Annotated in this window: 205 protein-coding genes, 2 pseudogenes and 3 riboswitches (2 of these 210 running past the window's edge); of the genes and pseudogenes, 79 read left to right on the top strand and 128 right to left on the bottom strand. The window is 65.0% G+C overall.

Going from position 1 to position 227321, the window contains the following annotated elements; translation table 11 throughout:
• The 9 genes from EDE08_RS18060 to EDE08_RS18020 all read right to left on the bottom strand — a co-directional run.
• Nucleotides 1–835, bottom strand: partial view of a nitrilase-related carbon-nitrogen hydrolase gene (locus tag EDE08_RS18060; protein WP_131870012.1) — the start only. It extends 905 nt beyond the left edge of the window; 835 of the gene's 1740 nt are visible here — the first part of the coding sequence; it begins with the start codon at nt 833–835; the stop codon falls past the left edge of the window.
• A gap of 13 nt (nt 836–848) precedes the next feature.
• Nucleotides 849–1838: an acetamidase/formamidase family protein gene (locus EDE08_RS18055; protein ID WP_131870013.1), complete on the bottom strand. Its 990-nt coding sequence runs from the start codon at nt 1836–1838 to the stop codon at nt 849–851.
• A gap of 33 nt (nt 1839–1871) precedes the next feature.
• Nucleotides 1872–2600 carry an ABC transporter ATP-binding protein gene (locus tag EDE08_RS18050; RefSeq protein ID WP_131870014.1) on the bottom strand — a complete coding sequence of 243 codons (729 nt, stop codon included), beginning with the start codon at nt 2598–2600 and terminating at the stop codon, nt 1872–1874.
• A complete protein-coding gene (locus tag EDE08_RS18045) occupies nt 2593–3309 on the bottom strand; it encodes an ABC transporter ATP-binding protein (RefSeq protein WP_131870015.1) in 717 nt (238 codons plus the stop codon). Before EDE08_RS18045 ends, EDE08_RS18050 begins: the two co-directional genes overlap by 8 nt.
• The gene (locus tag EDE08_RS18040; protein ID WP_502700622.1) at nt 3309–4355 is read right to left on the bottom strand and encodes a branched-chain amino acid ABC transporter permease; all 1047 of its coding nucleotides are present in this window, start codon (nt 4353–4355) and stop codon (nt 3309–3311) included. Before EDE08_RS18040 ends, EDE08_RS18045 begins: the two co-directional genes overlap by 1 nt.
• 33 nt (nt 4356–4388) lie before the next feature.
• Nucleotides 4389–5261 (bottom strand): ABC transporter permease subunit, encoded by an 873-nt coding sequence (locus EDE08_RS18035; RefSeq protein ID WP_025035503.1) that lies wholly within the window; start codon nt 5259–5261, stop codon nt 4389–4391.
• Nucleotides 5262–5355: 94 nt separating this feature from the next.
• Nucleotides 5356–6609, bottom strand: coding sequence for an urea ABC transporter substrate-binding protein (locus EDE08_RS18030; protein ID WP_131870017.1), 1254 nt, complete (start codon nt 6607–6609; stop codon nt 5356–5358).
• 10 nt (nt 6610–6619) lie between these two features.
• Nucleotides 6620–7285 carry an ANTAR domain-containing response regulator gene (locus EDE08_RS18025; RefSeq protein WP_061883167.1) on the bottom strand — a complete coding sequence of 222 codons (666 nt, stop codon included), beginning with the start codon at nt 7283–7285 and terminating at the stop codon, nt 6620–6622.
• Nucleotides 7282–8442 carry a transporter substrate-binding domain-containing protein gene (locus tag EDE08_RS18020; protein ID WP_131870018.1) on the bottom strand — a complete coding sequence of 387 codons (1161 nt, stop codon included), beginning with the start codon at nt 8440–8442 and terminating at the stop codon, nt 7282–7284. The genes EDE08_RS18025 and EDE08_RS18020 overlap by 4 nt, the downstream gene beginning before the upstream one ends.
• Before the next feature lie 564 nt (nt 8443–9006).
• Here EDE08_RS18020 and EDE08_RS18015 point away from each other — a divergent pair.
• Nucleotides 9007–10143: a GNAT family N-acetyltransferase gene (locus tag EDE08_RS18015; protein ID WP_131870019.1), complete on the top strand. Its 1137-nt coding sequence runs from the start codon at nt 9007–9009 to the stop codon at nt 10141–10143.
• 28 nt (nt 10144–10171) lie between these two features.
• Here the strand turns inward: EDE08_RS18015 and EDE08_RS18010 are convergent, their stop codons facing one another.
• Entirely contained in the window at nt 10172–11395 is a 1224-nt protein-coding gene (locus EDE08_RS18010) for an FAD-dependent oxidoreductase (protein WP_131870020.1), read from the bottom strand.
• 464 nt (nt 11396–11859) lie between these two features.
• Between EDE08_RS18010 and EDE08_RS18005 the strand changes: the two genes are divergently transcribed.
• The 3 genes from EDE08_RS18005 to EDE08_RS17995 all read left to right on the top strand — a co-directional run bounded on the left by EDE08_RS18005 (nt 11860) and on the right by EDE08_RS17995 (nt 16182).
• On the top strand, nt 11860–13206 hold the full coding sequence (locus EDE08_RS18005) for a lipopolysaccharide biosynthesis protein (RefSeq protein WP_131870021.1): 1347 nt from the start codon (nt 11860–11862) through the stop codon (nt 13204–13206).
• Between the two features lie 238 nt (nt 13207–13444).
• Nucleotides 13445–14620, top strand: a complete 1176-nt coding sequence (locus EDE08_RS18000; RefSeq protein ID WP_131870022.1) for a glycosyltransferase family 4 protein — start codon at nt 13445–13447, stop codon at nt 14618–14620.
• A 29-nt stretch (nt 14621–14649) separates the two neighbouring features.
• Complete coding sequence (locus tag EDE08_RS17995) at nt 14650–16182, top strand: glucosamine inositolphosphorylceramide transferase family protein (protein WP_131870023.1); 1533 nt, start codon at nt 14650–14652, stop codon at nt 16180–16182.
• A gap of 51 nt (nt 16183–16233) precedes the next feature.
• On the opposite strand, the gene EDE08_RS17990 is transcribed toward EDE08_RS17995, so the two are convergent.
• Nucleotides 16234–17157: a LysR family transcriptional regulator gene (locus EDE08_RS17990; RefSeq protein WP_131870024.1), complete on the bottom strand. Its 924-nt coding sequence runs from the start codon at nt 17155–17157 to the stop codon at nt 16234–16236.
• Nucleotides 17158–17264: 107 nt separating this feature from the next.
• Here EDE08_RS17990 and EDE08_RS17985 point away from each other — a divergent pair, with 107 nt between their 5' ends.
• From EDE08_RS17985 to EDE08_RS17935, 11 genes are all read left to right on the top strand, one after another.
• Nucleotides 17265–17588, top strand: coding sequence for a Dabb family protein (locus tag EDE08_RS17985; protein ID WP_036034831.1), 324 nt, complete (start codon nt 17265–17267; stop codon nt 17586–17588).
• A complete protein-coding gene (locus EDE08_RS17980) occupies nt 17585–18664 on the top strand; it encodes a maleylacetate reductase (RefSeq protein ID WP_131870025.1) in 1080 nt (359 codons plus the stop codon). Before EDE08_RS17985 ends, EDE08_RS17980 begins: the two co-directional genes overlap by 4 nt.
• Before the next feature lie 5 nt (nt 18665–18669).
• Nucleotides 18670–20043: an amidohydrolase family protein gene (locus tag EDE08_RS17975; protein WP_131870026.1), complete on the top strand. Its 1374-nt coding sequence runs from the start codon at nt 18670–18672 to the stop codon at nt 20041–20043.
• 21 nt (nt 20044–20064) lie between these two features.
• Entirely contained in the window at nt 20065–20967 is a 903-nt protein-coding gene (locus EDE08_RS17970; protein WP_131870027.1) for an NAD(P)-dependent oxidoreductase, read from the top strand.
• A 15-nt stretch (nt 20968–20982) separates the two neighbouring features.
• Nucleotides 20983–21867, top strand: coding sequence for an intradiol ring-cleavage dioxygenase (locus tag EDE08_RS17965; RefSeq protein WP_131870028.1), 885 nt, complete (start codon nt 20983–20985; stop codon nt 21865–21867).
• Nucleotides 21868–21922: 55 nt separating this feature from the next.
• Nucleotides 21923–23317 (top strand): FAD-linked oxidase C-terminal domain-containing protein, encoded by a 1395-nt coding sequence (locus EDE08_RS17960; RefSeq protein ID WP_131870029.1) that lies wholly within the window; start codon nt 21923–21925, stop codon nt 23315–23317.
• Nucleotides 23314–24837, top strand: coding sequence for a sugar ABC transporter ATP-binding protein (locus tag EDE08_RS17955; RefSeq protein WP_131870030.1), 1524 nt, complete (start codon nt 23314–23316; stop codon nt 24835–24837). The genes EDE08_RS17960 and EDE08_RS17955 overlap by 4 nt, the downstream gene beginning before the upstream one ends.
• A complete protein-coding gene (locus tag EDE08_RS17950) occupies nt 24830–25780 on the top strand; it encodes an ABC transporter permease (RefSeq protein ID WP_131870031.1) in 951 nt (316 codons plus the stop codon). The genes EDE08_RS17955 and EDE08_RS17950 overlap by 8 nt, the downstream gene beginning before the upstream one ends.
• A complete protein-coding gene (locus tag EDE08_RS17945) occupies nt 25777–26754 on the top strand; it encodes an ABC transporter permease (protein WP_131870032.1) in 978 nt (325 codons plus the stop codon). Before EDE08_RS17950 ends, EDE08_RS17945 begins: the two co-directional genes overlap by 4 nt.
• 42 nt (nt 26755–26796) lie before the next feature.
• Nucleotides 26797–27771, top strand: coding sequence for a sugar ABC transporter substrate-binding protein (locus EDE08_RS17940; RefSeq protein ID WP_131870033.1), 975 nt, complete (start codon nt 26797–26799; stop codon nt 27769–27771).
• Between the two features lie 74 nt (nt 27772–27845).
• Nucleotides 27846–28133 carry a YciI family protein gene (locus tag EDE08_RS17935; RefSeq protein ID WP_131870034.1) on the top strand — a complete coding sequence of 96 codons (288 nt, stop codon included), beginning with the start codon at nt 27846–27848 and terminating at the stop codon, nt 28131–28133.
• A 450-nt stretch (nt 28134–28583) separates the two neighbouring features.
• Here EDE08_RS17935 and EDE08_RS17930 read toward each other — a convergent pair whose 3' ends face one another.
• The 13 genes from EDE08_RS17930 to hydA all read right to left on the bottom strand — a co-directional run bounded on the left by EDE08_RS17930 (nt 28584) and on the right by hydA (nt 44154).
• Nucleotides 28584–29576 (bottom strand): ABC transporter ATP-binding protein, encoded by a 993-nt coding sequence (locus EDE08_RS17930; RefSeq protein WP_131870035.1) that lies wholly within the window; start codon nt 29574–29576, stop codon nt 28584–28586.
• Nucleotides 29573–30553, bottom strand: coding sequence for an ABC transporter ATP-binding protein (locus EDE08_RS17925; RefSeq protein WP_165936004.1), 981 nt, complete (start codon nt 30551–30553; stop codon nt 29573–29575). The genes EDE08_RS17930 and EDE08_RS17925 overlap by 4 nt, the downstream gene beginning before the upstream one ends.
• Before the next feature lie 43 nt (nt 30554–30596).
• On the bottom strand, nt 30597–31520 hold the full coding sequence (locus EDE08_RS17920) for an ABC transporter permease (RefSeq protein ID WP_131870037.1): 924 nt from the start codon (nt 31518–31520) through the stop codon (nt 30597–30599).
• A complete protein-coding gene (locus tag EDE08_RS17915) occupies nt 31517–32458 on the bottom strand; it encodes an ABC transporter permease (RefSeq protein WP_131870038.1) in 942 nt (313 codons plus the stop codon). The genes EDE08_RS17920 and EDE08_RS17915 overlap by 4 nt, the downstream gene beginning before the upstream one ends.
• Nucleotides 32459–32475: 17 nt before the next feature.
• On the bottom strand, nt 32476–34077 hold the full coding sequence (locus tag EDE08_RS17910; protein WP_131870039.1) for an ABC transporter substrate-binding protein: 1602 nt from the start codon (nt 34075–34077) through the stop codon (nt 32476–32478).
• A 140-nt stretch (nt 34078–34217) separates the two neighbouring features.
• Entirely contained in the window at nt 34218–35888 is a 1671-nt protein-coding gene (gene nikE / locus EDE08_RS17905; RefSeq protein ID WP_131870040.1) for a nickel ABC transporter ATP-binding protein NikE, read from the bottom strand.
• On the bottom strand, nt 35885–36733 hold the full coding sequence (locus EDE08_RS17900) for an ABC transporter permease (protein ID WP_131870041.1): 849 nt from the start codon (nt 36731–36733) through the stop codon (nt 35885–35887). Before EDE08_RS17900 ends, nikE begins: the two co-directional genes overlap by 4 nt.
• Nucleotides 36730–37764, bottom strand: a complete 1035-nt coding sequence (locus tag EDE08_RS17895; RefSeq protein ID WP_131870042.1) for an ABC transporter permease — start codon at nt 37762–37764, stop codon at nt 36730–36732. Before EDE08_RS17895 ends, EDE08_RS17900 begins: the two co-directional genes overlap by 4 nt.
• Before the next feature lie 28 nt (nt 37765–37792).
• Nucleotides 37793–39412 carry an ABC transporter substrate-binding protein gene (locus EDE08_RS17890; protein WP_131870043.1) on the bottom strand — a complete coding sequence of 540 codons (1620 nt, stop codon included), beginning with the start codon at nt 39410–39412 and terminating at the stop codon, nt 37793–37795.
• Nucleotides 39413–39509: 97 nt separating this feature from the next.
• Nucleotides 39510–40946, bottom strand: a complete 1437-nt coding sequence (locus tag EDE08_RS17885) for an NAD(P)-binding domain-containing protein (protein WP_131870044.1) — start codon at nt 40944–40946, stop codon at nt 39510–39512.
• Nucleotides 40943–41692 (bottom strand): SDR family oxidoreductase, encoded by a 750-nt coding sequence (locus tag EDE08_RS17880; protein ID WP_131870045.1) that lies wholly within the window; start codon nt 41690–41692, stop codon nt 40943–40945. Before EDE08_RS17880 ends, EDE08_RS17885 begins: the two co-directional genes overlap by 4 nt.
• A gap of 1 nt (nt 41693) precedes the next feature.
• Nucleotides 41694–42668, bottom strand: coding sequence for an NAD-dependent epimerase/dehydratase family protein (locus EDE08_RS17875; RefSeq protein WP_131870046.1), 975 nt, complete (start codon nt 42666–42668; stop codon nt 41694–41696).
• Nucleotides 42669–42684: 16 nt separating this feature from the next.
• Entirely contained in the window at nt 42685–44154 is a 1470-nt protein-coding gene (hydA, locus tag EDE08_RS17870; RefSeq protein WP_131870047.1) for a dihydropyrimidinase, read from the bottom strand.
• 56 nt (nt 44155–44210) lie between these two features.
• On the opposite strand from hydA, the gene EDE08_RS17865 reads away from it, so the two are divergent.
• Nucleotides 44211–44873: an aspartate/glutamate racemase family protein gene (locus tag EDE08_RS17865; RefSeq protein ID WP_131870048.1), complete on the top strand. Its 663-nt coding sequence runs from the start codon at nt 44211–44213 to the stop codon at nt 44871–44873.
• Here the strand turns inward: EDE08_RS17865 and EDE08_RS17860 are convergent.
• The 8 genes from EDE08_RS17860 to EDE08_RS17825 form a co-directional block, all read right to left on the bottom strand.
• On the bottom strand, nt 44870–45529 hold the full coding sequence (locus tag EDE08_RS17860; protein WP_207913032.1) for a flavin reductase family protein: 660 nt from the start codon (nt 45527–45529) through the stop codon (nt 44870–44872). The genes EDE08_RS17865 and EDE08_RS17860 overlap by 4 nt on opposite strands.
• A gap of 5 nt (nt 45530–45534) precedes the next feature.
• Nucleotides 45535–46467: an N-carbamoyl-D-amino-acid hydrolase gene (locus EDE08_RS17855; RefSeq protein ID WP_131870050.1), complete on the bottom strand. Its 933-nt coding sequence runs from the start codon at nt 46465–46467 to the stop codon at nt 45535–45537.
• A 112-nt stretch (nt 46468–46579) separates the two neighbouring features.
• Entirely contained in the window at nt 46580–48262 is a 1683-nt protein-coding gene (locus EDE08_RS17850) for a long-chain-fatty-acid--CoA ligase (protein WP_131870051.1), read from the bottom strand.
• The gene (locus tag EDE08_RS17845) at nt 48259–49554 is read right to left on the bottom strand and encodes an aminotransferase class III-fold pyridoxal phosphate-dependent enzyme (protein ID WP_131870052.1); all 1296 of its coding nucleotides are present in this window, start codon (nt 49552–49554) and stop codon (nt 48259–48261) included. The genes EDE08_RS17850 and EDE08_RS17845 overlap by 4 nt, the downstream gene beginning before the upstream one ends.
• Before the next feature lie 10 nt (nt 49555–49564).
• Complete coding sequence (locus EDE08_RS17840) at nt 49565–51145, bottom strand: hydantoinase B/oxoprolinase family protein (RefSeq protein WP_131870053.1); 1581 nt, start codon at nt 51143–51145, stop codon at nt 49565–49567.
• Complete coding sequence (locus EDE08_RS17835; RefSeq protein ID WP_131870054.1) at nt 51142–53151, bottom strand: hydantoinase/oxoprolinase family protein; 2010 nt, start codon at nt 53149–53151, stop codon at nt 51142–51144. Before EDE08_RS17835 ends, EDE08_RS17840 begins: the two co-directional genes overlap by 4 nt.
• 424 nt (nt 53152–53575) lie before the next feature.
• Complete coding sequence (gene pdxR, locus EDE08_RS17830; RefSeq protein WP_131870055.1) at nt 53576–55114, bottom strand: MocR-like pyridoxine biosynthesis transcription factor PdxR; 1539 nt, start codon at nt 55112–55114, stop codon at nt 53576–53578.
• 78 nt (nt 55115–55192) lie between these two features.
• Nucleotides 55193–56626, bottom strand: a complete 1434-nt coding sequence (locus EDE08_RS17825) for an NAD-dependent succinate-semialdehyde dehydrogenase (protein ID WP_207913030.1) — start codon at nt 56624–56626, stop codon at nt 55193–55195.
• Between the two features lie 269 nt (nt 56627–56895).
• Here EDE08_RS17825 and EDE08_RS17820 point away from each other — a divergent pair, with 269 nt between their 5' ends.
• From EDE08_RS17820 to EDE08_RS17810, 3 genes are all read left to right on the top strand, one after another.
• Nucleotides 56896–57720, top strand: coding sequence for an AraC family transcriptional regulator (locus EDE08_RS17820; RefSeq protein ID WP_131870057.1), 825 nt, complete (start codon nt 56896–56898; stop codon nt 57718–57720).
• 107 nt (nt 57721–57827) lie between these two features.
• Nucleotides 57828–58517: an O-methyltransferase gene (locus EDE08_RS17815; protein ID WP_131870058.1), complete on the top strand. Its 690-nt coding sequence runs from the start codon at nt 57828–57830 to the stop codon at nt 58515–58517.
• 58 nt (nt 58518–58575) lie between these two features.
• A complete protein-coding gene (locus EDE08_RS17810; RefSeq protein ID WP_245524811.1) occupies nt 58576–59301 on the top strand; it encodes a siderophore-interacting protein in 726 nt (241 codons plus the stop codon).
• A 54-nt stretch (nt 59302–59355) separates the two neighbouring features.
• On the opposite strand, the pseudogene EDE08_RS39125 reads toward EDE08_RS17810, so the two are convergent.
• Nucleotides 59356–59559: pseudogene (locus EDE08_RS39125) on the bottom strand (PepSY domain-containing protein); the annotation flags it as partial.
• A gap of 41 nt (nt 59560–59600) precedes the next feature.
• A riboswitch (cobalamin riboswitch) is annotated at nt 59601–59751 on the bottom strand.
• Between the two features lie 72 nt (nt 59752–59823).
• Here EDE08_RS39125 and EDE08_RS17800 point away from each other — a divergent pair.
• Nucleotides 59824–60396: a histidine phosphatase family protein gene (locus tag EDE08_RS17800; RefSeq protein ID WP_131870059.1), complete on the top strand. Its 573-nt coding sequence runs from the start codon at nt 59824–59826 to the stop codon at nt 60394–60396.
• Between the two features lie 6 nt (nt 60397–60402).
• Here the strand turns inward: EDE08_RS17800 and cobT are convergent, their stop codons facing one another.
• The 8 genes from cobT to cbiE all read right to left on the bottom strand — a co-directional run bounded on the left by cobT (nt 60403) and on the right by cbiE (nt 67604).
• Nucleotides 60403–61455 (bottom strand): nicotinate-nucleotide--dimethylbenzimidazole phosphoribosyltransferase, encoded by a 1053-nt coding sequence (gene cobT / locus EDE08_RS17795; protein WP_131870060.1) that lies wholly within the window; start codon nt 61453–61455, stop codon nt 60403–60405.
• A 10-nt stretch (nt 61456–61465) separates the two neighbouring features.
• The gene (cobF, locus tag EDE08_RS17790; protein ID WP_131870061.1) at nt 61466–62215 is read right to left on the bottom strand and encodes a precorrin-6A synthase (deacetylating); all 750 of its coding nucleotides are present in this window, start codon (nt 62213–62215) and stop codon (nt 61466–61468) included.
• A 46-nt stretch (nt 62216–62261) separates the two neighbouring features.
• Complete coding sequence (locus tag EDE08_RS17785; protein ID WP_131870062.1) at nt 62262–62939, bottom strand: energy-coupling factor ABC transporter permease; 678 nt, start codon at nt 62937–62939, stop codon at nt 62262–62264.
• Between the two features lie 37 nt (nt 62940–62976).
• Nucleotides 62977–63195, bottom strand: a riboswitch (cobalamin riboswitch).
• Between the two features lie 45 nt (nt 63196–63240).
• On the bottom strand, nt 63241–63972 hold the full coding sequence (cobA, locus tag EDE08_RS17780) for a uroporphyrinogen-III C-methyltransferase (protein ID WP_131870063.1): 732 nt from the start codon (nt 63970–63972) through the stop codon (nt 63241–63243).
• Nucleotides 63969–65279: a cobyrinic acid a,c-diamide synthase CobB gene (locus EDE08_RS17775; protein ID WP_131870064.1), complete on the bottom strand. Its 1311-nt coding sequence runs from the start codon at nt 65277–65279 to the stop codon at nt 63969–63971. The genes cobA and EDE08_RS17775 overlap by 4 nt, the downstream gene beginning before the upstream one ends.
• Nucleotides 65279–66061 carry a precorrin-4 C(11)-methyltransferase gene (cobM, locus tag EDE08_RS17770; protein ID WP_131870065.1) on the bottom strand — a complete coding sequence of 261 codons (783 nt, stop codon included), beginning with the start codon at nt 66059–66061 and terminating at the stop codon, nt 65279–65281. Before cobM ends, EDE08_RS17775 begins: the two co-directional genes overlap by 1 nt.
• The gene (locus EDE08_RS17765) at nt 66058–66426 is read right to left on the bottom strand and encodes a cobalamin biosynthesis protein (RefSeq protein ID WP_165936003.1); all 369 of its coding nucleotides are present in this window, start codon (nt 66424–66426) and stop codon (nt 66058–66060) included. The genes cobM and EDE08_RS17765 overlap by 4 nt, the downstream gene beginning before the upstream one ends.
• On the bottom strand, nt 66423–67604 hold the full coding sequence (gene cbiE, locus EDE08_RS17760) for a precorrin-6y C5,15-methyltransferase (decarboxylating) subunit CbiE (RefSeq protein ID WP_131870067.1): 1182 nt from the start codon (nt 67602–67604) through the stop codon (nt 66423–66425). Before cbiE ends, EDE08_RS17765 begins: the two co-directional genes overlap by 4 nt.
• Between cbiE and EDE08_RS17755 the strand changes: the two genes are divergently transcribed.
• Nucleotides 67603–68349: a cobalt-precorrin-6A reductase gene (locus EDE08_RS17755; protein ID WP_131870068.1), complete on the top strand. Its 747-nt coding sequence runs from the start codon at nt 67603–67605 to the stop codon at nt 68347–68349. The genes cbiE and EDE08_RS17755 overlap by 2 nt on opposite strands.
• Here the strand turns inward: EDE08_RS17755 and cobJ are convergent.
• The 7 genes from cobJ to EDE08_RS17720 are packed head-to-tail and all read right to left on the bottom strand — an operon-like array spanning nt 68325 to nt 76232.
• Nucleotides 68325–69059 carry a precorrin-3B C(17)-methyltransferase gene (gene cobJ, locus EDE08_RS17750; RefSeq protein ID WP_131870069.1) on the bottom strand — a complete coding sequence of 245 codons (735 nt, stop codon included), beginning with the start codon at nt 69057–69059 and terminating at the stop codon, nt 68325–68327. The two genes, EDE08_RS17755 and cobJ, sit on opposite strands and share 25 nt — an antisense overlap.
• Nucleotides 69056–69787, bottom strand: a complete 732-nt coding sequence (locus EDE08_RS17745) for a precorrin-2 C(20)-methyltransferase (RefSeq protein ID WP_131870070.1) — start codon at nt 69785–69787, stop codon at nt 69056–69058. Before EDE08_RS17745 ends, cobJ begins: the two co-directional genes overlap by 4 nt.
• A gap of 2 nt (nt 69788–69789) precedes the next feature.
• Nucleotides 69790–70419, bottom strand: a complete 630-nt coding sequence (locus tag EDE08_RS17740) for a precorrin-8X methylmutase (RefSeq protein WP_131870071.1) — start codon at nt 70417–70419, stop codon at nt 69790–69792.
• On the bottom strand, nt 70419–71582 hold the full coding sequence (gene cobG / locus EDE08_RS17735; protein ID WP_131870072.1) for a precorrin-3B synthase: 1164 nt from the start codon (nt 71580–71582) through the stop codon (nt 70419–70421). The genes EDE08_RS17740 and cobG overlap by 1 nt, the downstream gene beginning before the upstream one ends.
• On the bottom strand, nt 71579–74827 hold the full coding sequence (cobN, locus tag EDE08_RS17730; RefSeq protein WP_131870073.1) for a cobaltochelatase subunit CobN: 3249 nt from the start codon (nt 74825–74827) through the stop codon (nt 71579–71581). The genes cobG and cobN overlap by 4 nt, the downstream gene beginning before the upstream one ends.
• Nucleotides 74827–75861 carry a cobalamin biosynthesis protein CobW gene (gene cobW / locus EDE08_RS17725; protein WP_131870074.1) on the bottom strand — a complete coding sequence of 345 codons (1035 nt, stop codon included), beginning with the start codon at nt 75859–75861 and terminating at the stop codon, nt 74827–74829. The genes cobN and cobW overlap by 1 nt, the downstream gene beginning before the upstream one ends.
• Nucleotides 75858–76232 (bottom strand): DUF1636 family protein, encoded by a 375-nt coding sequence (locus EDE08_RS17720; RefSeq protein ID WP_131870075.1) that lies wholly within the window; start codon nt 76230–76232, stop codon nt 75858–75860. Before EDE08_RS17720 ends, cobW begins: the two co-directional genes overlap by 4 nt.
• A gap of 94 nt (nt 76233–76326) precedes the next feature.
• A riboswitch (cobalamin riboswitch) is annotated at nt 76327–76546 on the bottom strand.
• Nucleotides 76547–76585: 39 nt separating this feature from the next.
• Here EDE08_RS17720 and cobO point away from each other — a divergent pair.
• The gene (gene cobO / locus EDE08_RS17715; RefSeq protein WP_131870076.1) at nt 76586–77221 is read left to right on the top strand and encodes a cob(I)yrinic acid a,c-diamide adenosyltransferase; all 636 of its coding nucleotides are present in this window, start codon (nt 76586–76588) and stop codon (nt 77219–77221) included.
• Between the two features lie 12 nt (nt 77222–77233).
• Entirely contained in the window at nt 77234–78682 is a 1449-nt protein-coding gene (locus EDE08_RS17710) for a cobyric acid synthase (protein ID WP_131870077.1), read from the top strand.
• Here EDE08_RS17710 and cobD read toward each other — a convergent pair.
• Together cobD and cbiB are read right to left on the bottom strand one after the other, a co-directional pair.
• Nucleotides 78671–79636 carry a threonine-phosphate decarboxylase CobD gene (cobD, locus tag EDE08_RS17705; RefSeq protein ID WP_165936027.1) on the bottom strand — a complete coding sequence of 322 codons (966 nt, stop codon included), beginning with the start codon at nt 79634–79636 and terminating at the stop codon, nt 78671–78673. The two genes, EDE08_RS17710 and cobD, sit on opposite strands and share 12 nt — an antisense overlap.
• Before the next feature lie 11 nt (nt 79637–79647).
• The gene (gene cbiB / locus EDE08_RS17700) at nt 79648–80589 is read right to left on the bottom strand and encodes an adenosylcobinamide-phosphate synthase CbiB (protein WP_165936002.1); all 942 of its coding nucleotides are present in this window, start codon (nt 80587–80589) and stop codon (nt 79648–79650) included.
• Nucleotides 80590–80714: 125 nt separating this feature from the next.
• On the opposite strand from cbiB, the gene cobU reads away from it, so the two are divergent.
• The 3 genes from cobU to bluB are packed head-to-tail and all read left to right on the top strand — an operon-like array spanning nt 80715 to nt 82634.
• Entirely contained in the window at nt 80715–81218 is a 504-nt protein-coding gene (cobU, locus tag EDE08_RS17695) for a bifunctional adenosylcobinamide kinase/adenosylcobinamide-phosphate guanylyltransferase (RefSeq protein ID WP_131870079.1), read from the top strand.
• Nucleotides 81215–81988, top strand: coding sequence for an adenosylcobinamide-GDP ribazoletransferase (gene cobS, locus EDE08_RS17690; protein ID WP_131870080.1), 774 nt, complete (start codon nt 81215–81217; stop codon nt 81986–81988). Before cobU ends, cobS begins: the two co-directional genes overlap by 4 nt.
• 13 nt (nt 81989–82001) lie before the next feature.
• Entirely contained in the window at nt 82002–82634 is a 633-nt protein-coding gene (gene bluB / locus EDE08_RS17685) for a 5,6-dimethylbenzimidazole synthase (RefSeq protein WP_131870081.1), read from the top strand.
• A 40-nt stretch (nt 82635–82674) separates the two neighbouring features.
• On the opposite strand, the gene EDE08_RS17680 is transcribed toward bluB, so the two are convergent.
• On the bottom strand, nt 82675–83586 hold the full coding sequence (locus EDE08_RS17680) for a LysR family transcriptional regulator (RefSeq protein WP_165936001.1): 912 nt from the start codon (nt 83584–83586) through the stop codon (nt 82675–82677).
• Nucleotides 83587–83715: 129 nt separating this feature from the next.
• Here EDE08_RS17680 and EDE08_RS17675 point away from each other — a divergent pair, with 129 nt between their 5' ends.
• Together EDE08_RS17675 and EDE08_RS17670 are read left to right on the top strand one after the other, a co-directional pair.
• Nucleotides 83716–84654: a ring-cleaving dioxygenase gene (locus EDE08_RS17675; RefSeq protein WP_131870082.1), complete on the top strand. Its 939-nt coding sequence runs from the start codon at nt 83716–83718 to the stop codon at nt 84652–84654.
• Nucleotides 84651–85277 carry an alpha/beta hydrolase gene (locus EDE08_RS17670; protein WP_131870083.1) on the top strand — a complete coding sequence of 209 codons (627 nt, stop codon included), beginning with the start codon at nt 84651–84653 and terminating at the stop codon, nt 85275–85277. The genes EDE08_RS17675 and EDE08_RS17670 overlap by 4 nt, the downstream gene beginning before the upstream one ends.
• A 19-nt stretch (nt 85278–85296) precedes the next feature.
• Here EDE08_RS17670 and EDE08_RS17665 read toward each other — a convergent pair whose 3' ends face one another.
• From EDE08_RS17665 to EDE08_RS17640, 6 genes are all read right to left on the bottom strand, one after another.
• Nucleotides 85297–86235 (bottom strand): DMT family transporter, encoded by a 939-nt coding sequence (locus tag EDE08_RS17665; protein ID WP_165936000.1) that lies wholly within the window; start codon nt 86233–86235, stop codon nt 85297–85299.
• A gap of 145 nt (nt 86236–86380) precedes the next feature.
• On the bottom strand, nt 86381–87454 hold the full coding sequence (locus tag EDE08_RS17660; RefSeq protein ID WP_131870085.1) for an L-dopachrome tautomerase-related protein: 1074 nt from the start codon (nt 87452–87454) through the stop codon (nt 86381–86383).
• Nucleotides 87455–87507: 53 nt separating this feature from the next.
• Nucleotides 87508–88713, bottom strand: a complete 1206-nt coding sequence (locus EDE08_RS17655) for an L-dopachrome tautomerase-related protein (protein ID WP_165935999.1) — start codon at nt 88711–88713, stop codon at nt 87508–87510.
• A 35-nt stretch (nt 88714–88748) separates the two neighbouring features.
• The gene (locus EDE08_RS17650; RefSeq protein WP_131870086.1) at nt 88749–89186 is read right to left on the bottom strand and encodes a GlcG/HbpS family heme-binding protein; all 438 of its coding nucleotides are present in this window, start codon (nt 89184–89186) and stop codon (nt 88749–88751) included.
• Between the two features lie 64 nt (nt 89187–89250).
• Nucleotides 89251–89724, bottom strand: coding sequence for a cupin domain-containing protein (locus EDE08_RS17645; RefSeq protein ID WP_245524809.1), 474 nt, complete (start codon nt 89722–89724; stop codon nt 89251–89253).
• A 102-nt stretch (nt 89725–89826) separates the two neighbouring features.
• Nucleotides 89827–90840, bottom strand: a complete 1014-nt coding sequence (locus tag EDE08_RS17640) for a zinc-binding alcohol dehydrogenase family protein (RefSeq protein WP_131870088.1) — start codon at nt 90838–90840, stop codon at nt 89827–89829.
• Nucleotides 90841–90988: 148 nt separating this feature from the next.
• On the opposite strand from EDE08_RS17640, the gene EDE08_RS17635 reads away from it, so the two are divergent.
• A complete protein-coding gene (locus EDE08_RS17635; protein ID WP_131870089.1) occupies nt 90989–91858 on the top strand; it encodes a LysR substrate-binding domain-containing protein in 870 nt (289 codons plus the stop codon).
• A gap of 281 nt (nt 91859–92139) precedes the next feature.
• On the opposite strand, the gene EDE08_RS17630 is transcribed toward EDE08_RS17635, so the two are convergent.
• From EDE08_RS17630 to EDE08_RS17605, 6 genes are all read right to left on the bottom strand, one after another.
• Complete coding sequence (locus EDE08_RS17630) at nt 92140–93636, bottom strand: ABC transporter substrate-binding protein (RefSeq protein ID WP_131870090.1); 1497 nt, start codon at nt 93634–93636, stop codon at nt 92140–92142.
• A 50-nt stretch (nt 93637–93686) separates the two neighbouring features.
• Entirely contained in the window at nt 93687–94697 is a 1011-nt protein-coding gene (locus EDE08_RS17625) for an ABC transporter ATP-binding protein (protein ID WP_131870091.1), read from the bottom strand.
• A complete protein-coding gene (locus EDE08_RS17620; protein WP_165935998.1) occupies nt 94694–95707 on the bottom strand; it encodes an ABC transporter ATP-binding protein in 1014 nt (337 codons plus the stop codon). The genes EDE08_RS17625 and EDE08_RS17620 overlap by 4 nt, the downstream gene beginning before the upstream one ends.
• A gap of 2 nt (nt 95708–95709) precedes the next feature.
• Entirely contained in the window at nt 95710–96561 is an 852-nt protein-coding gene (locus EDE08_RS17615) for an ABC transporter permease (protein WP_502700621.1), read from the bottom strand.
• Nucleotides 96562–96593: 32 nt separating this feature from the next.
• Entirely contained in the window at nt 96594–97544 is a 951-nt protein-coding gene (locus tag EDE08_RS17610; RefSeq protein ID WP_035669781.1) for an ABC transporter permease, read from the bottom strand.
• Nucleotides 97545–97643: 99 nt separating this feature from the next.
• The gene (locus EDE08_RS17605; protein WP_165936026.1) at nt 97644–99065 is read right to left on the bottom strand and encodes an amidase; all 1422 of its coding nucleotides are present in this window, start codon (nt 99063–99065) and stop codon (nt 97644–97646) included.
• A gap of 124 nt (nt 99066–99189) precedes the next feature.
• Between EDE08_RS17605 and EDE08_RS17600 the strand changes: the two genes are divergently transcribed.
• On the top strand, nt 99190–100077 hold the full coding sequence (locus tag EDE08_RS17600; RefSeq protein WP_131870094.1) for a LysR family transcriptional regulator: 888 nt from the start codon (nt 99190–99192) through the stop codon (nt 100075–100077).
• A 6-nt stretch (nt 100078–100083) separates the two neighbouring features.
• Here EDE08_RS17600 and EDE08_RS17595 read toward each other — a convergent pair whose 3' ends face one another.
• The 15 genes from EDE08_RS17595 to EDE08_RS17525 all read right to left on the bottom strand — a co-directional run bounded on the left by EDE08_RS17595 (nt 100084) and on the right by EDE08_RS17525 (nt 115214).
• The gene (locus EDE08_RS17595; protein WP_131870095.1) at nt 100084–101019 is read right to left on the bottom strand and encodes a carbohydrate kinase family protein; all 936 of its coding nucleotides are present in this window, start codon (nt 101017–101019) and stop codon (nt 100084–100086) included.
• Nucleotides 101020–101024: 5 nt separating this feature from the next.
• A complete protein-coding gene (locus tag EDE08_RS17590; RefSeq protein WP_131870096.1) occupies nt 101025–102668 on the bottom strand; it encodes an FGGY-family carbohydrate kinase in 1644 nt (547 codons plus the stop codon).
• 37 nt (nt 102669–102705) lie between these two features.
• Entirely contained in the window at nt 102706–103479 is a 774-nt protein-coding gene (locus EDE08_RS17585; RefSeq protein WP_131870097.1) for an SDR family NAD(P)-dependent oxidoreductase, read from the bottom strand.
• Between the two features lie 31 nt (nt 103480–103510).
• Nucleotides 103511–104518: an ABC transporter ATP-binding protein gene (locus EDE08_RS17580; protein ID WP_131870098.1), complete on the bottom strand. Its 1008-nt coding sequence runs from the start codon at nt 104516–104518 to the stop codon at nt 103511–103513.
• A 14-nt stretch (nt 104519–104532) separates the two neighbouring features.
• Nucleotides 104533–105363: a carbohydrate ABC transporter permease gene (locus EDE08_RS17575; RefSeq protein WP_131870099.1), complete on the bottom strand. Its 831-nt coding sequence runs from the start codon at nt 105361–105363 to the stop codon at nt 104533–104535.
• Between the two features lie 3 nt (nt 105364–105366).
• A complete protein-coding gene (locus EDE08_RS17570) occupies nt 105367–106239 on the bottom strand; it encodes a carbohydrate ABC transporter permease (protein ID WP_131870100.1) in 873 nt (290 codons plus the stop codon).
• 84 nt (nt 106240–106323) lie between these two features.
• Nucleotides 106324–107634 carry an ABC transporter substrate-binding protein gene (locus tag EDE08_RS17565; RefSeq protein ID WP_131870101.1) on the bottom strand — a complete coding sequence of 437 codons (1311 nt, stop codon included), beginning with the start codon at nt 107632–107634 and terminating at the stop codon, nt 106324–106326.
• Between the two features lie 317 nt (nt 107635–107951).
• Nucleotides 107952–108902, bottom strand: coding sequence for a sugar-binding transcriptional regulator (locus EDE08_RS17560; protein WP_131870102.1), 951 nt, complete (start codon nt 108900–108902; stop codon nt 107952–107954).
• Between the two features lie 7 nt (nt 108903–108909).
• Complete coding sequence (locus tag EDE08_RS17555; RefSeq protein WP_131870103.1) at nt 108910–109572, bottom strand: HAD family hydrolase; 663 nt, start codon at nt 109570–109572, stop codon at nt 108910–108912.
• Between the two features lie 72 nt (nt 109573–109644).
• Nucleotides 109645–111561 carry a nitric oxide reductase activation protein NorD gene (locus tag EDE08_RS17550; protein WP_131870104.1) on the bottom strand — a complete coding sequence of 639 codons (1917 nt, stop codon included), beginning with the start codon at nt 111559–111561 and terminating at the stop codon, nt 109645–109647.
• Nucleotides 111562–111570: 9 nt separating this feature from the next.
• Nucleotides 111571–112380, bottom strand: coding sequence for a CbbQ/NirQ/NorQ/GpvN family protein (locus EDE08_RS17545; RefSeq protein ID WP_131870105.1), 810 nt, complete (start codon nt 112378–112380; stop codon nt 111571–111573).
• A gap of 62 nt (nt 112381–112442) precedes the next feature.
• Complete coding sequence (locus tag EDE08_RS17540) at nt 112443–113789, bottom strand: cbb3-type cytochrome c oxidase subunit I (protein WP_131870106.1); 1347 nt, start codon at nt 113787–113789, stop codon at nt 112443–112445.
• 37 nt (nt 113790–113826) lie between these two features.
• Nucleotides 113827–114279 (bottom strand): c-type cytochrome, encoded by a 453-nt coding sequence (locus EDE08_RS17535; protein WP_131870107.1) that lies wholly within the window; start codon nt 114277–114279, stop codon nt 113827–113829.
• A 96-nt stretch (nt 114280–114375) separates the two neighbouring features.
• Nucleotides 114376–114636 carry a cytochrome C oxidase subunit IV family protein gene (locus EDE08_RS17530; RefSeq protein ID WP_131870108.1) on the bottom strand — a complete coding sequence of 87 codons (261 nt, stop codon included), beginning with the start codon at nt 114634–114636 and terminating at the stop codon, nt 114376–114378.
• 2 nt (nt 114637–114638) lie between these two features.
• Nucleotides 114639–115214: a cytochrome c oxidase subunit 3 family protein gene (locus EDE08_RS17525; protein ID WP_131870109.1), complete on the bottom strand. Its 576-nt coding sequence runs from the start codon at nt 115212–115214 to the stop codon at nt 114639–114641.
• 155 nt (nt 115215–115369) lie between these two features.
• Between EDE08_RS17525 and EDE08_RS17520 the strand changes: the two genes are divergently transcribed.
• Complete coding sequence (locus EDE08_RS17520; RefSeq protein WP_165935980.1) at nt 115370–115540, top strand: hypothetical protein; 171 nt, start codon at nt 115370–115372, stop codon at nt 115538–115540.
• A gap of 96 nt (nt 115541–115636) precedes the next feature.
• Here EDE08_RS17520 and mmsB read toward each other — a convergent pair whose 3' ends face one another.
• The 12 genes from mmsB to EDE08_RS17460 form a co-directional block, all read right to left on the bottom strand.
• Entirely contained in the window at nt 115637–116827 is a 1191-nt protein-coding gene (gene mmsB / locus EDE08_RS17515) for a multiple monosaccharide ABC transporter permease (protein WP_131870111.1), read from the bottom strand.
• On the bottom strand, nt 116824–118401 hold the full coding sequence (gene mmsA, locus EDE08_RS17510; protein ID WP_165935997.1) for a multiple monosaccharide ABC transporter ATP-binding protein: 1578 nt from the start codon (nt 118399–118401) through the stop codon (nt 116824–116826). The genes mmsB and mmsA overlap by 4 nt, the downstream gene beginning before the upstream one ends.
• Nucleotides 118402–118579: 178 nt before the next feature.
• Nucleotides 118580–119650 (bottom strand): multiple monosaccharide ABC transporter substrate-binding protein, encoded by a 1071-nt coding sequence (gene chvE / locus EDE08_RS17505; RefSeq protein WP_131870113.1) that lies wholly within the window; start codon nt 119648–119650, stop codon nt 118580–118582.
• A gap of 72 nt (nt 119651–119722) precedes the next feature.
• The gene (locus EDE08_RS17500; RefSeq protein WP_165936025.1) at nt 119723–120601 is read right to left on the bottom strand and encodes an SMP-30/gluconolactonase/LRE family protein; all 879 of its coding nucleotides are present in this window, start codon (nt 120599–120601) and stop codon (nt 119723–119725) included.
• On the bottom strand, nt 120601–121677 hold the full coding sequence (locus EDE08_RS17495; protein WP_131870115.1) for an aldose epimerase family protein: 1077 nt from the start codon (nt 121675–121677) through the stop codon (nt 120601–120603). The genes EDE08_RS17500 and EDE08_RS17495 overlap by 1 nt, the downstream gene beginning before the upstream one ends.
• A 2-nt stretch (nt 121678–121679) precedes the next feature.
• The gene (locus EDE08_RS17490; protein ID WP_131870116.1) at nt 121680–122606 is read right to left on the bottom strand and encodes a Gfo/Idh/MocA family protein; all 927 of its coding nucleotides are present in this window, start codon (nt 122604–122606) and stop codon (nt 121680–121682) included.
• The gene (locus EDE08_RS17485) at nt 122603–123379 is read right to left on the bottom strand and encodes a FadR/GntR family transcriptional regulator (protein ID WP_131870117.1); all 777 of its coding nucleotides are present in this window, start codon (nt 123377–123379) and stop codon (nt 122603–122605) included. The genes EDE08_RS17490 and EDE08_RS17485 overlap by 4 nt, the downstream gene beginning before the upstream one ends.
• Before the next feature lie 565 nt (nt 123380–123944).
• A complete protein-coding gene (locus EDE08_RS17480; protein ID WP_131870118.1) occupies nt 123945–125117 on the bottom strand; it encodes a fumarylacetoacetate hydrolase family protein in 1173 nt (390 codons plus the stop codon).
• Nucleotides 125118–125228: 111 nt separating this feature from the next.
• A complete protein-coding gene (locus EDE08_RS17475; protein ID WP_165935996.1) occupies nt 125229–126206 on the bottom strand; it encodes a HEAT repeat domain-containing protein in 978 nt (325 codons plus the stop codon).
• A gap of 2 nt (nt 126207–126208) precedes the next feature.
• The gene (locus EDE08_RS17470) at nt 126209–126442 is read right to left on the bottom strand and encodes a 4Fe-4S dicluster domain-containing protein (RefSeq protein WP_007593252.1); all 234 of its coding nucleotides are present in this window, start codon (nt 126440–126442) and stop codon (nt 126209–126211) included.
• A 28-nt stretch (nt 126443–126470) separates the two neighbouring features.
• Nucleotides 126471–128213: a fumarate reductase/succinate dehydrogenase flavoprotein subunit gene (locus EDE08_RS17465; RefSeq protein WP_131870120.1), complete on the bottom strand. Its 1743-nt coding sequence runs from the start codon at nt 128211–128213 to the stop codon at nt 126471–126473.
• A 102-nt stretch (nt 128214–128315) separates the two neighbouring features.
• Nucleotides 128316–129089, bottom strand: coding sequence for a ferredoxin--NADP reductase (locus tag EDE08_RS17460; RefSeq protein ID WP_131870121.1), 774 nt, complete (start codon nt 129087–129089; stop codon nt 128316–128318).
• Nucleotides 129090–129294: 205 nt separating this feature from the next.
• On the opposite strand from EDE08_RS17460, the gene EDE08_RS17455 reads away from it, so the two are divergent.
• The 5 genes from EDE08_RS17455 to EDE08_RS17430 all read left to right on the top strand — a co-directional run bounded on the left by EDE08_RS17455 (nt 129295) and on the right by EDE08_RS17430 (nt 133968).
• Nucleotides 129295–129591 (top strand): gamma-butyrobetaine hydroxylase-like domain-containing protein, encoded by a 297-nt coding sequence (locus tag EDE08_RS17455; RefSeq protein ID WP_165936024.1) that lies wholly within the window; start codon nt 129295–129297, stop codon nt 129589–129591.
• Nucleotides 129592–129817: 226 nt separating this feature from the next.
• Entirely contained in the window at nt 129818–130591 is a 774-nt protein-coding gene (locus EDE08_RS17445) for a Crp/Fnr family transcriptional regulator (protein WP_131870123.1), read from the top strand.
• A 181-nt stretch (nt 130592–130772) separates the two neighbouring features.
• On the top strand, nt 130773–132194 hold the full coding sequence (locus EDE08_RS17440; protein WP_165935995.1) for an ABC transporter substrate-binding protein: 1422 nt from the start codon (nt 130773–130775) through the stop codon (nt 132192–132194).
• Complete coding sequence (locus EDE08_RS17435) at nt 132191–133099, top strand: ABC transporter permease (protein WP_131870125.1); 909 nt, start codon at nt 132191–132193, stop codon at nt 133097–133099. Before EDE08_RS17440 ends, EDE08_RS17435 begins: the two co-directional genes overlap by 4 nt.
• Nucleotides 133096–133968 (top strand): ABC transporter ATP-binding protein, encoded by an 873-nt coding sequence (locus tag EDE08_RS17430; RefSeq protein ID WP_165935993.1) that lies wholly within the window; start codon nt 133096–133098, stop codon nt 133966–133968. The genes EDE08_RS17435 and EDE08_RS17430 overlap by 4 nt, the downstream gene beginning before the upstream one ends.
• A gap of 126 nt (nt 133969–134094) precedes the next feature.
• Here the strand turns inward: EDE08_RS17430 and EDE08_RS17425 are convergent, their stop codons facing one another.
• The 7 genes from EDE08_RS17425 to EDE08_RS17395 form a co-directional block, all read right to left on the bottom strand.
• Entirely contained in the window at nt 134095–135153 is a 1059-nt protein-coding gene (locus EDE08_RS17425; protein ID WP_131870127.1) for a YeiH family protein, read from the bottom strand.
• A gap of 110 nt (nt 135154–135263) precedes the next feature.
• Entirely contained in the window at nt 135264–135482 is a 219-nt protein-coding gene (locus EDE08_RS17420) for a hypothetical protein (protein ID WP_165935992.1), read from the bottom strand.
• A gap of 166 nt (nt 135483–135648) precedes the next feature.
• A complete protein-coding gene (locus tag EDE08_RS17415; protein ID WP_131870128.1) occupies nt 135649–136362 on the bottom strand; it encodes an ABC transporter ATP-binding protein in 714 nt (237 codons plus the stop codon).
• On the bottom strand, nt 136359–137114 hold the full coding sequence (locus tag EDE08_RS17410; RefSeq protein WP_131870129.1) for an ABC transporter ATP-binding protein: 756 nt from the start codon (nt 137112–137114) through the stop codon (nt 136359–136361). The genes EDE08_RS17415 and EDE08_RS17410 overlap by 4 nt, the downstream gene beginning before the upstream one ends.
• Before the next feature lie 132 nt (nt 137115–137246).
• Nucleotides 137247–138266 (bottom strand): branched-chain amino acid ABC transporter permease, encoded by a 1020-nt coding sequence (locus tag EDE08_RS17405; protein ID WP_131870130.1) that lies wholly within the window; start codon nt 138264–138266, stop codon nt 137247–137249.
• Entirely contained in the window at nt 138263–139165 is a 903-nt protein-coding gene (locus tag EDE08_RS17400; RefSeq protein ID WP_131870131.1) for a branched-chain amino acid ABC transporter permease, read from the bottom strand. The genes EDE08_RS17405 and EDE08_RS17400 overlap by 4 nt, the downstream gene beginning before the upstream one ends.
• 87 nt (nt 139166–139252) lie before the next feature.
• Nucleotides 139253–140512, bottom strand: coding sequence for an ABC transporter substrate-binding protein (locus EDE08_RS17395; protein ID WP_131870132.1), 1260 nt, complete (start codon nt 140510–140512; stop codon nt 139253–139255).
• Between the two features lie 173 nt (nt 140513–140685).
• Here EDE08_RS17395 and EDE08_RS17390 point away from each other — a divergent pair, with 173 nt between their 5' ends.
• From EDE08_RS17390 to EDE08_RS17380, 3 genes are read left to right on the top strand one after another with little or no spacing between them, the layout of a single operon-like run.
• Nucleotides 140686–142179 (top strand): AMP-binding protein, encoded by a 1494-nt coding sequence (locus EDE08_RS17390; protein ID WP_131870133.1) that lies wholly within the window; start codon nt 140686–140688, stop codon nt 142177–142179.
• Nucleotides 142176–142817 (top strand): TetR/AcrR family transcriptional regulator, encoded by a 642-nt coding sequence (locus tag EDE08_RS17385; RefSeq protein ID WP_131870134.1) that lies wholly within the window; start codon nt 142176–142178, stop codon nt 142815–142817. Before EDE08_RS17390 ends, EDE08_RS17385 begins: the two co-directional genes overlap by 4 nt.
• Nucleotides 142814–144721, top strand: coding sequence for a flavin-containing monooxygenase (locus EDE08_RS17380; protein WP_131870135.1), 1908 nt, complete (start codon nt 142814–142816; stop codon nt 144719–144721). Before EDE08_RS17385 ends, EDE08_RS17380 begins: the two co-directional genes overlap by 4 nt.
• 21 nt (nt 144722–144742) lie before the next feature.
• Here EDE08_RS17380 and ald read toward each other — a convergent pair whose 3' ends face one another.
• Nucleotides 144743–145858 carry an alanine dehydrogenase gene (gene ald, locus EDE08_RS17375; RefSeq protein ID WP_131870136.1) on the bottom strand — a complete coding sequence of 372 codons (1116 nt, stop codon included), beginning with the start codon at nt 145856–145858 and terminating at the stop codon, nt 144743–144745.
• Nucleotides 145859–146002: 144 nt separating this feature from the next.
• Here ald and EDE08_RS17370 point away from each other — a divergent pair, with 144 nt between their 5' ends.
• The 6 genes and pseudogenes from EDE08_RS17370 to EDE08_RS17345 all read left to right on the top strand — a co-directional run bounded on the left by EDE08_RS17370 (nt 146003) and on the right by EDE08_RS17345 (nt 153374).
• Nucleotides 146003–146482 (top strand): Lrp/AsnC family transcriptional regulator, encoded by a 480-nt coding sequence (locus tag EDE08_RS17370; protein WP_028177176.1) that lies wholly within the window; start codon nt 146003–146005, stop codon nt 146480–146482.
• 138 nt (nt 146483–146620) lie between these two features.
• Nucleotides 146621–147112: a (2Fe-2S)-binding protein gene (locus EDE08_RS17365; RefSeq protein ID WP_131870138.1), complete on the top strand. Its 492-nt coding sequence runs from the start codon at nt 146621–146623 to the stop codon at nt 147110–147112.
• Nucleotides 147109–148125 carry an FAD binding domain-containing protein gene (locus EDE08_RS17360; protein ID WP_131870139.1) on the top strand — a complete coding sequence of 339 codons (1017 nt, stop codon included), beginning with the start codon at nt 147109–147111 and terminating at the stop codon, nt 148123–148125. The genes EDE08_RS17365 and EDE08_RS17360 overlap by 4 nt, the downstream gene beginning before the upstream one ends.
• Before the next feature lie 7 nt (nt 148126–148132).
• Entirely contained in the window at nt 148133–150334 is a 2202-nt protein-coding gene (locus EDE08_RS17355; protein ID WP_131870140.1) for a xanthine dehydrogenase family protein molybdopterin-binding subunit, read from the top strand.
• Nucleotides 150335–150434: 100 nt separating this feature from the next.
• Nucleotides 150435–152793, top strand: a pseudogene (locus EDE08_RS17350) (Orn/Lys/Arg family decarboxylase).
• A 5-nt stretch (nt 152794–152798) separates the two neighbouring features.
• Entirely contained in the window at nt 152799–153374 is a 576-nt protein-coding gene (locus EDE08_RS17345; protein ID WP_131870141.1) for a GNAT family N-acetyltransferase, read from the top strand.
• Between the two features lie 3 nt (nt 153375–153377).
• Here the strand turns inward: EDE08_RS17345 and EDE08_RS17340 are convergent, their stop codons facing one another.
• The 3 genes from EDE08_RS17340 to EDE08_RS17330 all read right to left on the bottom strand — a co-directional run bounded on the left by EDE08_RS17340 (nt 153378) and on the right by EDE08_RS17330 (nt 155597).
• Nucleotides 153378–153590, bottom strand: a complete 213-nt coding sequence (locus EDE08_RS17340) for a hypothetical protein (RefSeq protein WP_131870142.1) — start codon at nt 153588–153590, stop codon at nt 153378–153380.
• Between the two features lie 384 nt (nt 153591–153974).
• Nucleotides 153975–154424, bottom strand: coding sequence for a flagellar basal body rod protein FlgC (locus tag EDE08_RS17335; protein ID WP_131870143.1), 450 nt, complete (start codon nt 154422–154424; stop codon nt 153975–153977).
• A gap of 123 nt (nt 154425–154547) precedes the next feature.
• Entirely contained in the window at nt 154548–155597 is a 1050-nt protein-coding gene (locus EDE08_RS17330; protein ID WP_131870144.1) for a hydroxyacid dehydrogenase, read from the bottom strand.
• Between the two features lie 241 nt (nt 155598–155838).
• Between EDE08_RS17330 and EDE08_RS17325 the strand changes: the two genes are divergently transcribed.
• The 3 genes from EDE08_RS17325 to EDE08_RS17315 all read left to right on the top strand — a co-directional run bounded on the left by EDE08_RS17325 (nt 155839) and on the right by EDE08_RS17315 (nt 157464).
• Nucleotides 155839–156405, top strand: a complete 567-nt coding sequence (locus tag EDE08_RS17325; RefSeq protein ID WP_061883292.1) for a thiamine pyrophosphate-binding protein — start codon at nt 155839–155841, stop codon at nt 156403–156405.
• Nucleotides 156406–156413: 8 nt separating this feature from the next.
• A complete protein-coding gene (locus EDE08_RS17320; RefSeq protein ID WP_165935991.1) occupies nt 156414–157010 on the top strand; it encodes a thiamine pyrophosphate-dependent enzyme in 597 nt (198 codons plus the stop codon).
• 76 nt (nt 157011–157086) lie between these two features.
• Complete coding sequence (locus EDE08_RS17315; RefSeq protein ID WP_131870146.1) at nt 157087–157464, top strand: VanZ family protein; 378 nt, start codon at nt 157087–157089, stop codon at nt 157462–157464.
• Nucleotides 157465–157508: 44 nt separating this feature from the next.
• On the opposite strand, the gene EDE08_RS17310 is transcribed toward EDE08_RS17315, so the two are convergent.
• The 11 genes from EDE08_RS17310 to EDE08_RS17255 all read right to left on the bottom strand — a co-directional run bounded on the left by EDE08_RS17310 (nt 157509) and on the right by EDE08_RS17255 (nt 170814).
• Complete coding sequence (locus EDE08_RS17310) at nt 157509–157892, bottom strand: DUF1236 domain-containing protein (protein ID WP_061883295.1); 384 nt, start codon at nt 157890–157892, stop codon at nt 157509–157511.
• A gap of 113 nt (nt 157893–158005) precedes the next feature.
• Nucleotides 158006–158893 carry a 2-hydroxy-3-oxopropionate reductase gene (locus EDE08_RS17305; RefSeq protein WP_131870147.1) on the bottom strand — a complete coding sequence of 296 codons (888 nt, stop codon included), beginning with the start codon at nt 158891–158893 and terminating at the stop codon, nt 158006–158008.
• Between the two features lie 239 nt (nt 158894–159132).
• On the bottom strand, nt 159133–159918 hold the full coding sequence (gene hyi / locus EDE08_RS17295; RefSeq protein WP_131870148.1) for a hydroxypyruvate isomerase: 786 nt from the start codon (nt 159916–159918) through the stop codon (nt 159133–159135).
• A gap of 11 nt (nt 159919–159929) precedes the next feature.
• A complete protein-coding gene (gene gcl / locus EDE08_RS17290; RefSeq protein WP_131870149.1) occupies nt 159930–161720 on the bottom strand; it encodes a glyoxylate carboligase in 1791 nt (596 codons plus the stop codon).
• 152 nt (nt 161721–161872) lie between these two features.
• Nucleotides 161873–163675 carry an adenine deaminase C-terminal domain-containing protein gene (locus tag EDE08_RS17285; RefSeq protein WP_131870150.1) on the bottom strand — a complete coding sequence of 601 codons (1803 nt, stop codon included), beginning with the start codon at nt 163673–163675 and terminating at the stop codon, nt 161873–161875.
• 85 nt (nt 163676–163760) lie between these two features.
• Complete coding sequence (locus EDE08_RS17280) at nt 163761–164561, bottom strand: NYN domain-containing protein (RefSeq protein ID WP_131870151.1); 801 nt, start codon at nt 164559–164561, stop codon at nt 163761–163763.
• Nucleotides 164562–164614: 53 nt separating this feature from the next.
• A complete protein-coding gene (locus tag EDE08_RS17275) occupies nt 164615–166114 on the bottom strand; it encodes a tripartite tricarboxylate transporter permease (protein WP_131870152.1) in 1500 nt (499 codons plus the stop codon).
• Nucleotides 166114–166599, bottom strand: a complete 486-nt coding sequence (locus EDE08_RS17270; RefSeq protein ID WP_131870153.1) for a tripartite tricarboxylate transporter TctB family protein — start codon at nt 166597–166599, stop codon at nt 166114–166116. The genes EDE08_RS17275 and EDE08_RS17270 overlap by 1 nt, the downstream gene beginning before the upstream one ends.
• The gene (locus EDE08_RS17265) at nt 166596–167564 is read right to left on the bottom strand and encodes a Bug family tripartite tricarboxylate transporter substrate binding protein (protein WP_131870154.1); all 969 of its coding nucleotides are present in this window, start codon (nt 167562–167564) and stop codon (nt 166596–166598) included. The genes EDE08_RS17270 and EDE08_RS17265 overlap by 4 nt, the downstream gene beginning before the upstream one ends.
• Before the next feature lie 105 nt (nt 167565–167669).
• A complete protein-coding gene (locus EDE08_RS17260) occupies nt 167670–168512 on the bottom strand; it encodes an IclR family transcriptional regulator (protein WP_165936023.1) in 843 nt (280 codons plus the stop codon).
• A gap of 172 nt (nt 168513–168684) precedes the next feature.
• Nucleotides 168685–170814, bottom strand: a complete 2130-nt coding sequence (locus EDE08_RS17255; RefSeq protein ID WP_131870156.1) for an acetate--CoA ligase family protein — start codon at nt 170812–170814, stop codon at nt 168685–168687.
• A 351-nt stretch (nt 170815–171165) separates the two neighbouring features.
• Here EDE08_RS17255 and EDE08_RS17250 point away from each other — a divergent pair, with 351 nt between their 5' ends.
• From EDE08_RS17250 to frc, 3 genes are all read left to right on the top strand, one after another.
• Nucleotides 171166–171861 (top strand): GntR family transcriptional regulator, encoded by a 696-nt coding sequence (locus EDE08_RS17250; RefSeq protein ID WP_162131044.1) that lies wholly within the window; start codon nt 171166–171168, stop codon nt 171859–171861.
• Nucleotides 171862–171922: 61 nt separating this feature from the next.
• Nucleotides 171923–173656, top strand: coding sequence for an oxalyl-CoA decarboxylase (gene oxc / locus EDE08_RS17245; protein ID WP_131870158.1), 1734 nt, complete (start codon nt 171923–171925; stop codon nt 173654–173656).
• Between the two features lie 149 nt (nt 173657–173805).
• Nucleotides 173806–175083: a formyl-CoA transferase gene (gene frc / locus EDE08_RS17240; protein WP_131870159.1), complete on the top strand. Its 1278-nt coding sequence runs from the start codon at nt 173806–173808 to the stop codon at nt 175081–175083.
• A 461-nt stretch (nt 175084–175544) separates the two neighbouring features.
• Here frc and EDE08_RS17235 read toward each other — a convergent pair whose 3' ends face one another.
• From EDE08_RS17235 to EDE08_RS17225, 3 genes are all read right to left on the bottom strand, one after another.
• Nucleotides 175545–176435: a HEPN domain-containing protein gene (locus tag EDE08_RS17235; RefSeq protein WP_131870160.1), complete on the bottom strand. Its 891-nt coding sequence runs from the start codon at nt 176433–176435 to the stop codon at nt 175545–175547.
• A gap of 374 nt (nt 176436–176809) precedes the next feature.
• Nucleotides 176810–176998, bottom strand: a complete 189-nt coding sequence (locus EDE08_RS17230) for a hypothetical protein (RefSeq protein WP_131870161.1) — start codon at nt 176996–176998, stop codon at nt 176810–176812.
• 632 nt (nt 176999–177630) lie between these two features.
• Nucleotides 177631–178533, bottom strand: a complete 903-nt coding sequence (locus EDE08_RS17225; protein WP_283811640.1) for a LysR family transcriptional regulator — start codon at nt 178531–178533, stop codon at nt 177631–177633.
• Nucleotides 178534–178668: 135 nt separating this feature from the next.
• On the opposite strand from EDE08_RS17225, the gene EDE08_RS17220 reads away from it, so the two are divergent.
• From EDE08_RS17220 to EDE08_RS17210, 3 genes are read left to right on the top strand one after another with little or no spacing between them, the layout of a single operon-like run.
• Entirely contained in the window at nt 178669–179463 is a 795-nt protein-coding gene (locus EDE08_RS17220; protein WP_245524807.1) for an enoyl-CoA hydratase/isomerase family protein, read from the top strand.
• A 59-nt stretch (nt 179464–179522) separates the two neighbouring features.
• The gene (locus EDE08_RS17215) at nt 179523–180173 is read left to right on the top strand and encodes a peroxiredoxin-like family protein (protein ID WP_131870163.1); all 651 of its coding nucleotides are present in this window, start codon (nt 179523–179525) and stop codon (nt 180171–180173) included.
• A gap of 20 nt (nt 180174–180193) precedes the next feature.
• Entirely contained in the window at nt 180194–181153 is a 960-nt protein-coding gene (locus EDE08_RS17210) for a DMT family transporter (RefSeq protein ID WP_165935990.1), read from the top strand.
• Nucleotides 181154–181330: 177 nt separating this feature from the next.
• On the opposite strand, the gene EDE08_RS17205 is transcribed toward EDE08_RS17210, so the two are convergent.
• On the bottom strand, nt 181331–182293 hold the full coding sequence (locus tag EDE08_RS17205; protein ID WP_131870258.1) for an alpha/beta hydrolase family protein: 963 nt from the start codon (nt 182291–182293) through the stop codon (nt 181331–181333).
• 143 nt (nt 182294–182436) lie between these two features.
• Between EDE08_RS17205 and EDE08_RS17200 the strand changes: the two genes are divergently transcribed.
• The 4 genes from EDE08_RS17200 (at nt 182437) to EDE08_RS17185 (ending at nt 185987) form a co-directional block, all read left to right on the top strand.
• A complete protein-coding gene (locus tag EDE08_RS17200; protein WP_131870165.1) occupies nt 182437–183126 on the top strand; it encodes a hypothetical protein in 690 nt (229 codons plus the stop codon).
• Nucleotides 183127–183261: 135 nt separating this feature from the next.
• Nucleotides 183262–183705, top strand: coding sequence for an SRPBCC family protein (locus tag EDE08_RS17195; protein WP_131870166.1), 444 nt, complete (start codon nt 183262–183264; stop codon nt 183703–183705).
• Nucleotides 183706–184108: 403 nt separating this feature from the next.
• On the top strand, nt 184109–185395 hold the full coding sequence (locus tag EDE08_RS17190; RefSeq protein ID WP_131870167.1) for a serine hydrolase domain-containing protein: 1287 nt from the start codon (nt 184109–184111) through the stop codon (nt 185393–185395).
• Between the two features lie 142 nt (nt 185396–185537).
• The gene (locus EDE08_RS17185; protein ID WP_165935989.1) at nt 185538–185987 is read left to right on the top strand and encodes a c-type cytochrome; all 450 of its coding nucleotides are present in this window, start codon (nt 185538–185540) and stop codon (nt 185985–185987) included.
• 41 nt (nt 185988–186028) lie between these two features.
• Here the strand turns inward: EDE08_RS17185 and EDE08_RS17180 are convergent, their stop codons facing one another.
• Together EDE08_RS17180 and zigA are read right to left on the bottom strand one after the other, a co-directional pair.
• Nucleotides 186029–187342 (bottom strand): Hsp70 family protein, encoded by a 1314-nt coding sequence (locus EDE08_RS17180; RefSeq protein ID WP_131870168.1) that lies wholly within the window; start codon nt 187340–187342, stop codon nt 186029–186031.
• Nucleotides 187343–187481: 139 nt separating this feature from the next.
• A complete protein-coding gene (zigA, locus tag EDE08_RS17175) occupies nt 187482–188687 on the bottom strand; it encodes a zinc metallochaperone GTPase ZigA (RefSeq protein ID WP_131870169.1) in 1206 nt (401 codons plus the stop codon).
• Nucleotides 188688–188948: 261 nt separating this feature from the next.
• Between zigA and EDE08_RS38475 the strand changes: the two genes are divergently transcribed.
• The 15 genes from EDE08_RS38475 to EDE08_RS17100 all read left to right on the top strand — a co-directional run bounded on the left by EDE08_RS38475 (nt 188949) and on the right by EDE08_RS17100 (nt 206390).
• A complete protein-coding gene (locus EDE08_RS38475) occupies nt 188949–189086 on the top strand; it encodes a hypothetical protein (protein WP_165935988.1) in 138 nt (45 codons plus the stop codon).
• Nucleotides 189087–189548: 462 nt separating this feature from the next.
• Nucleotides 189549–190556, top strand: a complete 1008-nt coding sequence (locus EDE08_RS17165) for a Bug family tripartite tricarboxylate transporter substrate binding protein (protein ID WP_131870170.1) — start codon at nt 189549–189551, stop codon at nt 190554–190556.
• A gap of 86 nt (nt 190557–190642) precedes the next feature.
• Nucleotides 190643–191134: a tripartite tricarboxylate transporter TctB family protein gene (locus EDE08_RS17160; RefSeq protein ID WP_131870171.1), complete on the top strand. Its 492-nt coding sequence runs from the start codon at nt 190643–190645 to the stop codon at nt 191132–191134.
• 42 nt (nt 191135–191176) lie between these two features.
• Nucleotides 191177–192676 (top strand): tripartite tricarboxylate transporter permease, encoded by a 1500-nt coding sequence (locus tag EDE08_RS17155; protein ID WP_131870172.1) that lies wholly within the window; start codon nt 191177–191179, stop codon nt 192674–192676.
• Nucleotides 192677–193068: 392 nt separating this feature from the next.
• Nucleotides 193069–194358, top strand: a complete 1290-nt coding sequence (gene oxlT, locus EDE08_RS17150) for an oxalate/formate MFS antiporter (RefSeq protein ID WP_061883315.1) — start codon at nt 193069–193071, stop codon at nt 194356–194358.
• Nucleotides 194359–194617: 259 nt separating this feature from the next.
• Nucleotides 194618–195940 (top strand): oxalate/formate MFS antiporter, encoded by a 1323-nt coding sequence (oxlT, locus tag EDE08_RS17145; RefSeq protein ID WP_131870173.1) that lies wholly within the window; start codon nt 194618–194620, stop codon nt 195938–195940.
• 179 nt (nt 195941–196119) lie between these two features.
• The gene (locus EDE08_RS17140) at nt 196120–196548 is read left to right on the top strand and encodes a CBS domain-containing protein (RefSeq protein WP_028180493.1); all 429 of its coding nucleotides are present in this window, start codon (nt 196120–196122) and stop codon (nt 196546–196548) included.
• A 288-nt stretch (nt 196549–196836) separates the two neighbouring features.
• Nucleotides 196837–197856 (top strand): 2-dehydropantoate 2-reductase, encoded by a 1020-nt coding sequence (locus EDE08_RS17135; RefSeq protein WP_131870174.1) that lies wholly within the window; start codon nt 196837–196839, stop codon nt 197854–197856.
• Nucleotides 197853–198641, top strand: a complete 789-nt coding sequence (locus EDE08_RS17130; protein ID WP_131870175.1) for a fumarylacetoacetate hydrolase family protein — start codon at nt 197853–197855, stop codon at nt 198639–198641. The genes EDE08_RS17135 and EDE08_RS17130 overlap by 4 nt, the downstream gene beginning before the upstream one ends.
• 380 nt (nt 198642–199021) lie before the next feature.
• The gene (locus EDE08_RS17125) at nt 199022–199225 is read left to right on the top strand and encodes a hypothetical protein (RefSeq protein ID WP_035718272.1); all 204 of its coding nucleotides are present in this window, start codon (nt 199022–199024) and stop codon (nt 199223–199225) included.
• 55 nt (nt 199226–199280) lie between these two features.
• On the top strand, nt 199281–199931 hold the full coding sequence (locus tag EDE08_RS17120; RefSeq protein ID WP_131870176.1) for a hypothetical protein: 651 nt from the start codon (nt 199281–199283) through the stop codon (nt 199929–199931).
• Nucleotides 199932–200249: 318 nt separating this feature from the next.
• Complete coding sequence (locus tag EDE08_RS17115) at nt 200250–201245, top strand: NAD(P)H-dependent flavin oxidoreductase (protein ID WP_131870177.1); 996 nt, start codon at nt 200250–200252, stop codon at nt 201243–201245.
• Between the two features lie 25 nt (nt 201246–201270).
• Nucleotides 201271–202239 carry a zinc-binding dehydrogenase gene (locus EDE08_RS17110; RefSeq protein ID WP_131870178.1) on the top strand — a complete coding sequence of 323 codons (969 nt, stop codon included), beginning with the start codon at nt 201271–201273 and terminating at the stop codon, nt 202237–202239.
• Between the two features lie 220 nt (nt 202240–202459).
• On the top strand, nt 202460–203833 hold the full coding sequence (locus EDE08_RS17105; protein WP_131870179.1) for a cation-efflux pump: 1374 nt from the start codon (nt 202460–202462) through the stop codon (nt 203831–203833).
• Nucleotides 203834–204059: 226 nt separating this feature from the next.
• Nucleotides 204060–206390, top strand: a complete 2331-nt coding sequence (locus EDE08_RS17100; RefSeq protein ID WP_131870180.1) for a PAS domain-containing sensor histidine kinase — start codon at nt 204060–204062, stop codon at nt 206388–206390.
• A 129-nt stretch (nt 206391–206519) separates the two neighbouring features.
• Here the strand turns inward: EDE08_RS17100 and EDE08_RS17095 are convergent, their stop codons facing one another.
• Nucleotides 206520–207413 carry a LysR family transcriptional regulator gene (locus tag EDE08_RS17095; protein WP_131870181.1) on the bottom strand — a complete coding sequence of 298 codons (894 nt, stop codon included), beginning with the start codon at nt 207411–207413 and terminating at the stop codon, nt 206520–206522.
• Nucleotides 207414–207638: 225 nt separating this feature from the next.
• Here EDE08_RS17095 and EDE08_RS17090 point away from each other — a divergent pair, with 225 nt between their 5' ends.
• From EDE08_RS17090 to EDE08_RS17070, 5 genes are read left to right on the top strand one after another with little or no spacing between them, the layout of a single operon-like run.
• Entirely contained in the window at nt 207639–208112 is a 474-nt protein-coding gene (locus tag EDE08_RS17090) for a formate dehydrogenase subunit gamma (RefSeq protein WP_131870182.1), read from the top strand.
• Entirely contained in the window at nt 208109–209665 is a 1557-nt protein-coding gene (locus EDE08_RS17085; protein WP_131870183.1) for a formate dehydrogenase beta subunit, read from the top strand. Before EDE08_RS17090 ends, EDE08_RS17085 begins: the two co-directional genes overlap by 4 nt.
• Nucleotides 209666–209675: 10 nt before the next feature.
• Nucleotides 209676–212561 (top strand): formate dehydrogenase subunit alpha, encoded by a 2886-nt coding sequence (gene fdhF, locus EDE08_RS17080; RefSeq protein WP_131870184.1) that lies wholly within the window; start codon nt 209676–209678, stop codon nt 212559–212561.
• Nucleotides 212562–212565: 4 nt separating this feature from the next.
• On the top strand, nt 212566–213393 hold the full coding sequence (gene fdhD, locus EDE08_RS17075) for a formate dehydrogenase accessory sulfurtransferase FdhD (protein WP_131870185.1): 828 nt from the start codon (nt 212566–212568) through the stop codon (nt 213391–213393).
• On the top strand, nt 213383–213616 hold the full coding sequence (locus EDE08_RS17070; protein WP_165935987.1) for a formate dehydrogenase subunit delta: 234 nt from the start codon (nt 213383–213385) through the stop codon (nt 213614–213616). Before fdhD ends, EDE08_RS17070 begins: the two co-directional genes overlap by 11 nt.
• Here the strand turns inward: EDE08_RS17070 and EDE08_RS17065 are convergent.
• From EDE08_RS17065 to EDE08_RS17030, 8 genes are all read right to left on the bottom strand, one after another.
• A complete protein-coding gene (locus tag EDE08_RS17065) occupies nt 213573–216560 on the bottom strand; it encodes a bifunctional [glutamine synthetase] adenylyltransferase/[glutamine synthetase]-adenylyl-L-tyrosine phosphorylase (RefSeq protein WP_131870187.1) in 2988 nt (995 codons plus the stop codon). The genes EDE08_RS17070 and EDE08_RS17065 overlap by 44 nt on opposite strands.
• The gene (locus EDE08_RS17060; RefSeq protein ID WP_131870188.1) at nt 216557–218017 is read right to left on the bottom strand and encodes a sensor histidine kinase; all 1461 of its coding nucleotides are present in this window, start codon (nt 218015–218017) and stop codon (nt 216557–216559) included. The genes EDE08_RS17065 and EDE08_RS17060 overlap by 4 nt, the downstream gene beginning before the upstream one ends.
• 492 nt (nt 218018–218509) lie before the next feature.
• Nucleotides 218510–219145 (bottom strand): pyridoxamine 5'-phosphate oxidase family protein, encoded by a 636-nt coding sequence (locus EDE08_RS17055; RefSeq protein WP_131870189.1) that lies wholly within the window; start codon nt 219143–219145, stop codon nt 218510–218512.
• Nucleotides 219146–219185: 40 nt separating this feature from the next.
• Nucleotides 219186–220481 (bottom strand): ArgE/DapE family deacylase, encoded by a 1296-nt coding sequence (locus EDE08_RS17050; RefSeq protein ID WP_131870190.1) that lies wholly within the window; start codon nt 220479–220481, stop codon nt 219186–219188.
• Nucleotides 220478–222166, bottom strand: a complete 1689-nt coding sequence (locus EDE08_RS17045) for a dipeptide ABC transporter ATP-binding protein (RefSeq protein WP_131870191.1) — start codon at nt 222164–222166, stop codon at nt 220478–220480. Before EDE08_RS17045 ends, EDE08_RS17050 begins: the two co-directional genes overlap by 4 nt.
• Nucleotides 222163–222996: an ABC transporter permease gene (locus tag EDE08_RS17040; RefSeq protein ID WP_131870192.1), complete on the bottom strand. Its 834-nt coding sequence runs from the start codon at nt 222994–222996 to the stop codon at nt 222163–222165. Before EDE08_RS17040 ends, EDE08_RS17045 begins: the two co-directional genes overlap by 4 nt.
• Nucleotides 222996–223997 carry an ABC transporter permease gene (locus EDE08_RS17035; RefSeq protein ID WP_131870193.1) on the bottom strand — a complete coding sequence of 334 codons (1002 nt, stop codon included), beginning with the start codon at nt 223995–223997 and terminating at the stop codon, nt 222996–222998. The genes EDE08_RS17040 and EDE08_RS17035 overlap by 1 nt, the downstream gene beginning before the upstream one ends.
• On the bottom strand, nt 223994–225571 hold the full coding sequence (locus EDE08_RS17030) for an ABC transporter substrate-binding protein (protein ID WP_131870194.1): 1578 nt from the start codon (nt 225569–225571) through the stop codon (nt 223994–223996). Before EDE08_RS17030 ends, EDE08_RS17035 begins: the two co-directional genes overlap by 4 nt.
• 212 nt (nt 225572–225783) lie before the next feature.
• Here EDE08_RS17030 and EDE08_RS17025 point away from each other — a divergent pair, with 212 nt between their 5' ends.
• Nucleotides 225784–226644 carry an AraC family transcriptional regulator gene (locus tag EDE08_RS17025; protein WP_131870195.1) on the top strand — a complete coding sequence of 287 codons (861 nt, stop codon included), beginning with the start codon at nt 225784–225786 and terminating at the stop codon, nt 226642–226644.
• A gap of 292 nt (nt 226645–226936) precedes the next feature.
• Here the strand turns inward: EDE08_RS17025 and EDE08_RS17020 are convergent, their stop codons facing one another.
• Nucleotides 226937–227321, bottom strand: the 3' portion of a protein-coding gene (locus EDE08_RS17020; RefSeq protein ID WP_131870196.1) for an energy transducer TonB family protein. Its footprint extends 446 nt past the window's final position; only the last 385 of its 831 coding nucleotides appear in the window; its start codon lies off the right edge, out of view; it ends in the stop codon at nt 226937–226939.

Here is a 227321-nt window from a genome sequence, read left to right as displayed (position 1 = left end):
CGAAGAAATCGCGCGGATTCCAGCTGAAGGTGTCGGTGAGCAGTTCCGGATAGAGCTCGGGCCGGCGTTGACGGAAGACAGGCTCGCCCAGCACGCGGCGCGCACGCGCAATATCGAGATCGATCTCGGCCAGCGCGACCCCGTCGCCCTTGTCGAGGACCGTGATCACCTGGCCATCCGGCCCGATCACGCAGCTTCCGCCGCTGAACTGGACGGTGCGCTCGAGACCCCAGCGGTTGCTCTCGATCACGTAGCAGCCGTTCTCGAAGGCGCGGCTGATCCAGTAAGGCGCCGGCGTTCGCTCCGCGAGCCAGTTGGAGATATGGCAGATGACGTCCGCGCCCCCCAGCGCCATCAGCCGCGCGGTCTCCACAAAGTGGATGTCCATGCATATGAGGAGCGCGATCCGTCCGATCGGCGTGTCGAAGACCTGGTTGTGCAGGTCGCCCGCCGCCGCCCATTTCGGTTCGGAGATATAGGGATGCGTCTTGCGATGGCGGCCGACGATGCCATCGGGCCCGATGAGCACGGCCGAGTTGAAATAGATGCCGTCTTCGTCGACTTCAGGCATGCCGACCACGATGTAGCAGTCATGCTTGCGTGCCAGCGCCGCAAACCGGTCGGTGGTCGGCCCCGGAATCCGCTCGACATAGGGCCGAACCTCGGCGCGGTCGAACCAGCAATAGCCCGTGGTTCCCATTTCCGGCGTGACGATGAGCTTCGCGCCGGCCGCCGCCGCCTGCTCACAGAGCTCGAGCAAGCGCGCGATGTTGCGCTCCTTCTCGAACATGATCGGCTCGAACTGGACGGTGGCGACTTTATGCACGGTGGACATGAGCTGGCTGGCCTCAACCGAGATAGGACTTCTTGATGGAAGCGCCGAGCGTATATTTCGGATCGACCATGTTGCCGAGACGCACCCGGCCGGCCTGGGTCAGCAGCATGTAGGCATCGATCTCGTCGAAACCGTAGTCCGCCGCCATCCAGCGGCAGAGCTCGCGATAGGCGATGCGGGCTGCATCTTCCATCGGACGGGCCGAGCCGATGGTCATGATGAAGTCCTTGGTCTCCAGCCGCGGCCAGGCGATGGTCCAGCCCTTGATCAGGTCGACCTGCACCGTGGTCACGGTCGGATGCTCGATGGCGACGCCGCAGAGCTCGCCGTCGCCCTGCGCCGCATGGCAGTCGCCGAGATAGAGCAACGCGCCCTTGGTATTGACGGGCAGATAGATGATGGCGCCGACGCCGACGTCGGGCAGATCCATGTTGCCGCCATAGTAATCCGGGAGCAGCGACGAGATCGCCTCGATCTCCGGCGAAGTGCCGATGGTGCCGATGAAGGGCTCATAAGGCAACGTAATCTTGTCGTTCCATTTGGTGCCGGTCTTGGCGTCGATCTCCAGCTTCTTCACGCGCTCGGGCAGCGCCGGATTGAGCAGCGCCGTGTTGCCCGTACTGACCAGCCCACCGAATTCCGGCATGATCACCGTGGTGCCGCGCGGCTGCGGCCCGCGCGGCACGATGCTCTCGATATAGACCGCGAGTGTATCGCCCTTCTCGGCGCCGTTGACGTGGATCGGCCCGTTCTGCGGATTGAGGAACGGGAAGTTGAGGATCTTCGACGGGCTGTCGGTCTCGTTCTTGATGGCGCCCTCGAACGCGTCATGGGTCTCCGCGGAGACGACGGCACCGGGGTCGACCGTCAGCACCGGCTTCACATAGGGGCCGTAGACATAGTGGTACTTGCCCTGCTCGCTTTCCGTGATCGTGTACTCGGTGCCGCGCTCGCCCTTGGCGACGCCCTTGCGGGCCATGATGGAGTCTTTCTGCCAGGACATTTGCTTTTCTCCTTCTGTCGTTGGCGTAGGTCTTCAAACCGCGAGATGACGGCGCATCTCGGCCGCGTCGTCGAGCGCCGCGCGATCGAGGTTGGCGACGATGCGTCCCTTGTCCATGACGTAGCAGCGCTGCGCCATGGCGCGGATCATGTCGAGATTCTGCTCGACCAGGATGATGGTCACCCCGGTCCTTTGGTTGAGCTCGACCATGTTGCGCGCGATGTCCTGGACGATGTTGGGCTGGATGCCCTCCGAGGGCTCGTCGAGCAGGATGAGGTTGGGATCGGCGATCAGGACCCGCCCGATCGCGAGTTGCTGCTGCTGGCCGCCGGACATGGTGCCGGCGCGTTGATGCCAACGCTCTTCGAGGATTGGAAAGGCTTCGACGATCTTGCGCCGGCCGGCTTCCGGAATGCCGCCGCCCTTGATCGCTGCGCCGACCGCGACGTTCTCGCCGACGGTCAGCCGCGGAAACACGTCGCGCCCCTGCGGCACATAGCCCATGCCGAGCCGCGCCCGCTTGTGCGCGGGAAGAAGCTCCACCGCCTCGCCGCGATAGACGATCGAGCCGCTCATCGCCGGCACGAGCCCGATAAGGCTCTTCATCAGCGTGGACTTGCCGACGCCGTTGCGACCGATGACGGCGACGATCTCCCCTTCCCGCACCTCGATCTCGAGGCCCTGGAGCACCGGCTTGCCGCCATAGCCGGCGCGCAAGCCCAGGGTCGACAGGATGACTTCCTTGCGCGGCTGATCAAGCATGGGCCTGCCCCAGATAGATCGCCGCCACGCGCTCGTCGGCCACGATCTCGTCGATCGAGCCTTGCGCAAAGACCTGCCCGAGATGCAGCACGGTGACGCGGTGCGCGACCTGCCGGACGAAGGCCATGTCGTGCTCGATCGCCAGCACCGTCATGCCGTCGGCATTGAGCCGCTGCACCATCTCGCCGGTCATGTGGGTTTCCTCGGGCGACATGCCGGCGGTGGGCTCGTCCAGCAGAAGAAGGCGCGGCTTCAGGCTGACCGCCATGCCGATCTCGAGCCATTGCTTCTGGCCATGGCTGAGATTGCCGGCGATCTGCGCCTGCTCCGATTGCAGCCCGAGAAAGGCCAGCAGCCGGCCGATCTCCGCTTCGAGTTCAGCTCCGCGATGCCGGCTCTGCAGGGCGATCTCGAGGTTCTGGCGGACCGAGAGGCCCTTGAAGACGCCGGGCACCTGGAACTTGACCGAAAGGCCGCGGTGAATCCGCGCAAAGGATTTCAGCGCCGTGATGTTCTCGCCGGCGAAGAGAATGTCGCCGCTGCCGGGATGATGCTCGCCGAGGATCAGGCGGAACAGCGTGCTCTTGCCGGCGCCGTTCGGGCCGATCAGGCAATGGATCTCGCCGGCCTGCAGCGTGAGATCCACGGAATTGGTGACGTGGAGACCACCGAAATGCTTGTTCAGCTGACGCAGTTCGAGCAGCGACATCAGCCGGCCCTCTGCGTGAGGCGTGCGGCGATGCGGCCGAGCCAGTTCATCACCCCGAGCACGAGACCGTTCGGGGCGATCAGCACCGTGAGCACCAGCAGCACACCCATGAAGACCAGCGCGTACTGGCTGCCGTAGATCGTGAGCGCCTGGAACGCGGCGAGCACCACCAGCGTGCCGATCACGGTCGACGTCAGGTCGCTGCGGCCGCCGACCGCGACCCAGATCAGCGGCAGCGCCGCGGCCGTCATGCCCATGCTCGACGGCGTGATGTACTGGCCCCACACCGTGTAGAGCACGCCCGAGAGCCCTGCGAGCGCGGCGCCGATGACGAAGGTGATGAGCTGGTACTTGCGGATGTCGTAACCCAGCATCTCCGCCCTCTCCGGGTTCTCACGGATCGCGACGATGACGTTGCCGAAAGACGAGTTCATCAGGATACGCAAGGCCAGATAGACGAAGACGAGAAGGCCGAGCACGAGGTAGTAGAGCCCGATATCGGCGAACAGCACGATCGGCCCGCCCGGCCAGGGGATGGTCAGCGGCGGCATCGCGCTCATGCCGTTGAAGCCGTTGAGCCTCGCGCTACCGATGTGCCATTCCGGCCCCGCGGTCTGCGCCATGAAGCGCTCAAGCATCAGCGTCACGGCGAGCGTGACGATGCCGAGGAACACGCCGGCGATGCGGCCGAAGAACATGAAGTAGCCGAGCAACACCGCAAATAGCGCAGCGATCGCCACCGCAATCACCAGCGCCAGCAGCGTGAAGCCGTAGGCGGAGCCGAAATTGATGGTGAGCACGCCATAGCCATAGCCTGCGATCCCGAAGAACGCGGTCTGGCCGAAGGAGAGCGAGCCGCCATAGCCCCAGATCAGGCACAGGCTGAGCGCGATGAAGACCCAGACGAAGAAGTAGACGGTGTTGCCGACCGTGTAGCCGTCGCTGAACAGCGGATAGGCGAGTGCGGCAGCGAGTACGAGTGCGAACAGGCCCCAGAAGGCCGGACCGCGACCGACGGTCTGCGGGCCTTCGAGACGGCGGAACATTGCAAGAAAACCGGTCACGACACCATCACTCCGTCAGGTGCGCTCGCGCAGCACGAAGCCGGAAATGCCTTTCGGCAACACCCGGACGACGATGATGACGGCGACCAAGAGGCCGATCTGACCGAACAGCTGTCCCTGCCAGGACGTCATCACCGACTTCACCACCGCAAGCACGCCGCCGGCCGGTGCGGTGCCGAGAAAGACGTCGGCGCCGCCGATCACCACGGTGACGAAGGCCTCCATGATGAAGGTGGCGCCCATGGTCGGCACCAGCGTCATGGTCGGCGCATAGAGGCCACCGGCAAGACCGGCGAGCCCTGCCCCGCAGGCGAAAGTGAGGCTGTAGATCAGGCGCGTGTCGACGCCGAGCGCGGCCGCCATGTGCGGCACCTGGATGGTGGCGCGTGCCAGCACGCCGAACCGCGTCCAGTTGAACAGCGCATAGAGGGCGGCGAGCACGCCGAGTGCGGCACAGAACAGCACGATGCGATAGATCGAATATGAGTAGTCGCCGACCTGGAAGCTGCCGAACGGCGTACCGACGCCCGCCATGGTCGAGCCGACCATGATCAGCGTGCCCTGCGTGGCGATCAGGCTCAACCCCCAGGTGGCGACGATGGTGTCGAGCGGCCGGTCGTAGAGATGACGGATGACCGCGAGCTCCACCACGACCCCGACCAGAGCCGAGACGAGCGTGCCGGCCAATATTCCCAACGGCAATGGCAGGCCCGCATGCACGGTCGCGGCGGTGACGTAGGCGCCGCACATGATGAACTCGCCATGGGCAAGATTGATCACGCCCATCATGCCGAAGATCACCGCGAGCCCGCAGGCCGAGAGCACCAGGAATGCGAAGGCGTCGCCGAATTGATAGAGCGCCGAGAATACGTGGGTCGCGATGTCCATGAATCAACCAGGATGTGGGAGGATGCGGCGTCGCCGCCGCAGATGTCCGTGACCGCCCCGGCGCGCCGCAAGCGCCGGGGCGGTCGGCCGCCGGTCAGGGCTTCGGCGGCGGATTCGACGGCGTGTACTGGGCCATCGGATCCTTCTTGGTGAGATCGCAGCCGGCGTCACCCAGCCAGTACGGCTTGATGTCCTCCCAGACCTTCGGGAAGGAAATCGAGTGATCGGCGCCGACCTTGGCGAGATAGATCGTGTGCGACATGTGCTGGCTCTTCGGGTCGATGCAGACCTTGCCCTCCGGCGCGTCCATGCAGACGTCGCCCAGCGCGATCACCTTGCGGATCTCCTCGCGCTTGGTCGACTTCGCGCGCTCCACCATCTGCTTGTAGAGATAGACGGCGAGATAGGAGTTCTCCGCCTCCTGGTTCACATAAGGCTCGCTCGGGAACTTGGCCTTGAACTTGGCGTAGAACGCCTTGCTCTTGGGCGAGTCGATCTCCTCGATGTAGTTGGTGGTGACGTACATGTCCTTCAGGCTCGGCGGCTTGAAGCGCTTGTGCTCGTAGCCTTGGCCGACATTGACCGAGGAAGCCATCGGCAGGTTGACGTTGGCGGAAGCCGCCTGCTCGTAATAGGAGGCCTGCGCGGTGCCGACCAGCAGCGTCACCACGAAGTCCGGCTTGGCCTTCTGGATGTTCTGGATGCTCTGCGAGAATTGCGACACGCCGAGCGGGATGAACTCCTCGCCGGCCATCTTGCCGCCGTTCTCCTTGACGATCTTGCGGACCCACTCCGCCGAGATCTGGCCGAAATTGTAGTCGGCTGCGAGCGTGTAGACGTTCTTGCCGTACTTCTCCATCATGTACGGAATGAGCGTCGAGAATTGTTGCTCGGGCACGGCGCCCGTCACGATCATGTGGCCGTCGCAGACGCCGCCTTCATACTGGTTGTTGTAGAAGGCAAAGCCGTTGAACTGATCGACGATCGGGCGGTACGCCTCGCGCGAGGCCGAAGAGAAGCCCGCGAAGACGACATCGACCTTGTCGCGCTGGAGCACGCGCCGCATGAACTCCTGGTAGCGGGTGTTGTCGGACTGCGTGTCGTAAGCGACGAGCTCCAGCGGCCTGCCCATGATGCCGCCGGCCTTGTTGATCTCCTCGGCGGCGAGCTGGATGGCGTGAACCTTGCCGATCGTGGCCGCTGCGAAGTCGCCGGACTGATCCTCGAGCACACCGAGTTTGATCGGGTTTTCTGCCGCGAGCGCCGAGTGTGATCCAAGGGGTGATCCGAGGACAAGCGTCCCCGTGAGGGCTGCGGCGCGCAGCCCCCGCAATACAGACTTGCTCATTTTGCTTCTCCTAGATGGCCTGCTTGTTGCCGCCTTGCAGCGTAATGCCGGTCGTGCGGCTGGACGTGTCGGGCGGCTTCGCCCGCCTGCTCAGAAACTCCTCGCAATAGAGTTCCATGTTCTGCCGCGCGCGCATGCTCTCGCGGCGGAGCTGGGAATAGGCACCCTCCTCGTCGAGGCCCTCCTGCCGCATCAGCAGGATGACGGCCCGGATCACCGCGCGGCGGCCGCGGCGGCGCTCCTCGAGACCCTGCAAGCGCTCATACATCTCGGCGCGCAGCAGGAACTGGTTGATGCCCATGAACAGGGACGTGTAGACCGCGCCACCATGCACCGGCTTGCGCAGGAATGAAGTCGCACCCAGATTGACCAGCGCCTTGAGCCGGCTCGGCGCTTCGACGCCAACGAGGCCGATCACCGGCGCCGGCGGCAATCGCGAGGCAGGATTGACCTCGATGGCGACGGCGCCTTCGAGATCGCCGTCGATGAACAGGATGTCACGGTCGGCCTGCAGACTCGCAACATCGATCTGGGCGCGACCGTCGATGATCTCCGGGTACTCCGTGGAAACGCCGAGCTTGGCCAGCGTCGTTTCGAGCGCGCTCTCCCACCCTCCTCGCCTGGTGACGACGATGGCACGGCCGCCCTTGAAGTTCTGCAGCAGTCGGGAGCTCATGATTGCACCACCTTCAAATGTGGAGAGCGCATTGCGCTGGCAAAGCGCGGCGACGACTGAACGAGATAGGGATCCGGCGCAATCGGCTCGCGCGATTCCAGCAGCACTTCGAACTGCCCGTTGGCGGTCGACCGGCCGATCCGAGGCGTGAGCCAGGCGTGGAAGGTCTGGCGGTCGATGCGGACCTCGCCTTGCGGCGCATGCAGCCGCTGGTCTCCCACGGCGGCGCGGACCGTCCGGGCGTCGTCGGTGCCGGCCTGCGACAGGGCCGCTCCGAGCAGCTTGACGGCGATGTAGGACGCTTCGGCATCCGCCGACGAGGCCGGTCCGTCCGGAAAGGACGTCGTATAGGCGCGAATGAAGGCGCCGTTTTCCGCCGAGTTCAGCGAAGAAAAATAGACACTCGAGGATAGATGTCCATCGATCGCATCCGGGCCGATCTCCGGCAATTCCGGCTCCGACAGCGTGCAGCTCGCGACCGGGATTTCCGCGGCCTGATCGATGCCGCGCGCGCGGCAGGCGGCCCGGAACGCCCGGAAGAACGCATAGGCGCTGGTGCCGATCAGATTGTTGAAGACGAAGTCGGGGCGTTGGTCGATGATTGCGGCGATCACCTGATCGACCTCGGTGTCGCCGACGGAGAGATAGCGTTCGGCGAGCACGGTGCCACCGCGCGCAGTCAGTGCCTCTCGAAAGATGCGGTTGTTTTCCCAGGCCCAGATGTAATTCGAGCCGACGCAGAAGGCACGCGAACCCAGGCGGGATGCGAGGTAGTCGACGAGTGGCAGCACGTGCTGGTTCGGCGCGGCGCCGGTGTAGATGACGTTATCGGAGCTCTCGAATCCCTCGTAGTGAGAGGGATACCACAGCAGTCCGTCGAGCTTCTCGAAGCAAGGGATCACCTCCTTGCGGCTCGACGAGGTGTAGCAGCCGACCACATGCCGAACGCCGGAGCCGAGAAGCTCGAGGCTGAGCGAGCAATAGCTCGCGAGGTCGCCGGACGGATTCACGACCACGGGATCGAGCGCAATATCGCCACCGCTCGCGTTGATCTCGCGAAGGGCGAGCAGTGCCCCGTTCAGCATCGACCGCGCGACGACGCTATAGGACCCCGTCGTCGAGAGCATTATGCCGATCCGGTATGTCGTCCGCGCCATCACACGTCCCGAAATGAAAAAGGCGCCCATCGGCTCGTTAAGCCGAGGGCGCCCTCGCCGCCAACCGAGCACGCGAAAATCCGCGCGATGTTGGAAATGGTTGAAACTCGCTGCGTTGACGGGCTGAACTGCCCAACGCTTGTGTTGTACGGTCGTTGAGATCAGTTACGAAGTCAAGCGCGTTATTGCAGCGAAAGCTGCTACGATTCGTATCGTGGTGCAGCAAAACTGTGCATCCGATCCGAGCCCACGCGTCGATGCGCCGTAGCCATGACGGCACGCCCGAAGTCCTGCTTTCAGGCCTGACGTGCGCTATCGAATTCGCCGGGTGTGAATTCCAGCCGGCTGAGCGTCATCCGGCATCGAGCCGGCCGCGCACGATCTCATCCTCAGCCCCGAACCCATGCACCTCCGGCATTTTAGGAATTTGGTAACGATACGAACGTCGCTGAACGCATTAATGCAAATCGCACGCTGCCGGTGTCTGCCCCGTAACGACCTTGCTATAAGCCCGGCCAGGCGCGATCGACGCTCGCGAAATCGACCTGGTTTCATTGATTGCTCATGAACAAGCTCAGCAATACGTTCGACATCGTCGTCGAGCAGTCGTTCGACTTTCTGTCTCCGGAATATGCAGAGCTGTTTGATCGGTCGGCCGCCACTGCGTTCCAGCATCCGGTCTGGCTGCATAGCCTCTACACCAGGCTCGCGCCGGAAACGGGCGCAACCCCTCTGGTCGTCGTGGTCCGCCACCGCGCGACGGGCGCGCTTGCGATGGTGCTGCCCCTGCTCCGGATCCGGCGCGGTCCGTTACGAACCGTCGAGTTCGCCGACCTCCGCGTTTCCGACTATTTGGCGCCGGTTTGCAGCCCGGACGTGTTCTCGCAACTGCTCGACGACGCGGCTGCGTGCGCGCAGATTCGGCGCCTTGTCCGTCCTTTCGATCTGCTCCGAATGGTCAAGCTGCCCGACGGACGGCTTCCGATCGAAGACCTCCTGGCTGCGTCCCGCCGCGTAGCGATGGACACCAATGCCTACGCGACGGTTCTCGTCGCGCCGTTCGAGCAATGGCGGGCCAGCACGCTCGATCGCTCCTATCAGAAGGAGCTCGCAAAGAAACGCCGTCAACTCGAGAAGAAGGGCGCGCTGAGCTTCCAGTGCTGCGCCGACAGCGCGTCCGTGCTCGAGGCGCTGGACGTCATGAGGAAGTTCCGGGGTCCGCGCTTTCGCGCACAGGGCGACGGAGACCTGCTGCAGCGCTCCGAATATTACGACTTCTATTCCGCCGTCGCGCTTGGCGGCCTGGGCTCCTTTGTCCGCCTCTACGCCATGAAGATGGACGGCGAGGTGATTGCCGCCGTGCTCGGACTATGCCATCGGGGCGGCCTCCTCGTCATCATGAGCGCCTTCGACATCGCCGGCTACAAGAGCCAATCCCTTGGCGCGCTGATGTTCGAGCAGGTGGCGCGGGACTGTATCGAGCGCGGAGATCAGACGCTCGATTTCACCATTGGCGACGAGCCATACAAGAAATCGTTCGGCGGGCAGCCTTCGCCGATGTGGGCGGTCACGCAGGCCGGCAGCGCCGCAGGCGCCATCGCCCTCTTCGCGCTGAAGCAGGCTCCCTGGCTCAAGCTGGCGGCCAAGCGGCTATCGGATTTGAGACTCCAGCCCGCGCGCACCCCAACTCTCACGCGCTGACCCACGGCACGCGAAGGAGGAGCAGAACTCAGGCGCGCAACGCGCCGCGGACACGCCCGAGCCAACCCGGGTGCATCTGATCGACGCGATGTGTCAGACTGCGCCGCAGGAAGTGCAACCGTCGCCGCACGTCCCAGCCGATGTCGTTGCGGGACGTCAGAGCCTCGCGGAAGCGCGCCATCTTCAGCGACTGCTGGTCGGCCGCGATCTTGTCGCGATCGGAATAGAACTGCGAGATCTTCTCTCGGCCCATGCCTGGGGTCATGAGCCACCTCGGCGCGTATTCGGTGCAAAGACGGTCGACGTCCACCAGCAGGCGGGCGACGCCCGTGCCGGCGGCGGGACAGTTGGTCTGGAACGCATCGCCGATGAACACGACGCCGGGCTGGAGATGCCCCTCGACGACAGTCAGATCCATCACCCAGTTCTGGACCCTGTCGGTCACGCGGAAATCGCCGAGATAGTCCCGCAATCCCGGCAGCAGGCGCAAGAGCGTCGCCTCCGGCTCGCGACGCAACTCGCGCATGATCGGGGCGGTCGGATCGCGGAACATGAAGAGATTGGCCCGCATGCCGGCACGGACGGGAAACAGGCTGAGATAGTCGATGCCGTCCGCCGTACGTTCGCCATAGCAGGTTAACGCCTCGAAATCGAACGGAGTACCGTCCTGGCGGGCGATCGTGAACCCAAATGAAACCGAATGGCGTTCGGCCAGCACGCGCCGCCTGATGCCGAGCTTGTAACCGAGGACTCCCGCCATGCCCGTGGCCAGAACAACGAGGCGTGCGGTGATGCGCCGTCCGGAGGCCAGCTCGAGATGCTGGACATCGTCGCTGCTGCTGATCGCAGTGACCTCGTCGACGATCAGGCGGGATGGATCGGGGACCTGGCGACGCGCCATGGCGACGAGATCGGCATAGGGGAATCCGTAGGCCTGGCCGACGCTGACATCGACCACCTTGCCCTCCCGGATATTGAGCACCTGGTCATATCGGCAGGCGACATCCTCGAGCGCGTCGAGAAAGCCCAGCTTGCGAAACAGCTCCAGCTGATGGCCGCCGATCTTTTCGACCCGGAATTCGTCCGGGTAGATCGCGCGTTTGTCGACGAGAGCAACGCGATGCCCTGCCCGCGCCAGCACGGCCGCCGCAAGCGATCCCGCGAGGCCACCGCCGACAACGGCGATGTCGGAGACGATCGTTGCCGTCTCGCCCTCATCAATCGGCACGGTCACGGCTCCATCCGTCGTCATGGCTTCGGCTCCCAGATTAACGGCGGTTCCCGTGCAACTCTCCCGCCTGATGTCGCATCGCAGAGCCGAGTGCGATCATTTCCGAAGATTGAGGTTAACGACCGGAAGCGGCGGGCGCGTTGTTGCCGTTCCGGCACGCGTCTTGCTCGAGTGGCTCCGTAGATTCCGGGTTCCGACATCCCGGCGACCGATCCCGCGCGCCATTCCGCACTCGAACCGCCGATCTCGTCTTCTTCGGTCGTCGATGCGGCGCCAGGCCGTCAGTCGGTCGAGCTGGACTTTGCACCAACCGGGACAATGAGGACGACGATGTTCCAGAGTGAAGCAGCCGACGTAGCCGCGATATCGCCGCGGCCGGCGAGATCCTGCATCTCGTCCATTAACACTCGCGCCGTTGCAGCATGCTAGGTTGTCGCCGGTATCGGAACACGTCTCTTCAGGGGAGCGTAGCCCCTTAAACCTCCATGATCGAAGCCATCCTCCAGTTCATGCGGCGCGATGTCACGCGCGGTGTTGCCGGGACCATCCTCCTCAAGGTTGGCAGCGGCGTGCTCGCGTTTGCATTGTTCTCGCTGGCGGCACGGACGATGTCGCCCGATGGCTTCGGCATCTTTGCGACCTGGCTCTCGGTCGCCCAGATCGCAGCCGTCCTGGGACTGGTCGGCCAGGAATCCCTGCTGGTGCGATTCCTCAACGAGTATCAGGTCAGTGACAGGCCGGACCTCACCAAAGGCGTCCTCCTGTCGAGTTTCAAGATTGCCTCGGTCGCAATGCTGATCGTGATCGCCGGGATCGCCATCGCGGCAAGCATGAGAGGCGACTGGTGGCTGCTGATCCTCGCGGTGTCGGCCTACACGGCCGTCAACGCCGCGGTGATGCTTGGGAGCCAGATCGCTCGCTCGCTGGTCAGCATTCTCATGGGCGAAGGAAATCGTGAGTTCTTCTGGCGGGTCATCGTCGTCCTGTTCCTGCTCGCCATGCTGCTCGGCCATCGGCAGCTCGATCCCGCCGAGTTGTTCGCGGTGATGACAATAGCGATGTCGTTGGGCCTGGCGGCGCAGATCATTTCGATCGCGCGAGTGCTGCCGGATTTGCGTGGTACGCCGGCGCGCACCGAGACGTCCCGCTGGCGATCGAGCGCCCTTCACTTCTGGCTCGCATCCATCCTTGAAGCCGCCAATCAGTATTTCGACGTCATTCTGGTTTACTGGATGCTGGATCCGGCGACCGCAGGAATCTACTTTGCCGCCTCGCGCCTTGCCAACATCTTCGCCATGCTGTCCGCAGCGCTGTACACTTTCGGCGCGCGCCGGCTTCCGTCGCTGTATTTCAGCAAGAACCACCGGGAGTTCGAACGGACGTTGCGGTTGATGGCGGAAGTGACCGCACTTTGCGTGATCGCCGGCCTCGTCATCATCTGGATCGGCGGCCCCTATCTCCTCAACCTGTTCGGACCTCATTTCACCGCACAGCACTCGGTCTTGATCGTGCTCGCGATCGGAACCGCCATCCAGGCGGCAGGCGGCCCGTCTGCTGCAATCCTGCAGCTGACCGGCCATGAACGAATCTACGTGCCGGTCGTTGCCGCCAACGTCGCGCTGCGGCTCGTGGGATTTATCGTCCTCATTCCCTGGCTCGGCGTGCTTGGCGCGGCGATTTCGGCGACGGTGTCGCTCGCGCTCGCGACCATTGCCCTGAATATCCTCTGCCGCCGGCGATCCGGGGTGGATCCCTCGGTCCTCGTGCTCTTGCGCTTCTCTGCTTCGAGGCGCGGCAACTATGCAGTTCGCGGCGCGGACTCGAGCGATTAGATGTCATCAGGCCGCGGCTCGGGGAATCCGCAGTCACGCGCCGGCAGCGTGCAAGCCGGATTGGTTAACGCACTCGCCGCGCACCGTCGGGGAAACAGCTGAAATGCCGCGCGAACGATGTGGTTGCAAAGGCCTCGCATTAACTCCGTTTGTTGCTAGCCGATGTCCGGGCGATACCCGCATGATAGGTACGGAGTTAAGAAGGTGAAGATTTCGTTTCTTTAGCGGGTCGGGATTCGTGCTCCACTATCAGCCGAACAAGCAATTGGGCGAGACGAGCGCGACGGCTTTGGCGCGGCCGGCCAACGGCGGGCCGAAACTGCACGTGCTTCTCGCGCAAACCCAGGCCGAGAACGCCGGTGCGCAGGAAATCTCGCGGCTTCTCGGCGCCGGGCTCACCGCTCGCGGCTACCGCGTCACCAATCTATTCTTCTTTCGCAAATCGGACTCTTTCGATGAACCGCCGGATACGCTCTACTGCGCGCAGAGCCGGCCGGGCAATCCGGTGGCGCTGCTGCAGATGCTGCGGACGCTCGGCCGCCATATCAGGGCCACGAGGCCCGACGCAGTCCTGACCTTCCAGCATTTCGGCAACGTCATCGGCGGTGGCGTGACGCGCCTCGTCAGCCGTGCACCGGTTGTCGCAAATCAGGTTTCATCCGCAATGTCGATGAGCTGGCCGGTCCGCACCGCCGACATCGTCATGGGCAGCCTCGGCTTCTTCGACTGCATCACGCTCAATTCGAAGGACATGCAGCGCGAATATTCGCGCTACCCCGCGGCCTACCGGTCGCGCATGGTGCATGTGCCGCACGGCTTCGACGACAAGGCCCTCACGCTGTCGAAGGAGGCTGCACGACAGAGGTTCAACCTGCCGCCGGACTGCGTCCTGCTTGGCTGCGCAGCAAGGCTGCATCCGCACAAGCGGCTCGATCTGGCAATACGCCTGTTGCCGGATCAGCCATCCTGGCGCCTTGCGCTTGCCGGCCAGGGCGCCGACGAGGCCCGACTGAGACAGCTCGCGAACGACTTGAACGTCTCGGACCGACTGCATTGGCTCGGGGAGATTCCTCCCAGCCGGATGGCGGACTTCCTGGCCTGCCTGGACGTGTTCGTGTTTCCGACACAGGCCGAAACCTTCGGTCTGGCCGCTGTCGAGGCCGCGAATGCCGGTGTTCCCTCGGTCGTGACCGATCTTCCCGTCCTGCGCGAAGTGTTGTCCTACGAAGGGAGACCGACTGCGCTTTTCGTCGATGCCTCCGATCATGCGAAGCTCTCCGCAGCCGTCTCCACGCTGTTGACGGACCAGCACCTGAGCGACGAACTGCGACAAAACGCCAAAGGCCTGCGACTGCGCTATTCGGTAGATGCGATGGTTGACGAATACGTTCGTATTCTCGAGCAGGTCATTTGACATGATCCGTTGAAACAGATTGGCTCGACATGATCATCGAGTTTCGCTGTGAACGCGAGTACGCGCGGCAATGGATGGCCCGCGAGACGCTGTCGATCGACGGCCGGGACGTGCCGGTTCAAATCGTATGGGCGCCAACGGCGGAGCCGCGGCCCGCAGGCCTCGACGCCCTGTTCGAGCTCGAACGCGTGGTGCTGCGCAAAGGCAAGCATGGCGGCGCAGACAGGCTGAAGATCGTTCCCGAAGGGGCGCAGGCTTGCAGCGCAGCCGACGTGATCGTCGATTTTACGGGCGCCGAGCGGGATCCGGACTGCTCTGCCCGGCTGTATCTGCGTCCGCTGTTCAACGGAGCCGCGGGCGAAAATGCCGCCCTCGCCGCCATTCTCGCCGGCGACCTGCCCGTGATCGACATCGTCAACGAGGTCGACGGTTCGGTCCTCGACCGCGGCCATCCATCCGGAGAGATTGCCGCGGGCCTCAGCGGCGCGCTCGAAACCGTCATGGCGCGAACCCTGACCATGGTGGCGGCGGTCCTGTCGGGAAGACCGCGAATTGTGCCGCAACTGGCGCGCCCCGCCGGGAATGGCTTGCGCCGCGAACCCGTCGGCTATGTCGCTCGCGGCCTTGCCGCATCGATCGCCAAGGAGATCTATCGCCTCTGCTGCTATGCCCCGCATTGGCACATCGGATGGCGCTTCAATAACGGCGGAGGCGTCTGGCAGACCGGAGATCTGTCCGGCCCAGGCTGGAACGTGCTGGGAGATCCTGGAAACCACTTCTACGCCGATCCGTTTCCGATCACGTGGCAGGGACGCACATTCGTCTTCTTCGAGGATCTCGATCACCGCGTCGGAAAAGGCATCATTTCGGCGATCGAGTTCAGTGACGCGGGGCCGGTCGGCGAGGTGATGCCGGTGCTGGAGGAGCCCTGGCACCTCTCCTATCCGTTTCTGATCGAAGACGATGGCGAACTGTGGATGATCCCGGAGAGCTCGACGCGCGGGGACGTCGCCCTCTACAAATGCGTTCGGTTTCCGGACAAATGGGAGCGATATGCGACGCTCCTTTCCGGCCTCGAACTGGCCGACGCCACGATCACGCGGCACAACGGCCTGCACTATCTGTTCGGCGCCTGGCGCGACGGAGCGGGTGGCTATTCGGATTCGCTGGCGATCTACTACGCCGACCGCCTCGAGGGGCCCTGGTTGCCCCACGCCAGCAATCCGGTCTTGATCGACCGCGCAAGCACGCGGCCGGCGGGGAATTTCGTCACCCTCAATGACAAATTGTGGCGACCGGTGCAGGACTGTTCCGATGGATACGGCACAGGGCTTGCGCTAGCGGAAGTCGTAGAATTGTCGCCGACGGCGTTCAGGCAGATCGTTCGCCACTCGCTCAAGCCCGGGCCGCTATGGCCCGGCAGGAAGCTGCACACGCTGAACCGCTGCGGCCGACTCGAGTTGATCGACGGATCACGCGTTCAACCCAAGACTCGCGCATTCGCAAGTCAATTTCCGTCGACCGTCCTGTCTGCACGAACCAGGCCGAGTTCGGCTGTTTGATCTGCGTTTCGCGCGCCGATCCCACGGCGACCCGAATCTCGAGTTGCCCGCTCACTTCGCCGCGTCGATCCAGATGCCGGGCTGCGAATGCTCGCGGATGTGGCTGACCAGGAAGTCCGAGAAGACCCTGATCTTGGCCGGCAGCCTGACGCGGTTTTGATAGGCGATGTTCATGGTGAGCAACGGCAGCTGCCAGTCCCTCAGGACGGGCACCAGCCGGCCGGCGGCGATATCCCCCTGCACGATGTAGAGCGGCTGGATCAGGATGCCGAGCCCTGCGCGCGCCGCGCCACAGATGATCTGGCCGTCATTGCTGTCCAGCGTCGGTGCGATCCGAATGGTCTGCGTCGTGCTGCCCTGGCTCAGCCGCAGCGAATAGGGATCGTTGGCGAGGTTGTAGATCAGCATGTTGTGGCGGGCGAGATCGGCGGGATGTTCAGGCCGGCCGTGCTGCTCCAGATAGGCCGGCGACGCCGCGAGCACACGATGCATCTGGCCGATGCGGCGCACGATGATGTTGGAATCCGGCTCGTGCTCGCGCGTACGGATCGCGACGTCGATGCCTGCTTCGATGAAGTCGGGGTAGCGGTTCGCGCTGATGATCTGCACGTTGAGATGGGGATAGAGCGCGCGGAAGGCCGGCAGCATCGGCGCGAGATAGATCATCGCGAACGACAGCGAGCTTGTCACGCGCAGCATGCCCTTCGGCGACAGTGCGCGGTCGGAGACGGCGTCTTCGGCCTCGGCGAGCTCGTTCAGAAGCGTGCTGCAACGCTGCAGCAGTTCCTGCCCTGCTTCGGTCAGCCATTGCCGGCGCGTGTTGCGTTCGATCAGCCGGACTGCCAGCCGCTCCTCCAGCGCACTGAGATGGCGGCTCGCGGCCGCGTTCGACATCCGCAGGATTTCGGCAGCTTTGGAAAGGCTGCCGAGTTCAGCGGTTTTGGAGAAGACCTCGAGTTGGAGCAGCCGGTCCATTTTTGCGAAATGAGGAAAAGAGACTTACAAATTTTGACCTTTATTTCCGATTTCTGCAAGGCAAAATGGCGCCAACAAAGCACCATCGCAGGCGAGGAAACCGGGAAATGTCGGGCCCGATCAGGCACATCGTGATGTGGCGGCTGCGCGGGGAGACGCCTGCGGAGCGCTCCGCCGCCCGGCTCAAGGTCAAGACCCTGTTCGAGGGCCTCAAGGGCCGCATCGACGGCCTCACCCATATCGAAGTCGGCATGGACGTCAGCGCTGTCGACTACGCCTGCGACGTCGTCCTGTTCTCCGAATTCACCGACCAGGCCGCGCTTGCCGCCTACGCCAACCATCCGGAACATCTGCGCGTCCGCGAGGCGCTGGGCGACTTGCGGATCGGGCGCTTCCAGGTCGATTATCCCATCAAAGAGACCGGCGCATGATCGGCTCGTTCACCTACGAAAACCTGCCCTGCCGCGTCGTGTTCGGCAGCGGAACGCTGGCTTCCGCCAAGGCCGAAGTCGAGCGGTTCGGCGGCAAGCGCGCGCTGGTGCTGACGACGCCGCAGCAGGAGGCGCAAGGCAATAGCTTGGGCGCCGCGCTCGGCCCGCTCCACGCCGGCCTGTTTTCCGGCGCGACCATGCACACGCCGGTCGAGGTCACGGAACGGGCCCTCGCGGCGCTGAAGGCGTGCGAAGCCGATTGCGTCGTCTCGCTCGGCGGCGGCTCGACCACGGGGCTCGGCAAGGCGCTGGCCTTGCGTACCGGCGTCAACCAGCTCTGCATCCCCACCACTTATGCCGGCTCGGAGATGACGCCGATCCTGGGCCAGACCGAGAACGACCTGAAGACCACCGTGCGCGATATGGCGGTGCTGCCCGAGACCGTGATCTACGACGTCGATCTGACCCTGACGCTGCCGGCCAGCCTCGCAGCAACATCCGGCATCAATGCGATCGCCCATGCGGTCGAGGCGCTCTATGCCCGCGACGCCAATCCCGTGACATCGCTGATGGCGGAAGAAGGCATCCGCGCGCTGGCGCGAGCCCTGCCCGCGATCGCCGCGAAAAGCGACGATCGCGAGGCCCGCACCGAGGCGCTCTATGGGGCCTGGCTGTGCGGCGTCTGCCTTGGCACCGTCGGCATGGCGCTGCATCACAAGCTCTGCCACACGCTCGGAGGCACCTTCGACCTGCCGCACGCCGAGACCCACACCATCGTGCTGCCGCATGCGCTGGCCTACAATGCACCTGCGGTGCCCGACGCGATGGCGCGCATTTCGCGCGCGATCGGCGCTGCAGACCCGTCGCAGGGGCTTTTCGAGCTTGCGAAGCGGCTGGGTGCGAAGGTCGCGCTGCGCGATATCGGCATGCCCCAAAGCGGCATCGACAAGGCGGCAGACCTCGCCGTCACCAATGCCTACTGGAATCCGCGGCCGCTCGAGCGAAACGCCATCCGCGACCTGATTGCACGCGCCTGGGCCGGCGAGCCGCCAGGCACTGCAAAAGCGGCGGCGTGACAGCGATGCGGCGCACACTGATCAAATCAGCCACCGTCATCAGCATGGATGATGCGATCGGCGATTTTTCGAGCGGCGATGTGCTGGTCGAAGGCGGCCGGATCGTCGACGTGCGCCCGTCGATCGACCTCGGCAGTGGCGCCGGCGAGACCGAAATCGTCGACGGCGCCGGGCGCATCGTCATCCCCGGCCTGATCAACGCGCACATGCACACCTGGCAGACGGGCTTGCGCGGCTATGCCGCGAACTGGACGCTGCTGGAGTATTTCCGCCGCATGCATGCCGGGCTCGCGACCGTGTTCCGGCCCGAAGACATCCATATCGCGACGCTGGTCGGCGCGCTGAACCAGATCCACCACGGCGTCACCACGCTGGTCGACTGGTGCCACAACAATCCGACGCCTGCTCACACCGATGCCGCCGTGCGCGGCCTGATCGAGAGCGGCATCCGTGCCGCCTTCTTCCACGGCTCGCCCAAGCCAGAGCCGAAGCCGGGCGAGCCGCATTTCTCGGAAGTGCCGCATCCGCGCCGCGAGGTCGAGCGGCTGCTCGCAGGTCCCCTCGCCGACCGCGACGGCCTCGTCACGCTCGGACTTGCGATCCTGGGTCCGCATTATTCGACGCTCGACGTCGCCATGCACGATTTCCGCCTAGCGCGGGAGCTGAACCTGATCGCATCGATGCATCAGGGCGGCGGTCCGGCCAAGACGCCCGGCGGCTGGGAGAAGCTGATCGAGGCCGGCCTCGTCGGCGCGGGCGTCAACGTCGTCCATGGCAACGATCTGCCCGACGATCTCCTTGACCGGATGGTCGATCTCGGCGTGTCCTTCTCGGTGACGCCAGAGAACGAGATGATTCAGGGCCACGGCTTTCCGATCACCGGACGCCTTCTCAAGCGCGGCATTCGGCCGACGATCGGCATCGATCTGGAGTCCGTGCTGGCGGGAGACCTCCTCTCCGCCGCCCGCCTCGCGCTCTCGATGCAGCGGGCGCTCGACAATGCGGAGTCGCGACAAACGAGCGGCACCATTCCGGTGACGACCACGGTCCCCGCGCGCGAAGCGCTCCGCTGGATCACGACGGAAGGCGCGCGCATGCTCGGCCGCGAGAGGCAGATCGGTTCGCTGACGCCGGGCAAGCTCGCCGACCTCGTCATCATCAACGCCTCCGATCTCAATCTTGTCCCGGTGCACGATCCCGTCGCCACCGTCGTGATGCAGACGGGCCTCGCCAACATCGAGGCCGTGATGATCGGCGGCGCCTGGAAGAAACGTAACGACCGGTTGCTGGCCGAGGGACTGGAGACGAAGAAGGAACTGCTGGCGCAATCCGGCCGGCGGCTGGTGCAGGACATCGAACGACAGGGACGCGCTGCCTAGCAGTGCCATTGGACAAGAACAATGACTGACGCTTCAAGGAATGTTGCCTTCATCGGGATCGGCAAGATGGGTCTGCCGATGTCGGCGCTCGTTATCAAGGCCGGGTATGCCGTGACTGCTTTCGATCAGAGTGCCGCACGGCTCGACGAGGCACGCGCACTCGGCGTATCGGTTGCCGCTTCGCCGGCCGCCGCCGTGAGCGGCAAGCCGACCGTTGTCACGTCCCTGCCCGATGACGCGGCGTTACGCGGCGCTCTGCTCGGCCCCTCCGGCCTCATCGCCGCGACGGCGCCCGACGCTGTCTTGATCGAGACCAGCACCGTGAGCGTCGAGGCCTCGACCGAAGTTGCCGCCGCGGCGCAGGCGCGCGGTATCTCCTATCTCCGTTCGCCGGTCTCCGGCAATGCCAGCATCGTCCACACCGGCGCGCTGACCTGCTTCGTCTCGGGGCCGAAGCAGGCCTTCGAGAACGCAAAGCCGCTGTTCGCGGCCTTTACCCGCACGCAGACCTATCTGGGGCCGGCCGAGGAAGCCCGCTACGCAAAACTGTCCGTCAACCTGATGATCGCAGTGTCGGCCGCGATGATGGCGGAGAGCCTGGCGCTTGCGCGCAAGGGCGGCATCGCCTGGCAGGACATCCTGAAGGTGCTCGACGACAGTGCGGTTGCCTCGCCGATGGTGAAGTACAAGACCGCGCCGCTGCGGACTCGCGACTTCGAGTCCACCTTCTCCTGCAGGCAGATGGCCAAGGATCTCGACCTCATCCTCGGCGCCGGGCACGCCGTCGGCGTGCCGCTTCAACTCGCGGCGCAGGTGCGCGAGACCTATGGCTCGCTGGTGGCGCAGGGCGACGGCGACACCGACTTCATCGCGACGGTCAAGCATCTCGAACGGCTGTCCGGCCTCGGCGAGCCGAAGCTCTGATCAACGGAGGCACCCATGCGCAACTTCAACGAAAACACGATCACGGATGCGGTGCTGGAGCGGATCGCCGGCGCAACCAACCCGCGGATCAAGCAGGTCAGCGAAGCGCTGGTGCGCCACCTTCACGCCTTCGTCCGCGAGGTGCGGCCCACCCAGAAGGAGTGGGAGTACGGCATCGACTTCCTGACCCGCACCGGGCACATGTGCGACGACAAGCGCCAGGAGTTCATCCTGCTCTCCGACACGCTCGGCGTCTCCATGCTGGTCGACGCCATCAACCATCCGGTGCCGGAAGGCGCCACCGAGACCACGGTGCTCGGGCCGTTCTTCGTCCAGGCCGCGCCGGAAAAGGACAGCGGCGCCGACATTTCGGGTCCGATGGACGGCGATCCGATGCTCGTCACTGGTTCGGTCTCGACCGTCGACGGAAGGCCGCTTGCGGGTGCCATCGTGGACGTATGGCATTCCGACGATGACGGCTATTATGACGTGCAGCAACTCGACGCCATCGGCGATCTCGCGATGCGCGCCCGCTTCCACACCGACGCCAACGGCCGCTTCCATTTCTGGTCGATCAAGCCGGCGGCCTATCCGATTCCGCATGACGGCCCGGTCGGCGAGATGCTGGAGGTTCAGGGACGTCATCCCTGGCGCCCGGCCCATGTGCACTTCATGATCTCAGCGCCCGGTTTCGAGCAGCTCGTGACACACGTGTTCGTTGCCGGCGACCAGTATCTCGACAGCGACGTGGTGTTCGGCGTCAAGGACAGCCTGATCCGTGAATTCGTCCGTCATCCCGCCGGCCGTGCGCCGGATGGTCGCATGGTGGACACCGAGTATTTTCATCTCAACTACGATTTCGGCCTAAAGCAGGTCGCGAGCAACGCGCGAGCCGCTTAAGCTGGGCTACGGACCAACAAGAGTCCGGCAGCAGGGAGCAGACGGGAGCTTAAGGATGGGACCGCGGGTCAGCACGGGCATATTGGCCGAGCGCCTCACCGGCATGATCGGCCCGCGCGCGAGCGTTGCGCGCGGCGTGCTCGATCAGCACGGGCAGAGCGAGTCGCATTACCGGAGCCTGCCGCCCGATATCGTCGTCTTCCCCGAGACCACGCGGGAGGTCGCGGACATCGTCAAGCTCTGCGCCGGCGCGGGCATGCCGATCGTTCCGTTCGGCGCCGGCACCTCGCTCGAAGGCAACGCGGCCGCGGTCGCCGGTGGCGTCTGCTTCGACTTCGCACGCATGAACAATGTTCTCGCAGTCCACGACAGCGACATGGATGTGGTGGTCCAGCCCGGCATCACGCGCAAGCAGCTCAATGCGGAGTTGCGCAATACCGGCCTGTTCTTCCCGATCGACCCCGGCGCCGACGCCTCGATCGGCGGCATGACCTCGACGCGCGCCTCCGGCACCATGGCCGTGCGCTACGGCACCATGAAGGACAACGTCATGGCGCTCGAGGTCGTGCTGGCCGATGGCCGCGTGATCCGAACCGCCCGGCGCGCGCGCAAGTCGGCCGCCGGCTATGATCTGACGCGCATGTTCGTCGGCGCCGAAGGCACGCTCGGCGTCATCACCGAGATCACGCTGAAGGTGCATCCGGTGCCGCAGGCCATCTCGGCCGCGGTCTGCAGCTTCGACACCCTGCACGATGCCGTCGATACCGCGATCTCGGTGATCCAGTCCGCGATCCCCGTCGCGCGCATCGAGCTGCTCGACGACGTCATGATGCGCGGCATCAACGCCTATGCCAAGCTCGGTTATCGCGAAGCGCCCACGCTGTTCTTTGAATTCCACGGCTCCGAGAACTCCGTGGCCGAACAGGCGGAAGCCGCGCAGGCCATCGCCGCCGATCATGGCGGCCATGGCTTTGCCTGGGCGAAGGCGCCGGAAGATCGCAGCCGGCTCTGGCACGCCCGCGACAACACGCTCTATGCCGGCCTCGGCCTGCGCCCCGGCGCACGCGCGGTGATCACGGATGTCTGCGTGCCGATCTCGCGGCTGGCGGAATGCCTCACCGAGACGCGGCGCGACGCGGACGAGCACGGCTTTATCGCGCCGATCGTCGGCCATGTCGGCGACGGCAATTTCCACATGCTGATCCTGATCGACCCGACAAAACCAGAAGAGACCGAAGGCGCCAAGGCGCTGCAGGCCCGCATGGTCGCCCGCGCCATTGCCATGGACGGCACCTGCACCGGCGAGCACGGCATCGGGCTCGGCAAGATCGGCTATCTCTCCGATGAGCTCGGCGAAGCCGTCGACGTGATGCGGCAAATCAAAACCGCGCTTGACCCTGATGGATTGATGAACCCCGGAAAGATCTTTGCGAGCGGAGCCAAGATATGAGCGACGCACTTCCGATCGAGGTCACTTCGCCGACGCCGCTGCTGGAGCTGCGCGGCATCAGCAAGGAGTTTCCCGGCGTCAAGGCGCTGGACGACGTGTCCTTTGCCATCCATCCCGGCGAAGTCCACATGCTGCTCGGCGAGAACGGCGCCGGCAAGTCGAGCCTGATGAAGGTGCTCTGCGGCGCCTATCGCGCCGATGCCGGCGAGTTCTATTACAAGGGCGAGACGGTCGCAATCAACTCCACCGCGGACGCGCAGAAGCTCGGCATTGCCGTGATCTTCCAGGAGTTCTCGCTGGTCCCCCATCTCGACATCGCCCAGAACATCTTCCTGGGACGCGAGCCGAGGGGCCGCATTCCCGGCACCATCGACCGCCGCAAGATCCTGGCCGATGCGAGGCGCGTGCTCGCCACGATCGGCTTCGACATCGATCCCTCCACCACCGTCGACAAGCTCGGCGTGGCGCAGCAGCAGATGGTCGAGATCGCGAAAGCGATCAGCCAGAACGCCCGCATCCTGGTCATGGACGAGCCGACCGCGGCGCTGTCGGACCGAGAGACCGAGCTGCTGTTCGCGCTGATCGCGCGGCTGAAGGCCGACGGCGTGTCCATCGTCTACATCTCGCACCGCATGGCCGAAGTGTTCGCGCTCGGCGATCGCATCACGGTGCTGCGCGACGGCCGCCGCATCGACGGCGTCAGGCCGGCCGACGTCACACCGGACCAGCTGGTGCGCATGATGGTCGGTCGAAACGTCGACATGACCTATCCGCGCCATTTTGCCGACAAGCCCGGCGAGGTGCTGCTCGAGGTCAAGGGCCTGTCCGCGCCGACCGGAATCACCGACATCAACATCGAGGTGCGCCGCGGCGAGATCGTCGGGCTGTGCGGCCTGGTCGGATCCGGCCGCAGCGAGGTGGCGCGCGCCATCTTCGGCGCCGATCCCGTGACGTCGGGCGAGATCGTCTTCGACGGCAAGAGCATTTCCGGCGAGCCGGACCTTGCCGCCCGCCGCGGCATCGCCCTGATCCCGGAGAGCCGCAAGAGCGAGGGCCTCGCGCTGCTGCGCTCGGTCAGCGATAATCTGGTGGTGTCGGCGCTGCGAAAGCTGTTTCCGAGCGGACTGTTCGACCAGCGCAGGGCCCAGCGCACCGCGGACGGCCTGATCCGCCAGCTGCGCATCGCAACCCCGAGCGCACGCCAGACCGTCGGACTTCTGTCGGGCGGCAACCAACAGAAGGTCGTGATCGGCAAGTGGCTGGCCGCCGGCTCGAAGCTCTTCATCTTCGACGAGCCGACGCGCGGCATCGACATCGGCGCCAAGTCCGAGATCTTCGCGCTGATCGACCGCCTCGTCGCGGACGGCGCGGCGGCGTTGATGATCTCGTCCGAGCAGGTCGAGATCTGCCATGTCTGCGACCGCGCCTATGTCATGCGCGAGGGCCGCATCGCCGGACACCTGACGCGCAACGAATTGACCGAGGAGAACATCGTGCGATTGGGGATGCATCATGCGTGAGGCCGCGGTCGTCGCTCAACCCAATCCGCTGCAGCGCATTCCCGGCGTTGCCATGGTGCTGGTGCTGCTGATCGCGCTATTCAGCGTGATCGCGCCCGGCTTCCTGTCGGTCGCCAACCTCTCCAACGTGCTGGTGCAGTCGACCATCCTGACGATGCTCGCGTTGCCGATGACCTTGATCATCATGACGGAGGGGCTGGATCTGTCGATGGGCGCGGTGCTGACGCTGACCTCGCTCTGCGTCGCGATCGTTTCGCTCGCAACCAAATCGATGTTGCTGGGCCTCGGCGCCGGCCTGCTGGTCGGCACCGCCTTCGGCCTTGCCAACGGCTGGCTGGTTGCGATCGTCGGCATCCCGCCCTTCGTCGCGACCCTTGGCACGCTCGGCATGGCGCAGGGACTGTCGCTGATCGTCAGCGACGGCCAGAGCGTGGTGGGCATCCCCCACAGCGTGCGCGACATCTACTCGGCGACGCTTCTGGGAGTCCCCGTTCCGATCGTGATGGCGCTCGTGACCTACGCGGTCTTCCACGTGCTGCTCTATCATACGAGGTTCGGCACCTACATCTTCGCCCTCGGCGGCAACCGCGAGGCGCTGCGCTATGCCGGTCTCTCGCCGAACCGGCTCCTGATCGCCGTCTACGCGATCGGCGGCGCCATGGCCGGCATCGCCGGTCTCTTGATGACCGCGCGGATGAACTCCGGTCACCCCACCGCCGGCCTCGGCCTGGAATTCGATGCCATCGCGGCCGTCGCCGTCGGCGGCACCTCATTCGAGCGCGGCAATGGCTGGCTGCTCGGCACGCTGCTCGGCGTCCTCTCCGTCGGCGTGTTGCGCAACGGGCTGAACCTGATCTCGCTGCCGTCCTCTGTGCAGGTCGCAAGCGTCGGCATCCTCGTCATCGTTGCCCTGTTCCTCGACGGCCTCAGGAGCCGCGCATGACCGACATCACCAAGGAGGCCATGGCGCCGCCCCGCTCGTTCCTCTCGCAGGACGCGATCCAGGTGTTCTACCGCCTGCTCGCGGCGCTCCTGATCTGCGCGGTGCTCGCCGTGCTCAGCGATTCCTTCCTGAGCCTCGGCAACATCCTCAACGTGCTCAGGCAGGCGAGCCTGACCTTCTTCATCGCCTCCGGCCTGACGCTGGTGGTGCTGACCGCAGGCCTCGATCTCTCCGTCGGGGCCAATGTCGCGCTGTCGGCCTGCATCGCCGGGACCGTGATCCACACGACCGGCTCGCCGACGCTCGGCATCCTCACCGGGCTTGCCTGCGGCGGCCTCGTCGGCCTCCTCAACGGCATCATGGTCACCGCGCTCCGCATCCCCTCCTTCATCGCCACCTACGGCATGCTCTGGGTGCTGAACGGCCTCACCTACTGGTACATGGCGGGCGAGACCCTGCACGGCTTCCCGGCCGGCTTCCGTCAGATCGGCAGCGGCTATCTGTTCGGCCTGCCCATCCCGGTCTATCTGCTGCTGGTCTTCCTCGGGATCGGGACGTTCTTCGCGCAGCGCACGATCTGGGGCCAGGAGATCTATGCGATCGGCGCCAATCCGGTCGCGGCGCGGCTCTCAGGCATCCCGGTCGCGCGGCGCTTGCTGCTGGTCTATGCGGTCTCGGGCACCATGGCGGGGCTCGCCTCGATCATCTTCCTGTCGCGGCTCAATTCGGCCGAGGCCGATATCGGCGAGAGCCTGACGCTGCCGGCGATCGCGGCCGTGCTGATCGGCGGCACCTCGCTGTTCGGCGGCGTCGGCACCGTGTTCGGCACCTTCATCGGCGCGCTGATCCTCACCCTGGTGCTGAACGGCATGAACCTGCTCTCGGTCAGCGCCAACTGGCAGCCGCTCGTCACCGGCGTCATCGTCATTCTCGCGGTCTGGCTCGACATGAAGACCCGCCGCCGCGCGCAATGAGTTCTTGAAGTTCCAACAAGCAAAACAAGGGATGGAGGCAACATGAAACAGAAACTTGGCTATCTGACGCTGCCGCTGCTGATGGCGACCGCGTTCACCACCGGGGCACGCGCCGACGGCGAGACCATCGCCGTCTTCACCAAGAACCAGACCAACCCGTTCTTTCAGACGGTGCGGGTCGGCGCCGACAACATGGCGAAGGTGCTGAACGCGAAGACGTTGCAGTACATCCCGACCAAGCCGGACTCGATCCCCGAACAGCTCAGCCAGATCGAGGACGTCGTGGTGAAGAAGCCGAGCGCGATCGTCTTCACGCCGGTCGACTACAAGGCGATGGTGCCCGGCGTCGAGAAGATCAACGAGGCCAAGATCCCGGTCGTCAACATCACCGACCGCTCAGCCGGCGGCAAGTTCCTGTCCTTCGTCGGCGCCGACGACTACAGCCTCGGGCTGGAGACCGCGCGCTTCCTGCTGAAGACGCTGGGCGGCAAGGGCAACATCGTCATCATCGAGGGCGTCAAGGGCTCGCTGACCAATGTCGACCGCGTCCGCGGCTTCAACGACGCGCTGAAGGAGAATCCGGGCGCCAAGCTGCTGGCCTCCCAGCCCGGCAACTATCAGCGGCTCCAGGCGCTCCAGGTGATGGAGAACCTGATGCAGTCGAACCCGCAGATCGACGGCGTGCTCGCCGCCAACGACGCCATGGCGGTCGGCGCGATCGAGGCGCTCGACGGCGCCAACCGCAAGGCCCAGGTGATCGGCATCAACGGCACCAAGGAGGCGATCGACGCGATCAAATCCGGCAAGCTGCTGGCGAGCGGCGACTACAACGGCTTTGCGCAAGGCTGCCTCGGCACCATGATGGCGATCCGCTCCTTGCGCAATGAGCCCGTCATCGCGGAGATCGTGCTGAAGCCGACCGTGATCACCAAGGACAATTACCAGCCGTTCGACGTGCCGCTGGAGCAGCGCAAATGCCCCACCTTCGAGGAAGCCGGCAAGCTCAGCGCGAAGTAAACTGACCGATCACTGCGAACCCGGACGGCCGCTGCTGTGGCCGTCCCAATACCGAAGCAAGACACGGAGACACCATGCTGTTCGCCATTCACGCGCTCGACCGCGCCGGGGCGCTCCCGACGCGCCTTGCCAATTACGACGCCCACAAGGCGTTCCTGAGCGATACCTCGCGCTTCGGGGTCAAGATCGTGATGTCGGGGCCGCTGGTGGCCGACGACGGCCAGACCATGATCGGCAGCCTGTTCCTGATCGAGGCGCCCGGCCGGGCCGAGGTCGAGGCCTTCAATCGCGCAGATCCCTTTGCCGCGGCCGGGATCTGGGACAAGGTGACGATCACCGGCTTCCTGCGCCGGCAGGGCTGAGGCCCGCCACGACAAAGTGCGAAAACAACCCCATGCACAGTAGAGCGGGGCTTGTTTTCGCTTACGAATTTCCGATGCATCGCGCGGCCTCGCATCCGAGGCCGATACCGCCCCGGATCGGCGTGATTTTGACTCGGATCGGCGGTGATTTTGACTCGTCGGGCAAAACAGGAGCATAATGCAATCATCACCCGATGTCAGTCCCGTCCTCCGTCAGAGCAATCGCATATGGTGCTTTGCGCGAGCTGAGCGCGCGCCTCGTCCTTCGAGACGCCCGCCTCCGGCGGGCCCTCAGGATGAGGCTAAGCGGCATCGGTGCTCGTTGAAACTAGAGCAACGCACTCGGTCCTCATCCTGAGGGCCTGCCAACGGCGGGCGTCTCGAAGGATGGCCACAGGCGATCCCAAGCGTTGGCGCGACTAGCTCGACGCGAACTGGATTCAGGTCCCTTCAGCTGCTCATGGCCGGCGCAGCCTCTTCCAGGTGGCACGCTACCCACTGCTCGGCCCCGGCCGCGCGCAGCATCGGCTCTTCTGTCCGGCAGCGGTCGAAGACGAAGGGGCAGCGGGTGTGGAAGCGGCATCCGCTGGGCGGATTGATCGGGCTCGGCACGTCGCCCTTGAGAATGATGGGATTGCGCTGTGCCCCGGGCTCCGGCAGCGGCACGGCCGAGAGCAGCGCCTTGGTGTAGGGATGCCTTGGCGCGGCAAAGATCTCCCGGCGCGGCGCCACTTCCACGATCTTGCCGAGATACATGACCGCAACGCGATGGGTCATGTGCTCGACGATCGCAAGATCGTGGCTGATGAACAGCAGCGCGAGGCCGAACTCGCTCTGGAGATCCTGCAGCAGATTGACGATCTGCGCCTTGACCGAGACGTCGAGCGCGGAAACCGCCTCGTCGCACACGATCAGCTCGGGCTCGGCCGCGAGCGCGCGGGCAATGCCGATGCGCTGGCGCTGGCCGCCGGAGAATTCGTGCGGCCTGCGGTTCAACGCCTCGCGCGGCAGGCGTACGGTGTCCATCAGCGATGTGACGCGCACCTCGAGGTCTTCCGCGGATTTGGCGAGGCCGAAATTGCGGATCGGCTCGGCCAGGATGTCGCGCACGCGCATGCGCGGATTGAGGCTCGAGAACGGATCCTGGAACACCACCTGCACGCGGCGACGCATCTGGCGCATCGTGCCTGGTGTGGCATCGTCGATCCGCTGGCCGTCGAGGATGACCTGGCCCGAGGTGATCTCGAACAGCCGCAGGATGGCGCGGCCGACCGTCGATTTGCCGCAGCCGGACTCCCCGACCAGCGACAGGGTCTCGCCCCGCGCGATCTCGAACGACACGCCGTCGACTGCATAGACGAATTCGGACTTGCGTCCGAACAGGCCGGTCTTGACCGGAAAGTGCTTCTTGAGGTCGTTGACCTGGAGCAGCGGAGGACTCATGCCGCGATGGCTCCCTTGGCGGCGTAATGACAGGCGGCGACGTGGCGGGGGCCCTTCTCCTCCAGCCCCGGCGCATATTGCCGGCACAGATCGGTCGCGAGCGCACAGCGGCCGGCGAAGACGCAGCCGGTGATCGGCTTGCGGAGATCCGGCACCTGCCCGGGAATTTCCGCAAGCCGTCTTGCCGTGCCCGTCAGCGAGGAGCCGAGCCGCGGCACCGCGCCAAGCAAACCCTGTGTATAGGGATGACGCGGCGAACGGAACAACTCCGCGACCGGCGCCTCCTCGACCTTGCGGCCGGCATACATCACCATGACACGCTCGGCGATCTCGGCGACGACGCCGAGATCGTGGGTGATGAGGATGATCGCAGCACCCACGCGGTGCTTCAGATCGAGCATCAGCTTCAGGATCTGCGCCTGGATCGTGACGTCGAGCGCGGTTGTCGGCTCGTCCGCAATGAGCAGCTTCGGATTGCAGGCGAGCGCGATGGCGATCATGACGCGCTGACGCATGCCGCCGGACAGCTGATGCGGATATTCGCGCACGCGGCGTTTCGGCTCGGGAATGCCGACCAGCGTCAGCATCTCGATCGCGTGCGCCTCCGCCGCCTGCTTGTCGAGGCCCTGATGGATCATCAAGGTCTCGCGGATCTGGCGGCCGACGGTCAGGACCGGATTGAGGCTGGTCATCGGCTCCTGGAAGATCATCGAGATGTCGTTGCCGCGGATCGCGCGCATCTCGCGATCGGACAACTTCAGCAGGTCCCTGCCTGCGAAGCGAATGCTGCCTGCGATCCGGCCCGGGATCAGCCGCATCAAGGACATCGAGGTCACCGACTTGCCGCAGCCGGACTCGCCGACGATGGCGAGGGTCTCGCCCTCGTTGACATGGAAGGACACCCCGTCGACCGCGCGATTGATACCGCCCGGTGTGCGGAAATGGGTCTGGAGGTTCTCGACTTCGAGCAAAGCCATCGCGATCAGCCTCGATCCATCACAGGCAACATCAAAGACAACATCAAAGACTCTTGGCCATGCGCGGGTCGAGCGCATCGCGAAGGCCGTCGCCGAGCAAATTCACGGCGAGAACGGTGACCGACAGGAACGCCGCCGGGAAGAACACGATGTAGGGCTTCACCTGCCACAGCGCGCGGCCCTCAGCCATGATGTTGCCCCAGGACGGAATGGTCGGCGGCGTTCCGGCACCGATGAAGGACAGGATCGCCTCCGTGATCATGGCGCTGGCGCAGATATAGGTCGCCTGCACCAGCATCGGCGCGACCGTATTGGGCAGGATATGGCGGAGGATGATCATTGGAGAACGCGTGCCGCAGGCCACGGCCGCATCCACATAGGGTTGCTCGCGAAGCGACAGCACCACACTGCGGACGAGGCGCGAGACGCGCGGGATTTCGGCAACGGTGATCGCCAGGATGACGTTGCCGACGCTGCCGCGCGTCAGCGCCATCAGCGCGATCGCGAGCAGGATCGGCGGGATCGACATCAGGCCATCCATGAACCGCATCAGGATGCCGTCGGCCCAGCGGATGAATCCGGAAATCATGCCGATGGCGAGACCCGCCGCAGATGCGAAGATCGCGACAGACAGGCCGACCGTGAGCGAGACGCGCGCGCCAAACAGCACGCGGGAATAGATGTCGCGGCCGAGCACGTCGGTGCCGAACCAGAAATCGGCCGACGGCGCCCGGGTGCGCTTGGCGGGCGCGAGCGCGGTCGGGTCGACCGTGCCGAGATAAGGCGCGAAGACCGCGATCAGCACAAGCGTCAGCAGCAGCGCGCCGCCGATCGCGACCGTCGGATGGCCGCGCAGGAGGCCGACGAGGCCGCGCCGGATCGTGACCGGCCGCAGGATCTCGGGCAGCTGCGGCGCGACGACGAGGCCGGCCGGAAGCGATTGCGGATTGACGGTGGTATCGGTCAATAGCGGATCCTCGGGTCAACGAGCGTGTAGACGACGTCGATCATCAGATTGACGAGGACGTAGACGAAGCTGAACAGCAGCACGATGCCCTGAATCACCGGATAATCGCGGCGCAGGATCGCATCGATGGTGAGGCGGCCGAGGCCGGGGATCGCGAACACGCTTTCGGTCACGACCGCGCCGCCGATCAGGAGCGCGATGCCGATCCCGATCACGGTCACGATCGGCACCGCCGCGTTCTTCAGCGCATGAATGAACAGGATGCCGCCCTGCCCGAGTCCCTTGGCCTTGGCGGTGCGGACATAGTCCTGCTGCAGCACTTCGAGCATGGCTGCCCGCGTGATGCGTGCGACCAGCGCGATATAGACGCAGCCGAGCGCGATCGCCGGCAGGATCAGGTTCTCGAGCCACGGCCAGAAGCCCTGCGCGAGCGGCGTATAGCCCTGCACCGGCAGCCATTCGAGCTCCAGCGCGAAGACGTAGGCGAGCATGTAACCGACCACGAACACGGGCAGCGAGAATCCGAACACGGCAAAGCCCATGATGACGCGGTCGATCAGGCTGCCGGCCTTCCATGCCGCCACCACGCCGAGCGGCACCGCCACCACGATCGTGAGCAGCAGGGTGACGAACATCAGCGACAGCGTCGGTCCGAGACGCTGTCCGATCATCGCCGAGACCGGCAGATTGGTGAAGATCGAGGTGCCGAGATCGCCGTGCAGGATGCGCCAGACCCAGCCTCCGAACTGGACCAGGAACGGACGGTCGAGGCCGAGGCTCTGCCGGATGCGCTCCACATCCTCCGGACTCGCCTGGTCGCCTGCGATCACCACGGCCGGATCACCCGGCGCGATGTAGAGCAGGCTGAACACGAACAGCGCGACGATCGCCATGACTGGCAAGGTCGCGACGATGCGACGGAGGATGTAGGAGAGCATCTGGCCTCAGCGTACGATCATGCAGACTTCGACACGCCCCAGAAGAACGGCAGCGGCCCCTTGGTGATGCCGGAGACGTTCTTGCGCCACGCGGTGTAGCTCAGGAAGAAGCCGGTTGGCGCGAAGACGACGTCATCGAGCGCTGCCTTGTTGAGGCGGGCGATCGTCGTCTTTTCCTCGTCGAGGTTTTTGGCCTCGAACCATGCGGCAACCTCCTTTTCAGTATCGGCGCTCGTGGGCCAGCCGAACCAGGCCTTGTCGCCGTTGGCGCGGATGGCATTGTAGGGCCCCGGATTGACGCAGTCCGCGCCCGCATGCCAGGTGTGGAACATGTGCCAGCCGCCCTGTCCCGGCGGCGTCTTCAGTGCGCGGCGGGCGCCGACGGTACCCCAATCGGTCGCCACGAAGTCGACGTTCATGCCGAGCTTCTTCAGCAGGTCCGCGGTCACGTCGCCCTGCGCCTTGGTGATCGGCTGGTCCTGCGCGACCAGGCACGTGATCGGCTGCCCCGAATAGCCGCTCTCCGCGAGCAATTTCTTGGCCGCGTCAAAGTCGCGCTTGCCCTTCAGGATATCGCCGCCCATCTCCGTATAGAGCGGTGTACCCGGCGTGAAGAAGCCGGGCAGCGGCTTCCAGAGTGCGGTGTCGTCGCCGACGATCGCGCGCATGTAGTCTTCCTGGCTCATCGCCATCAGCACGGCGCGCCGCGCCTTGACGTCGTTGAATGGCGGATACAGGAAGTTCATGCGGAACGCGCCGATATTGCCGAGTGGATCGCCGATATCGACGCTGATGTTCTTGTTCTTCTTCAACACGGGTACGAGGTCCGCGATCGGATTCTCCCACCAGTCGATCTCGCCGTTCTGCAGCGCCGCGGCCGCGGTGGCCGGATCCGGCATCACCACCCACTCGATGCGATCGACCAGGATCTGCTTGCCGCCCGCCAGCCACGACGACTTCTCCTGGCGCGGTGCATAGTCGGCGAATTTCTCGAACACGGCCTTCGCGCCCGGAACCCACTCGCCTTTGACGAACTTCATCGGCCCCGAGCCGACATATTCCGTGATCTGCTTAAATGGGTCGGTCTGCGCGATGCGCTCCGGCATGATGAAGGCGCAGGGCGAATTATTCTTGCCCAGCGCGTAGAGCAGTTTCGGGTAAGGCGCCTTGAGGACCCATTTGAAGGTGCGGTCGTCGACCGCCGTGAGCTCCTGCTGAAGCGCCTTGATCATCAGCCCCATCGGATCGCGCACGGTCCAACGCGCAAGGCTCGCAACGACGTCCTTGCTGCGCACCGGCTCGCCATCGTGGAACTTCAATCCGGGTCGCAGCTTGAACGTCCAGGTCTTGCCGTCAGCCGATACTTCCTCGGACTCGACCATCTGCCGCTGAGGCGTGAACGACGAGTCGATGCCGTAGAGCATGTCCCAGACCATCGCCGAGGCGTTGCGCACGACATATTGCGTACCCCAGATCGGATCGAAATTGGCGAGATTGGCCTGAGGCACGAAGCGCAAGGTCCGAGCGGATGCGCCTTGGGCGACCGCCGGGGCCGAGAGGCCGGTCAATGCCAGACCGCCCGCGCCGGCCAGTCCCTTCAATACGGTCCTGCGATCCATGAATTTCTCCCAGTGATGCCGTGATGCCAGCTGTTCATTGGCAAAGGGCAAGTGAAGCCAAGCCCATTTGCAAGCAAATGGTATGCCACTAAATGCGCCGTCGCAGTGGGATCTCGTCGCCCTTTTGACGGCTCGAGACTTCAAAGAACGGCGGCCAGCGCAGGTCCCCTCTCGATATGCGGGATCGCCTCGACCAATTTCCGCGTGTAGTCGGTCTTCGGATTGTCGAACAGCGCCCGGCTTTCGCCCTGCTCGACGATGCCGCCATTGCGCAGCACGATGGTGCGGTCACAGAGCATGCGCACCACGTTGAGATCGTGGCTGACGAACAGCAGCGCGATGTCGTTCTCGCGCCGCAGGCGGTCGAGCAGTTGCAGCACCACCGCCTGAACCGAGACGTCCAGCGCGGCGGTCGGCTCGTCCAGCACCAGGAGCCGCGGCCGGCAGGCGATGGCGCGGGCGATACCGACACGGGCTTTCTGCCCGCCGGAGAGCTGATGCGGAAACCGCGGCAGCAGATCAAGCGGCAGTCCAACGCGTTGCGCGCATTCTTCCACACGCTGACGCAGCGCCTCACCCGTGCGCATTCCGTCGAGCCGCATCAAGGGATGGGCAATACAATCGAACGCCGTGAAGCGTGGGTTGAGACTCTCGTTCGGATCCTGAAAGACCATCTGGATGTCTTTGCGGAGCGGCGAGCGGTGAAAATCACGCGACGCCACGTGGCCGATCGATTGCCCGTCGAACACGATGTCGCCTTCGCTCGGGTCGATCAGGCGACAGATCATCCGCGACGTCGTGCTCTTGCCGGAGCCGGACTCGCCGACCAGACCGACGCTCTCGCCGCCGGCCATGATCATCGAGAAGTCGGCCACCGCTGCGGAGCCCTGGTCGAAGCGCTTTGCGAGCTTCCGCACTTCCAGCAGCGGCGGCGTGCCATGTGGCAGCACCGACCGTGGTTTGTCGAGAATGGCGTTGTAACGCTCTCTCTCCTCCTCAGTCACGAGGTCTTCGATCCGTGACGTCGCCGTCGGCGATGCCGCGACCAGGCGCCTCGTATAGGCGTGCTGCGGCGCGCTGAAGAGCTTGCCCGGGCTCGCCTCCTCGACGATGCGGCCACGCTCCATCACGGCAATGCGGCGGCAATAGCGCGCGGCGAGGCCGAGGTCATGCGTGATCAAGATCGTCGCCATACCTCGCGCGGCGGCAATGTCCGCCAGGAGATCCATCACCACCTTCTGCGTGGTGACGTCGAGCCCGGTCGTCGGCTCGTCGGCGATCAGCAGCGCGGGATTGCAGGAGATCGCAATCGCGATCATGACGCGCTGGCACATGCCGCCCGAGAGCTCGTGCGGATAGGCGTTCATCCGCTGCTCGGGATCGCGGATCTGGACCGCGCGCAGCAGGTCCAGCGCCTCGGCGCGCGCGGCCTCCTTCGAGATGCGCTTGTGCGTGAGGATCGCATCCGCGATCTGGAGGCCGATGGCGCGGATCGGATTGAGCGCCGCCCGCGGGTTCTGGAAGATCATCGACATCGCGGCGCCCTGGAGCTGCCGGAGGTCATCGCCCCTGAGCTTGGTGACATCCTGCCCGCGAAACAGGATCTTGCCCCCGGTGACGCGCCCGGCGGCATCGAGCAGCCGCGTCGTCGCAAAGCCGGTGACCGACTTGCCCGAGCCGCTCTCGCCGACGAGGCCGAGCATCTCGCCGGCCTTGACGGTCAGCGTCACGCCGCGCACGGCCTCGACCATTCCGCGCCGCGTCGAGAACGCGACGTGGAGGTCGTCGATCCTGAGCAAGTCCTCGCTCATGTGCGCATCCGGGGGTCGAGAATGTCCCGCATCCCGTCGCCGAGGAGATTGAAGCACAGCACCGCCATCATCAGCGCAAGGCCCGGAAAGGCCACCAGCCACCAACGCCCCGTCGAGATGAAGCGGGCGCCCTCGGCGACCATGATGCCCCATTCCGGCGTCGGCGGCTTGACGCCGAGGCCGATGAAGGACAGGCCCGCCGCGTTCAGAATCGCCCAGCCGAGATTGAGCGAGATCTGCACCGCCATCGCCGGCAGGATGTTCGGCAGCAGGAAGCGCAGCACCACGGAAAAATGACTCTCGCCGCAGGCGCGTGCGGCCTCGACCCAGCCGACATTGCGCCTGACGTTGACCTCGGCCCGTGCAAAGCGGATGTAGAAGGGAAGATTGATGATCGCGGTCGCGATCACGATGTTCTCGATCCGGTTGCCGAGCGCAGCCACCATCGCCATCGCCAGCACGAACAGCGGGAACGCCATCATCACGTCGACGAAACGGCCGACGGCGCGATCGAGCCGGCCGCCGGCATAGCCGCAGAACGCGCCGACGACGGCCCCGATCACGAAGGAGATTCCGACCGCGGAGACCGCGATGGCAAGGTCGAGCCGCGCGGCGATGATGAGACGGCTGAACACGTCGCGCCCGAGCTGGTCCGTACCGGCAATGTGCGTCGCGCTCGGCGGCTGCAACGCCTCCGACACGTTCGAGGCCACGGGATCGTAAGGCACGATCCACGGTCCGAAGATCGCGACCAGGACGAACAGCGTCACCCCGGCCGCAGCGACGGCCGTGAGCGGATTGCCGCGCAGGATCCAGACCGAATGGCGAAGGGTTGCACTGGTCATTCGATCGACACCCTGGGATCGGCGATGCCGTAGCAGATATCGACCACGAGATTGACCAGCACGAACAGGCTGGCCATCAGCAGCACGAAGCCCTGTACCGGCGCATAGTCGGAGGACAGCAGCGCATCGAGAGCGTAGGAGGCAACGCCCGGCCAGGAGAACACCTTCTCCACCAGCACGTTGGCGCCCAGCATGGTCGAGAACACGATGCCGGCGATGGTGATGACGGGAAGGATTGCATTGCGCAGCGCGTAGGTCACGACCACCTTGCACCAGGACAATCCGACCGAGCGCGCGGTGCGCACGAAATCGCTGCCGAGCGAGACCAGCATCGACGCGCGCGTGATCCGCGCCAGCGGCGCGATCACGAACAGGGCCATGCTCACCGCCGGCAGAACCAGCTGCTTGCAGGCCGCCCACCAGCCCTCAAAATCGCCCGCGAGCAGGAAATCGATGGAGAGAAAACCGGTGTGCTGCGGCGGCAGCGAGGTGAAGACGTCGATCCGCCCGGTCGGATCAGGCGCAAGCCCGAGCAGATAGTAGAAGACGTAGATCAGGAGCAGGCCCGACACGAAGGTCGGCACGCAGACGCCGAGCGCGCAGAACAGGCGCACGCCGTGGTCGACAATCGATCCGGGCCGCAAGGCCGCGACCACGCCGAGCGGCACCGCCGCGATCAGCGCGATCAGGAGCGCCGTGAAAGTGAGCTCCAGCGACGCCGGCAGCCGCTCACGCAGATCCTTCAGCACCGGCTGCCCGGTCATCATGGAGCGCCCGAGATTGCCGTGGCCGATGTCGGAGAGATAGAACACGAGCTGCTCCGGGACCGACTTGTTGAGCCCCATCTGCTTGCGGATCTGCTCGATCTCCTCCTTGCCGGCATTGGGCCCCGAGGCGAAGAACACCGCGGGGTCGCCGGGCAGGACGCGCATCAGCAGGAAGGTGAAGACCAGCACCCCGAACAGCGCCGGCAACGACGACAACAGCCGCCTGCCCGCCCGCATTATCGTTGCACCAAGACCGGTCTTCACTTTTCGGCACCTCTCCTGCTTTCGGAAGCTACTTGCGGCTCAGGTTGCGATAGTCGACCTGGCGGTGGAACTCGTAGGTGTAGCCTTCGACGGAGGCCGCCATCACCGCATCCTGATTCGGCTGCCACAACATGATCTGCGGCATCAGGTCGAAATGCATCGCATTGAGCTTGCGGCCGGCCTCCTCATACTTGGCCTTGTCCGGCTCGAAGCGGGCTCCCTGCGCGATCGCGGCCAGGTCGGGATTGTTGATCGACGAGTAGTTCCAGCGCTGATTGCCGGTGTAGAAGTTGCGGTAGAAGTAGTCCGTCGACGGCAGCCAGGCGACGATGCCTTCGGTGAAGAAGGGCAGCTTCTTCTCGTTGATCAGCGTCGACATCTGCGCGTCCGGCAGCTTCTGGATGTCGACCTTGATCCCGATCTTGCCGAGCGACTCCTTGATCAGCGCCGCCATCGGCTCCGCCTGGGAGGCCCACCCGACATTGAAGCTGAAAGTGGTCGAGAAGCCCTCCGGGAAACCGGCAGCCTTGAGATATTCCTTTGCCTTGTCGAGGTCGAGCTTGACCGGCTGCTGGAACGGATAGATTCCGTTCAGCGGTTTGCCGTCCGGCCAGCTGGCGCCGTACAGCGGCATGCCGCGGCCGAACAAGGCGGCCTTGAACATGTCCTCATAGGGTAGCGCGAACGCGATCGCGCGGCGGACGTTGACGTTGTCGAAGGGCGGGATCTGGTTGTTCATCGAGACGTAGGTGATCGCGTTGTATTGCGGCGTCGAGACCACCTTCAGCTTGCCCTTGGCTTCGAGCGACTGGACGTCGCTCGCCTGGAGATCGAGTACGATATCGGCATCGCCGCGTTCGACCAGATTGGCGCGGGTCGCCGGCTCCGGCACCGATTGCACGATGATGCGCTTGAAGAAGGCGGGCCGGTCGGGAGAACCGCGGTTCCAGGCCTCGTTGCGCTTGAGGGTCACCTGCTCGCCGGGCTTGAAAGTCTCGACCACATAGGCGCCGCTGCCGGCGGTGTGCTCCTTCAGCCAGGCCATCGCCCACGGATCGTCCGCCGTCGCATGCTCCTTGGCCAGCTTCGAGTTGATGATCATCGGATAGACAGTGGCGAGATTCGGCAGCGCCAGCTTGTCGGGCTTCGGCAGCGTCACCTCGATCGTCAGGGGATCGATCACCTTGAACTGGTCGGCCGAGGTGAGCGATCCCGTCAGCAGCTGCGCCTTGCCGAGGATCGGCGCGGTGACGCAGCGGTCGAGCGACCACTTCACGTCGTCCGCCGTCACGGGCGAGCCGTCCTGGAACTTGGCGTCCTTGCGCAGGCGGAAGGTGATCTTCAGGCCATCGGGGCTGACGTCGTAGGATTCGGCGAGCTCGCCGTTGATGGTGTCGAGATCGAACACCCATTTGCCGTTGAGCTGCTTGCGACCGAACGACACCAGCCGATCGTAGGTGCTCATGCTGAGCCCGAAGGATTCGCGGGTCGCGCCGGGGATGTTTGGATCGAGCGTGTTGACGGATGCGCCGGTCACATAGCGCAGCGTTTCCGCCCTGGATTGCGCATGCGACGGCGCGGTCGCGATCAGCAACAGCGCGGTGGCGGCGAGGATCGTGGTCGCGGATCTGAAAGACACAAAACGCATTCGTTTTCCCTTGAATTGTCGAACAGGAAGGTCGCCAAGGCTGGTCAAGAAAGAAGCAAGTTGCGCGCCAATCTTCGCTGCGGCGGGGCATGGATGATCATCGCTGCTCCTCCATTTTTCGCGCCGGCCGCGCAACCACCGCCTGCGGCACGTCGTAGGCGCTGAGCGAAGCCCAGTGCCGCTCGACATCGGCGCGGAACAGGCCGCGTGTCAGCCCATTCACGAGCTTGGGCACTGCGGTGGTCATCGCATTGATCGACGATCCCGAGGCGCCAAAACTCATCGTGGAGGCGATGGCGAAGAGATGGATGTCGGAGATCCACGGCGTCTTGCCGGGCACGCGCTCGGTGAAGGCATAGTCGTCGGCGAGATAGGGAAAGCGGCCGAGCCGTTCATTACGTTCACCCTCCGGCGGCTGGTAGCGGTCGGCCCAGGTGGCGATATTGCCGGCAAACCTGGAGAGCTCGCCGCGGCCGGCAAAGTTCATGTCGATGCCTGCGCCGCAGATGACGAAATCGGCAATGATGGCGCCCCGCGGCGTCTGCAATTCAATGGCTTTGCCGGTCTCGCGCGCCGCTTCGATCGGCGCGCCCTCGTGCAATGTGAAATTGGCGTGGCGCGCGCAGCGGTCATAGGTTGGTTGCGGAAATCCTTCCCGCATCTCGAGGACCTTGCGCATGAAGCGCCAGCGCCAGGCATCGTCGAGATCGCTGAGATGGCGCAGGAAGCCGCGGAAGGTCAGCCAGCGATAGGGTTGGATCACCTGGATCTGCGTCCGGCGGCACAGCAAGTGCACCTCGGCGGCACCCGCCTCCAACGCGGTGGCCGCATTGTCGAAAGCGGATGCGCCCGCACCGATCACGGCGACACGCTTGCCGCGAAGTCCTTCGAAATCGATGTCGTCGGCGACGGTCGCGACCGAGCTTGCCGGCAGATGCGCTAGCTGCTCCGGGATCATCCAGCCGCCCATCCCCTCCTGCCCCGTCGCCAGCACGATCTTGCGCGCATAAAGCGTCTCCGTCCCTTCGGCATGCTTCACGCGCGCGGCGAGCAGGCCGTCAGCCGCTGGCGCAATCTCCAGGAGCTCACAGCCGTTGCATACCGGCAAGCCGATCGTGCGCCTGAGCCAGATCAGGTACTCGGCCCAGTGCGCGCGCGGAATCAGATCGAGCGCCTGCCAGCTTTCCTTGCCGAACCGGGCTTCGTGCCAGGACTGGTAGGTGAGGCTCGGGATGTCGAGGTCGGGGCCGGTGTAATCCTTCGGGCTGCGCAGCGTCGGCATCCGGGCATAGGTGAGCCACGGGCCCTCCTTCCCCTCCTCGGCCTTGTCGATCAGGAGGATGTTGCTGACGCGGGAGCGCATCAGGCCGAAGCCGATGGCGATGCCGGATTGGCCGGCGCCGATGATGAGCACATCCAGCGCAGGATTGCCGTCCGGCCCGGTCTTCGGTTCGAGCCATGCGGCACCGGGATGCGCGATCCGAGCGAGATCGGCGCGCACGTCCGCTTCGAGCTGGGTGAGCGCCTCACTCATGCCGCGAGCCAGCCTCCGTCGACCACCATCACGGTGCCGGTCGTGAACGAGGACGCATCGCTGGCGAGATGCAGCGCGGTCTGGGCGATCTCCTCCGCCTGACCGAACCGCTTCATGGCGTGGCGATTGCGCGAGGCCTCGCGCACTTCCTCTGAATTGGCGTGACGGGCGAAGCTGCGGCGAAGCATCGGCGTATCGATCGCGCCCGGCGCGATGGCGTTGACGCGGATGCCGTCCGTTGCGAAATCCACCGCCATCGTCCGGGTCAGGCTGACGATCGCGCCCTTGGCAGCGATATAGGCGCTGTTGCCCCTGCCGCCGGCGATCGCGAGCTGCGATGCCAGCGTGATGATCGAGCCGCTGTTCTGCCGCTGCATCTGCGGCACCGCCGCCCGCGCCCACAGCCATGTGCCGCCGACATTGGCGCGGAACACCGCATCCCAATCGTCCGGGCTCGTGGTCAGCACGGTGCCGCCGCAGGAGAAGCCTGCTGCCGTCATCAGGATATCGAGCCTACCGTGCCGCGCGATGACCTCGCCGACAACAGTTTCGGCGAATGCGGCATCGCCGACGTCGCCGACATGCGTCGTTGCTTCGCCCAGCAGGCGAAGCGTTTCCTGGAGCCCCGCGGCATCGCGATCGACCAGAGCGAGACGCGCTCCTTCTTCTGCAAACAGTTTTGCGCTGGCGCGGCCAATGCCCGAGCCGGCCCCGGTGATGATGGCGGTGCGTCCCTGCAGCCGCATATTAGATCCCCTCCTTGTGCTGGACCCACCAGGCGCTCATCGCAGCAGCGGACTCGGCGCAGCCGAACCGCGCGTGCCAGCCGAATTCATCGGTCATCCGTGCAACCGAGAGCGGTGCGCGATCGCCGCCGTGCAGCTTGATGAAGGTCTTCTCGCCCGGGTTCGCAAGCCGGCAGTGCAGGCCGGGATGAAGTGCCGCAAAGGCCTCGCCCCATTGCAGCGCCGACCAGGCCGCGCCGCTGGAGATGTTGTAGAGACGATGGCGCGGCCGCTCGGCCTCGATCAGCACAGCCACGGCCTCGGCGGCGTCGACGGCGTAGGTCCAATCTTTGAAGCCCGGTCCCGGCATGATCGCTGGCTCGCCGCGAGCGAACGCCGCCAGGATCTGGAATTGGAGGCTGGGCGTATCGCGCACCGCGCCGGCCCGCTCCCACGGGCCAAACACGGCGCTCAGCCGCACGCTCAGGAAATCGCCGCCAAAGAGCTCGGCATGGCGCGCGACGGAGCGCTCCGAGGTGAATTTGCTGATGGCGTAGAACGAGACGGGATCGCAGGCCGTTTCCTCGTCCAGGACTTGATGACGCTGGCCTGCGGCGCCATAGGCGGACGCCGAGGACAGATTGACGACGCGGCGAACGCCGTGACGGATCGCCGCCTGCAGGATCGGGATCTGCGCCATGACGTTGATCTCGAGAACGCGCGCGGGCGACGCCCTCTCGAGATCATCCCCGGCGGTGATGGCCGCACCCAGCACGATTGCGTCCCAGCCTTCAGCGATGAGGGTATCGATACCGGCCGCGTCGGTGATATCGCCTTGAACGATTCGGAGTCGCTCCCGAGAATCCAGCAGGGATCGCTGCGCGGCCGGCGGCAGCGGCGAACGATCATACAGCGTCACGTCGTGGCCGCGCGCGAGCAACGCCTCCGCCAAGTTGAGGCCGACAAAGCCGGTGCCGCCGAAGATGACGATCTTCATCGCGCGCGATCCGCCATCACAGCAGTTTTGCCCCAAAGTTCCGTTCCGGATCCATGTCGGCGACGAGCCGGCCGGTCGGCCTCGCCGCCTCGCCGCCGCTGCGCGCCAGGAATTTTCCGCTGCCCGCACTCGCGAGACACTTATTGCCCTCGACGACCACGCGGCCGCGCGAGAGCACGGCTACCGGCCAGCCCTTCAGCTTGCGGCCCGCGAACGGCGTGTAGCCGGTGAGATCGTGCATCATCTCATCGGTGATCGTCACCTCGCGGTTCGGATCCCAGACCGCGATGTCGGCATCGGCGCCGATGGCGATCGAGCCCTTGCGCGGATGCAGATTGTAGATCTTTGCCGGCGCCGTCGCCGTCAGCTCGACGAATTTTTCGAGGCCCAAGCGACCCTTCGACACCATCGCGTCGAACAGCAGCGGCAGCCGCAGCTCCAGTCCCGGCAGGCCGTTGGCGACCTGCTTGAAGTTCGGATTGGGACCGGCGCGGAGCTTGCCGGTCTCGTCATAGCGATACGGCGCGTGATCCGACGAAATGGTCTGGAGGTCACCGAGCGAGAGCGCCTGCCACAGCGCCTCTTGATCCGCGTGCGTACGTGGCGGCGGGCTGCACATCCACTTGGCGCCCTCGGAGCCGGGCTTGTCGAGATCGCCAGCGGTCAGGAACAGATATTGCGGACAGGTCTCGGCAAAGACCTTCAGCCCCTGCCCGCGCGCATCGCGGATCACCTTGGCGCCTTCGGCGGTCGAGACATGGAAGATCATGATCGGCTGGTCGATCAGCGCGGCCATGCCGATCAGCCGGGTGAAGGCTTCGGCTTCCGACACGCGGGCGTGGCTGACGGCGTGGTATTTCGGCATGGTGTAGCCGCGCGCGAGCAGGCGCTTCACCATCCAGGCGATGATGCCGTGGTTCTCGGCATGCGCGCACAGCATCGCGCCGGACTGGCGCGCGGCGAGCAGGATGTCGAGCAACGGCTCGTCATCGACCTTGAGCCGGTCATAGGTCATGAAGATCTTGATCGACGCATGGCCCTGCTTGACCAGCGCGGGGATGTGCTCCTCGACCGTCTCCCTCGTTGCATCCGCGATGATCATATGGAAAGCGTAGTCGATCACCGCGCCCTTCCTCGCCAGCGCGTGATAGTCCTCCACCACCTGCGGCAGCTTCATCCCGACATGCTGGGCTGCAAACGGGATCACCGTGGTGGTGCCGCCGAAGGCGGCAGAGACGGTCGCGCTTTCGAACGTATCGGCATTCATGATGCCGGCAGCGGAGAGCTGCTCGATATGCGCGTGGCTGTCGACGCCGCCGGGCAGCACCAGCTTGCCGCGCGCGTCGATCTCGCGCTTGGCCGCCGGAAGGCCCTTCCCGACGGCTGCAATGGTCTCGCCGGAAATCGCGACATCGGCCTCGAAGACGTCGGTGGTGGTGGCGACGCGGCCACCGCGGATGATCAGGTCGTAAACTGGTTCAGTCATGAGGCACTCCATGATATGCCTGAAACGAGTGATCTCCATTTTGCAGGAAGACCATCATGTCCCGGCCGCGCATTCTCGTCATCAACCCGAACTCCAACCATAAGGTCACGCAAGGGCTGGAGGATGCGCTGAAGCCGCTCGACTTCGAGGGCGGGCCGGAGGTGGTCTGCCAGACGCTGGCCGAGGGGCCCTTCGGCATCGAGAGCCAGGCGGACGCCGACAGCGTCGCGATGCCGCTGCGAAAGCTCGTCGAAAGCGACAACAGCTCGGCCGCCTTCGTCATCGCCTGCTACAGCGATCCCGGGCTTCAGGTCTGCCGCGAAGGCACCGAGCGCCCCGTGTTCGGCATCGCCGAGTGCGGCGTGCTGACCGCGCTTTCCCGCGCCGAGACCTTCGGCGTGATTGCGATCGCCCAGCGCTCGATCGCGCGCCACATGCGCTATCTCAGGCAGATGGGCCTGACCGACCGCCTCGCCGGCGAGCGGCCGCTCAACATGAGCGTTGCGGAAACGGCTTCGGGCGAGGGCACGCTGGCGAAGATGATCGAGGTCGGCCGCGCGCTGCGCGACGAGGACGGTGCCCGCGCTGTCGTGATGGGCTGCGCCGGCATGGCGCGCCACCGCCGTGCCCTGGAAGACGCGCTGCGCATTCCCGTGATCGACCCGACACAGGCGGCCGTCACCATGGCGCTGGGTACGGTGCAGTTCTCGGCTCACTAGGCGTCCTTCAGCTCTTTGGCGTCCTGCCGCGCGAGCCATTGCGCATGGCTCTCGCGGACAAGTGCGAACGTATCCCGCTGCGTGGTGTAGAGATTGCCGAACATACGGCCGATCGGCCGGTACGCGTCGAGATCGACATACATGTTGGCCTCGTCGACGAGGCCCTCGCGGGCATGCACCCTGAGCACCTCGCCAACCAGCAGCTCACGATCAGGTGAGAAGGTCAGCACCACATGGCGCCGGCACTCCAGTGCGAACGGCGCCGCGGCGAGGCGCGGCACCTTCACGTCCACCGACGGAAGCGTCGCCAGGCCCGTTGCGGCGACCTCGCTGTCGCCGGAGGGGAAATCGACCGCGCAGTCGTTCATCGCCACCGACAGCGCTTCATCCACCATGTGCACGACGAACTCGCCGTCGCGATGGATATTGCGGGTCGTGTCCTTCGGGCTGTGATCAGGCTTGTGCTGCAGGCCGAGCACGATCAGCGCGGGGCTTTCCGAGAAGACGTTGAAGAAGCTGAACGGCGCCGCATTGACAGCTCCGCTCTCGTCCAGCGTCGTCACCAGCGCGATCGGCCGCGGCACCACAACGCCGCAGAGCAGCTTGTAGCGGTCACGCGCGTCGAGCTCGCACAGGGAGATGCCCTTGTCAGCCATCGGCGTCACGTCTCCGGCGGCGGCACCGCGCCGGTCTGGCTGGTGATCAGGCCATAATGCTCGATGCGGCGATGCCGGGCGAAATCGAAGATCGTGGTCTTGCCGAAGGTCGTGGCATCGAGGTCGCAAGGATGAACCAGAACTTCGTCATCTTCGGTCTTCGCTTCCACGACGATCTCGCCATTGGGATCCACGATCAGACTGCCGCCGAACAGCGGGTGGCCGTCCTCGACGCCGGCCTTGGCCACCGCCACGACCCAGGTCGCGTTCTGGTAGGCGCCGGCCTGCACCGAAAGGCGATTGTGGAACAGGCGCTTTTCGACGCCTTCTTCGCTCTTCTCCGCATTCACCGACGGCGTGTTGTAGCCGATCAGCACCATCTCGACGCCCTGCAGGCCCATGACGCGATAGGTCTCGGGCCAGCGGCGGTCGTTGCAGATCGCCATGCCGATGATGCCGCCGAGCTCGCGCCAGACCTTGAAGCCGAGATCGCCCGGCTCGAAATAACGCTTCTCCAGATGCTGGTGCGAGCGCCTGGTGTCGTACTCCACATGGCCCGGAAGATGGACCTTGCGATATTTGCCGACGATCTTGCCGGACTTGTCGGTGAGAATAGCTGTGTTGAAGTGATGACCGTCGGGCGTCAGCTCCGCATAGCCGAAGTTCATCGCCATTCCGTGCTGCGCGGCACGCTCGAACAGCGGCCTTGTCGCCGCGTTCGGCATCTCCCGCTCGAACCAGACGTCGAACTCGGCCCGGTCCTCGACATACCAGCGCGGGAAGAACGTCGTCAGTGCCAATTCGGGATAGACGATCAAGTCGGCGCCCTTGCTCTTGGCCTCGTCCATCAGCGCGATCATGCGCTTGACCACGGCCTCGCGGCTATCGGCTTTCTGGATCGGGCCCATCTGGGCGGCGGCGACATTGACGATTCGCATCAGCGACTTCCTGATCTCTTCACGAATTTCCTGGCGAGGCTGGGGATCGCAGCTTCAAGGGCGTAGCGGCAGCATAGCGCCGCCTTGCGTCCGTTTTCCAGCCAAGCAGATTTCATGCCGTTCGCCCCCATTCGGCATCCTGCAACAGCCGCCAGTTGATCTTGTTGCTTGCAGTGCGCGGCAGCTGGTCGACGAAGACGACCGCGCGCGGCGCCTTGTAGCTCGCCATCACGCCACGCGCCCAGCCAACGATGTCATCGGGCGATGTCGTTGCCCGCGCCGCCTCGTCCAGCACGACAAGCGCCTTGACGGTCTCGCCGCGGTAATCGTCCGGCGCTGAAATGATGCAGCACTCCCGGATTGCGCGGTTCTGGTACATCGCAGCCTCGACCTCGGCCGGCCAGACCTTGAAGCCGCTGACATTGATCATCCGCTTGAGGCGATCGACGGCGAAGAAATAACCGTCGGCGTCGCGAAAACCGAGATCGCCCGTGCGCAGGAACCGCTTGCCGTCGCGTTCGATGAAGGCTTCGGCGTCCGCCTGCGGTCGGTTCCAATAGCCCTGCAGCACCTGCGGTCCATGCACGATGATCTCGCCGACGACGTTGTCGTCCAGCTCGACCAGGCTCTCGGGGTCGATGATCCGTGCATCCGTCTCGTGAACGGCGATGCCGAGGCACTGCCGTTTCGGCACCGCCATCGGGTTGAGATGCGTCGGCGACATCGTCTCGGTCATGCCGTAGCCCTCGACGAAATCGAGCCCGAAGCGTCCTTTGAGCCGTTCGGCCACCGCTGTCGGCATTGCCGCGCCGCCGCCGGTCAGCACCCTGAGCTTGGCAAAGCTGCGGTCGCGGAAGCCGGCGCTTGCGAGCACATCCACGATCATGGTCGGCGCCGCGTTCCAGAACGTCGCGCCATAGGTTTCGAAGAGGTCCGGCAGCAAGTCCTTGTCCCAGCGCGCCATCAGGAGCAGCGTGGCCCCAGTGACCATCGCCGCATTCATCGAGCCCTGCATGCCCGCAACATGGAACAAAGGCATGAAGCCGGTCATCACGTCGCTGCCATCGAGCCGATACCAGCGCGCCTGCAACACGGCGGTGAACAGCGCGCTGCGATGGATATGCATGCACGCCTTGGGCTTGCCTGTGGTGCCCGACGTGTAGGGCAGGATCATGAGATCGTCCGGCCCCGCGGTCATCACAGCCGGCTGCAAGCCTCGTGCGATCGCGGACGACCAGGAATGCCAGCCCGGCGATGACGGCACCTCCGTCGGCGCTTCCGTCACGCACGATGGCAGCGTATAGGGCGTCGCGGCAGGAATCTCGTCGCGATACTGCGCGACGATCGCATGCCTGATGGCCTCGCCCAGCAGCGGGGCAAATACATCGCTCAGTTCGCTCCCGACGATCGCGACCTTGGCCCCGCTATCCACGGCGAGATACGCGATCTCGACGGTCTTGTTCATGGGATTGACGGGTACGATCACGGCGTCCGCCCGCATCACGGCGTAATAGGCGATGACATATTGCGGCGAGTTCTGCAGCGCGATCATGATGCGGTCGCCGCGCTTGACGCCGCAGGCGCCCTGCAGGAAGCCGGCCATGGCATCGACACGCTCGCGCAGCTCGGCGTAGCTCAGGCTCGCGCCGTAGAATACCGTCGCCGGATGCGACGGCCGTTCACGTGCTGCACGCGCCAGCGCGTCGTACAGCGTTCCCTCCGGCATCGCGAGATGCCAGGGCTCATCCGCCGGCCAGGCCGGCGACCGGCGTGGCGTTGCGTGATCCGCGTTCACCCGTGCTCCTCGTCGGCGATATCGAGACCGTGATCGAGCGCGTCCAGAAGCTGGTCAGCCTCGCGCTCGGAAATGACGAGCGGCGGCGCCAAAAACAGCGAGGTCTGCTCGCCGCTGGTGCCGATCACCGCACCGGCTTCCAGCGCCCGCTCCGCGACGCGCGAGGCGATCGGCACTTCGGTCGTGTCGGCGCGCCAGGTGCGCCAATCCGGCCCGTGCAGCTCCACCGTCCAGTGCAGCCCCTGCCCCGCGACGCGCTGCACGCTCGGATGCTTCTGCGCGATCGCGAGCAGGCGGCGGGCGAACAGCTTCTCGAGCTGCTGCACACGCTCCAGAATCTTGTCGCCCGTGACAACCTTCAGGTAGGCGCTGACGGCCGCCATGCTGATGGGATGGCCGCGCAGCGTGCCGTAGTTCTGCCAGCTCGTCCCCTTGAGGCGTTCGACGATCTGTTTCGATGCCACCACCGCTGCGACTGCCGCCGCGCCGCCGCCGAGCGATTTTCCGAGCGTTACGATATCAGGACGGCTTTGCGCGCCTTGGAATGCGAACCAGCGCCCCGCGCGGCCGGCACCCGTGACGACCTCGTCCGCGATCCAGTATGAGCCGGCCTGCCGCGCGCAGCGCGCCACCTCGTCCTGATAGGCACCGTCGTAGTAGATGCCGCCCTGGGTGTAGTCGATGATCGTCGCCGCCGTGTCCGAGAGCAGCCGCGTGGCATCGGCGAGATATTCGCTCGGCGGGGTATTGGTGGTGGGCGCGCCATAGATCGCGCCATCCGGCGCCGGCAGAACCCGCACGGGTGCCATCGGGGCGGGTAGCCTCGAGCCGCCCGCGTGCACGGCAAGGCCGCCATGCCATTGCGGCTGCACCGTCATGCTGCGCGACAGGCCGGTGATGCCATGATAGGCGCGTTCGCGCGTCGCCAATGCGGACCGCTGCGTCAGCGCCTGACAGAGCGACAGCGCCATGTCGTTGGCCTCGCTGCCGCTGATGCAGAAGCGCACCGCGCCGACCCAGTCCTCCTCGCCTTTGAAAGCTGTCGCCATCAGATCGTCCGCGGCCTGCTCGCGGCCGACCCAGGTCCAGCCCTCGTTGACGACGGGCGTATCCGCCGCGCGGCGGATCGCCTCCACCATCGCGGGATGGCGATGGCCGAGACCCCCGCCGGTGTTGCTGCCGTCGATGAGCTTGCGGCCATCGGACAGGTGAAAGTAGACGCCCTCGCCGCCGACCACGGCCATCGGGGCGGCCTCGCCCGCATTCAGCCCGGTTCGCAACAATCTGCTCATCGCCATCCCCTCACTCTGCAGCCGCGGCGCCATAGCCGCCGCCGCCGCACATCTCGATCGTGACGAGATCGTCTTGCTGCAACACCAGGTTGGACTTGCCGTCGATCGCGACGTTCGCGCCGTGCCTGACCAGCGAGATACGGCACGCCTTGCCGGATTCGCCGCCCTGCATGCCCCAGGGCGCAATCACCATCCGTTCGATGCAAGTGGTCAGGTGCATCGACGGTGCGAGGATGCGATAGGTGCGGACCGAACCGTCACCGCCGCGGTGCGTCCCCGCGCCGCCGGATTGTCGGCGGATGGCCTGCTGCTCCAGCCGGATCGCGTAATTCGCCTCGATCACCTCGACCGGCGTATTCGAGGTATTGGACAGATGCACCCGGGTTGCCGACATGCCGGCCCGATCGTGGCGCGCGCCTTCGCCGCCGCCGTGGACCTCGTAGAGCATCTTCCACGATCCGTTCGGCCGCGGTTCGGCAAAGAACAGCACACCCGCAGTGGTCGCCCCGCCGGCCGACAGGCGTTCGGGGATGGTGTCCTGCATGGCGCGAAAGATCGCATCGACGATGCGCATGGACGTCTCATGGTTGCCGGCGGCGACGGACGCCGACCAGCCCGGCTCCAGGATCGAGCCCGGGCGCGTGATGATGGTCAGTGGCCTGAGCGCGCCGGCGTTCTGCTGCATGTCTCGTCCGCTCATGATGCGCGCGGCATAGGCGACGGCCGAGCGCGCCATGAACGGTGTCGTGTTGCAGAAGTTCGAGACGCGGTCGCAGCTGCCGGAGAGGTCGAAGGTCGCCTCGTCGCCGCGAATGGTGATCTTCACATGGATCCGCGCCGACGCGTTGTTGTCGCTGCCGTCGTCGAGATAGTCCTCGCCCTCATAGACGCCGTCGGGAAGGTCGCGGAGCGCCTCGCGCATCTCGATTTCGGAGAGATCATGCAGGCGCGACTGCGCCGCCATGAAGACCGCCTTGCCGTGCTCGCGGCAGAGCTCGACGATGCGCTTCTCGCCGGCTTTGGTCGCGGCGATCTGGGCGAGGAGATCGCCCTCGCAGGATTCGGCATCGCGGACATTGGCCTTGAGCAACTGCACGATCGGCGTGTTGACGCCGGCTGAAGTCGCGATCAGCACCGGCGGAATCCGCAGTGCTTCCTGAAACGTGTCGACGGCCTTGGCGAAATAGCTGCCCGGCCAAGTGCCGCCGATGTCGGGCCAGTGCGCGAGGCTCACCGCGAACGCCACGATCTCGCCATCGACGAAGACGGGGCGCACCACCTTGACGTCGTTGAGATGATTGCCCCCGAGCGCGCCGACATTGTAGATCACGACGTCGCCGTCGTTCAGGCTGTCGCGCGGCACCACCTTCAGCAATTCGGGGATGGTGTAGGCCATCGCGCCGAGATGGATCGGGATGTCGCGCCCCTGCCCGACCAGACCGCCGTGGCCGTCGGTGATCGCCGACGACAGGTCGCCGGCCTCGCGCAAGAGCGGCGAGCGCGCCGAGCGCGTCATCACCAGGCTCATCTCCTCGGCTGCGGCCGAGAGACCGTGCCTGATGACCTCGACGACGAACGGGTCGAGCTTCATGCCTCCCTCCGCGTCAGGAACAGATTGCCGGATACATCAGGCTTTGCCTGCCAGCCCGGCGGCACCACCACGGTGGACCATGCGTCTTCGATGATAGCCGGACCGCTGACGGTCTCGGTGAGCGAGGCGCGGTCGATGATTGCGGTCGGAATGTCATGGAAGCCGTCGAACGAGCAGCTGCGCGTGTCCGTTGACGCCGCTCTCACGGCCGTCGCGGGCCGGCTGACGACCGTCGTCGACGGCCGGCGCGCCTGCACTCGCACGGATTCGATGACGCAGGGCTCACTGGTCGCATAGCCGAACAACTCGTGATGCCGCGTCAGGAAATCCTGCTTCAGCCTGGCGACATCGAGCGGCAGTGTGAACGGCACCGGAATGGCGTCGTTCTGCGCCGCATAGCGCATCAAGGCCACCAGTTCGACCTGGATCTCCGCCTTCGCAACTCCGTTTGCGAGCAACGGCGCGGATGCATCGGCAATCAGGGCCTCGATCCGCTCCGATACGCGTGCGAAGTCGATGCCATCGAGGGCGGCGCGAAGAGTCTGCTGCTGGAGGAAGCTGAAATCGGCGGTGAGACAGCCCAGCGCCGAGAAGGCGCTGGATGCACTGGGCACGACGACCTCCGCGATCCCGTAGAGATCGGCGAGGCCCGCAGCATGCATGGGGCCGCCGCCGCCGAAGGCGAGCAGCGTGCAGTCGCGTCCGTCGATGCCGCGCTCGACCGTGACGCGGCGAAGCGCGCGGGCCATGGTCGCGTTCGCGACCTTGATGATGCCGAGTGCTGTTTCGGTGAGGCTCAATCCCAGTGCGTGCGCGATTGGCTCGATGACACGCTTGGCGCTATCGATGTCGATGCCAATGCGGTCGCCAAGCTTGGTCTCGGGATTGAGATAGCCGAGCACGGCGTTGGCGTCGGTGATGGTCGGCTCCGTGCCGCCGCGGCCGTAGCAGGCCGGCCCCGGCTCGGAGCCGGCGCTCTCCGGCCCGACCGTCAGGCCGCCGGGACCGTTGCGCACGATCGATCCGCCGCCCGCGCCGATCGAATGCACCGCGAGCATCGGCTGGCGCAGCGGCTTGTCACCGAGCATGCGGCCGTCGGTCATCTCGGCCTGGCCGTCGACGATCAGGCACACGTCGGTCGTGGTGCCGCCCATGTCGAACGTCAGCATCCGCGAGGTGCCGAGCTGGCGCGCGATGCTGACCGAGGCAGAGACGCCGGCGGCCGGTCCCGACATCGCCATCACCAGCGGCCGCCGCTTCACTGCCGAAATCGGGATCATGGCGCCGGCGGAATGAAACACCTGCAATCCCGGCCCGATCGGCAGCCGCTGCTCCAGTTCGCTCAGATACTCGACTGCGATCGGCATCGCGGCTGCGTTGAACACGGTCGCCGAAGTCCGCTCATACTCGCGTGCCTCGGGGTTGACCTCGTGCGACAGCGAGACATGGGCGACGACCTCCTTGAGGCGCTCGCCGAGCATCTTCTCGTGGACGGGATTGGCATAGGCGTGAAGCAAGGCCACCGCGACACTCTGCACGCCGGTGTCCTTCAGCCAAGCCAGCAGGCGCTCGATCTCCGCTTGCTCCAGCGCCTTCAGCACCCGACCCTCGTGATCGAGGCGCTCGGCAAGCCCGAAGCAGCGTTCGGGCGGCACCAGCGGCGGCGATTTCGGCGGAATGTCGAGCCGATAGAGATCGCGGCGGCGATAGCGCGCGATATCGAGCACGTCGGCAAAGCCTTCGGTCGCGACCAACGCGACCTTCGGCAGCCGGTTCTCGACGATCGCGTTGGTGACGCGCGTGGTGCCATGGACGAAGCGCTTGACCTCGCTCTTGCTTAGGCCCACCGCCTCGATCGCCTCCAGCATCGCTTGAACCGGCGCCTGCGGTCGCGAGGGCACTTTCGCGATCCGAGCTTCAGCGGAATCGCGCCTGATGGCGATGATATCGGTGAAGGTGCCACCGATATCGGTGCCGACTTCCCAGTGACTTTCAAAAGAGCTCATGTTGCGTCAGCTACGCGTGGCGTCCGAACCGGACGCCGGGCCCTTCCCGTCCATCGCAAACTCGAATGCCGAACCGAGAGCGCTCATCTTGCATCCCCTGTCATGCCACCGTCAGCGAGCGTGCGACAGAGCGGTGGCCTTCCGACAGGGCCAGAGTTGTCGCAATTCACTGGGCCAGCAGGCCCATGGCGCAGCGCGCCACAGCACGGGATGCACGTTTTGGTGCAGCAGTGCCTGCAGAGACAGCACGCGAACGCGCGCTGTTCCGCGCCGGAAACGCGCAACGCACCATAGATTTCTCTGGGCAATTCGCGATGTCTATTGCACTGCAGTCCGAGCGACCAAGTTCAGCTGTCTAATTTGCAGGCGATCAATCGGCAGCGTGGGCGTTCCGGATGCCTATGAGCTATGCACCGCAGTCGGCTCAGCCTCCCCTTATTGTACGATCAGTAAGAGAGCGACTTGGCGGGTCGGATGGTGCGTCGCGAGAGGCGCCGCCGATGCAGACTGCAATTCTTGCAAGCAGTGGAGCGGCATCCTCGACGCGCAACCGCCCGTAGCCGAACACCAGGCCTTGTCGCGTCGGCCGCTCCAGGAAATTCTGCGACAATGGCTGCACGTGGATGCCGGCCTGCTTCAGGACCGCGGCCGCCTCCCGATCGCTCATCCGCGCCTGCATTGCGTCGGTGAACAGTGCCACCAGGTGCAGGCCGGTGACGGCGGAGGACACGGTCAGATCATCCGGCATCAGCGCTCCGATCGCCTCGATCAGCGCCTTTCGGCGCGCAGCATAGACCCGCCGCATCGCGCGCAGGTGCCGCAGCAGATGCCCTTCCCGCATGAATTCCGCCAAGGCGAGTTGTCCGATGCCGGATGTGTGCACGTCGATTCGCGCGCGGCCCTTGGCGAACCCTTCGATGAAATGCCTGTTCGCGACGAGGTATCCGAGCCGCAGGTTCGGCATCATGATCTTCGAGAAAGTGCCGAAATAGATCACCCGGCCCTCGCGATCGAGCGAGCGCAGTGAGGCGATCATGCTGTCCTGATGCCTGAACTCCGAATTGTAGTCATCCTCGATCACCCAGACGTCGTTCCTGTTCGCCCAGTCGAGAAGCTCGAGCCGCCGCTCCAGGCCCATGCTGATCCCGAGCGGGTATTGATGCGATGGCGTGACCACGATCAGCCGCGCGCGCGGTGCGCGCCGAATTCCTTCCGAGACGACCAGCCCCTTGTCGTCGACCGGGATCGGAACGATGTTTGCGCCGGCCGCCGTGAGCGCCCATCGCGCCTCGACGAAGCCGGGCTCCTCGACCCAGACCTCGTCGCCGGGATCGAGGATCATCCGGCTGCAGAAATCCAGTGCTCCCGACGTGCCGGAGGTGACGACGACCTCGTCCGGCGAACAAACGAGACCGCGTACGGAGCTGAGGAAGTTCGCGATCTCGCTCCGCAATCGCGGATGGCCTTCGGGCGGAAGATCGAGGCACTCCTGCTCTCTCGGATTCTGCCAGGCCTGGCGCAGCAGGCGCGACCAATCCTTGAACGGAAAGGTCGAGATGTCGGGTGCGCCCGGAGCGAACACGGACGGCCAGTTGGTCTCGTAGTCGAGACCGAGCAGCGCGCGCCAACGCTCCGACATGTGGGCAGGCTTGCCAGCAGGCGACGCGGGCTCGGCATGCGGGGCCGTAACGGCAGCCACAATGACGCTGCCGCGCGGCGTCGATTCCAGATAGCCCTCGGCGTAGAGCAGATCCCATGCCGTCAGCACCACGGTCCGCGAGCATCCCAGTTCGCGCGCGATCTCGCGCGAACCGAGAAATTGCGTTCCTGAGGGAAAGGCGCCGCACAGAATGCCGTCACGGATATGCTTCGCGATCTGCAAGTGCAGCGGCACCGCGGAGGTCCGATCGATATGGATCCCGGCAAGGGATACACGCTTGCTCGGATGACGGCTGTTGTTCATGTCTCGCCTGCCGGGCAACGCAGGTTCTGCCCGCTGTCATTCCGGGGGCGCGCCCCGGAATGACAGCGCGACTTTTCCTTACGCGCTCGCCTGGGTCACGAACTTCGTGTTGAGATAGCCCTCGATCGCCTCGAGGCCGCCTTCGGAGCCGTAGCCGGAATCCTTGATGCCGCCGAACGGCACTTCGGGCAATGCGAGGCCGTGATGGTTGATCGACACCATGCCGCTCTCGATGTCGGCACCGATGGCCTGCATCGTCTTGGTCGAGGTGGTGTAGGCATAGGCCGCCAGGCCGTAAGGCAGGCGGTTGGCCTCAGCCACCACCTCGTCATAGCTGCGGAACGAGGTGATCGGCGCCACCGGGCCGAACGGCTCCTCGTTCATGATGCGGGCATCGCGCGGCACGTCCGTGAGCACCGTCGGCTCGAAGAAGAAGCCTTCATTGCCGATGCGCTTGCCGCCGGCCTTGACCTTGGCGCCGCGCTGGACCGCGTCGGAGACGAGGCCCTCCATGGCATCGACGCGGCGCGGATTCGCCAGCGGTCCCATGCGCGTGTCCTTGTCGAGGCCGTTGCCGACCTTGAGGCTCTTGGCCGCCGCCACGAACTTGTCGACGAAGGGCTCGTAGACGCTCTCATGCACCAGGAAGCGCGTCGGCGAGACGCAGACCTGGCCGGCGTTGCGGAACTTGTTGGCCGACAGGATTTTTGCGGCGTTGTCGAGGTCCGCGTCCGCGAACACGATCGCCGGCGCATGGCCGCCCAGCTCCATGGTGACGCGCTTCATGTGCAAGCCCGCGAGCGCAGCCAGATGCTTGCCGACGGCGGTCGAGCCGGTGAAGCTGATCTTGCGGATGATCGGATGCGGAATGAGATATTCCGACACCTCCGCCGGCACGCCGAACACCAGCTGCACGACGCCGGCCGGAATGCCCGCATCCACATAGGCCCGCACCAGCTCCATGCAGCTCGCAGGCGTCTCTTCCGGGCCCTTGACGATGATCGAGCAGCCGGCGGCGAGCGCCGCCGAGATCTTGCGCACCGCCTGGTTGATCGGGAAATTCCAGGGCGTGAAGGCGGCGACCGGGCCGACCGGCTCCTTGGTCACGAGCTGGGTGACGTTGCCCATCCGCGGCGGCACGATGCGGCCATAGGCGCGGCGCGCCTCTTCCGCGAACCAGTCGATGAGGTCGCCGGCCAGCATGGTCTCGCCCTGCGCTTCCACCACCGGCTTGCCCTGTTCCATCGTCATCACGGGCGCGATCTCGGCGGCGCGCGAGCGGATGATGTCGGCGGCCTTGCGCATCAGCTTGTAGCGGTCGAACGGCGGGGTCTTGCGCCAGATCTCGAAGCCCGCCTTGGCCGCTTCCAGCGCGCGATCGAGGTCGGCGCGCGAGGCATGCGGGGTCTTGCCGATCGGCTGGCCGGTGGCGGGATTGAGGATGTCCTCCGACTTGCCGGACGAACCATCGGTCCACTCGCCGGCGATGAACATCTGAACTTTCGGGTACATCCGTGCTGCCTCCTGCATGATTTTCAGTCTTCGACGGGTTGGCGCCGCCATCTCGAGCCGGCGCAGAGCTACACCGAAAGACAGCCGGCGAAAAGAGATCCGTGATGCCGCCCGCAGCGCATCGCTGACCTTCCCGGGCACTATCTCGTGGAGGCAAATCCACGGTTAGAACCGATCGAGATTGGGGCGGCGCGCATTGCAAGTCTCGCCCGCGGGCCAGATATTGCCGGGAGCCAGTCAATCGCATCCAAATCGGTCATCCGCCCACCATGCCCTTCTTCCGGCTCGACGACGGCGACCTTCGTCCCGACGAATCCATGGATTTCAACCCGGAGGACGTGCCGCGCGCCATCGCAGCCTTCGGCGGCGAGATGGTCACAAAGGGAACGGAGGTGGCCATGCACGCCCATACCAAGGACGAACTCGTCCTGGCCCGGCGCGGCATCGTCAGGCTGGAAGCCGGGCGAAACATGTGGATCGTGCCGCCGCGCTGCGCGGTCTGGATTCCCGGCCATGTTGCGCATGGCGTGAGCGTCGCTGGAGATGTCGAGGTCTATTGCCTGTTCGTGGAGCCGAATGCGGCACCGGCGCTGCCGCGGCAATGCTGCACGCTGACGATATCCCCTTTGCTGGAACGTCTGCTGGTCCATGCCTCGCACATGCCGGCCCTCTACGACGTCGACGGGCCAGACGGGCGGATCGCGGCAGTGCTGCTGGATCAGCTCTCGCTGGCGCCTGTCGAAGAGCTGCGTTTTCCCATGCCGGCCGATTCCAGGTTGCGCAGGATCGCGAGCGCGATGATGGCCGCCCCTTCCGACCGCGCGACGATCGAGGACTGGGGCCGCCGCATGGCTGTTGCTCCCAGAACCCTGACCCGCACCCTGCAACGCGAGACCGGCATGAGCTTCGGCCGCTGGCGCCAGCAACTCCACATCCTCATCGCGCTTCAGCGCCTCGACCAGGGAGCGTCGGTGCAGGCTGTGGCGCTCGATCTCGGCTATGAGGGCGCGAGCGCCTTCGTCACCATGTTCCGCAAAGCCCTGGGCAAGCCGCCCGCGCGATACCTCGCCGAGCGCCGCGTCCTCGCGCACTGACCGGAAATCGCAATCGATTGTCACGTTCGCGGAATGCGGCCGGCAGACCGATTCCGTATTCAGGCTCCAAGGCCCGTCCGCGGGCGCATTATCCGGAGCCGAGAAACATGGATTCCCTCAGCCAAGGCCTTGTCGCCGACGTTCTTCTTCGTCTTCATCGGGAAGCGGAGGCGGCCGATGCGCCGCTGATGCAAGCCATGGGCGAAGCAACCGATCAGCAGGGTGCCATCAGGCACTTCATCGAATCCGAGACCAGGGATCTCGCGGGGGTCTATCGCGGGCTCGCGGACAATTTTCTGAATGTGTCGCCCGAGTTCGGACGGTTTCTCTACCTCTGCGCCCGCGCCTGCAAGGCGACCCGCATCGTGGAGTTCGGCTCTTCGATGGGGATTTCCGCCATCTACATGGCCGCCGCCTTGCGCGACATGAGCGGCGGCCGCCTGATCGGGACCGATCTCGAGCCCGCCAAGATCGCGCGTGCACGCGCCAACCTCGCTGCCGCAGGGCTCGACGACCTGGTCGAATTTCGCGTCGGCGATGCGCGCGAAACCCTCAAGGCCGGCATCGGCGGCGAGATCGACATGGTGATGCTCGACGGCGCGTTTACGCTCTATCTTCCCATCCTGAAGCTGCTCGAGCCCCACCTGAAGTGCGGCGCAGTGATCATTGGCGAGAACGCGTTTGCGGAAGGCGCGGGCTATCTCGACTACGTGCGCGATCCCCAGAATGGCTATCTCTCGCTGCCGCTGCCGTTCAATCCGGGGCGCGGCAACGAACTGACCATCAGGACCAGGTAGTCCCGGCGGCGGCTGAGAAATGATTGGAGCCACTTTGAACGAGCCCGACCAACCCCGGATGTCCGAGCCATCGAAGCCGCCGCAGGGACGGGTCACGCGCATGTTGCTGCAATGGCTCATGCGCCCTGCGCGCATCGCCGGGATCGAGGTGCTCTCACCCCGCTTTCGGTCGATCGCGATCGAGGGCGACGCACTCAGGGGCCTTGCATGGACCGTGGGTCAGAAGATCCAGGTCGCGATGGGATCCGGCCTGAGCGCGCGAACCTACACGCCGATGTCGTGGGACGCGGAGAACGGACGCACGACATTGCTGGCTTTCGCGCACGGCAGCGGTCCTGGCAGCCGATGGGCAAGCAGCTTGCAGGAAGGCGACATATGCTGGCTCTTCGGCCCGCGCCGCTCACTCGAACCTTCCGCGGGAGAACCGCCCCTAGTTGTGTTCGGCGATGAAACCTCATTCGGCCTTGCTTCGGCACTCCAGGAGAGCCGACAGGCGGGCGGCACAATCCACGTGTTCGAAGTTTCCGATGCCGCAGAAGCAGGTCCCGTTCTGGCGGCGATCGGTCTCGCCAGCGCGACACTGATCGCGCGCAGCGCCGAGGATGCCCATCTCGCAGCCGTCGAGGCCGAACTGCTGCGCTTTTCCGCAAGCGCGCATTTCGTCCTGACCGGCAAGGCTTCGTCGATCCAGCGTATCAGCCGGGCCCTGAAAGCGGCCGGCGTCGCAACATCGCGGATGAGGACCAAGGCCTATTGGGCGCCGGGCAAGACAGGATTGGATTGACGCAAACGCCGCCAGCCGATGACGATGCCCGCGATCGAGAATGCCAGCCCGAGTGCGCTCGCTGCACGTCGTGTCGAGCACCACCTCGCCGGTCGATGACGAGACATAGACCTCCGTCCTGGCGGCATCGCCGAGGGCAGCGCGGAACAACGGCCGGTGGCGATCGAATCCATTCGGCACGCTCCATTGATCGCAGTCAGAATGCCCGGTGATCGTGGCGCCTGTTGCGTCGAGTCCACGCTGACGGGCGTGAGCCCGGTGATGGCAAGCTCGACGCCCTTCGACTCCTGTCGTCTTGCAATGTTGAGCTGCATGCCGCCGGCCGCCGCGCAGACGTTCTTGCGCAGGATGTCGTGGTTGCGGGGGCAGCCGCGGCATTGGGGACAAGTTTCCCCGCACCGCATTCCCTTTTCATTCCCTCTCGGGGAAACCGTCGCGATCGTCTAGGATTGCCATCATGACAGAGTCAATGCGCCAGTTGCGGCGGTGTAGCCACAGCGACCAACTTCCCTGGAGATGAGCATGGAAGGCGAGACCTTCCTCTGGCTGGTACGGCATGCGACCGTCGAGGGCGTGGCGGGGACGATCCATGCGGCGGATGCGCGGGCGGATCTCGGCGACCACGCAGCTTTGGCGGCTCTGCGGCAGCTCTTGCCGCCGGATGCCACCAGCTATGCCAGCCCGTCGCGGCGCACCGTCGAGACCGCGCGCGCACTGGGGTGCGAACCGGAATTGGTCAGCGAATTCCGCGAGCAGGATTTCGGCGACTGGACCGGCCGTCGGCATGACGAGCTCGCCGCGACCGGTGGCGAGACTTACGCGCAGTTCTGGCACGATCCGGCGCACGGACGGCCGCCGAACGGCGAAAGTTTTGCGGATCAGGTCGCCCGCGTTCGGCTGGGTCTGTCGCGGATCGGGGCCGGATCGGCAACGCTCGTCGTGCATTCCGGCACCATCCGCGCCGCGCTCTGCATCGCATTGGACCTGACGCCGCAGGCCGCCTTGCGCTTCGTGATCGATCCGCTGTCGCTGACCCGGATCGACCGGCTCGCGGCGGGCTGGCGCGTCGTCTCCGTCAACCAGCGCGTGGCTTGAGCCGCATCAGGCCGGGCGATCCGGCACGTTGGCCTGCGCGAACGTCGCCATGCCGTTGTGAAGCGCGCAGGCCGCGCGGACCAGCGGCAGCGCGATGGCCGCCCCGGATCCCTCGCCGAGCCTGAGATCGAGGCTGATCGGCGGCTGAACGTTCAGCGCGCGCAGCACCAGCCGATGCCCCTGCTCCGCCGATTGATGCGAGGCGAGCTGGAACGGCTGGCAGGACGGATTGAGACGCGCCGCCGCCAGCGCCGCGACGGACACGATGAAGCCGTCGATCAACACCGGAATGCGGGCTTGCGCCGCCGCAATGATCGCGCCCGAGATCGCCGCGATCTCGAGGCCGCCGACGGCGCACAGGATCTGCTCGACCGACGCTCCGGCGACACCGTGGCGTGCGATCGCCGCATCGATCACCCGTGCCTTGTGCGCGCGGCCGGCCGCATCGACGCCGGTGCCGCTGCCCGCGATCTCCCCGGCGCTCACACCAAGCAGGCTCGCCGCGATCGCCGCCGAGGTCGTGGTGTTGCCGATGCCCATCTCGCCGAAGATCAGGAGATCTGGCCGACCGGCCTCGGCGCGCACCACCGCACGCCGGCCGGCCTCGAATGCAAAGGCGAGGTCCGCGGGCGTGAGCGCAGCCTCGACGCTGAAATCGCGCGTGCCGCTGCGCGGCTTGTCGGTGACGATTCCCGCCATCGGCTCCTTGGCCAGCGTGCCGGCGTCGACCACCTCCAGGCTCGAACCCAGCTCGCGCGCCAGCACCGAGATCGCCGCGCCGCCGGAGGCAAAATTCGCCATCATCGCGATCGTCACGGCTTGCGGATAGGCCGACACGCCCTGCGCGACGATGCCGTGATCGCCGGCGAAGACGATGATCGGCACCCGCAAGGCGCGCGGCTCTTCGGTCGCCTGCAAGCCCGCAAGCTCGATCGCGAGCTGCTCGAGCCGGCCGAGCGCGCCGGTCGGCTTGGTCAGCTGCGCCTGCCGCGCAATGGCCGCCTCGCGATGGACCGCGGAGACCTCGGGGCAGTTCCGGTAAACCCATTCGGGGAGCATGCTGCCTCGCTTACGCCCTGCGCTTGAGAAGATAGCTGTCCATGATCCAGCCGTGCCGCTCGCGCGCTTCCTGCCGCGCGGTCACGATGCGCGGCCCCACTTCGGCTAGCGCGCCGGACATGATGATCTGATCGGGCATGCTGAGATAGGCGCCCCACCAGATATGCAAACGATCCGGATCGAGCGACTGGAACGCCGTGCCGCCGTCGAGCATCACCACAACGGTATCGACGCCTTGCGGCCAGCCGCCGTCACGCAAGCGCCGCCCAGTCGTGACCAGGAACGGTTCGCCGATGTCGTTGAGCGGCAGCGCATGCGCCGCGCAAAGCGCCTGGATCGAGGTGATGCCGGGCACGACTTCGATCGCCGGCAACGGGTTCAGCCGGCGTGCAATGCGTAGCGAGGAGTCGTAGAGCGACGGATCGCCCCAGATCAGCAGCGCAACCTTGCCCTCACCATCGAGATGCCTCACGATCGTCTGCGACCAGGTCGCGGCAACCGCATCGTGCCAATCGTCGACGCCCTTGCGGTAATCGGCTTCACCGGCGTCGCGCACGGGAAGGTCGAATTCGGCGATGGCTGTCTTGTCACTGGTGAGCACGTCCGCGCAGATCGTTCGCCTGAGATCGGCGAGATCGGACTTTGCAGCCCCCTTGCGCGGGATCAGGACGAGATCGGCCGCGTTGATGGCAGCGATCGCGGCGCGCGTGAGCTGCCCGGGATCGCCGCAACCGATGCCTATCAGGGAGAGCGTGAGCATCGCGAGCGCGATGGGCGGCCGCAACGGCCGCCCTTTCGCTTGTCTCTCAGGCGCCGCTGTGCAGGCGCGGAGTGACGAGGCCGGGCGCGGTGACCCCGCGCAGCGACTTCGCCAGCGCCAGCACTGCGAGGTCTGCCAGCGGCTCGATCACGATGACCAGCGCGTAGGAGGCCGCGAAGGTCGCGATGTTGGCGAGGTTGCTCATGGCAAAGCCGGAGCCGTAGAGCGCCCAGAACGCCACCCAGGCGACAACACCCGCTTGATAAGTCGTCGACAGCGCCAGCGCCTGACCGTACTTCAGGTCGACATAGGCGGTGTTGCGCGAAATGATGCGCGTGGCGATGGCCTGGATCGCGAACAGCGGCACCAGCAGCGTGGTGACGTTCATGCCGTATTGCGGCAGGTCGGCGGGCTCGAACAACAGCCCCTGGAGCAGCAGGCCAAACGCGAGGCCGAAGGCGGCGGGCGCAGCACCAAAGAGCAGGAACAAGGTCGAGCCGAGGATGAAGTGCACTTCGGAGACGCCGACCGGGAAGTGCGGCAGGACCTGGAAGAAGGTGAAGACGAGGCCCGTGGTGGCGAGCGTGCGCGCGGCGAACGAGCCGACGCCCTGCGCGCGGACGGTTTCGGCCGCCAGCTTCAGCGCGACGCCGCCTGCGGCGATGCCGGTTGCGTAACTCAATACGAGCTTGGCGCCCGTGACGATTCCCGGTTCGATATGCATGGCTCAATTCCTTCCTGCCGTCACACCCGACGGCCTTGGTCTCACAACGTGCAGGGCCGGTCTCCTGGCTCGCGGTTCACTGGGTTCTCCGGCCTTCCCGAACCTTGCGGCCCAGTGGCGATTCGGAGCCCCTCACCGCTGACAGTCGCGGGGGCGGCTGGGGTTTTGGGCGCCGCAACTGGGTCCGCCCACCCCCATTCCCGATTATGCTCCGGCGCTTTGCGCCGCGTTGAGCACCATGCCTCTCCTGTGTGCGCCTTTCGCGAGCCGGGCGTCAAGAGGCGAAGGGCGACCGCCGCCGTCATGACGGATAATCCCCTGCCAGCGCGCCGAACAGGATCACGGCCGCCGTGGACGCGGCGCCGCCCCGCGCAAGCTGCTCGGCGAGCTCGGCAATGGTGGTGCGGACGAGCCGCTCGTCGGGACGGCCGAGGGATTCGGCAAACAGTGCGGGCGTGTTCGGGGCGAGGCCGTGCGCGATCAATTTTGCGGCAAGCGCCGGAAAGGTGCGCCGGCCCATATAGACCACGGTCGTGGCCTCGGGATCGGCCAGCGCCGCCCAGTTCAGGTTGGACGGCAGCTCGCCGCTGACATCGGCCCCCGTGATGAACTGCACCCGGCGGGAGGTATGCCGACGGGTCAGGGGGATGCCGGCCTGGGCGGCGGCGACGCAGGCCGATGTGACACCGGGAACGATCTCGTAGTCGATGCCGGCTTCGCGCAGCGTCTCCAGCTCCTCCTCGAGCCTGCCGAAAATGCCGGCATCGCCGGACTTGAGACGCACCACGCGCGCGCCTGTCGCGGCATAGTCGACCAGGAGACGGTTGACGTGGTGCTGCTTGGTCGAGGGCCGCCCTGCCCGCTTTCCCACCGCGACGAGATTGGCGCCGGGCCTGGCGAGATCCAGAATCGCGCCGGAGGCGAGGTCGTCATAGAGCACGACGTCGGCCTCGCTCAGCCGCGCAGCGCCCCTCACTGTGAGCAACTCGGGATCGCCGGGTCCGGCGGAAATGAACGACACGAATCCTTTCACCGGTCCTCCGCGATCAGATGAAAGAACGTACCGGTGGCGTGGCCGCGCCGCGAGCCGGTCTCGGCCATGACGGCGCCCGTCGCATCGTGCACGACCGCGAGCGGCGCATCCGGCTGCGCGAGGATCGTCGAATAGTGGAACTCGTGACCGCGCAGGCGTGCACCGGGCTGATGCCCCGGCATCGGCGCAGCCAGTTCGGCTAGACGATAGCCCAGATGCATGCGGCGTTTGGCAAAGCTGGTCTCGAGGCCAAGCAGCCCCGTCATCTCATGGCGGACGCAGTCGGCATCGGTGAGGCTTGTGCCCAGAACCATATAGCCTCCGCACTCGCCGTGCACCGGCCGTGTCTCGGCGAAGGCGCGCAGGCCGCTGCGAAAGCGCGCGTTGGCCGCGAGCTTGCCGGCGTGTAGTTCGGGATAGCCGCCTGGAAGCCAGCAGACGTCGGCGCTCGCATCAGGCGTTTCATCGGCAAGCGGCGAGAATGTCGAGATCTCGGCGCCCGCCGCGCGCCAAGCCTCCAGCATGTGCGGATAGACGAAGGAGAAAGCCGCGTCGCGGGCGAGCGCAATGCGTTGCCCGGGTGGCGCCACGTTGAGACCGTTCGCGGCGGGTTGCGGCAACCAGCGAGCCGCCGATCGCAACACTTCATCGAGATCGGCATGCTCGGCGACGAAGCGCGCGGCCTCGTCGATCAGCTTCCCGATCTCGGCCCGCTCCTCGGCCTGCACCAGGCCAAGATGCCGCTTCGGCAGGCTGATCTCGGCATGACGCGGCAGCGCGCCGAACACCGCGATGCCGGCATCAACAAGCGCACGCCGCACCAGGTCTTCATGACGCGGGCTGGCGACGCGGTTGAGCACGACGCCCGCAAGGCGCACGCCGGCGCGATAATCGCGAAGCCCTGCGGCGATCGCCGCCGCAGTCTGCGCCTGGCCCGACGGATCGATCACCAGAACCACCGGCCAGCCCAGCATCTCCGCAATGTCGGCAGTGGCACCGGTGCCGCAGACGCCGCGCGCGGCGACGCCGTCGAACAGGCCCATCGAGCCCTCGGCGAGCACGACGTCGGTGTCGGCGCCGCGGCTGACGAGATGCGCAATGGTGCCGCGATCCATCGCCCAGCTGTCGACGTTGACGGAGGCGCGGCCCGTTGCGGCGGCGTGGAACGCGGGATCGATATAGTCCGGCCCGCTCTTGAAACACTGCACGTTCAATCCGCGATTGCGCCAGGCGCGGGCGAGCGCCAGAGTCAGCGTGGTCTTGCCGACGCCGGAGGCCGGCGCGGAGATGACGAGCGCTGCGGCCATCACGATGCCTCCGGAAAACGCGGCTCGGCGCCGACCGGCCGATAGCGGCGGTCGTAGTCGGCGGCATAGAGACGGCTCTCGTCGAAATCCGCAGCACCAAGCGTCCTGCCGACCAGGATCAGCGCGGTGCGCTCCATCTCGCCGCCCACAGCTGTATCGAGCGTGCCCAGTGTCGCGCGGACGATGCGCTGGTCCGGCCAGCTCGCGCGCCAGACGATCGCGACGGGGCAGTCCACGCTATAATGCGGCATCAGCTCGGCCACGACCTTGTCGAGCAGGTGGATCGACAGATGGATCGCGAGCACCGCGCCGGTCGCGGCGAACGCGGCGAGCTTCTCGCCTTCAGGCATCGCACTGGCGCGGCCGGGCGTGCGCGTCAGCACCACCGTCTGGGCAAGTCCGGGCAGCGTCAGCTCGGCCTCCAGCGCGGCCGCAGCAGCCGAGAAGGACGGAACGCCAGGCGTGACCGAATAGGGAATGCCGAGCGCACGCAGGCGGCGGAGCTGCTCGCCCATCGCCGACCAGATCGAGAGATCGCCGGAATGCAACCGCGAGACATCCTTGCCTTCCGCATGCGCGGCGGCAATCTCCGCGATGATCTCGTCGAGCGACAGAGGCGCGGTGTCGACGATGCGTGCCCCGGGCGGGCAATGCGCCAGCACGCCCTCCGGCACCAGCGAGCCGGCATAGAGACAGACCGGAGAGGCGGCGATCAGATCGCGGCCGCGCAGCGTCAGCAAATCGGGCGCGCCCGGGCCGGCGCCGATGAAATGCACCGTCATGTGCCGTCTCCTTCGGCGATCGCCGCGGTCGCGGTGCGATCCTGCGAGACCACGCGCGTCGCGATCAGCCGCGCGCGGGGACCGGCGGCTACGAGCGCTGCGGCTTCGGCGACCGATCCCGTCCCGAACTTTTCGATTACGAGTTTTGACTGCGTCGGCGTGTCGATGCCGGCCAGCCTGTCGGCCGGAACGGCTTTGATCGGTATGCCGCATTCACGCGCGAGCTGCTTCAGCGCCTCCGCGTTCGCCTTGTCGCTGACGGTCGCAAATGCCGCAAGACCTTCGGAGCCGCCGGCTGTCGCGAGCGCCTCGCGCAGCGAGGCCAGCGTCACATCGCTCTTGAAGCCCAGACCGGCGACCTTCATCGGACCGCACTCCATTGCACCACCGGCCGCGTCGCCTCCCAGGAGCGGTAGCGACCGAGAGGGGCCGCATGCGCGATTTCAACCCGCATCAGATCGCCGCCATGGCGCTGGTGCAGCTCGCCGAGCAGCGCTTCCGTCTCCAGCGTGACCGAATGTGCGACAAACCGCGCTCCAGGCGAGAGGCGCGCCCAGATGGCATCGTACATCGCGCCATCAAGGCCGCCGCCGATGAAGACGGCATCCGGCGGCTCCAGCGCGGCAAGGGCTTCGGGCGCCTTCCCCGAAACGATGGTGATCCGGTGCGCCAATCCGAACGCGGCGGCATTGCTGCGAATGTTCGCGGCGCGATCCTCGCGCAGCTCGATGGCCGTGGCCGTCCCGCCGCACAGCCCCCACTCCACCGAGATCGAGCCCGAACCGGCGCCGACGTCCCACAGCCGTTCGCCGGGCCGCGGCGCCAGCGCCGAGAGGGCGAGCGCACGCACCGGCCGCTTGGTGATCTGGCCGTCATGGACGAAGAGATCGTCCGACAATCCCGAACTGCGGGGAATGCCGTGGCCTCCATGCGCCTGCACCGCCACCGCCACCAGATTGCCTGCAACATCCCCGGCAAAGAGATCTGCGCGATGCTGGTCGATACGTTCGCGTGGGCCGCCAAGCGCAGCGAGAGTCCACACGAGTGAGCCGCCCCATCCGCGTTGGGTCAGCCATTTCGTGAGATCGCCGACCGCCGCCGCGTCGCGCACCAGGCACAGGATGCGTGCGCCTTCCGCCAAATGCGGGACGAGACGCTCGAATGGCGCAGCATGGAGGCCAAGGCACGTTACGGATTCGAGTCGCCAGCCCAGCCGCGCGGCCGCAAGCGAGAATGTCGACGGCGCGGGGTGCGCGATCCACTCGCCGCCATCAAGCATCTCGGCGAGGCTCGCGCCGGCGCCATGCCAGAACGGATCGCCGGAGGCGAGCACCGCCGTCGGCCGGCCACGGCAGCTCAGCACGATCTTTGCGTCGAACGGCACCGGCCACGGACGGCCGCGGCTGCCAGCTTCCGCAAGCGCGAGATGACGCTCGCCGCCGAACACGGTTTCCGCCTTGGCAAGCGCCTTTCGGCTTGCCTCGGACAGCCCGGCAAGGCCATCTTCGCTGATACCGATGATGGTCAGCCAGGGATCAGACATGATGCGCGCCCTCATTCTGGGCGGAACGGCCGATGCGAGCCTGCTCGCAGCGGACATCGCGCGTGCCGGCATCGACGCCGTCTATTCCTATGGCGGCCGCACCCGCGCGCCGGCCGACCAGCCGCTGCCGACCCGCATCGGCGGCTTTGGCGGCGTGAGCGGCCTTGCCGATTACATTCGCCGCGAAAATATCACCCATGTGATCGACGCGACGCATCCCTTCGCGGCCGAGATGAGCCGCAACGCGATCGTGGCGTGCGCGCAAACCGGCGCGCCGTTGATCGCACTGGAACGCGCGCCCTGGACGAGAGCGTCCGGCGATAACTGGATCGAAACGCGCGACGTCAACGCGGCCGTCGCCGCGCTGCCTGACGTGCCGACAAACGTGTTCCTCGCCATCGGCCGCCAGCACATCGCGCCGTTCGCGAGCAAGCCACAGCATGCCTACACGTTGAGGTTCGTCGATCCGCCAGAGGCGCCCCTGCCCTTCGCCGCCGATGTGATCGTGTCGCGTGGACCGTTCACGCTTCCAAGCGAACTGGAGATGCTGCGCGCGCGCGGCATCGCGTGGATCGTCGCCCGCAATTCCGGCGGTGACGGCGCGCGCGCCAAGATCGACGCGGCCCGTACGCTCGGCCTGCCCGTGATCATGATCTCGCGGCCGCAACTGCCCGAGCGATTGCGGGTCGAGCGGGTCGCCGACGTGATGCAGTGGCTCGGTCATTCTACCCGCCTCGGAGCATAGACCCAGCGGCCGACGCGGCGCGTCTGCGAATTGCCGACGATCACGAGCGTGCGCATGTCGGCCATTTCAGGCGTCGCTTCGTTCAGCGCGACGGTCGCGATCCTCTCGTCGGCCGCGCTGATCGCGCGCGCGAAGATCACCAAGCGCCCGCCGCAGCCGGCCTCACGAAGCACCGCAAGCGCGCGGCCAAATCCCTCCGGCCGGCTCGCCGAGCGCGGATTGTACATCGCAATGGCAAAATCCGCTTCCGCCGCGAGGCGGAGGCGTTTCTCGATCACCGCCCACGGCTTGAGATTGTCGGAGAGATTGATCGCGCAGAAATCATGACCGAGCGGCGCGCCGGCACGCGCGGCCGCCGCCAGCATCGCGGTGATACCAGGCAGCACGCGGATCGGCAGCGCCTGCCATTGCGGCGCCCGTTCGAGCGCCTCGAACACGGCCGAGGCCATCGCGAACACGCCGGGATCGCCGGAGGAGACGACGACGACCTGCCCGCCTTCGGCCGCCAACCGCAAGGCTTCGCTCGCGCGCTGCAACTCTTCGCGATTGTCGGAGGGATGCAGGGTTAGACCCGGCCGCGGCGGCACGCGTGCGACATAGGGCGCGTAGCCCAGAATGTCGGTCGCGGCTGCAAGTGCCGCCGAGACTTCCGGCGTCACCAGCGCCTCGCTGCCCGGCCCGAGGCCCGCGATGGTCAGCGTGCCCGTCATTCGGCAGCATCCAGATGCCGGCCCTTGCCGTGCACCAGCACGATCGCGAAGTACGGACAGTCGGCGGTGTCGATCTCGGCGAGCCGCGCGACGCGCTCACCCGGCATGGTGCCGCGCTCGACCAGCCAGGCATCATCCAGCCGGCCCACGGACGCGAGCGCGCGGCGCACCTTTGCGAGATTGCGGCCCGTCTTCATGATCACGAGCGCATCGGAATCGCGCATGCGCCGTTCGAGCTCATCTTCAGGAAGCGTGCCCATCAGCACCGTCGTCACGTCGTCGCCGAGCGCGATCGGCTGCCCGACGCCGTTCCAGCAGCCGACCATCCCGGGAATGCCGGCGATCACCTCGATCTCGATACGGCCCTGCAGACGCGTGTGCAGATGCATGAAGGAGCCATAGAAGTACGGATCGCCTTCGCAGAGCACGACGACATCGACCGCGCGCGCCAGCCGCGCCAGGCGCTCGGCCCATTCGTCGTAGAAGCCGGCGAGCAGCTGCACGTAGTCAGGACTGTCGAAGGCGATCTCGGTCGTCACCGGATATTCCATGGGATATTCGGTGACGCCGGCAGCCAGCATGCCCTCGACGATGCGCCGCGCCTGGCCCGGCCTCCCCTTCTTGCGGAAATAGGCGACGTGGCTAGCGCCGCGCACCGTCCGGTCGGCGCGCACGCTCATCAGATCAGGATCGCCGGGGCCGAGACCGCAGCAGATGATGCGTCCCATGGCTATTCGCTCCGGCTCGCCAGCGCGTTGACGGCAGCAACCGTGATGGCGGAGCCACCGAGGCGGCCCTGGACCGTCAGCGCCGGCACCGGCGGATCGGCCATCAGCGCGGCCTTGGACTCGGCGGCGCCAACGAAGCCGACGGGACAGCCGATGATCGCCGCGGGCCGCGGGCAGTCGCGATCCTGCAGCATGTTGAGCAGATGAAACAGCGCGGTCGGCGCGTTGCCGATTGCGACGATCGCGCCATCGAGATGCGGCCGCCACAGCTCCAGCGCCGCGGCCGAGCGCGTGTTGCGCATGGATTGCGCGAGCGCAGGAACGGAGGGATCTCCGAGCGTGCAGATGACGGCATTGGCCGCGGGAAGCCTTGCGCGCGTGATGCCTTCCGAGACCATGCGCGCGTCGCACAGGATCGGCGCGCCCTTTTGCAGGGCCGCGCGCGCGAGCGTCGCCATACCCGATGTGAAGCGGATATGCGCCTCCAGGCCGACCATGCCGGCGGCGTGGATCATGCGCACCACGACCGGCTCCTCGTCGGGCGCAAAGCGCGCAAGATCGGCCTCGGCCCGAATGGTCGCGAAGGATTGCCGGTAGATCGCGGCGCCGTCGGTCTCGTAGGTGTACGGCATCAGTTCCCTCCGACCAGGATGGAGGGATCGCTGACGATGTCGGCGCCGTCGAGCCCGCGCAGGACCGGCTCGTCACGGGTCGAGCCGTCGCGGACGAGATCGAAACCGGCATGCGTCGCAATCAGCGTGACCGCAGCCGTACCGGAATGGGCGCAGCCCTTGCCGCAGCCGGAGACGTGGAGCCGCACATCGGCGGCAATGCGCGGCGCCAGCGCTGCTGCGAGCGCGCGCGTATCGGCATGAGCTTCCCGGCAGCGCGGCGCGCCGCTGCAGGCAATCACGCGCAGCGCCGGGTCGTACGGCTCGGTGATGAGGCCCGCCCCGCCCGGCATTTCGCGCTTGCCCTCGCTGAGCACCATCCGCCAGGGCGTCATGCGCAGCGCATGTCCGCAAGCAGAGAACTGATGGAGCGTGGCGGACAGCATCTGCCCGAACGCGACGCCGACCATCGCGCCTTGCGGATAGTGCCCGGGCCGTGCCGCGGCCATCACGGGCGCCGGCTCGGTCTCGCCGCGCAGCGATTGAGGCAACGCCGCGCCGGACGCGATGTGAGCGGCCATGCGCCCGCGCCCGTCCCTCGCGCCGCCGGAGATGATGAACCAGCTTGCGAGCGCCAGCGCCATGCTCACGGCCTGTCCGCGTGCGACGGAGCGGCCGAACCTTGCGCCATCGGCCCGCACCAGGAGACGGCCCGAGCGGTCGCGCTCGATGCGGATGTCGGCGGAATCGCCAGCCAGAACGCGCGACCTTCCGTCGTCGATGGCGAAGCCGAACTTGGTGGGAAGCGCAAGCCCGGAATCGGCGAGCGCCTCCTCGAGCTCCGCGGCGAGCGACTGCGTTTCGTCGCCGTTGCTCCAGAACGGCGTCACCAGGATGTTGCGCCGAGCCTCGATGTCGGCGTCGGGGTCGAGCAGCTGGAGCCGCGCAAGGCCGTCGAGCAGCTGAAGATGGCTCTCCTCCTTGACGCCCCTGATCTGGAGATTGGCTCGGCGTGTGACGTCGATCAGACCATTGCCGAAGCGCTCGGCCAGTTCGGCGAGCCCGGAGATCTGCGGTGCTTCAAGTCGCCCGCCAAACGGACGCACGCGCACCACGAACCCGTCGCCCGACAGCATCGGGCGCAGCGCGCCGGGACACCAGCCTTTGACTGCGCCCGCGCTCATGAGGCCTCCCGCAGCGCCGCCGCGATCGAATTGCGGCGGGTTCGCCAGAGTGAGGCGTCGTGCAGGCGTGTGAAGCAGGTCTCCATCGCGGCGAGCGCGGACGGATTTTCATTGGCCATGAAGGCCCGGACGTCGTCGTTGCCGAGCGTGGCATCGTAGTAGAGGTCGAACAAATGCGGCGGCACGGCGCCCGCGAGATGCGCGAAGGCGGCCATGTGCTCCAGCGTCGCGGTGATCTCGGCGGCGCCGCGAAAACCATGCCGCATCATGCCGGCGATCCACGCCGGATTGACCGCGCGGGCCCGGACGACACGCGAAATCTCCTCCGTCAGCGTGCGCGCGCGAGGTTGCTCGGGGCGTGTCGCGTCGAGGTGATAGAGGGACGGCGCGCCTGCACCAAGGTGCGCCGCAGCCGCAGCGAAGCCGGCTTCATGCGCGGCATAGTCGGCAGCGAGCAGCAGATCGGTTTCGGGCAAGTCCTGCACATGGACGAAAGCGTCGGCAGACGCGAGCCGCTGTTCGATGCCGGCGCGATCTGGCTGCATCGCACCATCTGCCGAGATGGCCCAGGACGATGCGGATAGCCAGGCCTCGCCCGCTGCATCGCGTGTCTCAGACGTGAAGGCATCCGGGATAGCGGACAATCCGACGCCGTAGTGTCCTGGGCGCGGCGCGAAGACGCGCGAGGAACGGTGACGATACGGATTCTCTTCGCCCTCCTCCGCGCGGCCCGCGAGCGCCTCGGCGGCAGCTTCGAACAATTGCGCAAGTCCGGAAAAGACGTCGCGAAACAGGCCCGACACGCGCAGCGTGACGTCGATGCGCGGACGGCCGAGCTCGGCCGGCGCGATGATGTCGTAGCCGGTGACGCGGCCGGAGGCGTGATCCCAGCGCGGCGCGAGGCCGGCCAGGTGCAGCGCCATGGCGAATTCCTCGCCCGCCGTGCGCATCGTCGCCGAGCCCCAGAGATCGACGATGAGGCCCTTCGGCCAGTCGCCATGATCCTGCAAGTGACGGCGCAGCAGCTCTTCCGCAAGCTTGATGCCTTGCGCATGCGCCGACGGCGTCGGTACCGCGCGCGGATCGACGGCGAAGAGATTGCGCCCGGTCGGCAGCACGTCCTGACGTCCGCGATAGGGCGAGCCCGATGGGCCCGGCGCAACGCGCCGGCCTGCCAGCGCAGCAAGCAGCGCATTCCGCTCCGCTTCGCCGCACGCGCCGCGGCCGAACACGTGCAGGCCGTCGCCGAACTGGCTCTCCTTGAGATCGCAGACGAAGCGATCGATCCGCGGAATCGCTTCGGCGGGTGCGGCCGTTGCGTCCAGGCCGAGATCCTCTTCGAGGCCTGCCGAACGCGCCTCGTCACGGATCGCCGCGATCAGGCGCTGGCGGCGGGCGGGATCGAGACCGTCGGCGGTCGAATATTCATCGAGCAGCCGCTCGAGCCGGCGCAGGCCTTCCGGCACCGCGGATGTTTCCAGCGGCGGCGGCAAATGGCCGATCGTGACAGCGCCGATGCGCCGCTTGGCCTGCGCGGCCTCGCCGGGATCGTTGACGATGAAGGGATAGATGACGGGAAGATCGCCGATCAACGCTTCTGGCCAGCAGCTCGATGACAGCGCCACGGATTTCCCGGGCAGCCACTCCAGCGTGCCGTGTGCACCCATGTGCAGGACGGCGTCACAGCCCTGCTGCCTGAGCCAGAGATAGAAGGCGACGTAGGCATGGCGCGGCGTGCGGGCGAGATCGTGATAGTCGGCATCGCGCGAGGTGGCTTCGCCGCGTTCCGGCTGAATTGCGACAATCGACCGACCACATTCGATCGCGGCGAAATGGAACGCGCCGTCGCGGCAGCTCGGATCGTCCTCCGGCACGCCCCAGGCCTGCGCGAGATCGTCCTGCAAGGTTTGCGGCAGGCACGAGAGCGACGCCCGGTAATCGGCTACACTCCAGGTGAGCCGCTGCCTCAGCAGCGTCTCGCCGAGCGCATGAACCGGGGCGACAGCAAATCCGGCCTCCGCGAGATCGGACAACAACGCCTCGACCGATGCCAGCGCATCGAGACCAACCGCATGCGCGATCTGGTGCGGCCGGCCGGGATAGTTCGACAGCACGACCGCCAGCCGCTTCTCGCCGGCCGGCGTCTCGGCAAGGCGCCGCCAGGCCACGACGCGCGCGGCGACGGCCTTCACCCGCTCCGCATCGGGCGTGTGCGCCAGATGCGAGAATTGCAGATCGGGATCGCGCATCGCGGCCGATTTGAAACTCACCACGCCCGCGAACAGGCGGCCGTCGACCTCGGGCAGCACCACATGCATGGCGAGATCGCCAGGCGACAGGCCGCGTAGCGACTCCGTCCAGTCCTCGCGCCGCGCCGTGGAGAGCGCGACCTGAAACACGGGGCACGCCGCAGCATCGAACAGCGTCGTGCCGTCATCGCCGATCGCGGAGAACGCCGTTGCATTGACGATCGCGGCCGGAGGATCCTGCGCAAGATGCGCGCGGAGCCAATCCGCGACGCCGGGGGCCTTCAGGGAAGTGACGAACACACCATAGGCGTCAAACCCCTTCTCGCGCAGCGCTGCGATCAGGGCGTCAACCGGGCCGGCGTCCGCAGCGGTGAGATAGGAGCGATAGAACGTCACCGGCGCGCGCGGCTTCGCCTCGGCACCGGCCGGCGCCGCAATGACGCCACGCGCCGGATCGTAAAAGCCCATCTCGGGCACTGTCATCTCGCCGACCACCGGTCCCGCGTAGAGCCCCGAGGCCAGCGCGAGCTGCGCGATCGCCGCCTGCGCCGCGACCGGACCGCCGGTGTCGCAGAGCACCTTGAGCCGCCGCAGCGTCGAAACCGGCAAGGTCGAGTACGAATCGAGCCGCGTGTCGTCGCGGCCATCGGCCGGCAGCACGGCGAGCACGATGTTGCGATCCTTCGCCAGTTGCTGGAGTGCCGCAAGCCCGTAGGCCCAGTAGGACTCGCCGCCGATCAGCCGCACGAGGATGCCGCGCGCCTGCGACAGCGTGCGTTCGATATAGGTGTCGACCGACAGCGGATGCCGGAGCTCGGCGAGATTGGCGAGCCGCAGCGAAGGCAGGCTGTTCCGGCCACGCCGCCAGCCGGCCGCGAACGCGGCAAGATCGGAATCCGAATACGAGAGCACCACGAGATCGGCCGGGTCCTGGCCGATGTCTCTTGGCGTCGCGGTCTCCTCGAGACCACGGCTCTCGCGGAAAACGACGTGCATCAGATACCAAGTCCTGACCTGACCGCGGCCTCATCGATATCGCCGTGCTCGCCGATCACGACGAGCTTCGACTGCCTGATACCCGCGCCCCAGGGCCTGTCGAACTGGTGGCGCACGCGCTCGCCGACCGCCTGCAGCAACAGGCGCATCGGCTTGCCCGCGACCGCGATATAGCCCTTGGCACGCAGCACGTTCTGCTCGCGCGCCAGACGCTGGACCGAGGCGACCAGCGCATCGATATCCGCGACCTCCGGAAGATCGATCACGACGGAAGCGAAATCGTCGTGCTCGTGATCCTCCTCGCCGTCATGATGCGAGGGACGCGCGGCGAGATCGTTCTCTGCGGCAGCGCCAAGGCCGAGAATGACGCGCGCATCGATCGCACCGTCGGTGACGGAAAGCATCGGCACGCGGCGCGGCATCTCGGCGGTGATCGCCGCCCTGGCGGCTTCGATTCCCGCCGCGCCGGCGAGATCCGCCTTGGTCAGCAGCACGATATCCGCGCAGGCGATCTGGTCCTCGAACACTTCCGACAGCGGCGTCTCGTGGTCGAGATTGTCGTCCGCCGCGCGCTGGGCTTCGACGGCAATCGGGTCCGGCGCGAAGCGGCCGGCCGCGACAGCCTCGGCATCGGCCAGCGCGATCACGCCGTCCACCGTGATGCGCGAGCGGATCTGTGGCCAGTCGAATGCCTTCAGCAGCGGCTTCGGCAGTGCCAGGCCCGAGGTCTCGATCAGGATGTGATCGGGCCGCACCGGGCGCGCCAGCAATTTCTCCATCGTCGGAATGAAATCATCGGCGACGGTACAGCAGATGCAGCCGTTGGCGAGCTCGATGATGTTCTCCTCCGGACAATTGGCGTCGGCGCAGGATTTCAGGATTTCGCCGTCGACGCCCTCGCTGCCGAACTCGTTGACGAGCACTGCCAGCTTCTTGCCATTCGCATTGGCGAGCAGATGCTGGATCAGCGTGGTCTTGCCGGAACCGAGAAACCCCGTGACAACAGTGACGGGGATTTTGGCGAGCGAGTTCATTCGGCGGCCTCCGGCACGACGGCAATGGGGGGAATGCGGGCAAGCGACTGCTTGCGGAATATTTCCGGCCTGCTGCGCCACGGCACGAGCCCGTCCGGCGCAGCCGCATAGGCCGCCGCGCCTGCGACCACGTCCTGCGCATTCGTCTCCGACAGGCGGCCATAGACATAGGACCAGCGGCCGGGCGCGCTGAGCGCGACCGAGCAGCCCTGGCTGCAGGCCGACAGGCATTCGACGGGAACCACGGTGACGCCGTCGGGCACGCCGGCGTCGAGGATCGCGCCATGCAGGCGCTTGCCGGGCGTCGTCTCGCCCTCGCCAAGCGTCTGGCCGGCGCGGCAGGTGATGCAGACGTGAAGTGTGACGGTCATCGCCTCTTCCAGGATAAAACAGCGGGAGGCGAGAGGCACACGGACCCTGACTCGAGAGGCCGTTTCCCCGTCGCGGAACACCCCGTCCGCCGGTCCAAAACTCTTCGCGCTGGCAGGTCTCCCGGCTTGCGGAGCAGGGCTTTGCCCTTCGATCCCCGCCTTCCCGATTCCCGCGGGAATCAGTGGCTTCGGGCATCTCTCCGGTCACGGTCGCGGGGGCGGCTGCATTTTGGACCCAAATCTTGCCGATTCGGACCCTATCGCATTCCCTCTTCGCCTGTCATAGGACAGGAACCAACGCCGGGCCACCATTTGCCCGTGGCTGCCACTTGTCAAGCCGAAGGACTGGACCGATGACGCCTGAACCGGACACCCGAACGGGCGAGGAAACCGACGCCCGGCACGCCCAGAAGATGGCGAAGAAGAAAGCCGCCCGCGACAAGATCATGGCGACCAAGAGCGGCGAAAAGGGCCTGATCATCGTCCACACCGGCAGCGGCAAGGGAAAATCCTCCTCGGCCTTCGGCATGATCGTCCGCTGCGTCGCGCATGGCTTCCCTTGCGCGGTCGTGCAATTCATCAAGGGTGCCTGGGACACCGGCGAGCGGCGCCTGCTCACCGGCCATTTCGGCGACCTGTGCCAGTTCCGCGCCATGGGCGAAGGCTTCACCTGGGAGACGCAGGATCGCGCCCGCGACATCGCCGCCGCACGCGCCGGCTGGGAGAAGGCCAAGGAACTGATCCTCGATGAGCGCTTGCGCATGGTCGTGCTCGACGAGATCAACATCGCGCTGCGCTACGACTATCTCGACATCGCGGAGGTGGTCGACTTCCTGACCACGCAGAAGCCGCCGATGACGCATGTCGTGCTCACCGGCCGCAACGCCAAGGACGAGCTGATCGAGATCGCCGACCTCGTCACGGAGATGACGCTGGTGAAGCATCCGTTCCGTTCCGGCATCAAGGCGCAAGCCGGCGTCGAGTTCTGAGACCCTTCGGCGATGACACGCGCTTTGATGATACAGGGAGCCGGTTCAGACGTGGGCAAGTCGCTCATCGTCGCCGGCCTCGCGCGCGCCTTCACGCGGCGGGACTTGCGCGTTCTCCCGTTCAAACCGCAGAACATGTCGAACAACGCCGCCGTCACCGTCGATGGCGGCGAGATCGGCCGCGCCCAGGCGCTGCAGGCGCTCGCCGCCGGGGTCGAGCCGCATACCGACATGAACCCCGTGCTGCTCAAGCCCGAGACCGATGTCGGCGCGCAGGTCATCGTTCACGGCAAGCGCATCGCGACCGCACGGGCGCGCGACTACGCCGCGATGAAACCATCATTGATGGGCGCGGTGCTGGAGAGCTTCGAGCGGCTGAAGGCCCGCGCCGATCTCGTGCTGGTGGAAGGCGCCGGTAGTCCGGCCGAGGTGAATTTGCGCAAGGCCGACATCGCCAATATGGGTTTTGCGCGCAAGGCGGACGTCCCGGTGGTGCTGGTCGGCGACATCGACCGCGGCGGCGTGATCGCGCAGCTCGTCGGCATCAAGACGGTGATCGACCCCGACGATGCCGCGATGATCCGTGGATTTGTCATCAACAAGTTCCGCGGCGATCCCACGCTGTTCGACGATGGCTACAGGCTGATCGAAGACAAAACGTCTTGGCGCGGCTTCGGCGTGCTGCCCTGGTTCGCGCGTGCCGGCGAGCTGCCGGCCGAGGATGCGCTGGGCCTGAGCGGTGCGCGCAAGCCCGGCCAATGCAAGATCGCCTGCCTCGCACTGTCGCGCATTGCCAATTTCGACGATCTCGATCCGCTCAAGCTCGAGCCGGGCGTCGATCTCCTCATGGTGCGTCCGGGCGAAGCCATTCCCGGCGATGTCAGGCTCGTCATCATTCCCGGCTCCAAATCCACCCGCGGCGATCTCGCCTTCCTGCGCGCACAGGGCTGGGACATCGACCTGTTCGCGCACCACCGCAGGGGCGGCCATGTGCTCGGCCTCTGCGGCGGCTATCAGATGCTCGGGCACAGCGTCGCCGACCCCGACGGCATCGAGGGCCCCGCGGGCGACACGCCGGGCCTCGGACTTCTGGACGTGAACACGGTGATGAGCCCGCAGAAGACGCTGACGCGCGTTGCGGCCGTGCATGCCGCAACGGATCAGCCGATCGAGGCCTACGAGATCCACATCGGCCGCACCGACGGCCTCGATCGCGCCCGCCCGTTCGCAAAACTGAATGGCGAGCCGGAAGGCGCCATCTCGCAGGATGGGCGCGTGCAAGGCAGCTATCTGCACGGCCTGTTTACCTCGGACGATTTCCGCAAGACGTTTTTGGCGAAGCTCGACATCCCCGCAGGCGACGAACCCTATCGCGCCAGGATCGAAAGCGCGCTCGACGCCCTCGTCGATCACATCGAAACCCATCTCGACGTCGACGGCCTGCTCGCGCTAGCGCGCTAGGATCTCGCCAAGGCGCGCCCATTCGGTTTCGCTGCCGGGAAGCCCGAGGCGCAGCCATGTCGGTTTCTGCGCAAAGACGCGTGACCAGATTTGGCGACGCGCAAGCTTCTCCTGTGCGGCACGCGCGTCTGGCATTTCGTACAAGCGAAACAGCGGCGTGCCGCCGACGAGCCGCCAGCCTTGCGCCTGCGCCATGTCGTCGAGGCGGCCACAGTCGCGCGCAAGCCGCGCGGACGTGGCCGCGGCCCAAGCATCGTCGCGCAATGCGCGGGCGCCGATCTCGATCGCTGCGCCAGAGACCGGCCATGGACCCGACATCGCAGCGAGTCTTGCGACGTCTGCAGCATGACCGATCACGAACCCGAGGCGCAGGCCGGCAAGGCCATAGAACTTTCCGAAGGAGCGCAAAATCAAGAGTCCCGACCGATCCGCTTCGGGAGCGAGCGACAATTGCGGCACGGCATCCGCAAAGCTCTCGTCGATCACGAGACGGCCGACGCGCGGCAGCATCGCCAGCAGATCCCTGGGCATATGATGCCGGCCATCCGGATTGTTGGGATTGACGACGATGGCGAGGTCCGAGCCCGCCAGTGCATCAAGCTCCGCGACCTCCGCAACGTCCCAACCCGCAGCCGACAGGACTCCCGCATATTCATTGTAGGTCGGGCCGAGGATACGGGCGCGACCGGGCGGCGCCAGTTGCGGCAGCAATTGAATGGCGGCCTGCGCGCCACCCATCGCAACGACCGGTGCACTGGTGCGGTAGGCCTGCTGCGCGGCCCGATGCAGCGCCCCGATCTCGGCACGCGCCGGCAGCGCGCTCCAGGCATGCAGGCTCACCTCACCCACCGGATAAGGCAGCCGGTTGATCCCGGTCGACAGATCGATCCAGTCCTCCGCGCGTCCACCAAAACGCTGCTGGGCCTGATCCAGATTTCCACCGTGCTCGCGCATGCCCAGTTGTTTCACGCGAAAGCCAGGATCGCAAGGACGCCGGCGAGCAGCAGCATGGCGCGGCGGTACAGCGTCAGTGCCTCGTCGATGTCGGAGGCGCGCGGATCGCGCGCGCCTTCGTTCAACCAGGGCTCGTCGGTCGCGCTGCCGTGGTAAATGCGGGGGCCGCTGAGCCGCACACCGAGCCCGCCCGCCATCGCCGCTTCCGGCCAGCCGGCATTGGGCGAGCGGTGGCGGCGCGCATCCCGCGTCATGCACGACAGCGCCTCCGACCGGTGCGGCGCCAGCAGCACGAAGAGAAATCCGGTCACCCGTGCCGGAATGAAATTGGCGACATCGTCGATGCGCGCCGCCGCCCAGCCGAACGCTTCATGCCGTTCGCTGCGATGGCCGATCATGGAATCCAGCGTGTTGATGGCCTTGTAACCGAGGATTCCGGGCAAGCCGAACAGCGCGCCCCAGAACACCGGCGCCACGATGCCGTCGGAGGCGTTCTCCGCAAGGCTCTCGATCGTCGCGCGCGCGATGCCGGCTTCATCGAGCGCCTGGGGATCGCGGCCGACGATGCGGGACACCGCGTCTCGTGCAGCGGCGATGTCGCCTGCCCGCAACGGCTCTGCGACGGCAGCCACATGATCATGCAACGAGCGCAAGGCGACCAGGGGCCAGGCCAGGATGCCCACCAGCATGATCTGACTCCAGCCTGAGGGAAGCAAGGATTGAATCCCCCAGCCGAGCGCGGCCGAGAGCGTGATCACCGCGAGCGCGCCGGCGACGCCGGCAGCGCGGCGCAACGCCGGCGGATCGGACGCGCGATTCCAGGCGGAGTCGATCGCGGCAATCAGCCAGCCCAGCCAGGTGACGGGATGGCCGATCCGCGCGAACAGCGACGACGGCCAGCCCAGAACGGCATCCACCGCCATCGCCACTGCCATGGCCCCCGCAAAATCCACGCAAATCTCCCGTCTCGCTCCGCCCCTGTTGCGCAAGACGGCGGCCGAGCGCAAGCCCTCGCCGCCTGATTTCGGCTTTGTCTTTGGGCGCGTTTGATGATTAGTGCTGGCGACAGGAGACCTTCATGGCCGTCATCTTGATCACCGGCGGAGCGCGATCGGGCAAGAGCACCCGGGCGGAAGCGCGCGCGCGCAGCTTTCCCGGCCAGCCCGTCTACATCGCAACCGCCGAGGCGCTCGATGGTGAAATGGAGCAACGCATCGCACGACATCGCGCGCGGCGCGGAACCGATTGGATCGAGCGCGAGGTCCCGCTCGATCTCGTGCTGGCGCTGCTCGCAACCGATGGCGGGGGCGCGAGGCTCGTGGACTGCCTGACGCTGTGGCTCTCCAACCTGATGCATGCGGCGCGCGACTGGGAGCGAGACGTGCGAGAACTCGCCGGCGCCCTGCCCCGCCTCAGCAGCCCCGTCGTCCTTGTGACCAACGAAGTCGGCCTCGGCATCGTGCCCGACAATGCGCTGGCGCGCAGCTTCCGCGACGCCGCCGGGATCATGAATCAGATCCTTGCCGATGTCGCCGATGAGGTCGAGTTCGTCGTCGCCGGCCTTCCGATGAAGCTGAAATGATCCCGCGCGCCGAGCTCTTGCGAGACGTCGTCGCCGATCTCAGGATCGCGGCGTCGTTCGTGACGATCGTGCCCGTCGCATCGTCGAAGCCCGCCGGCGACGGCGCGATCGCGCGCGCAACCTGGGCGCTGCCCGTCGCGGGATTGCTGGTCGGCCTCGCTGGCGCCTTGATCTACATGATCTCCATTCGCTTCGGACTGACGCCGGGCCCTGCCGCGCTGCTCGTGCTGGCCACCACCGCTCTCATCACCGGCGCGCTGCACGAGGACGGACTTGCCGACACCGCGGACGGACTGGGTGGCGGCCGAACGCGCGCGCGCAAGCTCGAGATCATGCGCGACAGCCGGATCGGGACCTATGGTACTTGCGCACTGATCCTGTCGTTCGGCCTGCGCTGGAGCGCGCTCGCGGCGATCGCCGATCCCTGGGCCGTCATGCTCGCACTGTGCGCTGCGCACGCAGCAAGCCGCGCCGGCGTGCCGGCCTTCATGTCGCTGGTGCCGCCCGCGCGGCCCGATGGGCTGTCGGCCGGCGCCGGATCGCCGCCGGGCCGTAGCATCGCCGTCGCCTTCGCTGTTGGAACGCTCGCGCTGGCCCTGGCGTTGGGGCCGGGCAAGGCGCTGGTCGGCCTGGTCCTGCTGTCGCTTGCCGGACTGATGCTGGCGCGGCTTGCCATCCGCCAGATCGGCGGGCAGACCGGCGACATTCTCGGGGCGTTCGAGCAGACGGGCGAGATCCTGATCCTGCTGGTTGCCGCCGCGTCCTTATGAGACAATTGACGTCATGGTCGAGTTCGATGACGCCTTCCGCCAACACCTGCGCGAGCTGTTCGTGTGGCGCCGCGACGTGCGCCGCTTTCGCAGCGATCCATTGCCGGCCGGCGCCGTCGATCGCCTGATCGAGACGGCCTGCCTCTCACCTTCGGTCGGGCTCAGCCAGCCCTGGCGCTTCGTCACCGTCGACGACGACGCGCGGCGCCGCGCTGTGATCGACGATTTCAGATCGTGCAACGCCGACGCGCTGAACGCCTATGTCGGCGAGCGCGCCGCGCGCTATGCCACGTTGAAACTATCAGGTCTCGAACAGGCGCCTGGTCACCTCGCCGTCTTCGCGGACAAGGCCAGCGACATCGGCCACGGCCTCGGTCGCGCGACCATGCCGGAGACAACCGAATATTCCGTGGTCGCCGCGATCACCGCGATGTGGCTCGCCACGCGCGCCGAGGGCATCGGTCTCGGCTGGGTGTCGATCCTGAACCCGGATCGGATCCACGCCATTCTCGACGTGCCCGGCTCCTGGAAATTCATCGCTTATCTCTGCATCGGCTATCCGGAGATCGAGTGCGACCGGCCCGAACTGGAGCAGGCGCAATGGGAGCACCGGCGCGGTGCGGACGAGTTCACGCTGCGGCGGTAGTTGGCCGGCTGCCCCCTCGATACGTTCCTGGCCCCAAGTCTCAGCGCGTCCGCATGCCTGCCTCGTCCTCCCGGCCAAACCGCTCGACCAGAAAATCGATGAACAGCCGCACCTTTACCGACAGATGCCGCGTCGGCGGATAGACTGCGTACAGCGCGAGTGGCGGCGCAGAATAGTCCTGGAGCACGACGCGCAGCTCGCCTTTCCGCACGGCATCTGCGGCGATGAATTCGGGGAGCAGCGCGAGCCCCCTGCCCTTGATCGCGACGTCGCGGAGCACCTCGGCATTGTTGACGCAGAGTGACCAGGCCGGCTGGATCCAGTGATCGCCATCGCTGCCTGAGAGCTTCCACTGGTTGCCGGTGAGCAGGAAGCCGTAGGTCAGCGAAACATGTTCGCGCAAATCCTGCGGATGTCTAGGCGTGCCGTGGCGCGCAAGGTAGTCCGGCGACGCGCACACCATGCGCGCCACCGGCATGATCTTGCGCGCGATCAGGCTGGAGGATTCCAGTTCCGCGATACGCAGCGTGACGTCGAAGCCGTCCTGCACGGGATCGAGCAGATCGTCGCTGAGCACGACCTGGAGCTGAAGCTCGCCATGGCGCGCCATGAAATCGGCGAGCGCCGGCCCGAGCCGCATCGTGCCGAACGACATCGGCGCGTTGACCCGCAACAGGCCGCGCGGCGCCGACTGCGCCTGCGTCACCGCCTGGTCCGCGGCCTCGATCTCCGAGAGGATCACGACCGCGCGTTCGAAATAGCGCTGGCCGTTCTCGGTCGGGCTCGCGTGCCGCGTGGTCCGGTTCAACAGCTGGACGCCGAGGCTCTCCTCGAGGTCGGCGATGTATTTGCTGATCGCCGAGCGCGACAGCCGCAGCTGCCGGCCGGCCTCGGCAAAGCTCCCGCTTTCGACCACCTTCACGAAGGCTCGGAGGCTGCCGAGCTTATCCAAGGGCCCGCCTCGGCGATTGTTTCCAAATCGTAGACATAGCCGTCATAATTGCATGGATTGTCTCCAATCCCAAGCGGAACAATATTTCCGGCCAGAGCAAGCCCGCTCCCCAAATCTTGGAGGACGACAATGTCTGGACTGCACCATGTCACCGCGATCGCCGGCGATCCCATCAGGAATTTCGGCTTCTACACCCGGGACCTCGGCCTGCGCTTCGTCAAAAAGACGGTCAATTTCGACGATCCCGGCACCTATCACTTCTACTACGGCGACGAGACCGGCCGCCCCGGCACCATCCTGACCTTCTTCCCCTGGGCGGGCGTCTCGGCCGGACGCCGCGGCGTCGGCGAGACCCATCAGACCGCTTTCCGCGTGCCGCAGCGCTCGCTCGGCTACTGGACGCAGCGTTTCACCGAGAAGGGCATCGCGTACGAAGCGCTGGAGAAGCGCTTCGGCGAGTCAGTGCTGCCGTTCACTGACCCGGATGGCATGGCCCTGGCGCTGGTCGGCATCCCCGGCGCCGAGAACGAGCCCGGCTGGAGCAACGGCGACGTGCCGGCCGAGCACGCGATCCGAGGCTTCCACGGCGTAACCTTGCTGCTGGACAGCGCGGCGAAGACGGCCGCCGTCCTCACCGACGTGTTCGGCTTCAAGGAGACCGGACGCGAAGGCTCGGTGATCCGCTTCAAGGCTTCAGGCGATGCCGAAGGCAGCGTCGTCGATATCTACGAGGCCAAGGGCTTCTTGCGCGGGCACCAAGGCGGCGGCTCGGTGCATCACATCGCCTTCCGCGCCGCTGACGATGCCGAACAGGGCAAGATGGCGCAGAAGCTCGTCGGCAATCACGGCCTGCACCCGACCGAGCAGCGGGATCGCAACTACTTCCGGTCGGTCTACTTCCGCGAGCCCGGCGGCGTGCTGTTCGAGATCGCGACCGACATCCCCGGCTTCGCCGTCGACGAGCCCGTCGCGACGCTGGGGCGTGAGCTGAAGCTGCCTGTCTTCCTCGAACAGCATCGCAAGCAGATCGAGGACGTGTTGCCGAGCCTGGAAGAGAGCGTGTCATGACCGAGAGTAGCTTCATTCATCGTTTCGAGCCCGCACGCGATGCGGGCTCCCCACCGCTGCTGCTGTTGCACGGCACCGGCGGCGACGAGAACGACCTGCTCGGGCTCGGCAAGATGATCTCGCCCGGCGCCGCCCTGCTCTCGCCGCGCGGCCGCGTGCTCGAGCATGGCATGCCGCGCTTCTTCCGCCGCCTCGCCGAGGGCGTGTTCGACGAGGACGACGTCCGCCGTCGCGCGCACGAACTCGGCGACTTCGTCGCGGAGGCGCAGAAGCAATACGGCCTCGCCGCGCCGATCGCGGTCGGCTTCTCCAACGGCGCCAACATCGCGGCGGCGCTGTTGCTGCTGAAGCCGGAGGCGCTTGCGGGCGCGATCCTGCTGCGCGCCATGGTGCCGCTGTCGGATCCGCCGAACGCCGACCTTGCAGACAAGCCGGTTCTGCTGCTCTCCGGGCAGGCGGATCCGATCGTGCCGGCGAGCAATTCCGCAAGGCTCGCGGCGCTGCTGTCGGAAGCGGGCGCGCGCGTGACCCACAAGGTCCTGCCGGCAGGCCATCAATTGTCGCAGGCCGACGTGTCGCTGGCCCGCGACTGGATCGGCAACGTCGCGGCGGAAGCGGCATGATGTAGAAGCGGCGCAACGTTCACGAACGGTGCGCCGCTTTCATCGGCTTCACGGTCCCCCTCCGAGGTCCGTGCTCGGGCCATCGCGAAAGGCCAAGCGCCGTCACCAGAAACGCAGCGGCGACAATGTCCTGCGCGGTCAGGCGCTCGCCGAGAACCGCCCGCGAGGCAGCCAGTCCGAAGAAGATCGAGCCGTAGGATGTCAAAGCGACCACGATCGCCACATTGAGCACGCGAAGGGCCATGCTTTGCAGGAGCTGACCGGCGAGCGACAACAGCAACACAAGTTCGACATCGAACCACAGCACGGTTTGCACATCGAAGTGCTGAGCCGGAATGAGAACGGAATCCAGCCGTCCGGCAATGGCACCAAGCGCACCGAGCGCAATGCAGCCGAGGGCGCCGAACACGCCGACGACAAACAGTGCTGGATAGACCTTGTCGAGCTGACGAATGCCGAGCGTCAGGATCGCCCAGGCGAGGATGAAGGCGGCAATGAGAAGATCGCCGGTCATCGTCGCGGCGCCAGAGGACTTGGACAGCGTCAGCGTCGCAGCACCCGTGATGCCGATGGCAATCGCGACTATCTTCAACACAGAGAGCCGCTCACGCAGGAATATCGCCGCCAGCCCGGCGGCCAGCGGCGGAAAGAGACTGAGCAGCAATACGGCATGCGACGCACTGGTGGCGTGTGCGCCGAGCGCGGATAGCGCGTTGGTGCCCGGTCCGTAAGCGATGCCACAAAACAGGAAAAGCGCCGCGCTCCTGATCGTCAGCGGGGGACATCGCCGTGGCCTGGTGGCGACGGCGAGCAGCAGGAACAGTGGCAGCGACCACACGCCGCGCGCAACGAAAAGACCGACGGCGTCAAAACCGGCGGCAGCCTTGGGCGCATAAAGTATCTTCGACGCTACGGCGTTGACGCCAAAGAACACCGCTGAGACCAAGGCCGCGCCCACGGCGAGAGGCCGGCTTCCCCGATTGGCGCCCGCGCTTGCTGAAGGATCTGGAGCCATGGTGTTGAAAGAACTCGGTCAGGATCCTGACGATGGTTCATCGGCAGCTCCCCGATCTTTGAGAGCGGCTGCCGCACAACGGAATCGGTCATCGCCGGACGGGCTTCACTCCGAGGGCGATCGAGTAAAGCCGGATTGGCCAATCGACCGCGTCCTTGCCCTGATTGAGACCCGGAGTCCGATTGAGCTGGGCGGCCGGCATCCACAACCTGCCTTCGTCGTCTATCCACATCGCATCCACCCATGCCAGGCGCGGATCGGCAATCAACGTCGATACCTTGCCGGTAGCCGACACCGTCAAAATCCGCGAACGATCGGTGTCGCTGACATAGATCGTACCTGCTGCGTCGATCGCAGTGCCACCGGTCGAGGGTGTGTCGGCAAATCGCTCGACGTGACCGGAGAGGGTCGCTTCGTCGAGAGACGCATCATCCAGGAAGCGCGTGCCGATCCGAAACATCGGACCCGAGCAAGGCTGATAGTAGAGCCAGCGCCCGTCGCCGGAGACCTCGAGCTGATCTGCATGCACGACGACCGGCCTGCCGTCAGAATCGAGCAGCTGCCGGCCCTCGGCTATCAGCGGCCGAACGGCTACCGTGGAAGAGTGGTTCTCCAGGACACGACGTGCCTGTCCAGACGATAGATCGAGGACGATCAGCGCGGGTCGGCCCGCATCGGTCAGGTAGGCGACACCGCCATTGAATCGGACATCGTCGACGAAGCTCGCCCCCTGGGCAACAGAGCTCAGATCGTAGACGCGGGTCACCCGATTGGCGGCCAGATCGATGCGGACGAGCTTCGGACCACCTTCCGCCAGCGGTTTGCCGATCCCTGGCGCGCCGCGATCGACAATCCATAGGGCTCCATCGGGACCGACGCGCAGAGAGTTTGCGCCAACGAATACGCGCCGCCCGTCCTGCCCCTCGCGCCAATCATTCCAGGCTGCGTCGGGATAGGGCCTGACCTTCCCGGCTGTGATCTCGGCGATCTCCGGCTGACCTGGCTTTTGCGGCTGAACAACGACGAAGCGCCGTCCATCGAGCGAGGTCGTAACGCCATTCATGACGAGCTCATCCGATGCGAATTCCGGGACGAGCTTATTCACAGGCTTCGCCATTGCGACCGAACTCGCTAGAAAGAGAACAACGATTGTGCGGAGCATGGCGCGTTCCAGTCGTCCGCTCGATCAGATTCTGAATGCCACGGACCATCGTGTCACTTCAGCAAGACGGGTCCCGCATCGATCCTGACGCGGAAGAGCGTGTACGGCTTCACACGTTGGTCCTGTCCTTCATGAAATTGGGCTTGCCGATGAAGTTGGTTGGCCGTGAAGTACAGGTAACCGTCCGAGGCGACCGACAGCGTGTCAGGCCACAATATTCGTGGATCGTGCGCGATCGTCCTCCACTCACCATCGCCCTGACGCTGGCGAATGCTGTTGCGCTCGTAGTCGCCCGCATAGATACGACCCTTGTCGTCGGCCTCGAGACCATCCGAGGCTCCCTTTTCGCCCAGATCGATGACCGCCTCGGCGAGGGCTGACTCCGATGCGGACCGATCGACCAGAAGGGCTGTCGGAACTGAATACAAGTGCCGGCTCGATAAGGGGCAGTAGTAGAGCGTCGCGCCGTCGGCAGAAATTGCGATGCCGTCGGCGGCGACGTTGAAGGATGCGGGAGGCTTTCCTTTTTCACGAACCGCCAGCCGCTCGCCTTCCACGACAGGAATAAATGCAGGGTCTGGCGAGGTCGATTTGTGCCCTGTCAGTTTTCTCCAGCTTTCGCCGCTATCGAGGTCGACGATAATAATGCCGCCCGGTCCGCTGATCGACGAATCCGTAATGAACGCAACGCCGGCTTTGCCCCGGCGCAGGTCGAAGCGCACATCATTGATATAGGTCGTGGGCAAGACCGTGGACGACGGCAGCACGATGGTCTTCACCACCATGTTGGTCGCCAGGTCCACCGCGACCAGCTTCGCGCCACCCGCGACCGGCGGCGAAAAGCCGGGCGCCGCGGTGTCGAGAATCCAGAGCCGGCCCGCCGCGTCGACGACGACGCTCTGCACACTGCCAAGGGTCTCTCCAGGGCGCGCCGGATCGAAAATGTTGGTTCTCGCATCCGGATAGGGAACGACCTTGCCGTCCCGGATCTCGCCGACCGTGAACGGCACGTCGTCACCCCACCGAGGGAAGTTGATGAAGATGCGACCGTCGGGGGCTACGGACACCCCGGTCGGCATGGCATCGTGGAACTCGAAGACCGGCTCGATCGTCCCGATCGAACGATCGCTGGCGAGTTGCCTGCCGGATGCCGATAAAACCATCGTGGTGTCCTCCTGATTTCGAGCCATCGCCGCCGTTCCTGAAGCGAAGTAAGCAGCGAGACAGGCGATTTCGGCCGCCTTGCGCAGGGTCATCATCAAATTTCCGTGCCAGTCAACGCAAGCGGGGTGCGTCATGCGGAAGCGGAGAGCGCCGCCAATATCGCATCGCGCCCTGCCTCTGCGACGGCAACATCCTGTTCGGTGGTTCCAGAGCCGACGCCAATCGCCCCCACCAACTCGCCGCGGAAGACGACCGGAAGACCTCCGCCGAGATTGGTAATGCCGCCATGACTTGCGAATGCCAGGTTAGCTCCGAACTCGAACGGAATTGCCCCTGTCGGCGCGCCGATCGACGCACTGGTTGCGGCCTTGGCGATCGCAGGATCGCGGGCAAGAACGGCCGCGCCGTCGACCCTCGCGAATGCCAGGAGATTGCCTCCCGCGTCGACGACGGCGATGCATTCCGGTGCCGCGATCTCCCTGGATTTCGCGACGGCGGCCTCGATCGCTATCGCGGCCGCCGCATAGGTGAGTTGCTGTTTGCTGTGCGTGAGGGGGTAGCTTGACATTGCGAGAATTCCCGATTGGCTTTCAATGATGAGACCGGATGCACGTTGCGATCGGGTCGCCATCTCATTTCGACGACGCCGCGATCGAAGGAACCCCGTCGATCCAGTCCTGGCGTTGCGGAGAGAAGAAATCGATATCGATCGTGTCTTCGGTGCAGACAAACTCATGCGGTGTATTCGGTGGAATGATCATGACGGTCCCCGCCGTCATGACGAACTTCCTGCCTTGCGAGCTGACCTCGCATCGCCCTTCGGTAATCCACGTGATCTGCTCGTTCGCGTGATGGTGCAGCGGAAAGACGCCTCCCTTCTTCACGGTCCATTTGACGAACGTGGATTGCGTGCCAACCAGATATTGCCGTTGCACCAGGGGAGATATCTGTTCGATTGGCTGCTGGTCGAGCTGATAGAGAACCGGAAGCATCGCCGAATGGCCGCTGACGCCCGGCTGAATCCCGCTTCCAGGCGCGTCCGTGACGACAGGCGCTCCTGATAGTGAAGGCGCGGGGCGGTTCTGGGCGCTTGCAGGCGCGATCAAGGCTGATCCCGAGAGAAGCAGCGCAATGGCAGCGGGGTTGAACTTCATTGGTCTTTCCTGAGGTGATGGATGATTGCGGCCAGCTCCGACCGGAGCATGGCGTCAGAATCCCGATAGAACCGTCTTGCCGATGCTCCCGCCGCTTTCGATTTTCGCATGTACGCGCTTGAGGTTGAACGCGTTGATGGGGCCGGCCTCTTCCGTCAGAGTCGTGCGCAATAACCCGGCGTCGGCGAGCGCCCCGACCTCGTTGAGCAAATGGTGCTGCATGATCATGTCAGGCGTCTGGTACAGCGTGGGTGTGAACATCAGTTCCCAGTGCACCGAGACGCTCTTGCGCTTGAGGCTGACGATATCGAGAACGTGGGGGTCGTCGATGAGCGCCAGCCGGCCGTGCGGCGCGATCGCTTTCGCGATCGCAGGCAGATGCCTGTCGGTAGCCGTGAGGCCCGCAACATATCTGACCTCCTCGATGCCGATTTCGTTCAATCCCCGGCCCAGAGGGTGATGGTGATTGATGACATGATGGGCACCCATGCTGCGGCACCACGCCTCTGTTTCCGGCCGTGACGCGGTCGCGACTATGGTCAGTCCCGTCAATCGCCGCGCCAACTGCGTCAGTATCGATCCCACACCGCCCGCGCCGTTGATGATCAGCAGCACGCCGGACTGGGTCTTCACCCCATATGGGATGGCAAGGCGCTCAAACAGCAATTCCCATGCGGCGATCGAGGTCAGAGGAAGCGCCGCCGCCTCACCGAAGCTCAGCGTCCTTGGCTTGCGGCCGACCACGCGCTCGTCAACGAGATGGAGCTCACTGTTCGTGCCCGGTCGATCCATTGCGCCGGCGTAGAAGACCTCGTCCCCCGGCTTGAACAGCGTCACGTCCAGGCCGACGGCGTCGACGACACCAGCGGCGTCAAATCCGAGAATCCGGACCTTCCCCTCGGGCGGCGACATTCTCGCCCGCATTTGCACGTCCGCCGGATTGACCGAAACCGCCTTGATGGCGACACGCAGGTCATGCGGACCGGGCTGCGCAGCCGGCAGTTCGAGATCGACAAGAGAGTCATCCGCCGAGAGGGGTCCTGCCACCCGATAGCCGACTGCCTTCATCAAGGATTCCTTTCGCCAACCTGACCGACGCAGCGCTGCAGAATTCATCCTCCGCGGCGTATGGCTTCACCGGGCTTATCGCTGCTTGGCGCTGAGAAGAAAAACGCATAGTTTGAATGGGTCCAGTAGCGAACCTAATAGGTGCGGTATGCGCGACCTCGATCTCGACTTGCTACGTGCCTTTGTCGCGGTCGCCGACGCCGGAAGCTTCACCGCCGCCGCCGACATGGTCAGCCGCTCACAATCCGCCGTGAGTCAGAAAATTCGGAGGCTTGAGGATCTGATCGGATATCCGGTTTTTGACCGGAACAGCCGATCACTGGCGCTGACGGGTGCGGGCGGCCAATTGCTGATCGGAGCGCGGCGGCTGCTGGACCTGAACGACGACGTCCTGCGCTCGCTTCAGGCCCCACAGACGACAGGCCGCCTGCGCGTCGGAATCTGCGAGGATTTCGTGCCGCTCCAGCTCTCCAGGCTTTTGGCACGCTTTCTTCGACTTCATCCCGGCATTCAACTCGACGTAAACACGAGCTTGACTCACGGCTTGTTTCAAGAGTTTGAAGCGGGCAATTTGGACCTCGTTATCGCAACCCGCGAGTTCAAGGAGCGAGGTCGCGTCATATGGCGCGAACCGATGGTCTGGTTCGCTGCTTCCGACTTCCGGCTTGATCCGGAACGGCCGGTGCCGCTTGTTCTTCTCCAACCGCCTTGCACTTATCGCGAGCTCATGTTCACGACGCTCGACGCGGCGCGGCAGGCCTGGGTGACGGCATGCACCGTAAGCAGCCTGATGGGCGTTCAGGCCGCAGTTGCCGGGGGGCTTGGCATCACGCTCCTGGGTCGCTCCTTCATTCAGCAAGGAATGCAGATCATCGATGTGCCGAAGCACTGGCCTCCCCCGCCGATGACGGAGATCGTCGTACTCGGCGACGACACAGCCGACAAATCGCTCGCTCAACCTCTGTTGGAATTTCTCATAGAGGGAATGCAGATGCCTCCACTTGCGCGAATTGACTAGACCGCTGGGAGCATCGCGTCGGAGGACGGCTTCATGGTGGGCCTCGCCTGATGGCGCGTCCCGAACCACGAGACCGTCGACGATCACATCATGCCGGTGTTTTGCCCGACGGGTCAACGTCGGCCTTTTCGCGCAGACCACGCAGGGTGCAACACGCAAGCCTTTGAAATGACTGGCCCCCGTCTACTGTGCATGGGGTTGTTTTTCAGGTTTTTGTTTTGGAGCCCGTGATCTTCTCTCGGGTGAATGGACACGATCCTTTCGACCGGGTCTCGCGCGCCCTACTCCCAATACCACGTCGAGAAATCGTTCTCGTATTGCGGCACGTCCTTCCAGACACCCTTGAGCTTCTTGTTGGTGATGGTGATCAGCTGCGGCTGGAAGAGGTAGGCGGAGACGGCGTCGGTCGCGAGCATGCGCTGGGCGTCGCCGAGCAGCTTGGCGCGTGCGGCCTCGTCCGGCGTTGAGACGATCTGCTTGTAGAGCGCGTTGAACGTCTCGTTGTTGTAGCCGAGGTAGTAGTCCGGCTCGGTGATCTTGACGAGATCGAACGGCTCGACGTGGCTGACGATGGTGAGATCGAAATTGTGTGGACCGTTGGGCGCGAACACCTGCGACAGCCACTGCGCCCATTCGACGTTCTCTATCTTGGCGACGATGCCGACCTTGGCGAGCTGGGCTGCGACGATCTCGCCGCCCTGCCGCGCATAGGACGGCGGCGGCAGCTTGAGCGAGAGCTCGAGCGGGGTGGTGACGCCGGCTTCAGTGAGCAGCTTCCTGGCCTTCTCGGGGTCGTAGGGATTGATGCCGGTGGTGTCGACATAGCCGAGCGCGCCCGGGACGTAGAAGCTGCCGATCGGCGTGCCGAAACCGTCGACGGCGCCCTCGATGATCGCCTTGCGGTCGATCGCGGCGAGGATGGCGCGGCGGACGCGGACGTCGTCCAGCGGCTTCTTCCGGTGGTTGATGCCGACGATGGTCTTGGCCCTGGAGCCGCCGACCATGACGTTGAAGCGCGGATCGGCCTTGAACTGCGCGATCGTCCGCTGGGCAGCAACGCGCGGGAACGCATCGACGTCACCCGAGAGCAGCGCGGCGGTCTGCGCCGCCGGTTCGGAGATGAAGCGGATCGTCACCTTGGACAGCTTGACCGCAGCGGCATTGCGGTAATCGGCCCATTTGGTCAGCGTGATCGAGGAGCCCTTGGCCCAGGCGCCGAGCTGGTAGGGCCCGGTGCCGACCGGCTGCGTAACATTGGTGGCCGCGCTCTTCGGCTCCACGATCGAGCCGCTCGCCTGCCCGAGCAGGAACGGCAGGTTCGGCTCGCCATATTTCATGGTAATCACGACAGTGTCAGCGTCGGGCGCATCGACCTTCTCGAAGGCCTGGAACAGACTCTTGTCCTTGTTGGTGCTGGTCGGCGCGGCGTTGCGCTCGAACGAGAACTTCACCGCGGCGGAATTGAACGGCTCGCCATTTTGGAATTTGACGCCCTTGCGCAGCTTGAATGTATAGGTCTTCAGATCGGGCGAAGCGGTCCAGCTCTCGGCCAGCAGCGGCGCGACCGAGCCGTCCTCGTTGATCTTGGTCAGCGTCTCATAGATGTTGTAGAGCGTGACTTCCGCGATCGCGGCGGCGGCGGCATTGGTGGGATCGAGGCCCGGCGGCTCCAGCGCCATCGCCATGACGACGCTGTCCTTCTTGCTCTGCGCCAGCACCGGCAAAGGCGCGGCGGCAAGTGTGAGGGCAAATGCGACGATCGACAGTTTCCTGAACATGCGTAACTCCCCGGCCTGTGCTTAAGCCTACGCCAATCCTGCTGCGAACACTAACCTTCCATGGCCGCCGGCGGCAACGCCATCACGGCCTCGGCCTTGTGGCAGGCGGCAAGGTGCCCCTCGCCGACCTTGCGTAGCTCAGGCAGAACCTCGCGGCAATGCTGGTCGGCGAGCGGACAGCGCGCGACATAGGGGCAGCCGGTCGCCGCCGCCGATTGCGAGGCGATCGCCTGCGCTCCGCGCCGCCGCCGGCCCCCGACGGGGCGCGCCCGCGGCACGGCATCCAGGAGTGCCCGCGTATAGGGATGGGCGCAGCGCTCGAACAGATCCTCCGGTCGTCCCTGCTCGACGATCCGGCCGAGATACATCACCGCGACCTCGTCGCAGAGATAGTCGACGACGGCGAGGTCGTGGCTGATCAGGATGTAGCTGAGGCCGAACTGCTCCTGGAGGTCCTGCATCAGGTTCAGCACCTGCGCCTGCACGGAGACGTCGAGCGCGGAGACCGGCTCGTCGGCGACGATCAGCTTCGGCTGGGTGATCAGCGCACGCGCGATCGCAATGCGCTGGCGCTGGCCACCGGAGAATTCGTGCGGATACTTGTCCATGTCCGCATCGCGCAGGCCGACCTGCCGCAGCACCGCGGCGACGCGTTCGCGGAACGTGGTGCGGTCGGCGCCTTCGAGCACGGTCAGCGGCTCGGCGACGATGCGGGCGATGGTCTGGCGCGGATCGAGCGAGCCATAGGGGTCCTGGAACACCATCTGGAAATCGCGCCTTGCGCGGCGGAGCTCGTCGGCCGGGATGCGGTTGAGATCGCGGCCGAGCAGCGCGACCTCCCCTGACGTCGGCCGCTCCAGCGCCATCACCAGCCGCGCGAAAGTCGACTTGCCCGATCCGGACTCGCCGACGACGCCGAGGCTCTTGCCGGCGGCGACCTGCACGCTCACGCCGTTGAGCGCACGCACCTGTCCCGGCGGCCGGAACAAGCTTTCGCGCGGCAGCGCGTAACGCTGCACCAGATCCTTCACGTCGAGAAGAGGCTCCGCTGCGGCGGTCATGCGGTCAGCGCTCCGACGCGCTCTGCCATCGACACATCCGTCCTGATGCAGCGCACGAGGTGGCCTGGGCCGACATCCACCATCGGCGGCAGCGCAGCGCGGCACCGATCGATCACGAGCGGACACCGATCGGAGAAGGTGCAGCCGGACGGCAAATCGGCGAGCTCCGGCACCGTGCCCGAGATCGTCTTCAGCCGCGTCCCCTTGCGCGCGCCGAGCTTCGGCCGGGCGCGGAACAGACCTTGCGTGTAGGGATGGCCCATGCGGCGGAATACCTCGTCGGTCGGCCCGCTCTCGACGACGGTGCCGCCATACATCACCATCATGCGCTGCACGTTCTCGGCGATGACGCCGAGATCGTGCGAGATCAGGATCATCGACATGCCCCGCTCCTCCACGAGATCTGCAATGAGGTCGAGGATCTGGCCCTGGATGGTGACGTCGAGTGCGGTGGTCGGCTCGTCCGCGATCAAGAGGTCGGGCTCACAGGCGAGCGCCATGGCGATGGTGATGCGCTGGCGCTGCCCGCCGGAGAACTGGTGGGGATAGGCGTCGACGCGCCGTGCGGGATCGGGCAGCCCGACGCGATCGAGCAAGGCGATTGCTTCGCGCCGCGCCTGCGCCACCGAATATTTCTTGTGGCGGCGCAGCGGCTCGGCGACCTGATGGCCGATCGTGTGCATCGGGTTGAGCGCGGTCATCGGCTCCTGGAAGATCATGCTGATGCGGTTGCCGCGCAGGCGGCAATAATCGGCATCCGAAAGCCCGACGAGTTCCTTGCCATCCAGCTTGATGCTGCCGGTGACGGCCGCACTGTCCGGCAGCAGGCCCATCAACGACAGCGCGGTGACCGACTTGCCGCAGCCGGATTCGCCGACGACCCCGAGCGTCTCGCCGCGCTCGAGCGCAAAGCTGATACCGCGCACCGCCTGCGCCGGCCCGCGGCTGGTGTTGAGGCGGACACCGAGATTGCCGACTTCGATCAGCGGCATGTTGGAGCGCTCGCCCATCACTATCGCTCCCGCGCCAGTCTGGGATCGAGCAGGTCGCGCAGCCCATCCCCCAGCAGATTGAGGCCGAGCACCGCGATCGCGATCGCCGCACCCGGATAGACCGCGAGCATCGGCGACTGGAACAGCAGCGTCTGCGCATCGTTCAGCATCCGCCCCCAGGACGGCAGTGGCGGCTGCGTGCCGAGGCCGAGATAGGACAGCGCGGCTTCGGCGAGGATGGCGAGCGCGAACTGGATGGTGACCTGTACGATCAGGATCGACAGGATGTTGGGCAGCACGTGCTCGATGGTGATGCGAAAGCGCCCCTTGCCCGCCGCGCGCGCGGCCAGCACGAATTCGCGCGCCCAGATCGCATTGGCCGAGCCTCGCGTCAGCCGCGTCAGTGTCGGGATCTGGAAGATGCCGATCGCGATGATCGAGGTCACCATGCCAGGCCCCACCACCGCGGCGAGCATGATCGCGGAGAGCACGGCCGGAAAGGCGAAGGTAAAGTCGGAAAAGCGCATGATGATCTCTTCCGTCCAGCCGCGCCGGGCCGAGGCGATCAGGCCGAGCGTGACGCCGAAGGTGAGACCGATACTGACGGCGATGACGCCGACCATGATGGTGGATCGGGCACCGGCCAGCAGCAGCGAGACGATGTCGCGGCCGAAGGAATCGGTGCCGAGCCAATGCACCGCCGAGGGCGGCCGGAGCTTCGATGCGATATCGATCTCGTAAGGAGACCAGGGCGTCCACACCAGCGAAATCAGCGCGGAGGCGAGCACAAGGAGGCTGAGAACACCGCCCAGGACAAAACTGCGGTGGCGCAACGCGCGGCGCCAGAACGTGGGGGCCGGCAGCGGCCGCATTGCAACCGGCGCGTCAATGGCGATGGGCGCGCTCACAGGTCGTGGACCTTGATGCGGGGATCGATGAAGGCGTAGAGCACGTCGACCACGAAATTGACGATGACGACCATGGCGGCGAGCAGCATCACGCAGTTGCGCACCACGATCAGATCGCGGTTGGCGATCGACTGGAAGATCAGCCGGCCGAGGCCCGGCAGGTAGAACACGTTCTCGATCACGATGGTGCCGGCGAGCAGATTGGCGAATTGCAGCCCCATCACCGTCATCACGGGGATCATGGCATTGCGCAGCACGTGGCTCCACAGCACCTCGCGCTTGCCGAGGCCCTTTGCGCGCGCAGTGCGGACGAAATCCTCGCGCAGCACTTCGAGCACGGCCGAACGCGTGACGCGCGCGAGGATGGCGGCCTGCACCACCGCGAGCGAGATTGCCGGCAGCAGCAGCGACTTCACGCCGAGCCAGATGCCGTCGTCCCAGCCGGCAAAGCCACCCGCCGAGAGCCATTGCAGGCGCACCGAGAACAACAGCACCAGCAGGATGGCGAACCAGAAGTTCGGCAGCGCGATGCCGACCTGGGTTAGCGACATCACGCCGACGTCGCCGAGCTTGTTGTGATTGGCGGCGGTGTAGATGCCGGCGGAGAGCGCCAGCGTCACGGTGATGGTCATGGCCATGATCGCGAGCGGAATGGTCAGCATCAGCCGCTCCGCGATCAGGCTGGCGACCGGCGTGCCGTAGGCATAGGAGTTGCCGAGATCGCCGACGAGCAGCCCCTTGATCCAGTGCAGATAGCGGACCGCGAGCGGCTGGTCGAGCCCGAGCTTGACGGTGAGCGCGCGAACCGCATCCGCCGAGGCATCGGCGCCCATCAGCATCTGCGCGGCATTGCCGGGAAGCGCGTCGAGCACCAGGAAGATGATCAACGATGCGCCGACCAGCGTCGCGAGCAAGGTCAACAGACGTCGGAGGACAAAGACGCTCATGCGCGCTCGGCTTCAGGGCTCACCTGCGGCACGATCAACATGTATGGACCCCGGAGGCAAGTCCCTTGCACACACGCTCCTTGCCGCATGCTCATGTCCTCAAGCCGGCCAGCGGGACAGAAGATCGCTCGAAGCCTCGAACATTGCGCTCACGCGCAGCAATTCCGCATCGGCGCGGAAGCGGCCGACGAGCTGGATCCCGATCGGCAGGCCGTCGCGGGCAAAGCCCGAGGGCAGGCTGATCGCGGGATGGCCGGTCATGTTGAAGGGCATGGTCCAGGGGAACCAGTGCGGCCGGACGCTGTCGAAATGCCGACCATCGATCTCGATGCTGCCGAACAGGTCCTGCTCGATCGGCAGTGCGGTGCGCGTGAGGGTCGGCATCGCCAGGAAGTGCCCGCGCGCGAGCAGCGATTGCACGCGGCGGAACAGCGCGGTGCGCGCGAACATCGCCTCCTGGTAGTCGACGCCGCTGACTTCGGTGGCGAGCGCGAGCTGCTTGAGAAAGGCCTCGCTCAGCTGGTCCCTGTGCTCTGCCGCAAATTTTGCAAAGCGCGTGCGCCAGACGGTGTGGTTGATGGCGCGCCAGATCGGCTCGATGTCGAAACCATCGCCGGAGAACTCCTCGAGCTCGGCACCGAGCCCTGCCAGCCGGTCGAGGCTCGCCTTGAAATTGGCGGTAACATCCGTAGACACCGGCCGGCCCGGCGGCGTCAGGCAATACAGGATCCTCTGCCCACGCAGATCGCCGCGTGGGGCGGCCGTAGCGACGAAATCAGGCACGGGCACGCCAATCGACCAGGGGTCGCAGGCATCCTCACCTGCCATCGCCTGCATCATCAGTGCGGTGTCGGCGACGGTGCGGGTGGTCGGCGTGACATAGGTCTGGTTGCCGAACGCATCGAGCGCCTGGCTGTGCGGGATGACGCCGTTGCTCTGCTTCAGCCCGACCACACCGTTGCAGGCGGCCGGAATTCGCGTCGAGCCGCCACCGTCGGTCGCGATCGCGAGCGGTGCGATGCCACTGGCAACCGCGACCGCCGCACCGCCGCTGGAGCCGCCGGAGGTGCGGCCCGCATCCCACGCGTTGCGGGTGCGACCGAACAAGGGCGAGTCGGTCAGGCATTTGCTGCCGAACTCCGGCGTCGTGGTCTTGCCGATCAGGATCGCTCCCTCGCTGCGCAGCCGCGCCACCGCCACGGCGTCCTCGTTCGGCACATTGTCCTTGTAGGGAACGGCGCCGAAGGTGGTCTTGACGCCCTTGGTGTTGACGATGTCCTTGACGGTGACGGGGATGCCGTGCAGCAGGCCGAGGGGTTCGCCGGCCATCACCTTGCGCTCGGCTTCGCGCGCCGCTGCAATCGCTTCATCACCGCACACGGTGATGAAACAGTTGAGCGCGGGCTGGAGCGCCTCGACGCGCGCGAGAACGGCTCGGACGATCTCGACTGGCGAAATCCGCTTTCCGGCGATGAGGCCGCGCAGCTCGGTTGCGGACAAGCGACAGGGATCGCCGTTCATGGTCACATCGCGCTCCGAAGCGGGCCGCCATTGGCCCGAAGACATTGACAGCAAGAATGACAGCCTTGTTAACTCGCCGTCCAATACGATTTTTGCCGTTAGCCCATATATTTTCGGTATGCCAATGGATCTTCGCCGGCTCCGCTATTTCGTCGCTGTCGCCGAGGCGCGCAGCGTCGGCAAGGCCGCCGAGCGGCTGCGGATGGCGCAACCACCGTTGTCCGTCCAGATCCGCAAGCTGGAGGCCGAGATCGGCGCTCCGCTGTTCCGCCGCGGCACCCGTGGCATGGACCTGACCGAGGCCGGTCAGGCGCTGCTGGCCCGCGCGAGCGAGGCGCTGGCGCTGGCCGTCGACGGTGCCGAAGCCGCGCGCGCGGTCGCCGCCGGCAAGCGTGGGCGGCTCTCGGTCGGCTACATGTTCGTGCTGGCGAATGCCATGCTGCCGCGGCTCATCCCCGAGCTACGGCGCTTGGTTCCCGGCGTCGACTTAGAATTTGCCGAACTCAGCGCATCGACGCGCGAGGCCCGGCTGCTCGATCGCAGCGTCACGGTCGCGCTGTGCATGCCGGCCATCAACCATCCAGAAATTCAGGTGGCTCGGATCGGCGCACAGCCATTCATGCTGGCAATGCCGATCCGCTCGCCGCTCGCTCGGCTCGGCGCGGTGCCGATGGAGCGGTTGCAGGGCCGCCCGCTGATCGCGTTGCCGCCGCCGGAGCAGGATCCGGCCTCCTCCGCAGTCGCAGCCATGCTGCGCCGACATCAGATCGTAATGCCGATTGCGAGCCGCGTCGAGACAGTGCATTCGGCGATGAGCCTGGTTCTCGCCGGCGAAGGCTTTGCGATCGTGCCGGCCTGCGCCAAGCTCGGCGCGCCACGCGGCATCGTGTTCAGGCCACTGCGCGATGCAGCCGATTCCATCGACATCGCGGTGTGCTGGCGAAGAGATTCCCAGAGCCCGCTGATCTCCAGATTTCTCAAATGCGCCGAGAAGGTTGTCGCGCGGATATGAGGCGCGCTACCAGTTCCCACTCACCTCATGGCTCCAGGGCGGATCGGCGCCCGGGCGCGTGCAGGTGAGGCCGGCGCAACTGGCGGCAAAGGACAGCGCGCGGCGGAGCTCGTCGGCGCTGATGTCCTTCAATGCTTCCCGGGCAATGCGGCCCCGCTTGTGCAGGGCGAAGAGCAGCGCCGCCTGAAAACTGTCGCCGGCACCAATGGTGTCGGCAACCTCGACCTTCGGCGCGGGGACTTCGATCTGCCCTGTCCCTGTGTGCCACGCGATCGCGCCGTCGTTGCCGCGGGTGATGACGATGAGGCTTGTACCCTGCGCGAGCAGCGTACTGGCGCGCTGATGATACGGCTCGTCGCCGAAGAGATAGGCGAAATCGACGTCCGACATCTTGATGAGATCGGCGCTTCCCGCGAACTCGGCCATGCGCGCGAGATAGGCCGGCTTGTCGCTGACGAGGTTCGGGCGGCAGTTCGGATCGAAGCAGATCGTGGACGACGTGCGCGCGTCCGCGATCAGCGCCTTGGTCTCGGCCGCGCCGTGGTCGTTGACCAACGTGGTCGAGCCGACATGAACGGCTTCGACGCTTGCGAATGGAATGGATCCGCGCCGGTAGGTCCAGTTCCGCGTCGCGGTCTCGGCATCGTAGAACGCGTAGCGCGACTCGCCCGCGACGATGCGGACGAAGGCGAGCGTGGTCTGGTGATCGCTTCGGGTGGAGAGACTGATATCGACATTGGAGGCTGCGGCGTGATCGGCGATCATTCGCCCGAACAGGTCGGTCGAGATGCCGCCGACGAAACCGGTCGGCGCGCCCAGCCGCGCCATGCCGATCGCGACATTGAGGCAGGAACCGCCGACCGCCGGCATCACGGCCTCGCGCCCGTCGATGTTTCGCGTCGGTACGAAATCGATCAGCGCATCGCCGCAGGCAATCAGCATGTCCTTCAACCTCGCTCGACGCTGCGCATCGCTGCGCGGCTGCCGCGATCGACCTCGCGCAGCAGCTTGTAGACCTCGCGCTTGCGGGCGTGAAACGCGGCCATGTCAGGCGCAGTCGGCTCGCTCTTCCGTCCCAGCGCCGACATTTGGGCCATGGTCTCGGCGATGGTGGCATAGGCGCCGCCGGCCACCGCCCCCAGCATCGCGGCGCCCAGCAGCACCGGCTCCTTCGTCTGCGGCAGCGCGACGCTGAGACCGGTCGTATCCGCCATGATCTGCCGCACCAAAGGACTGCGGCTGGCGCCGCCGCCCATGATCATAATGTTCGAGCGCACGCCATGAGCGGCAAAGGCCTCGATCACCTCGGCAAGACCATAAGCAAGACCGCAGAGGCCGGCGACGAACAGCCGTTCCATGGAGGCGATGTCGGTGTCGAGATCGAGGCCCACGATCACCGCGCGCGTGTCAGGATCGGCATAAGGAGAGCGGTTGCCGATGAACTCAGGCAGCACATGAACGTCACGCGCCAGCAGCGCCGCGCGGCTGGCATCGCCGGCGCGCGCCATGATGCGGCGCTCCAGGAAGTCGATGAGGTCGAAGCCTTCGCGGCGTGCCGCCGCGTTCGCCTCGCCGAAACCGGGATGCGACTTGAGGAGATGGTCGATCGCCGCGCCCGCGGCCGACTGGCCGCCCTCGTTGAGCCAGAACTCCGGGACCATGCCGGAGTAATAAGGCCCCCACACGCCGGGGACGAAGCACGGCTCTTTCGTCGTCGCCATGATGCAGGCCGACGTTCCCATGATGTAGGCGAGACGGTCACTGACGTCGTCCGCCCCGCCCGCCCCATCGCGACCGCCGATCGCGCCGACACCGCCGGCATGCGCATCAATCAGCGACGCGCCGACCGGCGTGCCCGGGGTCAGGCCGAGTTCGGCTGCGGCTGCCGGCGTGAGACCTGCGCCGAGCCGCGTGCCGGGTGCGACGATCTCGGTGCCGATGCGCGCGTAGTTCTCGGCGACGAAGTCGGGTAGGCCGATGCGCCTGAAAAACGGCGCACTCCAGCCGCCATCATGGGCAAGGTAGTTCCACTTGCAGGTGACGGTGCAGGTCGAACGCTGCAGTGCGCCGGTCGCACGCCAGGTCAGATAGTCGGCCAGATCGAAGAAGTGACCGGCGCCGTCAAAACTCGCGCGCAGATGCCGCTTCAGCCATAGCAGCTTCGGCATCTCCATCTCCGGCGAGATCGAGCCACCCACATAGCGCAACACGGCATCCTCGGTCTCGTTGATCAGCCGCGCCTCTGCCGTGGCGCGATGGTCCATCCAGACGATGACGTTGCGCTGCGCCTCGCCGGACGCGCTGACGGTGAGCGGCTCGCCTTCCGGATCAAGCACCACAAGGGAACAGGTGGCGTCAAAACCGATGCCGCCGATGCTGCCGGGTGCGATCGCGGCCTCCGCCATCGCCGCCCGCACCGACTTGCAGCACGCCTCCCAGATGTCCTGCGAGGACTGCTCGACGATGTCGCCGGGCTCCTGCCAGATCCGGATCGGATGCCTGGCGGTGGCGAGCAGGATACCGGCCTCGTCAAACACCCCTGCCCGCGTGCTCGTGGTCCCCACGTCGACGCCGATATACGCTCGCGGCATTGTCGCTCCCGGTCGCTTCTCGCCAGTTTTGACGAGCCTACCAGCAAGTGTAGCCGCCATCCACCAGCACGATGCTGCCGGTCATCAGGCTCGCGGCTTCCGAGGAGAGGAACAGCACGACGGAGGCGATCTCCTCGACCTGCCCCATCCGCGCCATCGGAGTTCCGCCGATCCAGGCGTCGTACATCTTCGGATTGCTCTTCACGAAGGCATTCAACGGCGTCTCGATATAGGTCGGCGCCACCGCGTTGACGCGGATGCCGCGCGCGCCCCATTCGGCCGCGAGCGACTTGGTCAGATGGTGCACGCCGGCCTTGGAGGCGTTGTAGAAGCACTGTTCCTGCGGCTTATTGACGATGAAGCCGGACATCGAGCCGACGTTGACGATGGCGCCGCTCCTGGCCTTGAGCATGTGCTTGCCGAATTCGCGGCAACACCAGAACGTGCCGTTGAGGTTGACGTCGATGACGTTGAGCCAGTGCTCGTCGGTCACCGTCTCGGCCGGGGTCTCGCTGCGCGCGATGCCGGCATTGTTGACGAGAATGTCGACCTTGCCATGGCGGGCGACGAGGTCGTTCGCGACCTCCGCCACCCGCCTGGTGTCGGTGACGTCCATGATCGCGGTCTCGATGTCGAAGCCCTTCGCCTTCAGGCCGGCTTTGGCGCTGTCGGCGACCTTGCCGTCGCGGTCTCCGATCACGACCCTGGCGCCGGCCTCGGCCAGCGCTTCGGCGCAGGCGAGGCCAATGCCCTGGCCGCCGCCGGTGATGAACGCGGTCTTGCCGTTCAGCTTGAATTTTTCGAGGTACATGATCGTCTTTCCGTTGTCTCGTCGTTTCTCGTCAGCCCCGAAGAGCGTAGCCGCTCGCGTCGAAGCGGTGGATGCGCGCGGGATCCGGCAGCAGCGACACGCGGTCGCCGGCATGCAGGCTCAATTCGCCGATGTAGCGCGCGGTCAGCATGCCGAGCGGACCGGCATCGACGTAGAGAAACGTGTCGCTGCCGAGATGCTCGGCGACCGCGATCGTCCCCTGCCAGCCGCCACCGCCGTCACGCTCGATCCTGAGGTGCTCGGGCCGCACGCCGATGGTGGCGGCGCCATGCTGCAAGGCGAGCTCGCCGGTGACGAAGTTCATCTTGGGCGAGCCGATGAAGCCGGCGACGAAGAGGTTGGCGGGCTTCTCGTAAAGCTCCAGCGGCGAGCCATATTGCTCGATCTTGCCGCTGTTGAGCACGACGATCTTGTCGGCCATGGTCATGGCCTCAACCTGATCGTGGGTGACATAGATCGCGGTGGTGCCGAGCTGCTTCTGCAGCCGCGTCACCTCGATCCGCATCTGCACGCGCAGCGCGGCATCGAGATTTGAGAGCGGTTCGTCGAACAGGAAGGCCTTGGGCTCGCGCACGATGGCGCGGCCGATGGCGACACGCTGGCGCTGGCCGCCGGAGAGCTCGCGCGGCTTGCGGTCGAGATAGGGCGTGAGGTTCAGCGTCGCGGCGGCCGCCTCGACCTTGCGATTGATCTCGTCCTTCGGCAGCCCTGCCATCTTCAGGCCGAAACCGATATTGCCGCGCACGCTCATATGCGGATAGAGCGCATAGGACTGGAACACCATCGACAGTCCGCGCTTGGCCGGGGGCGTATCGACCACATTCTTGCCGTCGATCAGGATCTTGCCGCCGGAGACGTCCTCGAGGCCCGCGATCAGGCGCAGCAGCGTGGTCTTGCCGCAGCCGGAGGGACCGACGAACACCACGAAGGAGCCGTCGGAGATGTCCAGGTCGGCGCCCTTGATGATGTGCACGGGACCGAAGGATTTTTGCACGCCCCGGAGTGTGATCTGACCCATGATCCGCCAGCCCTCTACTTCACCGCGCCAAAGGTCAGCCCGCGCACGAGCTGCTTCTGGCTGAACCAACCGAGGACGAGAATCGGCGCGATCGCCAGCGTGGACGCCGCCGACAGCTTCGCCCAGAACAGTCCTTCCGGGCTCGAATAGGACGCGATGAACGTGGTGAGCGGCGCCGCGTTCGAGGTCGACAAATTGAGCGTCCAGAACGCCTCGTTCCAGGCCAGGATCAGGTTGAGCAACAGGGTCGATGCGAGCCCCGGGATCGCCATCGGCGTCAGCACATAGACCAGCTCGCGGCCGATGGTGGCGCCGTCCATGCGCGCGGCCTCCAGGATGTCGCGCGGGATCTCCTTGAAATAGGTGAACAGCATCCAGATCACGATCGGCAGATTGCCGAGGCAGAGGATGAAGACGAGGCCGATGCGGGAATCGAGCAGGCCGAAGGACTTGTAGATCAGATAGATCGGCACCAGCACGCCGACCGGCGGCATCATCTTAGTCGAGAGCATCCAGAGCAGGATGTCCTTGGTGCGCCTGGTCGGCGAGAACGCCATCGACCAGGCCGCGGGAATGGCGATCAAGAGCGCTATCAGCGTCGAGCCGCCGGCGATGATGATCGAGTTCATCGCGTGGTGGAAATAGTCGCTGCGCTCCTGCACGGTCGCGTAATTCTCCGTGGTCCAGTGGAAGAACAGGAAGGACGGCGGTATCGCAAACGCCTCGAGCTCGGTCTTGAAGCTCGCCAGCACCATCCAGAGGATCGGGAAGAAAATCAGGAAGCCGGACAGCCAGGCTGCCGCCGTCGAGATCACCACTCGCCGCGTCGTCGCCATCCGCGCCATGCTTCAGGCCTCCAGATTGCGGCCGACGATGCGGACCAGGAAGAAGGCGACGATGTTGGCGATCACCACGGCGACGAGGCCGCCCGCGGAGGCGGTGCCGACGTCGAACTGGATCAGCGCCTGCGAATAGATCAGGAAGGCGATGTTGGTGGTCTGCAGGCCGGGCCCGCCGCCGGTCGTGACGAAGATCTCGGCGAACACCGTCAGCAGGAAGATGGTCTCGATCAGGATCACCACGGTAATCGGACGCGCGAGGTGCGGCAGCGTGATGTAGATGAAGGTCGAGACAGCGCTGGCGCCGTCCATCTCCGCGGCCTCCTTCTGCTCCTCGTCGAGCGATTGCAGCGCGGTGAGCAGGATCAACGTCGCGAACGGCAGCCATTGCCACGTCACGATCAGGATCACCGCAAACAGCGGCACGTCGTTGAACCAGTCGATCGGCGTCAGGTGAAACAACTGGGCGAGCCAGGCGAACAGGCCGGACACCGGATGCATCAGCAGGTTCTTCCAGACCAGCGCGCTCACGGTCGGCATCACGAAGAATGGCGCGATCACCATCAGCCGGACGAAATTGCGTCCGATCACGGGCTGGTCCATCAGCAGCGCCAAGGGGATGCCGAGCAGGATGGTCAACGCCAGGACCGAGCCGACCAGCACCAGCGTGTTCCGGAGCGAGGCAAGAAATGCGGGATCGGTGAGGAAGTAGCGGAAGTTCTCCAGCCCGACGAAGGATTCCGAGCCGGGATCGAGCAGGCTGTAATGCAGCGTCGAGAAATAGAGCGTCAGCGCGAGCGGGACGATCATCCAGATGAACAGCAGCCCGACCGCCGGCGCCAGGAGCGAGCGCGCGAGAAGCTGCGTCTGCCGGGTTGCCATTCTTGGCGCTCCGCTCGGAGGAAGAAGGACGGCCATCCAGCAAGGATGGATGGCCGCAAGTTTGAGCTCAGGGAGAGCCCGGGTTCACTTGATGTAGCCGGCGCGCTTCATCTCGCGCTCGGTAGCGGACTGCGCAGCCGTGAGCGCTGCATCGACCGTCATCGATCCCGCAAGCGCGGCCGAGAACTGCTGGCCCACCTGCGTGCCGATGCCCTGGAATTCGGGGATCGCTGCGTATTGCACGCCGACGTAAGGCACCGGCTTCACGGTCGGCTTGTTCGGATCGGCGGCATCGATCGAGGCCAGCGTCAGCTTGGCGAAGGGGGCGACCTTCAGATATTCAGGATTCTGGTAGAGCGAGGTGCGCGTGCCCGGCGGCACGTTGGCCCAGCCGTCTTTGGACGCCACGAGCTTGATGTAGTCCTTGCTCGTTGCCCAGGCGACGAATTTCTCGGCCGCTTCGGTCTTCTTGGAGCCGGCGGGGATTGCGAGATTCCAAGCCCACAGCCAGTTGGCGTTCTTGCCGAGCCCGGTATTCGGCGCGAGCGCGAAGCCGACCTTGTCGGCGACCTTGGAGTCCTTGGGATTGGTGACGAAGGACGCCGCGACCGTGGCATCGATCCACATCGCGCATTTGCCCGCGTTGAACAGCGCCAAATTCTCGTTGAAGCCGTTGGAGCTTGCGCCCGGAGGGCCGGCCTCCTTCATCAGATTGACGTAGGTCGTCAGCGTCGCCTTCCATTCCGGCGTGTTGAACTGCGGCTGCCACTTCTCGTCGAACCAGCGCGCCCCGAAGGAATTGGCCATCGCCGAGAGGAACGCCATGTTCTCGCCCCAACCGGCCTTGCCGCGCAGGCAAATGCCGTAGGTGCCGGCGCCCTTGTCGGTGAGCTTCTTGGCGGCATCGACGACGAAATCCCAAGTCGGCTTTTCCGGCATCTTCAGGCCGGCCTTCTCGAACAGATCAGTGCGATACATCACCATGGAGCTCTCGCCGTAGAACGGAGCGGCATAGAGCTTGCCGTCGGCGGACACCGCGTCCTTGATCTTGGGCAACAGGTCGGCGACGTCGTAATCGGCGCCGAGATTGGCGAGCGGCACCAGCCAGCCCTTCTTGGCCCAGATCGGCACTTCATAGGTGCCGATGGTGAGCACGTCGAACTGACCGCCCTTGGTGGCGATGTCGGTGGTGACGCGCTGGCGCAGCACGTTCTCCTCCAGCGTCACCCATTTCACGGTGATGTCGGGGTTCTTCTTGGTGAACTCACCCGTCAGCCCCTGCATACGGATCATGTCGCCATTGTTGACGGTCGCGATCGTGAGGGTCGTTTCGGCCATCGCAGGGACGGCCAGCAGGACAGACGCGCCGCAGACGGCGCCGAGGACGTGTTTCACGGTGACCTCCCTTGGCTTTGCGCTTTTGAGCATATGCCCACGCATTGGGCGTATGTTCAACAGAGGGGCGGCGCTTGTCAAGCACGCGCGCGGACGTTTGCGCAACTTATGAGTGCTGCGGTGCGGGAGTGGTGACAGGTGCTGCCCCAACAGACTGTCATGCTCCGCGAAAGCGGGGCATCCCGTATTCCGTGTCGTCTTATTGGTTTGCCTCAAGCCGGGCCGCGGCGTACTGGATCGTCCGCCTTCGCGAGCGATGACAATGGGTACGGATGGAAAGGACCGCCCGCCTCGCTGACGCTGGATGCGTCAGCGCCCTATCGCTCCAGAATCGCCCTCGCGGTCGTCTCGTCGGTGATCAGCCCGTTGATCAGGCCCCCGTTCAACGCCGCGGCGATCGCCGTAACCTTGGCCGCGCCCACTGCCGCGCCGATCGTCGTGGTCTTCGCCGGCACTTCCGGCGGGATGCTGGTCAGGCGCTTGTTGGTGCCGGCCTTGAGCAGACGGCCTTTCGCGTCATAGGCCCAGCCGGTGATCTCGCCGATGGCACCCAGCCGCATCATCTCGAACAGCTCATCTCGCGTGACGAAGCCGTCGATGTGGACCTGCGCCTTCTGGTCCATCTGGCCGATGCCGACGAGACGCAAATCGGCCTTGGCCGCGACCGCCTTCACCTTCGCGATCGGCTCGATGCGCACCATCCTGTTGCGCTCGTCTTCCGACGACATCAGGAACGGCAGCGGCATCGGATAGTGCCGCGCGCCGGTGCGGTCGGCGAGCCGGCCGACGGTGTCGTAGAAGCTCGCCGAACCGTCGGCAGAGATGTTGCCGACCAGCGAGACGATCTGGTGATTGGGCCGGTCGATCGGCGTGACGCGCTCGACCGCGGCGCGCACCGCGCGGCCGGTGCCGAGCGCGACGATGACGGGCGTTTCCGATCGCAGCGTCGCGTCGAGCAGGTTGGCGCAGCGTTCGGCGATGCCGGCGGTTGCCTGCGGCGCGGCGGGATCGGCCGGCACCACCTCGCAATGGACGAGATCGAACCGCTCCTTCAGCCGCGCCGCCAATTCCATGCAGGCAGCGATGGGATGCTCGAGCCGGAAGGTGATGAGACGTTCGGCCAGGCACAGCGACACCAGCCGCTGCGCCGAGGCGCGCGAGACCTGGAGCATCCTTGCGATCTCGTCCTGGGTATGGCCGGCAATGAAATACAGCCAGCCGGCGCGCGCGGCATCGTCGAGCCTCGACTTGTCGTTCTCGGCGGCCATGCGGGCCTCACGCCTCCCAGAAATCGCTCATATGCGCGAAGACCCGATCGGCCCCGGCGGCGGACAATATAGCGCGGCCGTCGCGCGCGCGATAATGGCTGCCACCGACAAATCCCCAGACGGTCATGCCGGCGGCCTTGGCGGCCTGCACGCCGCTGACACTGTCCTCGATCACCAGGGTGCACGCGGGCTGCGCGCCCATCTTCTCCGCCGCGTAGAGGAAGAGATCTGGCGCCGGCTTGCCGCGCTCGACCATCTGCGCGGTGTAGATCCGATCGCCAAAATGCGCCCGCAGACCGGTGACGTCGAGCGAGAGCGAGACGCGATCGATGTCGCTCGATGAGGCCACGCAGACCGGCACGGTCAACCTCGAGATCACCGCCCCTACCCCCGGGATCGGCTCCAGCGAGGCGGCAAACGTCTCCAGGACGTGAGACTTCAATCCCGGCACGAAGCTGTCCGGTAGCGACTGCCCGAGACCACGATAGTGATGCTCGATCGCCTTGGTGCTGCGTCCGAGAAACAGCTCCAGCGCCTGCGCCTCGCTGAGCGCGAGACCGACCTCGGCCAGCGCTTCGGACAGACAACGGCAACTCAAAAGCTCGCTGTCGACGAGCACGCCGTCGCAGTCGAAGATGATCAGATCGGGTTGTGGCCGGCCTTGGTTCATCCAGTCATTCGATCATATACCCACTCCCTGAGCAATAGCTCACGAAAGACAACCGCGGTTCGTTCGACCGGGTCAATGCGCCACCTGCCGGTAGATCGCTGGCAGCGCCGCCGGCAACCGCCTGACGTTGCCGACGATGGCGTAGCCACCGCGCCCGAACAGCGTCGGAAAGTAGGTTTGTGCCGCCGCGTCGATGGTCACGCCGAAGACCGCGATGCCGAGCCGACGCGCTTCCTGCACGGATTTCCTGGTGTCTTCGACCGCAAAACGCCCCTCATAGTGGTCGACATCGTTCGGCTTGCCGTCGGTAAGGACAAGCAGCAGCTTCTTGCGCTGCGGCTGGCGCGCGAGCCCGGCCGCGGCGTGGCGCACCGCCGCGCCGATCCGCGTGTAATAGCCGGGCCTGAGCGCCCCGATACGGCGCTCCACTGCCCCGCTCATTGGCTCGCCGAACGCCTTGATCGTTTCGAGTCGCACCCAGGAGCGCCGACGTGAGGTGAAGGTCAGGATGCTGTGGTGGTCGCCGCAAGCCGACAGCCCGTGCGCGAGTACGAGCAGCGCTTCCTTCTCGACGTCGAGCACGCGATAGCCGTCGACCCAGGCATCGGTCGACAGCGAGACGTCGACCAGCAGCGTGACGGCGAGATCGTGCCCTTGGGGGCGCATCGCAACATGGATGCGATCGAGACCGCCGCCGCTCCCGGCACTGAGATCGCATCGCGCGCGCACCAGCGCGTCGAGGTCGAGATCATGTCCGTCGGCCTGGGCGCGCATCAATTCGCGGCGCGGCCGCAAGGCCTCGAAGCGGCGGCGCACCTGGCGGACGTGCCGGCGGATGGTTTCATCAGGCGTCCAGCTCTCGCCTCGCTCGGAGGCCGCAGCGGCGAGCACGCGACAATGATCCGGCAGATAGGAGCTGCTGCGATAGTCCCACTCGGGATAGGTCAGGTCCGCATTGAGCTGTGAGGCATCGAGGGCCTCCGGCGGCAGGTCGAGATCGAACTTGAACCGGCTCGCCGGCTTGCCGCTGCGGCGGCTGAGCGTGATCTCCTCGAGATCGTCGGCTGCCTTCTGCGCATCCTCGTCCTCGCTGTCGTCAGCCGGGCGGTCGACATTGACCATCTCGGCCATCGCGAGGATCTTCTCGAAGCGGTTCAGCACGAACGGATCGCGCCGATTGGCGTCGTCCTCGCGCTCGCGGACGGCAAAGCGCTTGCGATCGTTCTTCGCCGCAACCGCTGCGCCCGGTGCGCATTCGTCTTCGTCCGCATGTGCGGGCGAGAGCTCGCGCGTCCAGCAATCGCCCCAGAGCGGACACGGCAAGATCGCGCGATAGCCCGGCGGCGCCTTGTCCGGCAGCGGGCTCGTCCCCATCATCGCCGGCCACAGTCGACCTGCAGGCGCCTTTCCGGTTCCGAGCAGGGCCAGGACGATCTGCTCGATCTCTTGCTCGGTCCGCGGCAAAGGGCGACGAGGCCGAGCCTCGGCGGTGGCCGCGGCAAGCTGCGCGTAATCGGCAACGAGCCCTGGGAATTGCGTGAGCACCCAGACCGCGGTCTCGCTCGCCCGGCGCAACATCAAGAGATCCCGCCGCAGCGGATCGGCTTCCGCGATCGCCTCGATCGGCGCGGCCGCGAACCACGCCGCAAGCCAGCGATAGAGCGTTGCGTTCAAGGCCCGGTCGGGAAAGATCGCGATGCGATCGGGCAGGAAGATGGTTGCGGCGTCGCGGCCAGGGTGCTCGAGTCGCTCATCTCCGAGGCCGATACGCTGCCTCCAGCCGAGACGATGGCCCGCCCTGCGCGCGCCTGCGCTCGCGATCTGAACGCCGGTCTCGCCGCCAAGCGCACGGAACATCACCGCGAGCCGGCTTCTCACCTCCGCAAGCGAGACCGCGTGATCGGCATGAACCGGATAGCTCGCGGTGCCGCCGACCATCCGGTGCCAGGCGCGACCGACCGTTTCCTCCAGTTCGAGGAAGTCGAGCATGGGCCCGCCTCAACCGATCACCGCGCGGGCGACGTCGAGCAGCGCCGCCTTGACGTCGGCATCGTCGGTCAGCGGCTCGATCATGCCGGCGAGCACGGCTTCCGCAATCGGCATGCCGGCCGCGATCAGGGTCGCGCAATAGACCACGAGCCGGGTCGAGACGCCCTCCTCCAGATCGTTCCCCTTGAGCGCACGCAGCCGGCCGGCCAGCCCGACCAGCGGCCGCACGCGCTCCGGCGACAGTCCGCTTTCGGCGGAGACGACGGCGATCTCCTGCTCGGGCTGCAGGAAGCCGAATTCGATGGCGACGAAGCGCTGCCGCGTCGAGGGCTTGAGCGCCTTCAGCAGCGTCTGATAGCCGGGATTGTAGGAGACCACGAGCATGAAGCTCTTCGGCGCCGCGAGCTCCTCGCCGGTGCGTTCCAGCGGCAGGATGCGGCGGTCATCGGTCAGGGGATGCAGCACCACGGTGACGTCCTTGCGCGCTTCCACGACTTCGTCGAGGTAGCAGATGCCGCCCTCGCGCACCGCGCGCGTCAGCGGACCGTCAGTCCATACCGTATCGCCGCCCCGCAGCAGGTAGCGACCGGTGAGATCGGCGGCGGTGAGATCGTCGTGGCAGGCGACGGTGTGGAGCGGCAGTCCGAGCCGCGCCGCCATATGCGCGACGAAACGCGTCTTGCCGCAGCCGGTCGGCCCCTTCAGCAGAACCGGCAGCTGATGCCGCCAGGCGCGCTCGAACAGCGCGCACTCGTTCCCGCTTGCGACATAGGCCGGCAGCGCGGGCGCCGAGGTCACCGTGTGAAGGGCAGCTTTCATGATGTTTCTCCGGACTTTCCAGGAAGCTGGCGGCCGCGATGAACCGCGGCCGCCGATTGCATTCATTCAGCCGGCTGCAACGCGCCGGGGATGACCGCCTGCTTGGCGCGACCGGGCACCAGCACGGCCCAGACGAACATCAGCGCGGAGATCGCGACGAATACGCCTGAGCCGAGCCGGACCCAGTAGAACATCGCGAGCTGGTCCTGCACGTCCATGTAGCCCTGGCCGAGCACGCGCTGGAGATGGACCTGGACCACGCCGGCGAAGGTCAGCGCGAAGGTCATCACCATCATGGCCGTGCACATGATCCAGAAGCTCGCCATGGAGAGCCACTGGTTGTAGGGCGCGCGTCCCCTGATCTGCGGGATCGCATAGGCCATGACGGAAAGATTGAGCATCACATAGGCGCCGAAGAAGGCGAGATGGCCGTGCGCCGCGGTGACCTGGGTTCCGTGGGTGTAGTAGTTCACTGAGGACAGCGTGTGCAGGAAGCCCCAGACGCCGGCGCCGAGAAAGGCCATCACCGAGCAGCCGACCGACCACAGCAGCGCGGCGCGGTTCGGATGCTTGCGGCCGGCCTTCCATGTCATCTGCACCGTGAAGATCACCATCGTGAAGAACGGTGCCACCTCGAGCGTGGAGAACAGCGAGCCGATCCACTGCCAGTAGCCGGGCGCGCCGATCCAGTAGAAGTGATGGCCCGTGCCGAGAATGCCGGAGAACAGCGCAAGGCCGATGATGACGTAGAGCCACTTCTCCACGACCTCGCGGTCGATGCCATTGAGCTTGATCATGAGATAGGCCAGCACCGAAGCCATGATCAGCTCCCAGACGCCTTCGACCCAGAGATGGACGACGTACCACCAGTACATCTTGTCGACCGCGAGGTTCGCGGGGTTGTAGAAGGCGAACAGGAAGAAGATCGCAACGCCCCACAGGCCGAACAGCAGGATGTTCGTGATCGTGGTCTTGCGGCCCTTCAGTGCCGTCATGGTGACGTTGAACAGGAACATCAGGCAGACGACGACGATGCCGACTTTGATGATGAAGGGCTGCTCGAGGAACTCGCGCCCTTCGTGATAGTGGAAGATATAGCCGACCACGGCCACGCCTGCCGCGCCGAAGAACATCCAGAACTGGATCTTGGCCAGCAGCGGGCTGTACAGCTCGGTCTCGGTCTCCTCAGGCAGCAGGAAATAGGTCGCGCCCATGAAGCCGATCAGCGACCACACGATCAGCGCGTTGGTGTGGATCATCCTGACGATGTTGAACGGCAGCAGGGACGACAGCGTGTTAGGCAGGACATAGATCGTCCCCGCGACGAGGCCGAACAGGACCTGCGCGAGGAACAGGGTCAGCGCGCCGTAGAAATACAGCATCGCGACTTTCTGGGTCTGATATTTCATCTCGGGTCTCTCTGTCTTGGAAGAGGAAACAGCGTGCTCAGCCAGCCTTGTTCGGCGGCCATTCCTGGCGCTTGATCTTGCTGGTCCATTGCAGGAAGTCGGCGAGATCGTCGAGCTCCTGGTCGGTGAGGTTGAACTGCGGCATCTGCCGCCGGCCGGGCGCGCCCGAGGGCTGCGACTGCATCCAGGCCTTCAGTGTCTCGCGCGCAGCGGCCGGGTCCTCGTTGCCGCCCCAGCGATCCCAGACGTTGCCGACTTCAGGGGCGAAGTAGGCGCCCTCACCCAGCAGAGTGTGGCAGTTGATGCAGGAGTTCTTTTCCCAGACATGCTTGCCGCGGGCGACCGACGACGTCAGAGTCGTGGCATCGGTCGACGTCGTGGCCATGTAGTAATGGCTATGTGCCGTCAGCCCTATGAAAATGGCGAAGAAGAAGGCCGAGCCGCCGTAGAAGACATTTCGAGCGGCCGACTTGGTCAGGCGTTCAGCCATTGCCAATCCTTTCCGGTTTGATTCCTGCGAAATCGCGATGGTGCGATTTATTGCCGCTTAGCCCGGCCCGTTCTTTGTCACGGCGCAATGAGCGCATCAGATCAGGGCGACGATGGCCGAGGCGAGCAAGGCAAGCAGCAGGACGATCAGGATCCAGCTCACGACGAGGCCCCGCCAGAGTGCGGGCACAGCGCGTAGATCCATGAAGTCGAGCGCGATCCGGTGGCCCTTGAGTGCGGCGAAGGCGAGCAGCAGTGCGTTGCCGAGCAGCGGCCGCGGCACCAGCGGCGGCAGCAGGATGGTCGCGAGCGCGAGGCCGATCAGCACGATCCAGGTGATGTCGATACGATCCGGCATCGTCATTTCACCAGATAGAGAATCGGGAACATGACGATCCAGACCAGATCGACCATGTGCCAGAACGCCGTTGCCGTCTCGACGCCCGATATCCCGGCTCGGCGGCAGACCACGGCGAGGATGACGATGCCGAGGCCGACATGCAGAAGATGAAAGCCGGTCAGGAGGAAGTAGAGCGTGAAGAACGAGCTGGTTTCGAGTCCGACGCCTCGCTCGATTTCTTCCGCATATTCGGCGAGCTTGATCGCGATGAAGAGACCACCGAGCGCCATCGCGCCGAAAATCCAGTATCGCGCCACCGGCCGGTCCCCGGCACGCGCCGTCCTCGTCGCTTTTGCCGCCGCCCAGCCGCTGGTGACCAGCACGACGGTGTTGAGGCCGGCGAGATTCGAATCGAGTGCCGACTGCCCGGCCGCGAACAGAGCGGGGTGGATCGTGCGGGCGACCGAGAAGGCGCCGAGGAACAAACCGAAGGCGACGAGCTCGCTGAAGATCAGCACCCAGATCATGGGATCGCCGGGGAGATCTTCCAGAATTCCCCAGCCGGTTTCCTGTTGTTCGCACTCGGCCGTCGACATCATCTTTCCGGATCAGGACACCGGCCAGACGTAGCCCGGCTGCCCGGTTCCGAGTTTGTCGCCGGACAAACTGGGGAATTGCGGGGCGCTTGTTTGCGCCGACACAACGTCCGAACGGCCGGATCGCAGTACGAACCAGCTCAGAGTTCCACGGAATGGCCAATGATCACATGAGTGATGCACAGATCGGGTTGATGACCGCCACGCCCATCATCATCGCCTTCGCCATCGCGCTCCGGCGAATGGGGGTATTATCGACGGTCGCGACCGTATCGGCGGTGAGCCTCTCCGTCGCGATCGCAGTGGTGCTGTTCACGACCCAGTAGCGCGTGGGAGAACTCTCGTGCTCCGAACGCAATGCAGCGCGCCGCTCCTGCGGCGTGACATGAAAGGCCGCGATGCGTCCGGGACACGAGCAGTTACTACCGCCGCTGATTGTACACATCGATGCACACTGCCCCCAGCAGCACCAGGCCCTTGATCACCTGCTGGTAGTCGATGCCGACGCCGAGAATCGACATGCCGTTGTTCATCACGCCCATGATCATGGCGCCGACCACGGCGCCGCCGACGCGCCCGACGCCGCCATAGGCGGAGGCGCCGCCGATGAAGCAGGCGGCGATGACGTCGAGCTCGAAGCCGAGCCCCGCTTTGGGCGTCGCGGTGTTGAGCCGCGCGGCGAAGACGAGGCCGGCGAGCGCGGCGAGCACCCCCATGTTGACGAAGGTCAGGAAGGTCAGCCGCTCGGTCTTGATGCCAGACAGGCTTGCAGCTTTCGCATTTCCGCCAACCGCGTAGATCTGCCGCCCGATCACGGTGCGTCGGGTCACGAAGCCGTAGAGTGCGATCAGCGCGGTCATGATCACCAGGACATTGGGCAGGCCGCGGTGCGAGGCGATCAGATAGGTGAAGTAGAGCACGGCGCAGGCGAGCAGGATGCTCTTGCCGAGGAAGAACGCGTAGGGCTCGACCTCGATGCCGTGCGATTGCTCGCGCGACCTCCCCTTGGCGCCGGCGTAGACCAGGCCGAGCGCCAGCACGGCGCCGATCAGCATGGATGTCGGATGCAGCGTCCCGGCCTCGGGCAGCAGTTCCGGAATGAACCCCGACGACAATTTCTGGAAGGTCGCCGGGAACGGCCCGAGCGACTGGCCCTGCAACACCGCGAGCGCGAGGCCCTTGAACACCAGCATCCCCGCCAAGGTGACGATGAAGGACGGGATCTTGAAATAGGCCACCCAATAGCCCTGCGCAGCGCCGATGGCGGCACCGACCAGAAGGCAGGCGATGAAGGCGAGCGTATAGTCGACCTTGTAGGTCACCATCAGCACCGCGGCCACCGCGCCGACGAAGCCCGCGACCGAACCGACCGAGAGGTCGATATGGCCGGTGACGATCACCAGCAGCATGCCGAGCGCCATGATGACGATGTAGCTGTTCTGGAGCACCAAGTTCGTCAGGTTGAGCGGCTGCAGCAACGTGCCGCCGGTCATGACCTGGAAGAACAGCATGATCGCGATCAACGACATCAGCATGCCGTAGTTGCGCAAATTGTTCTTGATGAAGCTGCCGTGCCGGCGCTCCTCGGGCAGCGACACCGTCTTGTCGGTCATGGCTGCGATCCTCCCATCTCCGCGGCCTCAGGCACGCCGTTTCCATTGCTTCGTTGGTTGCGCATGATGGCGCGCATGATCTTCTCCTGCGTCGCCTCAGGGCCCTTGAATTCCCCGACGAAGGCGCCGTCGTTCATGACGCAGATGCGATCGCAGATGCCGAGCAGCTCGGGCATCTCCGAGGAGATCACCACGACGCCGCGGCCGGCCTCCGCCAGCTCGTTGATGATACAGTAAATCTCGTATTTGGCACCGACGTCGATGCCCCTTGTCGGCTCGTCCAGGATCAGCACCTTGGGGTCGGTCATCAGCCATTTCGACAGCACCACCTTCTGCTGGTTGCCGCCGGAGAGCTGGCCGGTCTCCTGGTAGACATCGGAGCAGCGGATGCGCATGCGGTTGCGGTAGTCGCTGGCGACCTTCAGCTCGGCGATGTCGTCGATCACCCTCCTGGGTGCGATCTGGTCGAGGCTGGCGAGCGTGATGTTCTTGCGGACGTCGTCAGCGAGGATCAGGCCAAGCTGCTTGCGGTCCTCGGTGACATAGGCGAGGCCGGCGTCGATCGCGGCTGCGACGCTCGGCAGCACCATCTCCCTGCCTTCGAGCCGGAGAGAGCCGCTGATCGTTGTGCCCCAGGAGCGGCCGAACAGGCTCATGGCGAATTCGGTGCGGCCGGCCCCCATCAGCCCGGCGATGCCCACGACCTCGCCTCGCCTGACGCTGAAATTGACGTTCTTGATCACCTGCCGCTCGGGATGGATGGGGTGATAGACCGACCAGTTCTCGACGGCGAGGACTGGCTCGCCGATCTTCGCGCTACGCTCCGGGAAGCGGTGCGCGAGATCGCGGTTCACCATGCTGCGGATGATGCGGTCTTCCTGGATCGGCTCGGCGTGACAGTCGATGCTGTCGACGGTGCGGCCGTCGCGCAGCACCGTGATGTGGTCGGCGACCTTGGCAACCTCGTTCAGCTTGTGCGAGATCAGGATCGAGCCGATACCCTGCTCGCGGAATGTCATCAGGCGTTCGAGCAGCGCGGCGCTGTCGGCTTCGTTGAGGCTCGCCGTCGGCTCGTCCAGGATCAGCATGCGAACACGCTTGGAGAGCGCCTTGGCGATCTCGACCAGCTGCTGCTTGCCGACGCCGAGATCGGTGATCAGCGTATCGGGGGATTCCCTCAGGCCGACCTGCGCGAGCAGTTCCCGCGTGCGTCGGTACACCTCGTCGCGGTCGATCACGCCGAAGTTGGACGGCGGATGCGACAGGAAGATGTTCTCCGCGATCGACATCAGCGGGATCAGCGCCAGCTCCTGGTGAATGATGATGATGCCGAGCGCCTCGGAATCGTTGATGTCGCGGAAGCGCCGCTCCTCGCCTTCGAAGATGATGGTGCCCTCGTAGCTACCATGCGGATAGACCCCGCTCAGCACCTTCATCAGCGTCGACTTGCCGGCGCCGTTCTCGCCGACGAGGGCGTGGATTTGCCCGGCCTCGACCTGGAAGTTGACGTCGCGCAGCGCCTGCACACCGGCAAAGCTCTTGCTGACGTTACGCATCTCCAGCATGGCGGTCATGGCATTGGTGTCCCTTGCGTTACTTCGCCTCTCCCCGCGTGCGGGGAGAGGCCGGAATTCGAGCGCAGCTTGAATTCCGGGTGAGGGGGAATCTCCGCGAGGGCAACTGCCCTTGTGGAGAAAGCCCCTCACCCCGACCCTCTCCCCGTAAGAACGGGGAGAGGGAGAAGAAAGAACCCTACTGGAACTGCGACTTCTTGTAGTAGCCGCTGTCGACCAGCACCTTCTCCCAATTATCCTTGTAGACCACCACCGGCTTGAGCAGATAGGACGGCACGGTCTTGACGCCGTTCTCGTAGGTCTTGGTATCGTTGACGGTGACCTCCTTGCCGGCGAGCGCGGCGTCGACCATGTCGGCAGTCACCTTGGCGAGGTCGCGAGTGTCCTTGAAGATGGTCGAATACTGGTCGCCGCGCAGCATGGCCTTGATCGACGGCACTTCGGCATCCTGGCCCGAGATGATTGGCATCGGCTGGCCGGCACTGCCATAGCCGACACCCTTCAGCGAGGAGATGATGCCGATCGAGATGCCGTCATAGGGCGACAGCACGGCATTTAGCTTCTTGTTGCCGTAGTAGGCGCTGAGCAGATTGTCCATGCGGGCCTGCGCGGTGGCACCGTCCCAGCGCAAGGTCGCAACCTTGTCCATGCCCATCTGACCGGACACGACGACGAGCTTGCCGCTGTCGATATACGGCTTCAACACGCTCATCGCGCCGTTGTAGAAGAAGTAGGCGTTGTTGTCGTCGGGCGAGCCGCCGAACAGCTCGATGTTGAAGGGACCCTTGCCTTCCTTCAACCCGAGCCCCTGCTCGATCGACTGCGCCTGCAAGACGCCGACCTGGAAATTGTCGAAGGTTGCATAATAGTCGACGTTCGGCGTGCCGCGGATGAGGCGGTCATAGGCGATCACCGTGATGCCTTTTGCTTTCGCCTGCTTGAGCACGTCCGACAGCGTGGTGCCGTCGATCGCGGCGATCACCAGCGCTTTCGCGCCCTTGGTCACCATGTTCTCGACCTGCGAGAGCTGGTTCGGAATGTCGTCCTCGGCATATTGCAGGTCGGTGTTGTAGCCGCGCTCCTTCAGCACCTTGACCATGTTGTTGCCGTCGTCGATCCAGCGCGCCGACGACTTCGTCGGCATGGCGATGCCGACGGTCGCCTTCTGGGCGAAGGCGGTAACGCCCGTGGCCATCGTGGCAGCGCCGGCGATCGCCAGCGCGAGGAATGTCGTCTTCAGTTTCAGCATGTTTCACTCCCTTGGGTGTCAGACTGTTTCTTGGTAGTTGCGAGAACGTGGTCGTAGGCTGCCGCTGGTCTCCTATGCGAGCTTGACGTCGGGCTCCGCACGGCCGCGCGCGGCTGCATCCAACAAGAAAGTGCAACCGGCTTGCGGATCGGCGGCGCGTGCTGCCGCGTCCATGTCCTGCCAAGCGGAGGTGACGAGCAGGCGCGAGAGGTCGGGGCCCACGAAGGCGGGGCAGCTCGCCTGCCTTGCCGGGACACTCAGCGAGCGCAGGCGCTCGCCTTGCGGAGAATAGATGTCGATGCGGCTCGCGCCCCAGCACGCATTCCAGATTTGCCCGTCGGCATCACACACCGAGCCATCGAGCCCGCCGACGCCGGTGTGGCGCAGCAACACCTCGGGTTCGCCCCGCGGCAGGCCGGTCGCAGGATTGAGCGGCACGGAATAGAGCACCGCGCGCGGGGTATCGGTGAAGTAGCCGGTACCGCCATCAGGCGAGAAGCAGATCGAATTGGGAATGCTGATGCCGGAAAACAACGTCGAGATCTTGCCGCGATAGAGCGCGTAGATCGCACCCGCTTTCGGCTCCGCGTTGCGTCCCATGGTGCCGATCCAGAACGTGCCGGATTGATGCACGCGGCAATCGTTTGAACGCGTCGCCGCATTGTCCGCTTCGAGCGGACAGAACAGCGCCATTGCACCATCAGCGAGTTTGCGGATGTAAAGGCCATCTTCCGCGACGATCAACTGCCGCTCGGCATCGATGCGCCCGAGCGCGCTCGCCATCCGGCCGAGCGCGTGAAAGCGGATCGCGCCGCTGCCCAGATCGGCCTCGAACAGCTTGCCCTCGCGAATGTCGAACCACCAGGCGGTGTCGGCCGTGGCGTCATAGGTCGGCCCCTCGCCGAGATGGCAGGGATGGTCGGAGAGCACCGTCGTAAGCACCTGTTCCATCATGGCGACCTCACCGAAAAGCGATAGACCGAGTGATGGCGATACACTCCGCCGGGATCGAGGCGAGGGCTCGGGAAGTCCGGCCGGTTCGGCGCGTCGGGCCAGATGTGCGGCTCCAGGCAGATGGCGTCCGATTGACGGATAAGCTTGCCGCCCTTCCCTGAAATCGTGCCATCGAGATAGTTGCCGGAATAAACCTGTAGTCCGGGCTGATCGGTGAGCAGCTCCATGACCCGTCCAGAGCGCAGCGCCTCCAGCCGGGCTGCAAGCGCAAGCTCGCCGTCACGGGCCAGGCAGTAGGTATGATCGTAGCCCCTGCCGTTTCGCAGTTGATCGTTGCTCTCGCGGATCCGCTCGCCAACCGACCGCGGCGCGCGAAAGTCGAACGGCGTCCCAGCAACCGCGCGCGGCGGCTCCGGAAGCGGAATGGCGCTGGGATCGATGGCGAGGAAATGCCCTGCAGCGACCGTGAGCTCGTGGTCGAGCACGGACGTACCGGACGCCGCGCCCTCAAGGTTGAAGAAGCTGTGGTTGGTCAGGTTGACGATGGTCGGCCGGTCGGTCCGCGCCTGCATCATGAGCGACAGTTCGACCGGACCGGTGACCCGATAGGTCAGACGCACGTCGAGCCGGCCGGGGTATTTCTCTTCGCCGTGCGGGCTGATATAAGAGAGCGTCACCGCGGGCTCGGCTCCCTTGTCGATGTCCACAATCTCCCAGAGCTTGCAGTCGAAACCGTCGAGGCCACCATGCAGCGCATTGAGGCCGTTGTTGACGGCGAGCTGCACCGTCTCGCCGTCGAGCGAAAACTGGCCCCTGGCAATGCGGTTGGCATAGCGGCCGACCGTGGCGCCAAAGAATTTTCGTTCGGCGAGATAGCCGGCGAACTCGTCATGGCCGAGCACCACGTCGTCGCAGTCGCCTTTGGTGTCCGGCGCGATCAGCGCCTGGATCACCGCGCCATAGGTGATGATCCGGGCCTCGAAGCCGCCTGCCCCGCGCAACACGATGCGCTCCACCTTGCGGCCGTCCGACAGCATTCCGAAAACGTCTCTCGTCACCCTTGCTGCGGCCATGCTCAATCCACAAACGGTTCGACGATCGTGCGCTTGCCCAGCAGGAAGACGTCGGCGACGAGACGGAGCGGGGTGAGATCGACGTCACTCGCACCGGTCGCCGCGAGCTCGACGAAGCGCCGGTAGAGTCCGCGATATTCCGCATCCGGCGCCTCGGCAAACACCTTGCCGTCGACGGCCATGCGCGCGCCGCCGCTGGACAGAGTCATCCGGCCTTGATCGGTGTCGACGACGATGTCCCAGCTCTGCGGCCCGGTCTGGCGGAAATCGAACTCCGCGGTCACAGGCAGACCTTCGATGTCGGTCAGCGTCAGGTTTGCAGCGATCGGCGCCTGGCAATTGGCCGGGAAGGCCAGCTCGGCCGCGGTGACGAACACGGGCTTCGGCAGAATCCGGGTCAGGATCGACAGCGCATTGATGCCGGGATCGAACACGCCGAGACCGCCCGGCTCCCAGATCCAGGCCTGGCCGGGATGCCAGACGCGGACATCTTCCTTCCAGCTGATGTGCACGGAGGCGATGCGGCGCTCGGCGAGCCATTGCCGCGCCGGCTCGACCGCCGGCGCATGGCGCGAATGCCACGTCGCAAACAGCGTGCGCTTCCCCTCCGCTGCCATTGCGATCAGCGGATCGAGCTCGGCCACGCCGGTTCCGGGCGGCTTCTCCAGCATGACATGCTTGCCGGCGGCAAGGGCCGCCGCAGCCTGGGCCCGGCGCACCTGTGGCGGCGTGCAGAGCGACACCGCATCGATCGGCGGTCCCCGCTCTAGCAATTCCTCGATGCTGGCAAAATGCGGCAATTCCGGCAGCGAAGCGTTGCGGCTCGCGACCGCCGCCAGCGTCGCACCCGGGGTCGCCGCGATCGCGCCGACATGCTGGTCGCGCGCGATCTTGCCGAACCCGACGATGGCGATGCGAAGGTCTGTCACGCTCGTTCTCCAGTATCCGCCGACGGCAGCGCCTCGGCCGGCGCGGTCTCGATCGCGGCCCCCTCATGGCGATGCATTCCGTTGTGAATGACGAAGACCATCGCTTCGGCGGCGGCGTCGGCGTCGCGGGCCGCGATGGCATCGACGATCCTCTGGTGCCACAGCAGCACAGTATCGCGATCCTCCGGCTCAACCGGGGCGCTGAGCAGGAAGGACGCGCGCAGCGCGGCCTCGATGACGTGCCCGATCGAGCGCATGAACAAATTGCCCGAAGCGCGCGCCACGGCGACGTGAAGCGCGAGATCGGCATCGGCGAAGCCCACCGAGTCGGCCCCCTCACGCCGCATGCGCTCCATGCTGCGCCGGAGCTCGGCAAGGTCTTCCTCCGACCGCCGCGTCGCCGCGAGCATGGCCGCACGCGGTTCGACCGCAAGACGGATCTCCGCGAGATCGTTGAGGAAGCGCTTGTCAATGCCGGCGTCGAGGTGCCAAGCCAGCACGTCCGCATCGAACATGTTCCAGGCGCCACGTTCGCGGACGACGGTGCCGACCCGCGCCTTGGTGGTGAGCAGGCCCTTGGCGACCAGCGTCTTCACGCTCTCGCGCAGCACCGGCCGCGATACGCCGAACATCGCGATCATCTCGGCATCGCCCGGCAAGCGCGTGCCTTCCGCATAGCGGCCGGCGATGATGTCGATGCCGATCGAACGCGCCACCTCCGCATGGTTGGAATGGGCTCGCCGCGTCGGGATGACGACGATGCGCGAGGTCATGTGGCCGTTCCTGCGCTCTCCACAACCCGACGGTGCGCAATCATGCGGCGCGCGGCCCCCCGCCGGCAGCAACGCGGCCGTCGCAATGTGACGAAAGGGCTGTGAAGCATCGGGCGTTCTCCCAAGCAGCGCTCTTATTATCGCAGGCGCCGATTAGTATTATGGCACCTCTCTGCCACCCTCGTTGGACGTGACGGGGTACAATTTCACGGAAAGCGGGTTCCGACTAGTCATATTATTTGACTATTAAAGGCAAAGTTGGACTTTTCGGAGCAGGCGATGTCCAGACACCTGCAGCGCGATTTAGCTCCCGCCCCGCAACTCAAAGATGAATTAGGGATTGATGGACTACGAGGCCGTGACGAGAGAGGTCGTAACCATTCCTCCTCGTCAGTCCGAACGCCGTGAGCAATGCAAAGTCTCCTGCGGAAAGACTATGGATGGCTTCACCGCTCTTGCGGTGACGAGGCAGATGGAGCTGCCTTCAACTGGCGCGACAGGAGGTCCAGGAATTTGCCTCGCAAATTCCTGGACCTGCCGTAGGCGCGGAGAGGCGAAGAGCCAGCTAGAGGAGCTTCCGTTGCGCCAGGTTCTTCATCAGCGCGCCAATGCCAAACGTCCACGGCTCGCATTCGTCGCTGGTGCGCATGCGGTTGACCAGCTTGCCGAGCTGGGGCGCTGCGATCGTGACGATGTCGTCGCGCTTGTGGGTGAACCCCTGCCCCGGCGCATCGCGATCCTTGACCGGTGCGAACATCGTTCCCAGGAACAGCACGAAGCCGTCAGGGTATTGATGGATCTTGCCAATGGTCTGCGCGACGAGATCGGTTGGATCGCGGCTGATCTTGCTGATCGAGGAATGGCCGTCGAGGACGAAGCCGTCCGTGCCCGTCACGTTCAGGCTGATATCGAGCTTGCGCGCATCGTCGAGCGAAAAGCTGTCGTCAAACAGGCGCAGCAACGGGCCAATCGAGCAGGACGCGTTGTTGTCCTTGGCTTTCGACAGCAGCAGCGCCGAACGGCCCTCGAAGTCGCGCAGGTTCACGTCATTACCCAGCGCTCCGCCGACGATCTTGCCGCGGCTCGACACGAACAGCACGAGCTCGGGCTCGGGATTGTTCCAGGTCGATTTCGGATGCAGGCCGGCATCCATGCCGGTGCCGACCGAGGACAGGGTCGGCGCCTTGGTGAAGACTTCGGCATCCGGGCCGATGCCGACCTCGAGATATTGGCTCCAGGCGTTCTGCTCGATCAGCACCTGCTTCAGATGCATCGCCTGATCCGAGCCCGGCTTGAGCTTGGATAGATCGTCGCCGATCAGCCGCGTGACTTCCTTGCGGATCGCCTCGGCCGAAGCCGGATTACCCTTGGCCCGCTCCTCGATGACGCGTTCGAGCATCGAGATGGCGAAGGTGACGCCCGCAGCCTTCAATGTCTGGAGATCGACCGGTGCAAGCAACCACGGCTTTTTCAGGTCACGCCCGTCGGGTGCCGTGTTGGCAACAATTGCTTCGAGATCGCCGATGCGTTCACCCTTGGCCGCAGCAAGCGCCTTGGCGGGATTGTCTTCTTCGCAGAGCGCGCTGATGGTCGGGAATCTCGCGGTGACATCGAACACGCCGTCGCCGCGTAGGGCGACCACGGCCGGACCATTGACCTGCGGCAGCCAGACGCGGCCGGCCAATGTTCCCCGCGTGCCATCCTCGGGGAGAAGATCCTTCACATTCAATGTCGTCATGGCCCGCGTCCTCGCTGTTTCTAAGGACCGGCCGCGCTCGAAGACGGCCGATCGCATTGGCGAAGACCAATAAACGTCTGGCGGGGGAAGTCCAGAGCGGCAACGAGGCCGCTACGCCCCTGTCCGCGCCTTGCGGGCCGCGATCTGCTGCAGCGCCCAGCGTGCGTTCTTGCGGACATCGGGATCGGGATCGTCGGCGATGACGGCCAGGAATGCCTCGCCGTCGGGATGAGCGATCTCGCCGAGCGCGGCGGCCGCCTCCTTGCGCAGGTTCGCCTGGTCATGGTTGATGCAATTGCCAATCGGGCGCACCGCGCGCTCGACCTTCATCTTGCCGAGACTGCGAATGGCCTTGAGCCGCACCTGCCAGAATTCGTCGGCGAGCGAGCCGACGAGCTGATCGGCCGCGAGCGAACCGTTGGCGTTGAGACCCAGCGTTTCCGCAGCCATCTCGCGGACCATCCAATCCGAGTCCTTCAGCGCGCGCGTGATCGTCTCTGCCGCGGGCTTCATCTGCGAGAAAGCCAACGCGCTGACTGCGGCGCGGCGGACATGGGCGTCGGGATCGTTGATCAGCGCGGTCAGCGCTGGGATCGATTCTTCCAGCTTGAGGAAGCCGATCACGCCGATCGCCTGCACGCGCACGGCGGCATCGGCGTCCTGGAGTGCTTCCAGCGCCGGCTTGAGCGTGTCCTTGCAGCGCAATTCCTTCAGCGCACGTAGCGCGCCCATGCGGACGAAGGCGTGTGCGTGCTTGACCAGCGGCAGGATGATCCCGGCGCAGGTCGGATCCTTGAACTCGGCCATGCTGTCGGCCGCCGCGGCTGCGACGATTCTCTCGGGATCGACCAGCAGCTTCACCAGCGCGCTCGCCGCCTCCGGCCCGTCGAACTCGCCGAGCGCCATCGCGACCTGCTGGCGCACGCCGCTGTCGGGATCGGCAACCAGCTTGGCGAGATGCGCGACCGCGGCGGGATCGCCGGAATGGCCGAGCGCGATGATGGCGACGCGACGCTCGGCGGGATCGGCCGCCTGCAGCCGCTCGTCAGCGTCGTCGAGGTCGTCATAGGACTCGAACGGGCCCGACATGATCACCTCAACAGATAGGGAATGTTGACGGTGACGGCACCGGTCGGGCAATCGGCTTCGCAGGGCATGCAATACCAACACTCGTCATAGGCCATGTAGGCCTTGTTGGTCATGTCGCTGATGCGCAGGACGTCCAGCGGGCACACGTCGACGCAGACGGTGCAACCCTTGTCAGCGATGCATTTGGCGTCGTCGACGACCACCGGGACCGATGTCTGATAGGATGCGAGAGGCATTTGATGTCTCCTGTTGTGTTCTGGTGCGTCAGGCCGAGGCACGGATGCGCTGCTTGTCGTACAGATCCTTCTCGTCGTCGGCGATCGGCACGACATAGGGCTCGACGGCGCGCTTCTCGCTCGTCATCTTGCCGTCGCGCTTAGACAGCAGCGTGTGGCAGAACCAGTTCTCGTTGTCCTTCTCCGGAAAATCCGTGCGCCAGTGATAGAGGCCCCAGCGGCTCTCCTCGCGATAAAGCGAGGCGTGCGCGGCCATGTCGGCGCAGTCCATGATCGACTGCACTTCGAGGGCGCGGAGCAGCTCATGCGCGTTGCGCGCGATCATGCGCTCCTGCATGTCCTCCCGCGCCTCAGCGAGGCGGCGCATCCCGAGCTCGTATTTGCGCGTGACCTTCGGCGGCTGGAGATAGTCATTGACCAGGCGCCGGGTCTTGTACTCGATCTGGTTCGGCGGAATGCCGTCCTCTCGCCTGGTCGGCGCCATCACGCGCTCACGCTCCAGTGCGACGTCGGCGGCGTCGAACTCCGCGAAGTCATGGCTGTCGGCGAACTCCATCGCGTCAATTCCAGCGACCGAGCCGTTGGTGAAGGCGCCGAGCATGTAGTTGTGCGGCACGCTCGCCATGTCGCCGGCGGCGTAGAGGCCGGGCACGGTTGTGCGCGCATTATCGTCGACGAACACGCCGGAGGCGCTGTGACCGGAGCAGAAGCCGATCTCGGAGATGTGCATCTCGATCGACTCGCTGCGGTAATCGACCCCGCGTCCCTGCTGAAACAGCCCGCGCGTCGGACGCTCCACCTTGTGCAGCGTGGACTCGATCTCGGAGATGGTGTCGGGGTGAAGATGCTTGAGCTGGAGAAACACCGGGCCCTTGCCGGACAGGAGCTCGTTGTAAAACTCCAGCATCATCTGGCCGGACCAATAGTCGCATTCGATGAAGCGCGAGCCTTCGTTGTTCGCCGTATATGCGCCGAACGGACCGGCGACATAGGCGCAGGCCGGGCCGTTATAGTCTTTGATCAGCGGGTTGATCTGGAAGCATTCGAGATTCGCGAGCGCGGCGCCGGCGTGATAGGCCATGGCGTAGCCGTCGCCGGAATTGGCCGCATTCTCGTAGGTGCCGAACATGTAGCCTGACGTCGGCAAGCCCAGGCGTCCGGCAGCGCCCATACAGAGGATCACGGCCTTGGCCTTGATGACGAGCATCTCGGCCGTGCGGGTGTTGACGCTGACGGCACCAGCGATGCGGCCATCTGCAGACTTCAGGAGCCGCGTCGCCATGTAGCGGTTGGAGATCAGGATGCGGGCCCGACGAAGTTGGCGGTACAGCGCCTTCTTCACGGTCTCGCCGTTCGGCATCGGCAGCACATAGGTGCCGATGTGGTGCACCTTCTTGACGGCGTAGTCGCCGTTCTCGTTCTTCAGGAAGCGGATGCCAAAGCTGTCCAGCTCCTCGATGATCTTGTAGCAGTTTTGAGCGTATTTATAAACCGCCTTCTGGTCGACGATGCCGTCGTTGGCGATGGTGATTTCCTTGGTGTATTGCTCCGGGGTAGCGTAACCGGGGATGACGGCGTTGTTCAGCCCGTCCATGCCCATCGAGATCGCCCCGGAGCGCTTGACGTTGGCTTTTTCGAGCAGAACGACATTGGCCTTCGGGTTCTTCAGCTTCGCCTTCAGCGCAGCCATCGGGCCAGCCGTTCCACCGCCGATCACCAGCACATCGCAGGAAACCTCCGAAAGTCCGTCGACGATCTGATCTAGTGCCATCACTTGCTCCTGGTTCGCCGATCCTCGGCGCCTTTGCGTCAGATTTGTTCAGGCGGCGTCCGGGCGATAGCAATTAGTTGTCGCCGGGATGCGATTTGCGCCTCAGCGCTCGACGAAGGCCTTTTCGATGACGAAATGACCGGGCTCGCTATGGTTGCCCTCCACGAAGCCGCGCGCGGAGAACATGGCGTGCAACTCCTCCAGCATCGCGGGGCTGCCACACAGCATGATGCGGTCGGTCTCGATATCGAGGCCGGATTGCTCGATATCGTCAAAAAGCTGGTTCGAGGCGATCAGGTCGGTGATGCGGCCGCGGTTCCGGAACGGTTCGCGGGTGACGGTCGGGTAGTAGACCAGCTTGTCGCGGATCAGCGGGCCGAAGAATTCGTGGTTGCGCAGGCCCTCGACGACGCGCTCGCCATAAGCGAGCTCGGAGACCTGGCGGCAGCCATGAGCAAGTACGATGGTCTCGTAGTTCTCGTAGACGTCGGGGTCCTTGATCAGGCTGGCGAACGGCGCCAGGCCCGTTCCAGTCGACAGCAGCAGCAGACGCTTTCCCGGAATGAGATTGCCGGTGATCAGCGTTCCCGTCGCCTTGCGGCCGACCAGGATGATGTCACCTTCCCTGATCCTCTGGAGGCGCGAGGTCAGCGGACCGTCCTGCACCTTGATCGAGAAGAATTCGAGCGCCTCCTCGTGGTTGGCGCTGGCCATGCTGTAGGCCCGCATCAACGGCTTGCCCTCGACCTCCAGACCGATCATCGCGAACTGGCCGTTCTGGAAACGAAAGCCGGGGTCGCGCGTTGCGGTGAAGCTGAACAGGGACTCGGTCCAGTGCCTGACCGACAGAACCGTTTCCTTCTGAAATGCGCTCATGCTCTCTCCTTCGCGATCGATGACGCAGAAGATTTCGGAGAGGGACGAGACCGGCAATGTGGAAGTGAAATTCCTGGTCGATTAGTTTCACATTTCGCGAGCGATGACTGAAGGCAAGGCGCCCGATCACGCCTGCGCCGGCAATTAGTTGCTATTCGTGCGCGCCTGCGCCGACATAGATAGAAGTCGGAGGTTCGTCATGACCATGACCCTGGTGGCACCTGCTGTCGCCGACTATGAAGCCAGCGCCGATCTCGCCGCGCTGCTGGTCCGCACGACACAGGACGACGCGCTCAGCGTTTCTGCCGAAACACTCCGCCTCTCCTGCAAATGCGCCCACTGCACCCGTGCCCGCTTCGACGGCCGCTTCCCCGACAGGTTTCCCGGCATCGCCATCACCGAGATCGGCGATCTCGGTTACGGGCTGAACATCTCGTTCTCGGATGGGCATGCCCGGGGGATCTACCCGAAGCCGTATCTGCTGAGCCTGGCGGGGCGGTAGGCCAACGCTGCCTTGAGGATAGTTCGACAGTGGCCACAAACTCCACTGTCATTCCCCGCGAAAGCGGGGAATCCAGTACGCCGCCGCCCCTCCGTATCCCTTTGACGCCTCTGGATTACTGGATCGCCCGCCTTCGCTGGCGATGACACCGGTGTAAGCGGCCCCACCCCATCTGGCACGGACATTGCTCCTCTTTAGAACGATTTGAACGTTCCGGAGGCAGACGATGTTGCAGGCCGCCAATGTGGTTCGTGGGCCCATTCCCCCGACAGTCCGGCCTGCCGGCAGCTCCTCGCTGCTGCTTACCGAAAACCAGCGATGGATCGGCGGGCCGCCGCCGCTGATGGACAAGCTCTCTCCACGCGAGCGGGAGCTGGTGCTCAAGCAGGGCCGCCGCAAGGTGCTCAACCGCGGCCAGACGCTGTTCAGCCAGGGCGGCAAGCATGACGGCATCTGGCTGATCGAGAGCGGCCGCATCCGGGTGTTCTACACCTCACCGCTCGGGCGCGAGATTACGCTCGCTTATTGGCATGTCGGCAATTTCGTCGGCGGGCCCGAAGTGTTCGAGGGCACCGTGCACCAATGGTCCGGCGTCGCGTCCAGCAATTGCAGCGTGGTGCACTTGCCCGGAAAGGAGTTGCGATCGCTTGCCGCAGAGATCCCGAACCTTGCGATCGGTCTCATTGAAGGCCTCACTTTCAAGGGGAAATGCTATTCGGCCCTGGCGCAGATGCTGGGAACACGCTCGATCACGCAGCGGCTTGCTCACCTGTTGCTACACCTCGTCGAGCTCTATGGCGTCGACGACGCCGACGGAACTGTGATCGCCGCAGCCTTCACCCACGCCGACATCGCCCACATGGTTGGCGCCACAAGGCAATGGGTCACGATCAGCCTGAAGCGCATGCAGGAGAAGGGAATCGTGGTGACCAAGCGGTCGCAGATCGTGATCTGCCGGGCCGACGTGCTGGAGGAGATGCGCGGTCACGCAGCTGACTAGACAAATTTGCGGCCAAGGCGAATGCACAGGCAAGCGGCTTTATAGTGCAGGACTGCCCAAGGAGTATGCAATCAGTTTTTCCCGGCAACTAATCGACTGCGATGGTCACTCCGGATTTGCCCTGCCCGCGCCCTCACCCAATCATGGCAACCACAGCACATCCAACCGAATGAGGATGAGAATGGTCCGCCATCTTCCCAAGCTCTCGATCGCGATGTCGGTGACGTCGCTGGCGCTACTCGTCACGCAACCGGCCTCGGCGGAAACCGTCACGCTCGGCATCGGAACGCAGGACACCACGACCAACACGGTGACCGCCGGCGTCGTCATCCGCAAGTTGCATCTGCTCGAGAAATATCTGCCGAAGGATGGCAAATACGCCAACATCAAGTTCGAGCTGGAGTGGCAGAACTTCACCTCCGGCCCGCCCGTCACCAATGCGATGATGGCGAACAAGCTGCAGATCGGCATGATGGGCGACTATCCGCTGATCGTGAACGGCTTCACCTTCGAGAGCAATCCGGAGAGCAAGAGCCGGCTGATCGGCATCGCCGCCTATAGCCTGTCCGGCTCCGGCAATGGCCTCGTCGTCCACAAGGACTCGCCCTACTACGAACTCGCCGATCTCAAGGGCAAGCTCGTCAGCGTCCCCTTCGGCTCCGCCGCGCACGGCATGGTTCTGAAGGCAATGCAGGACCGTGGCTATGCGTCCGACTTCTTCCAGCTCGTCAGCCAGAGCCCGGAGGTCGGCTCGACCAATCTCCAGGAGAAGAAGATCGACGCGCACGCCGACTTCGTCCCCTTCGCCGAGCTGCTGCCCTTCCGCGGCTTCGCGCGAAAGATCTTCGACGGCGTCGAGACGAACCTGCCGACCTTCCATGGCATCGTCGTCCGCACCGACTTCGCCGAGAAATATCCCGAGGTCGTCGTCGCCTACTTCAAGGCGCTGATCGCCGCCAACCAGTGGCTGCGCGACGATCCGAAGCTCGCCGCCGAAAAGATCCAGGAATGGACCGGCATCAACAAGGAAGTCGTCTACATCTTCCTCGGCCCCGGCGGCAACATGACGACTGACCCGACGATCAAGCCCGCGCTGATCGATGCGGCCGCAATTGACGTCAAGGTGCTGCAGAACCTCGGTCGCATGAAGGAATTCGATCCTAAGAAGTGGGTCGACGACAGCTACATCCGCAAGGCCTATGCCGAGATGAAGCTCGACTATGACGCGCAGCTTGCGAGCACCAGGAATTACGAGGTCTCTGGCGAAGACGCCTTCTGCAAGAAGCCGATCGCCGACCCGCGCAAGGCCGGCGAAGTCTGGGTCGACGATGCCGGGATCATGCCCTTCTCGTCCGCCAGTTGCACGCTCGGCGCCTATGCCGACTACAAGTCCAAAGGCAAGAAGATCAACGTCGCTTATGTCTTCGATACCACCCGGGGTATCAAACTGTTCGCCGACCAGGCCTTCTTCGCCGTCGGCAATGGCGATGTCGCACCGTTCCTGCTGAAGAAGGACGCCGAGGCATACGCAGCCAAGATCAGCGGCAAGGTGCTCGGCTTCGATGACGCGGTGAAAGCGGCGGTCGGCGGGGGCAAAACGTGAGCAGTCCCGCCCTCGTCAGACATCCCGAGGATAGCATGCCGGCAACAGCCATTGCAGAGGCGGGCCGCGCGCCCGCCGCCACGCCGCTCGCAACCCCCGCCTCCTACGGTACGATCGCGCTGCGCTGGTACCGGCTCAACCAGGGCCGGCTGCGCGCCACCGCGATCGGCATCGCCTCGCTGATCGCCTTCCTCCTGGTCTGGCATCTGCTCACGACCTATCGCGTCGTGTTTTTCGTGCGCTTCACCAACGTGCCCTCGCCGCTCGCGGTCTATGCGAGCTTCACCACGGCGATCCACGACCCCAAATTCCTGATGCATATCCTGCTGAGCTGCCGGCGCATCTTCATCGGCTTCTCACTCGCAGCCATCGTCGGCGTGCCGCTCGGCCTGATCATGGGGCGATTCAAGCTGGTGCATGAGCTGATCTTCCCGGTCGCTGAAGTGCTACGGCCGATCCCGGCGATCGCCTGGGTGCCGATGGCCATCATGCTGTGGCCGACCAACGAGCAGAGCATCGTCTTCATCACCTTCCTCGGCTCGTTCTTCCCGATCCTGGTCAACACGCTGCACGGCATGTCGCTGGTCGATCCGGTTCTGGTTCGCGCCGCGCAATGTCTCGGTGCACGCGAGCGGTCGATCTTCCGCGAGGTGTATTTTCCGGCCTCGCTGCCGCACATCTTCACCGGCCTGACCGTCGGCATGGGCGTCGCATGGGTGTCGCTGATCGCCGCCGAGATGATCTCCGGTCAGTACGGTATCGGCTACTTCACCTGGGAGGCGTATTCGCTGGTCCAGTATGCCGACATCGCGCTCGGCATGATCGCAATCGGCGTGCTCGGTCTCGGATCGAGCCTGCTTATCAGGGGCGCGGGCCAGTTGGTGATGCCGTGGAGGTCGACATGAGCGAGGTGCTTGCGAATACGTCGAAGGGCCACATCGAGGTCAGGAACTTCTCCCTCGCCTACGAGACGATCGAGGGACCCGTTCAGGCCGTCACCGATACGCAGATCCATGTCAAGCCCGGCGAGTTCGTCTCGATCGTCGGCCCCTCCGGCTGCGGAAAATCGACGCTGCTCAACGCGGTCGCAGGCTTCCTCAAGCCGACAACGGGCATCGTCACCGTCGATGGCGACCGCGTCAACGGCCCCAGCGCTGAACGCGGTATGGTATTCCAGCAATATTCGTTGCTCCCCTGGAAGACGGTGCGGGAGAACGTCGAGTTCGGCCTGAAGATGCGCGGCATGCCACGCTCGCAGCGCGAACGCGCCGCGCGCACGCTGCTGGGGCTCGCGGGGCTCGAGGCGTTCGAGAAGCACTATCCGGAAAAGCTGTCCGGCGGCATGAAGCAGCGCGTCGGCATCGTCCGCGCGCTCGCTACGGGACCGAAGGTCCTGCTGCTGGATGAGCCCTTCGGCGCGCTCGACGCGCAGACCCGCGTCATCATGCAGCAGATCCTCACCAACATGTGGCAGCGGCTGAAGATCTCGGTGCTGTTCGTCACGCACGATATCGACGAGGCGATCTTCCTCTCCGACCGCGTCTACTGCATGACCGCGCGGCCCGGCTCGATCAAGGCGGAGATCCCGATCCCGCTGGAGCGGCCGCGGCAGCAATCGATGATGATGTCGTCGGAGTTCCTGGCGCTGCGCCGCGGGCTGATGTCGCTGATCCGCGAGGAGAGCCTGAAGGCGATGGGCGGCGAGATCAACGACATGGGCATGCAGGGTTTGAACATCGAACTGCATGGCCATTCGCTGGCGGACGTGATTTAGGCGCCGCCGACACACTTGATTTCTCAGGGCAGGCGAAGCGTGCCCACCATCCTCACCACGAATGTGGATCCAAGCTGGGCACGACGCATTCGCGCCTTTGCCGACCGTAGGGCTGTCTTGTTCTAATCACTTGAACCAATGCACCAGCGCGAGGCTGATTCCGAGCAGCAGCAGCAGCGAGAGCGTGACGGCCGCCGTCACCCTGCCTCCGACATTGGCGAGCACGCGGACGTCGACACCTAGGCCGAGTGCGGCCATCGACACCACGGTGAGAAAACCGGTGATCTTCGTCACGGGGCCGACCACCGTCGCCGGCACGATCTCGAGCGAACGCAGGGTCGCGAGCGCGAGAAAACCGAGGATGAACCACGGAACCAGACGGAAAAAGCCGACATTGGTCTTCTTGGCATCGCTCTGCCAGCGCGAGGCAATGAGGGAAAGGCCGACGACGACGGGCCCGAGCATCAGGACGCGCATCAATTTCACCAGCGTGCCGATCTGGGTCGCGACGAGTCCGGCCGGCACCGTGGCGGCCAGAACCTGCGGCACAGCATAGACGGTGAGGCCCGCAAGGATGCCGTATTGCGTGGCCGACAATTGCAGCAGCGGGATCAGGAGCGGCAGGCCAAGCACCATCATCACGCCAAGGATGGCGGTGAAGGAGATCGAGGATGCGATCTCGTCGTTGTTGGCACCGATGATCGGCGCCACGGCAGCAATCGCCGAATTCCCGCAAATCGAGTTGCCGCAGGCGATCAGGATCGACAGGCGTGTCGACAGACCCAACAGACGGCTGAGGCCGAAGGAGACACATAGCGCGATCACGACGACGGCCGCGATCGAGACGAGGAGCGCGATGCCCGAGGCGGCGATCGCGGCGAAGCTGATCGAGGCTCCCAGCAGCATGACCGCGACCTCGAGCAGCTGTTTTGCGCTGAAGGCGATCCCGGTCTGCCACCGGGGCGCCGGCTTCCAGAAACTGCGGAGCGCCATGCCGAGCAGGATCGCCATGACGAGCGCTTCGACATAGGGATGCTCGAACATACCCAACTCGGCGCGCTCCAGCAGGGCGGAGACGCCGGCGATCAGAACGCAAAGGAGAATGCCGGGAATCAGTGCCGCAATGCGGCTTGCGGCTGTGGCCGGCTTGGCGTCGGCCGGGCTGGATGCTTGATTCTGCGACACAAACTTCTCCCTGAGGAGAAGGATTTATACGCAGCGCGGCCCGGGAGGGAAATAAGTTTTCGACATATCAGGCCAGAGGGGAGTTATATCCTCAGCCCGGACGACCAGCCTCAGAAGATCAGGCTCTTGGCGAGGGAAGCGACGCGGCTGAAGCCGTCATAGACGCCGGGCTCGAAGAACGCGGCGCGGGCAAGCACGATACCCACCACCAGCGACCAGAACAGCCCGGTGCCGGCACGCAGCAAAAGCTTCGACGTACGCGACCGCGGCTGGGTGTCCGTCGCGGACACCAATTGTTCGCCGAAGGGTTCAAATCCGGTACGTTCCATGGCTCTGGCCAATCCATCAAATTCTGATGGGAATGTCGTCGTTTCGCCCCGAAACGGCAATGGAAGTGATTGGCGTTTTTGTCCTCTCGAAGGAAAACTCCTTCCGTTCGACAACATCAGGACGATAGTTTTCTTCTTCCGGCCTATTTGGACACCGGCACCCGACTTACAGGGCCAGATAGCGGCGGCGGATCGCCTCGTTGGCCTTCAACTCGTCAATTCCGGCGGCATAGACGATCTGGCCCTTGTCGATGACGGTGGCGTGGCTCGCCAGCCCCAGGCAGAAATGCATGTTCTGCTCGGCGATCAGCACGGTCGATCCGAGCGAGCGGAGCTGCCGCAGGAGCTCGCCGATCCGCTGCACGATGATCGGCGCGAGGCCCTCGCTCGGCTCGTCCAGCAGCAGCAGCGCCGGATTGCCCATCAGCGTGCGCGCGATCGCCAGCATCTGCTGCTCGCCGCCCGAGAGGCGCCCGGCAATGCGATGACGCAGCGGTTCCAGGAGCGGAAAGACGTCGTAGATGCGCTTGATCGGCCATTCGTCCTGACCGTCCGGTCCCTTCTTCTTCCCGATGACGAGATTGTCCTCCACCGTGTGCTCCGGAAAAATCTGGCGATCCTCCGGCACGAAGCCGAGGCCGGCGCGTGCGATGGTGTGCGGCTTAAGACCGGATATCACCGTTCCGCGCAGGCTCACCCTGCCCCGCCGCGGCGGCGCCAGCCCCATGATCGCCTTCATCGTCGTCGACTTGCCGGCGCCGTTACGGCCGAGCAGCGCCATCGTCTCGCCCTGCCGCACCGCCAGGCCGACGCCGAACAGGATCTGGCTGGTGCCGTAATAGACATCGAGATCGGCGACTTCGATGACGGCGGTGCTCATGCGGCAGCTCCCGCATGCTCGGTGCCGAGATAGGCGTCGATCACGGCGCCGTTGTTGCGGATCTCGTCGGGTGTGCCAGTGGCGAGGATGCGGCCGTAGCACAGCACGACGATCTTGGGCGCGATCTTGAACACGATGTCCATGTCGTGCTCGATGAAGACGACGGTGATCTTCTGGATCTCCCAGAGCTCGCGCACCTTGTCGATCATACGCCAGCGCTCCTCCGGCCCCATGCCTGCGGTCGGCTCGTCAAGGAGCAGCACTTTCGGTTCGAGCACGAGCGCGAGCGCAATGTCGAGCAGCTTCTGGTCGCCATGCGACAGCGTCGCCGCCGTGCGATGACGCTTGCTCGCCAAACCCAGCAGCTCCATCACATGTTCGGCGCGGTCGCGCGTCTCGGTCAGCGGGAAGCGTTTGTGCAGCACCGCGGAGGAGCGCTGATCGGCGCTGACGGCGGCGAGCATCGTCTCCTGCACGGTGAGCGATTTGAAGATACTGGCAACCTGGAAGGCGCGGCCAATGCCGTGCCGCACGATCTCGGGCGGCGAGCGGCCGGCGAGATCGATGCCGTCGAGCAGAACCTGCCCCGAATCCGGGCTCAAGGCGCCGGTGATCAGGTTGAAGAAGGTGCTCTTGCCGGCGCCGTTCGGACCGATCACGGCGGTGAGCGAGCCGTCGGGGAAGTCGAGCGAGACGTCGTTGGTCGCCTTCACGCCGCCGAAGGATTTTGCGAGGTTGCGGATCTCAAGCATGGTGCGCCTCGCGCCGTTGTCTGGCACCGTCATTCCGGGATGGTCCGTCAGGACCAGACCCGGAATCTCGAGATTCCGGGTTCGCACTTCGTGCGCCCCGGAATGACTGCTCGATAGGTCCATCGCACATCGCTAGCGCTCCTCGCTCGTCTCGCGCCGATGTGCGTACCATTCGGCGACGAAATCGAGCAGGCCCTTGCGCAAACCGAGCGCGAAAAACAGGATGACGACCCCGAGCACGATGCCGTGGTATTCGGTGAACCGCGTGACAGTATCGTTGAGCAGCAGGAGCAGTACGGTGCCGACCATCGGACCGAGAAAGGTGGAGACGCCGCCGAGCATGTTGATGAAGATGCCCTCCCCCGAGATCGTCCAATAGGCGAACTCCGGATAGGCGCCCGACACGAACAGCGCCATCACCATGCCACCCATCGACGCGAACAGCGCGGCCAGCACGAACACCGTCAGCTTGGCGCGCCAGACGTCGATGCCGAGAAAGCTCGCGCGCGCGGCGTTGTCGCGGATCATGCGCAGCGTGTAGCCGAACGGCGACTGCGCGATCTGGCGCATCGCGAGCAGGCCGAGGATGAGCAGCGCGCAGCTCGTGACATAGAGATGGACATGATTGGACAGATCGATGCCGAGAAAGACGGGCCGCGGGATGCCGCCGCGCAGGCCCTGATCGCCGCCGGTGAACGAGGCCCAGGACAGGATGGTCGAGTGGATCAGCATCTGGAAGGCGAGCGTGACGAAGGCGAAATAGATCTCCTTCAGCCGCACGCAGATCGCGCCGATGATTGTCGCAAAGACCGCCGTAATGGCCAATGTCGCGACGAAAGCCACCGGAATCGGCACGCCGAGCTTCTGCATGATCAGGCCGAAGCCGTAGGCACCAAGGCCAAAGAACATGCCGTGCCCGAACGAGGTCAGGCCGGTGTAGCCGACCAGGAGGTTGAGCGAGGTCGCGAACAGACCATAGGCCGAGCAGCGAATGACGAAATCGAGCAGCGCCTTGCTGCCGGTGAAAAATGGCAGGCTCGCCAACACGGCGAAAACGATCAGCGCGATCAGCACATCGCGGTAGCGTTGCAGCACGGCACCGCTGCGCACCGGCACCAGGGTTTGCGCGCGTCCGGCCTCCAGCTCGGTCATGCCGCCTCCTTGCCGAACAGGCCGGTGGGCTTTGAGACCAGCACGATCACCATGAACAGATACATCAAGCCTTCCGTGAACAGGGGAAAACCGAGCGACCCGAAGGAACGGATCAGGCCGAGCAGCAGCGCGCCGACCAGCGCGCCCAGGATCGAGCCCATGCCGCCGATCACGGTGACGATGAAAGACTCGATCAACACCGAGAAGCCCATGCCGGGAGTGAGCGAGCGCACCGGCGCTGCGAGCGCACCGGCAAGCCCCGCCAGCATGCCGCCGAGTGCGAACACACCGCCATAGATCAGGCCGGTATTGATGCCGAGCGCCGAGACCATGCCGGGGTTATGTGCCGCTGCGCGGATCACCTTGCCGATGCGGCTGCGCGACAGGCCGATGCCGAGCACGATGGCGGCGAGAAGCGCGACACCGATCAGCAGCAGGTAGTAAGGCGGCACCACGCCGCCGGCGATGAACAGCGGCATCACCTGGAAGGCCGCCGGCATGCCCATCGCCTTGAACTCGGGCCCCCAGATGATGCGCACGACGTCGTCGAAGATCAGTACGAAGGCGTAGCAGACGAGGAGCTGCATCAAGACGTCGGCGCCATAGACGCGGCTCATGAAGACGCGCTCGAAGATCAGGCCGAGAACCGCGGTGCCGGCCGCGCCCGCGAGCATCGCCAGCGCAAAACTGCCGGTGAGCTGATAGGCCGTCATCGCGAAATAGGCGCCGAACATGTAGAAGGCGCCGTGGCTGAAATTGACCACCTTGAGCACGCCGAAGATCAGCGTCAGCCCGACGGCGACCAGGAACAGCAGCATGCCTATAATGAGGCCGCTGGTGGTTTGCGTCACCAGGCACGCGGAACTGGAGAGACAGCCGGCAAGCGCATCGATATCCACGGGAGCACTTTCATTGCGACGCGCCTGACACGGCGCGGAAAGCGAAACGACGGCGGAGACGGTCGCCCGTCCCCGCCGCTTGCGCGATCAGGTATAGCCCTTGCTCTTCTTCCACTCGGCTTCCAGCTCGAAGATGGTCTTCCAGTCCCCGGCCTTGACTTCGGGCACGTACGGCTCCTGTGGGATCGTCGTTCCCCAGCCGATGGCGTAGCCGACGAGGGTGTGATCGTCGCCGCGCATGGTCACGGTGCCGTCGGCACCGAACGGGCACTTGATCGTGAGGCCCTTCAGCACCTCGGCGATCTTCTTGCCGTCGGCCGAGTTCGCCTTCTTCGCGGCTTCTGCCATCAGCATGATTGCGGTGGCGTTCTCCCACGACCAGTTGGTCGGATATTCATTGAACTTTGCCTTGTAGGCATCGCCCCAGGCCGCATTCTCCGGCGTGGTCGGGAAGGTCTTGATGTAACGGTTGCCGGAGTGGATGCCCTTGGGCAGGTTCTTCACCACGGTGAGCGCAGTGTAGTCAGCCATATTGACCGCGAACACTTCCATCTGGCCGAACATCGCGTAGATGTTGGCCTGGTCGATATAGGAGGTGAGATCGCCGCCCCACAGGCAGGAATAGAGCGCCTGGGGTTTGGCTTGCAGGATCTTCGTCACCACCTCGGTGTAGTCAGGCTGGAACAGCTTCGGCCAGGACTCGCTGATGATCTCGACCTCGGGCGCGAAGCGCTTCAGGTACAGCGTGAACTCCGCCGTGGTGTCGCGGCCATAGGCATAATCCGGCGAGCAGGTCGCCCATTTCTTCAAGCCCTTCGCCTTGGCGATCGCCGCAGCATAGCTGCCGCCGACGATGGAGTCGTGCACGCCCTGCCGCGCGGTACGGAACGCGTTGGGAATGCGCTGCTTGGGATCGGCGGTCAGCGCCGAGGTCTCCGAATTGGTGTGAATGCAGAAGACGCCGAGATCGCGCGCGACCTCGTGCACCGCGAAGGCGCCGGAGGAGGCTTCGGCATCGATCACGAGCTCGCAGCCGTCGGTGTTGACGAGCTCGCGCGCGACGCGGGCGGCTTCCTGCGGCTGGCCCTTGGAGTCGCGGATCACCATCTCGATCTGCCGGCCGGCAAGGCCGCCGGCGGCGTTGACCTTCTCGACCTCGAGCATCACCGCATTGCGCGATGACGTGCCGAGCTGCGCGACGCGGCCCGACAGGATCGTCGGCATTCCGATCTTGATGGTCTTGGCTTGCGCACGCGCCACCCAGGGCGCGGCAACACTCATCGCACCGGCGCCCATCAGCGCCAGTGTTGAACGGCGGCTGATGCCCGGCGTGCGGGTCCTCGTCATTTTCCCCTCCCTCTTTCGGGTCGGCGTTTCCTGATCCCTGTCGGAGATCGTCTCGTCTCCGTGTCTCGAAGGATTTCAGAGGTAGGGGGGTGACGTCAAGCCAAAGATGAATTACGAGTCAGAATTCATCAGGGAAGGAAACGAGGCCAGGAATTGGCCCGAAACCAGCGCAAATGATCAATCTGTCGAGCTTCACCGCCTTTCATGCCCGACGCACGCCGGCGCGGCCCGCGCTGAAATATCGCGGCGAGGAGATTTCCTACGCGGTCCTTGATGCACGCGTCCGCAAGGTCGCCGGGTGGCTCGCCGCGCAGGGCATCGGCCCCGGCGATGTCGTGGCCGTATTGATGAAGAACAGCGCGGCGTTCCTGGAATTGGTGTTTGCCACCAGTCATCTCGGCGCAGTCTTCTTGCCGATCAACTTCCGCCTCTCGCGCGATGAGGTCGGCTACATCGTCGGCAATGCCGGCGCGCGCCTGCTGATCGTCGATGAAGAGCTGGCAGCGAATGCCGCGGGCGCGAAGAGTGTCGTGCTCGATGAAGCCGCGCAGCACAGCGTCATGCGTCTCGCGAGCAGCGCTGCACCCGCGCCGATGCATCCGCGCCAGCCATCGGACCTGATGCGGCTGATGTACACCTCGGGCACGACCGACCGCCCCAAGGGCGCGATGCTCTCTTACGATAATTTCTACTGGAAGTCCGCCGACCAGACGATCGCGCTCGGCCTTGGTGCCAAGACGCGGCTTCTCGTCGTCGGTCCGCTCTATCACGTCGGCGCGCTCGACCTGCCGGGCATCGCCGTGCTCTGGCATGGCGGCTTCATCCGCATCGAACGCAATTTCGAGCCGGAGACGGCGCTTGCGGCGATCGCCGAGGACAGGCTCAACGCCGCCTGGTTCGCGCCGGTCATGACCACGGCGATGCTCACCTGTCCCACCCGCGATCGCTACGACGTCTCCAGCCTGACATGGGCGATCGGCGGCGGCGAGAAGACGCCGGAGTTGCGGATCCGCGCCTTCTCCGAATACTTCCGCAACGCGCGCTATATCGACGCCTATGGCCTCACCGAGACCGTCGGCGGCGACACGTTCATGGAAGCCGGCCGCGAGATCGAGAAGATCGGCTCCACCGGCCGCGCCATTGCCCATGTCGAGATCGAGATCCGCGATGAGGCCGGCAAGGTACTGCCGCCGAACGTCAACGGCGAGATCTGCCTGCGCGGGCCGAAAATCACACGCGGCTACTGGAAGGATCCGGACAAGACGGCCTCGTCCTTCTTCGGCGACTGGTTCCGCAGCGGCGACGTCGGCTATCTCGACGACGAGGGCTTTCTGTACCTGACCGACCGCAAGAAGGACATGATCATCTCCGGCGGCGAGAACATCGCCTCCTCCGAGGTCGAGCGCGTCATCTACGATCTGCCCGAGGTGCGCGAGGTCGCCGTGATCGGCCTGCGCGATGCGCGCTGGGGCGAGCGGCCGGTCGCGATCGTCGCACTGGCTGACGGCGCCAGCCTCGACCTCTCTGCCCTCACCGAACATTGCCGTGCACGGCTGGCGAGCTTCAAGGTGCCGAAGCAGCTCGTCGTCCGCGACAGCCTGCCGCGCAATCCAAGCGGAAAGATCCTCAAGCGCGTGCTGCGCGCCGAGCTGGAGACGTCTGAATGACGCAAGTGAACGCCAAGGTGACGAAGCTCAACCGCGTCGAGCGCAACGCCTGGACCAAGCAGAAGATCTTCGAGGCCGCCACCAAGGTCGTGGGCAGATACGGTTATGCCGAAGCCTCGGTCGCCCGCATCACCGAACAGGCCGGCGTCGCGCAGGGCACCTTCTACAATCATTTCGAGAACCGCCAGGAATTGCTCGACCAGCTCCTGCCCAAGATCGGCCTCGACATGGTCGAATTCATCCGCGCTCGCACCGGCACGGCGGATGCGGCACGGCAGGAGATCGCGCGCTTCTCCGCCTTCTTCGACTTCATCCGCGAGGTGCCGGAATTTCTGCGCATCCTCAACGAGGCCGAGTTCTTCGCACCGACCGGGTATCAGAAGCATCTCGACAACATTTCGGTCGCCTATGTCCGCATCCTACGCCGGGCTCGTCTTGCAGGCGCGATCGAGGATTACAGCGATGAGGAATTCGAGGCGATCGTCCACATGCTGATGGGGGCGCGCGGCTATCTCAGCCGCCGCTATTCCTATTCGGAAGGCGGCGTCACCACCGTACCCGATCACGTCATCTCCGCCTATCGCAAGCTGATGACGCGCGGCCTCTTCCCTGCCCTCGGAGATCAGGACACGCCATGAACATCGAATCTCCGCACAAGCCGCTCGACCTCGCCTCGGCCATCGCCGAGGGCGATATCCGTTGCCTGCTGATGGTGCTGGTGCACATGACCGGCGACGAGAAATGGCTGGAACCGCCATACTTGCCCAAGCGCGATATCCGCCTCATCCCCGATCCCGAGGCCGGGGTTACCCGGGAGATCCAGGACGAGATCCGCGCCGCCGTGGTCAAGCTCTTCGCCGACGGCACACCAAAGCCCGTCATCACCGACCCCGGCGAGGAATTGCTGCTGAGAATGATGCGCGCCTGCCTCGGCGAGAATGTCGCGCCGGAATATGCGCCCCTGATGCGCGAAGAGATGGGCTTCGTGGCGCGCGAGGCACGCTGGACGGCGCGCCCTTCCGACGAGAAGCTTGCGGACCAGCACGTGCTGATCGTCGGCGCCGGCGTCTGCGCCATCGCGCTCGGCGTGGCGCTCGGCCATCTCGGCATCCCCTACACCATCGTCGAGAAGAACGAAGAACTCGGCGGCACCTGGTGGATCAACCGCTATCCCGGCTGCGGCGTCGATACGCCGAACCACTCCTATTCGTATTCGTTCGGATCGCGCAATGCCTGGACGCGCTACTTCTGCCAGCGCGAGGAGCTGCTCGGCTATTTGCTGAAGGTCGCCGACGAATACGGCATCCGCAAGCATCTGCGCGTCAACACCGAGCTGACCTCGTCGCGCTGGGACGAAGGCAGGAAACGGTGGATTTCGACGCTGAAGACCGTGAACGGCGAAGAGACTTTCGAGTCCACCGCGCTCGTCAGTGCCATCGGCCAGCTCAACGATCCCTCCCGCGCCCGCTTCGAAGGCGAGGACAACTTCAAGGGAACGATCCTGCATTCGGCCGTGTGGTCCGATGACATCAGCGTCGAGGGCAAGCACGTCGCGGTGATCGGCACCGGTGCCACTTCGATGCAGCTCGTGCCCGCGATTGCCGGCCGCGCAGCCTCGGTCACGGTCTACCAGCGCAGCGCGCAATGGGCTCGCCCGGTGAAGGGCTATGCCGACCCGATCAGCGAGGGCGCGCGCTGGCTGCTGGCGCATCTGCCGTTCTATGTGCAGTGGTACCGCTTCAACATGTTCTGGCGCTACGGCGATGGCCTCCTGCCCTTCCTGCGCAAGGACCCGGCCTGGCCGCATCCCGAGCGTGCCGTCAACAAGGGCAACGACCGGCACCGCCAGGAGCTGACGGACTTCATCCTGTCGGAGCTGCAGGGACGCCCCGACCTGATCGAGAAATGCGTGCCGACCTATCCGCCCTATGGCAAGCGGATTTTGCTCGACAACAACTGGTTCAAGACATTGAGGCAGCCGAACGTGGAGCTGGTGACCGACACGATCGATCATTTCGACGCAGGCGGCATTGTCACCACCGATGGCAAGCAACGTCCCGCCGACATCATCGTGGTCGCTACCGGCTTCAAGGTCACCGAGATGGCGGCGCGCCTCAACATCAGCGGACGCGGGGGCACGAATCTGCGTGAAGCCTGGGCCAACGACAATCCGACCGCGTTCCTCGGCCTCACCGTGCCGGGCTTTCCGAACTTCTTCTGCATGCTCGGCCCGAACTCAGGACCGGCCCATGGCGGCAGCGTCATCTTCCAGTCGGAATGCCAGAGCCGCTACATCTCGGCGTGTCTCGTCGACATGATCGAACGAGACGTCGCCGCGATCGATGTCCGCCAGGACGTGCTCGACGAGTATGTCCGCAGAGTCGATGCCGAGCACGAGGCGATGATCTGGACCCATCCGGGCATGAGCACCTACTACCGCAACAGCAGTGGCCGCGTGTTCTCGGCGATGCCGTGGCGGTTCGTGGATTATTGGCGCATGACCCACGATCCGGATCTGCGGCAGTACAGGCTGACGAAGTGATAAGTCGCCACTGCGATCCTATCAGGCCGCCAAGCCACTTTCCACCGGAGCGAACTCCATCCCGAGGCTCTCTGCCACCGCCTTGTTCGTAATCCGGCCGCGATGCACGTTCAGGCCGTTACGCAAATGCGGGTTCTCCAGCACCGCCGCGAACCCCTTGCTCGCGAGCATCAGTCCGAACGGCAGCGTCGCGTTGTTCAGGGCCTGACTCGAGGTCACCGGCACCGCGCCCGGCATGTTGGCGACGCAATAATGCACGACCCCGTCGACCTCGTAGGTCGGCTCGGCGTGCGTGGTCGGATGAGAGGTCTCGAAGCAACCGCCCTGGTCGATCGCGACGTCGACCAGCACGGCCCCCGGCCGCATCGATTTCAGCATGGCGCGCGTGACGAGCTTCGGCGCACTGGCGCCCGGCACCAGCACGGCACCGATCACGACGTCGGCCGCGAACACCTCGTCCTCGACCGATTCAATGGTCGAGAAACGGGTGCGCACGCGTCCGGCAAAGAGATCATCCAGTTCGCGCAGGCGCGGAATCGAGCGGTCGATCACGGTGACTTCGGCACCGAGGCCGGCGGCCATGCGCGCAGCCTGGGTTCCGACCACGCCGCCGCCGAGCACGACGACGCGCGCCGGCTGCACGCCCGGCACGCCGCCCAGCAGCAAGCCGCGCCCGCCGGCCGAGCGCTTGAGCGCGGCGCCGGCGGCCTCGATGGCGAGGCGGCCGGCGACTTCGCTCATCGGGGCGAGCAGCGGGAGGTGACCGCTCGCATCCGTGACGGTCTCATAGGCGATCGCGGTGCAGCCGGAATCGATCAGGCCCTTGGCCTGCTCCGGATCCGGCGCAAGATGAAGATAAGTAAACAGGATCTGGCCCTCGCGGAGCTGGACCCATTCGCTCTTCTGCGGCTCCTTGACCTTCACGATCATCTCGGACTTGGCAAAGATCTCGCGCGCGGTCTCGGCAATGGACGCCCCTGCCCGCCGATACACCTCGTCGGACGCGCCGATGCCACTTCCGGCGCCGGTCTCGACCGTCACCTGGTGCCCGGCGGCGACATACTCGCGGACGGCTCCCGGGGTGAGCCCGACGCGATATTCCTGCACCTTGATCTCCTTGGGCACACCGACGCGCATCCCGAGCTCCCTTGCCAACGCACTGATTCCGTTCGTTCATCGTAGCGACGGCGCCCGTTTGGTTTCGTGCAAATATCCGCTAGGTTCGGCACGCTCGCGCCGGTTTCCGGCGCAGAAGTGCCCTTTCACGCTGGAAACGAAACCTTGGCCCTCGACCGGAAAGACCTCGCGATCCTCGCGGAACTCACGACCAATGCGCGAGCCAGCCACACCGAGCTTGCCAACAAGATCGGCCTGTCGAGCACGGCGCTGGCGCGGCGACAGAAGGCGCTGGAGGACGACGGCTACATCCAGGGCTACCAGGCCACGCTCGACCTCGCCCAGTTCGGCCTCACCACCACTGTGCTGGTTCGCATCGCGCTGGAGAGCCAGAGCGACGATGCGCTGAAGGCGTTCGAGGCGGAGGTGGTGAAATGCCCCTCGGTCGTGCGCTGCTTCCTGATGTCGGGCACCGACGACTACATCCTGATCGTGCTCGCCCGCGACATCCAGGATTTCGAGCGGATCCACCGCACCGAGCTCTCCCGCCTGCCCCGCGTCGCGCGCGTGCAATCGAGCTTCGCACTGCGCGAGATCGTCAACCGCGCGGTGCCGACTGTCGTGTTCGGGGAGACGAAGCGCTGACCTCGTCCGTCCCAACCGGAGAACCGGTCGGGAACCAAGCAGCCCGTCATCCGTTGGGCGCTATTGGCCAGCGCCGGCAATGCATCCTCGCGTCACAGCCACGATTGCCCGGCTCGGCCTTTCCGCAGGGAACAGACCATGGCCGACATCGCGGATCAGACCCCCGAACGCATTCCGATCAACCTCGTCGTCAATGGCGCAAGGCGCACATTCGAGGTCGCGCCGTGGACCACGCTCCTGGATGCCCTGCGTGACCGCCTGGAGTTGACCGGCACCAAGAAAGGCTGTGATCACGGCCAATGCGGCGCCTGCACCGTGCTGATCGACGGAAGACGGGTCAATTCCTGCCTGGCCCTCGCTGTCATGAAAGATGGCGCTGAGATCACGACGATCGAAGGCCTTGCCAAGGACGGCGCGCTGCATCCCCTGCAACAGGCCTTCATCGACCATGACGCCTTTCAGTGCGGCTATTGTACGCCGGGACAGATTTGCTCGGCGGCCGGCCTGCTGGCCGAAGGCCGTGCGCGGGATGCCGACGAGATCCGGGAGCTGATGAGCGGAAATCTCTGCCGGTGCGGCGCCTACCCCAACATCGTGGCTGCGATCGAACAGGCAATGAGCCGGTCATGAACAACTTCCAATATTCCCGCGCAAGCGACGTTGCCGACGCCATTCGCCTGCTCGCCGCCGATCCAGGCGCGAAGCTGATCGCCGGCGGCACCAACCTGATCGACCTGATGAAAGAGAACGTCGAACGGCCCTCCCGGCTGATCGACATCTCCCGCCTGCCGCTCCGCGACATCGAGGAGACTGCCGACGGCGGCCTGCGCATCGGCGCCTTGGTGCCGAATTCGGATCTCGCCTATCATCCGCTGATCGAGCAGCGCTATCCCCTGCTCGCCAGCGCCATCCTGGCAGGTGCCTCCGCGCAACTGCGCAACATGGCCTCGGTCGGCGGAAATCTGATGCAACGAACGCGCTGCGCCTATTTCTATGACACGACGACGCCTTGCAACAAGCGAAGTCCCGGTACGGGCTGCTCGGCACGCGATGGCCTCAACCGGAACCATGCGATCCTCGGCACCAGCACGGCCTGCATCGCGACCAATCCCTCCGACATGAGCGTGGCGCTGGCGGCACTCGGTGCGCTCGTCCACATTGCAGGCCGCACCGGCGAGCGCACCATCGCGCTGACCGATTTCCATCGGCTGCCGGGCGATACGCCTCATGTCGACACGAATCTCGGCAGCGGCGAGATCATCACCGCAATCGAGCTGCCGCCGCAGGGTTTTGCCCGGAACTACAGCTACCTGAAGATCCGCGACCGGCTGTCCTACGCCTTCGCCCTGGTCTCGGTCGCAGCCGCGTTCGAGCTGGAAGGCAACGCGATCAGCGAAGCGCGCCTGGCGCTCGGCGGCGTTGCTCACAAGCCCTGGCGAAGTCCCGAAGCCGAAGCGGCACTGCGCGGCCAGGCGGCAACACCGGATCATTTCGGGCGCGCCGCCGACCTGCTGCTGCAGGGAGCAACCGCTCGCTCGCACAACGGATTCAAGATCGAGCTCGCGCGCCGAGCCGTCGTGCGGGCGCTGATCCAGGCCACAAACGCCACACCGCAATCCCAAGCTCACAAGAAGATCGCATGAGGGCCCGATGAACGCCTATGTCGGAACACCAACGTCGCGCGTCGACGGCCGGGCCAAGGTCACTGGAGCCGCGAAATATGCCGGCGAGTTCACCGCCGAGGGCCTGGTCCATGGTTTCGTGGTGGAGGCCACCATACCCCGCGGTCGTATCGTGCGGCTCGACACCGGCGAGGCGCTGAAGGTGGCCGGAGTGCTCGACGTGCTCACGCACACCAATCGTCCTTCCCTCGCCGACAAGGACGAGGCCTGGAAGGACGAGGTGGCCCCGGAAGGTTCGCCGTTCCGGCCGCTATATGACGACTTGATCAGGTTCAACGGGCAGCCGATTGCTCTCGTTGTTGCCGAAGAATGGGAGACCGCGAAGTTCGCCGCAACACTGGTGCGGATCGACTACGAGCAGGATGGGTTTGCAACCGATCTCGAGGCCGAGCGCGGCAGTGCCCGCGAGATGGACAAGCCGCACAAGCCCCGCGGCGACGCGAAAGCAGCGCTTGCGGCCGCACCCCTGCGGCACGAGGCGGACTACCTCATTCCGACCGAGCATCATAATCCGATGGAGCTCTATGCGACGACGACGGTCTGGGAAAGCGACGGCAAGCTGACAGTCTACGACAAGACCCAAGGCGTTCAGAACGTTCAAAAGTTCCTCTGCGGCGTGTTCGACAAGAAGCCGGAGGAGATCCGCGTGCTTTCGCCCTATGTCGGCGGCGCATTCGGTTCCGGCCTGCGGCCGCAATACCAGGTCGTGCTGGCGACAATGGCCGCGCTCGCGCTCGAGCGCTCCGTCCGCGTCGTGCTGACGCGGCAGCAGATGTATGGGCTGGGCTATCGGCCCATGACCATCGAGCATGTCGCGCTCGGGGCAAGGCCCGACGGCACGCTTGATGCCGTCAGCCACGAAGCCATTGCCGTGACCTCGCGCTACGAGGATTTTTCGCGCAATGACGCCGGCTGGGCCGAACAGCTCTACAAGAGCCCCAACAGCCACTTTTCCCACAAGCTGGTCGACCTCGACGTTTCGACGCCCTGCGACATGCGCGCGCCGGGCGCGGCAACGGGCGTCTTGGCGCTCGAATGCGCCATGGACGAACTGGCCGTCGCGCTGAAGCTCGATCCGATCGAGCTGCGCCTGAAGTGCTACTCGGATCGCGACCAAAGCGAAGACCTCCCCTACACCAGCAAGCAGTTGCGCGAATGCTACGCCCGCGGCGCGGAAGCCTTCGGCTGGGCCCGGCGCAACCCCGCGCCGCGCTCCATGCGCGACGGCAAGGAACTGGTCGGCTGGGGCATGGCGACGGGGGTGTGGGAGGCGCTGCAGATGCCGGTCGCCGTCCGGATCGTGCTGACCGCCAACGGCCATGCCGAGGTCTCCTGCGCCGCGTCCGATATCGGCACCGGCACGTACACCATCGTGGCGCAAGTGGCGGCCGATGCTCTCGGGCTGCCGATCGAGAACATCAGCGTCAGGCTCGCCGACTCGACCTTGCCGCAAGCCCCCGTCGAGGGCGGCTCCTGGATGGCGGCGTCCAGCGCGCATGCCGTATTGGGAGCGGCCGAAGACATTCGCCAGGAGCTCGCACGTCTTGCAAAGGCAATGCCGGGCTCGCCGCTCGCCAACCTCGACGCCGCCGACGCGACCCTGGTCGACGGCATGATCGCCAGCGACGGCAAGGACGGGGCTGCCGTCTCGATTGCGGACGTCATGCGCCACAGCGGGCGCGAGCGGATCGAAAAGGAGAAGCTCAACCAGTTCGCGGAGGACAAATCGCATGCCCGCAACACGCATTCGGCGGTTTTCGCAGAAGTGAAGGTCGACGAAGAGCTGGCTGTCATCCGCGTCACGCGGGTCGTGAGTGCAGTCGCGGCAGGCCGCATCCTGAACACCAAGACGGGCCGCAGTCAGATCATGGGCAGCGTGGTCTGGGGGATCGGGATGGCGCTGCACGAGGAGACGGTGATGGATCACCGCTTCGGCCGCATCATGAACGCTGACATCGCCGAGTACCACATTCCCGTGAACGCCGACATTCACGACATCGACGTCATTTTCGTCGATGAGCCCGACAGCCGGATCAACCGGATGGGCATCAAGGGTCTCGGCGAGATCGGCATCGTCGGCGTGCCTGCGGCGATTGCAAACGCCGTCTATCATGCCACTGGCAAGCGCATCCGCCGCTTCCCGATCACGCTGGACAAGCTGCTGGACTGAGGGCCGCAAACACGCGAACATTCCCGCGGCACTCGGGCGTGTCATCCAACTGTCATCGAATGTGCCGAGAGCTGTGTCTCTGCCACATTCGGGACCCGACATGGACTATTTCAAGCGCTTCAACTTCCTGTTCGCAGCACCAATGTTCGACGCCGACGACCTCGAAGGCGTCCGCTTCAACCAGATCATCGAGGAGATCCAGCGCTCCGGATTCGAGGTGGTCCGGGCCCGCAAGCTGGAGGATGCCGAGATGGCCGTGCAGACCGATGCGGCGATCGGCTGCATGGTGGTCGACTGGGGCAAGAAGGGTCTCGAGGGCAAGACCTCGGCGCTGATCAATCTGATGCGCCGCCGGGGCCTCGACTTCCCCATCATCCTGCTGATCCGTCGCAAGCGGTTCGAGGATCTGCCTGTCGAGGTGCTCGATTTCATCGACGGCTATGTCTTTCTGTCCGAGGAGACACCGCCCTTCATCGCCAAGAACCTGATCAGCCGTCTCAAGCAATATGCTGAGACGCTGAAGACCCCGTTCTTCGGCGCGCTGGTCGACTACGCCGAGGAAGGCAACCAGCTCTGGACCTGTCCAGGCCATAACGGCGGCGTGTTCTACAACCGCAGCCCGATCGGGCGCGTGTTCGTCGAGCATCTCGGCGAATCCGTGTTCCGTGACGACCTCGACAATTCCGTGCTCGATCTCGGCGACCTCCTCACCCATGAAGGCCCGGCGCTGAAGGCGCAGAAGGAAGCGGCCCAGATCTTCGGCGCCGAAAAGACCTATTTCGTGCTCAATGGCACCTCGACGTCGAACAAGGTTGCGCTCGGCGCCCTCGTCACCGACGGTGACCTCGTCCTGTTCGACCGCAACAACCACAAGGCCGCCCATCACGGCGCTCTGATAATCAGCGGCGGCGTCCCCATCTACGTCCCGACCGTCCGCAATGCCTGGGGCCTGATCGGCCCGATGCGCTGGGACATGCTCGACGAGAAGGCCTTGCGCGAGGCCATCCGCAACCATCCGCTGGTCGGGGACCGCGACGCCTGGCGCAAGGAGCGTCCTTTCCGCGTCGCCGTGGTCGAGCAGTGCACCTATGACGGCTCGATCCACAGCGCCGAGATGATCCTGAAGCGTATCGGCCACCTCTGCGAATACATCCTGTTCGACGAGGCCTGGGCCGGCTTCATGAAATTCCATCCGCTCTATGCCGGCCGCTTCGCCATGGGCCTGGCCAATCTCCCTCCTGAGGCGCCCGGCATCGTCGCGACGCAGTCGACCCACAAGCAGCTGGCGAGCTTCTCGCAGGCCTCGCAGATCCACATCAAGGATCGTCACATCCGCGGCCAGAAGCGGCGCGTCGAGCACCGCCGCTTCAACGAAAGCTTCATGCAGCACGCATCGACGTCCCCCTTCTATCCGCTGTTCGCCTCGCTCGACGTCGGTGCGCAGATGATGAAGGGTCGATCCGGCGAAGTGCTGTGGGACGACACGATCCGGCTCGGCATCGAGTTGCGCAAGAAGATCCGGGCGATGCGCCGGGAGTTCGAGGAGAAGGAGCAAAATCCGGAGCGGCGCTGGTTCTTCGAGCCCTTCGTTCCCGATCGGGTCGCCATTCCCGATGTCAGCCGCCCCGGCGCCGCGCACAACGTCGCCTGGGAGACGCTCTCCACCGACGAGCTCGCGACCAATCCCGCGCTGTGGCAGCTTTCTCCGGACACCAACTGGCACGGCTTTCCCGATCTCGCGGAAGGCTTTGCCATGACCGATCCGAACAAGCTGACCTTGCTCACCCCCGGATTCGATCGTGCGACCGGCGCCTATGCCGAGCACGGCATCCCCGCACCGGTGGTCGCGCAATATCTGCGCGAGAACCGCATCGTCCCCGAGAAGAACGACCTCAACTCCCTGCTCTTCCTGCTCACGCCCGGCGTCGAGGCGAGCAAGGCCGGCACACTGATCTCCGGCCTCGTCGCGTTCAAGAGGCTGCATGACGACAATGCGCTGCTGGCCGATGCGATCCCGGAATTCCATCAGCGGCGGCGGGCGCGCTACGCAGGCGTGCGTCTGCGCGATCTCTGCGGCGAGATGCACCGCTTCTTCCGCGCCGCCGACGTCAGTGCGCTCCAGGCTCGGCAGTTCATGCCCGAGCACATGCCCGAAATCGCGATGTCGCCCCGCGATGCCGCGCGCTATCTGTTCCGCAACGATGTCGACTATCTGCCGATCGAGGCGATCGCCGGCCGCATCGCCACCACACCCTTCGTGGTCTATCCGCCCCGGCATCGCCACCATCGTGCCCGGCGAGCGGCTGACGGAGCGGGCCAAACCCATGATCGATTATCTCAAGATGTTCGAGACCTGCTTCAACACGTTCCCGGGCTTCGACGTCGAGATCCAGGGGGTCTACAAGGAGGTCGCTGCGAACGGGCGCATCGGGCTCTACACTTACGTGGTCGCCGAGTAGCGCCGATGAACGAAACAGCTGCGCGCGCGAGTGACGAGCCAGTTCTGGTCAGGCCGTCACGCGAAAGCGATGTCGAAGCGATGCTGGCGATCTATCGACATCACGTCCGCAACGGTGTGCCGCGCGACGTCGAGGGAACCGGTGCGCCGGAGCCGGATGATCTGCGCGAGCGGCGCAAGAACCTGAAGCAGACCCGTCTGCCGCATCTGGTGGCGACCTATCGCGGCGAGGTCGTCGGCTATGCCTATGCCGTGCTGTTCCGCAAGCGTCCCGCCTATCGGTACACGGCCAAGCACTCGATCTACGTCCACCACGCCCATCTCGGCCGCGGAGTCGGACGGCTGTTGCTCCAGGAATTGATCGATGCCTGTGCGGCGGCCGGCTTCCGCCAGATGATCGGCTATATCGATGCCGACAACGCGCCCTCGCTGACATTGCACGAAAAATTCGGCTTCGTGCGCGCCGGCCTGCTTTGCGGCGTCGCCTATCGCCACGGCCGCTGGTCCGATACGGTGATGGTGCAGCGATCGCTCGGCGCCGGGACGACAACACCTCCGCCTATCATGACGCCGGGCCGGTAGGCCTTACGACGGAAAGTCGGCCGGTCTCACATGGATGCGGTCGGCATGCAACGACCAGTCATGCAATGCCTGTTCCTTGCAGAATCTAGCTTTCGCCCGCTCCTTGGCCTCATTCTCGTCGGCGGCATCGATCTCGAGCGTACCTTGACACACCTCGCTCTGTCGGCCGTATTCGCCGAGCACGTTCTTCATGAACCTGACGACATAGATAGACATGGGACCTCCTGCTGCCCTCGCAGCACTCTAATCCCATTTAGGGCGGAGCGGGGAAGGAGATTTTGACGCGGATCAAGGCGGAACGGACAATCCATTGCGGAACCTGCCGGCCGGGGAGAAGCCGGAATTCCGGCCGCCCCCATGAGGGTCTTGCCTTGCACCTCGTCTCCGACACCGAAGTCACGAAAGTCCCGACGTTTCCGATCCACATGCCGCGCCGGAGGAGGCCCATCGCCGGTCTACCCGAACTTGGTGCCGAGCTGCTTGAACACGGCCTCGCACGTCATGAGGTCGAGCTGGCCACCGCCCGCGTTCCTGTGCCCTGGCGCCTCGCCGATAAAGGCGGACGAGCGAAGGCAGGCGGGAGAGAGCCGACATCAGCCATCACGTCGTGATGTCGAGCAGCGACTCCGTCGTCTCCGAGTAGGCCTGAATGACCTTCGCATTGGCGATGAAGCTGTACTTTGCGGCCGCCAGCTCAACGAATTCGCGGGTGATATCGACATTCGGCGCCGCGACCAGGCCGTCCTGGTTTGCGAAGGGGGCGCCCGGGTCGGATTGTGCGATATAGCTCGGCGAAACCATCGACACGGCCGCTTTCGTACCGCCTGGCATCGCGCCACTCGATTGGTCGACCTGATCGACGCGCAACGGCACATAAGCCGCGGGATAAGTCGAACTCGTGCTCGAGCTGGCTGCATCGGCCGACGTGCCCGATCCGCCTGATGCTGGCAGCGGGCCAGTCGTGCGGACGTTGGCGATATTGCTCGCGGCCACGTTCACGCGCAAACTTGCCGCAGAAAGTCCGGAGGTCGCGATCGAAAAGATGCTCATGGACTTTCAACTACAGGACAAGTGATACGCGTTCACTTACCCGATCGATAAGATGCGGCGCGTTGGCTTTCAATCGTGGTAACCAACGATCGGAGCACAATCCAACCTGGCGCGGCCGGCCCCTTACCCGGGCGTCACGCCAAACGCCTGCTTGAAGCGCTCCGCATAGCGCGGCCAGACGTCGGGATTGATCATGCGCGGCGGGCGCTTGCCGTCGAGCACATCCAGCACCTGCTCGGCGGCGATGCGGCCCATGTTCTGGCGCGCCTCGATGGTGACGCCTGCCGTGTGCGGGCTCGCCAGCACGTTGTCGAACTGGAGCAGCGGATGCTCCGGCGGCGGCGGCTCCTTGGACCAGACGTCGAGGCCGGCACCCGCAATGCGCTTGTCGCGCAGTGCCTGAAGCAACGCGTCCTCGTCGTGGATGAACCCGCGCGCAGTGGTGATGAAATAGGCATGCGGCTGCATCAGCGCGAATTCACGCACGCTGATCATGTTCCGGCTGCCCTTGTTCAGCGGGCAGGAGATCGAGACGAAATCGGCGCGGCGCAGGAGTTCGTCGAGCTCGACCTTCACCCCGCCCCGCTCCGCCATCACCTCGGCCGACAAATACGGGTCGTAGGCCAGCACCGTCATGCCGAGCAGGCCCTTGCACAGGGCGGCGATGCGCCGGCCGACATTGCCGAGGCCGATGATGCCGACGGTCTTGCCCTCGACCTCGTTGCCGACGAGTTCGTTGCGGTTGACGTCGCGCTCGCGGCGCAGGCGGCGATCCGACTGGATGATGCGCTTGGACAACGTCAACATCATCGCCAGCGCATGTTCGGCAACCGAATGGGCATTGCCGCCGGACTGGTTGACGACCAGCACCCCCGCGTCCGTGCAGGCCTCGACGTCAACAGGGTCGAAGCCCGCGCCATTGCTGGAGACCAGCAGCAATTTCGGCGTCCGCTTCAGAAAGGCGGCGTCGACGTGGAAATGCGGCGCCAGTTCGTCGCGGGCCGCGCCGATCTGGTAGACATGGGCCGCGCTCAGGATCGGCGCATAGAAATCTTCAGGGCTCTCGTTCTCGATGCGATCGAGCCGGACGTCGGGTCGCGCCTTCAGAATGTCGATGTAGATCGGATTGGCGAGGTATTTGACGTAGAAGACGCGCTTGTTGTTGACGGACATCAGGACCCTTCCGGCTCGCTCGCGAGGGAGCTCGACAAGGTCGGCGCGACGCGCTGCCTCCGGTGCTTCCTCCCGTTTCTCCATTGCCGCACTTATGACATGGCGGAGCCGGCCACGGCAGGCCTTCTGGCGCAGATCACGGTGCCGGCGGGGACATGTTGACAATCCCACTGCCTGCGTCAAGTTCGGCGGGCCGCCGCGACGGCCAGAAAGAAGCAGGCGCGGCTGAAGGGAGAACGCAATGGCGATTGCGGAACAACGGACCTCGCCCCAGGCGGCTCAAGGCTCCGGCGAAGGAAGCTGGCACGGCATCGTCCTGCAAACGTTGAAGCGGAACGAGATCAGCCTCATCCCCTACGTGCCCGACCGCGTGCTGACGCCGCTGATCAAGAACCTGCACGCCGATCCCTTCTTCACCACCTTTGCCACCGCCCGCGAGGAGGAAGCGGTTGGCATCGTCTCCGGCGCCTGGATGGGCGGACGGCGCGGCGCGGTGCTGATGCAGACCTCCGGCTTTGCCACGCTGGCCAACGTGCTGGCCTCGCTCGCGGTGCCCTACCAGATCCCGCTGATCATGTTCGTATCCGAGCGCGGCACGCTCGGCGAGTTCAACTACGGCCAGTCGCTGGTCTGCCGGACCATGCGCCCGGTGCTCGATTCACTGGCGCTGGAGCACCACACCATCACCCGGCTCGACGAGCTCGAATTCATCACGGACCGCTCGATCAAGCAGGCCGTCACCACGCAGGCGCCGGTGGCGCTGATCCTCAACCCGCTGCTAACGGGCGGCAAGGTCTTCGACAAGTGAGGCCGGTCATGAACACGCGCAACACCAAGGTCATGAACCGCTTCGACGTCACCTCGCGCCTCGTCGCGAAGCTCAAGCACGAGGAAGCCGTGATCGGCGGCATCGGCAACACCAATTTCGATCTCTGGGCCGCCGGCCACCGCCCGCAGAATTTCTACATGCTGGGCAGCATGGGGCTCGCCTTTCCGATCGCGCTCGGGGTGGCGCTGGCGCAGCCCGGTCGCCGCGTCTTCGCACTCGAAGGCGACGGCTCGCTGCTGATGCAGCTCGGCGCGCTGTCGACCATCGCAGCCCTGAAGCCGAAAAACCTGACGATGATCGTGATGGACAACGGCGTCTATCAAATCACCGGCGCGCAGCCGACACCGGCAGCTGGTGTCGCCGACATCGTCGCCATCGCCATCGGCTCCGGCCTCGCCAACAGCGCCTGGGCCGTGGACGAGGAGGACTTCGAGCGGCTGGTCGACGATGCGATGGCAGCAACCGAGCCGGGCCTGATCGCAGTCCGGATCGACGACAAGCCGGGCGTGGGCACCACCCGCCGCGACCCCGTGCAGATCCGGGAACGCTTCATGCACGGCCTCGGCGTGCGCGAGCCACTTTAACATTTTGTCATTAACTACACGGCGATCTGATGCCGACCTCGCGACAACCCCGCCAGATCCGTGCTAAGCGACCCGGATGTCCTTTTTCATACGTAGCATTGCCTGGCTGCTCGCGGCCGCCGTCACTTTCGCCACCCTCGGTCCCCCCGGCCTGCGGCCCCATTCCGACCTCGGCCAGGACGGCGAGCATGCGCTCGCCTTCATCCTGGTGGGACTGGCGTTCGGCCTCGCCTATCGGCGACGACGTCTGCTGGTCGCAGCCGCCGCGGTCGTGCTGATTGGCGTGCTCGAGCTGATGCAATTTTGGGCACCCGGCCGCCATGCGCGGCTGGAGGATTTTCTGGTCGATGCCGCCACCGCCTGCCTCGGCTTTGCGCTCGCCGCCGCGGCCGAATGGCTGCTCGCGCGCTTTCGCACCAGCGCTGCCGTGACAAGCGAAGGCCCCGCGGAGTGAGACTCCGCAGGGCCTGTCTTGTCAGCGCCTCGGTTTGCCGCCGATCAGTCGATGATCTTGACGACGCGGCGGGTGCGCGGCTCGACGATCACGCGTCGATCGTTCACGACCGCATAGCGATACTCGGTGTAGTTCGGCACCGGACGGAGCACAACGCTGGGCGGCAGCGGCTCGCCGACGACAACGCGCTCCTCCACGACGACCGAATCGCTTCGCGGGATTCCGCCGAGCACCGCATTCGGAATTTCGAGGCCGGCGCCAACAGCTGCACCCACGGTGCCGCCAACCATTGCGCCGATCGGTCCGCCGATGTCGCCACCTGCACGCGCGCCGTCCCTGGCGCCTTGTTCGGTCGTTGACTGGGCGAAGGCTGCGCTCGACGCCAGCAGCGAGGCGGCGGCGAACGTAATCGCAAGACGGGTTTTCATGTGCTTATCACTCCAGTGATTGTCCTGCGCCTTCAACCGCGGGGCGGAGGCATTGTTCCGGTTCCCTGCGGCGAAGAAGCGCCCAAATCCGGGGACCGTTACGCCGTAACACATCAGGCTGCGGCGATCTCGTGCCCCGCCATCAGTTCCAGCGCCCGCACCATCGCCGAATGATCCCACGCCTTGCCGCCATGCGCCGTGCAGGACGAGAACAGTTGCTGCGCCACTGCCGTGCTCGGCAGCGACAAGCCGAGCGAGCGAGCGCCTTCGAGCGCGAGGTTGAGATCCTTCTGGTGCAGCTCGATGCGGAAGCCCGGATCGAAATTGCGCTTCACCATGCGCTCGCCATGTACTTCGAGAATCCGCGACGAGGCGAAGCCGCCCATCAGCGCCTTGCGCACCAACGCTGGGTTCGCGCCGGCCTTGGATGCGAACAGAAGCGCTTCGCTCACGGCCTCGATCGTCAGTGCGACGATGATCTGGTTGGCGACCTTCGTCGTCTGCCCGTCGCCATTGGCACCGACATGCGTGACATTCTTGCCCATCCTGTCGAAGATCGGCTTCATGGTGCCAAAGGCCCGCTCGGGCCCGCCGACCATGATGGTGAGGCTCGCAGCTTTCGCTCCGACCTCCCCGCCCGACACCGGCGCGTCGAGATAGTCCGCCCCGAGCGCCTCGATCTTCGCCGCAAACTCCTTCGTCGCCAACGGCGAGATCGAGCTCATGTCTACCACGATCTTGCCCTTGGAGATGCTGCTCGCGACCCCGTCCTTGCCGAACAGCACGGCTTCGACATGCGGCGTATCCGGCACCATGATGATGACCGCATCCGCCTCCTTCGCCACCTCTTTGCCGGAGTTGCAGGCAATGCCGCCGGCCGCGATCAGCTCCGGCGCCACAGGCCCAACGTCATGCAGGAAAACGCGATGGCCCGCGGCCAGGAGATGGCCGGCCATCGGCCGTCCCATGGTCCCAAGTCCGATGAAGCCGATGTCGATCATGTCAAGCTTTCCTCAGTTGCATATGCAAGATTCATCCGTTGGCTCGGTACACCTCTCCCGCTTGCGGGAGAGGTCGGCGCGTCCGGGCGATGCGAAGCATCGTCCCGCGCGCCGGGTGAGGGCTTTATCCGCTTGGGGATTTTCACCGCACCGCGAATCCCATTGCGGAAGCACCCTCTCCCCAACCCTCTCCCGCAAGCGGGAGAGGGAGTGCACCGTCACTGTGACTTCGATATCCTCTACGTCTCAAACGTCTGTGCCGCGTGCCACGAAAGTCCTTCGAGCGTCGTGGTGCGCGGCTTGTATTCGCAGCCGATCCAGCCGCGATAGCCGATCGCGTCGAGATGCCGGAACAGGAAGGGATAGTTGATCTCGCCGGTGCCGGGCTCGTGGCGGCCGGGATTGTCGGCGAGCTGGACGTGGGCGATCTCAGGCAGATATTCCTGCATGGTGCGAGCGAGGTCGCCTTCCATGATCTGCATGTGATAGATGTCGTACTGGATGAAGAGGTTGTTCGACCGCACGTCCGAGATCAGCTGCACCGCCTGCTCGGTGCCGTTGAGATAGAAGCCGGGAATGTCGAGCGTGTTGATCGGCTCGACCAGCAGCTTGATGTTCTCCCGCGCCAGCGTCGAGGCGGCAAAGCGCAAATTTCCCACCAGCGTCTCGTTCAGCTCGCGCCGTTCCGCATCGACAGGCGCGATGCCGACGAGGCAGTTGAGCTGCTCGCAATCGAGCGCCTTGGCGTAGTCGATGGCGCGGAACACGCCGTCGCGGAATTCACTGACGCGATCGGGCAGGATGGCAATGCCCCGCTCGCCCGCTGCCCAATTGCCGGCCGGCAGATTGTGCAGCACCTGCGTCAGCTCGTGGGCCTCCAATTGTTCGCGCAGCTGCGCCTTGTCGAAATCATAGGGAAAGAGATACTCGACCCCGGCAAAGCCCGCCGCCTTCGCCGCGGCAAAGCGGTCGAGGAACGGCATCTCGTTGAAGAGCATGGTGAGGTTGGCGGCAAACTTCGGCATGATGCTCTCCCCTATTCCGCCGGCTGCAGCACGCCCGGGCGCGCCCGCTCGACCTCGTCGAGCGGGAGGTCCAGCACCTCCTCGAACTCGACGATGTTGTCGATCTCGGTGCCCATCGCGATGTTGGTGACGCGTTCGAGGATGAATTCGACCACCACGGGCACGCGATGCCTGGCCATCAGTTCGCGCGCGGTGGCGAACGCCGCTTGCGTGTCTTCGGGCCGGGTGACGCGGATCGCCTTGCAGCCGAGGCCTTCGGCAACTGCGACATGGTCGACGCCGTAGACGCCGATCTCGGGTGCGTTGATATTCTCGAAGGAGAGCTGGACTTGATAGTCCATCTCGAAACCGCGCTGGGCCTGGCGGATCAGGCCGAGATAGGAATTGTTCACGACGACGTGGATGTAGGGCAGATTGAACTGCGCGCCGACCGCGAGTTCCTCGATCAGGAACTGGAAGTCGTAGTCGCCGGAGAGCGCGACGATGTCGCGATCCGGGCACGCCGCACGCACGCCGAGCGCGGCGGGCAGCGTCCAGCCGAGCGGTCCCGCCTGTCCGGCATTGATCCAGTTGCGCGGCTTGTAGACGCCGAGGAATTGCGCGCCGGCGATCTGCGACAGGCCGATCACGGTGACATAAGTGGTGTCACGGCCGAACGCCTTGTTCATCTCCTCGTAGACGCGCTGCGGCTTGATCGGCACGTCGTCGAAATGGCTCTTGCGCAGCATCGTTTTCTTGCGATCGCGGCAGGAGGCGGGCCACGCCTGGCGCTCGCGGAGCCTGCCTGACCGGCGCCACTCCCCGGCGACGGCGACGAACAGTTCGAGCGCCGCCTTCGCATCCGAGACGATGCCGAGATCGGGGTTGAACACGCGCCCGATCTGCGTCGGCTCGATATCGACATGCACGAAGGTGCGGCCCTTGGTGTAGGTCTCGACCGAGCCGGTGTGGCGGTTGGCCCAGCGGTTGCCGATACCGAGCACGAAGTCGGATTCCAGCAACGTGGCGTTGCCGTAGCGGTGGCTGGTCTGAAGCCCGACCATGCCGGCCATCAGCACATGGTCGTCGGGGATCGCGCCCCATCCCATCAGCGTCGGGACGACGGGCACGTTGGTGATCTCGGCAAACTCGACCAGCAGATCCGAGGCATCGGCATTGATGATGCCGCCGCCAGCGACGATCAGCGGCCGCTCGGCCGCGTTCAGCATCTCCAGCGCCTTCTCGACCTGCTTGCGCGTCGCGGCGGGCCTGTAGACCGGCAGCGGCTCATAAGTCTCGTCGTCGAACTCGATCTCGGCGAGTTGCACGTCGAGCGGCATGTCGATCAGCACCGGCCCCGGCCGGCCCGAGCGCATCACATGAAAAGCCTGGCTGAACACGCGCGGCACCAGCGCCGGCTCGCGCACGGTGACAGCCCATTTGGTCACCGGCTTTGCGATCGACTCGATATCGACCGCCTGGAAGTCCTCCTTGTAGAGACGCGCCCGCGGCGCCTGCCCGGTGATGCAGAGGATCGGGATGGAATCGGCGATCGCGGAATAGAGCCCGGTGATCATGTCGGTGCCGGCCGGCCCCGAGGTGCCGATGCAGACGCCGATATTGCCGGCCTTGGCCCGCGTATACCCTTCCGCCATGTGCGAGGCGCCCTCGACATGCCGCGCCAGGATGTGGCGGATCGAGCCGCGCTTCCTGAGAGCCGAGTAAAGCGGATTGATCGCGGCCCCGGGAACCCCGAAGGCAGTCGAGATGCCTTCCTTCTCCAGGACACGCACGGCTGCATCGACGGCTCGCATCTTCGCCATATCGGACCTCGCTCGAGTTGCGTCAGTAAGCGAGATCATCGATTGCGCAGAAGCCGATCTCAACGAGATCGGTTTTATTTTCCACGATGCGGCAACCGCGGAAAAATCGCGGCCGTCTCAATCGGTTATATCGAGGAATGCGTGAAAGCGGATCACTCGAACAGCGGCGCCAGCTCCATCTGCGGTACCAGCACGAGGCCCTTGTCGGTGATGCGAATTTCCGGAATGACCGATAGCGGAATCAAATTGAAGCCCATGTAGGGGATGGTGCAGCCGGCCTCCGCCCATTCCTTCTTCAGCACCTTCATTTCTTCCGCCACTTCGGTGACGCGCTTGTCGGAGAGCAGCCCGGCAATGGGCAGTGGAACCAGCGACCTCACCTTGCCGTCGGCAACGACGCACACGCCGCCCTGATGCTCCTTGATCGCAGCGATCGCCACCTGCATGTCCGACTCGTTGGTGCCGGCGACGATGATGTTGTGGCTGTCGTGGCCGACGCTGGAGGCGACCGCGCCGCGCTTCAGGCCGAAATCCTTGAGAAGGCCATGGGCGACATTGCCGGCCGACTTGCCGTGGCGCTCAACGACCGTGACAAAGCAAAGTCCGTAGCGCTCGAACAGCGACGGCCAATCCTTTGCGGCTTCGATCGCCACCTTCTCGTGAATCAGCGTGATGCCGGGCAGCGCGGTCTTGATCGCATTGACGGTGCAGGCCTTCGCGGGCAGCTCCGGCGTCAACTTCATCTTCTCCGGCAGCTTCACCGTCGCATAGGCCGCCTTCGGATATTGATAGCGCTGCGACAGCGCCTGATCGAGACTGTCAGTGATCTTGCCGCGCTCGACCACGAGCTCGCCGCCATACCAGGTGCATTGCGGCTTGAGCTGGTCGTCCATCAGCACGAGATCGGCGCGGCGGCCGCCGCCGAGTCCGCCGATCTCGCCATCCATGCCGAAGCGGGTCGCACCATGCAGCGAGCCCATCGACCAGGCCTGCTCCGGCGATATCCCCGCCTTCACCGCCTCGCGCACCACCCAGTCGAGACCGAACAGCAGCAGATCGTCGGCATCGCGATCATCTGTACAGACCGCCGTGCGCTTGTGCGAGGCCCCGAGCTCGGTCACGGTGCGGATCGCCTGCGGCAGCGAATGCCAGGGCGTGGTCGGCGGGCCGCCGCGCAAGAACACCCAGACGCCGGCGTCGAGCAGGTCGTCGGCGATGTCGCGGTCGATCGCCTCGTGGGTGTCGGTGACGCCGCTCGCCGCATAGGCGGCGACGAACTCGCGGCCATAGACATGACCGGACACCGGACGCCCGCGCTTCAGGGCCGCGGCGAGGATGGCATGGCTGCGCTCGTCGCCCATGGTGACAGGCACGAAGTCCATCTTCTCGCCGAGTGCGACCGCCTCGGGCCAGCGATCGAACAGGCCCGCGATCTTGTCCGGCGTGAGGTCACCGCCTGCGGTTTCCAGTTCCGCGGATGTTGCCGGCACCGTGCTCGGCACCGTCAGGAAGATCGAGAGCGGCGCCTCGCGCGCGTCCTCCAGCATCGCCTCGACGCCGGCGACGTCCATGACATTGCCGATCTCGTGGCTGTCGCAGAAGATCGTGGTGGTTCCGTTGAGCAGCGCAGCTTCCGCGTAGGCACAGGCCGTCACCATCGAGGACTCGATGTGGATGTGCGGATCGACCAGCCCCGGCGCGATGATGCCGCCGGCCGCATCATAGAGCGGCACGCCGCTCCAGACCTTCTTCGCCGCGCCGGCCGGCTTCACCGCAGCGATGCGGCCGCCGGTGATCCAGACCTCGCGGCCCGGATGGATGCGCTCCGAATAGGTCGAGAGCACCCGGGCCCCCGTGACGACGAGATCGGGCGCAACGCGCGCCGAGGCGACGTCGGCGAGGCGCCGGGTCATCGCATGCAGCGGTGCGACGGCGAAGCGGGTAAGTTTTGTCATAGTGACCCTCGCGTGGCGTTACGGCCAAGCGATGGTTACGCCCCGCGCCGAGCGGGGCAAGCGCAAATATAGCAGCACGCCCTGCTCAAGCCCCAGGCGCCGAACCGCCTGCCGACCCCGACCTTACAGGTCTGCGCGGGCTCCGCCGTCTTGGCGATGGTGCGGCAGTGGGCTTGACCCGTATGCGCATTGAACGGCCCTTGGATTCATCGATTTCGAAGGAATTTGTCTTTCGCACGAGATCGCTCAGCTTGCGGGAACCGTAGGTTCTAGAATCGAAATCGGGGGCGAGGTTGGTAAGGCCTTTTCCGACTTCCCCGAGAGAAACCCATCCGTCTTCGCTTTCCATCTGGGCGATGACTTTCTTGATCATGGGGATCGCTGCGTCAGGGGGTTGGAGCAGCGGCGACCTCGAGGCGGCATCCTGGGTGTTCGCCGGAGCGGCAAGCAGGTTCTCGGTATAGACGAATCTCCGGCAGGCCTGCCTGAAGCTTTCCGGCGTCTTCTGCTCGCCGAACCCGAAGACGTCGACGCCCTGCTCCCGGATGCGGGCGGCGAGACGAGTAAAGTCGCTGTCGGAAGACACCAGGCAGAAGCCGTCGAACCGGCCGCTGTGAAGCAGGTCCATCGCGTCGATGACCAGGGTGATGTCGGACGCATTCTTTCCCGTCGTATAAGCGAATTGCTGCTGCGGGATGATGGCGTGCTTCGACAGAATGTCGGCCCAGGCCCTGGAACGCGCATTGGAGAAGTCGCCGTAGATGCGTCGCACGCTGGCCTCGCCGATCTTGGCAATCTCCTCGAAAAGTCCATCCGCGATCTTCGCCGAGGCATTGTCGGCGTCGATCAGGACGGCCAGACGAGGCGAGCGAAGTTCGGACGGCATGGCATTTCTCCACAGGATGGACGCAGCATTAGAACATGCGTGCGTCTTAGCGGCTAATCCTCGTTCGCCTTGAATCGCCCGAGCCCCTTCATCACGAAGGGCGCCAGCAGCGCGATCAACGCCACCGCCAGCAGCGTCGCCGAGATCGGGCTTTGGACCAGCGTCATGGGATCGCCGAGGCTGATCGCGAGTGCGCGACGCAACTGGCTTTCCGCGATCGGGCCGAGGATCAGGCCGACGACCACGGGAGCGATCGGAAAATCGAACCGGCGCATCAAGAAGCCGAGCACGCCGAAGCCGGCCAGCATCGATAATTCCACCACCGACGGCTTGGCGGCGATGGTGCCCATGGTCGCGAAGACGAGGATGCCGGCATAGAGCCAGGGCTGCGGAATCGCGAGCAGGCGCACCCACAGTCCGACCAGCGGCAGGTTGAGCACCAACAGCATGCAGTTGGCGATGAAGAGGCTCGCGATCAGACCCCACACCAGATCGGGCCGCTCGGCGAACAGCAGCGGCCCCGGATTGAGGCCGTATTGCTGGAAACCCGCCAGCATCATCGCGGCGGTCGCCGAGGTCGGCAGCCCGAGCGTGAGCAGCGGCACCAGCGTGCCGGCGGCGGAGGCGTTGTTGGCCGCTTCCGGTCCCGCCACACCTTCGATCGCGCCCTTGCCGAATTCTTCGGGGTGTTTGGTCAGGCGCTTCTCGGTCGAATAGGACAGGAAGGTCGGGATCTCGGCGCCGCCCGCAGGCAGGGCGCCGATCGGAAAGCCGAACATGGTGCCGCGCAGCCACGGTTTCCACGATCGTTTCCAGTCTTCCTTTGTCATCCACAGCGAGCCGCGCACCGGCTCGAGCTTCTCCTCGGTATGGTGGCGGCGCGATGCGACATGGAGCGCCTCGCCCACCGCGAACAGGCCGACCGCGAGCGTCGTCACCTCGACGCCGTCGAGCAGCTCGGGAACGCCGAACGCGAGCCGCGCCTGGCCGGTCAGCTTGTCGATGCCGACGAGGCCCAGCGTCAGGCCGATGAACAGGCTGGTCAAGCCACGAACCGGCGAATCTCCGAAGGTCGCCGACACCGTGACGAAGGCGACGCACATCAGCGCGAAGTAATCCTCTGGGCCAAAGCGCACGGCGAAATCGACCAGCCACGGCGCAAGGAAGGCGAGTCCGATGGTGGCGATGGTGCCGGCGACGAAAGAGCCGATCGCGGAGGTCGCGAGCGCCGGCCCGCCACGGCCGGCCTTGGCCATCTTGTTGCCTTCGAGCGCGGTCGCCATCGAGGCGCTCTCGCCGGGCGTGTTGATCAGGATCGCGGTCGTCGAGCCGCCATACATGCCGCCATAATAGATGCCGGCGAACATGATCAGCGAGCCGCCGGGATCGAGCTTGTAGGTCACCGGCAGCAGCAGCGCGACCGTCAGCGCCGGGCCGATGCCGGGCAGCACGCCAACGGCCGTGCCGAGGAACACGCCGATCAGCGCATAAAGCAGGTTCATCGGCTGGACGGCGACCGCCATGCCGTGGGCCAGCGCGGCAAAAGTGTCCATCACAGCAGTCGCTCCAGGGGTCCGGCCGGAAGGCTCAGCGTCAACAGGCGGTCGAACGCGAGATAGATGACGGTCGACATCACGAGCGCGATGATGCTGTCGACCAGGATGGCACGGCGCCCAAACGCGGCCGACGTCGTCACGAACAGCGCGGACGTCGCCAGGATGAAGCCGCCGCCGAAGCCGATGATCGCGATCAGCAGCGCGAGGCCAACCAGGATCAGAAACACCGGAACGGGATCGGCGCTCTCGCGCGCCGGCAGGTTCCCACGCAGCGCGTCGATGAGATTGCCGATCGCGAGCAAGGCAAGGCCGGAGGCGACCACGACCGGCATCGCCTCGGGCCCCATCCCGTACATCGCGGCAGATTGCAGGCCGCGTGCATCCCAGACCAGCACCGCGGCGAGCCCTGCGAGCAAGGCAGCGATAACGAGGCCGGCGCGGTCGACGCGCCGCGGCGGCTGCGCAGGATCGCCTGAGGTCATGACTTGACGAGGCCCACCGATTTCAGCACGTCGGTGACGCGCACAGTTTCCTTCTTCAGGAAGTCGGCGAAAGCGTCGCCGCCGAGATAGGCGTCCTCCCAGCCTTTCTGCTTGAGGATCTCCTTCCAGGCGTCGGACTTCACCATCTTCTCGACCGCATCGCTCAAGATCTTGCGCTGCTCCGGCGTGATGCCGGGAGGCGCGACCACCGAGCGCCAGTTGGCAATCACGAGGTCGATGCCCTGCTCCTTGAAGGTCGGGATGTCACTGCCGGCAATGCGCTTCTCCGAGGTCACGCCGATCGCGCGCAGCTTGCCGGACTTGATCTGCCCTTCATATTCGCTCAGGCCCGAAATGCCCGCGGTGACCTTGCCGCCGAGGATCGCCGCCAGCGATTCGCCGCCGCCGGAGAACGGGATGTAGTTGATCTTCTTCGCATCTGCGCCGACGGCGCCGGCGAACAGCGCTGCCATCACATGGTCCACACCGCCGGCCGAGCCGCCGGCGAAGGTGACCCTGGCGATATCGGCCTTCACCGCGGCGGCGAGATCCTGCGCATTTTTGATCGGCGAGTTCGCGGGAACCACGATCACCTGGATCTCCTCGGTGAGGCGGGCAATCGGCGTCACCTGCTCCAGCGTCACCGGCGACTTGTTCATGGCGAGCGCGCCCACCATGACGAAGCCGCTGACCATCATCTGGTTGCCGTCGCCCTTGGCGCCATTGACGAACTGCGCGATGCCGACGCTGCCGCCGGCACCGGGAACATTGGTGACCTGCACGCTGCGCGCGACGCCCGAGGCCACCAGCGCCTGCTGCATCGAGCGCGCGGTCTGGTCCCAGCCCCCGCCCGGAGCTGCCGGCGCCATCAGCTTGAGCTCGAGTTGCTGGGCAAAGGCCGGATTGGCTGCCGCCAAGGTCAGCGCGACGGCTGCGCCGACAAGGCGCGAGGGAAATCGAAACATGGGGGCATCTCCAGGCTCATGCGGACGTTTGCCGCATTGTGTCGTTTGGTCGCATATCAGCCAAAACGGCCGATACTGTCCAGTGACATCCCCCAGGGGTTTTGGTCAGCGGGGCGTCGGGATCACCCCGCCGAGCGCGGCCGTCAGTTCGGCAGCGACATCCCGGACGATTTGCCCGATCTCCGGCAACCGCTGATCGGTCAGCCGGCCGGTCATGCCGGAGACCGAAATCGCCGCGAGCGGCTCGGCGCAGTCGTTGTAGACGACCGCCGCAACGCAGCGCAGGCCCATGCAGGCCTCTTCATCGTCGAGGGCGTAGCCCTGCTTGCGGATCTTTTCGAGCTCCTTGAACAGGTCGCTCGGCCGAACGATCGACTTCTCGGTCAGGCGGGGCATGCCGTGATGGCGGATGACGGCGCCGACGTCCTCGTCCGAATAGGTCGCCAGCACGGCCTTGCCGACGCCGGAGGTCACCATGGGAACGCGGCCGCCCACCTTGGTCAGCGAACGCATGATCTCGCGGCTCTCCATGCGGGTCAGCACGATGATGAACTCATCGTCGACCACGGCGAGATTGGCCGTCTCGCGGGTGAGATCGCGCAGCTTGCGGAGGTATGGGATCGCCTGCGCGGAGAAATTCCGCCGCCGCGCGAAGCTCGCGCCGACCGTGAAGCTGCGCACGCCGACATGCCATTTGGATTCGCCGCGGTCGAATTGCACGAAGCGGCGGCTTTCGAGGGTTGCGAGCAGTCGGTGCACGGTGGACGCCGACAGGCCGGTACGGATCGCGAGATCGCTGAGGCGATAACCCTCGTCGTCCTCGGCCAGCGTCTCGATGATCGACAGCGCGCGGTCAACGGATTGCACGCCGCCGTCACGGCCCTCGTTATCGGATTCCGCGACCGATTTGGGCTCGAGCGATTTGCGCCGGATCACGTTCTTGCTCATCGCGACCTGCATTCGTTCTCTTCCCCTCTCCCCGCTCGCGGGGAGAGGGTCAGGGTGAGGGGGAGCTTCCGCAAGGACGGTGGCAGTTGGACTCGCGGAAGCTCCCCCTCACCCGGAATTTGCTGCGCAAATTCCGGCCTCTCCCCGCAAGCGGGGAGAGGCGAACGCAAGCTCAGAGCAGCCCTGCCCCGCGCGCCCACTTGTACTTGGCGCCGAGGACCTCGACCGGCAGCTCGGTCGAGTAGGCGTAGGCCGGAATGCCGTTCTGGTAGAGATATTCGGCGGCTTCCTCGACTTCGACGTCGCCGGCCAGAGACGCGACCATCGGCTTCACAAAACCCTTGGCCTCCATCTCCTTCTTCACCTCGACCATGTTGCGGGCGAACACCATCGGCGGGGTGACGATGGTATGCCAGTAGCCGAGGATGAGCGCATGGATACGCTCATCCGACAAGCCGAGCTTCACGGTGTTGACGTAGGTGATCGGCGGCTCGCCGCCGGTGATATCCACAGGATTTCCGGCAGCACCGAACGGCGGGATGAACTTGCGGAAGGCCGCATCGAGATCCGGAGGCATCGACATCAGCGACAGGCCGTTGTCGACGCAGGAGTCCGAGAGCAGCACACCTGAGCCGCCGGCGCCGGTGATGATCAGCACGTTCTCGCCCTTCGGCGTCGGCAGCACCGGCACGCCACGGGCGAATTCGAGCAGCTGGCGCAGGGAGCGAGCACGGATCACGCCGGACTGCTTGAACACGTCCTCGTAGATGCGGTCGTTGCCGGCGAGCGCACCGGTGTGCGAGGACGCCGCCTTGGCACCGGCCGAGGTGCGGCCGGCCTTGAGAACGACCACCGGCTTCTTCTTGGAGACGCGTTTCGCCGCTTCGGCAAAGGCGCGGCCGTCCTTGAGGTCTTCGCAGTGTTGCGCGATCAGGTTCGTGTTCGGATCCTGCTCGAAGAAGGCGAGCAGATCGTCCTCGTCGATATCAGACTTGTTGCCGAGACCGACGATCGCCGAGACGCCCATTTTCGCTGAGCGCGAGAAGCCGATGATGGCCATGCCGATGCCGCCCGACTGCGACGACAGCGCTGCGTGGCCCTTGACGTCGTAAGCTGTACAGAAGGTCGCGCAGAGATTGGCGGGGGTATAGTAGAAGCCGTAGATGTTCGGCCCCATCAGGCGGATGTCGTACTTCTTACCGACCTCGACGATCTCGGCCTGCAGCTCCGGCGCGCCGGCTTCGGCGAAGCCCGACGGGATCAACACCGCGCCCGGGATCTTCTTCTCGCCGCACTCGGTGAGCGCCGCAGCCACGAACTTGGCGGGGATCGCGAACACCGCGACGTCGATCACGCCGGGTACGTCCTTGACGCTCTTGTAGGCCTTGTAGCCGAGGATCTCGGCGGCCTTGGGATGGATCGGATAGATCTCGCCCTTGTAGCCGCCGTTGATGAGGTTCTTCATCACGGAGTTGCCGATCTTGCCGTCCTCGGCGGAGGCGCCGACCACGGCGACCGCCTTTGGCTGCATGATGCGGTTCATGGCCGCGACGATCTCTTCGGTCGGACGCGGCTTGGGCTTCGGCTTGAAGGCGAAGTCGACGACGATGCGCACATCCGCGGCGGTCGCGCCCTTCGGCGTCGCGAACACCGGGTTGAGGTCAAGCTCGACGATCTCAGGGAAATCGGTGACGAGCTGCGACACCTTGACGATGATGTCGGCGAGGGCGTTGCGGTTCACCGGCTCGCCGCCGCGCACGCCCTTCAAGATCTCATGCGCCTGGATGCCATCGAGCATCGAGAGTGCGTCTTCCTTGGTCGCGGGCGCGAGGCGGAAGGTGATGTCCTTCAACACCTCGACCAGCACGCCGCCGAGGCCGAAGGCGACGAGCTTGCCGAACGAGCCGTCGGTGATCGAGCCGACGATGACCTCGGTGCCGCCGGCCAGCATCTGCTGCACCTGGACACCCTCGATCTTGGCATCGGACTTATATTTCTTGGCGTTGGAAAGAATGGTCTCGTAGGCCTTCTCAGCCTCTTCGGTGGTCTTGAGACCGACGATGACGCCGCCGGCTTCGGTCTTGTGGAGAATGTCCGGCGAAACAATCTTCATCACGACCGGGAAGCCCATGGACGAAGCCATCTTGCCGGCCTCGCCGGCCGATTTTGCCACGCCCTCCTTCGGTACCGGAATGCCGTAGGCGTCGCAGACCAGCTTACCCTCCGGCGCCGTCAGGCTGGTGCGGTTGTCCGCCTTGACCTGGTCGAGCACCTTGCGGACGGCATCTTTGGAATTGGACATCTGGCTTCTCCCTTGACCTGAGTTCGTTCTTTGCAAAGCGCGCGCGTGGTTTGCGGCTGCCCGTGATGCTTGCCATTCGCCGCGCTCTGTTCCATGCGGCGGAACGGAGTGGCATAAGCCCAAAGACTACTCCGCCGGCTTGGATCAAAAATGGCTGGCGATGGCATTTGGTATGCCAGAAGCCAACTTGTCAAGCTGGAGCTTGTCTTAGAACGCCGCAAAAAATCGCCGCCTTGACATTCTGGCATGTGGTATGCCAAAAACTTTCCCGTCATTATTCCTGTAAAAGACGACTCCCACTGGAGGAGATTCGTCGTGTCACTACGTAAACCAACCAAGGCGTTGCCGAACATGGCCGAGGCAGACATCGCAATCGTTCGTATTGCCCCGGAGAGCAGCTTCAAGAACAAGGCGTATGACGCCTTGAAGGAAGCCATCCTCAAGATGGACATCTACTCGACGCCCGAGCCGGTGATGCTGGACGAGCGCGCATTGTCCGAGAGGCTTGGCGTCAGCCGCACGCCGATCCGCGAAGCGATCGCCATGCTCGAGCAGGACGGTTTCGTGAAGACGGTGCCGCGCCGCGGCATCATGGTGGTGCGCAGGACCAAGAGCGAGATCGTCGACATGATCCGCGCCTGGGCGGCGCTGGAGAGCATGGCCGCGCGCCTCATCACCACGACCGCACGCAAGAAGGACATCACGGCGCTGCGCGACTTCTTCAAGGACTTCAGCAAGGACCGCCTGCCCGAGGATCACGTCGAGGAATATTCCCGCGCCAACATCGCCTTTCACCAGGCGCTGATCTCGCTGTCGGAATCGCCGGTGCTGGTCGATCTCACCAACGACCTCCTGCTGCACGTGCGCGGCTATCGCCAGCTGACCATCGGACGCAAGGACCGCACCGCAACCTCGCTGCCCGAGCATCTCGGCATCATCGAAGCGCTGGAAGCGCGCGACACCGAGCTCGCCGAGAAGCGCGCCCGCGATCACACCCTCGGCCTTGCCGCTTACGTGGAAGCGCACGGCCAAGAACTGTTCACTTAAGCAACGTTCACCAGAAGGGCGAAGCACTCGCCCCAGTACTGAGACCAGGGAGACAAGGCCCATGCTGAATACCGCGACCAAGTCCGAAGCACCGGGCACCGAGCAGGAACTGACGGATGGCTTCCATCTCGTCATCGACGCGCTCAAGCTGAACGGCATCAACACAATTTATAATGTGCCGGGCATCCCGATCACGGATTTGGGCCGCATGGCGCAGGCCGCCGGCATTCGCGTGATCTCGTTCCGTCACGAGCAGAACGCCGGTTACGCCGCGGGCATCGCCGGCTATCTCACCAGGAAGCCCGGCGTCTGCCTCACGGTGTCCGCGCCCGGCTTCCTCAACGGTCTCACCGCGCTCGCACACGCCACCACCAACTGCTACCCGATGATTCTGGTCTCGGGCTCTTCCGAGCGCGAGATCGTCGACCTCCAGCAGGGCGACTACGAGGAAATGGACCAGCTCGCGATCGCCAAGCCGCTGTGCAAGGCAGCCTATCGCGTGCTGCACGCCCAGGACATCGGCATCGGTTTCGCGCGCGCCATCCGCGCCGCGGTCTCGGGCCGTCCGGGCGGCGTCTATCTGGATCTTCCGGCCAAGCTGTTCGGCCAGGTGATGAACGCCGAGGCCGGCCGGAAGTCGCTGGTCAAGGTGATCGACGCTGCCCCCGCGCAGATCCCCTCGCCCGCTTCGGTGAAGCGCGCGCTCGACGTGCTCAAGAGCGCCAAGCGTCCGCTCATCATCCTCGGCAAGGGCGCGGCCTACGCGCAGGCCGACGAGGAGATCAAGACCTTCGTCGAGAACAGCGGCGTTCCCTTCCTGCCGATGAGCATGGCCAAAGGCCTCCTCCCCGACACGCATCCGCAATGCGCCGGCGCGGCCCGCTCGACAGTGCTGAAGGACTCCGACGTCGTGATGCTGATCGGCGCGCGGCTGAACTGGCTGCTGTCGCACGGCAAGGGCAAGAGCTGGGGCGAAGCGCCGAAGAAGTTCATCCAGGTTGACATCGAGCCGAAGGAGATGGACTCCAACGTCGAGATCGTCGCGCCCGTCGTCGGCGACATCGGCTCAGTCGTCTCCGCCTTCAACCAGGCGATTGCGTCAGGCTGGACCGCCCCGCCCGCCGACTGGACCAAGGCGATCTCGTCCAAGCGCGAAGAGAACGTCGCCAAGATGGCGCCGAAGCTCATGAACAACAAGTCGCCGATGGACTATCACGGCGCACTCGGCGTGCTGAAGACCATCATCAAGGAGCACCCGGAGGCGATCCTCGTCAACGAGGGCGCCAACACGCTCGACCTCGCCCGCGGCGTCATCGACATGTACCGCCCGCGCAAGCGTCTCGACGTCGGCACCTGGGGCGTGATGGGCATCGGCATGGGTCAGGCGATCGCGGCTGCGCTCGAGACCGGCCATCCCGTGCTCGCAGTGGAAGGCGACTCGGCCTTCGGCTTCTCCGGCATGGAGGTCGAGACCATCTGCCGCTACAATCTTCCGATCTGCGTCGTCATCTTCAACAATGACGGCATCTATCGCGGCACCGACGTGAACAACGCCAACGCCGATCCGGCAACCACCGTGTTCGTCAAGGGCGCGCGCTACGACAAGATGATGGAGGCCTTCGGCGGCGTCGGCGTCAATGCCACCTCGCCCGACGAGCTCAAGCGCGCCGTGAACGAGGCGATGAAATCCCGCAAGCCGACGCTCATCAACGCGGTGATCGATCCGGCCGCAGGCTCGGAGAGCGGCCGCATCGGCAACCTCAATCCGCAGAGCGTTCTGCAGAAGAAGAAGTAAGTCCGGGTCATTCCCCGCGCAGGCGGGGAATGCAGTATTCGCCGGATCATCCATTGTGGCGAGCACTGAGCCCAACCGAAACGACAGCGAATACTGGATGCCCGCCTTCGCGGGCATGACGGAAACAGAGTGGTAACAGGAGCAACATGATGACCAAAGCGCTCGAGGGCGTTCGCATTCTCGACTTCACCCACGTCCAGTCCGGGCCGACCTGCACGCAGCTGCTGGCATGGTTCGGCGCCGACGTGATCAAGGTGGAACGCCCGGGCGTGGGTGACATCACCCGCGGCCAGCTGCAGGACATCCCGAACGTGGACAGCCTGTATTTCACCATGCTCAACCACAACAAGCGCTCGATCACGCTCGACACCAAGAACCCCAAGGGCAAGGAGGTCCTCACCGAGCTGATCAAGAAGTGCGACGTGCTGGTGGAGAATTTCGGCCCCGGCGTGCTCGACCGCATGGGCTTCCCCTGGGAGAAGATTCAAGCCATCAACCCGAAGATGATCGTCGCCTCGATCAAGGGTTTTGGCCCCGGACCGTACGAAGACTGCAAGGTGTATGAGAACGTCGCGCAGTGCACCGGCGGCGCCGCCTCGACCACCGGCTTCCGCGACGGCGTACCGCTCGTCACCGGCGCGCAGATCGGCGACAGCGGCACCGGCCTGCACCTCGCGCTCGGCATCGTCACCGCGCTCTATCAGCGCACCCACACCGGCAAGGGCCAGCGCGTCACCGCTGCGATGCAGGACGGCGTGCTCAACCTCTGCCGCGTCAAGCTGCGCGACCAGCAGCGCCTCGCCCACGGACCGCTCAAGGAATACAGCCAGTTCGGCGAAGGCGTGCCGTTCGGCGATGCCGTGCCGCGCGCCGGCAACGATTCCGGCGGCGGTCAGCCCGGCCGCATCCTGAAGTGCAAGGGCTGGGAGACCGATCCCAACGCCTACATCTACTTCATCACCCAGGCCCCGGTCTGGGAGAAGATCTGCGATGTCATCGGCGAGCCCTCCTGGAAGACCGATCCGAACTACGCCAAGCCGGCGGCGCGCCTGCCGCGCCTCAACGAGATCTTCGCCCGCATCGAGCAGTGGACGATGTCCAAGACCAAGTTCGAGGCAATGGAGATCCTCAACAAGGACGACATCCCCTGCGGCCCGATCCTGTCGATGAAGGAGATCGCCGAGGACCAGTCGCTGCGCGCGACCGGCACCGTGGTCGAGGTCGACCACCCCACCCGCGGCAAGTACGTCTCGGTCGGCAATCCGATCAAGCTGTCGGACTCGCCGAGCGATGTGCAGCGCTCCCCGCTGCTCGGCGAGCACACCGACGAGATCCTGCGTTCGGTGCTCGGCTTCTCGGACCACCAGGTCGCCGAGATCCACAAGTCCGGCGCGCTCGACCCGCCGCAGAAGCAGGCCGCGGAGTAAGCGGGCCAGCATTGAACGAGACGAAAGGGCCGCCCGAAGGGGCGGCCTTTTTGCTTGGGAAGGCGCGGCGTCGCAGGCTCAAAATCAAAACTGAAAAAACAACCCCATGCACAGTAGCCATCCCGTTGGCCCGCAACGATATTTCTGATTCAGCGAAAAAATTCTGAACCGTCGGGCAAAACAGCGGTATTATGCTATCGTGGATGTCGTGCCGGGAGCGCGCATCACGGCGTTGGCTGTTGCCACAGGCCCCATTCGTCTGTTGACCGCAGATGCCGTAGCTTATTGCTCAGATACTTCCGGAGTGCCAGCAGCAGGCCTTTAAGCGATACAAGGATGTGCTTCGGGGTTGGAAGACTTGGCATGACGCTCAAGTTGTAGACGCGACGAAAGCCGATCGCTTGATCGGAAATAGATCATGCAGTTAAATTAACTCCCTAGGGGAGCTGCTCCCTGCGAATTTATATCGCTCCGAACAACCTCTCTTCGAGTTCGGCTTTTGTAGGTACCTTTCCTTCGCGGATGATCGCAATCAGAACCCTTCGAAGGAGTTCAAAAGTGCGCAACACATCGTCGCCTTCGTGTTTGCGTTTGCCATGGGCGGCCGCTGAGCGCTTGTCATATAGGCTGGCAATTTCCCTTTGATGAGAAAGTCTTTCGGAGCCTGGAGGATTCAAGTACGACGCGATCAAAGCTGAGACGCGAAAGCGTAGCTCCGACGTTGACGGCGAAAAAATTGCTTCCAGGGCGCCCCACAACGATATCAGGATTAGAGCTGTATCCTCGATAAACTGGCCAGCATTCATGACACTTACGGCCAGACGAAACTCTGGGCTGTCTTTCGACAATTTTTGGGCTGCACTGAAGTGCTCTACAACCCAACTCAGACTACTCTCTGACTTCTTTCCTTCGTCAACGATTGCTAGCTGAAAGGCCCTCGGCCTGTGCTCTAGCAACGCGATGTTGGCAGCTTCATCTTTCGCATTCGCAATTTGAGCAAAGGGCATGTCCGAGAGCGCGACAGCTACGATGGACGGATCAGTCCAAAGCCGCAGCATGAAGAGTGCGACAAATGCTACTTCCATTCGATCATGTACGGTTTTGCCGGCAGATGCCGGAACTGTTAATTGCGTAGTAATATCGTAGCCGAGTCCTGACCTCGTGGTTTTCCAAGGCGGAGGATGAGGCAGTCCGTCAGTCGGCGGCGGTGCGAACGCCAGAAGGGTTGGCGACATTATGTGAGCATATGTCGTTTCTAGTCGCACGCCAGTTGGGAGATTGATGACGGCGTCCACTAAACTAAGGCCGGCCAAACCAATGTGCAGGTCGCCGGTTGGTGGGAATAGTCTCATATTTTGCCCCCCAAAAGCTGCGTCGGAGCAAAGACGCCGAACTTCGCTCTCAAGCAATACCAAGTCGCAATAGCCCGTCCACTCCTCAGGGTTACAGGTTTACTCCTCTCAGGACTGAGGACCATACCGAATCGATCGCGTGACCAACTTTATCGCGCGGCAGTCCTCGCAGACCGCCTCGCGGCGGTCGAAGTCGGAGGTCAATCCGAGCGCAGAGCAGACCGGATTGATCTGCTGTCGTGGGTATACGTCGGCGAGTTTGGCGACGCAGTCGTCGCAATAGCCCTTCGGTGTTTCGCTACAAAGGAAAGCGTAGATTTTTTCCGGATTGGTCATGAGCGAAGATTAGCTCATGATCTCCGAACCATCTAGACCTAGAGAGTTGAAAGCCAGTCCTTGAATGCCGTCATTGGCGCCTTGATGTGGAGTATTTCTCCGGTGACGAGCTTCACCTCCACCCAATCTCCGTTTTTGCCTTCTGTGACGCTGACAATGTGTCGAGCATTCAGAATCGTCATCTGGCCGTCACTGGTCGTCCATGCATGGTAGGCTAACCTCGTCATTGGCGTCTCATGAGTTTTTTTGGGCACCCGCCATCTAATCATCTCAGTTGGGTACACAAGCGGTGCCGCTGCGTGGATAATTTGTCTTCCTGGACTGTCACCGCGATTCCCGAGACACTCAGCGATCTCCCGCCCCCAACTGCTCGCGAAAGTACTTCACCACCGCCGCATTGAATGCGCGATGAAACTCTGCCCGGTCGAACCCTGTGGGCACGTCTGTGCAGATGCGCGGCACCGCCGCCGCGAGATCGGCCCAGCACGGCGCCAGGAACGCATAATGGCCAGCCGGCACGAGTGAACATCGGCTTCCCTGACAAGCCCTCGGCGAGGCGTGCGTTGCCGGAGCCGTCGCCGAACTGTGATCGCCAGAACTGGAAAGGCACTTTGACGAGAGCAAGGTTCTCCCGCGTCAAGGGGGGCGGTGCGCGATAGACGATGACGGCGGCGCAAATGTGCGCATCGTGGATCGGCTCGGGCGGCGTCTGGCCGTTGTGAAGCTGTGCGCGCACGCCGATCGTTTCCTTGCAGAGGCTGGCGACCCTGGCGAAGTCCGGCCTGGTCCCCATCAGCACGAGGCCGAGATTGCGGAGATTCCGGCGACAGCACACTCAATTCTAGGGTTATGCTGACGCTCAGTCAGCGGATGTGCCGTAGCGGCTGAGCACCGGGTCGATCTCGAGTTCGTTGGCAAGGAAATCGATCATTGCTCGCACCTTGAGCGGAACGAAGCGGCGTGACGGGTACACGGCGTTGAGCGGCAGAGGCTTGGGCTCGTATGACCTGAGCAGGACTTGCACCTTTTTGTCCTCCACCTCATTCGAGAACGCGAATGCCGGGATGACGGCGATGCCGAGACCGGCAAGCACGCCTTCACGCACGGCTTCCGAGTTGTCGACGCGATAGCGGCCCGACACGGCCACCACCAGCGGCCCGTCCTTGCTCTCAAAGTGCCATCGATTTCCCGTCGCGAGGCGCGTGTAGACGATGCACTGATGGCGTGCGAGGTCGGCAGGCGCGCTTGGTGTGCCGTGCGTCCTTAGATAGGCTGGTGAGGCTACCGTAACCCGGCGCACCATGCCGATATTGCGCGCAACCAGGCTCTGGTCGGTGATCTCGCCAACGCGCAACGCGAGGTCGATGCCCTGCTCGACGAGATCGACGAAGCTATCGCTCATCGTCACATCGATCGACAGATCAGGATAGCGCGAGAGGAAGCTGGCAAGGCGCGGCACGATATGTCGACGGCCGAGCACCACCGGCACAGCGAGACGTAGCGTCCCAGTGGGTTTCGCTTGCCGCCGGCCAACCGCGTTTTCCGCCTCGCCAACGGCCTCCAAAGCGCGGAGCGCATGCTCGTAGAATGCGCGGCCATCGTCGGTCAGTGTCAAAGCACGTGTCGTGCGGGTGAGGAGGCGCGAACCGAGATGCTCCTCGAGCGCTGCGATTTGCCGGCTGATCGTCGGCTGCGTCGAGTTCTGTTCGTTGGCGACCGCGGTGAAGCTGCCGGCTTCGACCACGCGGACGAACGTCTTCATCGGGCTCAGCAGATCCATGCAATTCATACGCCTTTCGTATCAATGTTATGAGATTTGCAGGTGTTCCGCAAGTCCGATGCATGATGCATTGATCTGTCCAAGCCAATGACGGCCCGCCGCTGCGCAACTCCGGAGATGATCATGAGCGCCGAAACCAACTCAGCACCGGCCTATTTCAGCCGTTACGCCCACCTCCGCATGAGCCGGGACGCAGACGGCATCTTGCTGGTCGAGATGCACACCAACGGCGGCCCCATCAAATTCGATGCGCGCGACCATGAGGGGTTCACGGACGCCTTCTACGAGATCGGCCGCGACCGCGGAAACAAGGTCGTCATCCTGACTGGTGTCGGCGATTACATGGCCGAGATCGACTTCGACAGCTTCGGAAATGTCGGCGATGCCAATGTCTGGTCGAAAGTGCACGACGAAGGCACCCAGATCCTCGAGAACATCGCCAACATTCGCGTGCCGATGATCGCCGCCATCGAGGGCAAGGCGCACATCCACACCGAGTATGCGTTGCTCGCTAACGTCATCGTTGCTGCCAAGACGGCGACTTTCCACGATCTGCCGCACTTCGCCGGCGGGATCGTTCCAGGCGATGGCGTTTACACGACGTGGGCGTATCGCGCTGGGGCGGGCCGGAGCGAGGCATTCCTCCTTAGCCCGCGTCCGGTCACGGCTGAGGAAGCGGCAGCATGGGGCGTCGTGAATTACCTGGCGGATGCCGGCAGTGCCGTCGCGGTCGCCCGTGATCTGGCGCAGCAATATCTCAAGCAACCCGAGGTGACGCGCCGCAATACGCGCATCCACTTCATCCAACCGCTGAAAGAGCGGATCGTCCGCGAAGTCGGCTACGGACTCGCGCTCGAAGGCGCCAGCGCCAACGCGCTCGTCCGACAGACGATGGCCGCGTCAAACACCTGAGCACCCCGTGAACAACGACTAACTTCAATCCTTTTTGACCGACATTCCGGAGCACGATCATGTCCCTGCAAACCGAACTCGACACTTTCAAGGCATCCTGGCGCGAGCGCGTCGGCGCCGAAACCGCGAAGCTTGTCGATGACGACAATGCGGCGCTGCAGTCGCTGGCTGATCGCGCGCTCAAGGCCGGTGCACAGTTTCCGAAACGGCAACTGCCGAACCAGATCGGTGGCACGACCGATCTCGGCGCTCTGATCGAGAGCGGCCCACTCGTTGTGACCTTCTATCGCGGCGGCTGGTGCCCCTACTGCAATCTCGAACTACGCGCTTACCAGAAAGCGCTGCCCGAGATCACGGCGCTTGGCGCTCGCCTTGTCGCCATCTCGCCGGAGACGCCCGACAACGCGCTGACGACCGCGGAGAAGAACGCGCTGAGCTTCGACGTATTGAGTGATACGGACGGTGTGCTAGCGGATGCACTCGGCATCCGCTTCCAGCTCTCGCCAGCCATCCAGGCGCTTTACCGGAAATTCGGCCACGACCTGCCGACCCGCAACGGGGACGGACAGTGGTCGCTGCCAATGCCGGCGAGCTACGTCATCGAGAAGAGCGGCCGTATCGCACTCGCGAGCGTCGATCCCGACTATCGCAACAGGATGGATCCGGCCGTCGCGCTATCGGCGCTGCGCAAGATCGCAATCGCGTCATGATCTCAAGAGCAAGAATTGTCATGAGCACGTCGCTTTCCACGTTTGCCGTACCGACTGTGCCTTCGCGGGTGGCTTTGCGCGACCGCCCGGAAGTGTGCGGTCTTGCGCTTGGCTTGCTGGCCGCGGGCATCTGGGGCTCCTATCTGGCCATGGCACGCGCCGGCGTCTCGGCGGGTCTCCACGCCACCGACGTCGCAGCGATCCGGTACGGCGTCGCAGGATTGATCATGCTGCCGTGGCTGTTGAGGCGCGGCGTCATGGACATGGCCGGCATGGGTATGAAGAAGGGCGCAACCCTGACACTGCTGGTCGGGCCGCTCTTCGTCATAACCGGTGTATCAGGTTATTCATTCGCGCCGCTGGCTCATGGTGCCGTCATCCAGCCGGCAGCGCTGACGCTCGGGTCGCTCGGACTAGCATTTCTGGTCCTGGGTGATCGGCCGACGATTGCACGCGTTGTAGGCGTCGCCATAATCCTCGCTGGGCTCGCTGTGATTGCCGGACCCGGTTTGATGACCGGGGCGGCATTGACGCCGATCGGCGACTTGCTATTCGCGGCTGCCGGCCTGATGTGGGCCGTGTTTACGGTCCTCAGCCGCCGCTGGGGCGTGCCGCCGGTCGCAGGAACCGCCGTGGTATCCGTGCTTTCAGCCATTGTCTACGTTCCCTGCTACATCTCGGTGATCGGAGCGGATCGTCTCTTGGCGGCTCCGTTGCCGATGCTCGCAGCGCAAATTCTGGTGCAAGGCGTTCTCTCAGGCGTCGTCGCTGTCATTGCTTTCTCGAAGACTGTTCAACTTCTTGGTGCCGGGCGCGCCGCGGTCTTTCCGGCTCTCGTCCCAGCCGTCGCAATCCTGATAGGCATGCCGATCACAGGCGAGATTCCGAACAGTCTCCAGCTTGCAGGCTTGGCCCTGGTCAGCACCGGTTTGCTGGTGGCGATCGGCGTGATTGCTCTGCGGAAGCCTCGGAGTCACTAAAAAAATTGAGACAGCAAAGAGTTCGAAACATCGGCTGAATGGGCAAAGCGGATGTCGCCCTTGCGGCTGCCAGCTGCAGCGCCGACTTCCGCAACGAGGCATCCTCGAAATGCCTGTCACTGCAATTGTCGTGTCACTTCAGGGCTGCAGTCCAGCACTTTCACCGTACGTCGAGCTTCAACGATCTTCCGCCAATCTCTCGCGAAAATACTTCACCACCGCCGCGTTGAACTCGCGATGAAATCCGGCCCGATCGAACACTGCGGGCACATCGGTGCAGATGCGCGGGACGGCCGCCGCGAGATCGGCCGAGCACGGAGCGAGGAACGCATAATGGCCGGCTGGCACGACGTGGATGTCAGGCTTGCCCGGCAAGCCTTCCGAGACGCGCGCATTGCCGGAGCCATCGCCGACTCCCGGCCCACCGAACTGCGAGCGCCAGAACTGGAAAGGCACTTTGACGAGAGCGAGGTTCTCCCGCGTCAGGGTAGCCGGTGCAGGATCAACGATGACGGCGGCGCGAATGCGCGCATCGCGGATCGGCTCGGGCGGCGTCTCGCCGTTGTGAAGCTGTGCGCACACGCCGGTCGTCTCCTTGCAGAGGCTGGCGACCCTGGCGAAATCCGGCTTAGTGCCCATCAGCACGAGTCCGGTCGCCCCGCCGAGCGAGAAACCGACGAAGCCGACTTTGGCGGGATCGATCACCGCCCTGTCCTTCCAGTCGTTCAACAGAAAATCGAGCAGGCGCACGATGTCCGCCGGGCGCGATCCCCACACCGACAGCGTATCGCGCCTCGAGGAATCGCTGAACGTATCGCCGGGATGATTGATGGCGGCGACGATGAACCCGGCATCGGCCAGCGCCTCCGCCGTGTCGTGCTGCTGGCCGAAAAATCCGCCCCGGCCGTGCGAGTAGATGACGAGCGCCAGCTTCGCACCCGTGACGGAACAATCCTTCACACCCTTCAGATCGAAATCGGCGCTCACCGATAAACGGCCCAGCGCCACATGCGTCGGCTCCGCCGCGCATGGATACCAGATCGCACCTGACAGCGCCGGATCGGCGTCGAGAAGCTGAATGCCCGCAGCCTCGGCCGGCGAACCAAGACAGCAGAGCGTGACGGCAAAAGCCCAGAGCATGTTGCGCAACGGAAGCCCCCCGATCTCCCGCAGGAGTTGAACGCGGAACGGTAGCGGAATTGTGGCTTCGGCTTGTCGGGCGGGCACACCTTGCCGCCGCTGTTGGCGTTGAGGCAGACTGTCCGCAAAAAGGGAGGGTCAACATGTCACTACTCGGCAAGGCCGCCGTCGCGATGTGGTGGAGCGTTCGCCCGGAGCAGCGCGACGAGTTCGGCGACTGGCATTCGCATGAGCATTTTCCGGAGCGGATGAGCATTCCCGGCTTCCGGCGGGGATCGCGCTGGAGCAGCACGACGGATCCCGAAGGCTTTTTCGTGCTCTACGAGCTCGCGCAATACGAAGTCCTCACGTCGAAGGGATATCTCGACCGGCTCAACGCGCCGACGCCGTGGTCGAGGAAGATGATGCCGCATCATCTCGGCATGGTCCGCAGCCAGTGCCGGATCATCGCGAGCTTTGGCGGTGGCGTAGCGGCCTCGCTTGCGACCATCAGGCTGTCGCCAGACCTCGGGCGGGAGGTGGAGTTGCAGGCGCACCTTTCCGACACGCTCGCCGCATTGGCACAGCAGCCGGGACTGACAGGCGCCCACCTCCTGCTCACCGACACGCCCCGGACAAGCGCGCCCACCACCGAGCAGCAGATCCGCGGCAAGGACGGCGCTGCCGACTGGATCGTGCTGCTGTCCGGTTACGATTCCGATGCCGTTGAGGACGTGATCGCCGGACGGCTCTCGCCGTCATCGCTTCAAGCGGCCGGCGCTTGCGAAAACCCTGGAATTGGCCGCTACAGGCTGGCATTCACAATGACATCTCAGGATGTCGCTGCCGTCTAGCGATCCGGCCGAACAAGATTCGAACGAAAAAAATTCAAGGCACCTGTCGGACCGGCGGCTTCCCCGTCGTCCTCGTGACATGAATGGGCCATAGACGCCGACGTCGGCCCATCAACGCAAGAGGATGAACGAAACATGCCCAATACCGTCCGCCTGCACCGCGTCCTGGCCACCAAGCCGGAGAAAGTCTATCGCGCCTTCCTGGAGGCCGATGCGATGGCGAAATGGCTTCCGCCGAACGGGTTCACCTGCGCCGTGCATCATTTCGAGCCCAAGGTCGGGGGCACGTTCAAGATGTCGTTCCGGAATTTCACCACGGGCAACAGCCATTCCTTTGGCGGCGAATATGTCGAGCTCGTGCCCGGCGAATGCATCCGCTATACCGACAAGTTCGACGATCCCAATCTGCCCGGCCTGATCGAGGTGACCGTGATCCTGAAGAAGGTCTCGGTCGGAACCGAAATCGACATCACGCAGTCGGGCATCCCGGATGTCATCCCGCCGGAGGCCTGCTATCTCGGCTGGCAGGAATCGCTGCGGAATCTGGCCAAGCTCGTCGAGCCCGAGATCAATCAATAGGCTGGCTCCGATGCAGCGGTGCTGCTCGGCCTGATGCGGAGCAGACCGCCACCGGCTTCGCGCCAGGGCAATCGCATATGGAGTGATTTCGCCCGTGGCCATCCTTCGAGACGCCCGCCGTTGGCGGGCCCTCAGGATGAGGAGCGAGTGCGTTGCGCCAGTTTCAACGGGCACCGGTTCCGCTTAGCCTCATCCTGAGGGACCGCGAAGCGGTTGTCTCGAAGGACGAGGCGCGCTCAGGTCTTTCAACAAAGCCATATGCGATCGCCCTGGGCGCCAAGCGGTATCCGACGGCGTCGCGGCAGGCGCCGTCCCGCCCCGCGTGCAGGCGCTCCCGGCAGTCCGATGCCCCTTGTGCCGGTCGAGCGGAAGGCTACACTCGGGAGGAATCGGGAGGGGGTTGATGAAACCATTCCAGGCGTTGCGGATGATTGCCTGTGGCGCGCTGCTCGTTGCGGCCGCAGCAGCTTCGGCCCGGGCCGAAGGGACTTTTGAGATTCCCGCGGGAGCACATTTCAACAAGGAAAAGCTGGCAAAACTCGACGCGTTCTTCCGCAACGAAGTCGCGACGGGGAAAATTCCCGGAGCAATCCTGCTCATCCAACAGCACGGCAAGCCGGTTTATCACAAGTCCTTCGGCGTGCAGGATGTGGAGTCGAAGGCTCCGATCACCGACCATACCATCTTCCGCCTGTTCTCGATGACCAAGGCCATCACCAGCGTGGTTGCCGTGCAGATGATCGACGAGGGCAAGTTCTCCCTCGATGACCCGATCGCAAAATACATTCCGTCGTTTGCAAATGTGAAGGTCGGCGTCGAGAAGGCAGCCAGCGACGGTACCAAGACGCTCGAACTGGTACCGCCGAACCGGCCGCCGACGGTGCTCGACCTGATGCGCCAGACCTCCGGCGTCACCTACGGCTTCTACGGCGACAGCCTGGTCCGCAAGGCCTACAAGGCTGCCGACATCTATGCCGGCGATTTCGACCTCGCCGAGTTCGCCGAGCGGATTGCAAAACTGCCGCTGCACAATCAACCCGGCGCGCTCTGGCAGTATGGCCATTCCACCGACATCCTGGCGCGGATCATGGAAATCGCGTCCGGGAAGTCCCTGATCGAGGTCGAGAAGGAAAAGCTGCTCGATCCGCTCGGCATGAAGGACACCGGCTTCTTCGTCGGCGACCCCGAAAAGCAGAAGCTGCTCGCCAAGCCGATGCCGAACGACAGCGATTTCCGGGTGGGCCGCGAAAACGATCCGACCAAGCCGAAGAAGATGATGTACGCCAGTGGCGGCATGGTCTCGACGATGGCGGACTACGCCCGCTTCGCTCAGATGCTGCTCAATGGCGGCACCTACGAGGGCAAGACCATTCTCAGCCCCAAGGCGTTCAAGCTGCTGACGACGGACCAGGTCGGGCCCGGGTCGGGCGTCGAGCGGGACTTCTTCTACTTTCCGGGCGACGGCTTCGGCTTCGGGCTCGGCCTCGCCGTACGCACCGATCCGGGCAACGCCAAACCGCCGCCGCCGGGCAATCTGGGCGAACTGAAATGGGACGGCGCCAGCGGCTGCTATTTCGTGATCGACCCCAAGCAGGACATGTTCTTCGTCCTGCTCGAGCAGACTCCCTCGGAGCGCCAGCGCATCCAAAGGACCGTCAAGCAGCTGATTTATGAGGCCATGGAGAACTGACGACGTCACGTCGGCGAGCGAGCGACTGTGCAAAGTCATGTGCGCGCTTCGGTTCTGGCTGTGCGGTCTTGATGTGCGTCAAACTGTCTAAAGGGCAAAACGGCTAGGAGCAGGAGTCTTCCCTGCCGGCCTCGGAGGCGAGATGATGAGATCTGCTATCGGATGGTTGATCGTTGCCGGTCTTGCCGCTGGTTTCGCCGCTGCCGCCAAGGCCGAAGAAGTCGACATCGGGAAGGCAGAGTTTCTGTCGTCATGCGCGAGTTGTCATGGCGCCGACGCAAAGGGCAAAGGCCCCGTCAGCGGCCAGCTCAAGACACCGCCTTCCGACCTGACCATATTGGCCAAGACCAACAACGGGGTGTTTCCCACCAACGCCGTCTACGAGACCTTGTATGGGTCGAAATCAGTCCCGGCTCACGGCACGCGTGAAATGCCGGTCTGGGGCGAGCGGTTCAACCCCATCGTCAGCCTGCCTCACGCTGTCGATCCCACTTATTGGCAAAAGGCCGGGCCGCAGCAAAGCCCGGAGGTCGTCGTGCGGACTCGCATTCTCGCCGTGATCGATTACCTGAACCGAATTCAGCAGAAATAGCGACCGAACAGCGTCGCCGCAGGGAGGCCGCTCGCCGCCTGCTACGCGACCTGACTTGCCGCCCAGCGATCCGGGTCGGGACTATGTCCGATCAGCGCCAGCCCATAGGCGATCGACTCGAACTGGTCGCCTGACATCAGCCGTTCGTTGCCGAACCGCTCGGCGAACAGTTTCCGGACGGCCGGCACAAAGGACGTGCCGCCGGTCAAGAACACCTTCTCGATCTCGCGCGCGGTGACGCCGGCCTCGCCCAGCACCTTGTCGACGGTCGCGCCCAGCCGGGCGATATCGTCGGCGATCCAGGCTTCGAAATTCTTCCGTGTGATGGCCGCGCCGATATCGACGCCGCCGCCCCTAAAGCGGAAGTCCACCTCGTCCTGCGCCGACAGCGCGACCTTGGCATCGGTCACGGCGCGGTAGAGCGAAAAGCCGAGGTCGAGATCGACGATGGTGATGAAATCCTCGAGCAGATCAGGCTTCAGCGCAGTGCGCTGGAGTTCGCGGAGTTCGCGCAAATCGCCGTTGCTCTTCATCATCGCGAGCTGATGCCAGCGCGCGAGGTTGGTGTAGTGGCCGTTCGGGACCGGCAGCACCTTGTCGAACGAGCGAAAGCTGGAGCCTTTGCCGAGCCGCGGCGATACGACGTGGTCGACGATGCGATAGTCGAAAGTGTCGCCTGCGATGCCAATGCCGGCATGGCCGAGCGGCTCGGCGCGAAGGCTGCCGCCCGCACGCGAGAAACGCATCACGGAGAAATCGCTGGTGCCGCCGCCGAAATCGGCAACCAGCACGGTGGCATCCCGCTCCAGCCGGCGCGCGAAGGAAAACGCCGCGCCCACGGGCTCGTAGACATAGCGCGCGTGACCGGCGCCGAGCCGCTCGAACGCGGTCCGGTAACGCTGCATCGCCAGCGCCTCGTCGGGATTGCCGCCGGCGAAACGCACCGGGCGACCGACCGTGATATTCGCCGCCTCGAAGCCGAACTTCCCACCGCCATGGCGCGCCAGCGTCCGCAGGAACGCCGCCAGAATATCCTCGAACTTGTAGCGCTGCCGGAACACCTGCGTGGTGTTGAAGCTGCTGCTCGCCGCAAACGTCTTGAACGACTGCAGGAAGCGGTAAACGTGGCGGCCTTCGAGGAACTGCTCGATCGCCCACGGACCCCCCTCGGCCTGGGCGCCGGCGCCCGGCCGGTCCTCCCAGAAGCACAGGGCCGACACGTAGACGCTGTGGCGCTGTCCGCCATGATCGAAGCGGATGGCCTCGACCCGGCGGTCGTCCGCCGCAATCGCGACGACCGTATTGCTGGTCCCAAAATCGATGCCGATCGAGACGGCGGGCGAGGCGCTCGACATGAACCACTCTGACGGAGGATTGGAAGGGGGCAGAGCACTAACGGCTTTGCCGTCCCCTTGCAAGACCTGGTCGGAGCAAGACCTGGTCAGAGATGGTCGCGTCCGGACCTCATGCCAAGGCTTTTGATATTCACGTCGATCAGTTGGACTGATCGCCTCGACGCCAGGCCGGAAACGGATCGGCAAGAGCGGACCATGCGGCGATGTCCATCGTCGACGTTTCCGGGACGAGACATGCGTCGAGCCTGCGGCGGATCTCGGCTTCGTCCATGCCGGTGCCGATGAACACGATCTCCTGGCGGCGATCGCCGTAGACCTTGTCCCAATACTGGCCGAGCCGCTTGCGCCAGGCCTCATCATTCGGCCACCGCTCCTTCGGGACGCTCGCCCACCAGAAACCCAGCGCTTCGGTCCTCACGATCGCTCCCGCCTGGCTGATCTCGCCGAGCCATTGCGGCCGCGTCGCCAGCCAGAAATGACCCTTCGCCCGGATCACGCCCGGCCAGGATGCCTTGACGAACTTGTCGAACTTCGACGGATCGAACGGCCGGCGGGCGCGATAGACGAAGTTCTTCACGCCATATTCCTGCGTTTCAGGCACGTGGTCGGCGAAACCATAGAGCTCCTTGTACCAGAGCGGATGCTGCTGGGCCTTCTCGAAGTCGAACCGGCCGGTCTTGAGCACGCGGTCGAAGGGCACGCGGCTGTGATTGGCTTCGATGATGTCGGCTTCGGGATTCAACGAGCGGATGATCTGGCGTGCCGCCTCGCGCTGTTGCGGCGAGGCATCGTCCACCTTGTTGAGGACGATCACGTCGGCGAACTCGATCTGCTCGACGAGGAGATCGACCAGCGTCCGCTTGTCGCCGTCCAGCGCCTCGCCGCGTTCGCCGAGGAACTCGGTCGAGGAATAGTCCTTGAGCAGGTTGGCGGCGTCGACCACCGTCACCATCGTGTCCAGGTGGGCGATGTCGGAGAGGCTTTCGCCCTCTTCCGAGCGGAAATCGAACGTCGCTGCGACCGGGAGCGGCTCCGAAATGCCCGTCGATTCGATCAGCAGATAATCGAAGCGCCCGCTTTGGGCGAGCGCACGTACCTCCCTCAGGAGATCGTCGCGCAGGGTGCAGCAGATGCACCCGTTGGTCATCTCCACCAGTTTCTCGTCAGTCCGCGAGAGGTTGGCACCACCATCGCGGACCAGGTCCGCATCGATGTTCACCTCGCTCATGTCGTTCACGATCACCGCCACTTTCAGGCCGTGCCGGTTGTTCAGGACGTGGTTCAGCAAAGTGGTCTTTCCAGCCCCGAGGAAGCCGGACAAGACGGTGACGGGGAGTTTGGGCATGGAGATCGAACAGCCTCTTGAGCGGGATGGGTCGAGGGCGGCGAGACACGGCATCTCACTATGTAATGTTATAACATTACATTCTTTATTCGGCGCGCCGGTGTCAAGGGGCTCTGTCCTGGGCGAGTGACCGGGTATGCCGCAATGCGGAAGAACGAATGCTGCCATGCAAACAAAAACATGGACGCTGGCATCTGGTATACATAAACTGCCCTTCGAAATGAGGCAGCAAGGCTGACTGTCTCCAGAAAGGGATTTCCGATGTCCAAGACCGCTTCCGTCGCTCTCGCCCCCTCCGCCTCGCTGTTCGCCCGCCTGATGGCCGCGATCGACAGCTTCCTGATGGCGAGCGCCGAGATTTCCAATCGCAACGGCGACCTGCCGCGTTTCGGCCTGTAGGAAGGCCTTGTCCGCCCGCCAAACGGCGGAGCTGACAGACCCCGCAGACACCCGGTTCGGTCAAATGGCCCCGCACGTTCGGGGCCATTTTCTTTTGCCTCCTTGCCTGGGCTTGCGACCTCAACTGCGACAATTCGTCCGCCGGACTGGCTGCCGATCCGATTGTTTGTTTGCTGGCATCGCGCATACCATTGGACAAGCAAGCACGATTGCACAATCCAAGGTGTAAGGCGTGGAAACGTAACGCAGGACGGGAACAGCCGAGGGCACACGCACCGCGAGCCTTGGCGGAACCTTAGCCGAAAGGAGCGGATGCCGCGCGGTGTCCCTCCTCATACAGTTTCTATCGGGACTGCCATGGGAGATCGACCGCAAGGGTGACACCAGGCATCTGAATCGAGATGGGCTGACGCAAGTCGACAAAGAGCGGCTGCGTTGAGGGTTCGACAGGGAGAGAAACAAATGAAGCCATCCGTTCTGAGTGTCGCTTTGGCGGCAATCGCGATGTCGTGCGCGAGCAGCACCGCAAGCCGGGCTGCCTGGGAGCCGGTCCGTCCGGTCGAGTTCATCGTGCCCGCGGGCACCGGCGGCGGCGCCGATCAGATGGCACGCACCATTCAGGGCATCGTCACCAAGCACAACCTGATGAAGCAGCCGATGGTCGTCATCAACAAGGCGGGCGGCGCGGGCGGTGAAGGCTTCCTCGATGTGAAGACGTCGTCGGGCAATCCGCACAAGATCATCATCACGCTGTCGAACCTGTTCACGACGCCGCTGGCCACCGGCATTCCGTTCAACTGGAAGGATTTGACGCCGGTGGCGATGCTGGCGCTCGACGAATTCGTGCTCTGGGTGAATGCCGAGAAGCCGTACAACAGCGTCAAGGATTACGTCGACGCCGCGAAGAAGGCACCAAGCGGCTCGTTCAAGATGGGCGGCACCGGCTCCAAGCAGGAAGACCAGATCATCACGGTCGGCATCGAGAAGGCGATCGACGCCAAGTTCACCTACATTCCCTACAAGGGCGGCGGCGAAGTCGCCGTCCAGCTCGTCGGCAATCACGTCGATTCGACCGTCAACAATCCGATCGAGGCGGTCGCGCAATGGCGCGGCGGCAAGCTTCGCCCGCTCTGCGTCTTCGACGCCCAGCCGATGGCCTATGACGAACCGATCGCCGACGGCAAGGCCTGGAAGGATATTCCGACCTGCAAGTCGCAGGGGCTTGCGATGGAATATCTCATGCTGCGCGGCATCTTCATGTCGCCCAAGGCGACGAAGGACCAGATCGAATACTATGTCGAGCTGTTCAAGAAGGTGCGCGCCACGCCGGAATGGCAGGAATTCATGAAGAGCGGCGCCTTCAACACGACCTTCATGACCGGCGCCGACTACGCCAAATGGGTCGAGGCGGAGGAGAAGCGCCACGAAGGCTTGATGAAGGAAGCGGGCTTCCTCGCATCGGGGAATTGAGCCGCGACTTCGACGATGGCTGAGGACGCTGCTCGTCCTCACGCCCGCCGCGACCGCGAAGGACTGCGTTTCCGCCTGGAGGCCCCATGACTGAACGATCTGAACGCGGCCCGACCCACAAGACGCTGGAAATCGGGATGGCGCTGCTGATCGGCGTCTTCGGCCTCGTCGTCATCTTCGGCAGCCTGAAGGCCGGCATCAACTGGGGCGCGGAGGGCCCGCGTGCCGGCTTCTTCCCCTTCTATATCGGCGCCGCCATCGTCGTGGCGAGCGCCATCAACCTCTGGCATGCGCAACGCGACGACGATGGCCGGCTGTTCGCAGAATGGGGGCAGCTGCGCCAGGTCATGAGCGTCGTCGTGCCGACCGCGATCTATGTCGGCTCGATGCCGTTCATCGGCCTCTACGTCGCCTCGATGGTTTTCATCGCCTGGTTCATGCGCTGGCTCGGCGGCTATCGCTGGCTGACGACCATCGCGGTCGCGGTCGGCATGCCGGTCCTGACCTATCTCGTTTTCGAGCGCTGGTTCCTGGTCCCGCTGCCCAAGGGGCCGCTCGAGGAATGGCTCGGCCTGTGAGAGCCACGCATTCATTCAATTGCTGCTGCAGGACGTTTTGACATGGAAGAGTTGGCCAATCTGTTTCACGGCTTCGCGGTCGCCCTGCAGCCCTACAACATCATGCTGATGATCATCGGCATCACGCTCGGGGTCATCATCGGCGTGCTGCCGGGGCTGGGGGGCGCCAACGGCGTCGCGATCCTGCTTCCGCTGACCTTCAGCATGCCGCCGACATCGGCGATCATCATGTTGTCCTGCATCTATTGGGGCGCATTGTTCGGCGGCGCCATCACCTCGATCCTGTTCAACATCCCCGGCGAGCCCTGGTCCGTGGCGACCACTTTCGACGGCTATCCGATGGCGCAACAGGGCAGACCCGGCGAAGCCCTGACCGCCGCCTTCACCTCCTCCTTCGTGGGCGCGCTGTTTGCCGTCATCATGATCACGCTCGTCGCGCCCCTCGTTGCGGGCTTCGCACTGCGATTTGGTCCGGCGGAGAAGTTCGCGGTGTACTTCCTCGCGTTCTGCAGCTTCGTCGGCCTCAGCAAGGAGCCACCGTTCAAGACCATCGCGGCGATGATGATGGGCTTTGCGCTCGCGGCGGTCGGCCTCGATTCGATCACCGGACAGTTACGGCTGACCTTCGGCATCACGGAGCTGCTCAACGGATTCGACTTCCTGATCGCCGTGATCGGGCTGTTCGGCATCGGCGAGATCCTGCTGACCATGGAGGAAGGGCTGGCGTTCCGCGGCGGCAACGCGAAGATCAACCTGCGCGTCGTACTTCACACCTGGCGCGAGCTGCCCGCCTATTGGATGACCTCGCTGCGCTCCTGCCTGATCGGCTGCTGGATGGGCGTCACCCCCGCGGGCGCAACGCCGGCCTCCTTCATGAGCTACGGCATTGCCAAGCGCCTGGCGCGACGCGGCAACAATTTCGGCAAGGGCGAGATCGAAGGCGTGATCGCGCCGGAGACGGCCGCGCATGCCGCGGGCACCGCAGCGCTGCTGCCGATGCTCTCGCTCGGCGTGCCGGGCTCGCCCACAGCCGCCGTCCTGCTCGGCGGATTGTTGATCTGGGGCCTGCAGCCCGGCCCGATGCTGTTCGTCGAGCAGAAGGAATTCGTCTGGGGCCTGATCGCGTCGATGTATCTCGGCAACCTGGCCGGCCTCATCGTCGTGCTCACCTGCGTGCCGATCTTCGCCGCGATCCTCCGCGTGCCCTTCGGCATCATCGCGCCGCTCATCCTGGTGCTCTGTGCGATCGGCGCCTATTCGGTGCACAACAGCACCTTCGACGTGATGCTGATGCTGGTGTTCGGCGTGCTCGGCTATCTCCTGAAGAAGTGCAACTACCCGCTCGCCCCGCTGGTGCTCGCCATCGTGCTCGGCGACAAGGCCGAGGAAGCCTTCCGCCAATCGCTGCTGGGCTCGCAGGGATCGCTCGGGGTGTTCTTCTCCAACGGCCTCGTCAGCACGATCATGGCGCTCGGTCTGGTCGCCTTGTTCTGGTCCGCGATCCAGGAAGGCTATAGCCGGTTGCGCACGTCGATGGCGTGAGGCGCGACCGCGCCATCAGCACCAACGCCAAATTGCCGCAGGTCGGACTTCTGGAATATAGAATTCCAGAAATCGCGTGGTCAGCGACGGACCGCACGTCGGCAGCGCGCGCGTGGAGAAGCCCCAACCGCGCGGGCTTTCAACAGCGGTCTTGCGGCGTCGGGACGACACGAAAGCAAACACTGAATCAATCACTTGATCAGGATCGACCGGCACTTCCGCGCGTATGCCGGCCGCGATTGGGCTTTACAATCCAGCCCTCATCGCGCATCTGAACAGGCCCGCGTTATTTCGCCGCACCTCCCGTCCTCCGCTTGAATCTTGGCATAATGAATACCAGGATGCGGGCAGCGCATGCATAAAAATGATCGGCGCATTCGGGAGGGTTTTTAATGACGGACATGGTGCAGTCGGCAGCGGCCCCCAGTGCCGCACGCGTAAGCGATGCGTACCGCTGGGCGCAGTTGGCGATCGGTGTGATGGCGATGGTGATGATCGCCAATTACCAATATGGCTGGACGTTCTTCGTCCCCGACATTCAGAAGACGTTCGGCTGGGATCGCGCATCGATCCAGTGGGCCTTCACCCTTTTCGTGTTGTTCGAGACCTGGCTGGTGCCGGTCGAAGGATGGTTCGTCGACAAATACGGCCCGCGCATCGTCGTGCTGGTCGGCGGCGTGCTCTGCGCCATCGGCTGGGCGATCAACGCGCAGGCCACCTCGCTCAACGGCTACTATCTCGGCATGATCATCGCAGGCATCGGCGCCGGCGGCGTCTACGGCACCTGCGTCGGCAATGCGCTGAAATGGTTTCCGGACAAGCGCGGTCTTGCCGCCGGCATCACCGCCGCGGGCTTCGGTGCAGGCTCTGCGCTGACCGTTGCGCCGATCCAGGCCATGATCAAGGACAGCGGCTTCCAGACCACCTTCCTCTATTTCGGCCTCGGCCAGGGCATCATCATCTGCATCCTCGCCTTCTTCCTGCTCGCGCCGAAGGCAGGCCAGGTGCCGAACGTGGTCGCGAATGCCAATATCATCCAGACCCGGCGCAACTATCAGCCGACCGAAGTGCTGCGCCAGCCGATCTTCTGGCTGATGTACTTCATGTTCGTGATCGTCGGCGCCGGTGGACTGATGGTTACGGCGAACCTGAAGCCGATTGCGGTTGACTGGAAGGTCGACAGCGTGCCGGTGACGCTGATGGCCGTGACGATGACGGCGGTGACCTTCGCGGCCACGATCGACCGCGTGCTCAACGGCCTGACGCGTCCGTTCTTCGGCTGGATCTCCGACATGATCGGCCGCGAGAACACGATGTTCATCGCCTTCGGCATGGAAGGGTTCGGCATCTGGATGCTCTACCTCTGGGGCCACGATCCGATCTGGTTCGTGCTGCTCTCGGGCTTCGTGTTCTTTGCCTGGGGTGAGATCTACTCGCTGTTCCCCTCGACCTGCACCGACACGTTCGGCGCCAAGTTCGCGACCACCAATGCCGGCCTGCTCTACACCGCCAAGGGCACCGCCGCGCTGCTGGTGCCGATCGCCAACTACATGCAGCAGTCGTCGGGGACCTGGGACGCCGTGTTCATCATCGCGGCCGGCGCCAACATCCTGGCTTCGCTGCTGGCGATCGCGGTGCTGAAACCCTGGCGCAAGGTCGTGGTCGCGAAATCGACCATCTGACCATTCCACCGCAGTTCACGCGAGCACGACGCCCGGCCTCACGGCCGGGCGTTTTCGTTTGACAGAAGACCGCCGTGATTGGCGGGACGCGGCCTGACCCCGCCGCATTTTGTGAACGCCGAGCCAAGATAACGCTTGCAATCTGGAATATCGTATACCAATCTCCGGACGACGCCTGCGACGATAAGACACAATATTTGCGACATCAGGTCACCTTGTCGAACTGATGTACGACAGACAGGCGCGTTGGGAGGTTCTGATGATTTCCAGCCCGGATGGCGCCGTCACCGCCGCGCCGCTTCGCACCGGCTTCCGCTGGCTCCAGCTCGGCATGGGCATCGTCTGCATGGCGATGATCGCCAATCTGCAATATGGCTGGACGCTGTTCGTCGATCCGATCGACGCCGCCCATCATTGGGGGCGCGCCGCGATCCAGCTCGCCTTCACCATCTTCGTGGTCACCGAGACCTGGCTGGTGCCGGTCGAGGCCTGGTTCGTCGACAAATACGGCCCGCGCATCGTCGTCATGTTCGGCGGCGCGATGATCGCACTGTCCTGGATTCTCAACTCCTATGCCGACAGCCTCACCCTGCTCTACGCAGCCGCGATCATCGGCGGCCTGGGCGCGGGCGCGGTGTACGGCACCTGCGTCGGCAACGCGCTGAAATGGTTTCCAGACCGTCGCGGTCTCGCGGCAGGTGCGACCGCCGCCGGCTTCGGCGCAGGCGCCGCGCTCACGATCGTTCCGATCGCGAGCATGATCGCCGCGAGCGGCTACCAGCACGCATTCCTCACCTTCGGCATCGGCCAGGGCGTCGTCGTGTTCGTGCTCGCCTTCTTCATCCAGCCGCCGCGGATCTCGATTCCGCCGAAGAAGAAGCAGCTCAATCTGCCGCAGACCAAGATCGACTTCACCCCGCCGCAGGTGCTGCGCACCCCTGTTTTCTGGGTGATGTATCTCGTCTTCGTGATGGTTGCCTCGGGCGGCCTGATGACCGCGGCGCAGATCGCCCCGATCGCGCACGACTACAAGATCGCGAATAGTCCGGTAACGCTCGCCGGCTTCCAGATGGCGGCCTTGACGTTCGCGATCTCGCTCGATCGCATCTTCGACGGTTTCGGGCGTCCGTTCTTTGGCTGGGTCTCCGACACGATCGGCCGCGAGCCCACCATGTTCATCGCCTTCGGCACCGCTGCCCTGATGTTGCTGACGCTGTCGGCCTATGGCCACCTGCCGACCATCTTCGTGCTCGCGACCGCGGTCTATTTCGGCGTGTTCGGCGAGATCTACTCGCTGTTCCCCGCGACCTGCGGCGACACCTTCGGTGCGAAGTTCGCGACCACCAACAACGGCATGCTCTACACCGCCAAGGGCACGGCCTCGCTGCTCGTCCCGCTCGCAAGCGTGATCTCCACCGCCTATGGCTGGAAGGCCGTGTTCGTGATCGCGGTGGCGCTGAACGCAACGGCGGCGCTGACGGCGCTGCTCGTGATCAAGCCGCTGCGCCGCTCCTTCATCCTCGGGAAGGAAGCCGAGAGCACTGGCGCCGCCGCCGGCACTGCCAAAACCGAGACGGTGTAAGCACCCGCACGGATTTGCATGCTCGAGAAGGGGCGCAGGGATGCGCCCCTTCTTCTTTTGGGCCCACGACAAACGTCAGTATGACTGTCGCAAGATTTTTCGGATCAGCCAAATCCAGCGCTTGACGATTGGCATTATGTATACCACACTTCCCTCGTCATTCACCCAGGGAGGTTGCAATGCTGGTCGGAGACATTCTGCGCAAGAAGACGCCGCGCGTTGTCACGGTGCGTATGAACGAAACGGTGGGTATCGCGGCCAAGCTGATGCGCGCCAACAACATCAGTGCTCTGGTGGTGAAGGACGTGGTCCGCTCCGAGGGCAACACCGCGGTCGGCATGTTCACCGAGCGCGACGTGGTGCGCGCCGTCGCCGAGCACGGCGCCAACGCCGTCAATGTCAAGGTCTCGCAGCTCGTCTCGGTGCAGCAGCTGGTGTCCTGCACCTCCTCGGATCCGATCGAGCACGTCCGCCATCTGATGAACCGTCATCACATCCGCCATCTGCCCGTGATCGACGATTACAGCCTCATCTCCGTCATCAGCATGCGCGACATCGCCGCGGCCGTCGACGAGGCCCTCAACGGCACGCCGCAAGCGGCAGCCTAAAAGAGCTCGCCTTACGTTCAGTCACGGAACAGCTGCGCGCCCTCTCCCGCTTGCGGGAGAGGGCTGTCTCAGCCAAGCGAGACTCCTCAAGAGGACAGAACCCTCACCCGCCGCGCTCGGGACGATGCTTCGCATCGCCCGGGGCGCCAAGGCCGAAGCTCGGCTTCGGCGTTCTTAAGAACGGCCGCCGGAAGGCGGCCTTTGCTCTTCCGCAAGCGGGAGAGGTGCCGCGAACCTGTGTCACGACCGATCGAGCCATTTCCCCAATCTTGGTCCCGCGAGGATTTCATGAAGATCTGCATCTACGGCGCCGGCGCAATCGGCGGATATCTCGGGGTTCAGCTCGCGCGTGCGGGCGCCGATGTCAGCCTGGTCGCACGCGGCCCGCACCTTGCCGCGATGCGCGAGCGCGGCCTGACGCTGCTCGCGGGCGAGGAGCAGCACACCGTACATCCGCGCTGCACCGACGATCCCGCCGAGCTTGGCGTGCAGGATTTCATCATCATTACGCTGAAGGCGCATTCGATCACCGGCGTGATCGAGAAGATGCGGCCGCTGCTCGGGCCTCACACCCGCATCGTCACGGCCGTCAACGGCATTCCCTATTGGTACTTCTACAAGCACGGCGGGCAATACGAGAACTCGACGCTGGAGAGCATCGACCCCGGCGGGCGGCAGTGGCGCGAAATCGGCGCCGAGCGCGCCATCGGCTGCATCGTCTATCCCGCCACCGAGATCGAGGCGCCCGGCGTGATCCGTCACGTCTACGGCAACAACTTTCCGCTGGGCGAGCCCTCCGGCGAGATCACTGATGACGTGCAGCGTCTCGCCGACCTGTTCGCCGCCGCCGGGCTGAAGGCGCCGGTGCTCGACCGCATCCGGGACGAGATCTGGCTCAAGCTGTGGGGTAACGTCTGCTTCAATCCGATCAGCGCGCTGACCCACGCCACGCTCGACGTGATCTGCACCGATCCGGCGACGCGCGCACTGTCCCGCGCGATCATGGTGGAGACGCAAGCCATCGCCGAGACGTTCGGGGTCAAGTTCCGCGTTGACGTCGAGCGCCGCATCGAGGGCGCCCGCAAGGTCGGCGCGCACAAGACATCGATGCTCCAGGATCTCGAGCGCAGCCGCCCGATGGAGATCGATCCGCTCGTCACGGTGGTGCAGGAGATGGGCCGCCTTACCGGGATCGCCACGCCTGCGCTCGATTCAGTGCTGGCCATGGTGACCCAGCGCGCCCGCATCGCCGGCCTTTATGACGGGGTCTCGACGCCATCAGATCCGCGCGCACTGGCGGTGGCATGATGGCGAGCGAGATCAACAAGTGGCTCCGCTTCCGGAGCAATGGCGCGACCGGCTTCGGCACGCTGAGCCCATCAGGCATCAGCGTGCATGAAGGCGAGATGTTCGGCCGCAGCACCGCTACCGGCAAGACGCTGTCGCTGTCGGAGGTCGAGCTGCTCGCGCCCTGCGCGCCGAGCAAGATCGTCGCGCTCTGGAACAATTTCCACGCGCTCGCGGCAAAGCTCAACCACCCCGAGCCGCCGGAGCCGCTCTACCTGCTGAAGGCCACCACCAGCATCGCCGCCCCCGGTGCGGTGATCCGCCGCCCGTCCTCCTACGACGGCAAGACGACCTATGAGGGCGAGCTCGGCATCGTCATCGGCAAAGCCTGCGCGCGCGTGCCGCCGGCAGAAGCGGATAGCTTCATCTTCGGCTACACCTGCGTCAACGACATCACCGCCAACGACATCCTGACGCGCGACCCCACCTTCCCGCAATGGGCCCGCGCAAAGGGCATCGACGATTACGGCCCGTTCGGCCCTGTCATCGCGACCGGCATCGATCCGGCCGGGCTCGTGGTCCGTACCATCCTCAATGGCGCGGAGCGGCAGAACTATCCGATCTCGGACATGATCTTCAGCGCTCAGGAGCTGGTCAGCAGGATCTCCCATGACATGACCCTGCTGCCCGGCGACCTCATCGCCGTCGGCACTTCCGTCGGCGTCGGCGTGATGAAGGAACCGGTCAACACGGTCACCGTCGCGATCGACGGCATCGGCGAGCTGACCAACGAGTTTCGGATGTAGCCGCCCCGCAGCGCAACAAAATTGATCCGGCGCAAATCGGCCGGCGCGGCCACCGGTATCCTTTCCTTTGATGCAAGGGAGGACGCCATGACGAATGCCGCCAATGCGCTTTTGTGGACGGCCCTTTACTTCGCTCTCTCGTTCGTTGCGATCTTCGTGGTTTGGTTCGCCGACAAGATGCGCTCGAACATCTCCCGGAAACGATAACCCGCAGCGCGTGTTCATCTCCGAAACATCCGGACACATCACATCTGCGCGCGCCTGGCATATGCCGCCAACTTGTCCCGTGCCCGCCGCAACTTGGACGCATTCGGCCGCCCTTCTGCGAGGCGTGTCTGGGGGCACGGCGGTGCCGTGTTGGACCAAACCTTCAGGGGTATATGACTGTGAAGAAGATTGTATTTGCTCTCGGTGCTACGCTTGCTCTGGCGACGGCTGCGAACGCTGCGGATCTGCCGCGCCGGCAGCCCGTGCCGGCCTATCCGGCCGAACAGGCGCCGATTGGCAAGATGCCGATTGGCAAGAGCCCGGTTGGAAAAGCCCCGATCGGCAAGGCGCCCGGCCCGGTCGCAGCGCGCTACTGAAGCGCAGCGGAATACGCGCAGATCTGCGTAGCAGCCGACAGTCAAGGGGTGTCGCGTGACGAACAAAGCTGATCGATCGGGATCCTGCATCCTCGCGGGCTTCGCCCTTGCGGCCATGCTCTCGTGCACGACGCCCTCGGCCTCGGCCCACCAGGCAAACAAGCGCGTTGCCGATGCGAACGCGCTTGCCACGACCGACACTGCCTCGCGACCTCAGCCGCAATCGACGCGGCGCTCCGTCGCGCGCGCGGAGAAAGGCCCCTACTACGTCGACTTCCGCGCGCGCACCGCCGCGAGCTGGGGCCATGCCTTCGTCTGGTACGGCAAGACCAGCGAGCGCGCCGTGGAGGTCGCAGGGCTCACACCAGCCGGCGACACGCTCGCTTACGTGCTCGGTCACATCACCTTTGTGCCGTCCGAGACCGGCGCGAGCTACGGCGATCTCGATCCGGAATACCTGACCGCGAGCTATCGCGTCTACCTGAACGAAGCGGACGCCAAGCGCGTGTTCGCCTACATCAAAGAATTGCAGGCGAACTCACCGGTGTGGAACGCGGAGACGGCCAACTGCACCGGCTTCATCGGCGACATCGCCGAATTCATGGGCCTCGAGGTCCCCAACCGCTGGCAACGCCCGGAAAACTTCGTCAACCGCCTCAAGGAAATGAACGGCGGCCGTCAGATGGTGCGGCTGTCGGCGGAGTAGCTCTTTGCTCCATACTCGGTGTCATTGCCCGCGAAAGCGGGCAATCCAGTATTCCAGAGACTGCGAGGCTAGAGCCGAGAGGCCACGGCGATCGGGATGCGCCGGCCGAGCCGGGGCATGACCATGGAGTTTGAGGAAAGAGCTTGCGCCATCAGGAGCGGCGCATTCGAATTGTCCGCGCCACGGAATCCCCTCGCCCCTCGCATGCCATTCCGTGCCCACCGCAGGCCCCGCTCATAGACTTTTGCCACCCCGGGCGGCATCCTCCAGCGCTCAGCCGACAACAGAGCGCCACGCGAGGCACGGGGGAAACACATCATGCTGCAGACACGGTTCACCAAACTCGTCGGCGTCGAGCACCCGATCGTCCAGGGCGGCATGCAGTGGGTCGGCCGCGCCGAGCTCGTCGCTGCCGTCGCCAATGCCGGCGCACTCGGCTTCATCACCGCGCTGACCCAGCCGACGCCGGAGGACCTGACCAGGGAGATCGCGCGCTGCCGCGACCTCACCGACAAGCCGTTCGGCGTCAATCTCACCATCCTGCCCGCGATCAAGCCGCCGCCCTATGCCGAATACCGCGCCGCCATCATCGAGAGCGGCATCAAGGTGGTCGAGACCGCCGGCAACAAGCCCCAGGAGCATGTCGACGAGTTCAGAAAGCACGGCGTCAAGGTCGTGCACAAATGCACCAGCGTGCGCCACGCGCTCTCGGCCGAACGGATGGGCGTCGATGCCATCTCGATCGACGGCTTCGAATGCGCCGGCCACCCCGGCGAGGACGACACGCCCGGCCTGATCCTGATCCCGGCCGCCGCCAACAAGATCAGGATCCCGATGATCGCCTCGGGCGGCTTTGCCGATGCCCGCGGCCTCGTCGCGGCGCTGGCCCTGGGTGCCGACGGCATCAACATGGGCACGCGCTTCATGGCCACCAAGGAGAGCCCGATCCACCAGCTCATCAAGGAGAAGATCGTCGCCAATGACGAGCGCGAGACCGAGCTCATCTTCCGCACCATGCGCAACACCTCGCGTGTGGCGAAGAACGCGATCTCGAGCAAGGTCGTCGCCATGGAGAAGGAGGGCGCGAAGTTCGAGGACATCCGCGAGCTCGTCGCCGGCGCCCGCGGCAAGATGGTCTATGCCACCGGCGATTCCGACGAAGGCATCTGGTCGGCCGGCCAGGTGCAGGGCCTGATCCAGGACATCCCGAGTTGCGCCGAACTGGTCTCCCGCATCGTGCGCGAGGCGGAAGCGATCATCCGCGGCAGGCTGGAGGGCATGATCGTTCATCCGCACCGTGAAGCCGCGGAATAGTCACCGCAAGAAACGAGAGTAATTCATGAAGGCTTACGTCTACGGCCCTGGTGGCGCTACGATTTCCGATGTCGCTCAACCACAGCCCAAGGGCTCGCAGGTGCTGGTCCGCGTTCGCGCCTGCGCCCTGAACCGGGCCGACACCATCATGCGCAAGGGGCACGCCCATGGGGCGGCCGGCGGCATCGGCACCGTGCTCGGCATGGAATGGGCCGGCGAAGTCGCCGAGCTTGGGCCGAATGCCAAGGGCGTCAAGGTCGGCGACCGCATCATGGGCTCGGGCGGCGCGGCCTTTGCCGAATATACGCTGGCCGATCACGGACGGCTATTCCACGCCCCCTCGAACATGAATTTCGAGGAGGCCGCCACTCTCCCCGTCGCGCTCACGACCATGCACAACGCCGTCGTCACCGTCGGCGGTGTGCAGCCGGGCCAGAGCGTGCTGGTCCAGGGCGCGAGCTCCGGGGTCGGCCTGATGGCGATGCAGATCGCCAGGCTCAAGGGCGCAAAGCTCGTGATCGGCTCATCGACCGATGCCACTCGCCGCGGCCGGCTGAAGGACCATGGCGCCGATCTCGCCGTCGATAGCTCCGATCCCCAATGGGTCGACGAGGTGCTGAAGGCGACGAACGGGGAAGGCGTCGATCTCATCGTCGACCAGGTCTCGGGCAAGGTCGCGAGCCAGAACCTCGCCGCGACGAAGATCAAGGGCCGCATCGTCAATGTCGGCCGGCTCGGCGGCACCCACGCCGACTTCAATTTCGACCTGCATGCGGCCCGCCGCATCGACTATGTCGGGGTCACCTTCCGCACCCGCACCATCGAGGAGGTCCGCGAGATCTTCGAGGAGGTCCGCAAGGACGTCTGGGGCGCGGTGGAATCGCGCAAGCTGCAGCTGCCGATCGACAAGGCGTTCGCGTTCGACGATATCGATCAGGCGTTCGAGCACATGGAGGCGAACAGGCATCTGGGGAAGATCGTGGTGACGCTGTGAGGGTTGTGGCAGTGAGACAAGAGCGGAGCGACGCTCTCTCCTCTCGTCATGGCCGGGCTTGACCCGGCCATCCACGTCTTTACCCCTTACGCAGAAGAACGTGGATGCCCGGGACAAGCCCGGGCATGACGGCGTCGGGGGATACGCTCCTGCAAGTCACTCGCGACTACGGCTGTGGATCGTCGCTTGATGTTCACCCACGCCCTGCTAAATCCCCGCCATGGCCTCTCAGCACAACAAGACCTCGGTCGCCGCGATCTCGATCTTCGCCAGTGGCGGCATGGCGGTGGCCAAGTTCGCGGTCGGGATCGCGATCGGCTCGCTGGCGCTGATCTCCGAGGCCCTGCACTCCTCGATCGACCTGGTCGCGACCATCATCACCTGGGCGGTGGTGCGGGTGTCCGACAAGCCCGCGGACGACGAGCACCATTACGGCCACGGCAAGCTGGAAAGCGTCTCCGCGCTCGGCGTCACCGCCCTGCTCTACGTGCTTGCCGGCGGCATCCTGGTCGAGGCCTATAGCCGGCTGAGCGAGGGAACCCCGCCGCCGACCATTTCGGCCGTGCCGTTCGTCGTGCTGGTGCTCGACATCGCCGTCAATCTCTGGCGTGCCCGCGCTCTGCAGCGCGCGGCGCGGGAGACCAGGAGCCAGGCGCTGGCGGCGGATGCGCTGCATTTCGCCTCCGACGTGATGGGCTCGTTCGCCGTGATCGTGGGCCTGATCCTCGCCGGCCTCGGCTTCTGGTGGGGCGACGCGGCGGCGGCCGCAGCGGTTGCCGTGATGATCGCCCTGCTGGGGCTGCGCATGGCCGGCTCCACCGTGCAGACGCTGGTCGACCGCGCCCCGGAAGGCGCGCAGGAGAAGGCCACCGCCGCGATCCGCGGCGTGCCGGGCGTGATCGACGTCGACCGGCTGCGCGTGCGCATGGTCGGAGCGACCACGTTCATCGACACCATCGCAAAGGTGCCGCGAACCTATCCGATCGACCGCGTCGAGGAGATCAAGCGCAACGCGCAAATCGCCGTGGACAAGGCGTTCGGCGACGCCGACCTCACCTTCACCGCCGTCCCCGTCGCACGCAACAACGAGACCGTGCGCGACCGCATCATGGTGATCGCGCACAATTCGGGCCTCGCCGTTCACCATGTCACGGTGCACGATCTCGGCGCCAAGCTGACCGTCAGCATCGACCTCGAGGTGGATGCCGACATGCAGCTCGAGGCCGCCCATGACGTCGCCAACACGCTGGAGCGCAACATCCAGGAGGAGTTCGGCGAGGACGTCGAGGTCGACGTTCACATCGAGCCATTGGAACCGGAACTGCCGTTCGGCGTCGATGCCGCACCGGAACGGGTGCAGACCATCGCCGCCGCGCTGGCCGAATTCGCCGGCGAAGGCGAGATCCACGACATCCATAATGTGCGTGTCCGCAACACTGACGCCGGCGAGATCGTCAATTTCCACTGCCGCGCGGCACCGTCGATGAGCGTGATCAAGGTGCATGAGCATGTCGACGCGATCGAGCGCGCGTTGCGGCGTGCGTTCCCGAGCGTGAAGCGCGTGATCAGTCACGCCGAACCGCCGCGCGCGTGATGCAGAACGTGCGGGGAGTCGCACGTTCTCGTTTCGGACTCCTCGCGCGCGCGGGTTTGCGGCGACCCGATGCACAAACTGCATGTTGGATAAGAATAATTTCGCGTTAACGATTCGTTGACTCTCGACAGCCCGCGAAAACTGGATTCAAATCAGTGTGATTCGGAAGCGACGTGGGGCTGCTTCCGAGCTTCAGTTGCAAGCAGGTTTTCAGGGGGCCGAAGGCATGTCGCGTGCAGACGCCGCGAACGCATGCGTCCAATCCGATTCGATCAAGGGATTGGCGCAATCGATCGCGAAACCTGCCTATCATCGGCTCCTGATCGCGGAGCCGGCGCTGCGCCGCGCCGTGCCGACACTCATCATCGCATTCCTGATCACGATCTGCCTCGGCGCATTCGTGCAGGTGGTCGACCAGACGCGGCAGAAGCGGCTGGTGATCAGCCACGACATTTCGGCCCTCGCCGACCTGCTCGCCGAGCGCATCGACCGCCTGACCTCGGTGCGGCAGGAACGGCTGAAGAACATCGAGAGCCTGCCGGCGCTGTTGTCGGATCTGATCCCGTCCTGGGGCACGGCCTCGGGCCGCCATGTCATCGTCACCTCGGCCGGCGTCGACCGCCGTATCCTCGCCCGCATCCCTGCACACAACGACTCCGTCGGCAACGACCGCCTGCTCGACGCGATCACCGCCGCGCAATTGATGACGGCGCCGCCACGCGACGGCAACGTCTCCGACTTGACGCTGCCGAGCGGCAACGCAGCGATGGCGACCTCGCGGCAGATCAAGTCGCTGCCGGGCTTCGTCACAGTGATCCAGGAGCGCAACGAGCCGATCTGGGGCTCGGACGCCGCGCTTTCGGTCACGCTGTCGGCGACCACCGGCTTCGTCGTCCTGATCCTCGGCTTCGCCTTCCACTGGCAGTCGACCCGCGCCCGCGAGGGCGACATCATCAACGACGCCGTGCGCGGCCGCATCGACACCGCGCTCAACCGCGGCCGCTGCGGGCTGTGGGACTGGGATCTGTCGCGCGGCCGGATCTTCTGGTCGCAGTCGATGTTCTCGATGCTCGGCCTCGACGGCCGCCACGAGCTCCTCACCTTCGGCGAGGTCAACGCGCTGGTGAAGTCCGACGACATCGACCTGTTCGCGATCGCCGACCAGCTCATCTCCGGCGAGATCGACCACATCGACCAGACCTTCCGCATGCAGCATGTCGACGGCCACTGGATCTGGCTCCGCGTGCGCTGCGAGAAGACGCGCGGGGCGACCGATGACAGCGTGCACCTGATCGGGATCGCCGTCGACATCACCGAACAGAAGAGCCTCGCGGAAAGGACCGTGGAAGCCGACCTCCGCCTGCGCGACGCGATCGAGACCATTCCGGAGGCCTTCGTGCTGTGGGATGCGAGCGATCGCCTCGTGCTCTGCAACTCGCACTTCCAGCGCCTGCACCGGCTGCCCGATACGGCCGTCATTCCCGGCACCTCCTACGAGACCGTGCTCGAGGTCGGCCGCATGCCGGAGGTGCGCACCCGCCACAACGAGACCGCCGCCCAAGGCCCGGGGGCGCGCACCTTCGAGGCGCAACTCGACGACGGCAGCTGGCTGCACATCAGCGAACGCCGCACCAAGGACGGCGGCTACGTCTCGGTCGGCACCGACATCACCCGCATCAAGGAGCACGAGCAGAAGCTGGTCGACAACGACCTGCGCCTGCGTGCCACCGTCATCGACCTGAAGCGCTCGCAGGCCGCGCTGGAGCGCCAGGCGATCGAGCTCGCCGACCTCGCCGAGAAGTACCAGCGCGAGAAGACCCGCGCCGAGGAAGCCAACCAGACCAAGTCGAAATTCCTGGCCAATATGAGCCACGAGCTGCGCACGCCGCTCAATGCCATCATCGGCTTTTCCGAGATCATGGGCTCGGGCATGTTCGGCGAGCTCGGAAGCGAGAGATACCAGGAATACTGCCAGGATATCCTGACCAGCGGCCACTATCTGCTCGAGGTCATCAACGACATCCTCGACATGTCCAAGATCGAAGCCGGCCGCATGAAGCTCGACATGGAAGAGCTCGACCTCTCGAAGACGCTGGTGGAGTCCCTGCGGGTCGTCACCGGCCGTGCGCAGGACAAGCGCCTGACGCTCGACGCCGACATCGCAAAACCCATCTCCGTCGTCGCCGACCGCCGCGCGACCAAGCAGATCATCGTCAACCTGCTCTCCAACGCCGTCAAGTTCACGCCCGAGGGCGGGCGCGTCGTGGTGCGCAGCCGGCAGCTCGAGGACAGGATCGTGCTGATGATCGCCGATACCGGCATCGGGATCGCGCCACATTCGCTGGCGCGGCTCGGCCGCCCGTTCGAGCAGGTCGAGAGCCAGCTCACCAAGACCTATCACGGCTCGGGCCTTGGCCTCGCGATCGCGCGCTCGCTGACGCAGCTGCACGGCGGCTCGATGCGGCTGCGTTCGAAGATCGATGTCGGTACCGTCGTCCGCGTGACCCTGCCGCGCGACGCGATCAAGGCGGCGTCCGGGATATCGGCTGCCGCGTAGCGATTCCTGCAACTTCGAGTGGCCTTAGGTTGAATCGGTTGGCGCGGCTCGGACACCTCGCCCGCTTGCAAAGCGGGAGAGGGAGTGCACCGCCGGTGCAGCAATCCGATCACATCACGCTATAGATCTCTACAATTGCAGCGTCGGCGCCACTTCCCGCGCCACATTGACCAGCGCAGCGATCAGCGGCGTCATGGGATCGCGCTGCGGGATCACTAGGCCGATGCTGTAATTGACCTCGGGATCGACGATCGGGATCGACCGCACCGTATCGGACAGGCCTAGCGTCTCGGCGAGCTTGGCCGGCATCACGCTCGCCCAACGCCCCGTCTTCACATGCGTGAACAGCACCAGCAGCGAGTTCGAGGTCAGCGTCGGCGTCGCCTCCGCGCCGACCGAGCGCAATGCGCGGTCGATGATGCGGCGGTTCTGCATGTCGGGCGTCAGCAGGCACAGCGGCACCTGGCCGACCTCCTTCCAGGTCACCGTCTCGCGGTCGCCGAACATCGCATCCGGCGCGGTCAGCAGGCGATAGCTCTCGTTGTAGAGCGGAATGGTGCGCACCTTGCCGATCGGCTCGTTCTCGATGTAGGTGAGCCCCGCATCGACCTCGAGATTTTCGAGCAGCCCCAGCACCTCGGACGAGGTGGTGGACTGGATGCGGAAGCGCACCTCGGGATGCTTGGCGCGAAACGGCGTCGTCAGCGAGGCGACCATGCCGAGCACGGTCGGGATCGCGGCGATGCGGATCTCGCCGGAGAGCTGATGCTTCAGCCCGTTGATCTCGTCGCGCATCGCGCGGGCATCACCCACGATCCGCCGCGCCCAGTCGAGCGCCCGCTCGCCTTCCGGGGTAAATCCCTGGAAGCGAGACCCGCGCTGGACCAGCATCACGCCGAGAATCTCCTCGAGCTGCTTCAGCCCGGTCGACATCGTCGGTTGCGTCACGCCGCAGGCTTCCGCCGCGCGTCCGAAATGCCGCTCCTTCGCCAGCGCCAGCAGCAGTTCAAGCTTGTCGATCAACCGGTTATCCCTTCGGATTCTGTGGTGGCATGCAAGCTAGCACGCCCAACCCCTTCCCAACACGCAAAAACCGCCTGCCGGAACGGCCTTAATCGCAATTTGAAATCGAGTGATCGCACTTGTCTATCGATCTGAATTCGCAATCGCAGCACGGGACAGCTTTATTGATCTTCGAATGATTCCAAATAGTTTGGGAGCAGGAAACGCACTGGTTGAGAATGAAGAATGACAGCGGTTTTTGATTGGGACGAGACGCGCGGCGCCGAGATCATCGCCGAACATGCCGGGCAGGAAGGCGCGACGCTCGTCATCCTGCATGCGCTTCAAGAGGCGTTCGGCCATGTGCCGCAGGCGGCAATTCCCATGGTGGCGAAGGCACTCAATCTGTCGCGCGCCGAGGTCCACGGCGTGTTCACGTTCTACCATGATTTCCGCCACAAGCCGGCCGGCCGCCATGTGCTGAAGCTATGTCGTGCGGAAGCCTGTCAGGCTGCGGGCGGCGATGCGCTGGCTGCGCGCGTCGAGGCAAGGCTCGGCGTCTCGCTCGGCAACACTACGGCTGACGATCGCGTCACGCTGGAGCCGATCTACTGCCTTGGCCTGTGCGCGACTGCGCCGTCCGCGATGCTCGATGGCCGCCTCATCGGCCGGCTCGATCAGAAGCGCCTCGATGTGCTGATTGCGGAGGCGCAGCGATGAGCATCCGCCTCTACGTCTCGCGCGATGCCGGTGCGGTTTCCGTCGGCGCCGACGAGGTTGCCCTGGCGCTGGAGCAAGCCGCAGCCAAGCGCGGCATTGCAGTGGAGATCGTCAGGACCGGCTCGCGCGGCCTCTACTGGCTGGAGCCGCTGGTCGAGGTGGCGACGCCCCAGGGCCGCATCGCCTTCGGGCCTGTCACCGAGGCCGACGTACCCTCGCTGTTCACCGCGCTCGCCGACAACACGCCGCATCTCTTGCGGCTGGGAGCGACCGACGAGATCCCCTGGCTCAAGCGCCAGACCCGCCTCACCTTCGCCCGTTGCGGCGTGATCGACCCACGCTCGCTCGACGACTACCGCGCCCATGGCGGCTACAAGGGCCTCGCGCGCGCTCTCTCGCTTGGCTCGGATGCGATCCTCGACGAAGTCACCGCGTCCGGCCTGCGCGGCCGCGGCGGCGCAGGCTTCCCCACCGGCATCAAATGGAAGACGGTTGCCCAGGCCAAGGCCGATCGCAAGTTCATCGTCTGCAACGCCGACGAAGGCGACAGCGGCACCTTTGCCGACCGCATGATCATGGAAGGCGATCCGTTCCTGGTGATCGAGGGCATGACCATCGCCGGCCTCACCGTCGGCGCGACCAAGGGCTACATCTACATCCGCAGCGAATATCCGCACGCGGTCGAGGCGATGAACGCGGCCATCGTCGCGGCGAGGCGCGGCGGCTATCTCGGCGCGAACATCGGCGACTCGAAGCAAGCCTTCGATCTCGAAGTGCGCGTCGGTGCCGGCGCCTATGTCTGCGGCGAGGAGACCTCGCTGCTGGAGAGCCTCGAAGGTCGCCGCGGCATCGTGCGGGCCAAGCCGCCGCTGCCGGCGCATCACGGCCTGTTCGGCAAGCCGACCGTGATCAACAACGTGCTGTCGTTCGCCGCCATCCCATTCATCCTCGCCGAAGGCGCCAAGGCCTATGCCGATTTCGGCATGGGCCGCTCGCGCGGCACGATGCCGATCCAGCTCGCCGGCAACATCCGCTACGGCGGACTGTTCGAGACCGCGTTCGGCGTGACGCTCGGCGAACTCGTCGACGACATCGGCGGCGGCACGTTCACGGGCCGTCCGGTCCGCGCGGTGCAGGTCGGCGGCCCGCTCGGCGCCTACTTCCCCCGCGCCCTGTTCGACACCCCGTTCGACTACGAGGCCTTTGCCGCGCGCGACGGCCTGATCGGCCATGGCGGCATCGTCGTGTTCGACGACAGCGTCGACATGCGCAGGCAGGCACGCTTCGCCATGGAGTTCTGCGCCATCGAATCCTGCGGCAAGTGCACGCCGTGCCGGATCGGCTCGACCCGCGGGGTCGAGACCATCGAGAAGATCATCAAGGGCGAGCGTGTGAGCGAGAATCTCGCGCTCGTCGAGGACCTCTGCAACACCATGAAATTCGGCTCGCTCTGCGCGCTCGGCGGCTTCACGCCCTACCCCGTGCTCAGCGCATTGAAGCACTTCCGGGAGGATTTCGCGCCGGTCCCGACCACGCTTCAGGCCGCGGAATAGGAGAACGACAATGTCTCTGATCGAAGACATCGACTTCGGCACGCCGGCTTCCAAATCGGAAACGATGGTGACGCTGACCATCGACGGCAATCAAGTCACGGTGCCCGAGGGCACCTCCATCATGCGCGCGGCGATGGATGCAGGCCACCAGATCCCAAAGCTCTGCGCGACCGACATGGTCGACGCGTTCGGCTCCTGCCGTCTCTGCCTCGTCGAGATCGAGGGCCGCGCCGGCACGCCGGCCTCCTGCACCACGCCTGTCATGAACGGCCTCGTCGTGCACACCCAGACCGAGCGACTGAAGAAGCTGCGCAAAGGTGTGATGGAACTCTACATCTCCGACCATCCGCTCGACTGCCTCACCTGCGGCGCCAACGGCGACTGCGAGCTGCAGGACATGGCCGGTGCGGTGGGCCTGCGCGACGTGCGCTATGGCTACGAGGGCGAGAACCACGTTTTCGCCAAGACACCTGGCAGAACGGACGGCTGCACCAATGACAATTGGATGCCGAAGGACGAGTCCAACCCGTACTTCACCTACGATCCCTCCAAGTGCATCGTCTGCGCGCGCTGCGTCCGCGCCTGCGAGGAGGTGCAGGGCACTTTCGCGCTGACCATCTCCGGCCGCGGCTTCGACAGCCGCGTCTCGCCCGGTATGAGCGAAAGCTTCCTCGGCTCCGAATGCGTCTCCTGCGGCGCCTGCGTCCAGGCCTGCCCGACCGCGACGCTGACGGAAAAGTCCGTGATCGAGATCGGCCAGCCCGAGCACTCCGTCGTCACCACCTGCGCCTATTGCGGCGTCGGCTGCGCCTTCAAGGCCGAGATGCGCGGCGAGGAAGTGGTGCGCATGGTGCCGTACAAGGACGGTAAGGCCAATCGCGGCCATTCCTGCGTCAAAGGCCGCTTCGCCTGGGGCTACACCAACCACAAGGAACGCATTCTTAAACCCATGATCCGCGAGCGCATCGAGGATCCCTGGCGCGAAGTGTCCTGGGACGAGGCGTTCTCGTTCGCCGCCGCCAGGATGCGCGGCATCCAGGCGAAATATGGCCGCGACGCCATCGGCGGCATCACCTCGTCCCGCTGCACCAATGAAGAGACCTATCTGGTGCAGAAGCTGATCCGCGCCGGCTTCGGCAACAACAATGTCGACACCTGCGCCCGCGTCTGCCACTCGCCGACCGGATATGGTCTGGCCACCACCTTCGGCACTTCGGCAGGCACGCAGGATTTCGATTCGGTCGAGGACACCGACGTCGTGGTGGTGATCGGCGCCAACCCGGCGTCCGCTCACCCGGTGTTCGCCTCCCGTCTGAAGAAGCGGCTGCGCCAGGGCGCCAAGCTGATCGTGATCGATCCGCGCCGCACCGAGATGGTGGAGTCCCCGCATGTGAAGGCTCTGCACTTGCCGCTGATGCCCGGCACCAATGTCGCGGTCATGACGGCGCTGGCGCATGTCATCGTCACCGAGGGCCTCGTCGACGAAGCCTTCGTGCGCGAGCGCTGCGACTGGAGCGAGTTCGAGGAATGGGCCGCCTTCGTCGCCCAACCGCAGAACAGCCCGGAAGCCACCGCCATCCTCACCGGCGTCGATCCGAAGGATCTGCGCGAGGCAGCCCGCACCTACGCGACCGGCGGCAACGGCGCGATCTATTACGGCCTCGGCGTCACCGAGCACAGCCAGGGCTCGACCACCGTGATCGCGATCGCCAATCTCGCCATGGCGACCGGAAATATCGGCCGTCCCGGCGTCGGCGTGAACCCGCTGCGCGGCCAAAATAACGTTCAAGGCTCCTGCGACATGGGCTCGTTCCCGCACGAGCTGCCCGGCTACCGCCACATCTCGGGCGACGCGGTCCGCGACCAGTTCGAGGCGCTGTGGAACGTCAAGCTCAACCCCGAGCCGGGCCTGCGCATTCCCAACATGTTCGATGCCGCGGTCGAAGGCACCTTCATGGGCATCTACGTGCAGGGCGAGGACATCCTCCAGTCCGATCCCAACACCAGCCACGTGGTCGCGGCGCTGTCGGCGATGGAATGCGTCATCGTTCACGATCTCTTCCTGAACGAGACCGCGAACTACGCCCACGTCTTCCTGCCCGGCTCGAGCTTCCTCGAGAAGGACGGCACCTTCACCAACGCCGAGCGCCGCATCCAGCGCGTGCGCAAGGTGATGACGCCGACGAACGGCATGGCCGACTGGGAGGTCACCATCGGCCTTGCCAAGGCGATGGGCTTCGAGATGAAGTACAGCCATCCCTCCGAGATCATGGACGAGATCGCGGCGCTGACCCCGACCTTCGCCGGCGTCTCCTACGCTAAGCTCGACGAACTCGGCTCGGTGCAGTGGCCCTGCAACGAGAAGGCGCCCGAGGGCACGCCGGTGATGCACATCGACGGCTTCGTCCGCGGCAAGGGCAAGTTCGTCGTCACCGAATATGTCGCGACCGACGAGCGCACCGGCCCGCGCTATCCCCTGCTGCTCACGACGGGCCGCATCCTCAGCCAGTACAATGTCGGCGCGCAGACAAGGCGCACCGAGAACGTGGTCTGGCATGCCGAGGACCGCCTGGAGATCCATCCGCACGATGCCGAGCAGCGCGGCGTGCGCGACGGTGACTGGGTGCGGCTGAAGAGCCGCGCCGGCGAGACCACGCTGCGCGCGGAGATCACCGACCGCGTCGCGCCGGGCGTCGTCTACACCACCTTCCACCACCCGGACACGCAGGCCAACGTCATCACGACCGACTATTCGGACTGGGCGACCAATTGCCCCGAATACAAGGTCACGGCGGTGCAGGTCTCGCCCTCGAACGGCCCGTCCGACTGGCAGAAGGCCTATGACGCGCAGGCGCGGCATTCCCGCCGCATCGCACCGGCCGAGGCCGCGGAGTAACCGCATGCACGTTCCGGTCCAGGCCACCGACCGCGAGATCTGGCGCGATGGCATCGCATCAGAGGGGACACGGCTGATCCCGGAGGAGACGCCGCTGGCGCTGACCTATAATGGCGGCACCTATGCCGTCATGATGGGGACACCGCAGAACCTCGAGGATTTTGCGGTCGGCTTCAGCGTGAACGAAGGCATCGTCGGGTCGGTCGACGACATTCGCTCTCTCGACGTGGTCCGTCTCGACGACGGCATCGAGCTGCGGATGTGGCTGGCATCGGAGGATGCAGCCCGCATCAACGAGCGCCGCCGCCACGTCGCGGGACCCACGGGCTGCGGCATCTGCGGCATCGAATCCATTGCCGAGGCGGTGCGGCCCGCGGCCGTGGTGCCGCAGGGGCAGACCTTCACGCCGGAGCAGATCATGGCGGCGATGCAGGCGATCGCGCCCCTGCAATCGATCAACATGCAAACCCGCGCCGTTCACGCCGCCGCGTTCTGGTCCCCCGCAGGCGGCATCGTCGCGCTGCGCGAGGATGTCGGCCGTCACAACGCACTCGACAAGCTCGCCGGCGCCCTGGCGCGCAGCCGCGCGGATGCACGCGGCGGCATGGTGCTGCTGACGAGCCGGGTCTCGGTGGAGATGGTGCAGAAGACGGCCGCGATCGGTGCGCCGGTGATGGTCGCCGTGTCGGCGCCGACCGCCCTCGCGGTACGCACGGCGGAAGCCGCCGGCATCACGCTGATCGCGATCGCGCGGCAGGACGGGTTCGAGATATTCTCGCATGGCAGCCGGATCGTCGCGCGCCATGCCACGGAGGTTGCCGATGTCGCCTGACCGCCTGATCTACATGGCCAACCAGATCGGCACATTCTTCCGGAGCCAGGGCCATGACAAGGCCGTGCCTGGGATTGCCGAGCACATCAAGAAGTTCTGGGATCCCCGCATGAAGCGCGCGATCTTCGCCCATCTCGATGCCGGCGGCGCCGGCCTCGAGCCTGATGTGCACGAGGCCATCACCTCGTTGAAGCAGGCGACGTCCCTTCCAGCAGCGCCCTGAACACGCGCCGCACCTCGGTCTGGGTCTCCTTCACCCGCGCCTCCAGCGACGAGAAGTCCGGCGCGTCGCCCGCGCGCGCCATCACGCGCAGGAGGTCGGTGCCGGCGGTCTCTGGCTTGAAGCGCTCGCTTACGCAAAGCCGCAGGATCTGCGTCAGGTCGTGATAAAGCCGCGCCGCCGCACGCAAGATCTCGGTCTCGGACTGCGCGAGCACGCCGAGCCTGCATGCATTTTCCAGCACCTGCATGGTGCTGACGTCGAGAATGTCCGGCTTCTCGTGGGCATGCACGAGCTGGAGATATTGCGCGATGAAGTCGATGTCGACCATGCCGCCGGCCGCATGCTTGATATCCCAGCAATCGGCCTCGCCCTTTTCCTGCGCGATCGCGCGCCGCATGTCGGCGACGTCGTTGGCCGTGATTGCGGGATCGCGTCGGCGGGTCAGGACATCGCGGATGACACGCTCGATCCGTTCCCGGAACTCGGGCGACGCCGACACCACGCGGGCGCGCGTCAACGCCATGTGCTCCCAGGTCCAGGCCTCGGTGGCCTGGTAGTCCGCGAATGAAACGAGACTCGAGGCCACCGGGCCGGCGCGCCCCGACGGCCGCAGCCGCATGTCGATCTCATAGAGAACGCCGTAATTGGTGCGCGTCGTGAAGGCGCTGATCAGGCGCTGGGTGAAGCGCGCGAAATAATGTGCGCCGTGAAGCGATTTCGGTCCGTCGGAGTCCGGATTGTCGTTGTCGAAATCGTAGAGCAGGATCAGGTCGAGATCGGACGAGGCCGTCATCTCGCGGCTGCCGAGCCGGCCCATCGCGATGATCGCGGTCTCCTGCCCCTTGATCCGGCCGTGCTGGGCGGCAAAGCGATCGGCGACGAGGCCATGCACGGTGTGCACGATTCCTTCGGCGACGTCGGCAAAGGCGGTGCTCGCCTGCTGCGCCGAAACCGTGCCGGACAGGATGCGCGTGCCGATCAGGAACAGGCTCTCCTGGCCGAACAGGCGCAGGCGATCGAGAAATTCCTCGTAGGAGTCCGCGTCTCGCACGGTGGTCGCGAGCCGGCCCGACAATTCCTGCCTGTCGGGCATGGCGCCGAAGAAGCGCGGGTCGATCAGACCATCCATGAGCTGCGGCTGCCGCGCCAGCATCTCGCCGAGCCGCGGCGCCGCCCCCAGCACCAGCGCCACCAGCGCGACGAGATCGCGGTTCTGGCCGAGCAGCGTGATCAGCCGGCCGCCGCGCTGCAGTGCTCCGAGGAAATGATCGAACGCTACGACGGCGAGATCCGGCCCCTCGGCGTGGGCAAGACCGTCGATCAGGGCCGGCACGAATTCGACGAAGGCGCTTCGCGTCGCCTCATTGCGGAATACGCGGTAGTCGCCGGTGATCCAGTCGCGCACGGTCTGCGCGACGGCGGCCGGCTTCTTGAAGCCCAGCGTCGCCAGGTGCTGGAGCAGGCGCGGATCGTCGGGACCTGCACTATAGTCGAGCGCCGGCAGCCTGGCCGTCCCGATCGGATCGTCGCCCTCGAACAGTTTTTCGTAGTGACCCTGGACGATCTGGAGCTGGTGCAACAGGTCGCGCGCAAAGGCTTCGCGATCCTGATAGCCGAAGAACCACGCGAAGCGCTCGACCGCTTGCCTGTCCTCAGGCAGTGTATGGGTCTGCTCGTCGGCGATCATCTGGAGGCGATGCTCGACCCGGCGCAGGAATTCATAGGCCGTCGTCAGCTCGTCGCGCGCCGCAGAAGTGATCCACTTGCTGGAGGCGAGTACATCGAGCGCCCTCAGCGTCGGCCGCACCCGCAATTCCGGATGGCGGCCGCCCGCAATCAGCTGCTGGGTCTGGGCGAAGAACTCGATCTCGCGGATGCCGCCGCGCCCGACCTTGACATTATGTCCCTCGACCGCGATCTCGCTCTGGCCACGATAGGTTTGCATCTGCCGCTTCATGTCGTGAACGTCGGCGAGCGCGGCGAAGTCGAGGTGCTTGCGCCAGACGAAGGGCGCGATCTCCGCCAGAAGCGCTTCACCCGCCCTGGCATCGCCGGCGCAGGCCCGCGCCTTGATCATCGCAGCGCGCTCCCAGGTGCGGCCTTCCCGCTCGTAGTAATTCAGCGCGGCGTCCCGCGCGATCGCCACCTGTGTCGAGGACGGATCGGGCCGCAGGCGCAGATCGACGCGGAAGACGTAACCGTCATAGGTGCGCTGCTGGAGGATGCGCGCCATCCCCTGTGTGACACGGACGAAGAACGGCTGCGGCTCGATGTCCGCCGCCAGCGTCGTCGCATCGGGATCGAAGAACACGATCAGATCGATGTCGCTGGAATAGTTCAGCTCGCCCGCGCCCATCTTGCCCATCGCGAGCACGATCAGCCCGCAGCCCTCTTCGGGTGCCTCCGGATTGGGCGGCGAGAGCTTGCCGCGTGCGGCTTCCTGCCGCAGCAGATATTGCAGCGCCGCCTGCACGGAGGACACGGCAACATCGGTGAGCGCCGCCGTCACCCGCATCACCGGCCAGACACCGCCAATGTCGCACAGCGCGATCAGCAGCGCGGCTTCCGCCTTCATCCGGCGAAGCAGCCGCATCACCTCGGCCTCGTCAGGGGCGGCGAGCACCGCGCCCCTTGCCTCAGCGATCAGTGCGGCGAGATGCGGGTCCGGATCGCATTCGAGCAGCCGGATCAGGCGCGGGGCATCAGCGCGCACCAGATCGAACAGATAGGGCGAGAATTCCGCGATCCCGGCCAGGATGTCGCGGGCGAAGGGGTGGCCCAGGAGCGCTTCCAGACGCGCCGATTGGGCCGGCTCGAGCTCGGCCAGCCAGCTTTCCAAACGTCGTTCGTCGGTTGTGGAAGCGGCAATATGGGGGGCCTCCGCAAAGCGTGCGGCCAGCCTCTCACCATGCTTGTCCGCGTTTCCCGGCGCGGAGTGGTTCATGCCACCTTCTGTGGCACATCCGGCATTGGCGGAGCAACCCTGCCGCCCGCGCCCACGCGCGCCGGCAGCACCAGCGTGGCGACAAGACCGGGATGGGCATCGCCCAGCCGCAATTCTCCGCCATGCAGCGTGGCAACAGCCGAGGCGAGGCTGAGGCCGAGGCCGGAGCCCGGCAGAGTGCGGCTCGCCTCCAGCCGGACGAATCGCTCGACGACATGCTTGCGGTCGTTTTCGGGGATTCCCGGGCCGCGATCGGTGACGCTGAGCAGCACCTGATCGTCCTCACGCCGGGCCTCGATCGTGATCTGCCGGCTATCCATGCTGACCACGGCTCCCGGGGACTGCGAAGCAGGCTTGCCGTATTTGATCGCATTCTCGACCAGATTGGCGAGCGCCTGGCTGATCAACTCGCGGTTGGCGTGAACCGGCGTCGGATCGGCCTTCACCTTCAAGGTCATGCCGTCGTCCTCCGCCAGGGGCTCGTAGAGCTCGTGGATGCCATTGGCGACCTCGGCGGCGTCGAAATCATCCATGTTGCCGCGCGCCTGTCCGGACTCGGCACGTGCGATCATCAGAAGCGCGTTGAAAGTACGAATCAGCCCGTCGGATTCCTCGATGGTCCGCTCCAGCGCGGCACGGTAATCGGCCTCGCAGCCTGATCTCGCCAGCGCCTCCTCGGCGCGATTGCGCAGCCGCGTCAACGGCGTCTTGAGGTCGTGGGCGATGTTGTCGGAGACCTCCTTCAGGCCCGCCATCAGCGCCTCGATCCGCTCGAGCATGGCGTTGAGGTTCTCGGCGAGACGATCGATTTCGTCGCCGCTGCGCCCCACGGGCAGGCGCTCGCTGAGATCTCCGGTCATGATCCGCTGCGCTGTGCCGGTCATCGCGTCGATGCGCCTCAGCACCCTCCGTGCGACGAAAATGCCGCCGGCGAGGCCAAGCACGACCACGATCAGGACCGACCATTGCGCCGCCTTGGCGACGATACCGAACAGGCGCCGCCGCTCGGCGAGGTCGCGGCCGATCAGAAGCCGGAAGCCGTTTTCCAATTCGGTGACGCGAACGAGCGCGCGATGGTCGCGATCATCTGTATCCTCGATCCGCCGGTAGGCCGTCTCCGACCAGCCGCGCGTCGCCATCACGCCCGGCGCCAGCGAGCCGACATTGCCGGCAATCGCCTGGCCCGTCGGCGTGGTCACGAGGTAGAGGTTGGCGCCCGGCCGCAGTGCCCGATATTCGATCGTGCGCACCAGGCGAAACATGCCGCCGCGGCCGTAGATCTCGTTGATCTCCGAGGTCTCGGCATTGACCGTCTGCGTGATCTCCTCGGTGATCAGTCGCCGCGTATTCCAGGCGAAATAACCAAGCAGCGAGGCCGCAAACATCGCGAACAGCAGCAGATAGACCAGCGTCAGCCGGAACGCCGTGGTGCGGACGAGTTTACCGAATGCCGTCACGGATCATGTTTCCAATTTCAGCGCCGCGTCTGCTATCACCGAACATCGTCACTCTTCATATTCTGCTTTATCTACAGTACCTTAGGTCGATAAGCCATCGTCTGTCTTCGCCAAAAATCGCTAAACGCCAGCCGGCCAAGGTAAAAAAAGTGGTAAGGCGGCGCATGGGTCCGTTTGAAAGTATCCGTGACGGTCACACACCCGCACCCGGTTCCCGTGGATTCGCTGACCGTGACGGGCAAAGCATCCGTGCCGGTAAGTGGTAAGCGAAACGGAACGTTAAAGTGGCGCTCAATTCGAACCAAGTTAAATCCCTGCAAGCTGGCGTTCATGCAGACAGGGGGCCTCTATCTGGTTGGGCGCGGGAGCGGTGATCGGGTGTGGGCCTTCCGTTTCACCGACCCAACGGGCAAACGGGCGCAGATGGAGTTAGCAAGGGCTGGCGACCGCGACGGCGCACCCGTTGTCGCCAGGAGGTCAGACTGGTCATTCTCAGTAGAGCCTCGTACGGTATCCTTCTTCCATCGTCTTCTCGGCCTCTTCGACTGCGATGGTCGCAGTCTGCTCGGCGATGATCCGGCCGAGCGTCGGGAAACTGTTGCGCTCGACCTGAGCAGCCGGATTCCAGAGCTTCGAGCGCATCAGCGCCTTGCCACAATGGAAATAGGTCTCCTCGACGTGGATCTTGAGTCCGATGATCGGGACGACGTTCTGCACCGCGAGCGGCGTCAGCAGCTCGGCGTCCTGCGAGATCTCGGCGCGGCCATTGACGCGCAGGGTCTCGTTGATTCCGGGCACCAGGAAGATCAAGCCGATGCCGGGCGAAGCGATGATGTTGCCAAAGGTGTCGACGCGGTTGTTGCCGCGCCGATCGGGGATCAACAGCGTCTTGTCGTCGAGCACGGCGACGAAGCCCGGCGCGTCGCCGCGCGGGCTTGCATCGGCATGACCGTTGCCGTCGCTGGTGGCGAGGACGAGGAACGGGGAGAGCGCGATGAAGTCGCGGCAGAACTGGTCGAGATGGTCGAGAACCTTCTTTTCGGCAAGCGGGCTGAGCTGCCCGAAATGCGCACGGAGATCCTGTTGCGTCTTGACCGGCGGCTTGCCGCCTGCACCCTCGCTGTCCATTCGCGAACCTCCCTTTTTGAGGTGAGTTTCCCTCTTTCGGCTAGTTGGCCTCGATTCCGCACCAGCTCGCGGTGAACAGCGCGAGCGCCTTGGTGACCCGCTTCACCGAGGCAAGATCAACGCGCTCGTTGAAGCCGTGGGCACCTTCCATCGTGGCACCGAAGCAGAAGGCGGGGACGCCGAAGTCGAGACCATAGAAGCGCGCATCGGTTAGCGCGGTAGACGAGAAGCTGGTCAGCTTGCGGCCGAACACATGCTCGTAGACCGGAGCCAGAACCGCTTCACTTTCCTGAATCTCGGTCGCGTCATAGCCCGGCGACAGGAAGCCGGACCAGACGATCTCCGGCGGATTGTTGGCGAGGAACGGATGCGAGCGCGCCGCCTTGGCGACGAAATCCACGATCTCGGCCTGGGCATCGGCGATCTTCCAGCCGGGCAGCACACCGATGCGGCAATCGACATCGCACCAGGCGGGCACGCTGGAGGCCCAGTCACCGCCCTTGATGATTCCAGGATTGAAGTTGAGCGGATGCTCGACCGATTTGAACGAGGGGTGCGTCTTGGCGCGCTCGTTCCATTCGGCTTCGAGACCTTCGAGCTTCTGGATCAGGTGGATTGCAGCCTTGATCGCATTCGAGCCGGTTCCGGCGCGCGCGACGTGAACCGGAATCCCGCGCACCTTGAGGCGGAACCAGATCACGCCGACCTGGGCGCGCATCAGCTTCTCGTCGGTCGGCTCGGGCAAGATGCAGGCATCGGCACGATAGCCGCGCTGAAGTGTGGAGAGCGCGCCGAGACCGGTGCTCTCCTCCTCGATCACCGATTGCAGGTGGATGCGGCCCTTGGGCCTGTAGCCCGCGGCCTTGATCGCATCGAGCGCATAGAGCGCCGAGATGGTACCGGACTTCATGTCGCCGGCGCCGCGGCCATAGAGCCAGCCGTTCTCGACCACCGGCTGGAACGGCGGCCGCTCCCACATGTCGAGCGGGCCGGCAGGCACGACGTCGCAATGACCCTGGAGGATCAGCGAGCGGCCCTCTTCCTTCGCCGGACGGTAGGTGCCGACGACACTGCGGGCGCGCGAGAAATCGGTCTCGACCGGACCATAGCCCGGCAGGGTCTTGAGATCGTCCTGGTTGATGACCCAGTCATCGACCTCGTAGCCGCGATCGCGCAACAGCTTTGCGAACATGTCCTGACAGGGCGCCTCCGCCGCGCGCGTGCTCGGGATCGCCGTGAACGCGATCGTGGTGTCGATCTGCTTGTCGAAGGCGGCATCCACAGCGGCCTCGATACGCTCGCGCGCGCCGGCTGGAAGGGGAAGGTTGTCGGTCATGAACTCATCCTTGCTGTCGGTCGTGCGCCGGTCACGCTGGCAAAGCCCGGCTGGTCGAAGAAATCGCGGCCCGGGATCGCATCGAGCAGGTCGCGCGTGTAGGCGGCTTGAGGGGCCGTGAAAACGTCCGCGGTCGCGCCTTCCTCCACGATGCGCCCCTTCTGTAGCACGATGACGCGGTCGGCGATCTCGGCGGCGATCCGCAGGTCGTGGGTGATGAAGATCATGGCGAGCTTCATCTCCTGACGGAGCTCGGCAAGCAGCGCCAGCACCTGAGCCTGGACGGAAACGTCGAGCGCCGACACGGCTTCGTCGGCGATCAGCACGCGCGGCTCGAGTGCCAGTGCGCGCGCAATACAGATGCGCTGGCGCTGGCCACCGGAGAATTCGTGGGGGTAACGATCGGCGGCGACGGCATTGAGACCAACTCGCACCAGCAGCTTCCTCGCCTGCTCCATCGCTTCCGTGCGCGACGTGCCAAAGGCCATTGGTCCGCGCGCAATGGCATCGCCGACCTTCTGGCGCGGATCGAGGCTCGCAAACGGATCCTGGAACACGATCTGGAGCTGCTTTCGCGCCTGGCGGAGCGCCTCGCCGCGGAGCCGGCGGAGATCCTGGCCGTTGAAGCGGATCGCACCGCCATCCGGCTCGGTCAGACGCATGATCATGCGCCCGAGCGTCGACTTGCCGGACCCGGATTCGCCGACGACGGCGAGCGTCTCGCCCTCATGCAGCGTCAGCGAGATGCCGTCCGCCGCGACGACCTCGCGCGGCGGCTGCAACAGGCCGCGCTTGACCCGGAATGTCTTCTCAAGACCGATGACTTCGAGCAGCGGTGTAGGATGGACCGCGGTGCGGCGGATCTCATCGAGCCGCGCCTTCGGCACCGCATCGATCAACTCGCGGGTGTAGTCAGCCTTAGGATTGCGCAGGACTTCCTCGACCGTCCCCTGCTCCACCACCTTGCCATGACGAAGCACCACGACGCGGTCGGCGACATCGGCAACGACGCCAAAATCATGGGTGATCAACAGCACGCCCATGCCGCGGTCGCGTCGGAGATCGTCGATCAGGCGCAGGATCTGACGTTGGGTGGTGACGTCGAGCGCTGTGGTCGGCTCGTCAGCGATCAGGAGCGCCGGGCGATTGGCCATCGCCATCGCGATCATGACGCGCTGGCGCTGTCCGCCGGACAGCTCGAACGGATAGCTCTTCTCAAGCAGCTTTGGATTTGGCAGGCCGACCTGCGTCAGGAGCTGCTGCACGCGTTCGTGCACCTCAATTGCCGACGGCATCGGCTTTTGATGGCTGAGGATCATCTCCTCGATCTGCCTGCCGACCCGCTTGAGCGGGTTCAGCGAGGACAACGGCTCCTGAAAGATCATCGCGGCTTCGCCGCCGCGCAGGCGGCGCAGCGCCTGCCGGTCGAGCTTTTCCGGATTTTGCCCCGCGACGGTCACGGCGCCCGCGGCAATATTGACGCTCTTCGGCAGCAGCGACAGCACCGCATGGGCGATCATCGACTTGCCCGAGCCGGATTCGCCGACGAGGCAGACGACTTCGTTGGGCTTGACCTCGAAGAAGACGTTCTCGACCGCGAACGAACGATCGCCGCCTTCGGGTAGCGCGATCGAGAGCCCCTCGACCGACAGAACGGGTGCCTTGGCTTGCACGGCGTCGCTCATGACCGGCGCCTCGACACACGCGGATTGAGGACATCGGACAGACCCTCGCCGAACAGATTGATCGCGAGCACGGTAATGAGGATAGCGAGACCCGGGAACACACTCATCCACCAGGCATTGCGGATCACGGTGCGGCCGGCGCCGATCATGAAACCCCAGGACATCAGATTGGGATCGCCGAGGCCCATGAAGGACAGCGCGCTCTCGAGCAGGATGGCGGTCGCGACGGTCAGCGAGGTCACGACCAGGATCGGCGAGATCGCATTGGGCAGGATATGGCCGAGCACGATCCGCAAGGTGCCCTCACCCTGGCACAGCGCGGCTTCGACGAACTCCCGGTTGCGCAGGCGCAGGAACTCGGCGCGGGTGAGGCGCGCCAGCGGCGGCCAGCTCACCGCGCCGATGGTCAGGATGATCGTGCGCAGCGACGGGTTGAAGGTCGCAACCAACAGGATCGCAAGCACGAAGGCCGGGATGGTCTGGAACAGCTCCGTCATCCGCATCAGCACGAGATCGACCTTGCCGCCGAAATAGCCTGAAATCGCGCCGATCGTGACGCCGATCACCATCGCCGCCATGGCCGAGGCGATGCCGATCACGAGCGAGACGCGGGCACCATAGGCAACGCCGGCCGCAACGTCGCGGCCGAGCGTGTCGCCGCCGAACAGCAGGCCGTCTTCGCCGGGCGGCGTGAACGGCGCGCTGACCATTTCCCAGGGCGAGACCGGAAAGACGATGGGCGCGATGAGCGCGATGACGACCACGACAAGCAGCACGACGAGGCCGACCATCCCTGAGGGATGACGCAGGAAGGCGCGGATCGCATCCATCACGCAGCTCCCGTCGTCATGCGGGGATCGATCAGCCTGTAGATCAGATCGGTCAGCAGATTGAGCACGATGACCACGATCGACAGGATGAGAAAGATGCCGAGCAGCACGGGATAATCACGCTGGAGCAGCGCATCGAAGGTCAGCCGGCCGAGGCCCGGCCAGGCGAACACCGTCTCGATGACCACGGCGCCCCCGACGAGTGCGCCCGCCTGCATGCCGGCGACCGTGACGACCGGCACCAGCGCGTTACGCAGCATGTGACCGACGACGATGCTCGGACCCGACAGGCCCTTGGCGCGCGCGGTCTTGATGAAATCCTGCTGCGCGACCTCGATGATCGAGGAGCGCATCAGCCGGGCATAGATCGCGAGATAGATCGCCGCGAGCGAAGTCACCGGCATGATCATGTGCTTGGCGATGTCGAGCGCATGCTCCAGCGGCGAGAGCTTGACGTTGATGGTCTCGTAACCGAACGGCGGCAGCCAGCCGAGTGTCACGGAAAAGACCAGCACCAGCATCAGCCCCAGCCAGAACACCGGCGTCGCATAAAGCACCAGCGACAGCACGGTGAAGACCGTATCGAGCACGCTGCCCGCCGCCAGCCCAGCGAGCGCGCCGAGGATCGTGCCGATCAGCAGCGCGAGGCAGAAGGCCGTCACCGTCAACAGCAGCGTCGCCGGCAGCCGCTCCAGGATGAGATCGACCACCGCGCGGCGCTGGCGGTAGGAATAGCCGAGGTCGAGCCTGACGACGCGGCCGAGATAGCTTGCGAGCTGCACGGCGTAGGGCTTGTCGAGCCCATATTCCTGGCGCAGATCTTCCAGCAGCTTCGGGTCGGACGCGCCGGATTGGCCGGCCATGACCTGGGCGGGATCGCCAGGGGCGGCCCGCACCAGCACGAAGTTGAAAGTGGCGATGACGAGGATGACGGCGACGAGCTGGGCAATCCGGCTCAGCGCCATCAGCCCGATCGTCGCCGCGCTGCCGAGACGGATCACGATTTGTAGACCGACCCGAAGGTTTCGTGCGAGCCGATGCCGGTCGACACGATGTTCTTGAACGCCTTGTCGTAGATGATGGGGTATTCGAGCTCCAGCGTCCAGGCGACCGGCACGTCCTCGACCAGAATCTGCTGCACCTTGGAATAGAGCTCCTGTCGCTTGGCCTCGTCGAGCGTGACGGCGGCCTCGTCGAACAGCCTGTCGACCTCGGGGTTGGAATAGCCTTCGGTGTTCGAGAACAGGATGCCTTTCTTGATGTTCGACGACACGTAAGTGCGGGAAACGCCGAGCGCAGGATCGCCGAGCTGGTAGAGCAGGTTCTGGGTCATCTCATAGTCCCAGTTGCCGACTTTCTCGGCCCAGCCGGCCATGTCGGTGCCGACGAGGACGAGATCGATGCCGACGCGGGCAAAGCTCTGGCGGAAGAACTCGCCGGCGCGCTGATAGGATTCGCCGTAAGGCGGCACGATGTATTTGATCTCTGCGCGCTTGCCGTTGGCGCCGGGCTTCAGCCCCATCTCGTCGAGCAGCGCCTTGGCCTTGTCGATCGAATAGTCGTAGCGTTTGACCTTGCCGTCGTAGAATTTCGTCTTGGACGAGATCGGGCCGGTCGCGACCTTGGCGCTGCCGAAATAGACCCGCTTGGCGAGCGCATCGCGGTCGATCAGGTGCATCACCGCCTGCCGGAAGCGCTTGTCGTTCATCGGCGCGACGCGGTTGTTCATCTCGAGCCACTGGTGCGGCGCGAAATACTCATAGCCCTTGGTGGTGACTTCGAGGTTCTTCTGCGCCTTGAAGCGCTGCACGTCGAAGAACTCGACGTCGGTCCATTGCGCGAGCTGCACCGTGCCGTTCTCCAGCGCCAGCGCGCGCGATGCCGAATCCGGGATGATGCGATAGATGATCTCGTCAAGATACGGCTGGTCCTTCAGATAGTATCCTTCATGGCGCACCAGATGGACATGCGAGCCGCGCACCCATTCCTTCAGCTTGAATGGGCCGGTGCCGATCGCCTTGTCGTTCAGCGGGTTCTTGCGGTAGTCGGTGCCTTCATAGATGTGCTTTGGCACGATCGGTGCCGAGGTGCAGTCAAAGCAGCCGAGGAACGGCGCAAAGGGCTGCTTCAGCTTGAACACGACGGTGAGCGGATCGGGCGCCTCGGCCGAAGCGACGCGCGCAAAATTCTGCCGCGCGCGCGGATGCGTCTCGGTCAACACCTTCATGCAGGAGAACACGACGTCCTCGGACGTCATCGGCTTGCCGTCGTGGAAGGTGATGTTGGGAAACAGCTTGAACGTATAGGTCAGCCCGTCCGGCGAAATCTCCCAGGACTGCGCCATCCCCGGCATCGGCTTGAGGTCAGCGCCATATTTGAGAAGGCTCTCGTAGATCTTGCCGCCGAGCGTCAGCGTCGGCTGCTGCTGGTTGAAGGCGGTGACCAGCAGCGGCGGCTCGGGCTGGATGATGGTGTTGAGCGTTCCACCGCGGGTCTGGCCGGCCGCGCGCGTGATGCTGAAGGGAATAGCGGCGCCGGCGGCCAGCATGGCCTGGGTGAATTCGCGTCTGTTCATCGAGCTCTCCGTGTCCGCATATCGGCGTGAGAAGGACTTTGCCAGACGCCGTATTCGGGTTCGACGAACATGGCCGGCGCGAGCATTGTTGCCAAACGCCCTGTCCCGCGCTACCTGACCGGGGACAAGAACCATCGCGATCGGGCCATATCTGGCCCGGAAGATGCATAAGAGCCTTGCAGAAAAGGACTTGGATCGGGAGTTCACGACACGTGAAAGTCGTAACGCGGCGAGATGTGACCAGCGAATTGCGCATTTGCAGCAAACAGGAGGGCCCCGCAGCGGCCGCCAACTATGCGGGACAACTTCAGACGATCGCGCGGCCGGTCGCCGCGATGACCGCAACTTATCCGAACGAGAGCACCAGCACGCGGCACGCACATCGGCGCGACCAGTTCATCCTGCAGATCACCGGCGTCACGGCGATGATGACCGAGCGCGGTCATTTCGTGGTTCCACCCGGGCATGGTTTATGGATTCCGGCTGGCGTTGTACATCAGTCGCGCGCCTGGGGTGAAGTCGAGGCCCAGACGATCTATGTCACGCCTGATCGCCGGCGAGAAACGTCGGAGACGTGCCGCCTGATTCGTGCATCCTCGCTCGTCGAAGCCCTGATGGACGAGGCGGTGCGGATGCCGCAGACCTACGACCAGGACGGACGCGACGGCAAGCTTCTCGAACTCCTGCTCGCCGAGATCTTACACATGCCGGAGGTGACGCTTCACGTGCAGGTGCCACCGGACCCCCGCCTTGCGGCGATCTGCAAGGCAGTGCTTGGCGACCCCTCATCGGACCTCACGCTCGACGACTGGGCCGACAAATGCAGCCTCAGCCGGCGAACGCTGACGAGGCTGTTCCGCCGCGAGACCGGTCAGAGCTTTTCAGTGTGGCGACAACGCGTGCGGCTCTTGGAAGCTTTGGCACGCCTGGGCGCAGGCGAACCCGTCACATGCGTAGCGCTGGACGTGGGCTATGACAGCCCGAGCGCATTCGCCGCCATGTTCAAGCGCGAACTTGGCGCTGCACCGCGGCATTATCTTCGTTGGACAGATCGAGAAGTCGTACTGCGCTAGTCGCTAGCGACGACGCCGGTTCGTCGAGAGGCAAGCCGCGCTGAGAAAGCCATCTTGTAGTAAAGGTGGTCGCGCTAGCCCGTGCGTTCACGCGAAGCAAGCGCCTCTCAATTTCGATGTGATGCGGCACGCGCGTAGCTCGAGTACATGACCGGCGCAGCGCGCTACGGTGAGGAATAGTGCCACCGCGGAGCTCGGCACTGCAATCACCCACGCATCGAAAGAACAGATGGCACCTGACGCCCCGGATACCGCAGTCACACAGACCATCTTGCAGCAGAACCATGATGTGTCATCGCGTGCTGAAGCGTACAGGCGCCGTGATGGATCGCCTGGCGCCCGCCGGAGGTGCCGGTACCGGCGAGGCACGGTGCACCAGCGCGATCACCTCTCGGTCGAGTTCAGCTGAGCCTGCCGAACGGGCGAGGCTTGCGGAGAGCACATTGCCTCTCTCATCGATGGAGAAGCGCACGTAGGCAACGCCGCCCTCGCCCCTCGACTGGGCACCTGACGGATAGCGCTTGTGCCGTTCCAGATGTCCCATCAGGAGCGATTGCCAGCTGGCAGGTGACAGGGAGGAGGCCCCAGACGCCGTCTGCGCGGCGGCGGTGCGGCTCGATTGTTGGGCTTGTGCCTGGGCGCGGATCGCGGCTTGGGCTTCCGTTGCGGCGTGCTCC

It is taken from the genome of Bradyrhizobium sp. R2.2-H, assembly GCF_004346455.1.
GTDB lineage: Bacteria > Pseudomonadota > Alphaproteobacteria > Rhizobiales > Xanthobacteraceae > Bradyrhizobium > Bradyrhizobium diversitatis.
Note: the sequence above shows the minus strand (reverse complement) of the source record. Positions and strands in the feature narration are given on the sequence as shown.

What these genes read in the sequence shown, in the direction of transcription:
- EDE08_RS18055 (WP_131870013.1), bottom strand. Translation starts at nt 1,838, where the DNA reads ATGTCCTGGCAGAAAGACTCCATCATGGCCCGCAAGGGCGTCGCCAAG.
- EDE08_RS18050 (WP_131870014.1), bottom strand. Translation starts at nt 2,600, where the DNA reads ATGCTTGATCAGCCGCGCAAGGAAGTCATCCTGTCGACCCTGGGCTTG.
- EDE08_RS18045 (WP_131870015.1), bottom strand. Translation starts at nt 3,309, where the DNA reads ATGTCGCTGCTCGAACTGCGTCAGCTGAACAAGCATTTCGGTGGTCTC.
- EDE08_RS18040 (WP_502700622.1), bottom strand. Translation starts at nt 4,355, where the DNA reads ATGTTCCGCCGTCTCGAAGGCCCGCAGACCGTCGGTCGCGGTCCGGCC.
- EDE08_RS18035 (WP_025035503.1), bottom strand. Translation starts at nt 5,261, where the DNA reads ATGGACATCGCGACCCACGTATTCTCGGCGCTCTATCAATTCGGCGAC.
- EDE08_RS18030 (WP_131870017.1), bottom strand. Translation starts at nt 6,609, where the DNA reads ATGAGCAAGTCTGTATTGCGGGGGCTGCGCGCCGCAGCCCTCACGGGG.
- EDE08_RS18025 (WP_061883167.1), bottom strand. Translation starts at nt 7,285, where the DNA reads ATGAGCTCCCGACTGCTGCAGAACTTCAAGGGCGGCCGTGCCATCGTC.
- EDE08_RS18020 (WP_131870018.1), bottom strand. Translation starts at nt 8,442, where the DNA reads ATGGCGCGGACGACATACCGGATCGGCATAATGCTCTCGACGACGGGG.
- EDE08_RS18015 (WP_131870019.1), top strand. Translation starts at nt 9,007, where the DNA reads ATGAACAAGCTCAGCAATACGTTCGACATCGTCGTCGAGCAGTCGTTC.
- EDE08_RS18010 (WP_131870020.1), bottom strand. Translation starts at nt 11,395, where the DNA reads ATGACGACGGATGGAGCCGTGACCGTGCCGATTGATGAGGGCGAGACG.
- EDE08_RS18005 (WP_131870021.1), top strand. Translation starts at nt 11,860, where the DNA reads ATGATCGAAGCCATCCTCCAGTTCATGCGGCGCGATGTCACGCGCGGT.
- EDE08_RS17995 (WP_131870023.1), top strand. Translation starts at nt 14,650, where the DNA reads ATGATCATCGAGTTTCGCTGTGAACGCGAGTACGCGCGGCAATGGATG.
- EDE08_RS17990 (WP_131870024.1), bottom strand. Translation starts at nt 17,157, where the DNA reads ATGGACCGGCTGCTCCAACTCGAGGTCTTCTCCAAAACCGCTGAACTC.
- EDE08_RS17985 (WP_036034831.1), top strand. Translation starts at nt 17,265, where the DNA reads ATGTCGGGCCCGATCAGGCACATCGTGATGTGGCGGCTGCGCGGGGAG.
- EDE08_RS17980 (WP_131870025.1), top strand. Translation starts at nt 17,585, where the DNA reads ATGATCGGCTCGTTCACCTACGAAAACCTGCCCTGCCGCGTCGTGTTC.
- EDE08_RS17975 (WP_131870026.1), top strand. Translation starts at nt 18,670, where the DNA reads ATGCGGCGCACACTGATCAAATCAGCCACCGTCATCAGCATGGATGAT.
- EDE08_RS17970 (WP_131870027.1), top strand. Translation starts at nt 20,065, where the DNA reads ATGACTGACGCTTCAAGGAATGTTGCCTTCATCGGGATCGGCAAGATG.
- EDE08_RS17965 (WP_131870028.1), top strand. Translation starts at nt 20,983, where the DNA reads ATGCGCAACTTCAACGAAAACACGATCACGGATGCGGTGCTGGAGCGG.
- EDE08_RS17960 (WP_131870029.1), top strand. Translation starts at nt 21,923, where the DNA reads ATGGGACCGCGGGTCAGCACGGGCATATTGGCCGAGCGCCTCACCGGC.
- EDE08_RS17955 (WP_131870030.1), top strand. Translation starts at nt 23,314, where the DNA reads ATGAGCGACGCACTTCCGATCGAGGTCACTTCGCCGACGCCGCTGCTG.
- EDE08_RS17950 (WP_131870031.1), top strand. Translation starts at nt 24,830, where the DNA reads ATGCGTGAGGCCGCGGTCGTCGCTCAACCCAATCCGCTGCAGCGCATT.
- EDE08_RS17945 (WP_131870032.1), top strand. Translation starts at nt 25,777, where the DNA reads ATGACCGACATCACCAAGGAGGCCATGGCGCCGCCCCGCTCGTTCCTC.
- EDE08_RS17940 (WP_131870033.1), top strand. Translation starts at nt 26,797, where the DNA reads ATGAAACAGAAACTTGGCTATCTGACGCTGCCGCTGCTGATGGCGACC.
- EDE08_RS17935 (WP_131870034.1), top strand. Translation starts at nt 27,846, where the DNA reads ATGCTGTTCGCCATTCACGCGCTCGACCGCGCCGGGGCGCTCCCGACG.
- EDE08_RS17930 (WP_131870035.1), bottom strand. Translation starts at nt 29,576, where the DNA reads ATGAGTCCTCCGCTGCTCCAGGTCAACGACCTCAAGAAGCACTTTCCG.
- EDE08_RS17925 (WP_165936004.1), bottom strand. Translation starts at nt 30,553, where the DNA reads ATGGCTTTGCTCGAAGTCGAGAACCTCCAGACCCATTTCCGCACACCG.
- EDE08_RS17915 (WP_131870038.1), bottom strand. Translation starts at nt 32,458, where the DNA reads ATGCTCTCCTACATCCTCCGTCGCATCGTCGCGACCTTGCCAGTCATG.
- EDE08_RS17910 (WP_131870039.1), bottom strand. Translation starts at nt 34,077, where the DNA reads ATGGATCGCAGGACCGTATTGAAGGGACTGGCCGGCGCGGGCGGTCTG.
- nikE (WP_131870040.1), bottom strand. Translation starts at nt 35,888, where the DNA reads ATGAGCGAGGACTTGCTCAGGATCGACGACCTCCACGTCGCGTTCTCG.
- EDE08_RS17900 (WP_131870041.1), bottom strand. Translation starts at nt 36,733, where the DNA reads ATGACCAGTGCAACCCTTCGCCATTCGGTCTGGATCCTGCGCGGCAAT.
- EDE08_RS17890 (WP_131870043.1), bottom strand. Translation starts at nt 39,412, where the DNA reads ATGCGTTTTGTGTCTTTCAGATCCGCGACCACGATCCTCGCCGCCACC.
- EDE08_RS17885 (WP_131870044.1), bottom strand. Translation starts at nt 40,946, where the DNA reads ATGAGTGAGGCGCTCACCCAGCTCGAAGCGGACGTGCGCGCCGATCTC.
- EDE08_RS17880 (WP_131870045.1), bottom strand. Translation starts at nt 41,692, where the DNA reads ATGCGGCTGCAGGGACGCACCGCCATCATCACCGGGGCCGGCTCGGGC.
- EDE08_RS17875 (WP_131870046.1), bottom strand. Translation starts at nt 42,668, where the DNA reads ATGAAGATCGTCATCTTCGGCGGCACCGGCTTTGTCGGCCTCAACTTG.
- hydA (WP_131870047.1), bottom strand. Translation starts at nt 44,154, where the DNA reads ATGACTGAACCAGTTTACGACCTGATCATCCGCGGTGGCCGCGTCGCC.
- EDE08_RS17865 (WP_131870048.1), top strand. Translation starts at nt 44,211, where the DNA reads ATGTCCCGGCCGCGCATTCTCGTCATCAACCCGAACTCCAACCATAAG.
- EDE08_RS17860 (WP_207913032.1), bottom strand. Translation starts at nt 45,529, where the DNA reads ATGGCTGACAAGGGCATCTCCCTGTGCGAGCTCGACGCGCGTGACCGC.
- EDE08_RS17855 (WP_131870050.1), bottom strand. Translation starts at nt 46,467, where the DNA reads ATGCGAATCGTCAATGTCGCCGCCGCCCAGATGGGCCCGATCCAGAAA.
- EDE08_RS17845 (WP_131870052.1), bottom strand. Translation starts at nt 49,554, where the DNA reads ATGAGCAGATTGTTGCGAACCGGGCTGAATGCGGGCGAGGCCGCCCCG.
- EDE08_RS17840 (WP_131870053.1), bottom strand. Translation starts at nt 51,145, where the DNA reads ATGAAGCTCGACCCGTTCGTCGTCGAGGTCATCAGGCACGGTCTCTCG.
- EDE08_RS17835 (WP_131870054.1), bottom strand. Translation starts at nt 53,151, where the DNA reads ATGAGCTCTTTTGAAAGTCACTGGGAAGTCGGCACCGATATCGGTGGC.
- pdxR (WP_131870055.1), bottom strand. Translation starts at nt 55,114, where the DNA reads ATGAACAACAGCCGTCATCCGAGCAAGCGTGTATCCCTTGCCGGGATC.
- EDE08_RS17825 (WP_207913030.1), bottom strand. Translation starts at nt 56,626, where the DNA reads ATGTACCCGAAAGTTCAGATGTTCATCGCCGGCGAGTGGACCGATGGT.
- EDE08_RS17820 (WP_131870057.1), top strand. Translation starts at nt 56,896, where the DNA reads ATGCCCTTCTTCCGGCTCGACGACGGCGACCTTCGTCCCGACGAATCC.
- EDE08_RS17815 (WP_131870058.1), top strand. Translation starts at nt 57,828, where the DNA reads ATGGATTCCCTCAGCCAAGGCCTTGTCGCCGACGTTCTTCTTCGTCTT.
- EDE08_RS17810 (WP_245524811.1), top strand. Translation starts at nt 58,576, where the DNA reads ATGTCCGAGCCATCGAAGCCGCCGCAGGGACGGGTCACGCGCATGTTG.
- EDE08_RS17800 (WP_131870059.1), top strand. Translation starts at nt 59,824, where the DNA reads ATGGAAGGCGAGACCTTCCTCTGGCTGGTACGGCATGCGACCGTCGAG.
- cobT (WP_131870060.1), bottom strand. Translation starts at nt 61,455, where the DNA reads ATGCTCCCCGAATGGGTTTACCGGAACTGCCCCGAGGTCTCCGCGGTC.
- cobF (WP_131870061.1), bottom strand. Translation starts at nt 62,215, where the DNA reads ATGCTCACGCTCTCCCTGATAGGCATCGGTTGCGGCGATCCCGGGCAG.
- EDE08_RS17785 (WP_131870062.1), bottom strand. Translation starts at nt 62,939, where the DNA reads ATGCATATCGAACCGGGAATCGTCACGGGCGCCAAGCTCGTATTGAGT.
- EDE08_RS17775 (WP_131870064.1), bottom strand. Translation starts at nt 65,279, where the DNA reads ATGGCCGCAGCGCTCGTCATCTCCGCGCCGGCCTCCGGCGTCGGCAAG.
- cobM (WP_131870065.1), bottom strand. Translation starts at nt 66,061, where the DNA reads ATGACGGTGCATTTCATCGGCGCCGGCCCGGGCGCGCCCGATTTGCTG.
- EDE08_RS17765 (WP_165936003.1), bottom strand. Translation starts at nt 66,426, where the DNA reads ATGAAGGTCGCCGGTCTGGGCTTCAAGAGCGATGTGACGCTGGCCTCG.
- EDE08_RS17755 (WP_131870068.1), top strand. Translation starts at nt 67,603, where the DNA reads ATGATGCGCGCCCTCATTCTGGGCGGAACGGCCGATGCGAGCCTGCTC.
- cbiE (WP_131870067.1), bottom strand. Translation starts at nt 67,604, where the DNA reads ATGTCTGATCCCTGGCTGACCATCATCGGTATCAGCGAAGATGGCCTT.
- cobJ (WP_131870069.1), bottom strand. Translation starts at nt 69,059, where the DNA reads ATGACGGGCACGCTGACCATCGCGGGCCTCGGGCCGGGCAGCGAGGCG.
- EDE08_RS17745 (WP_131870070.1), bottom strand. Translation starts at nt 69,787, where the DNA reads ATGGGACGCATCATCTGCTGCGGTCTCGGCCCCGGCGATCCTGATCTG.
- EDE08_RS17740 (WP_131870071.1), bottom strand. Translation starts at nt 70,419, where the DNA reads ATGCCGTACACCTACGAGACCGACGGCGCCGCGATCTACCGGCAATCC.
- cobG (WP_131870072.1), bottom strand. Translation starts at nt 71,582, where the DNA reads ATGAGCGCGGGCGCAGTCAAAGGCTGGTGTCCCGGCGCGCTGCGCCCG.
- cobN (WP_131870073.1), bottom strand. Translation starts at nt 74,827, where the DNA reads ATGCACGTCGTTTTCCGCGAGAGCCGTGGTCTCGAGGAGACCGCGACG.
- cobW (WP_131870074.1), bottom strand. Translation starts at nt 75,861, where the DNA reads ATGAACTCGCTCGCCAAAATCCCCGTCACTGTTGTCACGGGGTTTCTC.
- EDE08_RS17720 (WP_131870075.1), bottom strand. Translation starts at nt 76,232, where the DNA reads ATGACCGTCACACTTCACGTCTGCATCACCTGCCGCGCCGGCCAGACG.
- cobO (WP_131870076.1), top strand. Translation starts at nt 76,586, where the DNA reads ATGACGCCTGAACCGGACACCCGAACGGGCGAGGAAACCGACGCCCGG.
- EDE08_RS17710 (WP_131870077.1), top strand. Translation starts at nt 77,234, where the DNA reads ATGACACGCGCTTTGATGATACAGGGAGCCGGTTCAGACGTGGGCAAG.
- cobD (WP_165936027.1), bottom strand. Translation starts at nt 79,636, where the DNA reads ATGCGCGAGCACGGTGGAAATCTGGATCAGGCCCAGCAGCGTTTTGGT.
- cobU (WP_131870079.1), top strand. Translation starts at nt 80,715, where the DNA reads ATGGCCGTCATCTTGATCACCGGCGGAGCGCGATCGGGCAAGAGCACC.
- cobS (WP_131870080.1), top strand. Translation starts at nt 81,215, where the DNA reads ATGATCCCGCGCGCCGAGCTCTTGCGAGACGTCGTCGCCGATCTCAGG.
- bluB (WP_131870081.1), top strand. Translation starts at nt 82,002, where the DNA reads ATGGTCGAGTTCGATGACGCCTTCCGCCAACACCTGCGCGAGCTGTTC.
- EDE08_RS17675 (WP_131870082.1), top strand. Translation starts at nt 83,716, where the DNA reads ATGTCTGGACTGCACCATGTCACCGCGATCGCCGGCGATCCCATCAGG.
- EDE08_RS17670 (WP_131870083.1), top strand. Translation starts at nt 84,651, where the DNA reads ATGACCGAGAGTAGCTTCATTCATCGTTTCGAGCCCGCACGCGATGCG.
- EDE08_RS17660 (WP_131870085.1), bottom strand. Translation starts at nt 87,454, where the DNA reads ATGCTCCGCACAATCGTTGTTCTCTTTCTAGCGAGTTCGGTCGCAATG.
- EDE08_RS17655 (WP_165935999.1), bottom strand. Translation starts at nt 88,713, where the DNA reads ATGATGACCCTGCGCAAGGCGGCCGAAATCGCCTGTCTCGCTGCTTAC.
- EDE08_RS17650 (WP_131870086.1), bottom strand. Translation starts at nt 89,186, where the DNA reads ATGTCAAGCTACCCCCTCACGCACAGCAAACAGCAACTCACCTATGCG.
- EDE08_RS17640 (WP_131870088.1), bottom strand. Translation starts at nt 90,840, where the DNA reads ATGAAGGCAGTCGGCTATCGGGTGGCAGGACCCCTCTCGGCGGATGAC.
- EDE08_RS17635 (WP_131870089.1), top strand. Translation starts at nt 90,989, where the DNA reads ATGCGCGACCTCGATCTCGACTTGCTACGTGCCTTTGTCGCGGTCGCC.
- EDE08_RS17630 (WP_131870090.1), bottom strand. Translation starts at nt 93,636, where the DNA reads ATGTTCAGGAAACTGTCGATCGTCGCATTTGCCCTCACACTTGCCGCC.
- EDE08_RS17625 (WP_131870091.1), bottom strand. Translation starts at nt 94,697, where the DNA reads ATGACCGCCGCAGCGGAGCCTCTTCTCGACGTGAAGGATCTGGTGCAG.
- EDE08_RS17620 (WP_165935998.1), bottom strand. Translation starts at nt 95,707, where the DNA reads ATGGGCGAGCGCTCCAACATGCCGCTGATCGAAGTCGGCAATCTCGGT.
- EDE08_RS17615 (WP_502700621.1), bottom strand. Translation starts at nt 96,561, where the DNA reads ATGCGGCCGCTGCCGGCCCCCACGTTCTGGCGCCGCGCGTTGCGCCAC.
- EDE08_RS17610 (WP_035669781.1), bottom strand. Translation starts at nt 97,544, where the DNA reads ATGAGCGTCTTTGTCCTCCGACGTCTGTTGACCTTGCTCGCGACGCTG.
- EDE08_RS17605 (WP_165936026.1), bottom strand. Translation starts at nt 99,065, where the DNA reads ATGAACGGCGATCCCTGTCGCTTGTCCGCAACCGAGCTGCGCGGCCTC.
- EDE08_RS17600 (WP_131870094.1), top strand. Translation starts at nt 99,190, where the DNA reads ATGGATCTTCGCCGGCTCCGCTATTTCGTCGCTGTCGCCGAGGCGCGC.
- EDE08_RS17595 (WP_131870095.1), bottom strand. Translation starts at nt 101,019, where the DNA reads ATGCTGATTGCCTGCGGCGATGCGCTGATCGATTTCGTACCGACGCGA.
- EDE08_RS17590 (WP_131870096.1), bottom strand. Translation starts at nt 102,668, where the DNA reads ATGCCGCGAGCGTATATCGGCGTCGACGTGGGGACCACGAGCACGCGG.
- EDE08_RS17585 (WP_131870097.1), bottom strand. Translation starts at nt 103,479, where the DNA reads ATGTACCTCGAAAAATTCAAGCTGAACGGCAAGACCGCGTTCATCACC.
- EDE08_RS17580 (WP_131870098.1), bottom strand. Translation starts at nt 104,518, where the DNA reads ATGGGTCAGATCACACTCCGGGGCGTGCAAAAATCCTTCGGTCCCGTG.
- EDE08_RS17575 (WP_131870099.1), bottom strand. Translation starts at nt 105,363, where the DNA reads ATGGCGCGGATGGCGACGACGCGGCGAGTGGTGATCTCGACGGCGGCA.
- EDE08_RS17570 (WP_131870100.1), bottom strand. Translation starts at nt 106,239, where the DNA reads ATGGCAACCCGGCAGACGCAGCTTCTCGCGCGCTCGCTCCTGGCGCCG.
- EDE08_RS17560 (WP_131870102.1), bottom strand. Translation starts at nt 108,902, where the DNA reads ATGGCCGCCGAGAACGACAAGTCGAGGCTCGACGATGCCGCGCGCGCC.
- EDE08_RS17555 (WP_131870103.1), bottom strand. Translation starts at nt 109,572, where the DNA reads ATGAACCAAGGCCGGCCACAACCCGATCTGATCATCTTCGACTGCGAC.
- EDE08_RS17550 (WP_131870104.1), bottom strand. Translation starts at nt 111,561, where the DNA reads ATGCTCGACTTCCTCGAACTGGAGGAAACGGTCGGTCGCGCCTGGCAC.
- EDE08_RS17545 (WP_131870105.1), bottom strand. Translation starts at nt 112,380, where the DNA reads ATGAAAGCTGCCCTTCACACGGTGACCTCGGCGCCCGCGCTGCCGGCC.
- EDE08_RS17540 (WP_131870106.1), bottom strand. Translation starts at nt 113,789, where the DNA reads ATGAAATATCAGACCCAGAAAGTCGCGATGCTGTATTTCTACGGCGCG.
- EDE08_RS17535 (WP_131870107.1), bottom strand. Translation starts at nt 114,279, where the DNA reads ATGGCTGAACGCCTGACCAAGTCGGCCGCTCGAAATGTCTTCTACGGC.
- EDE08_RS17530 (WP_131870108.1), bottom strand. Translation starts at nt 114,636, where the DNA reads ATGCCGGATCGTATCGACATCACCTGGATCGTGCTGATCGGCCTCGCG.
- EDE08_RS17525 (WP_131870109.1), bottom strand. Translation starts at nt 115,214, where the DNA reads ATGTCGACGGCCGAGTGCGAACAACAGGAAACCGGCTGGGGAATTCTG.
- EDE08_RS17520 (WP_165935980.1), top strand. Translation starts at nt 115,370, where the DNA reads ATGGCCAATGATCACATGAGTGATGCACAGATCGGGTTGATGACCGCC.
- mmsB (WP_131870111.1), bottom strand. Translation starts at nt 116,827, where the DNA reads ATGACCGACAAGACGGTGTCGCTGCCCGAGGAGCGCCGGCACGGCAGC.
- mmsA (WP_165935997.1), bottom strand. Translation starts at nt 118,401, where the DNA reads ATGACCGCCATGCTGGAGATGCGTAACGTCAGCAAGAGCTTTGCCGGT.
- chvE (WP_131870113.1), bottom strand. Translation starts at nt 119,650, where the DNA reads ATGCTGAAACTGAAGACGACATTCCTCGCGCTGGCGATCGCCGGCGCT.
- EDE08_RS17500 (WP_165936025.1), bottom strand. Translation starts at nt 120,601, where the DNA reads ATGGAACAGGTGCTTACGACGGTGCTCTCCGACCATCCCTGCCATCTC.
- EDE08_RS17495 (WP_131870115.1), bottom strand. Translation starts at nt 121,677, where the DNA reads ATGGCCGCAGCAAGGGTGACGAGAGACGTTTTCGGAATGCTGTCGGAC.
- EDE08_RS17485 (WP_131870117.1), bottom strand. Translation starts at nt 123,379, where the DNA reads ATGACCTCGCGCATCGTCGTCATCCCGACGCGGCGAGCCCATTCCAAC.
- EDE08_RS17480 (WP_131870118.1), bottom strand. Translation starts at nt 125,117, where the DNA reads ATGACGACATTGAATGTGAAGGATCTTCTCCCCGAGGATGGCACGCGG.
- EDE08_RS17475 (WP_165935996.1), bottom strand. Translation starts at nt 126,206, where the DNA reads ATGTCGGGCCCGTTCGAGTCCTATGACGACCTCGACGACGCTGACGAG.
- EDE08_RS17470 (WP_007593252.1), bottom strand. Translation starts at nt 126,442, where the DNA reads ATGCCTCTCGCATCCTATCAGACATCGGTCCCGGTGGTCGTCGACGAC.
- EDE08_RS17465 (WP_131870120.1), bottom strand. Translation starts at nt 128,213, where the DNA reads ATGGCACTAGATCAGATCGTCGACGGACTTTCGGAGGTTTCCTGCGAT.
- EDE08_RS17460 (WP_131870121.1), bottom strand. Translation starts at nt 129,089, where the DNA reads ATGAGCGCATTTCAGAAGGAAACGGTTCTGTCGGTCAGGCACTGGACC.
- EDE08_RS17455 (WP_165936024.1), top strand. Translation starts at nt 129,295, where the DNA reads ATGACCCTGGTGGCACCTGCTGTCGCCGACTATGAAGCCAGCGCCGAT.
- EDE08_RS17445 (WP_131870123.1), top strand. Translation starts at nt 129,818, where the DNA reads ATGTTGCAGGCCGCCAATGTGGTTCGTGGGCCCATTCCCCCGACAGTC.
- EDE08_RS17440 (WP_165935995.1), top strand. Translation starts at nt 130,773, where the DNA reads ATGGTCCGCCATCTTCCCAAGCTCTCGATCGCGATGTCGGTGACGTCG.
- EDE08_RS17430 (WP_165935993.1), top strand. Translation starts at nt 133,096, where the DNA reads ATGAGCGAGGTGCTTGCGAATACGTCGAAGGGCCACATCGAGGTCAGG.
- EDE08_RS17420 (WP_165935992.1), bottom strand. Translation starts at nt 135,482, where the DNA reads ATGGAACGTACCGGATTTGAACCCTTCGGCGAACAATTGGTGTCCGCG.
- EDE08_RS17415 (WP_131870128.1), bottom strand. Translation starts at nt 136,362, where the DNA reads ATGAGCACCGCCGTCATCGAAGTCGCCGATCTCGATGTCTATTACGGC.
- EDE08_RS17410 (WP_131870129.1), bottom strand. Translation starts at nt 137,114, where the DNA reads ATGCTTGAGATCCGCAACCTCGCAAAATCCTTCGGCGGCGTGAAGGCG.
- EDE08_RS17405 (WP_131870130.1), bottom strand. Translation starts at nt 138,266, where the DNA reads ATGACCGAGCTGGAGGCCGGACGCGCGCAAACCCTGGTGCCGGTGCGC.
- EDE08_RS17395 (WP_131870132.1), bottom strand. Translation starts at nt 140,512, where the DNA reads ATGACGAGGACCCGCACGCCGGGCATCAGCCGCCGTTCAACACTGGCG.
- EDE08_RS17390 (WP_131870133.1), top strand. Translation starts at nt 140,686, where the DNA reads ATGATCAATCTGTCGAGCTTCACCGCCTTTCATGCCCGACGCACGCCG.
- EDE08_RS17385 (WP_131870134.1), top strand. Translation starts at nt 142,176, where the DNA reads ATGACGCAAGTGAACGCCAAGGTGACGAAGCTCAACCGCGTCGAGCGC.
- EDE08_RS17380 (WP_131870135.1), top strand. Translation starts at nt 142,814, where the DNA reads ATGAACATCGAATCTCCGCACAAGCCGCTCGACCTCGCCTCGGCCATC.
- ald (WP_131870136.1), bottom strand. Translation starts at nt 145,858, where the DNA reads ATGCGCGTCGGTGTGCCCAAGGAGATCAAGGTGCAGGAATATCGCGTC.
- EDE08_RS17365 (WP_131870138.1), top strand. Translation starts at nt 146,621, where the DNA reads ATGGCCGACATCGCGGATCAGACCCCCGAACGCATTCCGATCAACCTC.
- EDE08_RS17360 (WP_131870139.1), top strand. Translation starts at nt 147,109, where the DNA reads ATGAACAACTTCCAATATTCCCGCGCAAGCGACGTTGCCGACGCCATT.
- EDE08_RS17355 (WP_131870140.1), top strand. Translation starts at nt 148,133, where the DNA reads ATGAACGCCTATGTCGGAACACCAACGTCGCGCGTCGACGGCCGGGCC.
- EDE08_RS17345 (WP_131870141.1), top strand. Translation starts at nt 152,799, where the DNA reads ATGAACGAAACAGCTGCGCGCGCGAGTGACGAGCCAGTTCTGGTCAGG.
- EDE08_RS17340 (WP_131870142.1), bottom strand. Translation starts at nt 153,590, where the DNA reads ATGTCTATCTATGTCGTCAGGTTCATGAAGAACGTGCTCGGCGAATAC.
- EDE08_RS17335 (WP_131870143.1), bottom strand. Translation starts at nt 154,424, where the DNA reads ATGAGCATCTTTTCGATCGCGACCTCCGGACTTTCTGCGGCAAGTTTG.
- EDE08_RS17330 (WP_131870144.1), bottom strand. Translation starts at nt 155,597, where the DNA reads ATGTCCGTCAACAACAAGCGCGTCTTCTACGTCAAATACCTCGCCAAT.
- EDE08_RS17325 (WP_061883292.1), top strand. Translation starts at nt 155,839, where the DNA reads ATGGCGATTGCGGAACAACGGACCTCGCCCCAGGCGGCTCAAGGCTCC.
- EDE08_RS17320 (WP_165935991.1), top strand. Translation starts at nt 156,414, where the DNA reads ATGAACACGCGCAACACCAAGGTCATGAACCGCTTCGACGTCACCTCG.
- EDE08_RS17315 (WP_131870146.1), top strand. Translation starts at nt 157,087, where the DNA reads ATGTCCTTTTTCATACGTAGCATTGCCTGGCTGCTCGCGGCCGCCGTC.
- EDE08_RS17310 (WP_061883295.1), bottom strand. Translation starts at nt 157,892, where the DNA reads ATGAAAACCCGTCTTGCGATTACGTTCGCCGCCGCCTCGCTGCTGGCG.
- EDE08_RS17305 (WP_131870147.1), bottom strand. Translation starts at nt 158,893, where the DNA reads ATGATCGACATCGGCTTCATCGGACTTGGGACCATGGGACGGCCGATG.
- hyi (WP_131870148.1), bottom strand. Translation starts at nt 159,918, where the DNA reads ATGCCGAAGTTTGCCGCCAACCTCACCATGCTCTTCAACGAGATGCCG.
- gcl (WP_131870149.1), bottom strand. Translation starts at nt 161,720, where the DNA reads ATGGCGAAGATGCGAGCCGTCGATGCAGCCGTGCGTGTCCTGGAGAAG.
- EDE08_RS17285 (WP_131870150.1), bottom strand. Translation starts at nt 163,675, where the DNA reads ATGACAAAACTTACCCGCTTCGCCGTCGCACCGCTGCATGCGATGACC.
- EDE08_RS17280 (WP_131870151.1), bottom strand. Translation starts at nt 164,561, where the DNA reads ATGCCGTCCGAACTTCGCTCGCCTCGTCTGGCCGTCCTGATCGACGCC.
- EDE08_RS17275 (WP_131870152.1), bottom strand. Translation starts at nt 166,114, where the DNA reads ATGGACACTTTTGCCGCGCTGGCCCACGGCATGGCGGTCGCCGTCCAG.
- EDE08_RS17270 (WP_131870153.1), bottom strand. Translation starts at nt 166,599, where the DNA reads ATGACCTCAGGCGATCCTGCGCAGCCGCCGCGGCGCGTCGACCGCGCC.
- EDE08_RS17265 (WP_131870154.1), bottom strand. Translation starts at nt 167,564, where the DNA reads ATGTTTCGATTTCCCTCGCGCCTTGTCGGCGCAGCCGTCGCGCTGACC.
- EDE08_RS17260 (WP_165936023.1), bottom strand. Translation starts at nt 168,512, where the DNA reads ATGAGCAAGAACGTGATCCGGCGCAAATCGCTCGAGCCCAAATCGGTC.
- EDE08_RS17255 (WP_131870156.1), bottom strand. Translation starts at nt 170,814, where the DNA reads ATGTCCAATTCCAAAGATGCCGTCCGCAAGGTGCTCGACCAGGTCAAG.
- EDE08_RS17250 (WP_162131044.1), top strand. Translation starts at nt 171,166, where the DNA reads ATGGCCGAGGCAGACATCGCAATCGTTCGTATTGCCCCGGAGAGCAGC.
- oxc (WP_131870158.1), top strand. Translation starts at nt 171,923, where the DNA reads ATGCTGAATACCGCGACCAAGTCCGAAGCACCGGGCACCGAGCAGGAA.
- frc (WP_131870159.1), top strand. Translation starts at nt 173,806, where the DNA reads ATGACCAAAGCGCTCGAGGGCGTTCGCATTCTCGACTTCACCCACGTC.
- EDE08_RS17235 (WP_131870160.1), bottom strand. Translation starts at nt 176,435, where the DNA reads ATGAGACTATTCCCACCAACCGGCGACCTGCACATTGGTTTGGCCGGC.
- EDE08_RS17230 (WP_131870161.1), bottom strand. Translation starts at nt 176,998, where the DNA reads ATGACGAGGTTAGCCTACCATGCATGGACGACCAGTGACGGCCAGATG.
- EDE08_RS17225 (WP_283811640.1), bottom strand. Translation starts at nt 178,533, where the DNA reads ATGAAGACGTTCGTCCGCGTGGTCGAAGCCGGCAGCTTCACCGCGGTC.
- EDE08_RS17220 (WP_245524807.1), top strand. Translation starts at nt 178,669, where the DNA reads ATGATCATGAGCGCCGAAACCAACTCAGCACCGGCCTATTTCAGCCGT.
- EDE08_RS17215 (WP_131870163.1), top strand. Translation starts at nt 179,523, where the DNA reads ATGTCCCTGCAAACCGAACTCGACACTTTCAAGGCATCCTGGCGCGAG.
- EDE08_RS17210 (WP_165935990.1), top strand. Translation starts at nt 180,194, where the DNA reads ATGAGCACGTCGCTTTCCACGTTTGCCGTACCGACTGTGCCTTCGCGG.
- EDE08_RS17205 (WP_131870258.1), bottom strand. Translation starts at nt 182,293, where the DNA reads ATGCTCTGGGCTTTTGCCGTCACGCTCTGCTGTCTTGGTTCGCCGGCC.
- EDE08_RS17200 (WP_131870165.1), top strand. Translation starts at nt 182,437, where the DNA reads ATGTCACTACTCGGCAAGGCCGCCGTCGCGATGTGGTGGAGCGTTCGC.
- EDE08_RS17195 (WP_131870166.1), top strand. Translation starts at nt 183,262, where the DNA reads ATGCCCAATACCGTCCGCCTGCACCGCGTCCTGGCCACCAAGCCGGAG.
- EDE08_RS17190 (WP_131870167.1), top strand. Translation starts at nt 184,109, where the DNA reads ATGAAACCATTCCAGGCGTTGCGGATGATTGCCTGTGGCGCGCTGCTC.
- EDE08_RS17185 (WP_165935989.1), top strand. Translation starts at nt 185,538, where the DNA reads ATGATGAGATCTGCTATCGGATGGTTGATCGTTGCCGGTCTTGCCGCT.
- EDE08_RS17180 (WP_131870168.1), bottom strand. Translation starts at nt 187,342, where the DNA reads ATGTCGAGCGCCTCGCCCGCCGTCTCGATCGGCATCGATTTTGGGACC.
- zigA (WP_131870169.1), bottom strand. Translation starts at nt 188,687, where the DNA reads ATGCCCAAACTCCCCGTCACCGTCTTGTCCGGCTTCCTCGGGGCTGGA.
- EDE08_RS38475 (WP_165935988.1), top strand. Translation starts at nt 188,949, where the DNA reads ATGTCCAAGACCGCTTCCGTCGCTCTCGCCCCCTCCGCCTCGCTGTTC.
- EDE08_RS17165 (WP_131870170.1), top strand. Translation starts at nt 189,549, where the DNA reads ATGAAGCCATCCGTTCTGAGTGTCGCTTTGGCGGCAATCGCGATGTCG.
- EDE08_RS17160 (WP_131870171.1), top strand. Translation starts at nt 190,643, where the DNA reads ATGACTGAACGATCTGAACGCGGCCCGACCCACAAGACGCTGGAAATC.
- EDE08_RS17155 (WP_131870172.1), top strand. Translation starts at nt 191,177, where the DNA reads ATGGAAGAGTTGGCCAATCTGTTTCACGGCTTCGCGGTCGCCCTGCAG.
- oxlT (WP_061883315.1), top strand. Translation starts at nt 193,069, where the DNA reads ATGACGGACATGGTGCAGTCGGCAGCGGCCCCCAGTGCCGCACGCGTA.
- oxlT (WP_131870173.1), top strand. Translation starts at nt 194,618, where the DNA reads ATGATTTCCAGCCCGGATGGCGCCGTCACCGCCGCGCCGCTTCGCACC.
- EDE08_RS17140 (WP_028180493.1), top strand. Translation starts at nt 196,120, where the DNA reads ATGCTGGTCGGAGACATTCTGCGCAAGAAGACGCCGCGCGTTGTCACG.
- EDE08_RS17135 (WP_131870174.1), top strand. Translation starts at nt 196,837, where the DNA reads ATGAAGATCTGCATCTACGGCGCCGGCGCAATCGGCGGATATCTCGGG.
- EDE08_RS17130 (WP_131870175.1), top strand. Translation starts at nt 197,853, where the DNA reads ATGATGGCGAGCGAGATCAACAAGTGGCTCCGCTTCCGGAGCAATGGC.
- EDE08_RS17125 (WP_035718272.1), top strand. Translation starts at nt 199,022, where the DNA reads ATGACTGTGAAGAAGATTGTATTTGCTCTCGGTGCTACGCTTGCTCTG.
- EDE08_RS17115 (WP_131870177.1), top strand. Translation starts at nt 200,250, where the DNA reads ATGCTGCAGACACGGTTCACCAAACTCGTCGGCGTCGAGCACCCGATC.
- EDE08_RS17110 (WP_131870178.1), top strand. Translation starts at nt 201,271, where the DNA reads ATGAAGGCTTACGTCTACGGCCCTGGTGGCGCTACGATTTCCGATGTC.
- EDE08_RS17105 (WP_131870179.1), top strand. Translation starts at nt 202,460, where the DNA reads ATGGCCTCTCAGCACAACAAGACCTCGGTCGCCGCGATCTCGATCTTC.
- EDE08_RS17100 (WP_131870180.1), top strand. Translation starts at nt 204,060, where the DNA reads ATGTCGCGTGCAGACGCCGCGAACGCATGCGTCCAATCCGATTCGATC.
- EDE08_RS17090 (WP_131870182.1), top strand. Translation starts at nt 207,639, where the DNA reads ATGACAGCGGTTTTTGATTGGGACGAGACGCGCGGCGCCGAGATCATC.
- EDE08_RS17085 (WP_131870183.1), top strand. Translation starts at nt 208,109, where the DNA reads ATGAGCATCCGCCTCTACGTCTCGCGCGATGCCGGTGCGGTTTCCGTC.
- fdhF (WP_131870184.1), top strand. Translation starts at nt 209,676, where the DNA reads ATGTCTCTGATCGAAGACATCGACTTCGGCACGCCGGCTTCCAAATCG.
- fdhD (WP_131870185.1), top strand. Translation starts at nt 212,566, where the DNA reads ATGCACGTTCCGGTCCAGGCCACCGACCGCGAGATCTGGCGCGATGGC.
- EDE08_RS17070 (WP_165935987.1), top strand. Translation starts at nt 213,383, where the DNA reads ATGTCGCCTGACCGCCTGATCTACATGGCCAACCAGATCGGCACATTC.
- EDE08_RS17065 (WP_131870187.1), bottom strand. Translation starts at nt 216,560, where the DNA reads ATGAACCACTCCGCGCCGGGAAACGCGGACAAGCATGGTGAGAGGCTG.
- EDE08_RS17055 (WP_131870189.1), bottom strand. Translation starts at nt 219,145, where the DNA reads ATGGACAGCGAGGGTGCAGGCGGCAAGCCGCCGGTCAAGACGCAACAG.
- EDE08_RS17050 (WP_131870190.1), bottom strand. Translation starts at nt 220,481, where the DNA reads ATGACCGACAACCTTCCCCTTCCAGCCGGCGCGCGCGAGCGTATCGAG.
- EDE08_RS17045 (WP_131870191.1), bottom strand. Translation starts at nt 222,166, where the DNA reads ATGAGCGACGCCGTGCAAGCCAAGGCACCCGTTCTGTCGGTCGAGGGG.
- EDE08_RS17040 (WP_131870192.1), bottom strand. Translation starts at nt 222,996, where the DNA reads ATGGATGCGATCCGCGCCTTCCTGCGTCATCCCTCAGGGATGGTCGGC.
- EDE08_RS17030 (WP_131870194.1), bottom strand. Translation starts at nt 225,571, where the DNA reads ATGAACAGACGCGAATTCACCCAGGCCATGCTGGCCGCCGGCGCCGCT.